The sequence below is a fragment of the Arthrobacter sp. UYCo732 genome (genome assembly GCF_040547265.1).
Classification (GTDB): domain Bacteria; phylum Actinomycetota; class Actinomycetes; order Actinomycetales; family Micrococcaceae; genus Arthrobacter.
In genome coordinates this window covers 228,935-455,672 of sequence record NZ_JBEPPJ010000001.1, presented here as the reverse complement: position 1 = coordinate 455,672, position 226,738 = coordinate 228,935, and the positions used below count along the sequence as shown (strand labels likewise).

211 protein-coding genes, 9 tRNA genes, 1 other RNA gene, 2 pseudogenes and 2 riboswitches (2 of these 225 cut by a window edge) are annotated in these 226,738 nt (G+C 65.2%); of the genes and pseudogenes, 65 read left to right on the top strand and 158 right to left on the bottom strand.

Features of this window, described 5'->3' with window-relative positions; genetic code table 11:
* The 7 genes from ABIB45_RS02120 to ABIB45_RS02090 all read right to left on the bottom strand — a co-directional run.
* On the bottom strand, positions 1-707 hold the 5' portion of the coding sequence (locus ABIB45_RS02120) for a glutamate-5-semialdehyde dehydrogenase (protein WP_354214256.1). It extends 670 nt beyond the left edge of the window; 707 of the gene's 1,377 nt are visible here — the first part of the coding sequence; its start codon is at positions 705-707; its stop codon lies beyond the left edge, outside the window.
* Between the two features lie 25 nt (positions 708-732).
* Entirely contained in the window at positions 733-1,884 is a 1,152-nt protein-coding gene (proB, locus tag ABIB45_RS02115) for a glutamate 5-kinase (RefSeq protein ID WP_354214255.1), read from the bottom strand.
* Positions 1,874-3,463 carry a GTPase ObgE gene (obgE, locus tag ABIB45_RS02110; RefSeq protein WP_354214254.1) on the bottom strand — a complete coding sequence of 530 codons (1,590 nt, stop codon included), beginning with the start codon at positions 3,461-3,463 and terminating at the stop codon, positions 1,874-1,876. The genes proB and obgE overlap by 11 nt, the downstream gene beginning before the upstream one ends.
* Before the next feature lie 115 nt (positions 3,464-3,578).
* Positions 3,579-3,842 (bottom strand): 50S ribosomal protein L27, encoded by a 264-nt coding sequence (gene rpmA, locus ABIB45_RS02105; RefSeq protein WP_009372867.1) that lies wholly within the window; start codon positions 3,840-3,842, stop codon positions 3,579-3,581.
* Between the two features lie 60 nt (positions 3,843-3,902).
* Positions 3,903-4,211 carry a 50S ribosomal protein L21 gene (gene rplU / locus ABIB45_RS02100; RefSeq protein WP_164206145.1) on the bottom strand — a complete coding sequence of 103 codons (309 nt, stop codon included), beginning with the start codon at positions 4,209-4,211 and terminating at the stop codon, positions 3,903-3,905.
* A 272-nt stretch (positions 4,212-4,483) separates the two neighbouring features.
* Positions 4,484-6,094, bottom strand: coding sequence for a bifunctional hydroxymethylpyrimidine kinase/phosphomethylpyrimidine kinase (locus ABIB45_RS02095; RefSeq protein ID WP_354214253.1), 1,611 nt, complete (start codon positions 6,092-6,094; stop codon positions 4,484-4,486).
* Positions 6,077-6,174: riboswitch (TPP riboswitch) on the bottom strand. (Overlaps the previous gene by 18 nt.)
* A gap of 118 nt (positions 6,175-6,292) precedes the next feature.
* Positions 6,293-9,646, bottom strand: a complete 3,354-nt coding sequence (locus ABIB45_RS02090) for an Rne/Rng family ribonuclease (RefSeq protein WP_354214252.1) — start codon at positions 9,644-9,646, stop codon at positions 6,293-6,295.
* 451 nt (positions 9,647-10,097) lie between these two features.
* On the opposite strand from ABIB45_RS02090, the gene ABIB45_RS02085 reads away from it, so the two are divergent.
* Positions 10,098-10,772 (top strand): vitamin K epoxide reductase family protein, encoded by a 675-nt coding sequence (locus ABIB45_RS02085; protein WP_354214251.1) that lies wholly within the window; start codon positions 10,098-10,100, stop codon positions 10,770-10,772.
* A gap of 97 nt (positions 10,773-10,869) precedes the next feature.
* On the opposite strand, the gene ndk is transcribed toward ABIB45_RS02085, so the two are convergent.
* The 6 genes from ndk to ABIB45_RS02055 form a co-directional block, all read right to left on the bottom strand.
* Positions 10,870-11,289, bottom strand: a complete 420-nt coding sequence (gene ndk, locus ABIB45_RS02080) for a nucleoside-diphosphate kinase (RefSeq protein ID WP_354214250.1) — start codon at positions 11,287-11,289, stop codon at positions 10,870-10,872.
* 37 nt (positions 11,290-11,326) lie between these two features.
* Positions 11,327-11,773, bottom strand: a complete 447-nt coding sequence (locus ABIB45_RS02075; RefSeq protein WP_354214249.1) for a DUF4233 domain-containing protein — start codon at positions 11,771-11,773, stop codon at positions 11,327-11,329.
* A gap of 2 nt (positions 11,774-11,775) precedes the next feature.
* On the bottom strand, positions 11,776-13,134 hold the full coding sequence (locus tag ABIB45_RS02070; RefSeq protein ID WP_354214248.1) for a bifunctional folylpolyglutamate synthase/dihydrofolate synthase: 1,359 nt from the start codon (positions 13,132-13,134) through the stop codon (positions 11,776-11,778).
* 3 nt (positions 13,135-13,137) lie between these two features.
* Positions 13,138-16,476, bottom strand: a complete 3,339-nt coding sequence (gene ileS / locus ABIB45_RS02065) for an isoleucine--tRNA ligase (RefSeq protein WP_354214247.1) — start codon at positions 16,474-16,476, stop codon at positions 13,138-13,140.
* Positions 16,477-16,770: 294 nt separating this feature from the next.
* Complete coding sequence (locus ABIB45_RS02060) at positions 16,771-17,106, bottom strand: hypothetical protein (RefSeq protein WP_354214246.1); 336 nt, start codon at positions 17,104-17,106, stop codon at positions 16,771-16,773.
* A gap of 17 nt (positions 17,107-17,123) precedes the next feature.
* Complete coding sequence (locus tag ABIB45_RS02055; RefSeq protein WP_354214245.1) at positions 17,124-17,921, bottom strand: SDR family oxidoreductase; 798 nt, start codon at positions 17,919-17,921, stop codon at positions 17,124-17,126.
* 70 nt (positions 17,922-17,991) lie between these two features.
* Here ABIB45_RS02055 and valS point away from each other — a divergent pair, with 70 nt between their 5' ends.
* On the top strand, positions 17,992-20,610 hold the full coding sequence (gene valS, locus ABIB45_RS02050) for a valine--tRNA ligase (RefSeq protein WP_354214244.1): 2,619 nt from the start codon (positions 17,992-17,994) through the stop codon (positions 20,608-20,610).
* Positions 20,611-20,995: 385 nt separating this feature from the next.
* On the opposite strand, the gene ABIB45_RS02045 is transcribed toward valS, so the two are convergent.
* From ABIB45_RS02045 to ABIB45_RS02020, 6 genes are all read right to left on the bottom strand, one after another.
* Positions 20,996-21,607: a mycothiol-dependent nitroreductase Rv2466c family protein gene (locus tag ABIB45_RS02045; protein ID WP_354214243.1), complete on the bottom strand. Its 612-nt coding sequence runs from the start codon at positions 21,605-21,607 to the stop codon at positions 20,996-20,998.
* A gap of 63 nt (positions 21,608-21,670) precedes the next feature.
* Positions 21,671-22,951 (bottom strand): ATP-dependent Clp protease ATP-binding subunit ClpX, encoded by a 1,281-nt coding sequence (gene clpX / locus ABIB45_RS02040; RefSeq protein WP_354214242.1) that lies wholly within the window; start codon positions 22,949-22,951, stop codon positions 21,671-21,673.
* Between the two features lie 180 nt (positions 22,952-23,131).
* On the bottom strand, positions 23,132-23,791 hold the full coding sequence (locus ABIB45_RS02035) for an ATP-dependent Clp protease proteolytic subunit (RefSeq protein WP_190988153.1): 660 nt from the start codon (positions 23,789-23,791) through the stop codon (positions 23,132-23,134).
* Positions 23,792-23,829: 38 nt separating this feature from the next.
* Positions 23,830-24,453 carry an ATP-dependent Clp protease proteolytic subunit gene (locus tag ABIB45_RS02030; protein WP_354214420.1) on the bottom strand — a complete coding sequence of 208 codons (624 nt, stop codon included), beginning with the start codon at positions 24,451-24,453 and terminating at the stop codon, positions 23,830-23,832.
* A gap of 250 nt (positions 24,454-24,703) precedes the next feature.
* A complete protein-coding gene (gene tig, locus ABIB45_RS02025; protein WP_354214241.1) occupies positions 24,704-26,107 on the bottom strand; it encodes a trigger factor in 1,404 nt (467 codons plus the stop codon).
* A 75-nt stretch (positions 26,108-26,182) separates the two neighbouring features.
* Positions 26,183-26,257: transfer RNA gene (locus ABIB45_RS02020), tRNA-Pro, on the bottom strand.
* Positions 26,258-26,404: 147 nt separating this feature from the next.
* Here ABIB45_RS02020 and ABIB45_RS02015 point away from each other — a divergent pair.
* Positions 26,405-26,475: transfer RNA gene (locus tag ABIB45_RS02015), tRNA-Gly, on the top strand.
* Between the two features lie 85 nt (positions 26,476-26,560).
* On the opposite strand, the gene ABIB45_RS02010 is transcribed toward ABIB45_RS02015, so the two are convergent.
* From ABIB45_RS02010 to ABIB45_RS02000, 3 genes are all read right to left on the bottom strand, one after another.
* A complete protein-coding gene (locus ABIB45_RS02010; protein WP_354214240.1) occupies positions 26,561-27,448 on the bottom strand; it encodes an Fpg/Nei family DNA glycosylase in 888 nt (295 codons plus the stop codon).
* Positions 27,448-27,942: a ribose-5-phosphate isomerase gene (locus ABIB45_RS02005; RefSeq protein WP_354214239.1), complete on the bottom strand. Its 495-nt coding sequence runs from the start codon at positions 27,940-27,942 to the stop codon at positions 27,448-27,450. The genes ABIB45_RS02010 and ABIB45_RS02005 overlap by 1 nt, the downstream gene beginning before the upstream one ends.
* Before the next feature lie 74 nt (positions 27,943-28,016).
* The gene (locus tag ABIB45_RS02000; protein WP_354214238.1) at positions 28,017-29,027 is read right to left on the bottom strand and encodes a hypothetical protein; all 1,011 of its coding nucleotides are present in this window, start codon (positions 29,025-29,027) and stop codon (positions 28,017-28,019) included.
* A gap of 109 nt (positions 29,028-29,136) precedes the next feature.
* On the opposite strand from ABIB45_RS02000, the gene pepN reads away from it, so the two are divergent.
* Both pepN and ABIB45_RS01990 read left to right on the top strand, forming a co-directional pair.
* Positions 29,137-31,704: an aminopeptidase N gene (pepN, locus tag ABIB45_RS01995; RefSeq protein ID WP_354214237.1), complete on the top strand. Its 2,568-nt coding sequence runs from the start codon at positions 29,137-29,139 to the stop codon at positions 31,702-31,704.
* Between the two features lie 9 nt (positions 31,705-31,713).
* Positions 31,714-32,196 (top strand): OsmC family protein, encoded by a 483-nt coding sequence (locus ABIB45_RS01990; protein WP_354214236.1) that lies wholly within the window; start codon positions 31,714-31,716, stop codon positions 32,194-32,196.
* On the opposite strand, the gene ABIB45_RS01985 is transcribed toward ABIB45_RS01990, so the two are convergent.
* Positions 32,197-32,838, bottom strand: a complete 642-nt coding sequence (locus ABIB45_RS01985) for a Rossmann-fold NAD(P)-binding domain-containing protein (protein ID WP_354214235.1) — start codon at positions 32,836-32,838, stop codon at positions 32,197-32,199. It abuts the gene before it with no gap.
* 118 nt (positions 32,839-32,956) lie between these two features.
* Here ABIB45_RS01985 and ABIB45_RS01980 point away from each other — a divergent pair, with 118 nt between their 5' ends.
* Both ABIB45_RS01980 and ABIB45_RS01975 read left to right on the top strand, forming a co-directional pair.
* On the top strand, positions 32,957-33,640 hold the full coding sequence (locus ABIB45_RS01980) for a mechanosensitive ion channel family protein (RefSeq protein ID WP_354214234.1): 684 nt from the start codon (positions 32,957-32,959) through the stop codon (positions 33,638-33,640).
* A gap of 4 nt (positions 33,641-33,644) precedes the next feature.
* Entirely contained in the window at positions 33,645-34,097 is a 453-nt protein-coding gene (locus ABIB45_RS01975) for a globin (protein WP_354214233.1), read from the top strand.
* Here ABIB45_RS01975 and ABIB45_RS01970 read toward each other — a convergent pair.
* On the bottom strand, positions 34,094-34,750 hold the full coding sequence (locus tag ABIB45_RS01970; protein ID WP_354214232.1) for a DUF8185 domain-containing protein: 657 nt from the start codon (positions 34,748-34,750) through the stop codon (positions 34,094-34,096). The two genes, ABIB45_RS01975 and ABIB45_RS01970, sit on opposite strands and share 4 nt — an antisense overlap.
* Positions 34,751-34,813: 63 nt before the next feature.
* On the opposite strand from ABIB45_RS01970, the gene ABIB45_RS01965 reads away from it, so the two are divergent.
* Positions 34,814-35,794 carry an acyl-CoA thioesterase gene (locus ABIB45_RS01965; RefSeq protein ID WP_354214231.1) on the top strand — a complete coding sequence of 327 codons (981 nt, stop codon included), beginning with the start codon at positions 34,814-34,816 and terminating at the stop codon, positions 35,792-35,794.
* Between the two features lie 185 nt (positions 35,795-35,979).
* On the opposite strand, the gene ettA is transcribed toward ABIB45_RS01965, so the two are convergent.
* The 3 genes from ettA to ABIB45_RS01950 all read right to left on the bottom strand — a co-directional run bounded on the left by ettA (position 35,980) and on the right by ABIB45_RS01950 (position 38,974).
* Positions 35,980-37,662 carry an energy-dependent translational throttle protein EttA gene (ettA, locus tag ABIB45_RS01960; RefSeq protein WP_354214230.1) on the bottom strand — a complete coding sequence of 561 codons (1,683 nt, stop codon included), beginning with the start codon at positions 37,660-37,662 and terminating at the stop codon, positions 35,980-35,982.
* A 46-nt stretch (positions 37,663-37,708) separates the two neighbouring features.
* On the bottom strand, positions 37,709-38,326 hold the full coding sequence (locus tag ABIB45_RS01955; protein ID WP_354214229.1) for a DUF6993 domain-containing protein: 618 nt from the start codon (positions 38,324-38,326) through the stop codon (positions 37,709-37,711).
* A gap of 108 nt (positions 38,327-38,434) precedes the next feature.
* Positions 38,435-38,974: a single-stranded DNA-binding protein gene (locus ABIB45_RS01950; RefSeq protein WP_354214228.1), complete on the bottom strand. Its 540-nt coding sequence runs from the start codon at positions 38,972-38,974 to the stop codon at positions 38,435-38,437.
* A gap of 210 nt (positions 38,975-39,184) precedes the next feature.
* On the opposite strand from ABIB45_RS01950, the gene ABIB45_RS01945 reads away from it, so the two are divergent.
* Positions 39,185-39,260, top strand: a tRNA-Arg gene (locus ABIB45_RS01945).
* A 133-nt stretch (positions 39,261-39,393) separates the two neighbouring features.
* Here ABIB45_RS01945 and ABIB45_RS01940 read toward each other — a convergent pair.
* On the bottom strand, positions 39,394-40,179 hold the full coding sequence (locus tag ABIB45_RS01940; RefSeq protein ID WP_354214419.1) for a sugar phosphate isomerase/epimerase family protein: 786 nt from the start codon (positions 40,177-40,179) through the stop codon (positions 39,394-39,396).
* 138 nt (positions 40,180-40,317) lie between these two features.
* Complete coding sequence (locus tag ABIB45_RS01935) at positions 40,318-40,590, bottom strand: hypothetical protein (RefSeq protein ID WP_354214227.1); 273 nt, start codon at positions 40,588-40,590, stop codon at positions 40,318-40,320.
* 145 nt (positions 40,591-40,735) lie between these two features.
* On the opposite strand from ABIB45_RS01935, the gene ABIB45_RS01930 reads away from it, so the two are divergent.
* Complete coding sequence (locus ABIB45_RS01930) at positions 40,736-41,827, top strand: LacI family DNA-binding transcriptional regulator (protein ID WP_354214226.1); 1,092 nt, start codon at positions 40,736-40,738, stop codon at positions 41,825-41,827.
* 173 nt (positions 41,828-42,000) lie between these two features.
* Here ABIB45_RS01930 and ABIB45_RS22535 read toward each other — a convergent pair whose 3' ends face one another.
* Positions 42,001-42,210 (bottom strand): M24 family metallopeptidase, encoded by a 210-nt coding sequence (locus tag ABIB45_RS22535; RefSeq protein WP_502909089.1) that lies wholly within the window; start codon positions 42,208-42,210, stop codon positions 42,001-42,003.
* Between the two features lie 198 nt (positions 42,211-42,408).
* Here ABIB45_RS22535 and ABIB45_RS01920 point away from each other — a divergent pair, with 198 nt between their 5' ends.
* Positions 42,409-42,588 carry a hypothetical protein gene (locus ABIB45_RS01920; protein WP_354214437.1) on the top strand — a complete coding sequence of 60 codons (180 nt, stop codon included), beginning with the start codon at positions 42,409-42,411 and terminating at the stop codon, positions 42,586-42,588.
* Positions 42,589-42,597: 9 nt separating this feature from the next.
* The gene (locus tag ABIB45_RS01915) at positions 42,598-43,284 is read left to right on the top strand and encodes a DNA alkylation repair protein (RefSeq protein ID WP_354214225.1); all 687 of its coding nucleotides are present in this window, start codon (positions 42,598-42,600) and stop codon (positions 43,282-43,284) included.
* Here the strand turns inward: ABIB45_RS01915 and mptB are convergent.
* Entirely contained in the window at positions 43,277-44,833 is a 1,557-nt protein-coding gene (gene mptB / locus ABIB45_RS01910) for a polyprenol phosphomannose-dependent alpha 1,6 mannosyltransferase MptB (RefSeq protein WP_354214224.1), read from the bottom strand. The genes ABIB45_RS01915 and mptB overlap by 8 nt on opposite strands.
* 163 nt (positions 44,834-44,996) lie before the next feature.
* Between mptB and orn the strand changes: the two genes are divergently transcribed.
* From orn to def, 3 genes are all read left to right on the top strand, one after another.
* Positions 44,997-45,620, top strand: coding sequence for an oligoribonuclease (gene orn / locus ABIB45_RS01905; protein ID WP_354214223.1), 624 nt, complete (start codon positions 44,997-44,999; stop codon positions 45,618-45,620).
* A 129-nt stretch (positions 45,621-45,749) separates the two neighbouring features.
* A tRNA-His gene (locus ABIB45_RS01900) sits at positions 45,750-45,822 on the top strand.
* A 114-nt stretch (positions 45,823-45,936) separates the two neighbouring features.
* Positions 45,937-46,509: a peptide deformylase gene (def, locus tag ABIB45_RS01895; RefSeq protein WP_354214222.1), complete on the top strand. Its 573-nt coding sequence runs from the start codon at positions 45,937-45,939 to the stop codon at positions 46,507-46,509.
* Positions 46,510-46,664: 155 nt separating this feature from the next.
* On the opposite strand, the gene ABIB45_RS01890 is transcribed toward def, so the two are convergent.
* From ABIB45_RS01890 to rnpB, 4 genes are all read right to left on the bottom strand, one after another.
* Positions 46,665-47,462, bottom strand: coding sequence for an HNH endonuclease family protein (locus ABIB45_RS01890; protein ID WP_354214221.1), 798 nt, complete (start codon positions 47,460-47,462; stop codon positions 46,665-46,667).
* A gap of 102 nt (positions 47,463-47,564) precedes the next feature.
* Complete coding sequence (locus ABIB45_RS01885) at positions 47,565-47,768, bottom strand: hypothetical protein (RefSeq protein ID WP_354214220.1); 204 nt, start codon at positions 47,766-47,768, stop codon at positions 47,565-47,567.
* An 81-nt stretch (positions 47,769-47,849) separates the two neighbouring features.
* Positions 47,850-49,328, bottom strand: coding sequence for a glyceraldehyde-3-phosphate dehydrogenase (locus ABIB45_RS01880; protein WP_354214219.1), 1,479 nt, complete (start codon positions 49,326-49,328; stop codon positions 47,850-47,852).
* 259 nt (positions 49,329-49,587) lie between these two features.
* An RNA gene (rnpB, locus tag ABIB45_RS01875) (RNase P RNA component class A) lies at positions 49,588-49,973 on the bottom strand.
* 56 nt (positions 49,974-50,029) lie between these two features.
* On the opposite strand from rnpB, the gene ABIB45_RS01870 reads away from it, so the two are divergent.
* Complete coding sequence (locus tag ABIB45_RS01870; RefSeq protein WP_354214218.1) at positions 50,030-50,794, top strand: YaaA family protein; 765 nt, start codon at positions 50,030-50,032, stop codon at positions 50,792-50,794.
* Positions 50,795-50,852: 58 nt separating this feature from the next.
* Here the strand turns inward: ABIB45_RS01870 and ABIB45_RS01865 are convergent, their stop codons facing one another.
* Positions 50,853-51,608, bottom strand: a complete 756-nt coding sequence (locus ABIB45_RS01865) for a zinc ribbon domain-containing protein (protein WP_354214217.1) — start codon at positions 51,606-51,608, stop codon at positions 50,853-50,855.
* 123 nt (positions 51,609-51,731) lie between these two features.
* Positions 51,732-52,649, bottom strand: coding sequence for a Nif3-like dinuclear metal center hexameric protein (locus ABIB45_RS01860; RefSeq protein WP_354214216.1), 918 nt, complete (start codon positions 52,647-52,649; stop codon positions 51,732-51,734).
* A 99-nt stretch (positions 52,650-52,748) separates the two neighbouring features.
* Between ABIB45_RS01860 and msrA the strand changes: the two genes are divergently transcribed.
* From msrA to epsC, 3 genes are all read left to right on the top strand, one after another.
* Positions 52,749-53,273, top strand: a complete 525-nt coding sequence (gene msrA / locus ABIB45_RS01855) for a peptide-methionine (S)-S-oxide reductase MsrA (RefSeq protein WP_354214215.1) — start codon at positions 52,749-52,751, stop codon at positions 53,271-53,273.
* Between the two features lie 65 nt (positions 53,274-53,338).
* On the top strand, positions 53,339-54,274 hold the full coding sequence (gene cysK / locus ABIB45_RS01850) for a cysteine synthase A (RefSeq protein WP_354214214.1): 936 nt from the start codon (positions 53,339-53,341) through the stop codon (positions 54,272-54,274).
* 39 nt (positions 54,275-54,313) lie between these two features.
* Positions 54,314-54,898: a serine O-acetyltransferase EpsC gene (gene epsC / locus ABIB45_RS01845; RefSeq protein WP_354214213.1), complete on the top strand. Its 585-nt coding sequence runs from the start codon at positions 54,314-54,316 to the stop codon at positions 54,896-54,898.
* Positions 54,899-54,911: 13 nt separating this feature from the next.
* Here the strand turns inward: epsC and ABIB45_RS01840 are convergent, their stop codons facing one another.
* Positions 54,912-55,745, bottom strand: coding sequence for an oxidoreductase (locus ABIB45_RS01840; RefSeq protein WP_354214212.1), 834 nt, complete (start codon positions 55,743-55,745; stop codon positions 54,912-54,914).
* 112 nt (positions 55,746-55,857) lie between these two features.
* Positions 55,858-57,294: an NADP-dependent phosphogluconate dehydrogenase gene (gnd, locus tag ABIB45_RS01835; protein ID WP_354214211.1), complete on the bottom strand. Its 1,437-nt coding sequence runs from the start codon at positions 57,292-57,294 to the stop codon at positions 55,858-55,860.
* A 170-nt stretch (positions 57,295-57,464) separates the two neighbouring features.
* Between gnd and ABIB45_RS01830 the strand changes: the two genes are divergently transcribed.
* Entirely contained in the window at positions 57,465-58,193 is a 729-nt protein-coding gene (locus tag ABIB45_RS01830; RefSeq protein WP_354214210.1) for a FadR/GntR family transcriptional regulator, read from the top strand.
* Here ABIB45_RS01830 and ABIB45_RS22530 read toward each other — a convergent pair.
* From ABIB45_RS22530 to ABIB45_RS22515, 5 genes and pseudogenes are all read right to left on the bottom strand, one after another.
* On the bottom strand, positions 58,083-58,541 hold the full coding sequence (locus ABIB45_RS22530) for a hypothetical protein (RefSeq protein WP_502914512.1): 459 nt from the start codon (positions 58,539-58,541) through the stop codon (positions 58,083-58,085). The two genes, ABIB45_RS01830 and ABIB45_RS22530, sit on opposite strands and share 111 nt — an antisense overlap.
* A complete protein-coding gene (locus ABIB45_RS01820; RefSeq protein WP_354214209.1) occupies positions 58,541-59,311 on the bottom strand; it encodes an SDR family oxidoreductase in 771 nt (256 codons plus the stop codon). The genes ABIB45_RS22530 and ABIB45_RS01820 overlap by 1 nt, the downstream gene beginning before the upstream one ends.
* Positions 59,308-59,754 (bottom strand): NAD-binding protein, encoded by a 447-nt coding sequence (locus ABIB45_RS22525; RefSeq protein ID WP_502914511.1) that lies wholly within the window; start codon positions 59,752-59,754, stop codon positions 59,308-59,310. Before ABIB45_RS22525 ends, ABIB45_RS01820 begins: the two co-directional genes overlap by 4 nt.
* 17 nt (positions 59,755-59,771) lie before the next feature.
* On the bottom strand, positions 59,772-59,888 hold the full coding sequence (locus tag ABIB45_RS22520) for an NAD(P)-binding domain-containing protein (protein WP_502909101.1): 117 nt from the start codon (positions 59,886-59,888) through the stop codon (positions 59,772-59,774).
* Between the two features lie 98 nt (positions 59,889-59,986).
* Positions 59,987-60,202, bottom strand: a pseudogene (locus ABIB45_RS22515) (NAD(P)-binding domain-containing protein); the annotation flags it as partial.
* Positions 60,203-60,324: 122 nt separating this feature from the next.
* On the opposite strand from ABIB45_RS22515, the gene ABIB45_RS01810 reads away from it, so the two are divergent.
* Entirely contained in the window at positions 60,325-61,389 is a 1,065-nt protein-coding gene (locus ABIB45_RS01810) for a D-2-hydroxyacid dehydrogenase (protein WP_354214208.1), read from the top strand.
* 118 nt (positions 61,390-61,507) lie between these two features.
* Here ABIB45_RS01810 and ABIB45_RS22510 read toward each other — a convergent pair.
* From ABIB45_RS22510 to ABIB45_RS01765, 7 genes and pseudogenes are all read right to left on the bottom strand, one after another.
* Positions 61,508-62,287: pseudogene (locus ABIB45_RS22510) on the bottom strand (MFS transporter); the annotation flags it as partial.
* Between the two features lie 217 nt (positions 62,288-62,504).
* Positions 62,505-63,302: an IclR family transcriptional regulator gene (locus tag ABIB45_RS01790; protein WP_354214204.1), complete on the bottom strand. Its 798-nt coding sequence runs from the start codon at positions 63,300-63,302 to the stop codon at positions 62,505-62,507.
* 254 nt (positions 63,303-63,556) lie between these two features.
* The gene (locus ABIB45_RS01785) at positions 63,557-63,847 is read right to left on the bottom strand and encodes a hypothetical protein (protein WP_354214418.1); all 291 of its coding nucleotides are present in this window, start codon (positions 63,845-63,847) and stop codon (positions 63,557-63,559) included.
* A gap of 133 nt (positions 63,848-63,980) precedes the next feature.
* A tRNA-Val gene (locus ABIB45_RS01780) sits at positions 63,981-64,053 on the bottom strand.
* Positions 64,054-64,163: 110 nt separating this feature from the next.
* Positions 64,164-65,099, bottom strand: coding sequence for an NAD-dependent protein deacetylase (locus ABIB45_RS01775; protein WP_354214203.1), 936 nt, complete (start codon positions 65,097-65,099; stop codon positions 64,164-64,166).
* 5 nt (positions 65,100-65,104) lie between these two features.
* Positions 65,105-65,599: a peroxiredoxin gene (locus tag ABIB45_RS01770; RefSeq protein WP_354214202.1), complete on the bottom strand. Its 495-nt coding sequence runs from the start codon at positions 65,597-65,599 to the stop codon at positions 65,105-65,107.
* The gene (locus ABIB45_RS01765) at positions 65,596-66,015 is read right to left on the bottom strand and encodes a DUF3052 domain-containing protein (protein ID WP_354214201.1); all 420 of its coding nucleotides are present in this window, start codon (positions 66,013-66,015) and stop codon (positions 65,596-65,598) included. The genes ABIB45_RS01770 and ABIB45_RS01765 overlap by 4 nt, the downstream gene beginning before the upstream one ends.
* Positions 66,016-66,411: 396 nt before the next feature.
* On the opposite strand from ABIB45_RS01765, the gene aceE reads away from it, so the two are divergent.
* The 6 genes from aceE to ABIB45_RS01735 all read left to right on the top strand — a co-directional run bounded on the left by aceE (position 66,412) and on the right by ABIB45_RS01735 (position 74,457).
* A complete protein-coding gene (gene aceE / locus ABIB45_RS01760) occupies positions 66,412-69,210 on the top strand; it encodes a pyruvate dehydrogenase (acetyl-transferring), homodimeric type (RefSeq protein ID WP_354214200.1) in 2,799 nt (932 codons plus the stop codon).
* Between the two features lie 207 nt (positions 69,211-69,417).
* Entirely contained in the window at positions 69,418-70,662 is a 1,245-nt protein-coding gene (locus ABIB45_RS01755) for a PucR family transcriptional regulator (protein WP_354214199.1), read from the top strand.
* A gap of 88 nt (positions 70,663-70,750) precedes the next feature.
* Positions 70,751-71,680 (top strand): ACP S-malonyltransferase, encoded by a 930-nt coding sequence (locus tag ABIB45_RS01750; RefSeq protein WP_354214198.1) that lies wholly within the window; start codon positions 70,751-70,753, stop codon positions 71,678-71,680.
* On the top strand, positions 71,677-72,738 hold the full coding sequence (locus ABIB45_RS01745; RefSeq protein WP_354214197.1) for a beta-ketoacyl-ACP synthase III: 1,062 nt from the start codon (positions 71,677-71,679) through the stop codon (positions 72,736-72,738). The genes ABIB45_RS01750 and ABIB45_RS01745 overlap by 4 nt, the downstream gene beginning before the upstream one ends.
* An 84-nt stretch (positions 72,739-72,822) precedes the next feature.
* Entirely contained in the window at positions 72,823-73,068 is a 246-nt protein-coding gene (locus ABIB45_RS01740) for an acyl carrier protein (RefSeq protein WP_354214196.1), read from the top strand.
* Between the two features lie 153 nt (positions 73,069-73,221).
* Complete coding sequence (locus tag ABIB45_RS01735; RefSeq protein WP_354214195.1) at positions 73,222-74,457, top strand: beta-ketoacyl-[acyl-carrier-protein] synthase family protein; 1,236 nt, start codon at positions 73,222-73,224, stop codon at positions 74,455-74,457.
* A gap of 105 nt (positions 74,458-74,562) precedes the next feature.
* Here ABIB45_RS01735 and ABIB45_RS01730 read toward each other — a convergent pair whose 3' ends face one another.
* The 16 genes from ABIB45_RS01730 to ABIB45_RS01655 all read right to left on the bottom strand — a co-directional run bounded on the left by ABIB45_RS01730 (position 74,563) and on the right by ABIB45_RS01655 (position 86,791).
* Entirely contained in the window at positions 74,563-75,066 is a 504-nt protein-coding gene (locus ABIB45_RS01730) for a DUF3145 domain-containing protein (RefSeq protein WP_056349065.1), read from the bottom strand.
* 271 nt (positions 75,067-75,337) lie between these two features.
* Entirely contained in the window at positions 75,338-76,264 is a 927-nt protein-coding gene (locus ABIB45_RS01725; protein ID WP_354214194.1) for a tyrosine recombinase XerC, read from the bottom strand.
* Between the two features lie 51 nt (positions 76,265-76,315).
* Complete coding sequence (gene dprA, locus ABIB45_RS01720; RefSeq protein WP_354214193.1) at positions 76,316-77,500, bottom strand: DNA-processing protein DprA; 1,185 nt, start codon at positions 77,498-77,500, stop codon at positions 76,316-76,318.
* A gap of 12 nt (positions 77,501-77,512) precedes the next feature.
* Positions 77,513-79,057, bottom strand: coding sequence for a YifB family Mg chelatase-like AAA ATPase (locus ABIB45_RS01715; protein WP_354214192.1), 1,545 nt, complete (start codon positions 79,055-79,057; stop codon positions 77,513-77,515).
* Positions 79,058-79,414 (bottom strand): YraN family protein, encoded by a 357-nt coding sequence (locus ABIB45_RS01710; RefSeq protein WP_354214191.1) that lies wholly within the window; start codon positions 79,412-79,414, stop codon positions 79,058-79,060.
* A 121-nt stretch (positions 79,415-79,535) separates the two neighbouring features.
* Positions 79,536-79,862 carry a DUF2469 domain-containing protein gene (locus ABIB45_RS01705; protein ID WP_111909356.1) on the bottom strand — a complete coding sequence of 109 codons (327 nt, stop codon included), beginning with the start codon at positions 79,860-79,862 and terminating at the stop codon, positions 79,536-79,538.
* Between the two features lie 66 nt (positions 79,863-79,928).
* A complete protein-coding gene (gene rnhB, locus ABIB45_RS01700; protein WP_502909085.1) occupies positions 79,929-80,666 on the bottom strand; it encodes a ribonuclease HII in 738 nt (245 codons plus the stop codon).
* 2 nt (positions 80,667-80,668) lie between these two features.
* Positions 80,669-81,595: a signal peptidase I gene (gene lepB / locus ABIB45_RS01695; RefSeq protein ID WP_354214190.1), complete on the bottom strand. Its 927-nt coding sequence runs from the start codon at positions 81,593-81,595 to the stop codon at positions 80,669-80,671.
* Entirely contained in the window at positions 81,596-82,273 is a 678-nt protein-coding gene (gene lepB, locus ABIB45_RS01690) for a signal peptidase I (RefSeq protein ID WP_354214189.1), read from the bottom strand.
* 84 nt (positions 82,274-82,357) lie between these two features.
* Positions 82,358-82,717, bottom strand: coding sequence for a 50S ribosomal protein L19 (gene rplS, locus ABIB45_RS01685; RefSeq protein ID WP_354214188.1), 360 nt, complete (start codon positions 82,715-82,717; stop codon positions 82,358-82,360).
* A 284-nt stretch (positions 82,718-83,001) separates the two neighbouring features.
* Positions 83,002-83,832: a tRNA (guanosine(37)-N1)-methyltransferase TrmD gene (trmD, locus tag ABIB45_RS01680; protein ID WP_354214187.1), complete on the bottom strand. Its 831-nt coding sequence runs from the start codon at positions 83,830-83,832 to the stop codon at positions 83,002-83,004.
* Positions 83,833-84,378, bottom strand: coding sequence for a ribosome maturation factor RimM (gene rimM / locus ABIB45_RS01675; RefSeq protein WP_354214186.1), 546 nt, complete (start codon positions 84,376-84,378; stop codon positions 83,833-83,835). It abuts the gene before it with no gap.
* Between the two features lie 111 nt (positions 84,379-84,489).
* Positions 84,490-84,732 (bottom strand): RNA-binding protein, encoded by a 243-nt coding sequence (locus ABIB45_RS01670; protein WP_056349097.1) that lies wholly within the window; start codon positions 84,730-84,732, stop codon positions 84,490-84,492.
* Between the two features lies 1 nt (position 84,733).
* Complete coding sequence (gene rpsP / locus ABIB45_RS01665) at positions 84,734-85,150, bottom strand: 30S ribosomal protein S16 (protein WP_354214185.1); 417 nt, start codon at positions 85,148-85,150, stop codon at positions 84,734-84,736.
* 213 nt (positions 85,151-85,363) lie between these two features.
* A complete protein-coding gene (locus ABIB45_RS01660) occupies positions 85,364-85,801 on the bottom strand; it encodes a hypothetical protein (protein WP_354214184.1) in 438 nt (145 codons plus the stop codon).
* A gap of 114 nt (positions 85,802-85,915) precedes the next feature.
* Positions 85,916-86,791 carry a VOC family protein gene (locus ABIB45_RS01655; RefSeq protein WP_354214183.1) on the bottom strand — a complete coding sequence of 292 codons (876 nt, stop codon included), beginning with the start codon at positions 86,789-86,791 and terminating at the stop codon, positions 85,916-85,918.
* A gap of 154 nt (positions 86,792-86,945) precedes the next feature.
* Positions 86,946-87,053: riboswitch (TPP riboswitch) on the top strand.
* Here ABIB45_RS01655 and thiC point away from each other — a divergent pair.
* The gene (gene thiC / locus ABIB45_RS01650) at positions 87,048-88,892 is read left to right on the top strand and encodes a phosphomethylpyrimidine synthase ThiC (RefSeq protein WP_354214182.1); all 1,845 of its coding nucleotides are present in this window, start codon (positions 87,048-87,050) and stop codon (positions 88,890-88,892) included. Its footprint overlaps the riboswitch before it by 6 nt.
* Here thiC and ABIB45_RS01645 read toward each other — a convergent pair.
* Together ABIB45_RS01645 and ffh are read right to left on the bottom strand one after the other, a co-directional pair.
* Positions 88,875-89,609: an alpha/beta hydrolase gene (locus ABIB45_RS01645; RefSeq protein ID WP_354214181.1), complete on the bottom strand. Its 735-nt coding sequence runs from the start codon at positions 89,607-89,609 to the stop codon at positions 88,875-88,877. The genes thiC and ABIB45_RS01645 overlap by 18 nt on opposite strands.
* Positions 89,610-89,712: 103 nt before the next feature.
* Positions 89,713-91,302: a signal recognition particle protein gene (gene ffh, locus ABIB45_RS01640; RefSeq protein ID WP_354214180.1), complete on the bottom strand. Its 1,590-nt coding sequence runs from the start codon at positions 91,300-91,302 to the stop codon at positions 89,713-89,715.
* Between the two features lie 88 nt (positions 91,303-91,390).
* Between ffh and ABIB45_RS01635 the strand changes: the two genes are divergently transcribed.
* On the top strand, positions 91,391-92,794 hold the full coding sequence (locus ABIB45_RS01635) for a glucose-6-phosphate dehydrogenase (RefSeq protein ID WP_354214179.1): 1,404 nt from the start codon (positions 91,391-91,393) through the stop codon (positions 92,792-92,794).
* An 88-nt stretch (positions 92,795-92,882) separates the two neighbouring features.
* Here ABIB45_RS01635 and ABIB45_RS01630 read toward each other — a convergent pair whose 3' ends face one another.
* Together ABIB45_RS01630 and ABIB45_RS01625 are read right to left on the bottom strand one after the other, a co-directional pair.
* Positions 92,883-93,221, bottom strand: coding sequence for a P-II family nitrogen regulator (locus ABIB45_RS01630; protein WP_354214178.1), 339 nt, complete (start codon positions 93,219-93,221; stop codon positions 92,883-92,885).
* Complete coding sequence (locus tag ABIB45_RS01625; RefSeq protein ID WP_354214177.1) at positions 93,218-94,576, bottom strand: ammonium transporter; 1,359 nt, start codon at positions 94,574-94,576, stop codon at positions 93,218-93,220. The genes ABIB45_RS01630 and ABIB45_RS01625 overlap by 4 nt, the downstream gene beginning before the upstream one ends.
* 226 nt (positions 94,577-94,802) lie before the next feature.
* Here ABIB45_RS01625 and ABIB45_RS01620 point away from each other — a divergent pair, with 226 nt between their 5' ends.
* Entirely contained in the window at positions 94,803-96,059 is a 1,257-nt protein-coding gene (locus ABIB45_RS01620) for an MFS transporter (protein ID WP_502909084.1), read from the top strand.
* A gap of 49 nt (positions 96,060-96,108) precedes the next feature.
* On the opposite strand, the gene ftsY is transcribed toward ABIB45_RS01620, so the two are convergent.
* Together ftsY and smc are read right to left on the bottom strand one after the other, a co-directional pair.
* Complete coding sequence (ftsY, locus tag ABIB45_RS01615) at positions 96,109-97,320, bottom strand: signal recognition particle-docking protein FtsY (protein ID WP_354214176.1); 1,212 nt, start codon at positions 97,318-97,320, stop codon at positions 96,109-96,111.
* Between the two features lie 54 nt (positions 97,321-97,374).
* Positions 97,375-100,959 carry a chromosome segregation protein SMC gene (gene smc, locus ABIB45_RS01610; RefSeq protein ID WP_354214175.1) on the bottom strand — a complete coding sequence of 1,195 codons (3,585 nt, stop codon included), beginning with the start codon at positions 100,957-100,959 and terminating at the stop codon, positions 97,375-97,377.
* A 280-nt stretch (positions 100,960-101,239) separates the two neighbouring features.
* Here smc and ABIB45_RS01605 point away from each other — a divergent pair, with 280 nt between their 5' ends.
* From ABIB45_RS01605 to ABIB45_RS01595, 3 genes are read left to right on the top strand one after another with little or no spacing between them, the layout of a single operon-like run.
* Positions 101,240-102,262 (top strand): 3-oxoacyl-ACP synthase III, encoded by a 1,023-nt coding sequence (locus tag ABIB45_RS01605; RefSeq protein WP_354214174.1) that lies wholly within the window; start codon positions 101,240-101,242, stop codon positions 102,260-102,262.
* Positions 102,256-104,970 carry an alpha/beta fold hydrolase gene (locus tag ABIB45_RS01600; protein WP_354214172.1) on the top strand — a complete coding sequence of 905 codons (2,715 nt, stop codon included), beginning with the start codon at positions 102,256-102,258 and terminating at the stop codon, positions 104,968-104,970. The genes ABIB45_RS01605 and ABIB45_RS01600 overlap by 7 nt, the downstream gene beginning before the upstream one ends.
* On the top strand, positions 104,967-105,998 hold the full coding sequence (locus ABIB45_RS01595; RefSeq protein ID WP_354214171.1) for an NAD-dependent epimerase/dehydratase family protein: 1,032 nt from the start codon (positions 104,967-104,969) through the stop codon (positions 105,996-105,998). The genes ABIB45_RS01600 and ABIB45_RS01595 overlap by 4 nt, the downstream gene beginning before the upstream one ends.
* Here ABIB45_RS01595 and mutM read toward each other — a convergent pair.
* The 5 genes from mutM to coaD form a co-directional block, all read right to left on the bottom strand.
* The gene (gene mutM, locus ABIB45_RS01590) at positions 105,950-106,921 is read right to left on the bottom strand and encodes a bifunctional DNA-formamidopyrimidine glycosylase/DNA-(apurinic or apyrimidinic site) lyase (RefSeq protein ID WP_354214170.1); all 972 of its coding nucleotides are present in this window, start codon (positions 106,919-106,921) and stop codon (positions 105,950-105,952) included. The two genes, ABIB45_RS01595 and mutM, sit on opposite strands and share 49 nt — an antisense overlap.
* An 8-nt stretch (positions 106,922-106,929) precedes the next feature.
* On the bottom strand, positions 106,930-107,658 hold the full coding sequence (gene rnc / locus ABIB45_RS01585) for a ribonuclease III (protein ID WP_354214169.1): 729 nt from the start codon (positions 107,656-107,658) through the stop codon (positions 106,930-106,932).
* 21 nt (positions 107,659-107,679) lie between these two features.
* Positions 107,680-107,883, bottom strand: coding sequence for a 50S ribosomal protein L32 (gene rpmF / locus ABIB45_RS01580; protein ID WP_056738282.1), 204 nt, complete (start codon positions 107,881-107,883; stop codon positions 107,680-107,682).
* Between the two features lie 36 nt (positions 107,884-107,919).
* A complete protein-coding gene (locus ABIB45_RS01575) occupies positions 107,920-108,444 on the bottom strand; it encodes a YceD family protein (RefSeq protein ID WP_354214167.1) in 525 nt (174 codons plus the stop codon).
* Positions 108,445-108,601: 157 nt separating this feature from the next.
* On the bottom strand, positions 108,602-109,081 hold the full coding sequence (coaD, locus tag ABIB45_RS01570) for a pantetheine-phosphate adenylyltransferase (RefSeq protein ID WP_354214165.1): 480 nt from the start codon (positions 109,079-109,081) through the stop codon (positions 108,602-108,604).
* 43 nt (positions 109,082-109,124) lie between these two features.
* Between coaD and ABIB45_RS01565 the strand changes: the two genes are divergently transcribed.
* Positions 109,125-110,354 (top strand): aminotransferase class I/II-fold pyridoxal phosphate-dependent enzyme, encoded by a 1,230-nt coding sequence (locus ABIB45_RS01565; protein WP_354214164.1) that lies wholly within the window; start codon positions 109,125-109,127, stop codon positions 110,352-110,354.
* A complete protein-coding gene (locus ABIB45_RS01560) occupies positions 110,354-111,154 on the top strand; it encodes a spermidine synthase (RefSeq protein ID WP_354214162.1) in 801 nt (266 codons plus the stop codon). Before ABIB45_RS01565 ends, ABIB45_RS01560 begins: the two co-directional genes overlap by 1 nt.
* A gap of 35 nt (positions 111,155-111,189) precedes the next feature.
* Here the strand turns inward: ABIB45_RS01560 and rsmD are convergent, their stop codons facing one another.
* From rsmD to thiL, 4 genes are read right to left on the bottom strand one after another with little or no spacing between them, the layout of a single operon-like run.
* On the bottom strand, positions 111,190-111,813 hold the full coding sequence (gene rsmD / locus ABIB45_RS01555) for a 16S rRNA (guanine(966)-N(2))-methyltransferase RsmD (protein ID WP_354214161.1): 624 nt from the start codon (positions 111,811-111,813) through the stop codon (positions 111,190-111,192).
* Positions 111,814-111,822: 9 nt separating this feature from the next.
* Positions 111,823-114,105: an ATP-dependent DNA helicase RecG gene (locus tag ABIB45_RS01550; RefSeq protein WP_354214160.1), complete on the bottom strand. Its 2,283-nt coding sequence runs from the start codon at positions 114,103-114,105 to the stop codon at positions 111,823-111,825.
* Positions 114,095-115,090 carry a DAK2 domain-containing protein gene (locus ABIB45_RS01545; RefSeq protein WP_354214158.1) on the bottom strand — a complete coding sequence of 332 codons (996 nt, stop codon included), beginning with the start codon at positions 115,088-115,090 and terminating at the stop codon, positions 114,095-114,097. The genes ABIB45_RS01550 and ABIB45_RS01545 overlap by 11 nt, the downstream gene beginning before the upstream one ends.
* Before the next feature lie 22 nt (positions 115,091-115,112).
* On the bottom strand, positions 115,113-116,153 hold the full coding sequence (gene thiL / locus ABIB45_RS01540) for a thiamine-phosphate kinase (protein ID WP_354214156.1): 1,041 nt from the start codon (positions 116,151-116,153) through the stop codon (positions 115,113-115,115).
* A gap of 89 nt (positions 116,154-116,242) precedes the next feature.
* Here thiL and ABIB45_RS01535 point away from each other — a divergent pair, with 89 nt between their 5' ends.
* A complete protein-coding gene (locus ABIB45_RS01535; RefSeq protein WP_354214155.1) occupies positions 116,243-116,749 on the top strand; it encodes a DUF3515 family protein in 507 nt (168 codons plus the stop codon).
* Between the two features lie 43 nt (positions 116,750-116,792).
* On the opposite strand, the gene ABIB45_RS01530 is transcribed toward ABIB45_RS01535, so the two are convergent.
* From ABIB45_RS01530 to leuC, 6 genes are all read right to left on the bottom strand, one after another.
* Positions 116,793-117,941, bottom strand: coding sequence for a D-alanine--D-alanine ligase family protein (locus tag ABIB45_RS01530; protein ID WP_354214154.1), 1,149 nt, complete (start codon positions 117,939-117,941; stop codon positions 116,793-116,795).
* Between the two features lie 2 nt (positions 117,942-117,943).
* Positions 117,944-118,996, bottom strand: a complete 1,053-nt coding sequence (locus tag ABIB45_RS01525) for an NAD(P)H-dependent glycerol-3-phosphate dehydrogenase (protein ID WP_354214152.1) — start codon at positions 118,994-118,996, stop codon at positions 117,944-117,946.
* A complete protein-coding gene (locus ABIB45_RS01520) occupies positions 118,993-119,760 on the bottom strand; it encodes a lysophospholipid acyltransferase family protein (RefSeq protein WP_354214151.1) in 768 nt (255 codons plus the stop codon). The genes ABIB45_RS01525 and ABIB45_RS01520 overlap by 4 nt, the downstream gene beginning before the upstream one ends.
* A 10-nt stretch (positions 119,761-119,770) precedes the next feature.
* Positions 119,771-121,096 carry a UDP-N-acetylglucosamine 1-carboxyvinyltransferase gene (gene murA, locus ABIB45_RS01515; protein WP_354214150.1) on the bottom strand — a complete coding sequence of 442 codons (1,326 nt, stop codon included), beginning with the start codon at positions 121,094-121,096 and terminating at the stop codon, positions 119,771-119,773.
* A gap of 181 nt (positions 121,097-121,277) precedes the next feature.
* Entirely contained in the window at positions 121,278-121,880 is a 603-nt protein-coding gene (leuD, locus tag ABIB45_RS01510; protein WP_354214148.1) for a 3-isopropylmalate dehydratase small subunit, read from the bottom strand.
* Positions 121,881-121,889: 9 nt separating this feature from the next.
* Positions 121,890-123,356 (bottom strand): 3-isopropylmalate dehydratase large subunit, encoded by a 1,467-nt coding sequence (gene leuC / locus ABIB45_RS01505; protein ID WP_354214146.1) that lies wholly within the window; start codon positions 123,354-123,356, stop codon positions 121,890-121,892.
* 113 nt (positions 123,357-123,469) lie between these two features.
* On the opposite strand from leuC, the gene ABIB45_RS01500 reads away from it, so the two are divergent.
* On the top strand, positions 123,470-124,189 hold the full coding sequence (locus ABIB45_RS01500) for an IclR family transcriptional regulator (protein WP_354214145.1): 720 nt from the start codon (positions 123,470-123,472) through the stop codon (positions 124,187-124,189).
* Between the two features lie 79 nt (positions 124,190-124,268).
* On the top strand, positions 124,269-124,808 hold the full coding sequence (locus ABIB45_RS01495) for a DUF1697 domain-containing protein (protein WP_354214144.1): 540 nt from the start codon (positions 124,269-124,271) through the stop codon (positions 124,806-124,808).
* 6 nt (positions 124,809-124,814) lie between these two features.
* Here ABIB45_RS01495 and ABIB45_RS01490 read toward each other — a convergent pair whose 3' ends face one another.
* The 4 genes from ABIB45_RS01490 to ABIB45_RS01475 all read right to left on the bottom strand — a co-directional run bounded on the left by ABIB45_RS01490 (position 124,815) and on the right by ABIB45_RS01475 (position 128,632).
* A complete protein-coding gene (locus ABIB45_RS01490; RefSeq protein ID WP_354214142.1) occupies positions 124,815-126,431 on the bottom strand; it encodes a GTPase in 1,617 nt (538 codons plus the stop codon).
* On the bottom strand, positions 126,428-128,143 hold the full coding sequence (locus tag ABIB45_RS01485) for a dynamin family protein (protein ID WP_502914517.1): 1,716 nt from the start codon (positions 128,141-128,143) through the stop codon (positions 126,428-126,430). Before ABIB45_RS01485 ends, ABIB45_RS01490 begins: the two co-directional genes overlap by 4 nt.
* A 200-nt stretch (positions 128,144-128,343) precedes the next feature.
* Positions 128,344-128,416 (bottom strand) — tRNA-Glu (locus ABIB45_RS01480).
* A 144-nt stretch (positions 128,417-128,560) separates the two neighbouring features.
* A tRNA-Gln gene (locus tag ABIB45_RS01475) sits at positions 128,561-128,632 on the bottom strand.
* A 166-nt stretch (positions 128,633-128,798) separates the two neighbouring features.
* Between ABIB45_RS01475 and ABIB45_RS01470 the strand changes: the two genes are divergently transcribed.
* A complete protein-coding gene (locus tag ABIB45_RS01470; protein ID WP_354214140.1) occupies positions 128,799-129,104 on the top strand; it encodes a hypothetical protein in 306 nt (101 codons plus the stop codon).
* 270 nt (positions 129,105-129,374) lie between these two features.
* On the opposite strand, the gene ABIB45_RS01465 is transcribed toward ABIB45_RS01470, so the two are convergent.
* Genes ABIB45_RS01465 through ABIB45_RS01450 form a run of 4 tightly spaced genes read right to left on the bottom strand, consistent with a single transcriptional unit; the run spans position 129,375 to position 133,305 of the window.
* Positions 129,375-130,115, bottom strand: a complete 741-nt coding sequence (locus ABIB45_RS01465; RefSeq protein ID WP_354214139.1) for an HAD family hydrolase — start codon at positions 130,113-130,115, stop codon at positions 129,375-129,377.
* Entirely contained in the window at positions 130,115-131,629 is a 1,515-nt protein-coding gene (gene gltX / locus ABIB45_RS01460) for a glutamate--tRNA ligase (protein WP_354214137.1), read from the bottom strand. Before gltX ends, ABIB45_RS01465 begins: the two co-directional genes overlap by 1 nt.
* Positions 131,630-131,688: 59 nt before the next feature.
* A complete protein-coding gene (locus tag ABIB45_RS01455; protein WP_354214135.1) occupies positions 131,689-132,465 on the bottom strand; it encodes a fumarylacetoacetate hydrolase family protein in 777 nt (258 codons plus the stop codon).
* Between the two features lie 42 nt (positions 132,466-132,507).
* Positions 132,508-133,305 (bottom strand): MBL fold metallo-hydrolase, encoded by a 798-nt coding sequence (locus tag ABIB45_RS01450; protein WP_354214134.1) that lies wholly within the window; start codon positions 133,303-133,305, stop codon positions 132,508-132,510.
* Positions 133,306-133,604: 299 nt separating this feature from the next.
* Between ABIB45_RS01450 and ABIB45_RS01445 the strand changes: the two genes are divergently transcribed.
* Positions 133,605-133,907, top strand: coding sequence for a hypothetical protein (locus tag ABIB45_RS01445; protein ID WP_354214133.1), 303 nt, complete (start codon positions 133,605-133,607; stop codon positions 133,905-133,907).
* Between the two features lie 121 nt (positions 133,908-134,028).
* Here the strand turns inward: ABIB45_RS01445 and ABIB45_RS01440 are convergent, their stop codons facing one another.
* The 12 genes from ABIB45_RS01440 to ilvD form a co-directional block, all read right to left on the bottom strand.
* Entirely contained in the window at positions 134,029-135,141 is a 1,113-nt protein-coding gene (locus tag ABIB45_RS01440) for a branched-chain amino acid aminotransferase (protein ID WP_354214131.1), read from the bottom strand.
* A 125-nt stretch (positions 135,142-135,266) separates the two neighbouring features.
* Positions 135,267-136,319: a 3-isopropylmalate dehydrogenase gene (locus ABIB45_RS01435; protein WP_354214130.1), complete on the bottom strand. Its 1,053-nt coding sequence runs from the start codon at positions 136,317-136,319 to the stop codon at positions 135,267-135,269.
* A gap of 77 nt (positions 136,320-136,396) precedes the next feature.
* Positions 136,397-137,182 carry a class F sortase gene (locus ABIB45_RS01430; protein WP_354214128.1) on the bottom strand — a complete coding sequence of 262 codons (786 nt, stop codon included), beginning with the start codon at positions 137,180-137,182 and terminating at the stop codon, positions 136,397-136,399.
* A 116-nt stretch (positions 137,183-137,298) separates the two neighbouring features.
* Entirely contained in the window at positions 137,299-138,222 is a 924-nt protein-coding gene (locus tag ABIB45_RS01425; protein ID WP_354214127.1) for a hypothetical protein, read from the bottom strand.
* A 264-nt stretch (positions 138,223-138,486) separates the two neighbouring features.
* A complete protein-coding gene (gene metG, locus ABIB45_RS01420; RefSeq protein WP_354214125.1) occupies positions 138,487-140,046 on the bottom strand; it encodes a methionine--tRNA ligase in 1,560 nt (519 codons plus the stop codon).
* A 33-nt stretch (positions 140,047-140,079) separates the two neighbouring features.
* Positions 140,080-140,835: an ABC transporter ATP-binding protein gene (locus ABIB45_RS01415; RefSeq protein WP_354214124.1), complete on the bottom strand. Its 756-nt coding sequence runs from the start codon at positions 140,833-140,835 to the stop codon at positions 140,080-140,082.
* Positions 140,832-143,627: an ABC transporter permease gene (locus ABIB45_RS01410; protein WP_354214122.1), complete on the bottom strand. Its 2,796-nt coding sequence runs from the start codon at positions 143,625-143,627 to the stop codon at positions 140,832-140,834. The genes ABIB45_RS01415 and ABIB45_RS01410 overlap by 4 nt, the downstream gene beginning before the upstream one ends.
* A gap of 202 nt (positions 143,628-143,829) precedes the next feature.
* Complete coding sequence (serA, locus tag ABIB45_RS01405; RefSeq protein ID WP_354214120.1) at positions 143,830-145,419, bottom strand: phosphoglycerate dehydrogenase; 1,590 nt, start codon at positions 145,417-145,419, stop codon at positions 143,830-143,832.
* A 123-nt stretch (positions 145,420-145,542) separates the two neighbouring features.
* A complete protein-coding gene (gene ilvC, locus ABIB45_RS01400; RefSeq protein ID WP_354214118.1) occupies positions 145,543-146,568 on the bottom strand; it encodes a ketol-acid reductoisomerase in 1,026 nt (341 codons plus the stop codon).
* 101 nt (positions 146,569-146,669) lie between these two features.
* On the bottom strand, positions 146,670-147,182 hold the full coding sequence (ilvN, locus tag ABIB45_RS01395) for an acetolactate synthase small subunit (RefSeq protein WP_354214116.1): 513 nt from the start codon (positions 147,180-147,182) through the stop codon (positions 146,670-146,672).
* Positions 147,183-147,184: 2 nt separating this feature from the next.
* Positions 147,185-149,092: an acetolactate synthase large subunit gene (locus tag ABIB45_RS01390; protein WP_354214114.1), complete on the bottom strand. Its 1,908-nt coding sequence runs from the start codon at positions 149,090-149,092 to the stop codon at positions 147,185-147,187.
* Between the two features lie 383 nt (positions 149,093-149,475).
* Complete coding sequence (ilvD, locus tag ABIB45_RS01385) at positions 149,476-151,197, bottom strand: dihydroxy-acid dehydratase (protein ID WP_354214113.1); 1,722 nt, start codon at positions 151,195-151,197, stop codon at positions 149,476-149,478.
* A gap of 324 nt (positions 151,198-151,521) precedes the next feature.
* Between ilvD and ABIB45_RS01380 the strand changes: the two genes are divergently transcribed.
* From ABIB45_RS01380 to ABIB45_RS01370, 3 genes are all read left to right on the top strand, one after another.
* A complete protein-coding gene (locus ABIB45_RS01380) occupies positions 151,522-152,733 on the top strand; it encodes a sunset domain-containing protein (RefSeq protein ID WP_354214111.1) in 1,212 nt (403 codons plus the stop codon).
* A gap of 10 nt (positions 152,734-152,743) precedes the next feature.
* Positions 152,744-153,871, top strand: a complete 1,128-nt coding sequence (locus tag ABIB45_RS01375; protein WP_354214109.1) for a PQQ-dependent sugar dehydrogenase — start codon at positions 152,744-152,746, stop codon at positions 153,869-153,871.
* 115 nt (positions 153,872-153,986) lie between these two features.
* Positions 153,987-154,062 (top strand) — tRNA-Lys (locus tag ABIB45_RS01370).
* Between the two features lie 141 nt (positions 154,063-154,203).
* Here the strand turns inward: ABIB45_RS01370 and ABIB45_RS01365 are convergent.
* Positions 154,204-154,659, bottom strand: a complete 456-nt coding sequence (locus tag ABIB45_RS01365; protein WP_354214414.1) for a MarR family winged helix-turn-helix transcriptional regulator — start codon at positions 154,657-154,659, stop codon at positions 154,204-154,206.
* A gap of 96 nt (positions 154,660-154,755) precedes the next feature.
* On the opposite strand from ABIB45_RS01365, the gene bcp reads away from it, so the two are divergent.
* The 8 genes from bcp to ABIB45_RS01325 all read left to right on the top strand — a co-directional run bounded on the left by bcp (position 154,756) and on the right by ABIB45_RS01325 (position 164,755).
* The gene (gene bcp, locus ABIB45_RS01360; RefSeq protein ID WP_354214107.1) at positions 154,756-155,229 is read left to right on the top strand and encodes a thioredoxin-dependent thiol peroxidase; all 474 of its coding nucleotides are present in this window, start codon (positions 154,756-154,758) and stop codon (positions 155,227-155,229) included.
* Positions 155,230-155,387: 158 nt separating this feature from the next.
* Positions 155,388-155,469: transfer RNA gene (locus ABIB45_RS01355), tRNA-Leu, on the top strand.
* A 218-nt stretch (positions 155,470-155,687) separates the two neighbouring features.
* A complete protein-coding gene (locus ABIB45_RS01350) occupies positions 155,688-156,359 on the top strand; it encodes a fasciclin domain-containing protein (RefSeq protein ID WP_354214105.1) in 672 nt (223 codons plus the stop codon).
* A 159-nt stretch (positions 156,360-156,518) separates the two neighbouring features.
* A complete protein-coding gene (locus ABIB45_RS01345) occupies positions 156,519-158,192 on the top strand; it encodes an ABC transporter substrate-binding protein (RefSeq protein ID WP_502909083.1) in 1,674 nt (557 codons plus the stop codon).
* Between the two features lie 79 nt (positions 158,193-158,271).
* Positions 158,272-159,774, top strand: a complete 1,503-nt coding sequence (locus ABIB45_RS01340; RefSeq protein ID WP_354214104.1) for a malate:quinone oxidoreductase — start codon at positions 158,272-158,274, stop codon at positions 159,772-159,774.
* A gap of 66 nt (positions 159,775-159,840) precedes the next feature.
* Positions 159,841-163,062: an efflux RND transporter permease subunit gene (locus tag ABIB45_RS01335; protein ID WP_354214102.1), complete on the top strand. Its 3,222-nt coding sequence runs from the start codon at positions 159,841-159,843 to the stop codon at positions 163,060-163,062.
* A 113-nt stretch (positions 163,063-163,175) separates the two neighbouring features.
* Positions 163,176-164,285, top strand: coding sequence for an LLM class flavin-dependent oxidoreductase (locus tag ABIB45_RS01330; RefSeq protein WP_354214100.1), 1,110 nt, complete (start codon positions 163,176-163,178; stop codon positions 164,283-164,285).
* Positions 164,285-164,755 (top strand): MarR family winged helix-turn-helix transcriptional regulator, encoded by a 471-nt coding sequence (locus ABIB45_RS01325; protein ID WP_354214099.1) that lies wholly within the window; start codon positions 164,285-164,287, stop codon positions 164,753-164,755. The genes ABIB45_RS01330 and ABIB45_RS01325 overlap by 1 nt, the downstream gene beginning before the upstream one ends.
* A gap of 25 nt (positions 164,756-164,780) precedes the next feature.
* Here the strand turns inward: ABIB45_RS01325 and ABIB45_RS01320 are convergent, their stop codons facing one another.
* Together ABIB45_RS01320 and ABIB45_RS01315 are read right to left on the bottom strand one after the other, a co-directional pair.
* Entirely contained in the window at positions 164,781-165,587 is an 807-nt protein-coding gene (locus ABIB45_RS01320; RefSeq protein WP_354214097.1) for a transglutaminase-like domain-containing protein, read from the bottom strand.
* 70 nt (positions 165,588-165,657) lie between these two features.
* Positions 165,658-166,464 (bottom strand): hypothetical protein, encoded by an 807-nt coding sequence (locus ABIB45_RS01315; protein WP_354214096.1) that lies wholly within the window; start codon positions 166,462-166,464, stop codon positions 165,658-165,660.
* Positions 166,465-166,558: 94 nt separating this feature from the next.
* Here ABIB45_RS01315 and ABIB45_RS01310 point away from each other — a divergent pair, with 94 nt between their 5' ends.
* From ABIB45_RS01310 to ABIB45_RS01300, 3 genes are read left to right on the top strand one after another with little or no spacing between them, the layout of a single operon-like run.
* Positions 166,559-167,221: a DUF1684 domain-containing protein gene (locus ABIB45_RS01310; protein WP_354214094.1), complete on the top strand. Its 663-nt coding sequence runs from the start codon at positions 166,559-166,561 to the stop codon at positions 167,219-167,221.
* A 60-nt stretch (positions 167,222-167,281) separates the two neighbouring features.
* Positions 167,282-168,130, top strand: a complete 849-nt coding sequence (locus ABIB45_RS01305; RefSeq protein ID WP_354214092.1) for a fumarylacetoacetate hydrolase family protein — start codon at positions 167,282-167,284, stop codon at positions 168,128-168,130.
* Positions 168,131-168,147: 17 nt separating this feature from the next.
* On the top strand, positions 168,148-168,639 hold the full coding sequence (locus ABIB45_RS01300; RefSeq protein ID WP_354214091.1) for a GtrA family protein: 492 nt from the start codon (positions 168,148-168,150) through the stop codon (positions 168,637-168,639).
* Between the two features lie 19 nt (positions 168,640-168,658).
* Here ABIB45_RS01300 and ABIB45_RS01295 read toward each other — a convergent pair whose 3' ends face one another.
* The 6 genes from ABIB45_RS01295 to ABIB45_RS01270 form a co-directional block, all read right to left on the bottom strand.
* Positions 168,659-169,816 carry a cysteine desulfurase family protein gene (locus ABIB45_RS01295; RefSeq protein WP_354214090.1) on the bottom strand — a complete coding sequence of 386 codons (1,158 nt, stop codon included), beginning with the start codon at positions 169,814-169,816 and terminating at the stop codon, positions 168,659-168,661.
* Positions 169,817-169,823: 7 nt separating this feature from the next.
* Entirely contained in the window at positions 169,824-170,696 is an 873-nt protein-coding gene (gene nadC / locus ABIB45_RS01290) for a carboxylating nicotinate-nucleotide diphosphorylase (RefSeq protein WP_354214089.1), read from the bottom strand.
* Positions 170,689-172,584, bottom strand: a complete 1,896-nt coding sequence (locus ABIB45_RS01285) for an L-aspartate oxidase (protein ID WP_354214087.1) — start codon at positions 172,582-172,584, stop codon at positions 170,689-170,691. The genes nadC and ABIB45_RS01285 overlap by 8 nt, the downstream gene beginning before the upstream one ends.
* Before the next feature lie 31 nt (positions 172,585-172,615).
* Positions 172,616-173,950 (bottom strand): quinolinate synthase NadA, encoded by a 1,335-nt coding sequence (nadA, locus tag ABIB45_RS01280; protein WP_354214086.1) that lies wholly within the window; start codon positions 173,948-173,950, stop codon positions 172,616-172,618.
* Positions 173,947-174,657, bottom strand: a complete 711-nt coding sequence (locus ABIB45_RS01275; RefSeq protein WP_354214085.1) for an NUDIX hydrolase — start codon at positions 174,655-174,657, stop codon at positions 173,947-173,949. The genes nadA and ABIB45_RS01275 overlap by 4 nt, the downstream gene beginning before the upstream one ends.
* 134 nt (positions 174,658-174,791) lie before the next feature.
* The gene (locus ABIB45_RS01270) at positions 174,792-175,139 is read right to left on the bottom strand and encodes an Lrp/AsnC ligand binding domain-containing protein (protein WP_354214083.1); all 348 of its coding nucleotides are present in this window, start codon (positions 175,137-175,139) and stop codon (positions 174,792-174,794) included.
* A 174-nt stretch (positions 175,140-175,313) separates the two neighbouring features.
* Here ABIB45_RS01270 and ABIB45_RS01265 point away from each other — a divergent pair, with 174 nt between their 5' ends.
* The 4 genes from ABIB45_RS01265 (at position 175,314) to ABIB45_RS01250 (ending at position 179,005) form a co-directional block, all read left to right on the top strand.
* Positions 175,314-176,693: an amino acid permease gene (locus ABIB45_RS01265; protein ID WP_354214082.1), complete on the top strand. Its 1,380-nt coding sequence runs from the start codon at positions 175,314-175,316 to the stop codon at positions 176,691-176,693.
* A 218-nt stretch (positions 176,694-176,911) separates the two neighbouring features.
* Complete coding sequence (locus tag ABIB45_RS01260) at positions 176,912-177,739, top strand: alpha/beta fold hydrolase (protein ID WP_354214080.1); 828 nt, start codon at positions 176,912-176,914, stop codon at positions 177,737-177,739.
* 225 nt (positions 177,740-177,964) lie between these two features.
* A complete protein-coding gene (locus tag ABIB45_RS01255) occupies positions 177,965-178,252 on the top strand; it encodes a serine hydrolase (protein WP_354214078.1) in 288 nt (95 codons plus the stop codon).
* A 105-nt stretch (positions 178,253-178,357) separates the two neighbouring features.
* The gene (locus tag ABIB45_RS01250) at positions 178,358-179,005 is read left to right on the top strand and encodes a phosphoribosyltransferase (protein WP_354214076.1); all 648 of its coding nucleotides are present in this window, start codon (positions 178,358-178,360) and stop codon (positions 179,003-179,005) included.
* Between the two features lie 31 nt (positions 179,006-179,036).
* On the opposite strand, the gene ABIB45_RS01245 is transcribed toward ABIB45_RS01250, so the two are convergent.
* The 4 genes from ABIB45_RS01245 to ABIB45_RS01230 all read right to left on the bottom strand — a co-directional run bounded on the left by ABIB45_RS01245 (position 179,037) and on the right by ABIB45_RS01230 (position 185,951).
* The gene (locus tag ABIB45_RS01245) at positions 179,037-180,389 is read right to left on the bottom strand and encodes an MFS transporter (RefSeq protein WP_502909082.1); all 1,353 of its coding nucleotides are present in this window, start codon (positions 180,387-180,389) and stop codon (positions 179,037-179,039) included.
* Positions 180,390-180,486: 97 nt separating this feature from the next.
* Positions 180,487-183,687, bottom strand: coding sequence for an AAA family ATPase (locus ABIB45_RS01240; protein ID WP_354214075.1), 3,201 nt, complete (start codon positions 183,685-183,687; stop codon positions 180,487-180,489).
* Positions 183,684-184,898, bottom strand: coding sequence for an exonuclease SbcCD subunit D (locus ABIB45_RS01235; protein WP_354214073.1), 1,215 nt, complete (start codon positions 184,896-184,898; stop codon positions 183,684-183,686). Before ABIB45_RS01235 ends, ABIB45_RS01240 begins: the two co-directional genes overlap by 4 nt.
* 99 nt (positions 184,899-184,997) lie before the next feature.
* On the bottom strand, positions 184,998-185,951 hold the full coding sequence (locus tag ABIB45_RS01230) for an MIP/aquaporin family protein (protein WP_354214072.1): 954 nt from the start codon (positions 185,949-185,951) through the stop codon (positions 184,998-185,000).
* Positions 185,952-186,134: 183 nt separating this feature from the next.
* Between ABIB45_RS01230 and ABIB45_RS01225 the strand changes: the two genes are divergently transcribed.
* Positions 186,135-187,214 (top strand): ADP-ribosylglycohydrolase family protein, encoded by a 1,080-nt coding sequence (locus tag ABIB45_RS01225; protein WP_354214071.1) that lies wholly within the window; start codon positions 186,135-186,137, stop codon positions 187,212-187,214.
* On the opposite strand, the gene ABIB45_RS01220 is transcribed toward ABIB45_RS01225, so the two are convergent.
* Both ABIB45_RS01220 and ABIB45_RS01215 read right to left on the bottom strand, forming a co-directional pair.
* Positions 187,201-187,719 (bottom strand): DUF4395 domain-containing protein, encoded by a 519-nt coding sequence (locus ABIB45_RS01220; RefSeq protein WP_354214069.1) that lies wholly within the window; start codon positions 187,717-187,719, stop codon positions 187,201-187,203. The two genes, ABIB45_RS01225 and ABIB45_RS01220, sit on opposite strands and share 14 nt — an antisense overlap.
* Before the next feature lie 55 nt (positions 187,720-187,774).
* Positions 187,775-188,776: a 3'-5' exonuclease gene (locus ABIB45_RS01215; RefSeq protein WP_354214068.1), complete on the bottom strand. Its 1,002-nt coding sequence runs from the start codon at positions 188,774-188,776 to the stop codon at positions 187,775-187,777.
* A 127-nt stretch (positions 188,777-188,903) separates the two neighbouring features.
* On the opposite strand from ABIB45_RS01215, the gene ABIB45_RS01210 reads away from it, so the two are divergent.
* A complete protein-coding gene (locus tag ABIB45_RS01210) occupies positions 188,904-189,674 on the top strand; it encodes a VTT domain-containing protein (protein WP_354214411.1) in 771 nt (256 codons plus the stop codon).
* A gap of 102 nt (positions 189,675-189,776) precedes the next feature.
* Here ABIB45_RS01210 and rdgB read toward each other — a convergent pair whose 3' ends face one another.
* The 6 genes from rdgB to clpS form a co-directional block, all read right to left on the bottom strand.
* Positions 189,777-190,448 carry an RdgB/HAM1 family non-canonical purine NTP pyrophosphatase gene (gene rdgB / locus ABIB45_RS01205; RefSeq protein ID WP_354214066.1) on the bottom strand — a complete coding sequence of 224 codons (672 nt, stop codon included), beginning with the start codon at positions 190,446-190,448 and terminating at the stop codon, positions 189,777-189,779.
* Positions 190,445-191,203 carry a ribonuclease PH gene (rph, locus tag ABIB45_RS01200; RefSeq protein ID WP_354214064.1) on the bottom strand — a complete coding sequence of 253 codons (759 nt, stop codon included), beginning with the start codon at positions 191,201-191,203 and terminating at the stop codon, positions 190,445-190,447. The genes rdgB and rph overlap by 4 nt, the downstream gene beginning before the upstream one ends.
* A 125-nt stretch (positions 191,204-191,328) precedes the next feature.
* On the bottom strand, positions 191,329-192,126 hold the full coding sequence (locus ABIB45_RS01195) for an MBL fold metallo-hydrolase (protein WP_354214063.1): 798 nt from the start codon (positions 192,124-192,126) through the stop codon (positions 191,329-191,331).
* Positions 192,123-193,151: a glutamate racemase gene (gene murI / locus ABIB45_RS01190; protein WP_502909081.1), complete on the bottom strand. Its 1,029-nt coding sequence runs from the start codon at positions 193,149-193,151 to the stop codon at positions 192,123-192,125. Before murI ends, ABIB45_RS01195 begins: the two co-directional genes overlap by 4 nt.
* A 130-nt stretch (positions 193,152-193,281) precedes the next feature.
* Positions 193,282-193,848: a DUF2017 domain-containing protein gene (locus tag ABIB45_RS01185; protein ID WP_354214061.1), complete on the bottom strand. Its 567-nt coding sequence runs from the start codon at positions 193,846-193,848 to the stop codon at positions 193,282-193,284.
* On the bottom strand, positions 193,841-194,233 hold the full coding sequence (gene clpS / locus ABIB45_RS01180) for an ATP-dependent Clp protease adapter ClpS (RefSeq protein WP_354214059.1): 393 nt from the start codon (positions 194,231-194,233) through the stop codon (positions 193,841-193,843). Before clpS ends, ABIB45_RS01185 begins: the two co-directional genes overlap by 8 nt.
* A gap of 96 nt (positions 194,234-194,329) precedes the next feature.
* On the opposite strand from clpS, the gene ABIB45_RS01175 reads away from it, so the two are divergent.
* Complete coding sequence (locus ABIB45_RS01175) at positions 194,330-195,658, top strand: nicotinate phosphoribosyltransferase (RefSeq protein WP_354214058.1); 1,329 nt, start codon at positions 194,330-194,332, stop codon at positions 195,656-195,658.
* Positions 195,658-196,290 (top strand): isochorismatase family protein, encoded by a 633-nt coding sequence (locus tag ABIB45_RS01170; protein WP_354214057.1) that lies wholly within the window; start codon positions 195,658-195,660, stop codon positions 196,288-196,290. The genes ABIB45_RS01175 and ABIB45_RS01170 overlap by 1 nt, the downstream gene beginning before the upstream one ends.
* A gap of 80 nt (positions 196,291-196,370) precedes the next feature.
* On the opposite strand, the gene ABIB45_RS01165 is transcribed toward ABIB45_RS01170, so the two are convergent.
* The 9 genes from ABIB45_RS01165 to ABIB45_RS01125 form a co-directional block, all read right to left on the bottom strand.
* Positions 196,371-198,155, bottom strand: coding sequence for a DEAD/DEAH box helicase (locus ABIB45_RS01165; protein WP_354214056.1), 1,785 nt, complete (start codon positions 198,153-198,155; stop codon positions 196,371-196,373).
* Positions 198,155-198,496 carry a DUF3039 domain-containing protein gene (locus tag ABIB45_RS01160; RefSeq protein WP_354214055.1) on the bottom strand — a complete coding sequence of 114 codons (342 nt, stop codon included), beginning with the start codon at positions 198,494-198,496 and terminating at the stop codon, positions 198,155-198,157. Before ABIB45_RS01160 ends, ABIB45_RS01165 begins: the two co-directional genes overlap by 1 nt.
* A gap of 121 nt (positions 198,497-198,617) precedes the next feature.
* A complete protein-coding gene (nagB, locus tag ABIB45_RS01155) occupies positions 198,618-199,400 on the bottom strand; it encodes a glucosamine-6-phosphate deaminase (RefSeq protein WP_354214053.1) in 783 nt (260 codons plus the stop codon).
* A 46-nt stretch (positions 199,401-199,446) separates the two neighbouring features.
* Complete coding sequence (locus ABIB45_RS01150; RefSeq protein ID WP_354214052.1) at positions 199,447-201,018, bottom strand: transporter; 1,572 nt, start codon at positions 201,016-201,018, stop codon at positions 199,447-199,449.
* Positions 201,000-201,794 carry an ABC transporter ATP-binding protein gene (locus ABIB45_RS01145; protein ID WP_354214050.1) on the bottom strand — a complete coding sequence of 265 codons (795 nt, stop codon included), beginning with the start codon at positions 201,792-201,794 and terminating at the stop codon, positions 201,000-201,002. Before ABIB45_RS01145 ends, ABIB45_RS01150 begins: the two co-directional genes overlap by 19 nt.
* A gap of 99 nt (positions 201,795-201,893) precedes the next feature.
* A complete protein-coding gene (locus ABIB45_RS01140) occupies positions 201,894-202,130 on the bottom strand; it encodes a DUF3253 domain-containing protein (RefSeq protein WP_354214048.1) in 237 nt (78 codons plus the stop codon).
* Positions 202,131-202,207: 77 nt separating this feature from the next.
* Positions 202,208-203,305 (bottom strand): NADH:flavin oxidoreductase/NADH oxidase, encoded by a 1,098-nt coding sequence (locus tag ABIB45_RS01135; RefSeq protein ID WP_354214046.1) that lies wholly within the window; start codon positions 203,303-203,305, stop codon positions 202,208-202,210.
* Positions 203,306-204,331, bottom strand: a complete 1,026-nt coding sequence (locus ABIB45_RS01130; RefSeq protein ID WP_354214044.1) for a tetratricopeptide repeat protein — start codon at positions 204,329-204,331, stop codon at positions 203,306-203,308.
* A gap of 57 nt (positions 204,332-204,388) precedes the next feature.
* On the bottom strand, positions 204,389-206,089 hold the full coding sequence (locus ABIB45_RS01125; protein ID WP_354214042.1) for a DUF8094 domain-containing protein: 1,701 nt from the start codon (positions 206,087-206,089) through the stop codon (positions 204,389-204,391).
* A 349-nt stretch (positions 206,090-206,438) separates the two neighbouring features.
* On the opposite strand from ABIB45_RS01125, the gene ABIB45_RS01120 reads away from it, so the two are divergent.
* On the top strand, positions 206,439-207,614 hold the full coding sequence (locus ABIB45_RS01120) for an AI-2E family transporter (RefSeq protein WP_354214409.1): 1,176 nt from the start codon (positions 206,439-206,441) through the stop codon (positions 207,612-207,614).
* 66 nt (positions 207,615-207,680) lie between these two features.
* On the opposite strand, the gene ABIB45_RS01115 is transcribed toward ABIB45_RS01120, so the two are convergent.
* Together ABIB45_RS01115 and ABIB45_RS01110 are read right to left on the bottom strand one after the other, a co-directional pair.
* Positions 207,681-208,481: an alpha/beta hydrolase gene (locus ABIB45_RS01115; protein WP_354214041.1), complete on the bottom strand. Its 801-nt coding sequence runs from the start codon at positions 208,479-208,481 to the stop codon at positions 207,681-207,683.
* A 54-nt stretch (positions 208,482-208,535) separates the two neighbouring features.
* Positions 208,536-208,904 carry an Rv1322 family protein gene (locus tag ABIB45_RS01110; protein ID WP_354214040.1) on the bottom strand — a complete coding sequence of 123 codons (369 nt, stop codon included), beginning with the start codon at positions 208,902-208,904 and terminating at the stop codon, positions 208,536-208,538.
* A 37-nt stretch (positions 208,905-208,941) separates the two neighbouring features.
* Between ABIB45_RS01110 and nucS the strand changes: the two genes are divergently transcribed.
* On the top strand, positions 208,942-209,637 hold the full coding sequence (gene nucS / locus ABIB45_RS01105; RefSeq protein ID WP_354214039.1) for an endonuclease NucS: 696 nt from the start codon (positions 208,942-208,944) through the stop codon (positions 209,635-209,637).
* A 284-nt stretch (positions 209,638-209,921) separates the two neighbouring features.
* The gene (locus ABIB45_RS01100) at positions 209,922-210,125 is read left to right on the top strand and encodes a cold-shock protein (protein WP_050687909.1); all 204 of its coding nucleotides are present in this window, start codon (positions 209,922-209,924) and stop codon (positions 210,123-210,125) included.
* Between the two features lie 82 nt (positions 210,126-210,207).
* Here ABIB45_RS01100 and ABIB45_RS01095 read toward each other — a convergent pair whose 3' ends face one another.
* The 18 genes from ABIB45_RS01095 to prmC form a co-directional block, all read right to left on the bottom strand.
* The gene (locus ABIB45_RS01095) at positions 210,208-212,778 is read right to left on the bottom strand and encodes a bifunctional lysylphosphatidylglycerol flippase/synthetase MprF (protein WP_354214038.1); all 2,571 of its coding nucleotides are present in this window, start codon (positions 212,776-212,778) and stop codon (positions 210,208-210,210) included.
* A complete protein-coding gene (locus ABIB45_RS01090; RefSeq protein ID WP_354214037.1) occupies positions 212,775-214,082 on the bottom strand; it encodes an alpha/beta hydrolase-fold protein in 1,308 nt (435 codons plus the stop codon). Before ABIB45_RS01090 ends, ABIB45_RS01095 begins: the two co-directional genes overlap by 4 nt.
* A 4-nt stretch (positions 214,083-214,086) precedes the next feature.
* Complete coding sequence (locus ABIB45_RS01085; RefSeq protein WP_354214036.1) at positions 214,087-214,518, bottom strand: DUF2550 domain-containing protein; 432 nt, start codon at positions 214,516-214,518, stop codon at positions 214,087-214,089.
* A 10-nt stretch (positions 214,519-214,528) separates the two neighbouring features.
* Positions 214,529-214,813 carry a F0F1 ATP synthase subunit epsilon gene (locus ABIB45_RS01080; protein ID WP_354214035.1) on the bottom strand — a complete coding sequence of 95 codons (285 nt, stop codon included), beginning with the start codon at positions 214,811-214,813 and terminating at the stop codon, positions 214,529-214,531.
* A gap of 1 nt (position 214,814) precedes the next feature.
* Positions 214,815-216,269, bottom strand: a complete 1,455-nt coding sequence (gene atpD / locus ABIB45_RS01075; protein ID WP_354214034.1) for a F0F1 ATP synthase subunit beta — start codon at positions 216,267-216,269, stop codon at positions 214,815-214,817.
* A 75-nt stretch (positions 216,270-216,344) separates the two neighbouring features.
* Positions 216,345-217,238, bottom strand: a complete 894-nt coding sequence (locus ABIB45_RS01070; protein WP_354214032.1) for a F0F1 ATP synthase subunit gamma — start codon at positions 217,236-217,238, stop codon at positions 216,345-216,347.
* A gap of 75 nt (positions 217,239-217,313) precedes the next feature.
* On the bottom strand, positions 217,314-218,951 hold the full coding sequence (gene atpA / locus ABIB45_RS01065; protein WP_185260921.1) for a F0F1 ATP synthase subunit alpha: 1,638 nt from the start codon (positions 218,949-218,951) through the stop codon (positions 217,314-217,316).
* 83 nt (positions 218,952-219,034) lie between these two features.
* Positions 219,035-219,862, bottom strand: coding sequence for a F0F1 ATP synthase subunit delta (locus tag ABIB45_RS01060; protein ID WP_354214031.1), 828 nt, complete (start codon positions 219,860-219,862; stop codon positions 219,035-219,037).
* The gene (locus ABIB45_RS01055) at positions 219,862-220,419 is read right to left on the bottom strand and encodes a F0F1 ATP synthase subunit B (RefSeq protein ID WP_354153623.1); all 558 of its coding nucleotides are present in this window, start codon (positions 220,417-220,419) and stop codon (positions 219,862-219,864) included. Before ABIB45_RS01055 ends, ABIB45_RS01060 begins: the two co-directional genes overlap by 1 nt.
* Before the next feature lie 53 nt (positions 220,420-220,472).
* Positions 220,473-220,691 (bottom strand): ATP synthase F0 subunit C, encoded by a 219-nt coding sequence (atpE, locus tag ABIB45_RS01050; protein ID WP_211882710.1) that lies wholly within the window; start codon positions 220,689-220,691, stop codon positions 220,473-220,475.
* Between the two features lie 79 nt (positions 220,692-220,770).
* Complete coding sequence (atpB, locus tag ABIB45_RS01045; protein ID WP_354153622.1) at positions 220,771-221,571, bottom strand: F0F1 ATP synthase subunit A; 801 nt, start codon at positions 221,569-221,571, stop codon at positions 220,771-220,773.
* A gap of 81 nt (positions 221,572-221,652) precedes the next feature.
* Positions 221,653-221,928 (bottom strand): hypothetical protein, encoded by a 276-nt coding sequence (locus ABIB45_RS01040; protein ID WP_282329072.1) that lies wholly within the window; start codon positions 221,926-221,928, stop codon positions 221,653-221,655.
* Between the two features lie 55 nt (positions 221,929-221,983).
* The gene (locus ABIB45_RS01035) at positions 221,984-222,466 is read right to left on the bottom strand and encodes a Cg1360 family ATP-synthase-associated protein (RefSeq protein ID WP_354214030.1); all 483 of its coding nucleotides are present in this window, start codon (positions 222,464-222,466) and stop codon (positions 221,984-221,986) included.
* A gap of 93 nt (positions 222,467-222,559) precedes the next feature.
* Positions 222,560-223,672 carry an MraY family glycosyltransferase gene (locus ABIB45_RS01030; protein ID WP_354214028.1) on the bottom strand — a complete coding sequence of 371 codons (1,113 nt, stop codon included), beginning with the start codon at positions 223,670-223,672 and terminating at the stop codon, positions 222,560-222,562.
* Positions 223,669-224,628: a glycosyltransferase gene (locus ABIB45_RS01025; protein WP_354214026.1), complete on the bottom strand. Its 960-nt coding sequence runs from the start codon at positions 224,626-224,628 to the stop codon at positions 223,669-223,671. The genes ABIB45_RS01030 and ABIB45_RS01025 overlap by 4 nt, the downstream gene beginning before the upstream one ends.
* Positions 224,625-225,398: a WecB/TagA/CpsF family glycosyltransferase gene (locus tag ABIB45_RS01020; protein ID WP_354214024.1), complete on the bottom strand. Its 774-nt coding sequence runs from the start codon at positions 225,396-225,398 to the stop codon at positions 224,625-224,627. The genes ABIB45_RS01025 and ABIB45_RS01020 overlap by 4 nt, the downstream gene beginning before the upstream one ends.
* Entirely contained in the window at positions 225,395-226,258 is an 864-nt protein-coding gene (locus ABIB45_RS01015) for an L-threonylcarbamoyladenylate synthase (RefSeq protein WP_354214023.1), read from the bottom strand. The genes ABIB45_RS01020 and ABIB45_RS01015 overlap by 4 nt, the downstream gene beginning before the upstream one ends.
* 15 nt (positions 226,259-226,273) lie before the next feature.
* On the bottom strand, positions 226,274-226,738 hold the 3' portion of the coding sequence (gene prmC / locus ABIB45_RS01010) for a peptide chain release factor N(5)-glutamine methyltransferase (RefSeq protein WP_354214022.1). 405 nt of this gene lie beyond the right edge of the window; the window shows 465 of its 870 coding nt (coding positions 406-870); its start codon lies beyond the right edge, outside the window; its stop codon occupies positions 226,274-226,276.

Below are 226,738 nucleotides of genomic sequence, written 5' to 3'. Positions count from 1 at the left end.
CCGCGGGCCCGCATCAGGGCGTTGGCGCCTTCGCGGCCATACTGGTCGACTGTCTGCACGGCATCGGAGGGCAGGCCCACGCTGTCCAGTGCGTCGCGGAGCACCTGGACCAGTGCTTCGTTCGTGGCTGCCGCAGCGCTGCCGCCGCGAAGGATGACGGCGTTTCCGCTCTTGAGCGCGAGGCCGGCGATGTCCACGGTGACGTTGGGACGGGCCTCGTAGATTGCGGCCACCACGCCCATGGGGACGTTGACCTGGCGCAGGCGGAGACCGTTGGGCAGGGTCTGGCCGCGGACCACGTTGCCTACGGGGTCCGGCAGGTTGGCGAGGTTCTCCAGGGCATCCACGAGCCCGGTAATACGGGCGTCGGTCAGGGTCAGCCGGTCCAGCATGGCTGCCGAGGTCCCGTTGGCCTTGCCGGCCGCAACATCCTTCGCGTTGGCGGCCAGGATGAGCCTCTTGCGTTCCAACAGGGCGGCGCCGATGGCACGCAGGCCACGGTCCTTCCAAGCCCGGTTGGCCCGAGACATCCGCCGGGCTGCGTACTTGGAGCGGTCGGCGATGGCGTGGACAGCGGCCTCGATGTCCTGCGGCGACACCGGCACCGCTGTCTCCGGCGAGGAAGTTTCGGGTGCTTTCGCGGCAGCAGGGACTGCATTCGCGTCCCCCGAAGTCGCAGCAGTGGTGTGGGTCAGTGCCTCAGTCATGATCCAAGTTTAGGCGAGTTGCGGGTCAGACCAGCACCAGGTCATCAACGTGAACAACTTCACGGTCATACCCGCGGCCCAGGGCCTTGCCCAGCTCCTTGGTGGAACGGCCCAGCATCTGGGGCAGCTCAGCGGCCGAGTAGTTGACGAGGCCCCGCGCGATGACGGTGCCGTCCGCACTGACCATTTCGACGGCGTCGCCCGCCTCAAAATCGCCGTCGACGGCAGAGATGCCGGCAGGAAGCAGCGAGGTGCGGCGGTGGCGCACGGCCTTGACGGCGCCGTCGTCAAGAATAAGCCGGCCACGGACGGACGCGAGGTGTGCAAGCCACAGCAGCCGCACGGGCTTCCGCGCGCCGTTCGCGCTGAACCAGGTGCCCACGTCCTCGCCCGCCAGCGCGGCCGCCGCGTTGTCAGTGGACGTGACCAGGGCGTGGATGCCGGAGCCGGCCGCAATGGTGGCGGCTTCCACCTTGGTGGTCATGCCGCCGGTACCCACACCGGCTTTGCCTGCCTTGCCGATGGTAACGCCGTCGAGGTCGTGCGGACCTCGCACCAACGGAATCCGCTTGGCGCCGCGCGAAGGCGGGCCGTCGTACAGCGAGTCGACGTCGGAGAGCAGCACGAGCGCGTCGGCGCGGACCAGGTGTGCCACCAGGGCAGCCAGCCGATCGTTGTCCCCGAAACGGATCTCGTGGGTGGCCACCGTGTCGTTTTCATTCACCACAGGCACCACCCCGAGGTTGAGCAGGCGGTTCAGAGCGCGGAAGGCATTGGTGTGCTGGCTGCGGCGCATCAGGTCATCGGCGGTGAGCAGCACCTGGCTGACGGTCACGCCGTGGGCGCTGAAAGCCTGGGTGTACCGGGCCATCAGCAGACCCTGGCCGACGCTGGCAGCGGCCTGCTGCGTCGCCAAGTCCCGGGGGCGCTTGGCCAGACCCAGCGGGGCAAGTCCCGCCGCGATGGCGCCCGAGGACACCAGGATGATCTCGGTACCGGCGTTGCGCTTGGTGGCCAAGGCATCAGCCAGTGCCGTCAGTGCTTCCTCGGAAATGCCGCCCTTGATACTTGTGAGCGACGACGAACCGACCTTGACGACGATCCTGCGGGCGTCCGCGAGTACGCTCCGGTCCACGGCCCGCTGGTGCGGCACCGCGGTGACGGCGCTACTGGTCATCGTCTGCGCCCAGTCCACTCTCCTTGAGCGGCTTCGCGGGCCGCCGGCTGCTGACGGATTCAGTCCAGATCCCGGCCTTGCGCTCTGCTTCCAGCTCGGCGCGCGCGGCGGCCTTGGCATCCTTGCGTTCCTGCTGCTCGTCGCGCTTCTGGCCGCGGGTGGGGCGGTCGCCGATGTCCGCAAAGCGGACGTCGGTGCCGCGGGGCGCAGCGAGCAGTTCCGCACCGGCCATCATGGTGGGTTCCCAGTCGAAGACGACGCCATCGTCCTCGCCGATCACCACGGTGTCGCCCGGCTTGGCACCCTGCTTGAAGAGTTCGTTTTCCACGCCCAGCTTGGCGAGCCGGTCCGCGAGGTAGCCGATGGCTTCCTCGTTGGTGAAGTCGGTCTGCTTGACCCAGCGCACGGGCTTGTCGCCAAGGACGCGGAACAACGGCTCCAGGTTCTTTTCTTCGCGGCGGATCTTGAAGCCGGCCTCGTTGACGGCGCGGGGCCGCAGGACAGGCGGCTGCACCTTCGGCGGAGCGGCGGCCAGGGTGTCGCGGGCAGCCTGGACGATCTCTGCCATGGCAAAGCCGAGCTGGCGGAGCCCCTCGTGGCTGGTGGCCGAGATCTCGAAGACCCGGTAGCCGCGGGATTCCAGTTCGGGTCGGACGAATTCAGCCATGTCCTTGCCGTCCGGCAGGTCAACCTTGTTCAGTGCGACCAGCCGCGGGCGGTGGTTCAGTGGAACTACTTCGCCGTCGGTTCCGGCGTAGCTCATGTCAACGGCGTACTTTTCCAGTTCCGCTTCGATAATGGCCAGGTCTGCCAGCGGGTCACGGTCGGATTCGAGCGTGCCGCAGTCCAACACGTGCACCAGAGCGGCACAGCGCTCAACGTGGCGCAGGAAGTGGTGACCCAGTCCCTTGCCTTCGCTGGCGCCCTCAATGAGGCCAGGGACGTCGGCGATGGTAAAGCGGACATCGCCGGCCTGGACGACGCCCAAGTTGGGGATCAGGGTGGTGAAGGGGTAGTCGGCAATCTTGGGCCGTGCAGCGGACATGGCTGCGATCAGGCTGGACTTGCCGGCGGAGGGGAAACCCACCAGTGCAATGTCTGCAATGGACTTCAGTTCCAGCACAACGTCGCTGGACTCACCCTCGATGCCCAGGAGCGCGAAGCCCGGGGCGCGGCGCTTCTGCGAAGACAGTGAGGCGTTGCCCAGGCCACCCTGGCCGCCGGCGGCCGCCACGTACTCGGCGCCTTCACCCACGAGGTCGGCAAGGACGGTTCCGTCCTTGGCCTTGACCACGGTACCGTCCGGGACCGGCAGGATAAGGGTTTCACCGCTCTTGCCGCCGCGCCAGTCACCCATGCCGGGCCCGCCGTTGGTGGCGTGGCGGTGCGGTGCGTGGTGGTAGTCCAGCAGTGTGGTGGTCTGGTGATCAACGCGGAGGATGACGTTGCCGCCGTCGCCGCCGTTGCCGCCGTCGGGACCACCGAGGGGCTTGAACTTCTCCCGGTGGACAGAGACACAGCCGTGGCCGCCGGTACCGCCGGATACGTGCAGTACTACCCGGTCTACAAAGCTCGCCACGTGGATCTCCTCAGTGCTGTTTCTGGACACCCTTAGGCGCCAAGACGATTGTAATGCGGTTAAAAGAACAGTGGAGCGGGCCAAATGGCCCGCTCCACCGCTTCAGAACTATTTGTTACTCTGCGGCTGCAGCAGCAACGATGTTGACGACGCGGCGACCGCGGCGGGTGCCGAATTCGACGGCTCCCGGGGTCAGTGCGAACAGGGTGTCGTCGCCGCCACGGCCGACGCCGGCGCCCGGGTGGAAGTGGGTGCCACGCTGGCGGACGATGATCTCGCCGGCGGAAACTACCTGGCCGCCGAAGCGCTTCACGCCGAGGTACTGGGCGTTGGAGTCACGACCGTTGCGAGTGGAACTCGCGCCTTTTTTATGTGCCATTTGAAATGCCTGCCTCTAAATTCTGGGGAATCTGCTGAAAACCTGAACAGTAACGGGTGGTTACTTGATACCAGTGATCTTGACCTTGGTCAGTTCCTGACGGTGACCCTGGCGCTTCTTGTAACCGGTCTTGTTCTTGAACTTCTGGATGACGATCTTCGGACCACGGAGGTCATCGAGGATCTCAGCCGTGACAGTTACCTTAGCCAGGTCCGCAGCGGCGGAGGTGACCTTGTCACCGTCTACCAGGAGCAGTGCGGGCAGCTGAATGGTGCTGCCGGCTCCACCGGGGACGCGGTTCATAGTAACGAAGTCTCCAACGGAAACCTTCTCTTGGCGGCCGCCTGCGCGGACAATCGCGTACACCACTTGGGAACTCACTTCTCTCGACGTTTATTACTAGATTTGCGTGCGGAACCTGGGCCATTTATTGACTGGGTTCCCGCTGTGCCTCAACGCCGTGGGGTCGTAACCCAAGTGTTGGCGTAAGCACCGAAGATCTAGAATACGCTAATTTTGCCTTCGGCCGCAAATGAGGCTGGTTACGGCCGAATGTCTGTGATAGGCACCACTAGTGGGGACAACACTGACAATTCAGAACCGTGCCCGATTATCCTACCGGCGGCGGCGGCCACAGCCGCTCAGGCGTGCAGGCGCGGCGCGTCGAAAAACTCCACTTCGAAACGGCTTGAGTGCGTGAACGCCTCTATCATCGCTGCCCGCTCATCCGCGGCTGCCTTCCGTCCGGCGTCATCAACCAAGGCGATCGCTTCGCGGGTGGCCTGCGCGAAGCCCTCGTCCGCGTACGTCCGAAGCCATTCGGCATATGGGTGTGCCGGCGGTGCCCCGGCCGCCAGGAACTGGGCGTGGAGCGTTTCTCCCACCTCGGCGTACAGCCAGAAGCAAGGCAGGAGAGCTGCAACCAGCACTCCGTAGCTGCCGGCGGCTGAGGTTGCCAACAGGTGGTCCACATACGACTTGGTGACCGGGCCAAGGACGGGTTCTACCGTGCGCGTACTGAGCCAGTTGCGGTGCAGTTCCGATTCGACCTCGAGGCACTGCTGGGCTGACCGGGCCCAGAACAGCTGCGCGGCTTCCGTCGGCGCCAGCGCACTGGCGCGGGCAAGCACACGTGAGTAGCCGTTAAGGTAGATAGCGTCCTGGGCGAGGTAGTAGGCGAACTGCTCTTCCGCCAGCGTGCCGGCAGCCAGCGCCCGGATGAATTCCAGCCCGTAAATGACTGCCAGGTCCGGGGCCGCCGCCCGGCGAAGCGCGGCAGCGAATTCCCCGGGGGCGGGAGCCTGCTCCAGGTGGTGGAAGTGGTGGATGGGGCCGTTGCCTTCGCCTACCTCCAGCTGACCGGAAGCCTGCAGAGCACCGCGGAGCCACGGCTTCACCTGCCGCAGCGAGGCTTCCCAGTCACCCAGCCGGGCCTGCGCCGTAGCCATGGCCGAGGACAGTGAGCAGCCGGTGCCGTGGCTGTTGCGGGTGGGGATCCTGTCTCCAGTCACTTCCACTACCGGCCGGGTGAGCAGTCCGCGTGCGTTAATCAGGGCATCCGGGCACGCATCGCCGTCGAGATGGCCTCCCTTGACCAGGATGGTGGCGCCCGTGGCCGCGGCCAGCCGCTTCCCCTGCTCCAGCGCGTCCGGCCAGTTCCGCACCTGCGGCTCCCCCACCAGGATGGCGAGCTCCGCGAGGTTGGGCGTGATCAGGTCCGCGAGCGGCAGCAGGTCCAGCAGGGCAGCCTCCGCCGATTCCTTCAGCAGTCGGTCCCCACTCGTGGCCACCATCACCGGATCCAGAACCACGACGGCGGGGCGCACCTTCTCCAGCCAGCTGCGGACCACGTCAATCACCTCCACACTGCCCAGCATGCCGATTTTGACGGCGTCGATGGCAATGTCATCGCTGACGGCATCAAGCTGCTGGGCCAGGAAGCCAGCGGGCGGCACATGGACCCCTTGGACGCCGCGGGTGTTCTGCACGGTCAACGCGGTGATGGCTGCCATGCCGTAACCGCCCAGGGCGGCAATGCTCTTGAGGTCGGCCTGGATGCCCGCGCCACCGGACGGATCCGATCCGGCAATGGACAGCACCCGCGGAGTATGCCGCAGCACGTCCACCGCATTGGAAGGCCCACGTGCCGGATGCACCGTGGCAAGGGCAGGCGGCGTTTCGGATGCTGCCGCCGTTTCGGGAGTGGCGGCAGATACGGAAGGTAGAACGTGGGTTGAAGCCATAGGGGACATTCCTTCGCCGGTGCTAACCGGACAGGTTCAACGGGTCTGGATCTCAGCCGGCTCTCTGCGCGGCACCCCGTGTCAGTACCCAACACTAGCGTTTCCCATAAGACACCGTTTTAGATGAACCCCACAAACGCGGAATGCCCGGGCACTCCACCGATGAGTGAAGTGTCCGGGCAATCTGGCCGATGTCCTTGCGAAAGGTCAGAGTTCCGAAGCAGGAACCCCTACGCCCAGGATGATGGGTGCGCTGGTGTCTGCCGGTTTGGCAGCGGCAGGAGCCTGGGTGAGCTCCGGAGCCTTAGCGGCATGGGTATGGCCTGCGGACTCAACCGGCACCGCTTCGTGGTGCTCCACCGTGGTGGCGTTAGCTGCGCCCTGGGCACGGCTGGCACTGCGGTTGCGCCGCGGGCGGCGGGTACGGGTCTGCTCGGTGTGGTCGGAGTAGTCCTTCTCCACCGCGGCAGGAGCCTGACGGACAGGAGCCGCGGCCGGCTGGCGTGCCGCCGGCTGGCTCTGGGTCTGCTCGCCCGCGGCCTGAGCGCTCTCCGTCGGCATGGCTTCTGCAACAGGTGCCGGCACGCCAAGCTTGGCGAAGGCCTCCGTGAGCCTGTCCAGTGTCAGGGCCGGGGCCTGCGGCTGATCCTCGTGGTGCTCCACGAAGGGCAGCACCACCTGCTCGCCGCCGAAAGTCAGCACAGCGGCCGGGCGGCCGGCGTTGTCGGTCTCGGACCGTTCTACCGGTGCATGAGCCGGGGCCGCCGCGCCGGAAGCATTACCCCCGGCTGCTGAGGCGTGGGCCACTTCGTCGTCGTGCAGGTGCGCGGCATGGGCGGCGGCTGCAATGTTGGCAAGGGCTGCCCTGGTGGCCTCCGCCTTGGCGTGGCGCTCGGCGTCGCTGGGATCCGGGTGGACCGTGTGGATCTGCACCGGAGCTGCCGGGGCCATCTCGAGGGGTTGGCCGCCGCGGCCGCGGCGGCGCTTCCTGTCCGTCCGGCCGCCCTGCTGGGCGTCCGGGCGCTGGGCGTCGCTACGCTGGCTGTCGATCCGCTGGGTGTCGGGTCGGCTGTCCACACGCTGCACATGGTGCTCCGCGGCGACGGTGTTGGCGCGGCGGTGCTCCACGGGGTCGTCGTGGGTGACGATTCCGCGGCCGGCGCACGTTTCGCACTGCTCGCCGAAGACTTCCAGGAGCCCGGTACCCATGCGCTTGCGCGTCATCTGGACCAAACCGAGGGAGGTCACTTCGGCCACCTGGTGCTTGGTGCGGTCACGGCCAAGGCATTCCACCATACGGCGGAGCACCAGATCGCGGTTGGACTCAAGGACCATGTCGATGAAGTCGATGACGATGATGCCGCCGATGTCGCGAAGCCGGAGCTGCCGGACCACTTCTTCGGCCGCTTCGAGGTTGTTCTTGGTGACAGTTTCCTCGAGGTTGCCGCCGCTGCCCGTGAATTTTCCGGTGTTGACGTCCACTACGGTCATGGCTTCGGTGCGGTCGATGACCAGCGAGCCGCCGGAGGGCAGGAAGACCTTGCGTTCCAGCGCCTTGTGGATCTGTTCGTCGATCCGCCACGCGGCGAAGATGTCCTGATCCTTGGTCCACTTTTCCAGGCGGCCCACCAGATCCGGGGCAACGTATGTGACGTAGGCCTCGATGGTGTCCCAGGCTTCCTCACCGGAGACGATCAGCTTGGAGAAGTCCTCGTTGAAGACGTCACGGACCACCTTGATGGTGAGATCTGGTTCGCCGTAGAGAAGTTCCGGGGCCAGGATCTTGGTGGACGTGGACTGGCTTTCGATGCCCTCCCACTGCGCCCGCAGCCGGTTGATGTCATGCGTGAGTTCCTCTTCGGAAGCACCTTCTGCAGCGGTACGGACGATCACGCCGGCGTGCTCGGGCAGGCGGTCCTTGAGGATGCGCTTGAGGCGGTTGCGTTCGACGTCGGGCAGCTTGCGGGAGATGCCGGTCATGGAGCCGCCAGGCACATACACGAGGTAACGGCCCGGGAGGGAAATCTGGCTGGTCAGGCGCGCGCCCTTGTGGCCCACCGGATCCTTGGTGACCTGGACCAGGACGGTGTCGCCGGACTTCAGCGCGTTTTCGATCCGGCGCTGCTTGCCTTCGAGGTTCACGGATTCCCAGTTCACTTCGCCGGCGTACAGCACGGCATTGCGCCCGCGTCCGATGTCAACGAATGCCGCTTCCATGGAGGGCAGGACGTTCTGCACCTTGCCGAGGTAGACGTTGCCGATCAGGGAGTCCTGCTGGGTCTTGGAGACGAAGTGCTCCGCCAGGACGCCGTCTTCGAGGACGCCGATCTGGATTCTGTCGTCGCGCTGGCGGACGATCATCTGGCGGTCCACTGATTCACGGCGGGCCAGGAACTCAGCTTCGGTGATAACCGTGCGGCGACGGCCGGTGTCGCGGGATTCGCGGCGGCGCTGCTTCTTTGCTTCGAGCCTGGTGGAGCCCTTGACGCTGGTCACCCGGTTGTTGACTGCGGGTTCACTGGCCGCACGCGGCGCGCGGACGCGCGTCACTGTGTTGGGCGGATCGTCATCCCCGCCTCCGGTCAGTTCAAGATCCTGGTCACCGCGGCGGCGGCGACGGCGACGGCGGGACGTTACGCCTTCATCGGCCTGGCCGGCGGATTCTTCATCGTCCTCTGCGGCACCGTCCTGGTCGCCGTCGGCGCCGTCGGCGTCGCCGTCGTCGGCGTCGTTTTCACCGGTGCGGCTACGCCCGCGGCGGCCACGGCTACGGCGCCTGCTGCGGCTGTTGGCGACGTCCGCGTCGCCTTCTTCGGCGTCGTCCTCTTCCGTTTCTTCCGCAGCAGCGGCGGGAGCAGGCCGGACAACAGTGGTCAGGTCGGGCGCCTGGAAGAGCACCGACGTTGCCGAACCCGGTTCCAGGAACAGCGAACCGAAGGGGCTGGCAGGCCCGGCGGCGACCGCCTCCTCCGCCGAAGCGGCGGCCTGGGCCTGGGTAGCGGAAGCAGCGGCGGGGGCTGCTGCAGGGGTTGCGTCGGAAGCAGCGGCTTCGGGGGCTGCAACAACTTCGTGGGCTACACCAACAGGGGCCGCAGCGGCGGGGGCTGCTGCAGGGGTTGCTTCGGAAGCAGCGGCTTCGGGGGCTGCAACGGCCGGCGCTGAGGTCTTGCGGGTGGCAACGCGACGGCGGCGGACGGGCTTCGCGTCGGCTTCAACCTCCGTGGCCGCGGCTGCAGACTCGGCCGAAACAGACGGGACTATCTCCCCGGCGGCGGATGCCTCGGTAGCGTCGACGGCGAAGACGGGCAGCGGCTCGGCGGCCTCTGGCTTCTTGCGGGCGCGCGTCCGGCGAATGGGGGCACTGGTTTCCGGTGCGGCGTCGCCAAATGCTTCGCCGCCGGCGGTCCCCGCGACAGCTTCAGTCAGGGCAGCGGCGTCGGCGGCACCATCGGCCACCTTCGGCGCTGCTTTTCGCCGGGTCCTGGTAACTCTCTTGGGCGCCTCGGCGGCATCCGGGGCCACTGCTTCAACATCAACGGCTGGTACTTGTTCATTTTCCATATGTGGCAACACTCCTGCCCCTGACGCACCGCCACATCCGGCACCCATCGGGCATATATTGTCAAAACCCGCGGGCGTTGACAGAAGTCAAGTGGATACTCCCAGGTTCGCACCGGCATTGGGGTGCGGCAGCCCGTGGGAGCCGTCGGCTGTGTCCTGAAACCCGTTGTTCTACACGCCACAACCAGGTGCCGACCAATGGAGTCGCGGGAAGCCGGATCAGAGGATCCGATGCCTGCCCTGCTCATCATTGGCGGTCTTGAAACAAGCCACCGGACCGGAGTCCGAATGTGGGTCGGCCTCCAGCCACGTTCATTCTCTCACACCCGGGCTCAAAGGCTGCGGAAGCAGTGGGTTAATGATCTGCGGACGTTGGCGTTCGCTGGACAACCCCAACAGGTACCGGCGATACAATCGGGCAAGGAGCACCCGAAGCAAAGGACGCCACACCATGCCCGCCATTTCCTCCGACGGCACCGGCTCGCCGGCCGTCTCCCCCACGGCAGGGACGTTGACCGCGACGCCCGCCACTGTGCCGCCCATGGCCACCAGCCGGCCGCTCGGCTGGCTCATGGTCATGACCGGGGTCATCGGCTGGCTCGCCTCGGGAACGCTGGTCCTGGAAAAGCTCGAGGTCCTCAAGGATCCGAACCACACCACCGTGTGCGATGTGAATCCCTGGATCTCCTGCGGGCAGGTGATGCAAACCTGGCAGAGCTCGTTGTTCGGGTTCCCCAACATGTTTATTGGCATTGCGGCGTTCGCCATCGTCATCACCGTGGGCATGGCCCTGCTGTCCGGCGCCACGTTCGCCCTCTGGTACTGGGCTGGGCTCCAGGCCGGCGTCACCCTGGGTTTCGCGTTTGTGGTGTGGTTGTGGTCCCAGGCCCTGTACTCCATCCACATCCTCTGCCCGTTCTGCATGATCGTCTGGGCCGCCATGATCCCCCTGTTCGTCTGGGTGACTATCCGGAACATCTCCCACGGCGTTATCCCGGTTACCGTGCGCGCGGCCCGTGTCCTGGGAGATTCGGGCTGGATCATCACTGCGCTGATCTACGTGGCGGTCATCGCCACCATCTTCTTCGCGTTCATCCAGGTGTTTGCCGGAACCTCAGGCTTCTAGGGGCGGTTCAAACAGCATCGAGGTGACACTTCAGGCCAATGTCCGCGTGGGACATTGGCCTTACGTGTCACCTCGATGAGGCGGGTTGGTTCAGATCCTAGCCCTGGAACCAGATTTTGATCTCGCGTTCTGCCGAGTCGACGGAATCGGAGCCGTGGACCAGGTTCTGCTGGACCTTAAGGCCCCAGTCGCGGCCGAAGTCGCCCCGGATGGTGCCGGGGGCGGCCGTGGTGGGATCGGTGGTTCCCGCAAGGGAGCGGAAGCCTTCAATGACACGGTGGCCTTTGAAGATCGCGGCAACTACCGGGCCGCTGAGCATGAAGTCAACGAGGGGCTCGTAGAACGGCTTGCCCGCGTGCTCCTCGTAGTGCTGCTCCAGAAGCTCGCGGCTGGCGTCAACCTTCTTGAGCTCGGCGAGGGTGTAACCCTTGGCCTCGATGCGGCTGAGGATGGCGCCGCTGAGGTTGCGGGCCACGCCGTCGGGCTTAATCAAAACGAGGGTGCGCTCAATGCTCACAGTTGCTCCAATGTGTTGGTGGGGTTTCGGGACAATTCTACGAGGCCGGCGGGGTGTCGCCGTGCGCCGCGTTCCATTCGGCCTGTTGGCGTTCACGCTGCACGGACTCCGAGTCGATCCGGATGCCGGTGCGGATCCCGTACCACCAGGCGAGGCCGAACAGGGCGCCCACCAGGAACATCATGGGCTCAACGATGCCGGTAAGGATCAGCACGATCTGCAGGATCCAGCCCAGCCCCACGCCCCATGGCCTGGAAAGCACGGCGCAGGCGAAGATCATGACCAGGCTGAGGGCGATGCCCACCCCTAGGATCAGGGCCGGCGGAATTTCCCCCCGCTTGAGTCCAAACACGGCCAGGGTGGCAAAGAAGACCACAAACGCCTCGAGCAACAGCACCGTGGAGGCAAACATCACCTTGGTGGAACGGCGCTTCTTGGGCATCCCCGGGCGCCATTCACGCTGGGCTTTGGTCAGCTTGGCCATGGCTAGGCCTCCGTCTTTCCGAGCAGGATCCGCGCTTCTGCCACAAGGGTGATGGAACCAGTTACCAGCACGCCGCCGGACAGGTCATCGTTGGCTTCGGCGCGTTCGACGGCCCACTCCAGCGCGTCGTCGAGCTTCTCCGCGATGTGGATGTTGTCTTCCCCGAAGCCCATCTCCACGGCCAGTTCTGCGAGTTCGGCCGCAGGCACGGCGCGCGGGGAGTTGGACTGGGTGAAGCAGTATTCCTCGGCAACGTCTCCCAGGGATTCCTTAAGCTGGCGCAGGATTTCTTCCGCATCCTTCTCCTTGAGGACCCCCACTACCGGCACCAGCCGGGTAAAGCTGAAGGCCTCCTGGATGGCCTCGGCCGAAACCCGGATGCCGTCCGGGTTGTGGGCGGCGTCCACGATGATAGTGGGAGCTGTCCGCACAACTTCAAGCCTGCCCGGGGATGTGACTGACGCGAACGCTTCCTGGAGCACCTCGGCGTCGAGTTCCTTTTCGCCGCCGAAGAACGCCTCGAGGGCGGCCACGGCCACGGCCGCGTTCTGTGCCTGGTGCGCGCCGTGCAGCGGGAGCAGCAGTTCGGGATACCGGCCGGCGATGCCCTGGATGCTGACTACCTGGCCGCCCACGGCAACCGTCCGGGACTCGACGCCAAACTCCACACCTTCAAACCGGAACGGGACTTCAACTTCCTTGGCTTTCTCGAGCAGCACCTGCGCAGCATCCACAGGCTGCGCCGCACTGATGAGGAAACCGCCGGGCTTGATGATGCCGGCCTTTTCATAAGCGATTTCTTCAGTGGTGTCGCCCAGCAGGTCCGTGTGGTCCAGTGAGATGGGCGTGACCACCGAGACCTGGCCGTCACCCACATTGGTGGCGTCCGTAATGCCGCCCAGGCCCACTTCGATGACTGCCACGTTGACGGGTTGGTCCGCGAAGATGGCGAAGCCCAGGATGGTCAGGCATTCAAAGTACGTCAGCCGCGGCTGGCCCTCGGCTTCAAGTTCGTTGTCCACCATCTGCAGGTACGGCCGGATCTCGTCCCAGATCCGCACAAAGGTTTCGTCCGGGACGGGGTGGCCGTCGATGCTGATCCGTTCGGTGACCTTGGACAGGTGCGGGCTGGTGTACCGGCCCGTGCTGAGACCATGGGCACGCAGCCCGGCCTCGATCATCCGGGCCGTGGAGGTCTTCCCGTTGGTGCCGGTGACGTGAATGATCGGGAACGCCTTGTTGGGCTCCCCCAGCACGTCCATGGCCCGGAACAGCGGCGCCAGGCGTGGTTCCATCTTGTTTTCGGGCGCACGGCCCAGCAGTTCGGCGTAGACACTCTCTACGGAGAATTCGTCGGTCATATCCTAGGCCTCTGTCTTTTCGACGGTGATGCGGGGGTCGCCGGACTCCGCCGGGACGGTGTCCAGGCCAAGGGTCAGGGTCTCGGTCTTGACCAGTTCTGCGTTGGCCAGCAACGCATCAAGCACGGACTGCATGGCAGTCACGGTGGTCCGGATGCGGTCGCTCACGTTCAGCCCGGCGTCCTTACGGGCCTGCTGGATGGCACGGACCATGTCACGCGCAGTCCCTTCTGCTTCAAGCTCGGGAGTGACCTCGGTGTCCAGCACCACAAAGCCGCCGCCGGGCAGGACCGCTACTGCTTTTCTTGCAACGGAAGTACCGCCCTCAGACCCTGCCACCACGGTCTCAAGCGTGTACTCCTGCGGTTCCAGCTCCAGGCCACCGGCCGTGACCACCCCGGAGTCGGTGACTGACCAGTCACCGGACTTGGATCCCTTGATGGCCTGCTGGACGCTCTTGCCCAGGCGGGGCCCGGCAGCGCGTGCGTTGACCACGAGCTTCTGCTCGATGCCGAACTCCTCCGGGGATGCGCTCTCGGCGTCGAGCAGGCGGACTGAACGGATGTTCAGTTCATCGGCGACGACGGCGGCGAAACCTTCCAGCGCATCCGCGCCGGGTGCCACCACGGTCAGTTCCTGCAGCGGCAGGCGGACACGGAGGTTGGCAGCCTTGCGGAGCGAGGATCCGGTGGAGCAGATCTGCTGCACGCGGTCCATGGCCTCCACCAGGGAGGCGTTGGCCGGGAAGAGGTCTGCGTCCGGCCAATCAGCCAGATGCACGGAGCGCCCGCCGGTGAGGCCGCGCCAGATCTCCTCGGAGACCAGTGGGAGCAGGGACGCAGCCACCCGGGAGACGGTCTCCAGCGCCGTGTAGAGCGCGTCGAAGGCCTCCACGTTCTCATCGAAGAAGCGCTGGCGGCTGCGGCGGACGTACCAGTTGGTGAGCATGTCCAGGTAGCTGCGGAGTTCGTCGCAGGCACCGGAGATGTCGTAGCTGTCCAGCTGGGCGGTCATGTTGCGGACCAGGTCGCCGGTGTTAGCCAGCAGGTACTGGTCCAGGGTGTCGGCGTAGCCGTCGTAGCGGAGCTTTGCGTCGTAGCCCTGACCGCCGGACGCGGCGTTGGTGTACAGCGTGAAGAAGCTGTACACGTTCCACAGAGGCAGGATGACCTGGCGGACGCCGTCGCGGATGCCCTGCTCGGTGACCACGAGGTTTCCGCCGCGCAGGATGGGACTGGACATCAGGAACCAGCGCATGGCGTCGGAGCCGTCACGGTCCAGGACCTCGGACACGTCCGGGTAGTTGCGCAGGCTCTTGGACATTTTCTGGCCGTCCGAGCCCAGCACGATGCCGTGGCTGATGACGTTCCGGAAGGCCGGGCGGTCGAACAGTGCCGTGGACAGGATGTGCAGCATGTAGAACCAGCCGCGGGTCTGCCCGATGTACTCCACGATGAAGTCGGCAGGGTTGTGCGTGTCGAACCAGGCTTCATTTTCGAAGGGGTAGTGGACCTGGCCGTACGGCATGGAGCCGGAGTCGAACCAGACGTCCAGTACGTCCTCGACGCGGCGCATCACGGACTGGCCCTCTTCAGGGGTCCGGGGATCGTCCGGGTTCGGGCGGGCCAGTTCGTCGATGAACGGCCGGTGCAGGTCAACCTGGCCGGCCTTGTTCAGCGGCAGGCGGCCGAAGTCCGCCTCGATCTCGGCGAGTGAGCCGTAGACGTCGGTGCGCGGGAATTCGGGGTCGCTGGACTGCCACACCGGGATGGGGCTGCCCCAGTAGCGGTTGCGGCTGATGGACCAGTCGCGGGCGTTGGCCAGCCATTTGCCGAACTGGCCGTCTTTGACGTTGCCGGGGATCCAGTTGATCTCCTGGTTCAGTTCGGACATCCGGTCCTTGAACTTGGTGACTTCCACGTACCAGGAGGACACCGCGCGGTAGATCAGCGGGTTCCGGCAGCGCCAGCAGTGGGGGTAGCTGTGCTCGTAGCTGGCCTGGCGGACCAGGCGGCCCTGGGCGCGGAGTACCTGGGTGATGGGCTTGTTCGCGTCGAAGACCTGCAGGCCCACGATGTCGTGCAGGTCGCCGTGGCTGAACAGCGGAAGAAACTTGGCGCCTTCGTCCACGGACAGGACCACCGGGATGCCGGCTTCTTCACAGACCTTCTGGTCGTCCTCGCCGTAGGCCGGGGCCTGGTGGACGATGCCGGTGCCGTCGGTGGTGGTGACGTAATCGGCCACCAGGATGCGCCAGGCGTTCTGGGTGCCGAACTTTTCCGTATCGCTGAAGTCATTCCACAGCGGCTGGTACTGCAGGCCTTCAAGTTCGGTTCCGGTGTGGGTGGACGCCACGGCGGCCTCAGCGGCCTCGACGTCGTCATAGCCCAAATCCTTGGCGTACGTGCCGAGGAGGTCCGCGGCCAGCAGGAAGCTGCCGGTGACCGGCGCCTCCGTCGAGGCGGCCTTCACGCCGTTAGGGCCCGCGGGGAGCACTGCGTAGGTGATGGAGGGCCCGACGGCGAGCGCCAGGTTGGTGGGCAGCGTCCAGGGGGTGGTGGTCCAGGCGAGCGCCTGTACCCCGGCGAGCTGCCGGGACAGTTCCGACTCCCCCGCGGTGAGCGGGAACGTGACCGTGACGGTCTGGTCTTGGCGGTTCTTGTAGACGTCATCGTCCATGCGCAGTTCATGGTTGGACAGCGGTGTCTCGTCCTTCCAGCAGTACGGGAGCACGCGGTAGCCGTTATACGTCAGACCCTTTTCGTGCAGCTGCTTGAAGGCCCAAAGGACCGACTCCATGTATTCGACATTGAGGGTTTTGTAATCATTCTCGAAGTCCACCCAGCGGGCCTGGCGGGTGACGTAGCTCTTCCATTCGTCCGCGTACTTCATCACCGAGGCACGGCAGGCGTCGTTGAACTTGTCGATGCCCATGGCTTCGATCTGGGTCTTGTCCGTCATGCCCAGCTGCTTCATGGCTTCCAGTTCGGCGGGCAGACCATGGGTGTCCCAGCCGAAGCGGCGCTCCACCCGGCGGCCGCGCTGGGTCTGGTAGCGGCCTACCAGGTCCTTGGCGTAGCCGGTGAGCAGGTGGCCGTAGTGCGGCAGGCCGTTGGCGAAGGGAGGTCCGTCGTAGAAGACGAATTCGTTGCTGCCGGGTTCGCCGCCGGGGGCGTCGGCGCTGCGCTGGTCGATGCTGGCCTGGAAGGTGCCGTCCTGGTCCCAGTACTTCAGGATGCGCTCTTCGATCTCCGGAAACTTCACGGAGGCGGAGACACCGGCGGCAGCGCCGCTCGAGGCAGTGGCCGAAGGGGAAGCTGAGGCTTTGGGGTAATAGGTCATTCTCGACATCCTGGGTTGAGCTGGTGAACCGTCCGGCCATTGCCGGATGGTTCCGTTCAGGATGCGAGGACGGCTCCTGTGCAGTCCTGGGGACTGTGCGTTCACCGCGGTACCACCTCACTTACCGGCAGTCCACCGGCTCCGCGTAGGAGCTGTTGTTGTGCCGGCCGCTCATTACTGCTGTGACGGGCTTACCCGTCCGGTTCTACTACCACCGGCAGCCAGACAGGGGCGGTCAGTGCGTTCTTCCGGAAGCTCACCGGTGATAGCCGGGTCGAAGCTGCTTCTTCCAGTCTAACGGCCGCTGACCGCCGTCCACCAATCCCGCATATGGCTGAGCAGTGCTAAGTACAGGATCGGAAGTTCCGCTTCTGAAGATTCTACCGACTTCATGCCTATATAGCTGTCCCCATAGCCTTTGACGTACATAAGCGGAACGCCTGCCTTATCGGCCAACTCGGTCTTACGTTGGCTCCGGCGGCGACCTTCAACGTAGCCTTCACTCTTGGCTTCCAGGTCACATACTTCTTTCAGGAGACTGGAAAACGCTGTTGGATCATGGTGGATCTCGGCAGCCAACGCCGCACAAACGTGAGTTTCCCGACTGAAAAGGGCAAACGGACTGGGCACCGAACTTACCTCGGCACTCAACCCTTGCGGATCAGCTTGTGGTTGGCGGCCTGGGCGACGGGCCGGATCACGATCTGGTCCAGGTTGACGTGGTGCGGTGCACTGACGGCGTAGCGGACGACGTCGGCCACGTCCGCGGCGGTGAGGGGCTTCTCCACACCCTGGTAAACCTTCGCGGCGGCACCCTGGTCACCAAGCCTGTTGAGTGCGAACTCCTCTGTGTGGACCAGCCCTGGCGCCACCTCTATGACGCGGAGGTTATGCTCAGCCTCCTCCAGCCGGAGCGCAACGGTGAGGGCGTGCTGGGCAAACTTTGCCGCGTTGTAGCCGGCACCGCCCTCGTAAGCCACCAGTCCGGCTGTTGAGGTCAGGTTCAGCACGGTTCCCTCGCCGTTTGCACGGAGCATCGGCAGGAACGCTCGGGTGAGCTTCATGGTGCCCAGGACGTTGACCCGGTACATCCACTCCCAGTCCTCGGTGTTGGCAGCGCCCACAGGGTCAGCGCCGCGTGCCCCGCCGGCGATATTGATCAGCGTTCCCACCCCGCCGGCTTCCGTGACACGGGCAAGCAGCCTTGCAACGTCGTCGTCCTCGGCGATGTCGGCGGGAATGCCGACTGCGCCGGTCTCGGCTTCCAGCGCAGCCAGCCGCTCGGCGCGGCGCGCCACCGCGAAGACCGTCCATCCCCCGGCCGTCAAGGCGCGGACTGTAGCCTCGCCGATGCCGGTACTGGCGCCGGTAACAACCGCTGCCCTGTTCCCGGTTACAGCTGGAGCATTATTCTCCATTGCCGTTCCGCGTGAATCCTCAGTCATGGCACCACCCTAGCGGCGCTGGCGGCGGTCCTGCACCCGGATGAAGTCCGGACCATGAAACAATTGGCAAATGGCTGAAGACACTCAGGGTACAGACACGCCCTCCACCGCCCCTATCAACGTTCCGGACAAGCCCGCCCTTGAAGGGCTCGAAGCTGCCCTCACGCAGCGCTGGCTTGCCGAAGGGACCTACAAGTTCAACCCGGACACCACCCGGGAGCAGGTCTACTCGATCGACACTCCCCCTCCCACCGCGTCAGGCTCGCTGCACGTGGGGCACATGTTCTCCTTCACCCAGACGGATGTGCTGGCCCGCTACCAGCGCATGATCGGCAAGAACGTGTTCTACCCGATGGGCTGGGATGACAACGGCCTGCCCACCGAACGCCGCGTGCAGAACTACTACGGCGTCCGCTGCGACCCGGCCATCCCGTACAAGGCCGGCTACCGCCCACCGGCGCAGCCCGCCAAGAACCAGCGCGATTTCGACGTCGTCTCGCGCCGCAACTTCATCGAGCTGTGTGAAGAACTGGCTGTGGAGGACGAGAAGGTCTTCGAAAGCCTGTTCCAGCAGCTCGGCCTCTCCGTGGACTGGCAGCTGACCTACCGGACCATCGATGACGCATCCCGTGAAGTCTCCCAGCGCGCCTTCCTGGCAAACCTGGCAGCCGGCGACGCATACATGGCCGAAGCACCCACCCTGTGGGATATCACCTTCCGCACCGCCGTGGCCCAGGCTGAACTCGAAGACCGCGAGGTGGCCGGCGCCTACTACCGGTACCCGTTCTTCACCGAAGACGGCGAGAAGATCTACGTCGAGACCACCCGCCCGGAACTCCTGGCAGCGTGTGCCGCCCTTGTGGCGAACCCCGACGACGAGCGGTACCAGCCGCTGTTCGGCAAGAAAGTAACGTCCCCAGTGTTCGGCGTCGAGGTTGAGGTCAAGCCCCACCCGCTGGCCAAGGCCGACAAGGGCTCCGGAATTGCCATGGTCTGCACCTTCGGTGACCTTACCGACGTCACCTGGTGGCGCGAACTCCAGCTGCCCACCCGCGCCATCGTGGGCCGCGACGGCCGCATCATCGGCGACACCCCGGACTGGATCATCACCGACGCCGGGCGCGCTGCTTTTGAAGCCATCGCCGGCAAGACTGTGTTCAGCGCCAAGGAAACGGTGGTGGAGCTCCTTACGGCCCAGGACCTGATTGACGGCGAACCGAAGAAGATCATGCACCCGGTGAACTTCTACGAAAAGGGCGACAAGCCGCTCGAAGTGGTCACGTCACGCCAGTGGTACTACCGCAACGGCGGCCGCGACGAAGAGCGCCGCGAACGCCTGATCGCCCGCGGCCACGAAATCGACTTCCACCCCGCGTTTATGCGGTCCCGCTTCGAGAACTGGATTTCCGGCCTGAACGGCGACTGGCTCGTCTCACGCCAGCGCTTCTTCGGCGTGCCCATCCCCGTCTGGTACCCGCTGGACGCCGACGGCAACCCGCAGTACGACGCCCCCATTGTTCCCTCCGACCAGCAGCTGCCGGTGGACCCCGCAGCGGACGCCGCGCCCGGCTACGACGAAGCACAGCGCGATGTTCCGGGCGGCTTTACCGGCGACGCCGACATTCTGGATACCTGGGCCACGTCTTCCCTGACGCCCCAGATCGTGGGCGGCTGGAGCCGGGACGAAACCCTTTTCGCGAAGGTGTTCCCGTTTGACCTGCGTCCCCAGGGCCACGACATCATCCGCACCTGGCTCTTCTCCTCGGTTGTCCAGGCCGACGCCCTGCAGAACGCTGCGCCATGGAAACATGCCGCTATCTCGGGCTGGATCCTGGACCCGGACCGGAAGAAGATGTCCAAGTCCAAGGGCAACGTGGTGGTTCCCACCGATGTACTCGACGAATTCGGCTCGGATGCGGTCCGTTACTGGGCCACCTCGGCCAAGCTGGGCGCCGACACGGCATACGAGATCGCACAGATGAAGATTGGCCGCCGGTTGGCCATCAAGCTGCTGAACGCCTCCAAGTTCGTGCTGAACCTTGGTGCCACCGAGAATTCCGTGGTCTCCACGGATCTTTCCGTCCTGACCAATCCCCTGGACCGCGCAGTCCTGGCACAGCTGGCCGACGTGGTGAGACAGTCCACCAAGGCGTTCGAGAACTACGACTATGCCCGCGCCCTGCAGATCACCGAGAGCTTCTTCTGGCAGTTCACGGACGACTATGTGGAGCTCATCAAGGACCGCGCCTATGGTGCCGCCGGCGAAGCTGAGCAAGGATCCGTGCTCGCTGCCCTCGCCACGAGCCTGGACACGCTGCTGCGCCTGTTCGCCCCGTTCCTGCCCTTCGCTACCGAAGAGGTATGGGGCTGGTGGCGCACCGGGTCAGTGCACCGCGCCGAATGGCCCACCGCAGTCGAGGTGGACGGCGACACCACCCTGCTCGCCACCGTGGGAACCGCCCTCAGTGGCGTCCGCAAAGCGAAGTCCGAGGCCAAGGTAAAGCAGCGCACCGAGGTCCTCTCGGCCACCATCACGGCGTCAGAGTCCTTGACTACGCAGCTGAAGGCCGGACTGGGCGACCTGAAGGCAGCGTCCAACGCCCGCGAACTGACCCTGGTGGCCGGCGACGGCGACCTGACCGTCAGCGACGTGGTCCTGGCGGCCCCGGAGGAACAGCCAGCCGTCTGACCGGAGCCGGCCTTGGCCGGGCCCGCATAGCCGGCCCGGCATGGCGGCATCAGCCCGTTTTTGGGCAAAGGGGAAGCCCCATCAGCGTTTTGCCGTTGGTGGGGCTTCGACTTTGCGGCCATCTGGTGACGTCGTGATGGTCTGGCGGGATCCTTGGATTTTCAGGTCTTCCTACCTCGTCACTGGTAGCTTACATCTGACTTTGCCGAAGGCTGCGTCGGATGTATATCACTGAATCTTTGGTTCCTGCGTCCCTCTTCTTTCGAAGGGGGTAAGCTCCATTTTGGTCCCGCCAGCGGGGAAGCGCAAGAGCCCCGGAAGAATTACATGAGAGTAATTCTGCCGGGGCTCGTTGTGTTCGGTACTGCCTTCCGGAAGGCTGGCGTCAGTCGAACTCGGGGCTTTCGCTGCGGCTGCGCTTGATCTCAAAGAAATGCGGGTAGGAGGCAAGTGTGACCGTGGCGTCCCACAACTGTCCTGCCTGCTCGCCGCGCGGGATGCGGGTCAGCACCGGACCGAAGAAAGCCGTGCCGTTGAAGGCCACTACGGGTGTGCCCACGTCCTGGCCCACCAGGGAGATGCCTTCTTCGTGGCTGGCCTTCAGCTGGGTGTCAAAGGCATCCGTAGTGGCAGCGTCCGCGAGGGTGGCCGGAAGTCCGCATTCCGCCAGGGCCTTGCTGATGACAATGCCGAAGTCCTTTTCCCCGCCGAGGTGAATCAGCGTGCCCATGGCGTCGTACAGCGGCTTCACCACCTGGTCACCGTGCTGCTCCTTGGCCGCGATGATGACCCGGACCGGGCCCCACGCCTTGTCCATGAGCTCACGGTAGCCGGCGTCGAGATCGCGGCCCTCGTTGAGAACGGCCAGGCTCATCACGTGCCAGACAGTCTTGATGCTCCGGACTTCCTCTACCTCGCCGATCCAGCGTGACGTGATCCAGGCGAACGGGCACAGCGGATCGAACCAGAAATCGGCCTGGTTTGTGGCTTCAGTCATGCGTCAGTCCTCTGGGTTCGTCAGTGTGTGGGAGCAGGAGTGTGGGAGCGGGTGTGCGGCAGGTCAGGCGGACTTGCGTCGCTTGGTCACGTGCGGAATCAGGGTGGGCTCGGCTTTGCTCAGGACCACGTCCGCGGTGATGACCACGCTGGCCACGTCCTCCCGGCTGGGCAGGTCAAACATGACCGGCAACAGCACTTCCTCCATGATGGCACGCAGGCCACGGGCGCCGGTGCCACGTTCCAGGGCCTGCTCGGCGATGGCATTGAGGGCGTCCTCGTCGAAGACGAGTTCCACGCCGTCGATCTGGAACATCTTCTGGTACTGCTTGACCAGTGCGTTCTTGGGTGTGGAGAGGATCTGGATGAGCGCATCCCGGTCCAGGCTGGAGACCGTGGTGATGACGGGCAGTCGGCCGATGAACTCCGGGATCAGGCCAAACTTCAGGAGGTCTTCAGGCATGACCTCGCCATAGGAGTCCACCTTGTTGCTGACATCGTTGAGCGGGGCGCCGAAGCCGATGCCCTTACGCCCGGAGCGCGAGCCGATGATCTCTTCCAAACCGGCAAAGGCACCGGCCACGATGAACAGCACGTTGGTGGTGTCGATCTGGATGAATTCCTGGTGGGGGTGCTTGCGTCCGCCCTGCGGCGGCACGGATGCAACAGTTCCCTCGAGGATCTTCAGCAGCGCCTGCTGCACGCCTTCACCGGAGACATCACGGGTGATGGACGGGTTCTCGCTCTTGCGCGAAATCTTGTCGATCTCGTCGATGTAGATGATGCCCTGCTCGGCCTTCTTGACGTCGTAGTCCGCTGCCTGGATGAGCTTCAGGAGAATGTTCTCCACGTCCTCACCCACGTAGCCGGCCTCGGTCAGGGCGGTGGCATCGGCAACGGCGAACGGCACATTCAGACGCCGCGCCAGAGTCTGGGCGAGGTACGTTTTGCCACAGCCAGTGGGCCCGATCAGTAGGATGTTGGACTTGGCGATTTCGACGTCGTCGTGGTGGCCGCCGTCGGCGAGGCTGCCGCTTTTCGGGGCGTGGCCGGCCTGGATCCGCTTGTAGTGGTTGTAGACGGCGACGGCGAGAGACCGCTTGGCGGGTTCCTGGCCGATGACATATTCCTGCAGGAAGTCGAAGATTTCACGGGGTTTCGGCAGTTCGAAGCTGCCCAGATCGGCGACTTCCGCGAGCTCTTCCTCAATGATCTCGTTGCAGAGTTCAATGCATTCGTCGCAGATGTAGACACCGGGCCCGGCAATGAGCTTGCGTACCTGCTTCTGGCTCTTTCCGCAGAAAGAACACTTCAGCAGATCCGTGCTCTCGCCAATCCGAGCCATATGTGAACCCCTTTAGTATCTTGCTGCCAGGCAGCTGTGCACCGTTGCTGGAATCGTGGCGGGCCTGGGAGGGCCGGCCGTGACATCTTCCACTCTAGGTCACAATTGCGCGCGAGGGTGGAAAGCGAAGGCCGGTGCGGCCCAAAATTACTGGACCGCACCGGCCGACGAAGAGCCTGGCTACCTGGTGATTGCCTGCGGCTTCATTTTGCGTGAATCGAGCACCTGATCAATGAGGCCGTAATCCAGGGCCTCGGCGGCGGTCAGGATCTTGTCACGCTCAATGTCGTTGTTGACCTGCTCCGGGGTGCGGCCCGAGTGGTGGGCCAGCGTGTCCTCAAGCCAGGAGCGCATGCGCATGACCTCCGCGGCCTGGATCTCAAGGTCCGAGGCCTGCCCGCCCTGGCCGCCGGAGAGAGCCGGCTGGTGGATCAGGACACGGGCGTTGGGCAGCGCCAGGCGCTTGCCCGGGGTGCCTGCTGCGAGGATCACGGCGGCGGCGCTGGCGGCCTGGCCGAGGCACACAGTCTGGATCTCCGGCCGGATATACGTCATGGTGTCGTAGATCGCGGTCATGGCGGTGAAGGAGCCGCCCGGGGAGTTGATGTAGAGCGTGATGTCGCGGTCCGGGTCGGTGGACTCGAGCACCAGCAGCTGTGCCATAACGTCGTCGGCCGAGGCGTCGTCGATCTGGACACCGAGGAAGATGATGCGGTCCTCGAACAGTTTGGTGTACGGGTCCTGGCGCTTGAAGCCGTAGGGCGTGCGCTCTTCGAACTGGGGAAGTACGTAGCGGCTGGTCGGAAGGTTACCGGCAGTCGATCCGAAGTTGTAGGTCATTTTTGTTGCTCCTGATCTGGATGTTCGAAAGTGCCGGGTTACTTCTCGGAGGCCGGCTCGCCGGAGGTGCCGTTGGCGGTTCCGCCACCGCCGGAGACGGAACCGGCGTGGGCCGCGATCTTGTCGAAGAAGCCGTATTCGAGTGCTTCGGTGGCAGTGAACCACTTGTCGCGGTCGTTGTCCTTCAGGATGGTTTCCACGTTCTGGCCGGTCTGGTCTGCAGTCAGTTCGGCCATGACCTTCTTCATGTGCAGGATCAGCTCGGCCTGGATCTTGATGTCCGAGGCCGTACCGCCGATGCCGCCGGAGGGCTGGTGCATCAGGACGCGGGCGTTGGGGGTGGCGTAGCGCTTGCCCTTGGTGCCGGAGGACAGCAGGAACTGGCCCATGGAGGCCGCCAGGCCGGTGGCCACGGTGACGACGTCGTTGGGGATGAACTGCATGGTGTCGTAGATGGCCATGCCTGCGGTGACGGAGCCGCCGGGAGAGTTGATGTAGAGGTAGATGTCCTTTTCCGGGTTCTCGGCGGACAGGAGCAGCAACTGCGAGCAGATGGCGTTCGCGTTGTCGTCACGCACCTCGGAACCCAGCCAGATGATCCGCTCTTTCAGGAGCCGGTTGTAGATGTAGTTGTCCTGGGCGGCCGGATCGACAGTCGCCATCCGGGGGGCCTCTGCGTGCTGTGACATGTGTATTACCTCTCGCTGGTGACGGTGACATCACTGAACTTCACTACTTGGACACTAACCGCTTTGATCACCGATTTGTTCGCCGGAATCGCGCTGTTCGCTGACGGCGCACGATAGCCGGGCAGTGTACGAAGCCGGTCCGTTTAGTGCGGCGCCGTTAACGAGGACAGCCCCCGGACCCGTAGGTCCAGGGGGCTGCCTCAGTCGCACTGCCGGGGGCGTGCTAGAACTTCACTGCTGCCGGGTCATCACTCGGGGTGGCCTCGGTCTCGGCATTGGAGTCCTCAGCAGCGTTCGACGCGGCTTCGCCTTCACCAGCCGGAGCTTCTTCTTCGCCGCCGGGACGGACGAAGTCGCTGAGGTCAACGGCCTTGCCGTCGGAGTCGGTCACGGTTGCCTGGCCGAGAACCACTGCCAGTGCCTTGCGGCGGCGGACCTCGGAAACCATCATGGGGACCTGGCCGCTCTGATCGATGATCTGGGCGAACTGGTTCGGATCCATGCCGTACTGGCTGGCGGTGGAGACGATGTAGTCGATCAGCTCGTTCTGGCTGACGTTGACTTCTTCCTTTTCGGCGATCGCGTCGAGGATGATTTCGTTCTGGAAGGCGCGGGCCGTGTTGGCCTTGACCTCTTCGCGGTGCTCCTCGGTGTCGTGCTCGCCTTCACCGTGGCCGTTGCCCTCCTTGAAGTGGGCTTCGAGCTGCTCTTCAACCACAGAGTCCGGAACCGGAACCTCAACGAGCTCAACGAGCCTGTCCAGGACCTTGTCGCGGGCCTCGACGCCCTGCTCAACAACCTTGGAGTCGGCAGCCTGCTTGGCCAGGTCCTCGCGGAGTTCAGCAAGGGTGTCGAACTCCGACGCCAGCTGGGCGAAGTCGTCGTTGGCCTCGGGGAGCTCGCGCTCCTTGACGGCCTTGAGGACAACCTTCACCTGGGCGGACTCGCCGGCGTGGTCGCCACCAACTAGGGTGGTGTCGAAGATGGCGTCTTCGTCTACGCTCAGGCCGGTGACGGCCTCGTCCAGGCCCTCAAGCATGGTGCCGGCGCCCACCTGGTAGGACAGGCCGGCAGCGGAGTCAACGTCGGCGCCGTCAACCGTGGCGGTGATGTCGATGGTCAGGAAGTCGCCATCGGCAGCCGGGCGGTCCACGGACTTGAGCGTGCCGAAGCGGCCACGCAGTTCGTCCAGTGCCTTGTCGACGTCTTCGTCGGAGGATTCTGCAGCGGCGACCTCGACCTTGATGCCGGCGTAGTCCGGGAGTTCGATCTCGGGCCGGATATCAACCTCGGCGTGGAACTTCAGCTCCCCATCCGTGGACGTGGGGTCCGGAACTTCGGTGATCTCAACCTCAGGACGGCTCAGTGGGCGGATGCCGGATTCCTGCACCGCTGCCTGGTACCAGCCGTTGAGGCCTTCGTTGATGGCCGTCTCCAGGACGTAGCCGCGGCCGACGCGCTGGTCGATCAGCTTGGAGGGGACCTTGCCCTTACGGAAACCAGGAACCTGGATCTGCGAAGCAACAGTCTTGTATGCCTCGTCGATGCTGGGCTTCAGTTCCTTAAAGGGGACCTCAACATTGAGCTTGACCCGCGTGGGGGTGAGGTTCTCGACAGCGCTCTTCACGGTCTAAGTACTCCTGGGATTGTGGGATGGGTATCTGCAACGCAATTGCCCAGGCCATCGGCCCGGGCCGCAGAGTCGGGGTGACAGGATTTGAACCTGCGACTTCCTGCTCCCAAAGCAGGTGCTCTAGCCAAGCTGAGCTACACCCCGTAAGTGCACAGGCAAGTCTACGGTGATTTTGGCCGGGATTGCACATTTGACACGTGGGCCATGAATTAGGTTTAGTTGTATCCGGCTTCAACAGCCAGCCCGAAGAAACGCAGTCAGCCAAGCATTACGGCGAAGCTGTATTTTTCCGGGGACGTAGCTTAATGGTAAAGCCTCAGTCTTCCAAACTGATTACGCGGGTTCGATTCCCGTCGTCCCCTCTGGATGCATAGCAAGGAAGCAGGGCCCCTCATCGAGGGGCCCTGCTTCCTTGGTTGGCTGTCTTTTTGGTTACTGCCGGCAGGGTTACTGCTGGCAGCCAGGACACCAGTAGAGTTTGCGGCCCACCAACTCGGTGATGGCCACCGGAGTGCCACAGACCCGGCACGGGAGCCCTTCCCGCTTGTACACGTAATGTGCGTCGTCAGCGGAGGGAAGCACAGCACCTTCCTCCCAACAGGCCGCCGGCGTGGTAATAATCCGCCCGTCGCGGACGCCGTCGGCCATTACGTCGGCGGTGTCGCCCCACAGGAGTCCGGCAGCGACAGCCGACAGGGCATTGCCCGGCAGCCACGGGTCCAGTCTTTGGCGGAAAAGCACTTCGGCCCGGTAGACGTTGCCGACGCCGGCAATCACCTTCTGGTCCATCAGCAGCGCTGCGATGGGCGTCTTCCGGGACGACAGTCCCGTCACAAAGCGGGCCCTGTCCCCCGGCTGGTTCCGCAGCGGGTCGGGACCGAGCCGGGCCAGGACGGCACGCACCTCGGCCTCGGTAATGGCAGCACAGGTGGTGGCACCGCGCAGGTCAGCCCAGCCGTGGCGGCTCACGAGCCGAACACGGACGGCCCCACGAGGCTCAGGCGGACCCGAATACTCGGGGTCATCGTCGTCCTGAAAGACTTCGCGCTCCCCGATCTTCCGCGGTGCGCCGATGCTGGAGGCCCCGCGGAACGTGGCGTCGCCGCCGAAGTCCCAGGCCCCGTAGAGCCCCAGGTGGACGTGCAGCACGACGGCGTGGTCAAAGTGCAGGAAGAGGTGCTTGCCGTGGGCGCGCGAGTCCGTCAGCACCTGGCCGTCCAACAGCGCGGCGCCGGCGGCGAACCTGCCTTGGGGGCTGCTGACGGACAGTGATTCTCCCGTAAAGACGTCGCCGAACTGCTGTGCGAGGCGGCGAACCGAATGCCCTTCAGGCACTACTCGATGACCTCGCCGGTGGCTTCGTAAGCGGCAATCTTGCCGATGCGGCGGACGTGCCGCTCGTCGTTGCTGAATGGTTCGGCGAGGAAGGCTTCGATCAGTTCGGTTGCTTCCTCAACCGTGTGCTGCCGCCCGCCCACAGCCACTACATTGGCATCGTTGTGTTCGCGGGCCAGCGTGGCGGTGGAGTGGTTCCAGGCCAGGGCTGCCCGAACACCCTTCACCTTGTTGGCCGCGATCTGTTCGCCGTTGCCGGAGCCGCCCAGGACGATGCCCAAAGCATGCACGCCTGCCTGCTGGTCTGCCACCACGGCGAGCGCTGCATTGATGCAAAAGGAGGGGTAGTCGTCCAGCGCGTCGTACTCTCGGGGACCGTGGTCCACAATGTCGTAGCCCTTGGCCGTGAGGTGGTTGACCAGATGGGCGCTGAGTTCCATGCCTGCGTGGTCGGTGGCAATGTGTACCCGCGGGAAGGCAGGGGAAGAAGTCACAGCAGTATCCGTTCGTTTCGGCGCGCCCAGCGGTGCTGGTTCAGGCCAGGGTCAGAGCAACACGGACAAGGATACTAGGACTCCGTGCCGCCTGCGCCTGAGGCACCCCCGTGCGCCCTCGCCGCGACGCGGGTCAGCACGTCAGCTAGCCGCGCCGCCGTCGCAGCACTGCCGCCGCTGACGGCCACGTTGCGGCCGTCCGTTTTGCGGACGACGACGGCGGGGCCGCTGGTGACCAGCATCGCGGCGGTGCCGCCGTGGTTCCGGTAGCCCCACCCGCCGTAGTCGGCGGCGCGTACGTCCGCGGCGCTGACAGTGGAAATCGCAGCGGCCGGAACATCCAGGATCGGCAACACGCCGGCCAACAGCACACGCAAGCCCCGGCGGTCGGCCTTGACCCGGGCGAAGAGAAACCCGGCGGCCACAGCCGCAACGGCCGCCACCAAGGCACCAAGCCACGGCAGCGCCACGGCAATCAGCGCCGCCGGAAAGAGGCTGGCTACAGCGATCATGACAAAAACAGAACTGCGGGCATGCACCCAGAGGCGATAGGTGTCCTTGGTCAGTTCGGGATCCAGCTCGCGGGCCAGGGCGAGCTCCAGGGCCTGGTCATCCTCGGGCGACCATTGGCTGTCAGCCTTGAACACAAACCCCATGATGACTCCGAGAGACAACGCCGCTCCGCTTCCAACCGCGAGTACGATCATGTCCACATGTGACTCCCGGGCATCGCTGAGCCCGGTCTGGCCTACCAGTCCAGCCGCCAGGACAGCAGTGATGAACAGGCTCAGGGACAGTCCTGCGCCCATCATGATCCGCCGCATCACGGTGGGGCGGGACAGCGGCACCGCCTGGGACAGCACCAGGCAGCCGGCTGCGATAATGAGCAACGCTCCGCCCCACGTATAGGCACCGAACGGGGCAAAGGACGCGCCGCCGTCGGCCGTCCAGCTGATCGCCACGGGGTCCGGAAGATCAGCCCGCAGCAAAAAGGCGCTGAACACAAACGCCGCCGCCAGGACCACCGGAAAACCCACCGCGAACCGCAGCGCCCTGGCATCCACCGAATCCCGGATCTTTCCCATGCATTAACGCTACCCCCGCCGGCGGCCGTGACAGAATGACTTCACTGTGCCGGTGCGGGCCCCCGCCCGCCGGCAACCGATACCCCTTCTGGAGGCCCTCTTGCCAGGTATGAACCTGACTCGCGACGAAGCCCGCGAGCGTGCCGAACTGATCAATGTTGACTCCTACGATGTCAGTCTGGACCTCACCCGCGGCGCGAAGGTCTTCGGGACCACCACCACGGTGAAGTTCACGGGAGTGCCGGGCTCCTCGACGTTCATCGACGCCGTCACCCACACCGTGCACAGCGTCACGCTCAACGGGCGCCCCCTGGATCCGAAGTCTGTGGCCGACGGCGTCCGCATTCAGTTGCCGGACCTGGCGGACTCCAACGAGCTCACAGTGGTGGCGGACGCACCCTACATGAACACCGGCGAAGGACTCCACCGGTTCGTCGATCCTGTGGACAACGAGGTTTACCTGTACACCCAGTTCGAAGTGCCCGACTCCCGGCGCATGTTCGCGGTGTTTGAGCAGCCGGACCTCAAGGGCACCTTCGCGTTCACCGTTACGGCGCCGTCGCATTGGGACATTATCTCCAACTCCCCCACCCCCGCACGGGTGGAAGCCGCTCCCGCGGACGACGGCAGCGCCCACTCCGTCTGGACGTTCGCCCCCACCCCGCGGCTCTCCTCCTACGTCACGGCCTTGATCGCCGGACCGTACCAGTCGGTCCGGAGCGAGGTGGCCAGCTCCGACGGCCGCGTGATCCCGCTGGGCGTGTTCGCCAGGAAATCACTGATGCAGTACCTCGATGCGGACAATATTTTCGACCTGACCCGCCAGGGCTTCGAATTCTTCGAGGCGCAGTTCGGCTTCGCTTATCCGTTCGAAAAGTACGACCAGCTGTTTGTGCCGGAGTTCAATGCCGGCGCCATGGAAAACGCCGGCGCAGTGACCATCCTGGAAGGCTACGTTTTCCGCAGCAAGGTCACCGGGGCGCAGATCGAACGCCGTGCCATCACTGTGCTGCACGAACTCGCCCACATGTGGTTCGGCGACCTGGTGACCATGCGCTGGTGGAACGACCTCTGGCTTAATGAGTCCTTCGCCGAATACATGTCCCACCTCGCGGCGGTGGAAAACACGTCCTTCACCAGCGCCTGGACCACCTTCGCGTCGGTGGAGAAGTCCTGGGCCTACCGCCAGGACCAGCTGCCCAACACCCACCCGATCTTCGCCGAGATCAATGACCTCCAGGATGTGGAGGTCAATTTCGACGGCATCACCTACGCCAAGGGCGCCTCGGTGCTGCGCCAGCTCGTGGCCTGGGTGGGGCCGGAGCAGTTCATGGCCGGCGTCCGCGAATACTTCGCCAAGCACGCCTGGCAAAACACCGAGCTCAGCGACTTGATGGTGGAACTCGAAAAGGCCAGCGGGCGCGACCTCGACCAGTGGGGCCGGCTCTGGCTGGAGACCGCCGGCGTCAATACACTCAAGCCCGAGCTGGAGGTGGACGCGGCCGGGAACCTAACCGCCTTCAGCATCGTCCAGTCCGCCGTGGCGGAATGGCCCACCCTCCGTCCGCACCGGCTGGCCGTCGGGTTCTACAACCTGAACAGTGCCGGCAAACTGGAACGCGTGCACCGTGAGGAGCTCGACGTCGACGGCGAGCGCACGGAGGTGCCCGCACTGGCGGGGCTCGCGCAGCCGGACCTGATCTTGGTAAACGATGACGACCTCGCCTACGCCAAGGTCAGGCTGGACGCGAAGTCCCTGGCCACGGCCACGGCACACCTGAAGGATTTCAGCGAGAGCCTGCCCCGCACCCTGGTGTGGAACTCCGCGTGGGACGCGGCGCGCGACGGCGAGACCCCCGCACGCCGGTACTTGGAGCTGATCCTGGCCAACGTGGCTGCCGAATCGGATTCCGCGGTGATCATGATCCAGCTGCGCCAACTGGCCACCACGTTGAACTTCTACGTCGCCGGGGAGCACCGCCAGGCCACCACCGTCGCGGCCGCGGACACCCTGTGGGACCTGGCCAGCGCAGCATCGGGCGGCTCTGACGCCCAGCTGCAGTTTGTGAAGTCCTTCGCACTCCTAACAGGCAGTTCCGGCCAGCTGGACACTGTGGCCGGTCTTCTGGACGGCTCCGTTGAGCTGGACGGGCTCACCGTGGACCAGGACCTGCGCTGGGAACTGCTCGCGTCGCTGGTGGCCGGCGGGCGTTTGGGCCAGGAGCAGATCGATGCCGAACTGGAGCGGGACAACACAGCCAGCGGGCAGAACGCTGCCGCCCTGGCCCAGGCGGCGATCCCCACCCCCGAGGCCAAGGCTGCCGCCTGGAAGTCGATCGTGGTCACGGGTGAGCTCTCCAATGCCCTGCAGGGTTCGGCAGTCACCGGCTTTATGCGTGTGCAGGACCGTACGCTCCTGGAGCCCTACATGGAAAAGTACTTCGAGGCCGTTCCGGGGATCGTGGCGAACCGCACCCACGCACTCGCCCAGCAGATCGTCGTCGGGCTTTACCCGGCGCTGCTTACGACGCAGGCCACCGTTGACCGGACGGACACCTTCCTGGCCGGACTCCCGGCGGACAGTGCAGCCCTGCGGCGCATGATGCTGGAAAACCGCGACGGCGTGGCGCGGGCCCTGCGGGCCCGTGCGGCGGACGTCCTTCCGGGCGACGTTTAGGCGGGCGGCATGAGCCTGGGCGAGCACCACTATTCGCTGACCGTGCAGTGGACCGGCAACCTGGGTGAGGGGACGGGGTCATACCGCGGCTACTCGCGGGACCACGACATTGTGGTGCCCGGGCTGCCGGTCCTCAAGGGGTCAGCTGATCCGACGTTCCATGGGGACCGGGAACGCCTCAACCCGGAGCAGTTGCTCCTGGCCGCGCTCGCCCAATGCCACATGCTGTCCTTCCTGCACGTGGCTGTCAAGCACGGGGTGGTGGTTACTGACTATCAGGACGAGGCCACCGGTGTGATGCGCCTGAACCGGGACGGCAGTGGACAGTTCGAGTCCGTCACATTAAACCCGCGGGTGAACGTGGCGGACCCTGCCCACGTGGAGCTCGCAGAGCAGCTGCACCGGGAAGCCAACCAGGTCTGCTTCATCGCCCGGAGCGTAAATTTCCCCGTGCTGCATTCCCCGGTCACTGTGTCGGATGACCCCATCTAACTAGCAGGTAACGCACCCAAATCGTCCTTTGGGTGCGTTAAGTGCGAGCCAGTTGGGGTGGGCGGTGGGGTCAGGGGCTGCGAAGGAACTCCTCAGCCAGCCGGGCTTCTGTTGCCTGGTTGCTGCGGGTGCAGAACCCTTCGTAGCCCCTGGCAGCCACAGCGGGAGCGAATCCGGCCCGGACCAGTAGTCGATGCCGTACCCGCCGCGCCAGTCCGCCGGAGCGTGCAGCACCTCGCCCTGATATCCGGCCGACGTCCGCGACTCCTCGACGTAATCGCCGAAAGGCACCGGGTCCCCCACCGCGTTAAGCGCTTCGGCGTCGCCCGGCGTCGAATGGTCTGCGTAGACAGAGCAGCTGGACACAACGGTCCAGTGGCCGGCCCCGTGGGCAAGTGCTGCCAGCGCTTCGGTGGCAGGCACCGGATCCCGGGCCACGTCGATGACGGCATCCCAGTCTCTCACCACGTCCGCGTAACTGTTCGCGCCGAGTGAACGGTGGGATTTCACCCGCCGGGTACCGGCCGGCGGTTCCGCCGCGGAACCGCGGGCCAGGCAGGTGACCTTGTGCCCCGCCGCCACGGCCTGCCGGGCAATTTCCGACGAGAGGAAGGCGGTTCCGCCAAGGATCAGGATGCGCATGGGTACACTGCACGACGCTAGTGTTGAAGGAGAACAGAGCCCTATGCGCCGGTTGACCCCGCGCGTTGGCCTACGTTATCCCAGCCGCCGCCGGAGACCCCAAGGAGTTTCACCCTCTATGTTCAGCATGATGTCGATTGCCCCGTCCCTTACCGCCGAGCCCCACGGCGTCAGCGTGGCGGGCATCGTGATCAGTCTCGGTATCGGTGTCACGATATGGCTGGTGGCGACCTTCCTGATTTCCAGGATCAGCAGGCGGGTGGCGTCGGGCAGCAATTTCTTCAAGAAACCGCATTTCAAGTGGGTGGCCCCTGCCATCCGGGCACTCGACCATGAGCGCCGCGTGCAGCGGGCGGAAACCATCGGTTCATTGCTCAACAGCATTGTGGGCGTCCTGGTGGCCGTGATCACCACCATGTATGTCCTGCAGAACCTGGACATCAACATCGCCCCGCTGCTGACCAGCGTGGGAATCCTGGGTGTGGCCATTGGTTTCGGCGCCCAGCAGCTGATCCGTGACTTCCTCGCCGGCATCTTCATCACCATCGAGGACCAGTATGGGATCGGCGATGTCATCGAAACCAGCGAGGTAGTGGGTGTAGTCGAGTCCATGGGACTGCGCATCACCCGGGTCCGTTCCGAGGACGGCGCCATCTGGTACCTCCGCAACGGTGAGATCCTGCGCGTGGGCAACCGTTCGCAGGGAACGTACGTTCCCGTCCCGGCCTCTCCGGCCGACGAAACTGCTTTGCATGAGCCTGCCACCGAGGCCAGGAAGACTGAACAGAAGGCGGGAGAATAGAGCCATGACCATACCCGCCGAACCGCAACGGCCACGCCAGCTCATGCAGAACGATCCCTTCAGCCAGCCTGGCTATACCGACAATTTCTATGACGCCGTGGGCGGACACCCGACCTTCGTCAAACTGCTCGATGTGTTCTACGACGGCGTGGCGGCGGATCCGCTGTTGCGCCCGATGTACCCGGAAGAGGATCTTGGCCCCGCCAAGCGGCGCTTCCGGATGTTCCTGGAGCAGTACTGGGGCGGGCCCACCACTTATGGGGAGGAGCGCGGCCACCCGCGCCTGCGGATGCGCCACATGCCGTTCCGGGTCACTCAGGAAGCGAAGGAACGATGGCTGTTCCACATGCGGACGGCGGTGGACTCCCTGGCACTGCCGCCCCTTTATGATGGAACGCTCTGGGACTACATGGAGCGCGCCGCGCTGTCCATGGTGAACAGTCCGTCGGAAGCTTAAAGGCCGCTGCCGGTCCGCACCAGGACGTGCCCGCGGGGCCCGGTGAGGCGGAACCACCGGCCAGCCCGGTACAGCACCTGCTCGCCGTCTCCGAGGAATCCGAGCGTCAGGGCAGCGAACGCTGCTCCGGCCGGGAGCCCCGAGTCATCCAGGGCGCGGCCCCACACCGCGGCGCGCGCGTTGTTAACGATGAGTGCCCCCGGCTGGGAGGGAACAATGCCGGCCACTTCTGTGATGCCGGCTTCGGCGGTACGGCGCAGTTCTGCATCGGACAGCGCGCCGACCAGCTCCCAGCCCGTCCGCGGCGCGCCGACTCCAGTCCACGATTCGGTGACAGTGGACGGCGGAACCGGCAGTTCGACGTCGTCCTCCCCTGCTCTCGCCAGGCGGTCAAGGACGGCTGACAACGCGACGGTGGCGTCAATCGAAGAAGGCTCCGCAAGCCCGATGGTCCGCAGGCCCAGGATGGTGGGTGTGGATTCGCCCAACAGCCGGGGGCGCAGGACACACACGTAGGCCGCTAACACGGAACCGGAAGCCTGGAGCCGGATGGCGCCGTCGTCGATTGCTTTGGCGCGCGTAGCGAACGTGCGCAGATCGGCGAGATCACGCGGATCTGCGAAGCGGAAGGACTCGGTGAGTAGATCAGACACACTAAGAACACTACCGGCTGCGCCTTGGTTGAGCGGTGCCGGGGCTGCGTCTAGAGTCGAACCATGACTGAAGCCGAAACCGGACTGCTGGCGCCGCCCAGCGGCGACCCCACCTCAACGCTCATCCAGCTCCTCGACCTGGGCGAGCTGGAAGGCGCCAGGACGGATGAAGACATCTTCCTCGGCCCGTCACAGCGGCAGCCCCGCCAGCGCGTGTTCGGCGGCCAGGTACTGGCGCAGTCACTGGTCGCTTCGATGCGGACCGTGGACCCGGAACGCTTTGTCCATTCCATGCATGGCTACTTCCTGCGGCCCGGCGATGCCAACAAGCCCATCACGTTCGGGGTCCAGCGGTTGCGGGACGGCCGGTCCTTTTCTGCACGGCGTGTCCACGCCTACCAGGAAGGCGTGCCGATCCTGTCGATGATCGCGTCGTTCCAGGATCCGGACGAAGGCCCCGACCACGAGTCCCGGATGCCTGCCGGGATTCCCGACCCTGAGTCGCTGCCCAGTACCGCCGAACTGCTGGGTAAATTCGACCACCCCATCGCACAGCACTGGGCCTATGAGCGGCCCTTTGATATCCGTCACGTGGACCCGCCCATCTATGTCTCCGCCAAGCGGAAACAGGAAGCCAGGAACGCTGTCTGGATGAAGACCCTCGGGCCCATGCCGGACGATGCGAACGTGCACCGGGCCGCCCTGGCCTACGCGAGCGACTACACCCTGCTGGAATCCATCCTGCGCCGCCACGGGTTGAGCTGGATCACCCCCGGCATGAGCGTCGCCAGCCTGGACCACGCCATGTGGTGGCACCGGCCGGCCCGCGTGGATGAGTGGCTGCTCTACGTCCAGGAATCCCCCAGCGCCCAGGGCGCCCGCGGCCTCGCCACCGGGAAGATCTTCAACCAGGCTGGGCAGCACGTCGCCTCCGTTGCCCAGGAAGGGATGATCCGCGTTCCTTCCGATTTGAAGAACAAAGTGGTGGGTGCGGTCCAGTCCAAACTCCTGCAGCACCAGATCCGCAAGGCCGTGCGGGACTGAATCTTCCGCACAACCGACCCGCTCAGGACTGAATCACCCCAATCGCTGCTCTATCCCAGGCAGCAGAAAGGCCGGCACCCCCCTTCCGTCGAAGCTAGGGGCGCCGGCCTTTCTTTGGCGCTTACCCAGCCGAGGCTGGAGCGGTCAGGGCTGCTTCAGTTGCGGCTGGATCAGTCGCGGCTGGATCAGTCGCGCGTGAGGCGGCGGTGCGTGACACGGTGCGGCTTGGCCGCATCGGGGCCGAGCCGCTCGACCTTGTTCTCCTCGTAGGATTCGAAGTTGCCCTCGAACCAGTACCACTTGGAGGGGTTCTCCTCGTCACCTTCATAGGCCAGGATGTGGGTGGCCACCCGGTCCAGGAACCAGCGGTCGTGCGACACCACTACGGCGCAGCCCGGGAACTCCAGCAAGGCGTTCTCGAGGCTGCTGAGCGTTTCGACGTCGAGGTCGTTAGTGGGTTCGTCAAGGAGCAACAGATTTCCGCCCTGCTTGAGGGTCAGCGCAAGGTTCAGTCGGTTGCGCTCACCACCGGAGAGCACCCCGGCCTTCTTCTGCTGGTCCGGGCCCTTGAAGCCGAAGGCGGCAACGTAGGCGCGGGACGGCATTTCCACGTGGCCAACCTGGATGTAGTCCAGGCCGTCGGAAACAACTTCCCACAGCGTCTTGTTTGGGTCGATGCCGCCGCGGCTCTGGTCCGCGTAAGAGATCTTGACCGAATCGCCGATCTTCAGCTCGCCGCCGTCGAGCGGTTCAAGGCCAACGATGGTCTTGAACAGGGTGGACTTGCCCACGCCGTTAGGACCAATGACGCCCACAATGCCGTTGCGCGGCAGCGTGAAGGACAGGCCGTCGATCAGTGTGCGGTCGTCGAAGCCCTTCTGCAGGTTCTTGGCCTCCAGGACCAGACCGCCCAGGCGCGGGCCCGGCGGAATCTGGATCTCTTCGAAGTCGAGCTTGCGGGTGCGGTCTGCCTCGGCAGCCATCTCCTCGTAGCGGGCCAGACGGGCCTTGGACTTGGTCTGGCGGCCCTTGGCGTTGGAGCGCACCCATTCGAGTTCCTCGGTCAGTCGCTTGGCCTGCTTGGCGTCCTTCTTACCCTGGACTTCAAGCCGCGCACGCTTCTTCTCCAGGTACGTGGAGTAGTTGCCCTCGTAGGGGTAGAGGTGGCCGCGGTCAACCTCCGCGATCCATTCCGCAACGTGGTCAAGGAAGTACCGGTCGTGGGTGACGGCCAGGACTGCGCCGGCGTAGCTGGAGAGGTGCTGTTCCAGCCACAGAACGCTCTCGGCGTCCAGGTGGTTGGTGGGCTCGTCCAGGAGCAGGAGGTCCGGCTTCTGCAGCAGGAGCTTGCAGAGCGCCACGCGGCGGCGCTCACCGCCGGAGAGGAGGGTCACGTCGGCGTCCGCCGGCGGGCAGCGAAGCGCGTCCATGGCCTGCTCCAGCTGGGAGTCGAGGTCCCAGGCGTCCGCAGCGTCAATGGCTTCCTGCAGCTGGCCCATTTCTTCGAGCAGCGTGTCATAGTCAGCGTCAGGGCTGGCCATTTCCTCGGAGATCTCGTTGAAGCGCTGGATCTTGCCGTAGATCTCGCCGACACCTTCCTGGACGTTGCCCAGAACGGTCTTTTCCTCGTTCAGCGGCGGTTCCTGCAGCAGGATGCCCACGGTGTAGCCGGGGCTGAGCCGGGCCTCACCGTTGGACGGGGTGTCCAGGCCGGCCATGATCTTCAGAATGGTGGACTTACCGGCACCGTTGGGGCCAACAACACCAATTTTGGCGCCCGGGAAGAAGGACATGCTTACATCGTCAAGAATGAGTTTTTCGCCAACGGCCTTGCGGGCCTTGGTCATTGTGTAAATAAATTCCGCCATGGGTCCAAATCTAGTGGGTTGGCGGGCATAACTCACATTCGGGGCCCTAGACAGCTGCCCCGACGAAGCACTTACCGCTGGCCAGGACCGGAAGGACCGTGACCGTAACGCTGCCGTCACGGATATGGCCGAACACGCAGTCCGTGCCCTGCAGCACCGCGGACTCAATGGCATCGGCCGCCAGCCCGGTGGGCGTGCGGCTCGCCGATACCTCCAGGGTTGCCGGGGCGACTCCGGCGCCGGTGAGCGCCTCGGTCACCTGCGCTGTGGCCGGCTTGGGCGTTCCTGCCGCGAGCCGTGTCAGGGCATCCGTCACGGCCTGTTTCATCGCGGCGGTGGCGGGGGCCTCCGCCGACGTCCTCCCGGACGGCCCGGCCGTGCCGGACGTGGTGCCTGGCACGGCTGTGCCGGAGCCTGCGATGGCTGCGGTGCCTTGCCCGGCGGACTCAGCGGTGCCGGGCTGGGTGGCAGCCACGTCTGACGGAGCGCCGGCCGGCCCCGTCGCGGCCCGAGACCCGCCGGTGCAGGCCGCCAGCAACAGCGTTGCCAAGAGACCAGCAGCAATGTATGCCGGAACCCTGCCCAGCCCTGTTGCACGCTGCCGGGAAAGCGCCGGCCGGCTGGTGACGGGGATTGCCTGCCGGTGTTCGGTCGCGCGCTTCATGCCGCCATTCTGTCACGCGGCCAGGCCCGCAATGGAACTGCAGGGGTGCCGGCGGACCGCCGGCACCCCACCTGCGGATGGGCCGCGTGGTAACTGCCGTGTCCACGTTCAGACGGCGGAGTCGGCGAGCTCGCCTGTTTGACTGTCCACCGGGATGCAGTTGCCTACCCCATCCTCGAGGAAGACTGCTGCCGCCGCGGGATCTTCATCAGTATCCCCAGGGTCGCCCGGATCCCCGCCATCCTCGTCAGGATCGGTGGGTCCGCCGTCAGCGATGTGCTGGGGTCCGTTGTTGACTGTGCGGATGTAGTTGGCCGAACCCCACATGAGATCGTGGCCCACGGACTCAGCATCGACTTCGTGCGCGAAGTAAATTCGGCCCTCTTTCTCCCACGTCCGCAGCTTCAGCCGGCCCACCACGATGACGCGCTGACCCTTCTTGATGCTGCACCCCATGTTGCCCGCCAATTGGCGGTACCCCTGGACAGTGAACCAGTTGGTGTGGGTGTCCACCCATGTACTCGTTGTGCGGTCGAAGCGCCGGGCCGTTGACCCAAGGCGGAACGATGCAGTTCCCACACCCGTTGTGGTTGTGGAAGTTTTGATGTCGGTGGCAACGAAGCCCCGGAAAGTCATGTAGTCGCTCATTGTCTTGTCCTGTCTCGAAAGGTGGTGCCTAGCGGCAGAACCAGCTTCGCGCCACCGCCGACGGACTGCGAGGGGTGACTTTGCCTATGTGCACAACCCTGCTGTGAACCCGCCTGTGGAGGACAAGTGCCGGCCGCACGCGACCGGTGACGCAGCCGCACGCGGGGATGTAAACTTTTCATGCGCCGGATTTTGGTCGTGGCGCCACGTGCCCCAGTAGCTCAGGGGATAGAGCAGCGGCCTTCTAATCCGCCGGTCGGGGGTTCGATTCCCTCCTGGGGCACCACCGTGATGAGTTGGAACATCCTGACGGATGCGTCGGACAAACAGGAACACCCCGGTCTTTGGACCGGGGTGTTCCTGTTTGTCCGTGCCATTCTTTTTGGGCTCAGAGGGCACTGCCTGCGCGCTGACTCGGGTCAGGCGAATGGCAACACGAGTTCCGCATACCGTGCCTTGACGGTCTCCAGGACGGAGTCGCCGTCGGTGTCCCAGATCTCCTGGTAGAAAATTCCCACCTCGATATCGCCTGTGAAGCCGGCCTCCCGGACCCAGGTGGTGATGGTGGCAAGGTCAATGACGCCGTCGCCTATGTAACCCCGGGACAGCAGCGAATCGGCTGCAACGGGCATGTTGAAATCGCAGACCTGGTACGAGGCAAGGCGCCCCTCCCGGCCCGCGCGTTCAATCTGTGCCTTCAGGTCCGGATCCCACCAGACGTGGAAGGTATCAACGGCGACGCCGACAGATTCCGCATCGAACGCCGCAGCGAGGTCCAACGCTTGCCCCAACGTGGACATCAGGGCGCGGTCAGCGGCGTGCATCGGATGCAGTGGCTCCAGCACCAGCCTGATGCAGTGTTCCGCAGCAAACGGGACCAGATCGGCAAGCCGGTCTGCCACGCGCCGGCGCGTTGCAACCACGTCCTTCTCCCCCGGCGCCAGGCCGCCGACCACCAGGAAAAGTTCGCTGGTGTCCAGCGCAGCGGCTTCGAGGATCGCGGCGCGGTTGTCGGCCAGGGCAGCGGCCTGCCCCTCGGCGTCGGCGGCTGTGAGGAATCCCCCACGGCACAGGGAAGAGACCCGGAGACCGGCGTCCTTGATCAGGCGCGCCGCCTTGTCCAGGCCGGCCTCCTCCACCCGGTCCCGACAAGGAACGTGCACCACGCCCGCGGTGACGCCGGCTTCCTTGCCGATGCGGGCCAGTTCGATGGCCTCTTCGAGGGTTTCCGCTGGGGCTTCTCCGTGAAGATGTGCTTACCGGCCAGCATCGCTTTCCGGAGCGTGGCGGCACGGAGGCGGGTCATGGAGGCATCGAAGATGATGTCAACGGTAGGTCATTGATCACGGAGTCCAGGTAGTGGTCCACTCGGACACCTTGTGCAGTTCTGCCAGTTCGCGGATCTTGGCTTCATTGCGGCCCACCAGAATCGGCTCGACCTGGACTTTGGTGCCGTCCGCCAGCGTGAAGCCACCGGCATCGCGGATGGGAAAGATGGAACGCAGCAGGTGCTGGCGGTAGCCCATCCGGCCGGTGATGCCGTTCATGGCGATGCCGATCGTCTTATTTTCGAAGCCTGTGTGTCCTCCACGGTAAGTGAGCGTTGTATTACTCAAGCCGAGCCGGGAAAGCGCATTCCCTTTGCCTTTATGATGCACCAGTCAAATGATGCTTGGCAAGCGCTTTCCCTAACCTCTTCATCAAACTGCCATACTGAATGAGCGCCATTTACGCTGGCTTTTCGCCCGAACAGGAGACGACATGGTTGCAAGTACCCTCACCGACGTCGCCCGCCTGGCCGGCGTATCACCGGCCACCGCTTCCCGGGTGCTCAACGGCTCGGCCCGGAAGCCCGGCCAGGACATCGCCGATCGGGTACGCAAAGCCGCCGATTCCCTGGGGTATATTCCCAACGCCCAGGCCCAGGGGCTCGCCAAGTCGAGCTCGGGCCTGATTGGCCTGATCGTCCACGACATCGCCGACCCCTATTTTGCGGCTATTGCACGCGGGGTCCAGGAAGCCGCCCGGGAACAGGGCCGGATGGTTCTGCTGGCAACAACTGCCGGCGCCCCTGCGGACGAAAAGGAAGCGGTGGCCGCCTTTGCCGCCCGGCGGGCCGATGCGATTGTGATCGCCGGATCCCGCTCCGTCCGGCCCGGGGACCACGACGGCAATGCCGAGCTGGCTGCCGAACTGGACCGCTATTGCCGCAACGGTGGCCAGGTGGCAGTGGTGGGGCACCCCGTCGTCGGCTCTTCAGTTTGCGAGGGCTACCACGTGCTGACCGTGCCCAACGAGGAGCTCGCCGCCAACCTTGCCTCAGAGTTGGCCGCTGCAGGGGACCACCAATTCGTCATCATCGGCGGGCCTGCCGGCCTTTTCACCTCAGACGACCGCATCCGCGGTTTCCAGAGCGGCCTTGCTGCCGCCGGATCGCCGGCCGCCGAAGTCATCCGCACGGACTTCAACCGCTCCGGCGGGTTCGATGCCGGCGTTACCCTGGCCGCCCGGATCAAAGCTGCTCAAGCCCCAGCCGACACCGCCCCTGCGCAAAGCAGTCAAGGGATCTGCATCTTTGCCGTGAACGATGTTATGGCCATCGGGGCGGCCGCGGCTCTGCGCAGTAAAGGCCTCCGCATTCCCCGCGACGCCACCATCGCCGGCTTTGACGACATCGAGACGCTACGGGACTTCCGTCCAGCCCTCTCCACCGTCCACCTGCCGCTGGAGGAAATCGGTCGGCAAGCCACGCTCCGGGCAGCGGGAACGGCCCAGGACGACAGACCCATCACCGGCCACGTCACCTTGCGGCGCAGCACTGAAGCCACATTTCATTCCGGCGCGGCAAACTAGCCTGCTTGCAGGGACTACGCCACCCCTGCCGGCAATCGACGGCGGTTCTGCCCCTCCGATTCGCAGCTACGGGAGGGTGAGGATCACCGGACCATCGGCAGTGATGGCCACAGTGTGCTCGCTGGCGCTTCCCGGCGGCCGTTGGCAGAGCGCAGGGTCCACTCGTCGTCGTCTTAGTAGTCGTCCTTGCGGCCCAGGATCATGGGTCGCTGGGCGATGACCAGTCCCTCGGTCAGCTTGATCCCGCGGCCAGGCCTGAAGTCGTTGGGGACTGGGGGTTCGGCGTGCATGGTGCGGCCGATTCCGTGTCCGCTGTGGTCAGCCAGCAGGCCATACCCCGCCCTGCGCGCAGCGCCGCCGACAGCATAGGCCAGGTCTCCCATCTTGTTGCCGATCCGCGCAGCCTCGATCCCGCGGCCAGGGCGGCATCCGTGGCATATGGGAAACGGCACTGAGGCCCAGCGCGGGTGGTAGTTGAGGAAGGCCGGTGTCGCCCCGGCCTTGGCATGGATTCGGCGGCGTGGCTGTCGAGGTCACGCAGCACACCACCCACCCCGGCAGCATCGCGGACGGCGGCCAGCGTGTTCGCCGCAACGCGTCCTGCGTCCCGCATCGGGGAGATCTCCTCCGGGCTCCTGATCATGGACATCAGTGGAATCCTCCCGTGGTTGGCGTGTTTCCCACTCTATGTCCGGGGCGCGGCAGGTGGCGTCGAAGCCGACGGGCAACTGCGCCAGGCGCCGGAAATAGCGGCTGGCTAGAGTTGGAGCATGGTGAACCGCGAACTCTTGGCCGCCATCCGCACAGCGCTGATGGAACAGGCTGATCCCGTACGTGCGGCGGGGGCACAGGCCTACATGAAATCATCCATTCTTTCCCTCGGTGTCAGAGTGCCCGAGGTCCGCCGTTCGGTGCTGGCCGCGGCCACCGCCTATCCTTTTGACTCACCCGAACAGCTGCGCGTGACCGTACTGGAACTATGGCGGGAAGCGCAGTGGCGGGAGGAGCGCTACGCGGCGATCGACCTCACCGCACTGCGGCTGGTTGCCAAGGAACCCCTGATGCTGCCGGTGTACGAGGAAATCGTCCGCACGGGTGCCTGGTGGGACTTCGTGGACGGGGTGAGCCCACGCGTCTGCGCCTTGCTGCAGGCGCACCGGTCCGTGATGACGCCCGTGCTGCGTGCCTGGAGTACGGATGAGGACTTCTGGATCAGGCGCGCTGCCATCACGTCCCAGCTGAAGGCGAAGGCTGCAACCGATACCGCCCTGCTGCGCGAAGCCATCGAGGCGAACCTCGCGGATCCGGAGTTCTTCATCCGGAAAGCCATCGGCTGGGCTCTCCGGGAGTACGCCAAGAGCAACCCTTCGTGGGTCCGGGTTTTCGTCGCAGAACACGCGGCGCAGTTGTGTCCGTTGTCCCGGAAGGAAGCCCTGCGGCATCTGAACCCTAGATGACCGGGCGCTCGGTAACCGGCTCGCCAGTTTTCCGGAAGAGCCGCTTTGTGAGCGGATCCATAAAAATTAGGTACATGGCAAAAAGGAGGCCGGTAATCGCCGCCGCGAACCGGGCCAAAACCAGTGCGAGCCCCAGATCCTCGGTCTGGAGGTAGGGAAATACTTCCAGCTGGTCCGAAATCGCGTAGATCATAAAGAACGACACGATGAAATAAAGCGCCTTGACCTGCCAGTCATTGCGGATGCCGCTCACCGCAAACAGCGGAATGAGCCAGACCACATACCAGGACTGGATCATGGGCGCCAGCACCACCACGGCCGCGAAAGCAAGCGTCAGGCGCCGAATGAGGCGCTCGTGCTCACCCTTGAAGATCTGGAAGGCGACGATGCCCACGGCAAGTACCTTCCCGGCATCGAACACCCACCCTGCCAGCGTCCACCCGTCGAGACCAAAGGCATTCGAAATAGAGGCAACCACCAGGCCCACGAGCCCCACCGGGGCGTACCAGATGAAGATGCTGCCCGGCGCAGAGAGTCCGTTAATCCAGCCGAAGCCGAATCCATTGACCAGGCTCAGGGCATACAGCATGGCGAGGCTCAGCGCGCCGGTGAGGGCCCAAAAGAGGAACTTCCGGGACCAGCCGGCGTTCTTTCCGGCCCACATGAGGCCGATGAACGGGAGGAAAACCACGGTGATGGGCTTGACCGCGATGGACAGGGTTAGCAGGACAATCCCCCTGACCACGCGCTTGGTGGCCGCGTAATAGAGCCCAGCCAGCGCCAGCCCGATCATGAGGGCATCGTTGTGGACGCTGGCAATGAAGTTGGTCAGGAACAACGGGTTGGCGGCGGTGAGCCAGAGCGCGCGGTGCGGATTGACGCCATGGAGCTCAGCCAGCTTGGGCACGTAGATGATGCAAAGTACCACGCCGACAAGCGCAACCAGCCTGAACAGCATCACGCTGGCTTCGGGTTGGACGTTGGTGGACCAGACAACAAACTGCTCAATCCAGAGGAAGAGTTGTCCATAGGGCACGGGAGCTTCGGTCCACAGCCTGTCGGCGCCAAGCTGGAAGTAGTTGGACAGCGCTGAGATGCCGTTCTCGTAGGGGTTGAACCCCTCAACCATCAGCCGGCCCTGACCGATGTACGCGTACACGTCACGGCTGAACAGCGGGACACTGATGACCATCGGCAGGCCCCAGGCCGCGATGGCCTGCAGGGTCGCCTTGCGCGCCTGGGGCCCCCAGACCCGGACCCGCTGGCCCAGCCGCAGCCAGGCGCGGACAAGGAGCATCCCGCCGATGGCGAGCAACACAATGGCCAGGGCAACCCCGATCGCCTCCGTGCGCATCCAGATGAAGATCGGCACCCTGCGGAGTTCCGAGACGGGCGCAAGCCAGCCGACGCCTACTGACCCGATCGCCATAAAGAGCGAGCCGACAAACCCAGCCAGGATCGGGGACCGGGGGTTATCAACTTCGGCCGAACCGGACCCCGGGATCACAGCGTTGGCCATCTCCCCCGTTGCAGGCACACGCGCCGTCATCTCAGGATCGTCCAATCTCTTTGCTTTCAGCGCTTCGGCCCAGCGGGCCGCGGTAGCCGCCCGGGCCGCGCAGTCACAACACAGCGGCAGAAGTACCAGCCTCTCTGTACCCGAAATCCTAGCATCGGAACGTTGCGCCGGAGCTGAACGGTAGGCTGGTCCGGTGCCTATATCTAACGAACGCATCGTCTGGATCGACTGCGAAATGACCGGCCTTGACATCAAGAACGACGCCCTGATCGAAGTGGCGGCGCTGGTGACGGACTCGGAGCTGAACATTCTGGGTGAGGGCGTGGACGTGGTGATCAAACCCGAGGACGCCGCCCTCGCCCAGATGAACGACTTCGTCCGGGACATGCACACCCGGTCCGGGCTGCTGGAGGAATTGCCGCACGGAAAGACCATGGCCGAGGCTGAGGCTGCCGTGATGGGGTACATCGAAAAGTGGGTGCCGGATCCACGCAAGGCCCCGCTGGGCGGCAACTCGGTGGGAACAGACCGGGTGTTCCTCTCGCGTGACATGCCCGCCGTCGTTGAACACCTGCACTACCGGGTGATCGACGTGAGCACCATCAAGGAACTCTCACGCCGCTGGTTCGCCCGGTCATATTTCCAGTCTCCCGCCAAGAAGGGCGGCCACCGAGCGTTGGGGGACATCAAGGATTCCATCGACGAACTGCGTTACTACCGCGAGGCGGTCTTTGTGCCGGCTCCCGGGCCTGACAGCGTCACAGCACGCGGGATTGCCCAGCGGATTACCGGCGGGCAGACCACCCCCGGCGAGTAATCTGCGCCACGTTTTGCGGAATTTTCCGCGAAAACCCCAAAAGTGGCGCAACCATCCCCTAACAGCAGGTAAGCTATTTGAGTTGCCTTTCCAGAGGACCGGGTCACCGGATTACCTGCAGGGCACATGGTGGGCTTAGCTCAGTTGGCAGAGCGCCTGGTTGTGGTCCAGGAGGTCGCGGGTTCAACCCCCGTAGCTCACCCTCACAGGGCGGCGAAAGCAGCCGTTCCCCTGGAGGCCGTACCGGATGTCCGGTGCGGCCTTCTTTTTTGCACAAATGCCGGCGTCACGCCGCACGCACGAAGGGTCAGCTGAGATGACAGTTCTGCCGATCACCATCTGGGGAGAACCGGTACTCCACCGCCGCGCCGCCGAAGTGGAAGTGTTCGACGACGGCCTGCGCACCCTGATTGCCGACATGTTCGAAACCAATGATGCTGCGAACGGCGTGGGCCTGGCAGCCCCGCAGGTTGGTGTAGGCAAAAGAATCTTCGTCTACAAATTCGCCAACGACGACGACGCTCCCCCCGTTGGAGTTGTGGTCAACCCCGTCCTGACGCTGTCCAAAGTTTCCGGGGCCCTGCCCGACCCCGACGAGGAGGAGGAAGGCTGCCTCTCCTTCCCGGGTGGCCAGTTCCCGCTCAAGCGCGCGGAGTGGGCGCGGGTCCAGGGCTTCGACGGCGACGGGCAGCCGGTCGATTTCGAAGCCACCGGCTGGTTTGCCAGGCTCATCCAGCATGAATATGACCATCTGGACGGCAAGCTGTATGTGAACCGGCTTCTGGACCGCTACTCACGGAAAGCCATGAAACTGGCTAAGAAGAGCGGCTGGGGTGTTCCCGGGCTGACCTGGATGCCGGGCGTGGACCCGGACCCGTTCGGACACTAGGCGCCCTCCCTGACATCCGGTCCGGCGCCCTCTATCCTGTGGACCAAGACAGACCGCAACAGTCCGGGCGCCGGCCGCTCAAGCTGCTTGCGGCGGCGGTTCCGATAGGTGCCTTACGGACGGCTGCCTTGGCCACGGCATGTAACGACGCGGGCTTACCCTGCTGATATGGTCCGCTGATCCGGACACGAGTCCAGGACACGCTTCATGGCTTCCTTCTCAGCGTCGGACACCCATAATCCATAGGCGGCCTTCACCGAAATCTGGCGGGCCACGTAGTGGCAGCGGAAGTTATTGTTCTTCGGCAGCCAGGTGGCCGCGTCCCCTGCGCTCTTCTGCTGGTTTGCCGGACCGTCCGCGGCGATGAGGTTGAGTGGATCGTTAGCCAGGCTTTGACGCTGCTGCGGGGTCAGTTCCTGGGCGCCCTTCTGCCAGGCGTCACCGAGCGCCACAACGTGGTCGATCTGGATTTCCTTGCTGCTCTCCGGGCCGCGCCGAAAGTTTAGGGCTTTCCCCGTGTAGGGCTCCAGGATGCCACCGGACTCCACCCTGCATTTGGATCCCTCAGCGAAGCCCACTGGGGCCAGGTCCCGGCGGAGGATGTCGTTGCGGGTGTCGCAGCCGTTCCGGTCAACATCAAGCCAGGCCTGCCCGAACGCCTCGCGCTGATAGTTGTTCTTCGGTGCACGGCCCTTGACCGTGAGCCCCTCCAAGGCAGCACGGGCGCTCCCCTTCGGCACAGGGTAAACCGGGACTACCGGCTTCATCCAGGTGCCGTCAAAAACGGGCGCCTGACTCGGTCCGTCAACGGCCGGTTCAGCGGCGGCGAACTGGCCTGCTGTGAAAAACCACGCTGCTGAGGCCAGCGCAGAAACCGCGAGGACCGCCAGCAAAGCCCACGCTTGCCTCGAGCGACGGCGGGCACGGCGGTAGGCGGCCCAGCTGACGGTCATGGGCTGCCAACTCTTCCGGAAATGCCGTGCATCAGAAGAGCCTAGGGCACCCCACTGACGTCCGGATTGTTATCCACAGTGGGGAGGAAGGGTGGTCCGGATCTACTGCTCCCGTACCACCCGCCGAAGATCCTCTTCAGCCAGCTGAAGGAGGCTTTCCAGCTGCCGGACGCGGCCTGCGCCAACGTCGCCGGCGGCCAGGGCCGCACGGGACTGCTCCAGCAGCCTGACGGCCTCTTTGTGGTTGGCCTTCGCTACGTCAAGGGCGTGTTCGAGGGTGGTCTCGTGGAGAGTTTCGTTATCCATGGCACCAGTGTGGTCCCGATTCCCGGCTGATTCCAGCGAATCAGCCGGGAATGTCGTGATCCCGTGTTGCCGGCCCGGCCTTTAGACGGCGAGTGCGGCCAAGATGGCGGCGGGTTCCTTGGCGGGGAAGGACGGCGGGTTGACACCGGCCATCTCTTCCATGACCCGGACAACCTGGCAGCTGTAGCCGAATTCGTTGTCATACCAGACGTAGAGGATGACGTTCTTGTCATTGGAAATGGTGGCAAGGCCGTCCACAATTCCGGCGCGGCGCGAGCCGACGAAGTCGGTGGAAACAACCTCGGGCGAGTCGATGTAGTCGATCTGCTTGCGCAGTTCCGAATGCAGGGACATCTGGCGCAGGTAATCGTTCACCTCATCCTTGGTGGTGCCGTTTTCCAGGCTCAGGTTCAGGATGGCCAGCGAAACGTCCGGCGTAGGGACGCGGATGGAGCTGCCGGAAAGCTTGCCCTGAAGTTCGGGCAGCGCCTTCCCCACAGCTGTTGCCGCACCGGTTTCCGTGATGACCATGTTCAGCGCGGCAGAGCGGCCGCGGCGGTCGCCCTTGTGGAAGTTGTCGATCAGGTTCTGGTCGTTGGTGAAGGAGTGGACGGTCTCCACATGGCCGTGGATCACGCCGAACCTGTCGTTGATGGCCTTCAGGACCGGAGTGATGGCGTTCGTGGTGCAGGACGCCGCGGACACGATCTGGTCCGAGTCCAGGATGGTGCCGTGGTTAATACCGTGCACGATGTTCTTCAGCGCACCCTTGCCCGGTGCAGTCAGCAGGACCCGGGCCACGCCCTTGCTCTGCAGGTGCTGCGACAGGCCTTCAGCGTCACGCCAGCGTCCCGTGTTATCCACAACGAGGGCGTTGTCAATGCCAAAGGCGGTGTAGTCGATCGTGGCCGGGTTGTCCGAGTAGATCACCTGGACCTGCACGCCGTTGGCGGTGATGGTGTTGGCTTCCTCGTCAACGCGGATGGTGCCCTCGAACGGGCCGTGGACCGAGTCGCGCCGCAGCAGGCTGGCACGCTTGGTGAGGTCCTTGTCCGAGCCGCGGCGCACCACGATGGCGCGCAGGCGCAGGCCCTGGCCGCCGCCTGCCTTTTCGATGAGCAGGCGGGCCAGCAGCCGGCCGATGCGGCCAAAACCGTAAAGCACAACATTGGTGCTGCTGCGGTCATCAGCACCACGCTTGCCCACGATCTCGGCCAGCTCGGCCCGGAGGAACTCCTCCAGGGACGCGCCGTTGCCTTCAAGCTTGTACTTCTCCGTCAGGCGGGCCACGTCGACGGCCGCTGCACCGAGGTCCAGCTGCGCCAGCGTGTTCAGCAGCGGTGCCGTCTCTTCGAGCAGGAGCTCGGTGTTGCTCATGCGCCGGGCGAACCGGTGCGCTTTGAGGATGTTCATGGTGGACTTGTTGATCAGGCTGCGGCCGTGGATGCTCGTCACCACGCTGTTCTCGCGGTACAGCCGGCCAATCACCGGAATCATGGCCTCGGCGAGGGCCTCCCGGCCCATCCACGTATCAAGACAAGAATCTGACGTCTGGCTCACAGAACTACCTTCCTCGGTTCAGCCGCATACGTCCTCGTATGCGGATGTCGGCCACCTGATGTTGTCCAGGGGCCTCTGGCACCGGCGGGATTCTGTTCATCCCGGGTGCCGTGGAGAAGCGCAAAGAAAAACCACCGGCTGCGAACGCAGACCCGGTGGCGGAACTTCTACGTTCGCTCTCTATTCTAGGCCGGGGACACGTCCCGGATGGCCGCCGGGGACGTGAAGTCACTCACATGCACTGCCTGTTGGCATGAGTGGGATGGGTTGACCGATACGCCGGGTTCTGTGCTCCCGTGCCGTTACCAGCGCGGGAGTAGCGGCCATCCATCTACGGACGCCGTTGCCGACGCCCTCCAGCGGCCTACCCGGACACTCGGGCGGGCAGCCCTCAAACGTGTCCTGTCTGACCTTGCTCCGGGTGGGGTTTACCTAGCCTTCCCGGTCACCCGGGAAGCTGGTGGTCTCTTACACCACCGTTTCACCCTTACCTGAGGCCTTCCGTCACCGGAAGACACAGGCGGTCTGTTCTCTGTGGCACTGGCCTGCGGGTTACCCCGAGTGGGCGTTACCCACCACCCTGCCCTGCGGAGCCCGGACGTTCCTCGAGCCACTTGCGTGACGCGCGGCCGCCTGGTCAACCCATCCGGAACCCAGTCTACCGGGGAAGGAGGCAGCGCCGTCGCCGGTAGGATCGTACGGTGCTGATTCTGCTTCCCCCCTCCGAAGGCAAGACCCCCGCAGTCCGCGGATCCGCCGTCGACTGGCCCGCACTGAGCTTTCCCGCGCTCAACCCCTACCGTGCCAAAGTACTTGAGGCACTGGGAACGGTCAGCGCCCACGAGGACGCCCTCGCCCTGCTGGGCGTCGGCGCCTCGCTGAAGGACGACGTCGAACGCAACACCCGGCTCCACGCCGAACCGGCGGCGCCTGCCCACCAGATCTACTCGGGCGTCCTGTACGACGCCCTCGGTTACAAGACCCTCACGCCGGCGCAACGCCGCAAGGCGGATGAATCGGTGGTGGTGGTGTCCGCGCTCTGGGGTGCCATCCGGTTCGCTGACCGGGTGCCCGCGTACCGGCTGTCGATGGGAACTGCACTGCCCGACGTCGGCCGCCTCGCCTCGTTCTGGAAGCCGCAGCTCTCGGCGGCCCTCACGGAGGCGGCTGCCGGGCATCTGCTGGTGGACTGCCGCTCCAGTACTTACGCAGCGGCGTGGGCGCCACCGCCGGCGCAGACGGTGGCGGTCAACGTTTTCAGCGAGGTGAACGGCGCGCGCAAGGTCGTTAGCCACTTCGCGAAACATACCCGCGGTGAGCTGGCGCGGCACTTGGTGTCCCGCCGCGGCACTGCCCCCCGGACCCCCGCCCAACTGCTCAAGGCCACCAGCGAAAAGTGGGCAGCGGAACTCGTGGACGGATCAGCCAGGAAACCCCACGCCCTGAACATCATCCTGCCGGGCTGACTCCGCTACCCCAACCGGGTCGGATTCACTGCAGCAGGAACGCCAGTGACGCCGGGCGCTAGTTATTTGGGGAGGGCGTGTTCCATTCGGCGGAGCGCACCAGGATGGCGCCGGAGTCCGGGCAGAACACGATCTCGTCCTCGGCGGCGGCCTTGATCTCAGCGAGGTCGCCGGGGCTCAGTTTCATTCCGGACGCCTCGGACGTGCCGTGGAACAGCCGGGCTGCGCCCACACCGCGCTTGGCGAGGGTCTTTTCGTAAACTGCCAGCATCCCGGCGTCGAGTCCGGCCGCGAATTCATCGCGCTGGCCACGGACAACCGTCGCTTCGGCCTCAACCTTGGCCAGGGCTTCGTCGAGTTCGGCACGGATGCCGCTGAACGAGCCCTGGATGTCATCAACAATCTGCTGCTGGGCGGCCTGCCGGGCACGAAGGGAGTCGAGCCGGTCCATCACTTCCAGCTCCACGTCCTCGAGGTCGGAGCGGCGTTTGTTGAGCGAGGCAATATCCTTCTGCAGCGCCACGAGGTCCTTGGACAGTCCGGTTCCGCTGTTGAGCCGGGCTTCGTCGCGCTCGATCCGGTTAGCAACCTGCTCGACGTCGGCCTCGGCCCGCTTGAGGTCGGCTTCGGCGTCGTGGACGGCCACTTTGGCGCCGCCCAGTTCACCGTTGGCGACGGAAAGCGCGGCTTCAAGGTCGGTGATCCGCGGATCGGTACTAAGGGTACGGCGGCGGTTCGAGAGGGACTTGAGCTTCGCGTCCAGCCCCTGCAGTTCGAGCAACTTCAACTGTTCCGCCGGTGCTGCCTTAGCCAACTGCTACCTCCGCTTGTTTCCTGCCGGCCGGAACCGGGCACCCGATCGGCGCTCCCTAGACTCTAGCGCCTAGCCAGCTCCCCTGCCTCGCTACGCTCGCCCGGGGCCCCTCGCACGCCAGGCTTAGCCGGGAGTCAGAATGAAGTCCCAGGGGTCGCTGTTGGTGTTGCTCACCTGAATCTCCACGTCGTGGCCCTGATCAGCGAGCACGTTGCCGAGCGCCGATGCTGCGGCCGGCAGCCAGAGCCATTCGCTGGCGAAGTGCGAAACGTCAATGAGGTATGGCCGGCCGTTTACTGCCGCCTCGCGGGCTTCGGACGCGGGATGGTGCCGGAGGTCGGCGGTGACATAGACGTCGGCGTTACTTGCCCGCACCTCGTCGAACAGTGAGTCTCCCGCACCCCCACACACTGCAATGCGCCGCACCAGGCCATCCTTGTCGCCGGACACCCGGACTCCCCCGGCCACGGCTGGCATGATGCCGAAAACCCGGGCGGCGAAATCGCCCAGGCTCATGACGTCCGCCAGATCCCCCACGCGGCCTATGCCTTCTTCGGGCAGGCCGTTCGCGGCAACGGTCAGCGGGGCGACATCTTCCAGTCCCAGCGCGTCAGCCAGGACGTCAGAAACACCCCCGACGGCGGAATCCCCATTGGTGTGGACGGTCAGTAACGCCGTTCCCGACTCGATGAGCCGGTGGATGGCCTGCCCCTTGGCAGTAGTGGCAGCCACTGACGTGACACCTTTGAGCAGCAACGGATGGTGGGTAATCAGCAGCTCGGCACCCCATTCCACTGCTTCTTCGATCACCGCAAGTGTGGGATCCACAGCGAACATAACGCGGGTGACCGGCGCTGCGGGATGGCCTGCCACGAGGCCCACTTCGTCCCAGTTTTCGGCCAGGGACTCGGGCCAGAGTTCCTCGACCGCCAGCAGCACCTGCCCTAACGTGGGTGCAGGCGAGCCCTCCCCCGGGGCATCGGCCCCGGATCCGGTGCCGCCACTGTCCGCATCTGTAACGCCGGTGTCTGCAGATTCCATAGACTCAGTTTTACCCCATCACGCCGTTTGGCCGGCATGTGCCGCAGTCTCGTAGGGTGGTCAGGGAATCATCCGGGGCTCTCAACCATTGAAGAGGTCATGAAAACTTTTGTTCTGGGCGGAGGCTGCTTCTGGTGCCTGGACGCCGTCTACCAAAAAACCAAGGGCGTTACGTCAGTTGTTTCCGGCTACACCGGCGGCCACCATCCGCAACCTGACTACTACGATGTCTGCAGCGGAACCACCGGTCACGCCGAGGTGGTGGCCGTGACTTTTGATGAGGCAGATATCCCGTCCGAAGTCATCCTGGACATGTTCTTCGCGCTGCACGACCCCACCACGCTCAACCGCCAGGGCTACGACGTCGGCACGCAGTACCGATCATCCATGTTCTACGAAACCACCGAAGAGAAGATTCTCTTTGAAGAGGCCATCGATCGGAACCAGGCGCTGTGGTCGCACCCGATCGTCACGGAGGTCAGCCGGCTGCCACGGTTCCACGTGGCCGAGGACATCCACCAGGATTACTTCGCCAAGTACCCCGAGCAGGGCTACTGCCAGGTGATCATCAACCCCAAGCTGGCGAAGGCCCGGAAATATTACTCTGCATGGCTTAAGGCTTAGCAGCGGCCGCAGGCCCTCGTTAGGCTGACCTCAGTATTCACACTTCTCCAGATAGGCGTATGTACATGGCAAGGATCTATGACGATGTAACGCAGCTGGTCGGCGGCACCCCGCTGGTCCGACTGAACCGGCTGAGCGAAGGGCTGGACGCCACCGTGGCCGTCAAGCTCGAGTTCTACAACCCGGCCAACAGCGTCAAGGACCGCATCGGCGTGGCCATCGTGGATGCCGCTGAGAAGTCCGGTGCCCTCAAGCCCGGCGGCACCATCGTTGAGGGTACGTCCGGCAACACCGGCATCGCCCTGGCCATGGTGGGCGCTGCCCGCGGTTACAAGGTCATCCTGACCATGCCCGAAACAATGTCCACCGAGCGTCGTGTGATGCTCCGTGCGTTTGGCGCCGACATTGTGCTGACCCCCGGTTCCGAGGGCATGCGCGGCGCAGTGGAGAAGGCCCAGGAAATTGTGGCCAACACCGAGAACGCCATTTGGGCCCAGCAGTTCGCCAATGAAGCAAACCCGCAGATCCACCGCGAGACCACGGCCGAGGAAATCTGGTCCGACACCGATGGCAAGGTAGACATCTTTGTTTCCGGCGTCGGCACGGGCGGAACCATCACCGGCGTCGGGCAGGTCCTGAAGGAGCGCAAGCCGGACGTCCAGATCGTGGCCGTGGAACCGAAGGATTCCGCCATCCTCAACGGCGGCGCCCCGGGCCCGCACAAGATCCAGGGCCTGGGCGCCAACTTCATCCCGGAACTGCTGGACACCAACGTCTACGATGAAGTCCTGGACGCCACCCTGGAGGATTCCGTACGCGTAGCCCGTGAACTGGGCGTCAAGGAAGGCATCCTCGGCGGCATCTCGTCGGGCGCCATCGTCTGGGGTGCCCTGGAACTGGCCAAGCGCCCGGAGAACGCCGGCAAGCTGATCGTCGCTATTGTCTGTGATTTCGGTGAGCGTTACATCTCCACCGTGCTCTATGACGACATCCGCGGCTGATCCAGCCGTCGTCGCCTCGTTTCCTGTAGAAAGAACTTTGTGGGCTTTTTCGCAAGACTGAAGGAAGACCTCGACGCCGCCCGGTCCCACGACCCGGCGGCTCGAGGTTCTTTTGAGAACTTTTTCGCCTATTCAGGGCTGCATGCCATCTGGATTCACCGGTTAACACACCGCCTGTGGCAAACCCCGGGGCTGCGTTTCCCGGCGCGCCTCGTGTCGCAACTGGGCCGCTTCCTGACCGGCATCGAGATTCATCCCGGTGCCACGATCGGACGCCGCTTTTTCATCGACCACGGCATGGGCGTGGTCATCGGCGAGACCGCCGAAATCGGCGAGGACGTGATGATCTACCACGGTGTCACGTTGGGCGGCCGGTCGCTGGCCAAGGTCAAGCGTCACCCTACTATTGAGGACCGGGTGACCATTGGCGCCGGCGCCAAGATTCTGGGGCCCATCATCATCGGCCGGGATAGCGCCGTGGGCGCCAACGCTGTTGTGGTGAAGGATGCACCGCCGGAATCGATCGTCACCGGGGTGCCCGCCAAGTGGCGCCACCGGGATGCGCAGCGCGAAACCAAGCCTGCGGTTGATCCGGCCGAGTACGACATCGAATACCGGATCTGACGCCTCAAAAAATTTACTTCGCAACCCGCTTCAGCACTGCCATCACTACCGCGTCATAAAGCCGGTCCGGCAGGACCCGGCGGAGGCCCAGAATGGCTGCCGCTCCCTTGCCCACCGGATAGCGGGTCCTGGGCCGTGCCGCCGTCGCTGCGTGCAGGATGGCGGACGCAATCACTGCCGGGGGCGTTGATGTTGCCGGTCTGTCCGTGGAAGCCAGGACCTCCGCCATGTGGCGGGCCTGGGCAGCGTACGGGCCCGTGCCACTGCTGGCCAGCAGCCCCTCGACGGAGATCCTGCCCCAATCGCTTTGAGTGCTTGCGGGTTCAATGATGGAGACAGTCACCCCGTGCGGCTTGAGTTCCAGCCGGAGCGCATCGCTGAGACCCTCGACGGCGAACTTCGTGGCGTGGTACCAGGCACCGAGGGGCTCGTAGAACTTTCCGCCGATGGACGAGATGTTGATGATCCTGCCCTGGCCCGCCTGCCGCATGGCTGGCAAAACCAACTGCGTCATTCTGGCCAGCCCAAAGACATTCACATCGAACTGACGGCGGCCTTCGGCCAGGTCCACCTCCTCCAGGGCACCATAGGATCCATAGCCGGCGTTGTTCACCAGAACGTCTATGCGCCCGCGTTCCTCCAGGACGCGTCCGACGGCGGCGCGCATCGAATCATCGTCAGTCACGTCGAGCGCCAGAACCTGGATACCGAGCGCCGCCAGCGGCTCCATCCTGTCCGTCCGGCGTGCTCCCGCATACACGAGGAATCCGTGGCCACTGAGTCTTTTGGCCGCCTCGAAGCCGATGCCGGTGGACGCTCCCGTAACGAATGCAACTGGCTTGGGCACCTTGGACTCCTTGGCTGGACGGACACCGCTGTTGCCGGGAAATGCCAACGGCCGGCAGCTCCCAGAATATCCTCGGAAGTGCCGGCCGCAGCGTGATGCAGTGAGCGGTGGGTTAGTGCGTGTCTACCGCTTCGATTTCGGACTTGTCTTCGCCCCACAGGGTGTGGAAGGTGCCCTCGGAGTCGACGCGGCCGTAGGTGTGCGCGCCGAAGAGGTCGCGCTGGCCCTGGATCAGGGCGGCAGCCACGCGCTTGCGGCGCAGGCCGTCGTAGTACGCCAGCGAGGAGGAGAACACCGGTACCGGGATGCCGAGCTGGACGGCAGTGGCCACCACACGGCGCCAAGCCGGCAGCACATCGGCAATGGCCTGGGTGAAGGCCGGCGCGAAGAGCAGGTTTGCCGGCTTCTCCTCAGCGGCGTAGGCCTTGGTGATGTCCTGGAGCAGCTCGGCACGGATGATGCAGCCGGCCCGCCACAGGGAAGCGATCTCGTCCAGCTTGAGGTCCCAGCCGTATTCCTTGGCTGAGGACGTCAGCATGTCCAGACCCTGCGCGTAGGAGACGAGCTTGGAGGCGTACAGCGCCTGGCGGACGTCCTCAACAAAGGTGTCGGGGATTTCCACGGCAGCTTCGCCGCCGGCCAGCAGTTCCTGGCCAAGCTTGCGCTGCTCCGCCTGGGAAGAGAGCGCACGGGCGAAAACGGATTCGGCGATGCCGGAAACCGGTGAACCGAGTTCAAGGGCGGAGATGACCGTCCAGCGGCCCGTGCCCTTCTGGCCCGCGGCGTCAACAACGACGTCCACGAACGGCTTGCCGGTCTTCGCGTCAACGTGGCCCAGGACTTCGGCTGAGATTTCGATCAGGAACGAGGACAGGTCTCCTTCGTTCCACTCGGTGAAGATCTTGGCCTGCTCGGCGGGCTCGATGCCGGCACCCGACCGGAGAAGATCGAAGGCTTCGCCGATGACCTGCATGTCGGCGTACTCGATGCCGTTGTGGACCATCTTGACGAAGTGGCCGGCGCCGTCGGTGCCGATCCAGGCGCAGCAAGGCTCGCCGTCCACCTTGGCGGAGATCTTCTCAAGCAGGGGGCCGAGGGCCTTGTAGGATTCCTTGGAACCGCCCGGCATGATGGAGGGGCCGTTCAGTGCGCCCTCTTCGCCACCGGAAACGCCGACGCCCACGAAGTGCAGGTCCTTCTTGGCCAGTGCGGCTTCGCGGCGGCGGGTGTCCTCGTAGTGCGAGTTGCCTGCGTCGATGATGATGTCGCCGGCTTCCAGCAGAGGTTCGAGCTGCTCGATGACGGAGTCCACCGGTTTGCCGGCTTTGACCATGATCAGGACGCGGCGGGGCTTTTCCAGGGAGTCGACCAGTTCCTGCAGCGTCTCAGTGCGGATGAAGTCGCCGTCCGTACCGTGCTTTGCGAGCAGTGCGTCGGTCTTTTCCAACGACCTGTTGTGCAGGGCAACCGTGAAGCCGTTGCGGGCAAGGTTGCGGGCCAGGTTGGCTCCCATCACCGCAAGGCCGGTGACACCGATGTGTGCAGACATCAAAACTCCAATTCATTGTGTGCAGTAGATGTGCGAGTGGCTCGGCGTTCGCCGCGAGGCATCTTCACGAACCGATGGATCCGAATAAAGCATATATATTCGATGAGCTCAGGGGAAGTCCGCCCACTGTGTGGAACGACGCGGCTCAATCCCCGTCTAGGCTTGACACCATGTCGACCAGCCTGCACCACCGTGCCATCGAGAATGTTGGCACCCGAATTATCACGGGCGACCTCCCTGCCGGACACGTGATGCTTGCTGAGCAGCTGGAGGAAGAGCTGAAGGTCTCCCGTTCTGTGGTGCGCGAAGCCGTGCGGGTCCTCCAATCCTTGGGCCTGGTGGAAACCATCAAGCGCGTGGGCATTCGCGTCCTGCCACCCAGCAGCTGGAACCCGTACGACCCGCAGGTCATCCGCTGGCGGCTCTCCAGCGATGGCCGCGGCGCCCAGCTGCGGTCACTGATCGAGCTGCGTTCCGCCGTCGAGCCCGCAGCCGCAGAGCTGGCAGCGATGAATGCACCGGCGGAGTTGCGCGGTGAACTTCTAGACATCGCCCATGCCATGCGCGACGCCGGCCGCGAGGGTGATGGGAAGAAGTTCCTGGAGCTGGACATCGCCTTTCACTCCGTGCTGCTCTCCGGCTCCGGTAACGAAATGTTTGCCAACCTGATGGGCCAGGTGGCCGAGACCCTGACAGGGCGCACGGTCCACGGACTCATGCCGAACCACCCCCACGAGGGCGCCCTGCAGTGGCACGTGGACCTCGCCGAGGCGGTTGCTGCCGGCGACTCAGCGGCAGCCCGGGAAGCCTCCGAACAGATCATGCGCCGCACCACGTCCCGGCTCGCCGAAACGTGGACCGATCAGCCCCGGGTGTTTATTCCGGTACGCCGAAACTGAACGGGAACGTCCGCACAGGCCCTGCACCGGCTTGAAGTTGAGCAGGACTTTGCCTGATTCAGCGGATTTCCGGGCAGTGGCGAAAGCCTCGAGTCCCTGGCTGAGCGGGTATTCGCGGGTGGTGACGGGTTCGAGGTGCAGGGTGCCGTCCGCCAGTGCGGTGATGACGTCGTAGTGCAATTCGACCACCGCCTCATCCGGTCCCGGCGTTGCCAGCGGCACGTCCTGGACCCGCAAGTCCCCCGCCGTGTACGCGACGACCGCCGGACCCGAGACCGGCAAGCCAGTCCCTTCGGTTGCTCCCGTTTCCTCCGTCACCGCTGAAGTCCCCCTCAGAAGAGCGCTCATCAGACCACCACCGTCATTCCGCCGTCGATAAAGATTGTCTGCCCGTTCACGAAGTCCGAGCCGTCCGAAGCCAGCCAGACCGCCGGGCCGGCCAGGTCCTGCACGGTCCCCCACCGGTGCGCCGGCGTCCGGCCCAGGATCCAGGAATTGAACTGATCATCATCGACCAGGTTCTGGGTCATCTCGGTATGGATGTAGCCCGGGGCGATCCCGTTGATCTGCAAACCCGAGGCTGCCCACTCGGCCGTCATGGCACGGGTCAGGTTCCGCAGCCCGCCCTTGGCCGCAATGTACGGTGCGATCGTGGGACGGGCCAGGTCCGTTTGCACCGAGCAGATGTTGATGATCTTGCCCCGGCCCCGCGGGATCATGTGCCGTGCAGCTTCCCGGCCCACCAGGAACGCGCTGGTCAGGTCTGTGGCGATCACGCGCTCCCAGTCCGCCACGTCCAACTCCAGCATCGGAACCCGGTGCTGGATCCCGGCGTTGTTCACCAGGATCCGCAGCGGACCCACATGCTCCTCCACCCACGCAATGCCCCGTGCGGCCTCGGTGTCCTTCGTGACATCAAACGCGATGCAGTGGATCCGGCCCGGCGCGAAATCAGCAGCCATCGCCGCCTCCGCCGCCTTCAACCGCTCCGCGTTGACCCCGTTCAACACCACAGTCGCGCCGGCGTCAGCCAGCGCCCTGGCAAGCGCATTGCCGATCCCCCGGCTCGACCCCGTCACCAAGGCCACCCGCCCTGTTAAATCAAAAAGCGCACTCACGTTGCAGCCGTTCCTCTCGTTGCCGAATCCGCAGTGTCCGCCTCATCGGTGTTGTCGCTCAGATGTGAAATCGCCTTCCGGACTACGGCCGGGTCAGCGTCACGCAGGCCTAGCCGCTTCAGTTCCGCGTAAAGTTCGACGCCGGCAGTCGCCATCGGTACGGCAGCGCCGGCCGCCCGGGCTGCCTCGAGCACAAAGGAAAGATCCTTGTGCATGAATTTAGCCGGCCCCGTTGGCGTGTAGTCCTTCCGGACCAGACGGGGTCCCACGATTTCCAGAACACGGCTGCCGGCAAGCCCGCCGGACAGCACATAAAACAGCGCCGCCGGATCCATGCCGGAACGTTCGGCGAGTTCAGCTGCCGCGGCGAGCGCCGCCGTCGTGGTTCCCACGATGAGTTGGTTGCAGGCCTTGGCCAGCGGCCCGGAGCCGAATGGGCCCATGTGCCGGGCCTTTGTTCCTATGGCCGCAAAGAAGGGCTGGAGCCGCTGGAAGCCTTCGGGCGTACCGCCCCGGCCATGATGGCCAGCGTTCCCTCGGTTGCCCCCTGGGTTCCGCCGCTGACCGGTGCGTCCACCACGACGGCCTGGCAGGCACTCGCCTCCTGCACCCACGGCCTAAGTCCTGGACCCTGGCGGGTGAAACAGAGCTCATGACCACCACCGCGGTGCCAGCAAGCGGCGGCGTTTCGGCCCAGCTTGACAGCAGCCCTTCCGATGCCTCCTCGATGAAGGACAGGTCCGGCAACATAAAGGCGATCACCAGGAGATCCCGTAGGGCGGACACGTCCTGCTCCGGTCGGCCGCCCTTCGCCACCAGCTGCTGCAGGGGAAGCGGGGAACGGTTCCAGGCAGTAATGTCCCAGCCGGCGCGGAGCAGATTCTCCGCCATCGCAAACCCGTCCGTCCCAGGCCAACAAAGCCCGCTCGTTTGTCTTCCATCAAAAAGCCTCGACTCAACTGGTTGTTGGTTAACGTGGGGAAATCTGTCCAATACCCTAGCCGCTATTCAGTATGATGAACATTATGACGACTCAAACCACCGTGGCGATCGCCGTCCCGCTCGAAGCGGAGCTCGTGGACCGCATCCGCGCAGTAGACCCCACCGTGACCGTTCTTCACGAGCCGGACCTCCTTCCGCCCGAGCGTTTTCCCGCTGACCACTCCGGGGACCCGGACTTCAAGCGGACTTCGGAGCAGGAAGAGCAGTACTGGGACATGCTCAACAAGGCAGAGGTTCTGTACGGCCTGCCCAATGAGAGCCCGGCAGGCCTGGCGCGCATCGCGCGCGAGAATCCGCGGCTCCAATGGGTCCACGCCATGGCCGCCGGTGCCGGCGGAGCCGTCAAGGCGTCCGGGCTGGACCTGGAGGCCCTGCGGAAATTCAAGGTAACCACGTCGGCCGGCGTTCATGCCCTGCCTTTGGCCGAATTCGCCGCGCTGGGCATCCTCAACGGATTCAAGCGCAGCGGCGAACTTGTCCAGGACCAGGCCGCGAAGGTTTGGCCCGAGCTCCGGACCCCCGCCCGGCTGGTCAGCGGTTCCACGCTGGTGGTCACCGGCCTGGGTGAAATCGGCCTAGAGACTGCCCGGATCGCACGGGCTCTTGGTATGAAGGTCAGCGGTACCAAGCGCACTGTGGAACCCATCGAGGGAATCGACGAGGTGGCGGACAACGACGGCCTCGACGGGCTCCTGGCCACCGCCGATGCCGTGGTGAACACCCTGCCGGGCACGCCGTTCACGGAGAAGCTGTTCAACCGCGACGTCTTCGCTGCGATGAAGCCTGGCACGGTGTTCGTGAACGTCGGCCGCGGCACCGTGGTGGACGAAGACGCCCTCCTGGAGGCCCTCAACAACGGCCAGGTTTCCTACGCCTGCCTCGACGTCTTCGCCGTGGAACCGCTCCCTGCGGACAGCCCGCTGTGGGATCACCCCAAGGTCCTGGTGTCACCGCACACCTCGGCGCTCAGCGCGGCAGAAAACCGACTGATCGCAGAGCGTTTCTGCAGCAACCTCCGCGCCTTCCTCGACGGCGGGGACCTCCCGCACCTCGTGGACCCGGTTCACTTCTACTGACCCGCGCTTCGCCGATACTTCGCCGGTACTCACGGAAGAGCCCCTGCTGGACTCCTGGCTTCAGGAATCCAGCAGGGGCTCTTCGCCGTGGCTGACCTGGCTGCGGCACTCTGCCGGAGCGGCCGTTCGTCTCCGGCGTGAAGAACGTTGTGCCGAAGGAAATCAGCGCCAGGATTAATGAGTAGATCGCGGGAACCAGTCACGGGTGGCCGGTGGCAGCCAGGAGGGCTACGCCGATCATTGGGGCGAAGCCGCCGGCGAGGCCGGCTGAGGGTTCGCGGCTCAGTGCCACGCCGGTGAAGCGGTGCTGGGCGCCGAAGAGCTCGGGCAGCAGGGCGCACCGGCGGGCATGCTGATGAAGGACACCAGCAGCGCCGAGTAGATGTACGAGTTGCCGTTTTCGCCCATGCGCAGGCCGATGCCGACGAGCACGTCTTCTTCGAGTGCTCCTAGGTCTGGCCCACCGGCTTTTTTGACCACGGCTTTGTGCTTTTCCAGTTCCTGAAGACCGGCGTTTCCTTGAGCTTGAGCCGAATGAACACGGCGGTCACAATCAGGATGATGCTCGCCGTGTCAGCCAGCGCCATCAGGGAAAAGGTGCCTGCCCCCGGAGTGTGCCCAGTTGAATGCCAACGAACGGCAGGGAAGCAAAGAAACCACGACGGCGGCGCGGGGCCACCTCGGAAATCAGTGTGTTGGCGCCTGCATGCTCGGCACCTGCGCCCAGGCCGTGGAGGATGCGGAGGGCCACAAGGAGAACGGTCCCAAATATTCCCGCCTGTTCAACCGTGGGCAGGAGTCCGATGGCGAAGCTTGCCATGTCCATCAGGCCGATGGTCAGGATCAGGACCATCTTCCGGCCAAACCGGTCGCCGATGCAGGCGAACACGACGCCGCCGTCCGCGTCAGCCTGCGGTGATTTAGTACGAGTTGTCAGAAGAACTGCACATAACACTCCAAGCCCCCGTTGGCCTGGATTGTTAGCGACGATACCTGTTGTGCGGATCACTATACTGAACTTAGTACAGCACACTGAACGTCCCGCGGGGCCAATTCCGAAATTGTTGCTTCCCGTTCCCTACCGGCGCGGACCGGAAGGAGGCATTTTGCGGAACCTAACCCATGGGATTGCCCAGGGACCGTGCCAGTTCGTTCAGCTCCTTCACCATCAGGGACCCCTGCTCTTCGGAATAGGTCGCCTTCAGTGCCGTGACTGACAACCCCAGGCTCGGCCCGTGGGCACCGCGGGTGGGCACGGACACGGCAAGGCACACCACGCCCGTGGTGGATTCCTCATCCTCGAACGCGTAGCCCTGGTCGCGGATGGTGCGCAACTGGGCCTTCAGTTCGGCGCCGGTACGCAGCGATTTGGGAGTCAGCACCGGAAGTTCAGCCGAATCGGGAAACATCCCCTCGAGGTCGTGGTCATGGAGGCGCGCGATGAGTGCCTTGCCCACGGCGCACAGCGAGACCGGCATCTTATCGCCGATGTTCGAGGTCAGGCGGACCGCGGGGTGACCTTCGTAGCGGGCAAGGTAGATGACGTTGGTGCCGTCGAGCATGGCAATGCGGACCGTCTCTCCCGAGAGGGTGGGCGCCTGTCCGCAGAAGCGGTAAAACTCCTGCACCTCATCGAGCCGGCTCAGGTAGGCGGCACCGAGTTCCACCAGTTTGCGGCCCAGGGTGAATTCGGCTCCTTGGCGGCTGATCAGCCGCGCTTCTTCCAGGGCGAACAACAGGTTGGACGTCGATGACTTGGGGATTCCCAGCTCGCGGGCCAGGTCACTCAGCGTCAACCGGCCGCTGGCGGAAGCCGCCAGGGCGTCCATGACAGCAGCGGCACGGGTGACCGCCGGTGCGGGCGATGCGCTCCCCAGGCCATCGGAGGCACGGGGTGATCGGGAATCGGCCATGATTCTCCTTCAATCGGCACGCCAGGGCGCTTCACGTGCAGGCGTCCATTCCACTGAACAGTAACCATCATAATGGCTCCGGACTTGGTCAGCATCGTCAAGAACCACGGCCGGACTCACAGCACGACATGGAACGCCTGGTATTTGTTTGTTTCCGGATATGCACTGTATATTCGTGGAAGACCCTCCACCGCGGCATCCCCCAATAGTCGCGGTGGAGGGTTTTCCAATGCCCGGAATGTTGGACCTAAACCTCAGGCTACATCGGCCGCCGTTTCCCGCAGCCGCCAGCCGCCGCCCAGGCCGTCCCGTTCCAACACCATCGTGGTCAGCGCGGACTGCATGTTGCGCCCCAACCTCACCTGCACCTGCAGGACTTCAACGTCCACCCGGCCAAGGCCCTTGGGCATCCGGCGGCGATCCTCCCACCAGCTCACCCGTTCAAACCACCTCACCGTCTCGGCACCTACGGCCCATTCCCGTCCGTTGCTGACTACCGCCGTCGGGATGCCCTCGGGGGACGCCTTAACCACCACATACTCCATGGCGGGAACACTAGGGCGAGGCACCGACAATCAGTCGCCGGAGCATCTCCTGGGTTCACGGCACTCAACGTGGACAACAAAAAACCCCGCTTGTTCCGTGCCTTATGGGCACGAAACAAACGGGGTCTGGCGGTGGGTCCTACCGGGATCGAACCGATGACATCCACGGTGTAAACGTGGCGCTCTACCAGCTGAGCTAAAGACCCAAACGAAAGGTTTCCGCACTTCAGTGCTTCGACCAACGAACATAAACTCTACCTGATGTGCGGGAACAAAAGCCAATCCACAGATAGCCGTGGCGGCTGGACCCAGTAGTTCAGAGATCAGGAAGTTCGGCTGCGAGCCACGTCAGCGACTCGCTTACGCCAGTGTGGAGCTTGAGGGTGGCATGGGGGTCGCCCCGGGTCTCCCCACGGTTGATGATCACCACCGGCTTATCAGCCCTTGCCGCATGCCGGACGAACCGCAGGCCGCTCATCACCGTCAGTGAGGATCCGGCAACCAGGAGTGCCCCGGCGCCGTCCACCATGGCGTAGGCGGCTCCCACCCGCACTTTGGGTACGTTCTCGCCGAAGTAAACGAAGTCAGGTTTGAGCGTCCCACCGCAGGCGGGGCAAGCCGCAACAACAAAGCTGGAAATGAGCGCCGCATCATCAACGGTTGCATCGGCGTCGGGGGCCATTTCCACCAGACCGGATGCGGTGGCACGCTCCAGGAATCCAGGATTCAGCTCGGACAGCACCCCTGCCAGCAGGCGCCGGCTATACGTCCGCCTGCAGTCAAGGCAAACCACCTGGTCAAAACGCCCATGGAGGTCAATGACATTGATGCTGCCGGCGTCTTCATGCAGCCTGTCCACATTCTGCGTGATGAGGCCGGTGAGGAGCCCGCGCCGTTCCATTTCAGCCACGGCACGGTGCCCATGGTTGGGATCTGCATGCCGCAAATGAGACCAGCCAATATGGTTCCGCGCCCAATAGCGCTGGCGGTTGGCCGGTTCACGAACAAATTCCTGGTAGGTCATCGGAGAACGCGGCACAGCGTCCGGGCCGCGGTAATCCGGAATACCCGAATCCGTGCTCAGCCCAGCGCCGGTCAGCAGTGCCAGCCGCTTGCCGGTCAGCAGCGCCAGCACCTTTTCAAGGCCTTCCAGATCTTCCGCCGGCAGCGCGGCCGGGTTGACCGGGTTCGCGGCCGGCAGGCTGGCGAAGCCTGTCAGGCCTATGCCAACGCCCCGCCGCTGCTGGTCCACCAGCCTCAGGCCTGTTCCAGTCCTGCCAGAACCTCGCGGTATTCAGAAAGATCGCGGGCCTGGCCACGCGGATTCACCACAACATAGCGGATGGTTCCGGCGGCATCGATAATAAACGTCCCGCGCCTGGCCATGCCGCTCTCCTGGTCGAAGACACCGTACGTGCTTGCCGCTGCTCCGTGCGGCCAGAAGTCGGCGAGCAGGTCGAACCCGTACGCTTCCTGTTCAGCGTAGGCCCGCAGACTGAACTTGCTGTCGACGGACACCGCCAAAACCGTGGCTCTGGCATCTTCGAACACCGCCAAGTTGTCCCGGATTTCACACAGTTCACCGGTGCAGATGCCCGAAAACGCGAACGGGTAAAAAACCAGGACAACGTTTTGCCCCCGGAAAGAGGATAGTTTTACGGGCTCACCGAACTGGTTCACCAGCTCGAAATCCGGGGCGGTCTCCCCCACCGCAAGGACGGCCCGGGGGGCTACGGACAGCGCTGCCGTCACTTGTTCTTCTTACTGACCAACCGGGTGGCGCTCCAGTCCTTGGACACACCCGCTGAGGTGGTGAGGTGAAGTCCTGCTGTAGGGGCAGCTTCCTGGATTTCCGCCGGAGATACGTATCCCTGCCGGCCGGACTTGGGAGTCAGCACCCAGACCACCCCGCCCTCACTGAGGGTGGTCAGCGAATCCATAAGGGTGTCCACAAGGTCACCGTCGCCGTCGCGCCACCAAAAAATGACGGCGTCTACAACGTCATGGTCGTCTTCATCCAGGAGTTCGGACCCTGTCAGGTCCTCAACGTCATCACGTAAGTCGAAGTCGACATCATCGTCGTAACCGAACTCCTGAATCAGATCCCCGTTTTTGAAACCCAATTTTTCCGCCACATTTACCGAAGTGGCGGCGTCGGCCTCGCTCACGTGTTCCTCCAATGCCTAATACATGCAGTGCGCATAGTGATTTCCATTACTCCCAGCCAACACCCTTTGTGCCTGAGCTTCAAGCTGTCCACCCCGCGATCCGCCATATTCTGCGTCACATCGGGCTTGGTCAGCCTGCATTGCAGCGGCTTTCGTCACACAACCAGTATGCCAACGAAATGCAACCGTGGTGCCACGGACGCGGCTACGCAACGCGCTGGAGTCACAGCTAGAGTGACTGGTGACGACTATGCCTGCGGGGCGACCACCTGTAACTGACAGCAGACATAGGCGTGATAGGACCCTGCCCGGCGCACATGACCGGGTGTTGTAACCGATACGTCGCACACGTCGCATCCATCCCGGACAGTCACCCTGCCCGGCGTGGGGGCGCCGATGCATGCGCGCAAAGAGAGGTTGGACGTGGCTGCAGGAGAAGATACCTCCCATATCCTCAGCGGGTTGACTAACCAGCTGCCTGATCGTGATCCGGAAGAGACCGCCGAATGGGTTGAGTCCCTGGACGCGCTGATCAGGGAACAGGGCACCGAGCGTGCCCAATACATCATGCGGAGCCTGCTGCAGCGTGCCGGCGCGCAGAGCGTTGGCGTGCCGATGGTGACCACCACGGATTACGTGAACACCATTCCCGTGGACCAGGAAGCGCAATTCCCCGGCAACGAGGAATACGAGCGCCGCTACCGCGCGTACATGCGCTGGAACGCGGCCATCATGGTGCACCGGTCCCAGCGGCCCAACATCGGCGTCGGCGGACACATCTCCACCTACGCCGGAGCAGCGACCCTGTACGAGGTGGGCTTTAACCACTTCTTCCGCGGCAAGGACCACCCCGGCGGCGGCGACCAGGTCTTCTTCCAGGGCCACGCCTCCCCCGGCATGTATGCCCGGGCGTTTATGGAAGGCCGGCTCACCGAGGAAGACCTGGACGGTTTCCGGCAGGAAAAGTCCAAGGAAGGCCACGCGCTCTCCTCCTACCCGCACCCCCGGCTGATGCCCCAGTTCTGGGAATTCCCCACCGTGTCCATGGGCATCGGCCCGATGAACGCGATCTACCAGGCCCAGTCCAACCGGTACCTGCACAACCGCGGCCTGAAGGACACTTCCGACCAACAGGTCTGGGCGTACCTGGGCGACGGCGAAATGGACGAGCCCGAGTCCCGCGGCCTGCTCCAGCTCGCCGCGAACGAGAACCTGGACAACCTGAACTTTGTGATCAACTGCAACCTCCAGCGCCTGGACGGGCCGGTACGCGGCAACGGCAAGATCATGCAGGAACTCGAAGCGTTCTTCCGCGGCGCGGGCTGGAACGTCATCAAGGTCGTTTGGGGCCGTGAGTGGGATGACCTGCTCACCAAGGACACCGACGGCTCACTCGTCAAGATCATGAACGAAACCCCGGACGGCGACTACCAGACCTACAAGGCAGAGTCCGGCGGGTTCGTCCGCGATCACTTCTTCGGCAAGACCCCGCAGACCAAGGACATGGTCGCGGACCTCTCCGATGATGACATCTGGAACCTCAAGCGCGGCGGCCACGATTACCGCAAGGTCTATGCCGCCTACAAGGCAGCCACCGAATTCAAGGGCAAACCCACCGTGATCCTGGCCAAGACGGTCAAGGGCTACGGACTGGGGCCGCACTTCGAGGGCCGCAACGCGACCCACCAGATGAAGAAGCTCACCCTCGATGACCTGAAAAAGTTCCGCGACCACCTGCGGATTCCGGTCACCGACGAGGAGCTGGAGAAGGATCTGTACCAGCCGCCGTACTACCACCCGGGCACCGATGCGCCGGAGATCAAGTACATGATGGACCGCCGGGCCGAGCTGGGCGGTGCTGTGCCGGAGCGCCGCTCCAAGCACCAGGACATCGCCCTGCCCGACGCTAAAACGTACGAGGTCGCCAAGCGCGGTTCCGGCAAGCAGCAGGCAGCTACCACCATGGCTTTTGTCCGGCTCCTCAAGGACCTCATGCGGGACAAGAACTTCGGCAAGCACATCGCGCCGATCATCCCCGATGAAGCCCGCACGTTCGGTATGGACGCATTCTTCCCCACGGCCAAGATCTACAACCCCAAGGGCCAGAACTACCTGTCCGTGGACCGGGACCTCGTGCTGGCCTACAAGGAATCGGCCCAAGGCCAGCTGATCCACCCCGGCATCAATGAAGCCGGCGCCGTGGCAGCGTTCACCGCCGCCGGAACCGCGTACGCCACCCACGGGGTACCCCTGATCCCGGTCTACGTGTTCTACTCCATGTTCGGGTTCCAGCGCACCGGCGACGCCTTCTGGGCAGCCGGTGACCAGATGGCCCGCGGGTTCATCATCGGCGCCACCGCAGGCCGGACCACCCTTACCGGCGAAGGCCTCCAGCACGCCGACGGCCACTCCCCGCTGCTGGCCTCCACGAACCCGGCAGTGGTCACCTATGACCCCGCCTACGGGTACGAAATGGGCCACATCATGCGGGACGGCATCGAACGCATGTACGGCCCGAATTCGGCTGACCGGAACCTGATGTACTACATCACGGTTTACAACGAGCCCATCACCCAGCCAGCGGAACCTGAGGAACTCGACGTCGAAGGGGTCCTGAAGGGCATCTACCTTCTGGCTCCGGCAAAGATCGACGGTCCCCGGACCCAGATCCTGGCCTCCGGCGTCTCGGTTCCCTGGGCCATAGAAGCCCAGCGGATCCTCGCCGAGGACTGGGGCGTCTCCGCCGATGTCTGGTCCGTCACGTCCTGGAACGAACTGCGCCGCGACGGCATGGCCGCCGAGGAAGAAGCGTTCCTGAACCCGGGCCAGCCCGCGCGTGTCCCGTTCGTGGCCCAGCAACTCGCGGGCGCCACCGGCCCTGTAGTTGCCGTCTCGGACTACATGAAGGCCGTCCCGGACCAGATCCGCCAGTTCGTGCCGAACGAGTTCGCCACGCTTGGAGCAGACGGCTTCGGCTTCTCCGACACCCGTGCCGCCGCACGCCGCTTCTTCAAGAACGACATCCACTCCATCGTGGTCCGTTCCCTGGAAATGCTGTCGCGCCGCGGTGAGGTTGATGCCCAGGCCCCGGCCCAGGCAATCGAGAAGTACCGCCTGCACAACGTCAACGCCGGTTCCACCGGCAACGCAGGCGGCGAGTCCTTATCCACTCCGATTGAGTTTTTGTCCAGATAACACCACCGACAGGCCTTGATCGGCCCCTTATCTGGACAAAAACTCGCAATGCGAAGTCACCACAACGGCGGTCCGCACCACAAGGTGCGGGCCGCCGTCGTCGTCGGTTGGCTCCCCGCGCGACGCGCAGGCTGTGACGCAGCTACCACTGCCGTTGTAGCCTTTGCACAAATGGAGCTTGAGCGGCGGGCACCGTATGCTCAGAAGATGCCTGAGCCCACCACCCCGACTGCGAAGCGCAAGCCAACCTCGCGCAGCACCACGCCGGAGAAATCCGAAACCCTGAAAAAACTCCGGGCGAGTGTCGGCCAGCTCTCCACCACCACCCTTCGCCAGCTGGAAAAGTCACTCCCCTGGTATTCCCGGCTCAGCTCAGATGAGCGCTCGGCCCTTGGCATGGTGGCGCAGAACGGCATCGCAGCGTTTGTCGCCTGGTACGAACGGCCCAGCTCGCCGTCGTGGATCCTCTCCGACGTCTTCGGCACTGCCCCCACGGAACTGACCAGATCCATCAGCCTGCAGAAGGCCCTCCAGCTCATCCGGATCGTGGTGGAGGTGGTGGAGGACCAGGTACCGGTCATCGCTCCCGAAGCGGACCAGCCCGCACTCCGCGAAGCTGTGCTGCGGTACTCGCGGGAGGTCGCGTTTGCCGCTGCGGACGTCTATGCCAGGGCTGCCGAGTCCCGCGGATCCTGGGACACCAGGCTGGAAGCCCTGATCGTGGATGCCATCCTGCGCGGGGAAAACACTGATGCGCTGCGGTCCAGGATCGCCGCGCTGGGCTGGAAAGCCCAGGAGCGGTTCACTGTCATGGTGGGAAATTCGCCCTCGGAACCAAGCGCCAGCTACGTCAGCGAGCTCCGCCGCCTGGCTGGCCGCTACGCAGAGGACGCCCTGGTGGGCATCCAGGGCGACCGGCTGATCCTGATCCTGGGCGGTGTCCACGACCGTGAGACGGCCTACCAGAAGCTGAGCGAGATGTTCGCCCCGGGGCCGGTGGTTTACGGCGCGGAAGCGGGCTCCCTGCTGGAGGCCAGCGGGTCCGCCCAGTCTGCTTTCGCCGGCCTCACCGCCGCGCGGGCCTGGCCTTCCGCGCCCCGGCCTGTGGCCGCCGACGACCTCCTGCCGGAACGCGTCATTTCCGGCGACGAAGCGGCCCGGCGTTCACTGGTCAAGAACATCTACCGGCCATTGGTCGCCGCCTCAAACGGGCTGGTGGAGACGTTGGGCACCTACCTTGAGTTGGGCCATTCCCTCGAGGCGACGGCGCGGGAGCTGTTCGTCCACGCCAACACCGTGAGGTACCGGCTCAAGCGCGTCTGCGACGTCACAGGCTGGGATCCGCTCCTTCCCCGCGAGGCGTTTGTGCTGCAGGCAGCCCTTGTGGTCGGGCGGCTTTCAACGCCGCCAAAAGCGCCCACAGAACGTCATCCGGCGCGGAATCAGGTCTGATCCGTTGTAGACTTCCTACAATCTGACCGCTTGAGCTTGGTGCAGACAAACACCGCTGGATGACACAGTAATTTGGAAAGCTGGATACGTGCTTGCAATAGTCTGCCCTGGACAGGGCTCACAGACCCCGGGTTTTCTGGCCCCCTGGTTGGAACTGCCTTCGGTAGCAGGCCTACTGGCCTCCCTGAGCGAAATCGCAGGCATCGACCTGACCGCTCACGGGACCACCTCCGACGAAGAAACCATCAAAGACACCGCCGTTGCGCAGCCGCTGATTGTTGCCGCCGGACTGGTGGCCGCCGCGTCGCTCTTCGACGTCGAGCTCGGCTCGCTTCCGGTGATTCTTGCCGGCCACTCAGTCGGTGAGATCACGGCCGCTGCGTTGGCCGGCGTGCTCACCGAGCAGGAGGCCATGGCGTTCGTCCGGGAGCGCGCCAACAGCATGGCCGCAGCCGCTGCCTTGACACCTACCGGCATGAGCGCAGTGGTAGGTGGGGACCCGGCAGAAGTCCTGGCCGCCATTGAGGCCTCCGGCGCAACTCCCGCCAACATCAACGGTGCCGGGCAGACAGTAGCGGCAGGAACCTTCGAGCAGCTGCAGGCCCTGGCGGACAACCCGCCGGCCAAGGCACGCGTTATTCCTTTGAAGGTTGCCGGGGCATTCCATACCTCCCACATGTCGCCTGCAGTGAGCGCCCTCGAGGCGCTGAAGCCGGACCTCAAACCGCAGAAGCCGGTGGTGCCGCTGCTGTCCAACTTCGACGGCCGCGAAGTGTTCGACGGCGATGCCGCCGTCGAAAGCCTCATTGCGCAGGTCTCCCGGCCAGTCCGTTGGGACCTGTGCATGGAAAACCTTGTGCAGCGCGGCGTCACTGGCCTGATTGAGCTCGCACCGGCCGGTACCCTCACCGGACTCGCCAAGCGCGGCATGCCCGGCGTTAAAACCGTTGCAGTCAAAACGCCGGACGACCTCACGGCCGCACTGGCACTCTTCGCAGAATTGGAGGGAAATGCATGAGCGTTCCCACGCTGAACCAACTGCCCGTCAACCAGTACAGCCGCATCCTCGGACTCGGCGCGTTCCGGCCGGATGTCATTGTCACCAACGACGACGTCTGCCAGTGGATTGACTCCTCCGACGAGTGGATCCGCCAGCGGACCGGAATTATCACCCGTCACCGTGCCGCCGCCGGGGTCAGCGTCATTGACATGGCGGAAGGCGCAGCACGGGAGGCCCTGCAGAAGGCCGGCATCGAAGCCTCACAGCTGGGTGCCGTCATTGTTTCGACCGTGACGCACCCCTACGCCACGCCGTCCGCCGCGGCCGCACTGGCCGACCGTATCGGTGCGACGCCGGCTCCCGCCTTCGACATCTCGGCCGCCTGTGCCGGTTACTGCTACGGGATCGCCCAGGCTGATGCGTTGGTCCGTTCCGGTGCCGCCACCTACGTGTTGGTGGTCGGGGCAGAAAAGCTTTCGGACGTCATCGATAACCGGGAACGGACCATCTCCTTCCTCCTGGGCGATGGCGCCGGCGCAGTTGTCGTCGGCCCTTCGGACGCCCCCGGCATCGGCCCGTCGGTATGGGGTTCGGACGGCAGTAAGTGGGACGCCATCGGCATGACGCGTTCCATGCTCGATGTCCGCGACCTGAGCATGGCAGCCCGCCAGTCCGACGAGTCCGGCGACTTTGCTCTGCTTGAAGAGGCACAGGAACTGTACCCCACCCTCCGCCAGGACGGCCAGACGGTCTTCCGCTGGGCGGTCTGGGAAATGGCCAAGATGGCAGCGCAGGCCCTGGAGGCTGCCGGCGTCAAGGCCGAAGACCTGGTGGCGTTCATCCCCCACCAGGCCAACATGCGGATCATTGACGAGATGGCCAAGAAACTCAAGCTTCCCGAATCCGTCATCATCGCCCGGGACATCGCGGAAGCCGGTAACACCTCGGCTGCCTCCATCCCGCTGGCCACCCACCGCCTGCTCCAGGAGAACCCTGGCCTCAGCGGCGGCTTGGCACTCCAGATCGGCTTCGGTGCCGGCCTGGTCTTTGGTGCCCAGGTCATCGTCCTCCCTTAAGAACGCCCCACAACAGGCCGCGCACCCGCGGGCTGAACCGTTTCCGGCACCCCCCGCCGGCAATAACAAGAAAAGGAGCCGTCAATGGCTAGCAACGAAGAGATCCTGACCGGCTTGGCTGAAATCGTCAACGAAGAAACCGGCCTCGCCCCCGAAGCCGTGGAGCTGGACAAGTCCTTCACCGAGGACCTGGACATCGACTCCATCTCCATGATGACCATTGTGGTCAACGCCGAAGAGAAATTCGGCGTGCGCATCCCGGACGAAGAGGTCAAGAACCTCAAGACCGTGGGCGACGCCGTCAGCTTCATCGCCGGCGCACAGGCTTAGACAGGGCTTCAGCCCCTTCAGGCTGACAGGACTGCCGGCCCGCCCTAGCAGGGCCGGCAGTCCACCAGATTTTTCCCGGCAGCCAGCTGCCCAACACGCGGGACCCCGCCGGAGTTAGCGGATACGGCCTGCCCAGCGACAGAGAGTGATCCAATGACACGCAAAGTAGTCATTACCGGTCTGGGTGCCACCACGCCCATCGGCGGCGACGTACCAACCATGTGGAAGAACGCGCTGAAAGGCGTCTCGGGTGCCCGCACTCTGGAGGATGAATGGGTTGCCAAATACGAACTGCCCGTCCACTTCGCGGCCCGTTGCACCACTCCGGCATTGGATGTACTGGGCCGCGTTGAAGCCAAACGGATGGACCCCTCGACCCAGTTCGGCGTCATCGCCGCCCGTGAGGCGTGGGCCGATTCCGGCATCACGGAAATTGACCACGACCGCCTGGCAGTGGCCTTCGCCACCGGGATTGGCGGCGTATGGACCCTGCTCGATGCTTGGGACACGCTGAAGGAAAAGGGCCCCCGCCGCGTCCTCCCCATGACGGTCCCCATGCTGATGCCCAACGGCGTCGCTGCGGCCGTCAGCCTTGACCTTGGCGCCCGTGCCGGCGCCCACACCCCCGTTTCGGCCTGCGCTTCCGGCACCGAGGCCCTCCACCTGGGCCTGGACCTGATCCGTTCCGGTAAGGCCGACGTCGTCATGTGCGGCGGCGCCGAAGCCGCCATCCACCCAATGCCGCTCGCTGCGTTCGCGTCAATGCAGGCACTCTCCCGCCGCAACGACGACCCGCAGGGCGCCTCACGTCCCTACGATCTTGGCCGCGACGGCTTTGTGATGGGCGAAGGCGCCGGGGCCCTGGTCCTGGAAGCCGAGGAGCATGCCCTCGCCCGCGGCGCCCGAATCTACGCCGAACTGGCCGGCACGTCCGTGACGGCAGACGCATACCACATCACCGCTCCGGACCCCCAGGGCCTGGGCGCCACCCGGGCGCTCAAGGCAGCCATGTTCGACGGCCGCATCCAGGCCGAGGATGTGGTCCACGTTAACGCGCACGCCACCTCCACCCCCGTCGGTGACAAGCCCGAGTACACGGCGCTCCGTGCCGCGCTGGGGAACCACATCGACAACGTTGCGGTATCCGCCACGAAGTCGCAGATGGGGCACCTCCTCGGCGCGTCAGGCGCAGTGGAGGCCGTGCTTACCGTGCTTGCTGTCTACGAACGCAAGGCTCCGGTGACCATCAACCTTGAGAACCAGGATCCCGAGATCCCGCTCGACGTCGTCACCTCGGCCCGCGACCTGCCGGCCGGCGACGTGGTGGCGCTAAGCAACTCGTTCGGTTTCGGCGGCCACAACGCCGTCATCGCCATCCGCAACGTCTAGCAGCAGTCACCACTTAAACAAGAAGAGGCCCCGCCATTTGGCGGGGCCTCTTCTTTGCTATGGAGCGGCTGGTGGAACGTACGACGGCGTGGCTTCCGGCTGCCGTCAGCCCACTTGGTGCAGCCAGCGGACAGGGGCGCCCTCGGCCGCGTGGCGGAAGGGCTCCAGTTCTTCATCCCAGGCTTCACCGAGGGCCAAAGAGAGTTCATGGTAGACGGCGGAAGGATCGCCGGCGCCTGATTCGTAGGCGTAGCGGATCCTGTCCTCAGAGACCATGATGTTCCCGTGGACGTCAGTTGTGGCGTGGAAAATCCCCAGCTCGGGGGTGTGCGACCAGCGGCCGCCATCGACCCCCTGGCTTGGCTCCTCTGTGACCTCATAGCGCAGATGCGCCCAGCCTCGGAGCGAGGACGCCAGCAGCGATCCGGTGCCTGGGGTGCCCGTCCAGGAGAGCTCAGCCCGGAACATTCCGGGCGCAGCAGGCTGAGGTGTCCACTCAAGATCCGTCCGCTTATCCACGACGGATCCAATGGCCCACTCAACATGCGGGCACAGTGCCGTAGGGGCCGAGTGAACAAACAGCACACCGCGGGTCATTGCAACAGACATTCCATCCTCCATAGCTGTAGGTACGTCTTCCCCAACGACCTCTGCCTGGATGAAACTGCCCGTGCTGTTTCCAGCCGCGGTGTTCCTTACCTGAATATTAAAGTGTGTCCGGACTTGCGGTGGCGCGCAGAGCGAAAGAGCTTCAAGCGACACTTGAAAGTTGCCGGACGTGACTCTTATTGTGCCGTACCCCGTCTAATTACGCCAGTGCGATTCGCCACAGCTGGCATGAACCGCGTTTTGCCGTCCCTGCGCGGGCTTCCGGCGGCGTTCAGGCCCTGGGATGGGCCTGCTGGTAGCTCCGCCGGAGCCGTTCCACCGAGACGTGCGTGTAGATCTGGGTGGTGGACAGGCTGCTGTGGCCCAGGATTTCCTGCACCGCCCGGAGGTCCGCTCCGCCGTCCAGGAGGTGGGTCGCGGCTGAATGCCGGAGAGCGTGCGGGCCGGTCGCTGAGGTGTCGCCCAAGGCCTCGAAGAGCCCTTTCACCACGGTCCGGACCTGGCGCTGGTCAACGCGGTTGCCTCTGGCCCCCAGGAACAGTGCCGGGCCGCTGTGCCCCGTCGCCAGGAGCGGCCGGCCCCGGCGGAGCCAGTCGTCGACGGCGACAGCAGCCGGGACGCCATAGGGGACAGTCCGTTCTTTGTTGCCCTTGCCAACGACGCGGAGGGTGCGGCGGTCCGGGTTGAGATCGTCCACGTCCAGTCCCGCCAGCTCCCCCACCCGCAGGCCGGAGGCGTAAAGGACTTCCACCATGGCGCGGTTGCGCACCGGCACCGGCGAGCCCTCCGCTGCAGCTTCCTCCAGGCTGGTTAACAGCCGGACAAGCTGCTGGGACTGCAGCACTCCCGGCAGAGACTTTTCCGCTTTCGGAGCCCTCAGCCGGAGGGCGGGGTTGACTTCGATGAGCTCCTCCCGCAGCGCCCAGGTGGTGAAGGACCGTGCAGTAGCCGCTCTCCGGGCCAGGGTGGAACGGGACATCCCGGCCTGGCTTTGCGCCCCCAACCAGCCGCGGAGAGTCCCCAGTGCCAGTTCCGGCAGATCAGTGAGGCCGTCGGCGGCGGCGTGTTCCAGGAGGCTTTGAAGGTCTGAAAGGTAAGCCCGGCGTGTATGCGCGGAGCGGGCCCGCTCCGCTTCAAGATACCGGCCGAAGCCGGCGAGAGCCTGCTCGAACGCCGGGGACAGTTCCTGGTTCTCCACCGTTACACTGTGACAGAATTCAGCCGTCAATCCGGCCCGGGACACAGGAAACTAGCGGGAATCCTTGGCCCGTTTCCAGCCGCCCCTTTCTGAGACGGCCAGCCCCACCAGCCCAAGCCTGCCCAGCCCCGCCCGCACGGAGTCGACGCTGAGGCCAGCGACGGCGCAGAGTTTGTCCACGGATGTGGTGGACCGGAGGGGAAGGGCATCGAGGAGGATCAGGTCCTCCAACGTCAGGCCGTCGTGCTCGGCCGCATGAGCCGTTCCAGGCTCAGCAAGCCCTGCACCGCTGGGCGAAGCCAGTTCAGCGATCTCGGCTGCGTCAGTCACGCAGACTGCGCCGCCGTCCCGGAGCAGCCGATGACAGCCTGCTGAGTTTGCGCTGTGGACAGACCCGGGGACTGCCCCGACTGCCCGGCCCAGCGTCTCCGCATGGTGGGCCGTGTTCAGCGCCCCGGACCGCCATCGGGCTTCCACCACCACCGTTACGGCCGCCAGGGCGGCGATCAGCCTGTTCCGCTGAAGAAACCGGTAGCGGGTGGGCGCCGATCCCGGCGGGACCTCTGCCATCACCGCCCCTTGGTTGCAGACCGCCCGGAGGAGATCCTCGTTGCCGGACGGGTAAAAGCGGTCCACGCCGCCCGCCATGACAGCTATGGTGGGCATCGCCCCTGATCCCCCGGCCAACGCGGCCCTGTGTGCGTGCGCGTCAATGCCGTAGGCACCTCCGGAAACTACGGTGAAACCGCGCTGCGCCAGGGTGTAGGCAATATCGCCGGTAACGGACGCACCATAGCTGGTGCTGTCGCGGGAACCCACCAGCGCCACGCAGCGAGCCCGGCCTGGCAGCTCCTGTTCCACGCCGCGCCACCACAGGCAGATGGGTTCATGAATCCCGAGGTCCCCGAGTTGGGCAGGCCAGAGGTCGTCCGAGGGGACGATCACCCGGCCGCCGAGGCGTGCCATGGTGGCCAGGTCGCGTTCGGGAGCCAGATCGGGAACGCGTGGCGACCAGCGTCTGAGGGCCGCCGTCATGCCGCCCCAGCTGGTTCCGGCGCCGTTCTCGGCAAGAAGACCGGTGATTTCCTGTTCCAGTGCCGGGCCGGCAGATGCCTGGCCGGTGGCGATCAACAGGGCGTCCTGGGCGCCTGTGGCCTGCACCAGCGCCAGCCCGGCAGCATCCTGGGGTTCCATAAGCCGCGACAGCGCGGCCCGCGCGATCCGTTCGTTATCCATGGTTTCCGTCCTTCACGCCGCTGCCGAGGCAGCCTGCCGCAGGCCCAGGGCCTGGCCGATGTCGTTGGTGTCGGGCCTGTCGCGGTGCGACAGGTCCGCCAGGGTCCAGGCGAGCCGCAGGACCCTGTCGTAACCCCTGGCCGTCAGCACGCCGCGCTCCAGGGACTGATCCAGGATCCGGGTGGCTGTTGCGGGCAGCCGGAGGGCACCGCGCAGAATGCGGCCGGGTACCTGGGAGTTGGTTTCCAGGCCCAGCGGCCGCAGCCGTTCTGCCTGCCGCCTTCGGGCATCGCCCACTCGTCCGGCCACGGCAGCGGTGTCCTCCTCCGCGCCAGCCTGGCCGAAGTCTGCCAGTGAAACCCGTTCCACCTGCAGCTGGATGTCCACGCGGTCCAGGAGCGGCCCTGACATCCTGGCCACGTAGCGGCGTCGCATCATGGGCGTACAGGTGCAGTTCAGGCCCTTTCCGGACGCTTTGCCGCAGGGGCAAGGGTTGGCGGCAAGGACCAGCTGGAAACGGGCAGGATAGGCGGCTGTTCCCGCGGAGCGGTGAATGACCAACTCCCCGCTCTCCAGTGGCTGTCTCAGAGCGTCCAAAACGCGGCGTTCGTATTCCGGCGCCTCGTCCAGGAACAGGACGCCACGGTGGGCCCTGGAGGCAGCACCGGGCCGGGGCAACCCCGAGCCGCCGCCGATGATCGCCGCGGCTGTGGCCGAATGATGCGGGTTTTCGAACGGCGGACGCCGGAGGAGCTGGACGGCTGATGAGGGAAGGCCGCATAACGAGTGGATGGCGGTGACCTCCATGGCCTCGTTGTCCGCAAGGTCCGGCAACAGCCCGGGCAGTCTCTCCGCCAGCATGGTCTTGCCCGCGCCCGGCGGCCCGGTCAGCAGAAGGTGGTGGGCGCCGGCCGCTGCCACCTCAAGCGCACGGCGGGCATCGCCTTGACCGGAGACGTCGGCCATGTCCGGCACTGCCAGGGCGCCCGGCAGGGAATCCCCGTGGCCGGCGTCATCTTCGGGTTCGAAGTCCAGTGCCAGTTCCTGCGGGTCCGCCCCGAAATCGAGGGCAAGCCGGGCGAGGGTCCGGTAACCCCTGACGTTGGCACCGGGGACCAGCGACGCTTCGCCGAAGTTGGCCTGTGCCACCACAACGTCCGGATATCCGGCTTGGACGGCCGCCATGACCGCAGGCAGGATGCCGCGAACCGGCCGCAGCCGGCCGTCCAAACCCAGTTCGGCGATGAAGACAGTCCGCGCTGTGGGTTTGATGTCATTGGCGGCCCGCAGAACCGCCATAGTGACAGCGAGGTCGAACCCCGAACCGCGTTTGGGCAGCGAAGCCGGAATTAGGTTTGCCGTGATCTTTCGGCGGCTCAGCGGAATACCGGAATTCTTGGCCGCCGACCGTATCCGCTCTTTGGCTTCGTTGAGGGCGGCGTCCGGCAGACCAAGAATGACAAATGCCGGCAAAGTCTGGCCGATGTCAGCCTCGACCTCGACGATGTACCCGTTCAACCCCACGAGCGCCACCGAATATGTCCGGCCCAGAGCCATCTACCCCACCCCTTTGAGGTGTTCCACCAGAGGGTCGCCGCCGCCGTCGTCCACCACGGCAATGACGTCCACCCGCCGCAACGGCATCCGCAGTTCCCGGTCCCGGCACCACGCCGATCCCAGCCGGTGCAGGCGGGCCAGTTTGGCCGTTCCCACGGCCTCAAACGGATGGCCGTAATCCAGGGAGCGCCGGGTTTTCACTTCGGCGATCACCAGCGAGTCCCCGTCCAGGGCCACGATGTCTATTTCACCTTCAGTGCAGCGCCAATTCCGCTCCACCACCAGCATGCCCAGCGATTCAAGATAACCGGCAGCGAGCTCCTCGCCGCGTTGGCCCAACAGGTCTTTGGCTTTCATTTCTACCTCCGCAACCAGCCTGCCGTGGCAGGACAGTGGACGGCGGAAAGCTAGTGGCCTATGTGGGTAAACTCAGCAGAAAACGCTTCCGTGGCAGCGTTGTGGAGGAGCAGTGGGCGCATCAGTTGCCCAGGTCAACGTCCTTGGGCAGTGCGAGTTCCTCGTTGCGGGGCAGCTCTTCGACGTTGACGTCCTTGAAGGTCAGCACCCGGACCGTCTTGACGAACCGTGCCGAGCGGTAGACGTCCCACACCCAGGCGTCCTGCAGCGTCAGGTCGAAGTAAACCTCGCCGTCGGCGCTGCGGGCCTGGAGGTCAACATGGTTGGCGAGGTAAAAGCGGCGTTCCGTCTCGACCACATAGCTGAAGAGCCCGACGACATCCCGGTATTCACGGTAGAGCTGCAACTCCATGTCGGTTTCATAATTTTCAAGATCCTCAGCGCTCATGCTTCCATCTTGCACCATTCAGGGCGGCACGGGCGCCGCCCAGGCACCGCGCCCCGGTGCCTGGCCTCAGAGGTCTCCGCCAAGGAGGTTCCAGCTCACCCGGTGGTAGGGGGTGGGGCCCGCGGCGCGCAACGCGGCGCGGTGGATGACAGTGGCGTAGCCCTTGTTAACGTCCCAACCAAAATTCGGATACTCGGTGTGCAGGCCACGCATCTGCTGATCGCGTTCCACCTTGGCGATCACGCTCGCGGCAGCCACGCTCAGGCACTGCATGTCCGCCTTCACCTTGGTATGGACGGGAGCGGCGCAGCCGGCTTCCAGCACAGGCTCGTCGAACAGGGAAAGCTGCGCGGCCGGCGAGAGCCAGTTGTGACTGCCATCGAGCAGCACTACGTCCGGGCTTACACCTGTGGCGAGGATCTTCAGCCAGGCGCGTGTCCCGGCGAGCCGCAGCGCGGCGATGATGCCCAGCACGTCGATCTCGTGGGCGGAAGCATGCCCCACCGCCGAGGCCACGCTCCAGCTCCGCACAAGGGGTTCCAAGCGCTCCCTCTCCGCGGGGCTGAGCAGCTTGCTGTCCCGCACACCTGACAGGGGCTTTTGGGTATGGAGGTCAACGACGGCGATCCCCACGCTCACAGGCCCGGCAAGGGCGCCACGCCCCACCTCGTCCACTCCGGCCAGATAGCGGGCACCTTGCGCCTTGAAGGTCCGCTCGTGCCGGAGAGTCGGAGCCTTGGAACGGGGCCCTGCCGTTTGGCGGCCGGGCGCTTTGGCGGGCGTGGCGGATGTGACGGCTAACACTGTTATTTCCCTGCGGGTACGTTTCGGAAGACATCTGGGTAGTTGCCCAGGACGGTGACCCGGTTCAGCGGCCAGGCGATGACGGCTGCCCTGCCTTCCACATCCACCAGATCGACGAATCCGCCGTTGGAGTCCAGATGGGAGCGGGAATCAGCGGAATGGTTACGGTTATCGCCCATCACCCATACCTTCCCTTCCGGAACGACGACGTCGAAGGCGCGGATCTGCGGTGTCTCGGCAGCGTTGACGTAGGTTTCATTAATCCGAGATCCGTTGATAGTCAGTTTACCGCCGTCGTCACAGCAGATCACTTTGTCTCCGGGGAGCCCGATGACGCGTTTGACGAGGTGCTGCTCGGAGTTGTCCGGCAGCAATCCCACAAACGTCAGGCCGTCCTGGACCCAGGTAAAGGGTCCCGCCTCTTTTGCCGGCGTTTCGGCCAGCCAACCCTGGGTATCCCTGAAGACCACCACGTCACCGCGTGAAATGGCGAACGGTTCGGGCACCAGGAGGTTTACGAAGATCCGGTCGTTGATGTCCAGGGTGCTGACCATGGACTCGGACGGAATGTAGAACGCACGGAAAAGGAAAGTCTTGATCAAGAACGACAGAACCACGGCAATCACCACGACGGTGGCAACTTCCTTGAGCCAGACAAAAACCTGGCTGGGCACCCCAGTCCCGTCCTGGGGCGCCGTGGAGCGCCGTCCGGCGACCGGCGCTGCCGGCCTCGCCTCAGCACCCCCGTCGGATGCTCCGGGCGCGGAAGTACCGCCGTCGGGCGTGACGGGGCGGGACGTGACGGGATCAGAACTGACCGGGCCCGCGGCGGCCGCATCCGCCGTCACGGGGTCAGCGGTATAGCCGGCGGACTCGCTGGCGGCGCCATCACGGGACGGCTCGGGTGTCCGGGCGTGGTTCTCGGGCATCTACGGTCCGTCCTCTGTTGTTGGTCCTGCCGCGTGCGGCCGTGGTACTGCAGCAAATCTATCAAGTGGCCAGATGATCTGGACCGGCCTGCCGATGACTCTGGTAAGCGGCACCATGCCGCCGCCCGGGGCACCGAGCAGGCTGCGCGAATCGGCTGATACCGAGCGGTGGTCACCCAGCAGCCACAGCCGTCCGTCGGGAACTACGGCGGTGAACACCTGGGTGCTTGCACTGTCACCCTCGAAGAGGTAGGGCTCGTCAAGCGCCGTCCCGTTTATGGTGATCTTCCCGTCCGTGTCGCAGCAAACCACAGTATCTCCCGGAAGTCCGATGACCCGCTTGACGTACGTCGTGTCGCTGCCGGTCAGGCCCAGCCATTGGCCGGCAGCGGCGACGGAATCCAGCAAGGGACCCTTCCCGCTGTTCAGCGGAGCAAAGGATCCCCTGCCGTCAAAGACCACGATGTCGCCCCGGCGCACCGGGTTGTTATGGAAGTCGGTTCTGGAAACAAGGATCCGGTCGCCGCCTTCAAGGACAGGCTCCATGGAGTTGGACGGGATGAAGTAAACATCCAGCCACAGCGAACGGACCAGGCCGCTGACTGCAACAGCGAGCACCAGTGCCAGGAACGCAAAACGCCAGCCCATTTTTCTGGGCTGGCGTTTTGTCTGGTCCATGATCCGTATTCCTGGGGCGCTGTCGCGATGGGCTCCGGCGCTGGCCTGGTACGGCTGGGGCCTGCTTTGTAGGTCCCTGGGGACTTACTTCTTGGTCTGGAAGTCGCGCTTTTCCTTGATCTTGGCAGCCTTGCCGCGCAGATCACGCATGTAGTACAGCTTCGCGCGGCGCACGTCACCCTTGGAGACGACCTCGATCTTGTCAATGATCGGGGAGTGCACCGGGAAGGTACGCTCCACACCGACGCCGAAGGAGACCTTGCGGACGGTGAAGGTTTCACGAAGGCCATCGCCGTGGCGGCCCAGGACGAAGCCCTGGAACACCTGGACACGGGAGTTCTTGCCTTCAATGATGTTCACGTGAACCTTGAGGGTGTCACCCGCGCGGAACTCGGGAACATCTGTGCGCAGCGAGGCTGCATCTACGGAATCGAGAATATGCATAATTGCACTCCTGGTGAACGCCACAGGTCATTCACTTTAGGTCACGGCAGTCAAGCCCGGCAGCGCAGGACGCACCGGAAATTACCGCCGAAAGTTAAGTGGTCCGGTTCCTTCACTGATTGAAAGTACCGGGTTGCCTTAGCTGTTGGTTGCGCTCCCCCTGTGGCAGGTGCGGACCCAGCAGACACAAAGACTAATTTTGCCACATTCACAGGCCATCAGCCAATTGCCGCCGACGGCCCGCCCGGTCAGGCGGAGGGCGTCGGTCAGGCGGAGGGCGTCGGTCAGGCGGAGTTACTGGTTTCGGCGCCGTTTTGGGCATCACCGGGCCGCCGGGCACGGAGGTGACCCTCGACGACGGCGTACCCGAGGTCGTAGAGGGCGGCCCGGTCTGCGCGTGGCAGCTTACCGGCATCGAACGCCTCCAACAGATCAGGACGCCGCTCCGCCGTCCGCTGGTACTGCTGGTGGCGCCGCCACTGCGCGATCTTCCCGTGGTTGCCGCTCAGCAGGACTGCCGGCACTTCCCGCTCACGCCAACTGGAGGGCTTGGTGTACACCGGGTACTCCAGCAGTCCGTCGGAGTGCGACTCCTCGACGAGGGACTCGGGGTTGCCTACCACCCCGGGCAGCAGCCTGCCGATGGCCTCCACCATGGCCAGGACAGCTACCTCACCGCCGTTGAGCACGTAGTCACCAAGGCTCATGGGCCGGACGGTGAAGTGTTCCGCCGCCCATTCGATGACGCGCTCGTCGATGCCTTCGTAGCGTCCGCAGGCAAAAACGAGCTGCTCCTCTTCGGCGAGCTCATGGGCCAGCGCCTGGGTGAAGCGCTCCCCCGCCGGTGACGGCACGATCAGGACCGGCTTAATTGTTTTAGCTTCGTTGGTGTCGGCGACGGAAGCCAGCGCCTGAGCCCACGGCTCCGCCTTCATCACCATGCCGGCGCCGCCACCGTAGGGCGTGTCGTCCACGGAGCGGTGTTTATCGGTGGTGAACCCGCGCAGATCATGGACGTGCAGGTCCAGCAGGCCGTCCTGGCGGGCTTTGCCGATGAGGGACAGCTCCAGGGGCGCCAGGTACTCAGGGAAGATGCTGACGACGTCGATTCTCATCTACGCGTTGCCCTCAGGCCCGCCGGTGGCAGCGTCGTCGGAGTTGACTTCAAACAGTCCGTCCGGCGGGGTGAGCAGGACAAACCCCCCAGCGACGTTGACTTCCGGCACGATCTGCTCGACGAAGGGAATGAGGATTTCCTTGCCGTTGGCGTCCTCAACCACCAGCAGGTCCTGGACCGGCATGGTGTGCAGCGCCGCGATCTTACCCACCACCTGGGAGCCCACCCGCGCCTCGAGGCCAACCAACTCATGCTCGTACCAGCCTTCGTCGTCGTCATCGTCCAGCTCTTCGGTTTCGACGAACAGCTTGGCCCCGCGCAGGGTCTCGGCCTGGTTGCGGGTTTCAATTCCCTCAAATGCGAGCAGCAGGATGTCCTTGTTCCATCGCGCACTCTCAACAGTCAGGGGGCCGGCCGACGCCGGCTCCACCACAAACTCGGTGCCGGGAACAAACCGGTCCGCCGGGGCATCGGTCAAAACCTGGACCGTCACTTCCCCACGGATCCCGTGCGGTTTGCCGATTCGTGCCACCTGAAGCTGCATCTGTTCCTCTGTTCCGGTTGTGGGGTATCCACAGTGTTGTGATGAAAGCACTCCGGCCCCTCCACCTTGATCGGTGGAAGGGCCGGAGCAAAAACTGATGTTGCCGAGCGCTTAGCGGCGGCGGTCCGTGTCGACGACGTCGACCCTTACCGGTTCGCCGTCTGCCAGTGCCGCCACAACGGTGCGCAGTGCACGTGCAGTGCGGCCCTGGCGGCCGATCACCCGTCCCAGGTCATCCTGATGAACGCGGACCTCGAGGGTGTCCCCCCGGCGGTTGTTCTTCGAGCTGACCTTGACATCTTCCGGAGAATCAACGATTCCCCGGACCAGGTGTTCGAGCGCTTCTGCCAGCAATCTACTCAGCCTCGTTGGCTTCTGCTTCGGCCGGGGCCTCGGCTGCGTCAGACTGCTTTGCCTTCTTGGTGATGGCCTCCGGGATGATTACGGAACCCTTTTCTGGGGCAACAAAGGCAGCCTTGGGAGCTTTGGTCTTCAGGGTGCCTTCCTGGCCCGGGAGGCCCTTGAACTTCTGCCAGTCACCGGTGATCTTGAGGATCGCGGCAACCTGCTCGGACGGCTGGGCGCCAACGCCGAGCCAGTACTGGGCACGGTCTGTGTCGACCTCGATGTATGAGGGCTCTTCGGTGGGGTGGTACTTGCCGATCTCTTCGATGGCACGGCCGTCGCGCTTGGAGCGTGCGTCCATAACGACGATGCGGTAGTACGGTGCGCGCATTTTACCAAAGCGCTTAAGGCGAATCTTTACGGCCACTTTTGTGGTCACTCCTGTTTCAGAAAAGGGTTGAACCGACGTTCTGCACCCGTGGGGCGGGCCGTACTTGAAGGCTCGAAGGACAGGATCCGGACGCGGAGAGAGGGGCCACGCAGATCGAGTACCTGTTTATTGTGCCAGATCAGCGTCAGGATTTCGACTTGACACGTCTGGATGGGGGGAAGAGGACGGACCTGGCAGGCCCCCAGGGGCCTAGGACGCCCAGACATACACCCCGGTGCGCTCGGCGTCGTGAATTCCACTGGCCAGCTCGGCGAGCTGCTGGACATAGTTCCGGGCGTCGGCTGCACCGAATGGCATATCGTCGTGACCGGCCCATTTTTCGGCGACATCATCCAGGACGTTGCCTTCACCCTCAGTTTCATAGGTAAGGAGGTCAGCCAGCGCCCGCACCATCGCCGGCGGCACGCCGAGGAGGGAGTCGCTGGAAACGTCAACCATGGCAAGTTCGTAGCCCTCGCCACCGGCGTGGACCGCAGCCCCGGCGAGATCGCCGAGCTGTTCTATCTCGAAATCACTGACTCCCGGTATCCGCAGTGCGGGTCCCGGCGGCGAGCCGCCGGCATCAAGGACGCCGGCACGCTTCAGCGCGGCGTCGTGGGTAGCTACAAAAATTTCAGTGAAGCCCATGGGCACAGCCCTCATTCCGTCGACGGTGCGGCCCTGGCGGGCAGCTAAGGGTGCCGCCCCGGCCGTTCGAAATCAGCCTAGTGCATCGGGGCCTGCAGCTCCGGCCAGCGCCACTTAGCGGACAGCAACCCGGATATTGTTGCGCCACGGATCCTCGAAGCGCAGTTCGGCACCCGTGTGGTGTGACGCCAGCCCGGCGACCTTCAAGCGGTCAGCGAGGGCTCCGACGTCGTCACCTGAAGGGACTTCGATGAGCACCTCCCCTAGTCCCAGGGTGTCCTTGCGCGGTCCGGCGCCGCGGCTGTTCCATACGTTCATTGCCATGTGGTGGTGATATCCGCCCGCAGAAACGAACAATGCCTGCCCGTGCCAGCCGGCGGTCTTTTCGAAGCCCAGCGTGCCCACATAGAAATCGTGCGCCGACTGGACATCACCCACCTGGAGGTGGACGTGGCCCACACCGGCTTCGGCGGCCTGCTGGCCGTCCATGGATTCCTCGGTCATGTGCTGCTCAAGGTAGCGCTGCGGCGGCAGTGCCAAGCTGTCCATCAGCACATCCTTCCCGTTCCAGGACCAGTTTTCGCGGGGCCTGTCCCAGTACAGTTCGATGCCGTTGCCTTCGGGGTCATTGAAGTAGAAGGCTTCGCTAACGAGGTGGTCGGCGCTGCCGGTGAAGGACCGGGGTTCGTACTGGGCCGCGGTGGCTACCGTGGCAGCAAGCGAAGCCCGGTGGTCAAAGAGCAGCGCCGTATGGAACAGCCCGGCCTCGCCCCTGCGGGGCAGGCTCAAGGACTGGGCGGCCGCAAGATGGACCAGCGGGCGCCGGAGCCGGCCAAGGTAGACGCCGCCGTCCTGTTCGGCGACGACCTCCAGGCCGAGCGCACGCTGGTAGTAGTCGGTCATCAGCTTCATGTCGCCCACCTTGAGCATCACTGTGCCCATGGAGAGGTCGGCAGGAAGGAGATCCCGACTGGTGGCTTCTGCAGTCATTGAACGCTCCCGGTCCGTTGGCCTTCGGGGTCGAAGGTGGCCATGACTCCATTTTACTTGAAGCTTCAATTTAATTCAAGTGGCTGGGCAGACAGGTTGCGACAGCATCCCCGTGACTGCTGTCACAGGCCACCCTCGGCCTGTGGTAGCTTCGACTTGACCACACGGGAGCCCTTGCAGGGGCTGAGATCGGGCTGACGCAGCCTGCGACCGTTGAACCTGTCCGGGTAATGCCGGCGAAGGAAGTGAATATTCATTGAATACACAAGAAACACAGCTGAACCCTGCCCAAAGTGAAGCCGACCAGGATCAAACGGTCCGGCCTGAAACCCAGTCACTGAAGTCCCACTCGCTGGCGTTCATCAATGATGACGCCACCGGGATCCGGGTTCCCGTGACCGAGATCGCGCTGGAACCGTCGCCGAACGGCGAGGCGAACGGGCCTTTCCGGACCTACCGCACGGCCGGTCCGGGCAGCGATCCGGTGGTGGGCCTCAACCCGTTCCGCTCGGAGTGGATCGCCGCCCGCGGCGACACCGAGCCCTACAGCGGCCGGGAACGGAACCTGCTCGACGACGGCAAGTCGGCAGTTCGCCGCGGCGCCGCTTCCGCGGAGTGGAAGGGCGCGCAGCCCGTGCCCCGCCGCGCCGTCGAAGGCAAGACCGTCACGCAGATGCATTACGCACGGCAGGGTGTGGTGACGCCCGAGATGCAGTTCGTTGCCCTCCGCGAGAACTGTGACGTGGAACTGGTCCGCAGCGAAGTCGCTGCCGGCCGCGCCATCATCCCCAATAACATCAACCACCCGGAATCTGAACCGATGATCATCGGCAAGGCCTTCCTGGTGAAGATCAACGCCAATATCGGCAACTCCGCGGTGACCAGCTCCATTGCCGAGGAGGTGGACAAGCTCCAGTGGGCCACCCAGTGGGGCGCGGACACCGTCATGGACCTGTCCACCGGCGATGACATTCACACCACGCGGGAATGGCTAATCCGCAACGCCCCCGTTCCCATCGGCACCGTGCCCATTTACCAGGCTTTGGAGAAGGTCAACGGCGAGGCCAACAAACTGACCTGGGAAATCTTCCGTGACACCGTGGTTGAGCAGTGCGAGCAGGGCGTGGACTACATGACCATCCACGCCGGAGTGCTGCTGCGCTACGTGCCGCTGACGGCCAACCGCGTCACCGGCATCGTCTCCCGCGGCGGCGCAATCATGGCCGGCTGGTGCCTGGCCCACCATCAGGAGAACTTCCTCTACACGCACTTCGACGAGTTGTGCGAGATCTTCGCCAAGTACGACGTCGCATTCTCTTTGGGCGACGGACTGCGCCCGGGAGCGACGGCGGACGCCAATGACGCCGCCCAGTTCGCCGAGCTGGACACTCTGGCGGAGCTCACGCAGCGGGCCTGGGAATTCGATGTCCAGGTCATGGTGGAAGGTCCCGGGCACGTCCCGTTCCATCTGGTGCGGGAGAACGTGGAACGCCAGCAGGAACTCTGCAAGGGCGCCCCGTTCTACACGCTTGGGCCGCTGGTCACGGACATTGCCCCGGGCTATGACCACATCACGTCCGCCATCGGCGCCACGGAAATCGCCCGCTACGGCACCGCGATGCTTTGTTACGTCACGCCCAAGGAACACCTTGGCCTCCCGAACAAGGACGACGTCAAGACCGGGGTGATCACCTACAAGATCGCCGCCCATGCAGCAGACCTGGCTAAGGGCCACCCGGGTGCGCACGAGCGTGATGACGCCCTGTCCAAGGCACGGTTTGAGTTCCGCTGGCGCGACCAGTTCGCATTGTCCCTGGACCCGGTCACGGCGGAAGCCTTCCATGACGAAACGCTGCCGGCCGAACCGGCCAAGACCGCGCATTTCTGTTCCATGTGCGGGCCGAAGTTCTGCTCCATGAAAATCAGCCAGGACATCCGGGACGAGTATGGTTCAGCCGATTCCCAGGCAGCCATCGCCGAGGCCTACAGCGGCATGCGGGAAAAGAGCGCGGAATTCCTGGCCTCCGGCGGCAAGGTATATCTGCCTGAACTGCAGCTTCCGGGCGCAGGCGGCGAAGCGGCGTCAGGAAGCCTGAACTGAGACTGACCTGCTGACCTCGGCGATGAAGGACCGGATGGCCCGGTCACCTTCAACCGAGTCCTGTGGCCGGTGCCCTCCTGCAGCGATGCGGTGCAGGGCACCGGTTTCCCGCAGGTATACCGCGATTTCCTCGTAGAGAGGCTCCCAGCCTCCGGTCAGGACCATGGTGGGGACGCCGGGAACAATGTGGAGCGGGGCTTCCCAGGATGGGGCCTGCAGGCGAAGCCGGCGCGCTGACCGTTTTTCCTCCGGCGTGGAGGGCTCCTGAAGGTCGGCCGCGAACATCCGGCGTACGAACTCCCGCTGGAATTCCTCATCGCCCAACTCGTAACGGACCTCAAAAAGCGGCTGCATCAGCGCCACGTGCGCTGAGGTGGCGGGCAGTTCGGCGGTGAGCGACAGGCAGGCGGGTTCCACCAGCGTCAGGGAAAACACGAGGTCGGGGCGTTGGACGGCCGCCATCATGGCTGCGATGGCGCCCTGAGCATGGGCAACAACATGCCCGCCGGCGGCACCGCGCCCGTCATCCGCCAGTGAACGAAGGATGATGGCGGTGTCCTCGGTGAACGAGGATTCCACGGGTTCAGCCAGGGGGTCGTAGCCGTGGCGTCGCAGGAACAGGGCATCGTAGGCCAGCGCCATCCCGTGCTGGCGCGGCCACGCTGCCGCCCCGAACGGCCCGCCGCCGTGCACGAAAACTACCCTCTGCTTGAACATGACCCAACCTTATTCCAGAGCCCCCACATCCTTGCCGGATGGCAGCAGCGTCGTTGCCAGCCCTCAAAAGCGCACCGGCTGCTGCCCACCCGGCAAAACGCGTCTACTTGCCGAGGAACTTGTCGAACCCCTTGGGCAGGTTCAGCTGCGAGGGATCAAAGTCGCCCGACTGCTGGCCGAAGGCTGCGCCCGTCGGCAGGGCCTTAGCCGCTCCGGCCCGCCGGGCCTCGGCATCCTTGAGCTCTTGGGCAGCCTTGGCCGGGTTGCCGGACCGTGCCTTTTTCTTCGGGGCGTTCTTGCCGCCCTTGCGCGCACCACCGGGGCCACCCATGCCGGGCATCCCTGGCATCCCTGGCATTCCCGGCATGCCGCCGCCCTGGGCCATCTTCTTCATCATCTTCTGGGCCTGGGCGAATCGCTCCAGCAGGCCGTTCACCTCGGACACGTGCACGCCGGAACCTCGGGCGATGCGAGCGCGGCGGGAGCCGTTGATGATCTTCGGGGCGACGCGCTCGTGCGGCGTCATGGAGCGGACGATCGCCTCGACGCGGTCGATCTCGCGCTCGTCAAAGTTTTCCAGCTGCTGCCTGATCCCGGCCGCACCCGGCATCATCATGAGCATCTTCTTCATGGAGCCCATGTTGCGGATCTGCTGCATCTGCGAGAGGAAGTCGTCCAGGGTGAAGTCTTCCTGGTCGGCGAATTTCTTCGCCATCCGGGCGGCTTCGTCCTTGTCCCAGTTCTTCTCTGCCTGCTCAATCAGGGTGAGGACGTCGCCCATGTCCAGGATGCGGGAGGCCATCCGGTCCGGATGGAACAGTTCGAAGTCGTCCAGGCCTTCACCGGTGGACGCGAACATCACGGGCTTGCCGGTGACCGACGCCACCGAAAGCGCAGCACCGCCGCGGGCGTCGCCGTCGAGCTTTGACAGCACGATGCCGGTGAAGTTCACACCCTCGTCAAAGGCCATTGCCGTGTTCACGGCGTCCTGGCCGATCATGGCGTCGATCACGAACAGCACTTCGTTGGGGACGATGGCCCGGCGGATCTGGCTCGCCTGCTCCATCATCTCGGCATCCACGCCCAGGCGGCCGGCGGTATCAACAATCACGACGTCGTGGAGTTTCTGGCGTGCTTCCTCGACGCCGGCGCGGGCGACGGCAACAGGGTCACCGGCCGGGTGCTCCAGTTCAGAGGTGGCCCCCGGGTGCGGCGCGAAGACGGGCACACCGGCGCGCTTGCCCACAACCTGAAGCTGGGTGACGGCATTGGGGCGCTGGAGGTCGCATGCCACGAGGATGGGGCTGTGGCCCTGGGCCTTGAGCCACTTGGAGAGCTTGCCGGCGAGGGTGGTCTTGCCTGCGCCCTGAAGGCCGGCAAGCATGATGATGGTGGGGCCGTTCTTCGCCAGGCGGATGCGGCGGGTCTCGCCACCGAGGATCTCAACCAGTTCCTCGTTGACGATCTTAACAATCTGCTGGCTGGGGTTCAGCGCCCCGGATACCTCGGCACCGAGCGAACGTTCCCGGACCCTGGCCGTGAACTCGCGCACAACGGGAACAGCGACGTCGGCATCCAGGAGGGCGCGGCGGATCTCCCGGACTGTGGCATCAACATCTGCCTCGGTGAGGCGGCCCTTGCCACGGAGGTTCTTGAAGGTTGCTGTCAACCGGTCAGAGAGTGAATTGAACACGCGCCGCGCACTTCTTTCAGTGGAGTTACAGGGGGGACTCGACTATCTAGGGTACCAAGTCGGGCATGCATGATGGCATGCTGGCAAGGTGACCAGCCAAACGAGTGTAAAAACCCTGCTCATCCTGGGGGCCTCCGGCGACCTGACCGGCCGCTTGCTCCTTCCCGGCCTTGCCCGGTTGGTGGCCAAGGGCCGCGCCGAAGGACTGGACCTGGTAGGCGCCGGCTCTGATGCGTGGACCCCGGAACAATGGCAGGTCCGGGTCCGCGAGGCCTTCGCGGCGGCGGCCGAGACTGCAGATCCGGCCGGGCGCAAAGCGCTCACCGATGTTGAAAAAGCCACGGCCTATCACCAGGTCGATGTCACGGCGGAGGGAGCGCTGGCCTCGCTGCTGGCAGGACTCGAAGGCCCCACCGCCATCTACTTTGCCCTGCCGCCCCGGATCAGCCAGTTGGCCTGCGAGTCCCTGCGTCCCGAACAGGTGCCGGCCGGAACACGGCTGGTGATGGAAAAGCCGTTCGGCTCCAGCGAAGCGTCCGCCCGGTCCCTTAACCGGACGTTGGCGTCCCTCGTGCCGGAGGACCACATCCACCGGGTTGACCATTTCCTGGGCAAAGCCACTGTCCTGAACATTCTGGGGCTGCGGTTCGCGAACAACTTCCTGGAACCGGTCTGGACCCGTGAGCACGTGGCGAAGGTGGAAATCATCTTCGACGAGGACCTGGCACTGGAAGGGCGCGCACGCTATTACGACGGTGCCGGCGCCCTGCGCGACATGATCCAGAGCCACCTGCTGCAGATCATGGCATTCGTGGCGATGGAACCGCCCGCGACCATCGGCGAGCGCGACCTGCGCGACGCGGTGGCGACTCTGCTGCGCGCCAGCAACATCAGCGCGCCGTACGCGAAATCCACGCGCCGGGCCCGCTACACAGCGGGGTCGATCGCGGGCCGGAAGGTCCCGGACTATGCCAAGGAAGGCGGCGTGGACCCGGACCTCGGCACAGAAACCCTGGCCGAGGTCCGGGTGGACATCAACAACTGGCGCTGGCAGGGCGTTCCCTTCATCCTTCGTTCCGGCAAGGCTTTGGGCCTCAAGCGTAAGGAGGCGGTGATCACTTTCCGGCCGGTCCCGCACCTCCCGGCCGGGTTCACCGGGGTGGACTCCCCTAACCAGTTGCGGATCGGTTTCGGGCCGGACACGCTCCAGTTCGACGTCGATGTCAACGGTCCTGGCAGCATCTTCAGTCTCGGCCGCGTGACTTTGGATGCCGAACTCAGCGCGTCGGAGTTGTTGCCCTACGGCGAAGTGTTGGAGGGGGTGCTCAACGGCGATCCCCTGCTGTCCGTCCGCGGCGACACCGCGGAGGACTGCTGGCGGATCCTTGAGCCCGTGCTGAAGGCCTGGCAGCGGGGGACGGTGCCGCTGGAGGAGTACGACGCCGGCTCGTCGGGTCCCGCAGGCTGGTCAGGTTCGGCGCCGGCCGGGTAGCCCGAACAACAGGGAGCGGGCAGGGAACCTGTGAGGTTCCCTGCCCGCTCCCTGTCTGCTGCTGGAACTGCCTGACGTGGCGTGAGTGTCAGATCGCTGCTACGCCGCGCTCGCCTGTGCGCACCCTGACTGCCTCGAAGACGTCCATGGTCCACACCTTCCCGTCTCCCGCACGTCCGGTGTTGGAGCTGGCGATGATGACATCGAGGATATCGTCGGCCTGTTCGTCAGTGGCGAGCACTTCCACCCGGATCTTGGGCAGGAGGTCCACGTTGTACTCCGCGCCGCGGTAAACCTCCGTGTAGCCGCGCTGGCGGCCGTAGCCGCTGGCTGCACTGACCGTCAGCCCCTGCACCCCGTACGACTCCAGACCTTCCCGGATCGCGTCCAGCTTCTCCGGGCGGACAATGGCTGTGATCAGTTTCATGCTTCCACGCTTTCTTTACCGGCTGCCGGCTGAGTCTTCCTTGCACCGTTCGATTCGGCGGTGGCGCCCTCCGGGGATGTTGCCTTGCCGGTGATCAATTCGTGAAGCGGCTGGAAGCTGCCACCCTGGCCGCCCACGCCGAACTCGTAGGCAGTCTCAGCGTGCAGGCTGAGGTCAACACCCACAGTTTCCTGCTCCTGCGAGACGCGGAAACCCATGGTCCTGTGGATGGCCAAGGCGATGATCGACGTCAGGATTGCAGAGTAGGCGATGGCGGTGCCGGCCGCTGCAAGCTGGGCCCAGAGCTGGGTCAGTCCGCCGCCGTAGAAGAGGCCGCCGCCCACACCGTCGTTGGGCAGGGCAATGAAGCCCAGGGCAACCGTGCCGATGATGCCGGAGACCAGGTGCACGCCGACAACGTCCAGGGAGTCATCAAAGCCCCAACGGAACTTGAGGCCGACGGCCAGGGCGGAAGCAACGCCGGCGATGACGCCGAGGCCGAGGGCTCCCACAGGGCTGACGTTGGCGCAGGCCGGGGTGATGGCAACCAGGCCGGCCACGACACCGGAGGCAGCACCCAGCGAGGTAGGGTGGCCGTCGCGGATGCGTTCGGTGACGAGCCAGCCAAGCATGGCCGCGGCCGGGGCTGCGAGGGTGTTGACCCAGATCAGGCCGCCCTGCTCGGCAGTGGTGGCCGCGCCGCCGTTGAAACCGAACCAGCCGAACCAAAGGATGGCTGCACCGAGCATCACGAAGGGGATGTTGTGCGGGCGGTGGTTGGGGTCCTTGCCGAAGCCGCGGCGGTTGCCGATGATCAGGACGAGGATGAGGGCCGCCACACCAGCGTTGATGTGGACCACGGTGCCGCCTGCGAAGTCGATGGCAGGGCCGAGTGCCTGGCCAATGGCGCCTTCGGGACCGAACAAGCCGCCGCCCCACACCATGTACGCCAGCGGGCAGTACACGAGCGTGACCCACACGGGCACAAAGACGGTCCAGGCGCCGAACTTGGCGCGGTCAGCGATCGCACCGCTGATGAGAGCCACCGTGATAATGGCGAAGGTCGCTGCGTAACCCACCTTGATCAGGCCGTCCGGGGAGGTGATTCCCTCAAGGCCGAAGGTGGCGAACGGGTTCCCGACGATTTGGAGGAATCCTTCGCCGGAGCTCATCGATGCGCCCCAGAGCACCCAGACCACGCCGACCATGCCGATGGAGATGAAGCTCATCATCATCATGTTCAGTGCAGCCTTGGCGCGCGTCATACCGCCGTAGAAAAATGCCAGACCCGGTGTCATGAACAGCACGAGTGCTGCCGCCACCATGAGCCATACGTGACCTGCTGTAAGTTCCATGGTGCACGTCCTCCCTCTTCTCGACGCTGCGGATAGTTCCGCCTGCCAACGCCTTTTGCGTCCTGAAATGAGTTTGTCCGTGCAGTGTTTCGCCCGCTGGGGAATTGCATTGCTGATTTGTTACAAGAACCTCTAGGAAGTAAATGGTGCATATCTGGCTTGTTACGGTTATGTTTCACCCGCTCCACAGGCCGCCGGCCGCCAACCAAGCAAGGAACCCAGCCCTATGACGGCACCCACACGTGTGAGCCGGGCCACAATGCGGATTCTGTCCGTTATCCGACCCCAACGGCCCGGACTCCCCCGCGACGTGAAGGTGATGCTGGCGGCTGCCTTCCTGATTGCCCTCGGTTTCGGACTTGTTGCGCCCGTGCTGCCGCAATTCGCCACAACTTTCGACGTGGGGGCGACGGCCGCCGCGGTGATCGTGAGCATCTTCGCTTTTATGCGGCTGGTGTTCGCGCCCGCCGGAGGCGCCCTCATCGGCCGGCTCGGCGAACGGCCTGTCTATGTTGGCGGCCTGCTGATCGTGGCGGTGTCGACGGCGGCCTGCGCTTTCGCACAAAACTACTGGCAGCTCCTGGTCTTCCGGGGGCTGGGCGGGGTGGGCTCGGTGATGTTCACCGTGGCGTCGATGTCTCTTGTGGTCCGGCTGTCACCGCCGGAAAGCCGGGGCCGGGTGTCCGGAGCCTACGCATCCTCCTTCCTGATCGGCAGCGTCCTGGGCCCGGTGGTGGGCGGCCTGCTCGCAGGTTTCGGGCTGAGGGTGCCGTTCCTCTGTTACGCCGCTGCCCTTGTCCTCGCTGCCATCGTGGTGCAGACCCAGCTCAGCCACACACCCACTTCGGCGAGGTCCGCCGGGGACCACGCTCCGGCCATGCGTTTCGCGGATGCCCTCGGGATCGGCGCCTACCGCTCGGTCCTGGTTTCCAGCTTCGCCAACGGCTGGGCAACCTTCGGCGTGCGGATGGCCACCGTGCCCCTCTTCGCTGTTGCTGCGCTCGGCGCGGGTCCTGAAACTGCCGGCCTGGCGCTTGCCGTGTTTGCCGGCGGAAACGCTGCCGCGCTGACGTTTTCCGGCCGGCTGGCCGACAGCCTGGGCCGGAAGCCGATGATGATTGCGGGGCTCCTTGTCGCCGGGGCCGCCACGGCAGCCATCGGCTTCACCTCCCACCTGGGCTGGTTCCTGGCGGCCTCCGCAGTGGCCGGGGTGGGGTCCGGCCTTCTGGGTCCCGCGCAACAGGCAGCCGTGGCCGACGTCATCGGGAACGAGCGGTCAGGCGGGCGCGTGTTGGCCGCGTACCAGATGACTACGGACATCGGTGCGATTTTGGGCCCGGTGCTGGTGGGATTCCTCGCCGATCAGCTGGGTTACGGCTGGGCGTTCGGCGTCACCGGCGGGGTCCTGGTGGTGGCCGCCGCCTGCTGGTCAGTCACGCGCGAGCCGCTAAAACGTACCGAGGGGTGGGATCCCACCGCCTAAGCATGCGCTTAGCCGCGGGATCCCACCCCTCGATTGTCGGAGCCGGCCCTTAGTTAAGCAGGGCGTCCACAAAGCCTTCAGCGTCAAACGGAGCCAGGTCATCGGCACCTTCGCCAAGACCGATCAGCTTGACCGGCACACCCAGTGACTTCTGGATGGCCACCACGATTCCACCCTTGGCCGTGCCGTCCAGCTTGGTCAGGACGATGCCGGTGATGTTCACTACCTCGGCGAAGACGCGGGCCTGGTTGAGGCCGTTCTGGCCAGTGGTGGCGTCCAGCACCAGCAGGACCTCGTCCACTTCGGCAAGCTTCTCGATGACGCGCTTGACCTTGCTGAGTTCGTCCATCAGGCCGGTCTTGTTCTGCAGGCGGCCCGCCGTGTCGATCATGACAACGTCGACTTCCTGGTCGATGCCTGCCTTGACCGCCTCATAGGCGACAGACGCGGGATCCGCGCCGTCGACGTCGGACTTCACCGTGGCAACGCCCACGCGCTGTCCCCACGTGGCCAACTGCTCCGCCGCGGCAGCGCGGAACGTGTCCGCCGCACCCAGCAGCACGTCCTTGTCCTCGGCCACGAGCACCCGGGCGAGCTTGCCCACTGTGGTGGTCTTTCCCACGCCGTTGACGCCCACCACCAGCACGATGGCTGGCTTGTCGCCCTGCCTGTCCGTGCGCAGGCTGCGGTCCATGGTCGGATCCACCAGTTTGATGAGTTCTTCGCGCAGCAGTGCCTTGACCTGCTCCGGTGTCCGGGTGCCGAGGACTTTGACCCGTTCCCGGAGCGCGTCAACCAGTTGCATGGTCGGTTCGGTTCCCAGGTCCGCCAGAAGGAGGGTTTCCTCAACTTCGTCCCAAACGTTTTCATCGATTTTGTCACTGGAGAGCAGGGCCAGCAGGCCCTTGCCCAGGATGTTGTTGGACCGGACCAGGCGTTCGCGCAGGCGCATCAGGCGGCCGGCCACCGGCAGGGGGGTTTCCACCTGGATGGTTTCAAGGCCCGCCGCGTCGTCGGGCACGTCAGTGGTTTCGAGGCCTTCGAGGTCTTCGAGGTCGACGCCGGCTGGAGCCTTCCGCTCGGCCGGAACCACGGGAGCGTCTTCGAGCAGTGTTCCCCCGCCGGCGACGGGGTCATTGGCGTCACGCGTCCCGGGGTACTGCGTGATGTTCTTCCGCGCCTTCAACAGGACCGGGATCAGTCCGCCAATAATCGCCAGGGCAGCAACAATGGACAGAATAATGGGGAGGATGTCATTCACTCCCCTAGCTTCTCACAACGCAGCATCCGATTGCGGCGGCCACTTGCACAGACTCTAGACCTCAGCTCCCAGGCGCTGGCTGATGACGGTGGAGACGCCGTCGCCGCGCATTGTGACGCCGTAGAGCGCATCAGCCACCGCCATGGTCCGTTTCTGGTGCGTAATCACGATCAGCTGGCTGGACTCCCGCAGTTCCTCGAAGATAGAGATGAGCCGGCCCAGGTTGGTGTCGTCAAGGGCCGCCTCCACTTCATCCATCACGTAGAACGGCGAGGGACGGGCCTTGAAGATGGCCACCAGCAGTGCGACGGCGGTGAGGGACCGTTCCCCCCCCGAGAGCAGTGAGAGCCGCTTGATCTTTTTGCCCGCCGGCCGCGCCTCTACCTCGATGCCTGTGGTGAGCATGTCTGAGGGGTCGGTGAGGACCAGACGTCCTTCCCCACCGGGAAAGAGCCGGCCAAAAACGTGGACGAACTGGGCCTGGGTGTCCTCAAATGCCTCGGCAAATACCCTCTGGACCCGGTGGTCCACTTCCTTGATGATGTCCAGCAGGTCCTTACGGCTGGATCTGAGGTCCTCAAGCTGGGTGCTCAGGAAATGGTGCCGCTCTTCGAGGGCCGCGAATTCCTCCAGTGCCAGCGGGTTGACCTTGCCCAGGGCGGACAGGTCGCGTTCGGCTTTTCGCAGCCGCTTCTCCTGTTCCGCCCTGTCAAACGGTTTGCCCTCGATCACCGGAGCGCCGCTCTCATCCACCGGGGCCCTGAGGGCAGCCCACTTGTCGCCGCTTTCCCCGGCGGGGACAGGCACGGGCACGTCGGGACCGTAGTCTGCCACCAAAACGTCCGGGGTAATGCCGAGTTCGTCGATGGACCGCGTTTCCAGGGCTTCGATCCGTGCCCGGTGCTGGGCCCGGACCAGCTCGTCCCGATGGACCGAATCGGTCAGCTCCGCCAACTCGCGGGCCAACGAATCGTTGCTGGTCCTGATCGCCTGCAATTGACGGTCCCGCTGTTCCCGGTTTTCCTCGGCGAGATCGCGCCCCCCACGTGCCAGCTCCACAGACACATCGATGAAGCGGACGGCCAGCTCCACGCCTGCTGACACGGCGGCCGCGCGCCGTGCCTGGAGCCGCCGGCGGCGGGCACGTTCCGCAGCTTCTTCCCTGGCCTTGCGTTCAGTTGCGGCGGCCCGCTCCAGTGAGACGGCCCTGTTCCGGCTGGCCGCCATTTGTTCTTCGGTACTGCGGAGCGCCAGCCGGGCATCCATCTCCGCGGACCGGGCAAGGGACGCCGCCAGAGCCAGGGCATCGCGCTGCTCCGTAGACGGCTCCTGTTCGGCGGGCGCCTCCTGCGCCGCTCCGAGCCTTGCGGCTATGGCCGCCAGCGCCTCTTCCTCCGTGCCCACATTCGCCTCAGCCCTGGCCAGCGAGTCGGCCAGCCTGTCACTTTCACCCACGGCGCTTCGCAGGATCGAGTTCAAATGCCCCAGCCGTTCCGCGACAGCCGCCAGCCGTGCGTCTGAGTCATGGAGCCTGTCCAGCGCGGTCTCGGCCCTCGCTTGGGCGTTGGTGCGCCTTGCCTCAGCGCCTGCCAGGGCAAACCGCTTCCGTTCGAGCTCGGCTGCGACGGCGGCGAGCCGGGTTTCGGCGTCGTCGACGGCGGCCTGAACCTCAAGCAGCGACGGCACCTTCGCGGAGCCTCCGGTGACGGTCAGTGCGGTCAGGACGTCCCCTGCGCTGGTCACAGCTGTCAGGTCCGGCCGTTCGGCCACCAGCTTGCCTGCGCCGGGCAAATCTTCAACGACGGCGAACCCGGCGAGGAGTGCTGCCACCGCCTGGCCGTCGTCGGCGGAGACCAGGTCGACAGCCCAGCGGGCACCCGCGGGCAAGGACCCGGCCGATGCGGGGTTGGGGCGTGCCAGTGGTGCAGCGGATTCCAGCAGCAGGGCGGCCCGGCCGGCGTCGTCATCCTTCAGGAGTTGCACTACGGCGGCGGCCACCGCGGGATCCCGGACCACGATCGCTTCGGAGACATCCCCGAGTGCGGCGGCAATCGCCGTCTCGTACCCTGTTTCAACAGCCAGGGACGAAGCCAGGGTGCCGCGGACACCGTCGAGGCCGGAGCTGAGTACGTGCGCCGCGCCGTCTTTGCGGTTGAGTCCAAGCTGCAGTGCGTCGCGCCGGGCCACCAGGGCCTCGCGTTCGCGGACTGCTTCTCCCCCGCTGGCAGTTAGGCCGGCAATCTCCTGCTGGACGGCGTCGAGTTCGGCGCTGGCGTCCTCGTAGTCGGCGTCGAGGCCTTCTTCTCCTTCCTCGACACCTGCCACCTGGGTTTCCAGGGCGGTGAACTCGGTCTGGGCCTTACGGCGGCGTTCCTGGCCGGCGGCGAGTGACTCGCGGAGCCTGCCCAGTTCGGCCTGGGCGGACTCCACGCGCGATCTCGCCGCACCTACCTGGCCGGCGAGCTTCGCGAGCCCTTCGCGGCGGTCTGCTGCGGCGCGGAGGACAGCCGTGAGCCGCTTGTCCTCGGCCACGGCGGCGCGTTCGGCCTCGGTCCTGGCCGCTGTAGCTGACTCGAGGGCGCTGCGCCGGTCAAGGATGTGGCGCTCGAGCCCTGTCAGCTCGTCCCGGACTCTGGCGGCCTGCCGTTCGAGCTGCTCCGGGTCCCTCCCCGAGGACGGGTCGGCGCCTACTGCCCCGAGCAGCCGGCCCCGTTCCTGGGCAAGGGCGCCGAGGGACCGGAGGCGTTCCCGTGCTGCGGTCAGCCGGTACCAGGAGTCGCGCGCTGAGTTCAACCTGGCCGTGGCCTCGGCGGCGAGTTGTTCCAGCCCGGCCTGCCCCCGGCGCCCGGCTTCCAGTTCCTGCTCCACAACCGCCCGGCGGGCTTTGAGGGCCGCCTCATCCGCCACATCCTGCTCAAGGGAGTCCTGCTCCCGGACCAGATCGTCGGCCAACAGCCGCGCACGGGCGTCGCGGACATCGAACTGGACCCGCTGGGCCCGGCGCGCCACGTCAGCCTGTTTACCAAGCGGTGTGAGCTGGCGCCTGATCTCGCCCGTCAGGTCGTTCAGTCGCTGCAGGTTCGCCTGCATGGCTTCGAGCTTGCGGACTGTCTTTTCCTTGCGGCGGCGGTGTTTGAGGATACCTGCGGCCTCCTCGATGAAACCGCGGCGGTCCTCAGGAGTGGCGTGCAGGACCTTGTCCAGCTGTCCCTGGCCCACAATGACATGCATTTCCCGGCCGAGGCCCGAGTCGGAGAGCAGTTCCTGGATGTCGAGCAGGCGGCAGCTGGCCCCGTTGATGGCGTATTCGGATCCGCCGGCACGGAACAAGGTCCGTGAGATGGTGACCTCGCTGTACTCAATGGGCAGCGCCCCGTCAGTGTTGTCGATGGTCAGGGAGACATGGGCACGGCCCAGTGGCGGCCGCCCGGACGTCCCGGCAAAAATCACGTCTTCCATTTTGCCGCCGCGCAGGGTTTTGGCGCCCTGCTCCCCCATCACCCAGGACAGGGCGTCCACCACATTGGACTTCCCGGAGCCGTTCGGTCCCACTACGGCCGTGACTCCGGGCTCGAAGTCGAACGTCGTGGCCGAGGCAAACGACTTGAATCCCCGGACGGTAAGGCTCTTGAGGTGCAAGGTGTTTCTGGCTCCTGCTCGGCGGACTGGGCGCGCTGTTGATCCGGAATATCATTCAGACATACCCGAGTGTTCGGACTCACTCGGGTGCCCGGGGGACGGCCCCGGCTACCTACAATCTACTGCGGGGCTGCGACAATTCCGCGCAGATCCGTGCGAAACCGCTCCAGGCGGCATGTGCAGGAACTAAGCAACACCGGGCATAGTTAACCCTTGGGCTTGTGCTGGATAGTGCGGTCAACCGCGGGAGTGCAGGACGAATACGAACAGGGGCTTTGATTTGACAGGGAATGCAACATTCCGGCACGACAACACCGCCTTGCTTTCGGTGAGCAGCGTCGAAGCTCCGAAGATTGTCAGTTCCGCGGATTTCGACCGAAGGCTGGCCCCGACCCTGCGGCGGCTGAAGTTCCCGCCAAAGCTGCTTGAACGGGTCGCCGGCATCACGCACCGGCGCTGGTGGGCCCCCGGGACAGCGTTCGACGATGCCGCCATTGAGGCCGGCGCGAAGGCCATGGCCGAGTCCGGCGTCGAAGCGTCCGAGGTGGGCCTGCTGATCAACACTTCGGTCACGCGGCGCAGCCTCGAACCGTCAGTCGCGGTGAAAATCCACCACGGACTCAGCCTGCCGTCGTCGGCGATGAACTTCGACCTGGCCAACGCGTGCCTCGGCTTCGTCAACGGCCTGACACTGGCGGCCAACATGATCGACTCCGGCCAGATCAAATACGCAATGATCGTCAACGGTGAGGATGCCCAGGCCACGCAGGAGGCAACCCTGGCCCGGCTACTGCGGCCCGAGACCACACGCGAGGACTTCGGCCGCGAGTTCGCCACGCTCACCTTGGGCTCCGGAGCCGCCGCGGCCGTTCTGGGCCCGGCGGACCAGCACCCCGGGGCGCACCGGATCGTCGGCGGCGTGATGCGCGCCGGCACCGAGCACCATGAACTGTGCGTAGGCGGCATAGACGGCATGGCCACCGACACCAAGGGCCTGCTCGATGGCGGCCTGCGGCTCGTCGTCGACGCCTGGCACGAGGCCCAGCCCGAGTGGGACTGGGGCTCAATGGACCGCTACGTTACGCACCAGGTGAGCAATGCCTATACACAAGCGATCATCGAGGCAATCGGCCTGGATCCGAAAAAGGTCCCCATCACGTTCCCGCACTGGGGCAACGTAGGGCCGGCATCCCTTCCCATGACCCTCGCTGCCGAAGCTCAGAGTCTGGGAACCGGGGACCGCGTGCTGTGCATGGGCGTCGGTTCCGGCCTGAACACCGCCCTAATGGAAATTGCGTGGTAGCCGCCGACTGGCCCGGCGTGGACCCCGAGTGGTCGCGCGAAATCGAGGTTGCATCCACCTCCGACACAGATGAGCCCGCAACCGTACGCCGCTGGCACCTGCTCGATAACGGCGCGCAGCTCGCACGCCGCGGCCTGACTCCGGCCGGCACCCTGCTGTGCGTGCACGGCAATCCCACGTGGTCCTTTCTTTGGCGGACCCTGCTGGCCGCCGGATCCGACCCCGCCCACCCATGGCGGGTGGTGGCGGTGGACCAGCTGGACATGGGCTACTCCGAGCGCACCGGAACGTTCCGGCGGCTAGCGGACCGGATCAACGACCTGGGCGACCTGACCGCCGCCCTGGAGCTGGCCGGACCGGTGATCACCGTCGGCCACGACTGGGGCGGCGTCATCAGCCTCGGCTGGGGCCTGGCACATCCGCAGCAGCTGGCCGGCGTTGTGCTGACCAACACTGCCGTCCACCAGCCGTCCGACTCCCCCATCCCGCCGGCGCTGCGGCTTGCCCTGCACCCTGCCGTCCACCGCTGGGGAACGACGACGTCGGACGCCTTCCTGCGGGTGACGCATTCCCTGGCGCACCCGCCGCTGGCCGCGGATGTCCGCAGTGCCTTCATGGCCCCCTACCGCCGCGCCGGCCTCCGCGCCGGGGTGGGCAATTTTGTCGCGGACATTCCAGCGGACCCGTCCCATCCCAGCTTCGCCGTGCTCAGCCACGTTGCCGAAGGACTGCGCGGGCTGAAGGTTCCTGCCCTGATGCTCTGGGGCCCCCGGGACCCGATCTTTTCGGACCGGTACCTGAAGGACCTCATCGGCCGGCTGCCACACGCGAAAGTGCACCGCTTCGAGGGTGCCGGCCATCTTGTCGCCGAAGACCGTGACATCGCCGCGCCGGTCTTCGAATGGCTGGCCGAGCTCGGTGGGGACAGTGGGCCCGGCCTTCAGGGGAAGGACATGAGCGGCGCCCCTGCATTGGAGTACAACGCCGGGACCCAGAAGTCCGGCATCGGAATCCCGCCTCTGTGGGATCCGCTCATTGAGCTGGCAACTGGACCCGCGGGCGGGGACACCGCCGTCGCGGAAATGTCCGCGGACGGTGGCATCTCCCGCTCGCTCAACTGGCGGGAGCTGGAACAGAACATTGCCGTCCTCGCGGCGGGCCTGGACGAAATCGGAGTAGGGCGTCGCAGCCGGGTGAGCCTGATGGTTCCGCCGGGCGTGGATTTGACCGTGGTGCTCTACGCCTGCCTGCGGCTAGGCGCAGTGGTGGTCGTGGCCGACGCCGGCCTGGGCACCCGCGGCCTGAGCCGCGCCGTGAAGGGCGCCACCCCGGATTTCCTCATTGGAATCGACAAGGCGCTGGCGGCCGCCTCGATGCTCGGCTGGCCGGGCAGGCGCGTCAGTGTGCGGGATCTGCCGGCCGCCCGCCGCCGCCTCCTCGGCGTCGAAACCTCGCTCACCGCCCTCGTCCGCCGCGGAACCAGCCTCCTCAGCCGCAACCCGCCGCTGCAGGCTCCGTCCCAGGGCGCCCCGGAACCGGGCGCACCGGCCGCCGTGCTCTTCACCTCCGGCTCCACCGGTCCCGCCAAGGGCGTGCTTTACACCCACCGGCAGCTGGCCGCGATGCGGGATACCGTGGCAACAACGCTGGGGATCCGTCCCGGTGCCCGCCTGGTGGCGGGCTTCGCGCCGTTCGCCCTGCTGGGACCCGCGCTCGGAGCGGTTTCGGTGACACCCGCCATGGACGTCACGGCGCCCCGCACCCTGACGGCCCGCGCGCTGGCGGAAGCCGCCGAGGCCATCGACGCCACCGTGGTTTTCGCCTCACCCGCGGCGCTGCGCAATGTCCTGGCCACCAAGGGCAGCCTGAGCGGCGCCGGGAACGAGGCACTGGGACGCGTGGAGCTGCTGCTCTCCGCCGGCGCGCCCGTCCCCGAGTCCCTCCTCGCAGAGTTGCAGCTGCTGCTGCCCAGCGCCTCGCTCCACACGCCCTACGGGATGACCGAGGCGCTGCCCGTCACCGACATCAGCCTCGAAGATATCCGCGCCGCTGAGGCCGACGCCGGCGCGGGGACCATGGCGGGGGCCGGTAACGGCGTGTGCGTGGGCCTGCCAGTGCACGGCGCCCGCGTGGCCGTCATCCCGCTCGCTGCAGACGGGACCGCGCCGGGAAACCACCCGGTCACAGATGCTGGGGTCACTGGTGAAATCCTGGTCAGCGCCCCGCATGTGAAGGATGCCTACGACCGGCTCTGGCTGACCCAGCGCGAAAGCGTGCGCACGGACGGCTGGCACCGCACCGGCGACGTCGGGCACTTCGACGCCACCGGCCGCCTCTGGGTGGAGGGACGCCTCGCGCACCTCGTGACGGCGGCCGGTTCTGTGGTGACGCCAGTGGGCGCCGAGCAGGCCATCGAACGCCTGGCCGACGTCGGCCTTGCCGCCGTCGTTGGGGTGGGCCCGGCCGGGACGCAGGCCGTCGTCGCCGTCGTCGAGACTGTACCTCCTGCCCGCCGGGCCGGCCCTGCCGCGCCGCAACTCGCCGGGCGGGTACGGGAGGCGGCCCGTCAGGCAGGCGTCAGCGTCTCTGCGGTGCTCGCAGTCCCTGCCCAGCCAACCGATATCCGCCACAACGCCAAGATTGACCGGACCCGCCTCTCCCGGTGGGCGACGACCGTACTGGCCGGCGGCCGGCCGGGCACGCCATGAGGGTCCTCGTCACAGGAGCGAGCGGCCTGCTCGGCCGTGAAGTCGCCCGGCTGCTGGTGCGGCAGGGACACGCAGTCACCACGTTCCAGCGGCGTCCCGCGGTTGTGGACGGCGTCGAGGACCTCACCGGGTCAGTTGCGGACGTCGAGGCCGTACGCCGCGCCGTCACCGGCGCCGAGGGCGTCATCCACCTCGCCGCGAAGGTCTCCTTCACCGGCCGCGCCGCGGATTTCGACCAGGTCAATATCGAAGGAACCCGCCGCCTGCTCCGGGCGGCCCGGGAGGGCGGCGTCCGGGATTTCGTATTCGTCTCCTCCCCGTCCGTGGCCAACTCCGGGACCGCCATCGCCGGGCTGGGCGCCGGGCCGGCGGACCCGGACCGGGCGCACGGCCACTACGCCAGCACCAAAGCCGAGGCCGAACTGCTGGCGCTGGCCGCGGACTCACCGGAATTCCGGGTCGCGGCGGTGCGCCCGCACATCGTCTGGGGCCCGGGCGACACTCAGTTGGTGGAACGGGTGCTGGAACGTGCCGGCCGCGGCCGCCTGCCGCTGCTCGACGCCGGCGCGGCACTGATCGACACAACCTACGTTGACAACGCCGCCTCGGCCCTGGTCGCCGCGCTGCACCGCAGCGAGCACATCCATGGCCGGGCGCTGGTGGTCACTAACGGCGAACCCCGGCCGGTTGGCGAGCTGCTGGCAGGCATCTGCGCAGCGGGCGGGGTACCGGCACCGTCGTGGAGCGTGCCGGGCAGACTGGCGCGGGCTGCGGGATCCGTGGTGGAGAAGGTCTGGATCCGGGCCGGCCGGGAGGAGGAGCCGCCCATGACCAGATTCCTTGCTGAGCAGCTCTCCACCGCCCACTGGTTCGACCAGCGCGAGACCCGCGAACTCCTCAACTGGGCCCCCGCCGTCTCGATTGACGAAGGCCTGGCGAGGCTGGCCGACTACTACGGTCCGCCATCAATTCGACTCCCCTACCAGCGTCCGTTCCGCGGGCGCGGCTGGCACACCGGGCACGTGTAGGCCGAGCGGTTCATGAACTGTTCGCGGCGAATGGTGGAGTTAATTCCGACGGCGGTGCACCGGTTGCAGGGCTGCCCTTCCCTGCCGTACGCATTAAGGGAGCGGTCAAAGTAGCCGGAAGCACCGTTAACGTTGACGTACAGGGAATCGAAGCTGGTGCCGCCGGCTGCCAGGGCGTCCAGCATGACCTCGCGGGCACACGTGAGGACGCGTTCAGCGTCGGCACGGCGCAGTTTGTCGGTAGGCCGGGCGTAGTGCAGGCCGGCCCGCCACAGTGCCTCGTCGGCGTAGATGTTGCCGATTCCCGAGACCAGTCCCTGGTCCAGGAGGGCGCGTTTGAGGCCCGTCCTGCGCTTCTTGAGCCGGCTGTAGAACAGGTCGAAGGAAAACGCCGGGTCCAGGGGGTCCCGGGCGATGTGGGCTGCCTCTTCGGCAATCAGGGGAAGCGGCGATTCGGCGAGGCCGCCGGGGCCGCCGTCGCCCGTAGGGACCATGTCCGTCACGAAGAGCCCGCCAAAAATGCGCTGGTCCACAAACCGGAGCTCGCCCGGCATACCGTCACCAGGGCTCAGGCGAAGCCGCACCTTGAGGTGCTTTTCATCCGGCACGGACGGGTCCTGCATCAGCAGCTGGCCGCTCATGCCCAGGTGCGCCATGAGGGCGATGGCAGGTGCGGCGGTTCCTGAGAATCCATCGGCGGTGGCGATCTCCGGGGCCTCGCGCAGCGGCATCCACAGGAACTTTCCGCGCCGGACCACATCCGTCACGGTGGTGCCTTGGAGGTTGCCGATGAAGTCCTCCGGGCCCAGTGTGTGACGGCGGAGGGAGCGGGGGTCCAACACGTCCACTGACGTGATGGTCCGGCCGCGGAGCCAGTTCACCAACCCGCGCCGGACCACTTCAACTTCAGGAAGTTCGGGCAACGCTTGACCTAGACGCTGGAAGCGGACTCGGCTGGTCCGCCTGCCGCGGCCGATTCCTTGGTTCCGGACAGTGCACGCCAGGCGTCTGAGGCGGCTTCCTGCTCGGCTTCCTTTTTGGAGTGGCCCGAGCCGTTGCCGTACGGCTTGCCACCGATGTTCAGGACAGCTTTGAAGGTGCGGGCGTGGTCCGGACCGGCTCCGTCGACTGCGTAGAAGATGGTGCCGAGTTGCCGGCTGGCGGCGAGCTCCTGGATGCTGGTCTTCCAGTCGGTTCCGGCGCCGAGGGCGGCTGCGTCCTTCAGGAGAGGGCCGATCAGGCGCATGACCAGCTGGCGTGCGGTTTCAATGTCGTTGGACACGTAGGTGGCACCGATGAGTGCCTCCATGGTGTCGGCCAGGATGGAGGCTTTGTTCTTGCCCTCGGTGAGCTTTTCGCCCTGTCCCAGGTAGATGTAGTCCCCAATGCCGAGGCTCCGGCCGATGCCGGCGAGAGCGCGGGTGCTGACCACCGCGGAACGGCGCTTGGCCAGGTCGCCTTCAGGCAATGTGGGATTGTCCCGGTACAGGGCGTCCGTGACGGAGAAGCCCAGGATGGAGTCGCCGAGGAACTCCAGCCGCTCGTTGGTGGGGATGCCGCCGTTTTCGTAGGCGTAGGAACGGTGTGTCAGAGCAAGACGAAGCGTCCCGGCGTCAATAGAGACACCGAGACGCTTCAGAAGCTCTTCAGTTGAAGACATCATCTCAGCCTAGGGGGCCGATTAGACGTCTGCGACCTTGCGGCCCTTGTACTCAAGGAACAGCGCAGTGCCAGCCGAGTCGGTGACGACCTTTGCCTGGTGCGGCAGGCTGTAAACAACCTGGCCGTTCTCTACGGTCTTCACCAGGTGGGGGGCAGTTGCCTTCCACTGGGAGCGGCGGGCGCGGGTATTCGAGCGAGACATTTTCCGCTTGGGAACAGCCACGGCTAACTCATTTCTCTCTAGACAAACACGTACAAATCAATTTTGCCGGTCAGGCTTAGCCATATCAGCTAGGGCAGCCCAGCGAGGATCCAAGACCTCGTGGTGGTGCCCCGGCTCGTCTTCCAGGCGAACTCCGCATTCGGAACAAAGGCCCTGGCAGTCTTCCCGGCACACCGGCTGGAACGGCAGCATGGTTATGACTGCGTCCCGCAACACCGGTTCAAGATCGATCAGATCGTACTCGACTCGACGTTGCTCTTCTTCGTCTTCTTCATCCGAAAGCACGACGCCCTCATAGAAGAAAAGTTCTTGCACATTGACCTCAAGGTCATACGCAAGGGGATCCAGGCATCGCCCGCATTCGCCCGTTACTGCAGCGATAGCGGTTCCTGATACCAGGATTCCTTCGTGTACGGCCTCAAGCCTCATGTCCAGCTCGATATCCGAGCCTTCCTGAACGCCAATCAGCGCCACACCAATATCACTTGGCGCGGGTACATGTTCTTTCAGTGTCCGCATGCTGCCCGGGCTGCGCCCGAGATCCTTGACGTCGAACGCCAAGGGCGAACTAGCATCTCGTTTAATGAGAACTCCTGTTGAACATATGACCGACGTACCATCTTAGCCTGAAGAACCGCGGGGACTCAAACCAGGCCAGTGCCCCGTGCTGGGGCGGACGTCGAAGTACCGCACTAGCTTACCCTCTTGGCAGTCGATCCTATGCCGACTCGCCAGCGAGCAGCCTTTTTTGAACCGACCGCGGCACGTAATCGGAGACGCTGCCGCCCAGGCTGGCAACTTCCTTGATGAGCGTGGAGGACAGATGCAGGTAATGCGCCTCGGCAGGCAGGAACACCGTCTCCACCCCGCTGAGCTGACGGTTCATGGTGGCCATCGGAAGTTCGTAATCGAAGTCCGACGACGAGCGGAGGCCTTTCACGATTGCCGACACTCCGCGCTGGCGGCAATACTCCGCCAAGAGGCCCTCCCCTACAGGTTCCACCACGATGCCTTGCAGGGATGCCAGGGTTTCGCGCGCCATGTCGATGCGGTCCCCGAGGCTGAATTTGTACTTCTTGGCATAGTTGTTGGAAACAGCCACGATCACTTCATCAAAAAGGCCCGCCGCACGGGCAATGACCTCGAGATGACCGTTGTGGATGGGGTCAAAGGATCCGGGGCAGACAGCGCGTCTCATGCACCGAACCTACCGCATGGGACGGCCGGGATACCATGACTGGATGCATCCACCACGGGAACTTTACCTGCCCGCCGCACCGGCTCCGTGGCAGCGCACCGCGGCCGGCGCCAACCTCCTGGGCCCGGCCGGGCAGCTTGGCGTAACCATCTTCGAGGAGATGACCACCCTGGCGTTGCAGACCGGCGCGATCAACCTGGGGCAGGGCTTTCCGGATGAGGACGGTCCCGCGCAAATCAAAGCCGCAGCCATAGCGGCCATTGCGGCGGGGGCCAACCAGTATGCGCCGGGCAAGGGCATCCTGGAACTGCGTGAGGCGGTTGCTGTCCACCAGGAACGGTTCTACGGATTGGCCCCGGACCCGCAGACCGAGGTGATCGTCACCACCGGAGCAACCGAAGCCATCGCGGCCGCCCTGCTGGCCTTCATCGGGCCGGGCGATGAAGTGCTGACCTTCGAGCCGTTCTATGACTCTTACGGCGCTGTCATCGGGCTGTCGGGCGCCACCCACATCACGGCACCGCTGCTGGCGCCCGACTTTTACCCGGACATGCCGGCCCTGGAAGCCGCCTTCAGTGACCGGACCCGGGTGGTGCTGCTGAACAACCCGCACAATCCCACCGGCGCGGTCTTCCCACGCGAGGTTCTGCAGCGAGTCGTCGAACTTGCCCGCAAGCATGACTGCCTGATCGTCACCGATGAGGTGTATGAGCACCTCACCTTCGGCTCCGGTCACATTCCGGTGGCCACGCTGCCGGGTGCCGCGGACAGGACCCTCACCATCTCCTCGGCAGGGAAGACCTTCTCCTTCACCGGCTGGAAGATCGGCTGGCTGACCGGCCCCAAAGAGCTGGTGGCAGCAGTCCGCACCGTCAAGCAATTCCTGACCTACAGCTCCGGCACCCCGTTCCAGGCCGCCATTGCGGCAGGGCTGGCCCTGCCGGATGAGTTTTACCACGGCATTTCTGCCACCCTCCAGCGGAAGCGGGACATCCTGAGCACAGGCCTCCGCACCGCCGGATTCGACGTTTTTATCCCGCAGGGCACATATTTCGTCAATGTGGACACCGCGCCCCTTGGCATTGCCGACTCCGTGGACCTTGCCCGCCGGCTTCCGGCCTTGGTGGGAGTGGCGGCCATCCCCGTCCCCGTGTTCTGTCATCCGGAAGGAGCGGAACGGACCCGCAGCCTGCTGAGATTCGCTTTCTGCAAGAAGGTGGCCGTCCTCGAAGAGGCCGCCGCCCGGCTGGCCACACTCAGCGGAAAGCTGTGATGGCGGAGGCCGGCAGCCCGCGGTCCAACCGGTTCCTGCGGACCACGGGACAGCACGCCGCCATCGAGCCCGATTCCTTCACCGACGGCGCTTATGTCCTGAGCATCGGCGGCGCCGAGCAGTCCCACGTCGATCTGGCCCGCCCGGAGGAGATTTTTTACGAATACCTGCGGCGGATCGGCCACCTGGTGGACCTTGCGGCTCCGGCGGGCAGGCCCATCACAGCGCTGCATCTGGGCGCAGGGGCGCTGACCCTTGCACGGTACATCCAGGCGACACGGCCCGGTTCGGTCCAGTACGCAGTGGAGCTGGAGCGGGAGCTCCTCGATTTTGTTTTGCAGCAGCTCCCCCTGCCCGTCGGAAGCGACCTGCACACCATCATCGGCGATGCCCGCGACGCCCTGTCCGTCCTAAATCCGGACCTTGAGTTCGACGTCGTCATCTTGGACATTTTCTCCGGGCCCGAAGCGCCGGCGCACATTGCCTGCACGGAGTTCTACGAGGAGGCCCGTGCACACCTCGGCCCCCAGGGCCTGCTGATCGTCAACGTGGGCGATGAACCCGGCCTCACGCTGGTCCGAAGCCAGGTTGCTGCCCTGCGCCGCGCTATGACCGATGTAGCCGCGTTCGCCGAAACAGGCATGTTTGGCGGCCGCTACCCCGGCAACATCATCCTGACCGGCACGCAGACGGCGTGGCCTGCGGACTGGACCGCCGAACTGACAGCGCGCGGCCCCCACCCGGCGAAGGTTATGGCGGGCGTGGACCTGGACGCCCTCGCAGGGCCGGCCGCGAGCTAAGCGGCGCGGTCCACGCCTCCGCTTCCTGACCCGCGTCAGACCTCGCCCGCTGCCTGCCCGTCAACGACAACGTCCGGCGTGATGGCGTCCGGGACGGAGGGCTCCGCGAACCACAGTTTGGTTTCACCGTATTTCTTCTCCGCAAACCGCTCCAGGCCGGCCGGCCAGGTTGGCTCAGGCGAACGCGAGGACCGTTCCACCACCACCAGCGCCGCCGGAGTGAGATGGTCTGCAAGCTTGGCCAGCACCGCGGACAGGGCAGGCTCATCCAATGGATAGGGCGGGTCCAGGAAAACGAGGTCCCAGCGGACCGCCTCCGGTGCGCGCTCCAGGAAGGACTCCACCTTGGACCGGTGGACGGTCACAACTTTGCGGGCCAGCACGCCGTTGATGAGGTCGGCGTTGCGCTGGCACACTGAACTCGCCTTGGCATCGAATTCCACGAGGTCGACGGTGTCGGCCCCCCTGCTGCCGCTCTCCAGACCCAGCGATCCCGACCCCGCGTAGAGGTCCAAAACCCGGGCTCCGGCAATGATCCCGAAGGCGTCAAGGCGGGAGAACAATGCTTCCTTGACGCGGTCCGTGGTGGGACGGGTGAGGGAACCGGGCACGCTGACCAATGGGGTACTGCCTGCGGCACCCGCAATGATGCGGCTCATGCCCGCCTGCTATCCGCGCTCAAGGAACGCCTCCTTTTCGGGGTTCAAATATTCGTCAATGGCCTCAGCCAAACGGGGATGCCGCGCCAGTGACGGGTCTTTCCGCACTACGTCCTGGGCGTCCTGCCTGGCGCGGGCAATGATGTCCTCATGCTCGAGGACGCGCAGCAGTTTCAGGGTGGAACGGCCGCCGGACTGCGACGCCCCCAGGATGTCGCCCTCCCGCCGCAGCTTGAGGTCCTCCTGGGACAGCTCGAAGCCGTCGGTGGTTGACGCCACGGCGTCCAGCCTTCGCCGGCTCGGGTGCCCGGGCTCGAGGCTCGTGACCAGCAGGCAGGTTCCGGGGAGGCCGCCGCGGCCCACCCGGCCACGCAACTGGTGCAGCTGCGAAATGCCGAAGCGGTCGGCATCGAGGATCACCATCAACGTTGCGTTGTGGACGTCGACCCCGACTTCGATGACGGTAGTGGAGACCAGGAGCCTGGTCCGGTTGGCGGTGAAATCCGCCATCGCGGCGGACTTCACCGCAGCGTCCAGCCGGCCGTGCATCGGCCCCATCGGCACACCGGCCAGGGCGGGCTCCTGCTGGAGTTGTTCGACGACGGCGGTCACCGACGCGAGCTCGCGCGCCCCGCCATCGCTGCCCAGCTCAGCCGCAGAAGGTTCCGCTTCCCCCGGACTGAAATCGCCGTCGTCGTCCGTCCCGATCCTGGGGCACACAACAAACACCTGGTGCCCGGCGTCGATCTCCTCCCGTGAACGGGACCAGATGCGCCCCGCCCAGCCGGGGTTCTCGGCGAGGCCCACCACGTGGGTGGAAATCGGTGCCCGGCCCGCGGGGAGCTCGTCCAGGACCGATGTTTCAAGGTCGCCGAACACCGTCATGGCAACGGTCCGGGGAATCGGCGTCGCCGTCATAACAAGAAGGTGTGGCGGCTTGATGGCCTTGGAGCGGAGAACGTCCCGCTGCTCCACGCCGAACCGGTGCTGTTCGTCCACCACGATCAGGCCAAGGTCATAAAACGCCACGTTGTCGCTGAGCAGCGCGTGCGTGCCGATCACAATCCCGGCCGCACCGGAAGCGGCATCGAGCAGTGCGTGTTTGCGGGCGGCGGCGGGCATGGAACCGGTGAGCAGCGTGACCTGCACAGCATTATTGGCGAGGCCGCCGAGCAGCCCGTCCGAGGACAGCATGGGATGGCGGGACAGGGAACCCAGCGTGCGGCGGATAGATTCGAAATGCTGGGCCGCGAGGACTTCGGTGGGCGCCAACAGTGCTGCCTGCCCACCGGCATCCACCACCTGCAGCATGGCACGGAGCGCGACGATGGTTTTGCCGGAGCCCACCTCGCCCTGCAGGAGCCGGTTCATGGGGCTGGCCTGCGCAAGTTCACCGGCAACGGTTTTTCCGACGGCGGCCTGCCCGGCGGTCAGTGTGAAGGGTAGCTGCCGGTCGAAGGCCGTCAGCAGCCCCTCGGCCGCCGGTCGGCGCGCAGTGGCTTCTTCGACAGCGAGCTGGGCACGGCGACGTGCCAGGGCAGCCTGCAGGACCAGGGCTTCCTGGTAGCGGAGCCGGTCCTGGGCCCGCAACCAGTCGGGCTTCGATGCGGGCTGGTGGATAAGGCGGTAAGCCTCGGCCACAGGCAGGAAATTCTCCCGGCGGGCAACGGCGTCGGGCAGTGGGTCCGGCAGCGCATCCAGATCCACTGTTTCGAGCAGCGTGGCGACCACCCTCTGGATCGACCAGCTGGTGAGCTTGGCGGTGGCCGCATACACCGGGATGGGGACGGCAGCCAACTTTTCCGGGTCCATAGGCGGCAAATCCGGATCGTCTTCGAGGAGGTGGAATTCGGGGTTGGTCAGACCCAGCGACGGGCCATACCGCTTCACTTTGCCGGAGAACAGCACACGACGGCCGGGCAGGAGCTCGGCCTTTGCCCGAAATCCGCGAAAGAAAGTGATCTTGAGCGTGCCGTGCCCGGTGCCGGGGCCTACCGCCGAAAGGCGCGGACGGCCGTGGGATTCGGCGTCGTCGGTGACGATGACGTCCGTGATGGAACCGCTTTTGGTATGCATCTTTCGGGTGCTGTTGGACAGCACCCGCGCAATCAGGGTAACTTCCTCATCCACAGGCAGCTCGCTGATGGGCGTCAGCTCACCTCGGGTCAGATACCGCCGGGGGAAATAGTTCAGCAGCCCGCCGACAGTGGTGATTCCCAGGTGCTTCTCAATGACCGAAGCTGAGCGTTTCCCGATCCGGCGTTCCAGACCCAGGTGCAGTTCAGCGCTCATGCCCGTTGGAGCCCACTGGATCTGCTTCGGGGTCGCGCGGCAGCGCCAGCTCGCTGACCGTGATATCCGTGGGGTCCCCCAAGGCGCGGATAAGCGTGACGGCCGGTTCGGCCTCTGCGACATGGACATGGACGCGCCAGCGGTAGTTGCCGACCGGATCCGCGGCGCTGCCCACCTGGCTCATGATGACGGAGTCGCCGATCTCGTCCAGCCGTTGACGGAGGGTGGCTGCGTTCAGTGGCGAGAGGCTGATGGTGCACATGACCTCCACACCGTCGTCGTCCGGCAGGCTGGTGTGGATGTGCGGGTCCTGGACGTCATAGCCGTGGAGCCCGTCCAGGAGTTCGCTCTGCAGCTCTATTCCCAGGACGGCGGAGCGGAGGCAGTCGAGGATCAGGAGCATGCCCACACCTCCCGCATCGACAACGTGCGCTGCGTGGAGGGCGTCCAACTGGTCCTCGGTGTGGACAACTGCCGCCAAGGCACCCTTTACCATCGCGTCGAGGGCAAGGCCAAGGGCGTGGTTGCTGTCGTCGCCATTTTGCCGTGCGTCCACTGCGGCGGCGGCCCGGGCCGCTGCCTCCATCACGGACAACATGGTGCCGGGGACGGGGTCGCTCAAGGCGGACCAGGCCCGGAGCTGCGCCCGGTTCAGCGCTGCGGCGAGGAGGGCGGACGTCAGCCGGGTATGGCCTGTCAGCGGCTCGGCGGCGGCGCACAGGAAGACGGAAAACAGTGTGCCCGAGTTACCCCGCGCCTGCTCCATCGCAGCTTGGCCGGCCGCCGCGAGGCAGGCTCCCACATCCGCCTGGCCGGCGTCGGAGGGGCCTGCGCCGCTGCCTTGCAGGGCACGTGCTGCGGCGCGGACGGTGAGGTAAAGGTTAGTCCCGGTATCGCCGTCCGCTACGGGGAAAATGTTGATGGCATTGATGCGGTCGCTGTGGTTACCGATGGCCGTTTCAGCCTTGTCCAACCACCGCTTCATCGCTTGCGCATTGGCGGCAACCTTAGTCTGCAAAGTGATCCCATCCCGTGGCGCCAGCGACGCGGCCCGCAATTGTGACGCCCGGGTCAATGTCGGTTCCCGGGGCTTGTACTGAGCCTATCGCAGTGAATCCGGCCGGAAGCTGAATGCCTGCAGGGAATGTAGCAAGTAGCCCGTGGTCTTCTCCCCCGCCCAGCACCCATGCCATGGGGTCACTTGCGAGGATGTCCGACGCAGGGCTGAGGCCTTCCGCGTGGCGCTTCAGTTCCACCGGGTCCAGGTCCAGCACCACACCGCTGGCGGCGGCGAGGCGGCCGCCGTCGCGGACCAGTCCATCCGAGATATCCATCATGGCGGTGGCACCGGCCGCCATGGCCAGCGGGCCAGCGGACAAGGGTGGCCGCGGGCGGCACTGCGTTTCCACGAGGGAGCGTTGCGGCCCGGTTAGGGACTGTACGGGGGTCTCCGATTCCAGGAGCGCGAGTCCGGCAGCGGCCCTGCCCACGGTTCCTGCCAGCGCCAGGACGTCGCCTGCGCGGGCACCGGAGCGCAACACAGCCCTTCCGCCGGCGAGGGTGCCCAGCACAGCCACCGTCACGGAGATTTCCCGGCCGCGGCCAAGGTCGCCGCCGGCCACCGAGCAGTCAGCGGCCCCCAGTTCCTTGATTCCCGCGCTCAGTCCGTATGCGAGGTCCTCCACCCAGCTGACTGGTGTCTCAGGCGGCAGCGTGAGGCTGACCACCAGCGACGTGGCTGTGCCGCCCATGGCGTTGATATCGCTGAGGTTCTGGGCTGCTGCTTTCCACCCGACGTCAAAGCCAGTGGTTTGGTAGCCGTTGTTCCATTCGAGGCGGAAGTCCTGGTCCTGGACCTGCGTGTCGATGGAGATCAGGGTTCGGCCGTCCGGGGCCGACACCAGCGCGGCGTCGTCCCCCGGGCCGAGCAGCGTGGCCGATCCGTGGGCGCCGCCCAAGGCCAGCAGGGGAAATATCCGGGCAAGAAGTTCGGATTCGGACAGTGCGGCGACAGTGAGAGTTTCGGCATTCAGCGGATTTTCAGGCACGCCCCTACGCTACAGCGCGGCACGGACAATGCTGCTTCTGCCCCCGGATGGCGTCCCGGCGCAGCGCGTGGCGGCGCTAGGCTTGAAGGATGCAACATGCCCTTTTGCCCCTGCCTGTCCGTGTGTCCATGGGCCTGCTGGCCGCAGCCCTGGCCGGCGCTGTCCTGTCCGGCTGCGCACCGACCGTGGATGTCACTGCCGCCGCCGATGCCGCGAACCCGGCATGCGCTCCCATGATGGTGGCCCTTCCGGATGCAATCGGCGATGCGGCGCTGCGGAAAACAAACAGCCAGGCCACGGCAGCCTGGGGGGATCCCTCCCAGGTGATCCTGCGCTGCGGCGTGAACGTCCCCGGACCGACGACGGACCGCTGCGTGAGCGTCAACGGCGTGGATTGGGTCATCAAGGAAGGGAACGCTGCCTGGACCCTGACTACCTTCGGCCGCGAGCCCGCCACCGAGATCCTCCTCACTAAGGACCAGGAGACCATCAGCTCCGCCACCGTACTCGCCGATCTGTCGGCGGCCGCCGCGAAGATCCCCGCCACGGGGAAGTGCGTGGGCCAGGCAGACCTACAGAACCTGCCCACGAGCTAGGTTTCGACAGGCTCAACCGCAAGGGTCAGCTCAACCGCCAGGGTCAGCGGAGGCCGGTCTTCCGGTTCAGGGCCAGGTAGATCAGTTCGTCGATAAGGTCCGCGTAAACGAGGCCGGAGGCTGCCCACATCTGTGGGTACATGCTCTTGGGCGTGAATCCCGGCATCGTGTTGATCTCGTTGATGATCAGGTCGCCGTCCGGCGTGTAGAAGAAGTCCACCCGGCTCAGGCCTTCGGCTCCCACGGCCTCGAACGCGGCGGCCGCCAGTTCACGCACGCGGGCGATTGCGTACTCGGGGATGTCGGCCGGGCAGCTGAGCGACGCGGCGTCGTCCTCCACGTACTTCGCGTTGAAGTCGTAAAATTCGTGCCCGCCCCCTGCGACGGAGATTTCACCGGGCATGGACGTGCGCGGCGCCGCGGTGCCGCGGCCTTCCAGGACTGCGCACTCGATTTCCCGTCCAACGATGCCAGCCTCAATGACCAGTTTGCGGTCGTGGCGGCGGGCTTCCTCGATGGCGTCATCCAGGCCCTCCATCGAATCCACTTTGGAGATACCCATGGATGATCCGGCCCGCGCCGGCTTCACGAACACGGGGAATCCCAGGCGGTCCACCTGCTTGCGGACAGCTTCCGCGTCGTTAAGCCACTGACGGTCCGTGACGGCCACGTAGGGTCCTATCTGAAGTCCGGCTGCCTCGAAGACGACTTTCATGTAGTGCTTGTCCATACCCAGGGCTGAGGCAAGCACCCCGGCGCCCACGTAGCGGGTATCGGACAGTTCCAGCAGCCCTTGAATGGTTCCGTCTTCACCGAACGGCCCGTGGAGCAGCGGGAACACCACATCAACGGTACCGAGTTCGCGCGGAACCGCGTCCGGGGAGGCCACAATCAGCTGGTGCTCCCCGCCGATTTCGGCCAGGGTCACGGTTTCGGACGACGGCGGCACTTCCGGCAGCGACGCCGCGGTCAGCGACCACTGTGCTGTATCCGCTCCGGCCAGGACCCACTGCCCGGATTTTGCGATGCCGATGGGAATAACGTCGTACTTGTCTTTATCAATGGCGCCCAGCACACCGGCCGCAGTCACGCAGCTCACCGCGTGTTCGCTGGACCGGCCGCCAAAAAGCACCGCCACGCGGGGTTTGACGCGGGAGGCCGGGTCCGGTGCGGCCAGGTTTTGGTCAGACATCGTCAGTAGTCGCCTTCAGGTTTCAGGTCCCGGGACAGCAAGAGAGGCCCCAGTTGGTTAACGGACAGTTTCCCGGCCAGGACGGCCACAACGGCAGCGGTGATGGGCATGTCGACTCCCAGCTTCCCCGCCAGGTCATTCACAGCTTGGCCCGATTTGATGCCTTCGGCGGTCTGGGTCATCTTCAGTGCCAGCTCATCAAGCGTAAGCCCCTGGCCCAGCATCCGGCCGGCCGTATGGTTTCGGGACAGCGGCGAGGAGCAGGTGGCCACCAGGTCCCCAAGTCCGGCCAGTCCGGCCATGGTCCGGGCGTCACCGCCGAGCGCAAGGGCCAGCCTGGACGTTTCCGCCAGTCCCCTGGTGATGACGGACGCCTTGGTGTTGTCCCCCATCTGCTTGCCCTCACAAATACCGACAGCCAGCGCTATGACGTTCTTGACGATGCCACCGATCTCGACGCCCACCACATCGCCCGTGGTGTACGGCCGGAAGTAGGGGGCAGTGCAGCTCCGGGCGATCCAGCCTGCAGTCATGTCGTCGGTGCACGCCACCACGGACGCCGTTGGTTCCTCACGGGCGATTTCCATGGCGAGGTTGGGACCCGAAACCACGGCAATCCGGCTTTCGGGGATCCCCAGTTCGTCGCTGATGACCTCGCTCATGCGCGCATCGGTACCCAGTTCCAGACCCTTCATCAGGGACACCACCACTGCGTCTGGTGCGATCAGCGGCTTCCATTCGCGGAGCTGCAGGCGCAGGGACTGGGCCGGTACGGCCAGGACCACCAGGTCGGCGCCGGACAGGACGGCACGCACGTCCATGGAGGCCGTGATGCTGGATGGCAGCACCGTGTCCTTCAAATACTGCACGTTGCGGTGGGATGCGTTGATCTCTTCCACCACCTCGCTGCGCCGGCCCCACAGTCTGATGCTGCGCTCCACGCCGGCTGCACTGGCAGCGTCCGCGAGGATTTTCGCGAATGTGGTCCCCCAGGAGCCTGCTCCCAGGACGGCGACAGACCGGGCCGAGCCTGGACGGGTCCTGTCATCCGTCACGTGGCGTCCGCCGCGTCATCAGGCCGTTTCCGGTCAACGAAGCGGCCATGCGTGGTTTGGTTGTTCTTGGCCGGATCCCAGCGCTCGGCCGGGCGTTCTTCGCCCCGGATACCGGCCAGCAGATCAGTCACGGCATCCATGATGGCCTCAGTGGCAGCGGTCAGCGTCGCTTTGTCCAGCGGCCTGCCCGTAAAGGGGCTGAGGTCCACGGGTTTCCCCACCACCACACGCGACGTTTTGCGCGGGAAAAGATGGAAGCGCTTCGCATAGCGCGGGAACACCTCGTGGGCGCCCCAATGCGCGATCGGCACCACGGGAATTCCCCCTTCAAGGGCGAGGCGGGCCGCGCCGGTATGGCCCTTCATCGGCCACAGGTCCGGATCGCGGGTGAGCGTCCCCTCGGGGTAGATGATGATGGCACCGCCATCGGCCACGATCTCCTGGGCGAGCAGCAGCGAGCGGTTCGCTCCCGCCGTCGAGCGTTCCACCGGGATCTGGCGGGTGGTGCGCAGGATGGCGCCGACGACCGGCACTTTAAAGAGCCCGGCTTTGGCCAGGAAGTGGGGCGCGCGCTTCTGGTTGTACAGCAGGTGCCCCACGATGAGCGGGTCGATTTCCGTGCAGTGGTTGGGCGCGGCAATAAAACCGCCCGCGGGAAGGTTTTCCAGGCCCTCCCACTTCTTGTTCATCATGCCGTTAAGGACGGTGCGCACAATGGCTGCCACCACAACAAACGTGGCCTGGCTCTTGGCCGTTTCCTTCACGTGTCCACCGCTACTTTGTCGAGGAGATATCGAAGTCGGCGCCGAGGCCGGCCAGCTTTTCAGTAAACCGTTCATAACCACGGTTGATAATGTCGATCCCGGTCACGCGTGACGTGCCGGTGGCGGCAAGCGCAGCGATCAGGTGGCTGAAGCCGCCGCGCAGGTCCGGAACATCAATGTCCGTGCCCTTGAGCTGGGTGGGACCGGAGATGACGGCCGAGTGGAGGAAGTTTCGCTGGCCAAATCGGCACGGCACACTGCCGAGGCACTCACGGTGCACCTGGATGCTTGCGCCCATCCGGATGAGCGCATCGGTGAAGCCGAACCTGTTTTCGTAAACAGTCTCGTGCACGATCGAAACCCCCTCGGCCTGCGTCAGGGCCACCACCAGCGGCTGCTGCCAGTCGGTCATGAAGCCGGGGTGGACATCTGTTTCCAGGACCAGCGGATTGAGCTTGCCGCCGCGGTGGTAGAAGCGGATGCCGTCCTCGCCGATGTCCATGCCGCCGCCAACCTTCCGGTAGGTGTTCAGGAACGTCATCATGTCCCGCTGCGAGGCGCCTTCAACAAAAATGTCGCCACGGGTGACCAACGCGGCCGAGGCCCACGACGCCGATTCGTTGCGGTCCGAGAGTGCCCGGTGGTTGTAGCCGCCAAGGTCTTTGACTCCCTCGATGCGGATGGTGCGGTCCGTCTGGACGCTGATGATGGCGCCCATCTTCTGCAGCACGGCAATAAGGTCGATGATTTCCGGTTCCGTGGCTGCACCGGAGAGTTCCGTGATTCCTTCGGCCCGGGTGGCACTGAGCAGTACCTGCTCCGTAGCGCCCACGGAAGGATAGGGCAGTGAGATCTTGGCGCCCTGCAGGCCCCTCGGGGCGGAAATGTGGATGCCGCCCGGCCGCTTCTCAACGACCGCGCCAAACTGGCGCAGTACGTTGAGGTGGTAGTCGATGGGCCTGTCGCCGATCTTGCAACCGCCCAGGTCCGGGATGAAGGCTTCACCGATGGCGTGGATGAGCGGTCCGCAGAGCAGGATGGGGATCCGCGAATCGCCCGCATGGGCATCGATCGCCGTGCTCGGGGCAGTTTTGGCCGACGTCGGATCCAGGGTCAGGTCACCGCTCACGGGATCCTTTTCAACCGTCACTCCGTGCAACTGCAGAAGGGAGGTAACAACCTCCACGTCCTTGATTTCCGGAACGTTCCGCAACACCGACGGTTCGTTGCCCAGCAATGCGGCCACCATCGCCTTGGGGACAAGGTTCTTGGCCCCCCGGACGCTGACGCGGCCTGTAAGCGGGACTCCGCCGCGGATTGTCAGAACACTACTCATATACCGGTTTCCTTACGATTACTCGCCCCAAAATCCTTGCAAAGGCTCCAGCTAAGCATAGGAGGTCGCGTTACCGAACCGAAATACGCCGTGCCGCCATCAAACAAACGCGGGGTCCCTTTCGGCCCACACCAGGGGCCAAGACGGGTAGGTGACCCCGCGTTGCAGGCTCCGCGGGTGTTTAGGAAAGCCGGGCCGGCAGCGTGGTGGGTTTGAAGGCCGGCCGGGTGGCTTCGTAGGCCGTGATGTCCTCTTCGTGCTGGAGCGTCAGGCCGATGTCATCGAGGCCTTCGAGGAGCCGCCAGCGGGTGTAGTCGTCGATCTCGAACGGCGCCACGATGTTGCCGCAGCTGACCGTCTTGGAGACCAGATCAACAGTGACTTCGGTGCCCGGGGCGTTCTCGAGCTCTTTCCAGATCAGCTCGATGTCATCCTGGGCCAACTCGGCGGCCAGGAGGCCCTGCTTGCCTGAGTTGCCGCGGAAAATGTCAGCGAACCGGGACGAGAGGACGGTTTTGAAGCCATAGTCCTTCAGCGCCCAAACGGCGTGCTCGCGGGAGGACCCGGTGCCGAAGTCCGGACCTGCGACGAGTACCGAGCCGGCGTTGAACGGCGCCTGGTTGAGGATGAAGGCAGGATCCTTGCGCCAGGCGGAGAAGAGCGCGTCTTCAAAGCCGGTGCGGGTGATCCGCTTGAGGTATACGGCCGGGATGATCTGGTCCGTGTCAACGTTGCTCTGGCGCAGCGGGACGCCGATGCCCGTGTGCGTGGTGAACTTTTCCATGGCGGTCTCCTAGGCTGCGTCGGTTACTGATTGGGCTTCGACACGGCCTGCCACCGGGTCGGGGTCTAGGTCCGACGGCGAGCTCAGCGTGCCGCGGATGGCCGTGGCAGCTGCCACTACTGGCGAGACAAGGTGCGTGCGTCCACCCTTGCCCTGCCGGCCTTCGAAGTTGCGGTTTGAAGTTGACGCGCAACGCTCCCCCACCTCGAGTTGGTCCGGGTTCATGCCCAGGCACATGGAGCAGCCGGCGAAGCGCCACTCCGCCCCGAAGTCCTTGAAGACCTTGTCCAGGCCCTCGGCTTCGGCTTCAAGCCGCACGCGGGCCGAGCCGGGGACAACCAGCATCCGGATATTCGGGTCCTTCTGCCGCCCGCGGATGATGTCCGCAGCAGCCCGGAGGTCCTCCATGCGTGAGTTGGTGCAGGAACCCAGGAAGACGGTATCCACCCGGATGTCCTTCATGGGTGTGCCCGCCGTCAGGCCCATGTACTGCAGGGCGCGCTCGGCGGCAGCCTTTGCGTTCTCATCGCCGAAATCCTCCGGCGACGGAACTGATGCAGAGAGCGAAACACCCTGGCCGGGGTTGGTGCCCCAGGTAACAAAGGGCTCCAGTGTGTCGGCGTCCAGGTCAACCTGTACGTCGAAGGTGGCGTCGTCGTCGGTACGCAGCGTATTCCAGTATTCGACGGCGGCATCCCAGTCCGCTCCCTGGGGCGCGTGCGGGCGGCCGAACATGTAGTCGTATGTGGTCTGGTCCGGGGCCACCAGGCCGGCGCGGGCGCCGGCCTCGATGGACATGTTGCAGATGGTCATCCGGGCTTCCATGGACAGCGCGCGGATGGCGGAACCACGGTATTCCAGGACGTAGCCCTGGCCGCCGCCGGTGCCGATCTTGGCAATTACCGCGAGGATGATGTCCTTGGCAGTGACGCCCGGACGCAGCGTGCCTTCAACGTTGATGGCCATGGTCTTGAACGGCTTCAAGGACAGCGTCTGGGTGGCCATGACGTGCTCCACCTCGGACGTGCCGATACCCATGGCAAGGGCACCGAAAGCACCGTGAGTGGAGGTATGGGAGTCGCCGCAGACCACAGTCATGCCGGGCTGGGTCAGGCCCAGCTGGGGGCCCACAACGTGCACAATGCCCTGCTCGGCATCGCCAAGTGAGTGCAGCCGGACGCCGAACTCGGCGCAGTTGTTGCGCAGGGTCTGGATCTGGGTGCGGCTGGTGAGATCAGCAATGGGCTTGTCGATGTCCAGCGTGGGAGTGTTGTGGTCCTCGGTGGCAATTGTCAGATCAGGGCGCCGCAGCTTGCGGCCGGTCAGCCGCAGGCCCTCGAATGCCTGCGGGGAGGTGACCTCATGGACAAGGTGGAGATCAATGAAGAGAAGATCGGGCTGGGCGTTAGCTCCCTCGCCGTCGCCCTTGCGCACCACGTGCGCGTCCCAGACTTTCTCGGCCAGTGTCTTTGCCACGGCCATCTCCCTTCACTGCTGTTTGGCTGTTAAGCTCCACTGAACCAGCAGGGCCGGGCAATATGCCACTCAAAAGATTTGCATCTCAGATAATGAGACGTCAATATCATTACATGGACAATTCTAGTGGAGTCGGCGTCATTGATAAAGCGGCCCATGTGCTTGACGCATTGGAGGCCGGGCCCACCACGCTGGCACAGCTGGTGGCCGCCACAGGGCTGGCGAGGCCTACGGTCCACAGGCTTGCCCTGGCCCTGATCCACCACCGCCTGGTCAGCCGGGACATCCAGGGCAGGTTTGTCCTCGGCAGCCGCCTCGTGGAGCTCGCGTCCGCCGCTGGCGAGGACCGGCTCATTGCCTCTGCCGGGCCCATCCTGATGCAACTGCGGGACGCCACCGGCGAAAGCTCCCAGATCTTCCGGCGCCAGGGCGATTGGCGCGTCTGCGTCGCGTCCGCTGAACGCCCCATCGGCCTTCGCGACACCATCCCCGTGGGCACGCAACTGTCCATGAAGGCAGGTTCGGCCGCGCAGGTGCTGCTGGCCTGGGAAGACCATGACCGGCTACTGGAGGGACTGCAGGCCGCCCGCTTTACGCCCACGGTCCTGGCAGGCGTACGACGGCGGGGCTGGGGACAGAGCCTCGGCGAACGTGAGCCCGGGGTTGCGTCGGTCTCGGCCCCCGTCCGGGGACCGTCCGGCCGGGTCATCGCCGCCGTCTCGATCTCCGGGCCGATCGAACGCCTGACGCGCCAGCCGGGCCGCCTCCATGCCGAGGTGGTCTGCAACGCCGGGCGGCTCCTGACCGAGGCGCTGCGTAAGACCAGCGACTGACGCAAACTGCAGACACGCTCCTCCCCGGATAGGCCGCCGGCGCCATCCACACCCTGCACGCCATGGCTATGCTGTCCGCATGAACAGCTACGCAGTCTTTCTCCGCGGCATCAACGTTGGCGGGATCAACATCAAAATGGCAGCGCTGAAGGATGCCCTCGCGTCTGCCGGGTTCGCCGGTGTCAGGACCCTCCTGGCCAGCGGAAACGTGGTGCTCGCCAGCGGGGAAAACCCTGCAGCGGTCAAGCAGAAGTTCGAAAAATGCCTGCGGGACAGCTTCGGCTACGACGCTTGGGTGGTTGTTCTGACCGCAGAACGTGTGGCCGAACTGGTCGATGCCTGCCCCTATCCGGAGGACGACACGGCCACGCACACGTACATCACCCTCGCCTCTGACACCGCCAGGCTCGACGAGCTGGACACAGCCGGGGCAGCACTCGAAGGCTCGGAGCAGAAGCGGCTCGGCCCGGAGGCCCTGGCCTGGCTCGCGCCGGTGGGCGGGACACTGGACAGTCCTTTCAGCAAGATCTCTGCCAAGGCGAAGTTCAAGACAAGCACCACCACCCGGAACCTGCGCACCATGATCAAGGTAAGGGACGCCGCCGCATCCCTCTCCTAGGTGCCTTCACGTTCCGCCTGCGGCCTTCAGCGCCGCATTGAAGGAACTGAGCCTGGTCACCTCGACTTCCACCGGCTCCACCACCAGTTCACGGGCCACTTCGCCCACTGCAGCCCTGAGGCGTTTCCGTGCCCTGGCCGCCCGCGCCCTCGCGGCCCCCGCACCGATGAACCTCCCGGTTGTGGCCAGGAAGATTCCCAGCACCACACCGCTTGCAATCATGAGCGTAGGAACAGGCCAACCGTCAATGCGAGGTACCTCCGGGACAGGCATCTGGAGGTACCCAAGCCCTGCCAGCACGCCAAGCCAGCCCAGGCCACCAACCACTACTGCCAGCGCCAGCCACTGGACCACATTGAAGACGCCCCACCACCACGATTTCCGGAAGGTTATCAGGTCCGTTCCGGCGATGGCTTGGTCAAGGGCATCCGGCAGCGACTCCCGGCCTTCGCGGGCCGCGCCGCGGATGGCCGCCCGCCACGGTCCCGGGGCACCCTCGCTGGCAGCGTCCGCGAACTCCCGGACCGCAGCATCCGTGCGGGCCCGCTCCGGGGCGCCGGCGGCCGGGAGCGAGGTGCGGTTGAGTTGGGATGGGGCCGAACTCTTCAGGTTAAGTCGCCGCAAGGGATCGGATCTGAAGCGCAGCAGCCACCGCGTCACCGGCCAGCCGGTGCGCCGCGTCGATTCCAGCCGGTAGGACGTAGCCACGGCATCCACCACAAGGGGCGCATTCGCCGCCGTGGCCAGCTCACCGGTGAGCCGGGATGTTGACGCTGGCCTCACGCCGGCCGCTTCGCCAACGCCGGAGACGTCCCTGAGTTGTTGTGAGGCCCGCGATACGTCAGCACCGAGCCGTTGTGAGAGCGCCTGCCGCTGCGTCACCACGCCTCGGATGGCGCCCCGAACCTCATCCACGCCGGTGCCCTTGAGCGCGGATGCGCCCAGCACCTGCACTTTGCCCAGCCCGTCGCGGGCCAGGATCCCCCTGAGGGAGGCCAGAACAGGCTGGACGTCCCTTTCGGGCAGCCTGTCCACCTGGTTCAGCACCACCAGGGTCACGGCTCCGTGCGCAGCCAGAGGTGTCAGGAAGTCGTTGTGAACTGCTGCGTCGGCGTATTTCTGCGGGTCCAACACCCAGACCAGGACATCAACAAGGCCCACCATGCGCTCCACGATCTCGCGGTTGGCCGCCCGGGTGGAGTCAAAGTCCGGCAGGTCCAGCAGAATCAGGCCCGTGCCCTCGTCCGCGAAACCTGTGACTGGAACGGCATGATGCCTGTTTCGCACTTCCAGCCAATCCAGCAGGGGCTCGCTGCCGTCCGCTCCCCAAACACCCGCCAAAGGTTCCGATGTGGTGGGCCGGCGGGCCGCCGCCGTCGCGATTTGAGTACCACTGACCGCATTGAACAGTGACGACTTGCCACTGCCGGTGGCACCGAAGAAGCCCACCACGGTGTGATCCGCGGACAGGGACCGCCGGGAGCTTGCCCGTTCGAGGCGCAGGAACACGTCCTCCAAAGCAGCATCGGGCAATACGCCTTCTGCCAATTCCCGGGCATCATTGAGTGCTGCGAGCCGACGGTCCAGCTGCGACGCGTCGCGGGCAACGCTATGGCGGCTCATGTGTGGTTTGCCAGCCGCGCGAGGGCAGCGGCATGGTCTGCCAGGACACGGGAGGTGTCCGTGCCGCCCGCCGGGAGCCGTTCGAGGAACTTCTGCTGCTCGGCCTGCAGCAACCGTTGGCAGCGCTCGTGGAGGTCATCCCGCGCCGTCCGGGCCAGCCGGCGGACCGCGTCCTCACCGAATACGGCTTCCAGCAGTTTTTGGCCCACGACGGCGGTGCCGCCCGCCACACCGATCTCCAGCCCGGTGAGGCCTGCGGTCATGGAAAAAACCACGATCATCAGCGCGACGCCCAGCCCGTTGATGCCAAATGAGAGCCACCTGGCCTGGGTGCGCTTACCTTGCCCCTCGGTGCGGATCAGCTCCATCAGGCCGGTCTGCCACGCCCTGATTTCCGCTGCCGTCACGTCCGCAAAACCGGCGCTGGTTCCGGACAGATCGTCGGTGCCCAGAAGCTGCCGGCCGGCCGGGTCCGAGCGCCACCGCTGGTCCGTCTCCTCGCCCGCGTTGGCGGCTTCGTCCAGGATGACGGCGTGCAGGCCCGATTCGATGGCCACCTCAACCCGGATGGCAGGGGTCGGCTCGCCCCGGAAGAACGCTCCCACCCGGTCACGCAGCCGCCCGATGTTCTGCTCCAGGGTCCGGAAGAACTCCCCCGTGCCGACAAAGTCCTGCCAGCGCGCCAGCACTTCGCCGCGGAGCAGCGCGCCGTCCTTCGTGGCGCCCAGAATCCGGGTAACGGCATCGCGGTAGGCCGCCACGGCACCGGACCTTAGCGTGGCCGCTGCGTTCTCCTGCTCGTGGACAGCCGCCGACACTGTGCCGACGCGGCCAGCCAAGGCCTTGACCGTTCCGTTGAGCGTCCGGCGGGCAATCTCCGACCGTCCTGCCGCGTCTGCGGCAAGTTCCTGCAGCCAGACCCGCAGCGGCTCCACCGACTGCTGCGGCAGCATGCCGAGGCCGTCGAGGTCCGTCTCAGGCACGATGAACAGCCCGGCACTCCCCAGTCCTTCTTTCTGCAGCAACGTGCGGAGATCGGCGCTGACTTCGGCTTCCGCATCTGCCGGTACCCGGTCCAGCACCACGGCAACCATAATGTCCCGCGACGACGCGTCCAGGAGCAGCTTCCAGGGAACCGCATCCGCGTAGCGGTTTGCTGTGGTGACAAAGACCCAGAGGTCCGCGGCGGCCAGCAGCTGCCCGGCCAGCCTGCGGTTGTCGTCCGAAATGGAGTCGACGTCCGGAGCGTCCAGCAGCGCAATGCCCTGCGGGGCTGCCCGATCGGCCACCAGCACGAGCGAGGAAATGGCCTCCGCGTCCGGTGTTGCACCTGCCTGGCTCGCCGGGACGGGCTCCGCGGAGATGGTGCCCCGGATCCGGTTGAGGGTGGGCAGCACCCGCTGGCCTTCGAACCAGCCGGCATCGGCAGGATGGTGCAGGAGAATGGGTTGCCTGGTGGTGGGCCTGATAGCCCCGGAGCGGGTGACGGGGTGCCCCACGAGCGCGTTCACCAGCGTTGACTTGCCGGCGCCTGTGGAACCCCCGACGACGGCGAGCAGCGGGGCGTGCAGGCTTCGGTATCGCGGCAGGATGTAATCGTCCAGTTGGGCGACGGCGTTCCGGACTTCCATCCGGGCCTGCCCAACATTCGCCAGTGCGAGCGGCAGTGCCACGGCGGAAAGATCCTCACGCACCACCTCCAGCAGGCCCACAGCGGCCAGCACGGACTGGTCCGCCGGGCGGCCAGGCTGGCCGCCCGGCGCTCGGGGCGGCCGGGGCGGGGGTGGTGGTGATGTAAAACCGTCGGCGGAGGTCACAGCATCATCATGCCAGTTCAACCGGCGCTTCAGCCGCGGCGTGAGCCGATCAAAACAAAAACGGCCCCGGGCTGATGCCCGGGACCGTTATCTTGTGACCCCAGCGGGATTCGAACCCGCGTTACCGCCGTGAGAGGGCAGCGTACTAGGCCGCTATACGATGGGGCCGCGTACTTCCAGGAAACTCGCGCTTCCAACCGGCTTCTGGCCGGAATGCTGAGTCAGTACTTCATAGACTCAGCGGGTGTTTCAAATCGGCGGGCCGGCTTGAAACGCCTGGTTATCAGTGCATGTTCAGCGCTCAAACCAGAGCTGGGATACCAGGACTCGAACCTAGAATGACGGTACCAGAAACCGTAGTGTTGCCAATTACACCATATCCCAATGACACTTTTGGGCCGGAGTTTCAGGCCTCAACCCGCGCTCCGTGCCCCTCAGCACGAGAAATTACTTTACCTGAGAGTTTGGGCTGGCACAAATCGAGCCGCTGAACCGGCCGTCACACGCCACGGCGCCGGGCCCCCGGGGCCGCCGAGCCACTGCCGAATCCTTGTCAGGCGTGGACGCCGGTGCTGCCCGGCTGGTCTCCGGGACTGGCGATCTGGCCGCCCGAGCGGGACAGCTGAAAAGCTCCCGGGGTGCGAACAATTCCCCCGAGGCAGGCACCGGCACCGCCGCCCTCGAGCAGGCCCTCGAGCTGGCTGAGGCGGCCGCTTCGGATCCGCTGCAGGGCGCGGTTCCGCTTGCCGCCGTCAAGGATAGGATCGCCAAAATCTCCGGCTGCGCCCACAAGCTCGACGCCTGGACCTCCGTCCTTCAGGCCGGCGCCGGGAAGCTCAACGATGGCGCGGCGTAGCTGCAGGCGGCAACGGGCCGCCTCACTGCCTGCTTCGCCACGCTGGGTAACAAGCTCAACAGCCGCGACCCGGACCAGGGTGTGGTGTTGGGAACCGAACTGCTCGCCGCCGGTTCGGCCCAGATCCGGACCGGCATGGACGGTGTTCCGGGCAACCCCGACCGTCCCGGTCTTATGAGCGCGGTCGCGATGGCAGACGGAACCACGACTTTGAACGCCTGCATCAAGGGGGATCCTGCGAAGGGTGCCGGCCGCAGGTTAGGCGGGAAGCTACGCCAGGAGCTGCGCCAGCGACCTGACCTCGTGACCCTTAAACGCCGGCACAGTCTCCCCCGCCCTGTTGAGCCAGACACCCACCAGTCCTGCCGCCGTCGAACCTTCAGCATCCAGCAGCCTGTTGTCCCCCACATAGAGTGTCTCCGCCGGAGCGGTCCCCAGGAGACGGACGCCTTCGAGATAGATCGCGGGCTCAGGCTTGGCCACGCCTACGGTGTCTGTACCCACCAGGCGTGTAATGCGCGCCAGCCCGGCGCCGTCGAGCTTCGCGCGCTGGTAGTCGTGCACGTTGTTGCTGACCGCACCGTAGGGGATGCCGGCAGTATCCAGCAGGTCCAGAAGCGGAAGCGCGTCCTCAAAAGCCCGGACATAGGAAGGCTGCAGCTGGCTGTACGCCGTCAACCACCGGTGCGACTCTTCGCCGTCGGCGAGGTCCACTCCGAAGTGGCCCAGGGCGGCCCGGCCCCGCAGCAGGCGCTGGTCGTTGAACGTCAGTTCGCCCGCGAGGTACCTGTTGTAGAAGTGCGTTGTTTCGTGCGTGAAGATCCTGCCGAAACGCTGCCACCCGGTCTGGTCCATACCCGGGAGCAGGTGTTCGCTGACCTCGCGCAGGGCGGTGGTCATGGCATATTCGAGGTCCACAAGGGTGTCATCGATGTCGAAGAGGACACCCCTGATGGTCCCGAAGCGTGTCTTCAGGACCCCGTCAGCCGCCGCCGTGCCGGTGACCGTCATCAGCCGCGGAAGGTGCGGAGCCGGCTCAGGGACGAGTCCTTGCCCAGGATCACCATGGATTCGAACAGCGGCGGTGAGATGCGGCGTCCGGAAATGGCAGTGCGCACCGGCCCGAATGCCAGCCGGGGCTTGAGGCCGAGGTCCTCCACGAGCGCCTCCTTCAGGGCCGCCTGGATGTTCTCCGGGGTCCAGTCCTGGACAGGTTCAAGGGCGGCCAGGGAAGCGTCCAGGACTTCGGTCAGGTTAGCCGGCAGCCCCTTCCTGGCGTCATCGGCGACGTCGATTGCATCGTCGGACTTGAACAGGAAGCCGAGCATCTCCGGTGCTTCGCCCAGCAGGGTCACGCGTTCCTGGATGAGGGGTGCAGCTTCCGTGAGGATCTGCTCCTCCCGTGCCGTGAGCTGCTCCCCGACGAAGCCGGCGGTCCGCAGGTACGGCACAAGCCGGGAACGGAAGTCTTCCGGATTGAGCATGCGGATGTGCGTGCCGTTGATGGCCTCCGCCTTCTTGATGTCGAACCGCGCCGGGTTCGCCAGGACATCCTGGACATCGAAGTTTTCAATCAGTTGGTCCACGGTGAAGATGTCCTCATCTGCCGACAGGCTCCAGCCCAGCAGCGACAGGTAGTTCAGCAGGCCCTCGGGGATGAACCCACGGTCACGCAGCAGGAAAAGGTTGGACTCCGGGTCACGCTTGGACAGCTTCTTATTGCCCTCACCCATAACGTACGGGAGGTGGCCAAAGTGTGGCAGGTAGCTGGCCACACTGATGGCGATAAGGTAGCGGATGAGCACTACCTGGCGGGGTGTGGAGGAAAGGAGATCCTCACCGCGCAGGACGTGGGTGATACCCATCAGGGCGTCGTCCACGGGGTTGACGAGCGTGTACAGCGGCGACCCGTCAGCGCGGACGATGACGTAGTCCGGAATGCTTCCGGCTTTGAATGTGATCTCGCCCCGGACCAGGTCGGTGAACACCACGTCCTCGTCCGGCATCCGGACCCGCAGGACGGGCTTGCGGCCATCGGCCTTGAAGGCCGCGAGTTGCGCTTCGCTGAGTTTGCGGTCGAAGTTGTCGTAGCCGAGCTTGGGGTCGCGGCCCGCGGCCCGGTGACGTGCCTCCACTTCCTCCGGGGAGGAATAGCATTCGTAGGCGTAACCGGCGGCAAGGAGCTTCGCGACGACGTCCTTGTAGAGGTCAAGCCGCTGCGACTGCCGGTAAGGCTCGTGCGGACCCCCGACCTCCACACCCTCTTCCCAGGTGATCCCCAGCCACTTCAGGGCCTCCAGCAACTGCTGGTAGCTCTCTTCCGAGTCCCGTGCCGCGTCCGTATCCTCGATCCGGAACACGAACGTGCCCTTGGTGTGCTTGGCGTGGGCCCAATTGAACAGGGCTGTCCGGATGAGGCCTACGTGCGGTGTTCCAGTAGGCGAGGGGCAGAACCGGACGCGCACCGGAGTATCGGCAGTGACGGACAGGACGGAGGCAGCAGTCGACGCAGAAGCAGTAGTCATAGTGGCTTCAACTTTACCGCTTGCCGCGGAGTGCCACTGCCCGGGCCAGGCGCGTCCTGCTAGCGCCGGACGACGGGGTTGGACAGGCGTCCGATACCTTCGATTTCCACTTCGAAGCGGTCGCCGGCCTGCACCAGCCCCACGCCGGCGGGGGTGCCGGTCATGATGACATCGCCGGGCAGCAGCGTAAAGGCCTGCGAGACGATGGAGACGATTTCGCGGACGCCGCGGATCATCTGGCTGGTGCTGCCGTCCTGCCGCAGTTCGCCGTTGAGGCGGCCCTGGATGGCCAGGTCCTCGGTATCCAGTTCGGTTTCGATCCACGGGCCCAGCGGTGCTGAGGTGTCGAAGCCCTTGGCACGGGCCCACTGCAGGTCCGTTTTCTGGACGTCGCGGGCCGTGAGGTCATTGCCGCAGGTGTAGCCGAAAATCACGTCATCAACGCGCTCTTCCGGAACGTCCTTGCAGATCCGGCCGATGACGACGCACAGCTCGGCCTCGAAGGAGACCTCCTCGGAAAAGTCCGGCAGCACGATGGGATCGTTCGGCCCCACAACTGCGGTGTTGGGCTTGAGGAACAGCAGGGGCTGGGCCGGTACTTCGTTGCCAAGTTCGGCCGCGTGTTCCACGAAGTTGCGGCCGACGCCGATTACCTTGCTGCGCGGAATGATGGGGGCCAGCAGCCGGACATCTTCGAGCTTGTGCTTGACGTGGGTCCGCTCCACTCCATTGAAGAAGGGGTCGCCGTTGATGACAGTGATCTCCTCACTGCCGGGCTCACCTTCAACAACGCCGTAGAGGGGACCAGAATCGACTACAAACCGGGCGATACGCATGGTTCCCAGCCTACAGTCTTGACCGGTTCCCCTTGGCTCCGGTCAGTCCTCCGGCCGTCCGCGCAGGTAATCAAGCTGGGCGGCGACTGACATTTCGGCCGCCCGCCGGACGGACGGTTCCACGTGGACGTAGACGGCGTCTGCCACCGCCGCCACGGCCGCATCCCGGCCAAGCCGTTCCAGCGCTTCCCGGATCTGCCCCAGCCTCTCGAGGCGGTGTGCACGGTAGGCAGCGGTGACAACTTCAAGGGACGGTAGCACTGCGCCGTGCGCCGGCAGAACGGTGGCCTGGCCGAGAACCTCCAGCCGGTCCAGGGACGCGAGGTAATCCCCCAGTGTGCCATCCGGGTAGTCCAACATGGTGGTCCCGCGGCCCAGGATGGTGTCGCCGGTCAGCACGGAGCCGTGCGCGCCGTCGTCGGGGAGGTGGAAGCACACGGAATCCGAGGTGTGGCCCGGCGTGGCCAGGACCTTGATGGACACACCGGCAGCCTGGATGGTTTCACCATCCTGCAGCGGTTGGCCGCCACCATGGCAGTGGCGGGGATCCGACGCCCGGACGGGGGCGCCAGTTAGCTCATGGAGCCGTAGCGAACCCGCCGTATGGTCTGCGTGCCGGTGCGTCACCAGGATCAACTCCACCCGGCCCACGTCAGCCAGCAGCCGGAGGTGGGCGGCGTCAAACGGCCCCGGATCCACCACCACAGAAGCGCTGGCTCCGCCTGCCGAGATCACGTAGGAGTTGGTACCGTCCAGGCTCATCGGTCCGGGGTTGGGTGCCAGGAGGGACGCTGTCAGGGTGCTGGAGGGCCGGAAGCCGCCGCTGGGAATCGGGTTCACGGCACTATCCTCGCATCCCACTGCCGGCGGAGCGCAGAATAAGTCAGGTCCCCCGGCAGGTTGTGGCTGGTGAACAACGGAGGAAAACAAGGGCCTTCAGCACATCCATAACAACGCGACGGGCGCCATCGTCTGGTTCCCCACGTGGAAGAAGTACCGTGAAACCACCGATTGGCCCGAGGAAGTCGATGCTCTCGCTGAGGACCTCAAATCGGGTTCACCGCTGGTGGAAAAGGTGGCGACCCGTTCGCTCACCGGAGAGCTGGAGTCACTCGTGAAGCGCGCCGCCGCAGCCAGTGATGCGAACATCTTCGTCCAGGAACCTGACCAGGCACCTGACCCGGACCTGGGCTGTGGCCGACGCCGTCGCCGAGATAACCGGGAAGGACATGCCCTCAGGCGGCAGCACGCCGTCGGTCTTTGCCGACTACCCCTATGACGTTTATGCCCAGGATGGCGGCGCGTTCGCCACCGCGCCCTGGAACGACCTCATCGATGCCCGCCGCAACCGCGCCGTGGCCGACGAAGCCGCACGCAAGGCCCTGAAGCCTGTCTCCCGCAAAGCGCTCAAGAACGCAGCCCGCAAGGCCGCCCGGCGCTAAAACAGCCCGGCGCTGAAAACAACGCGGGGTCACTTTGCGCCCATCCCGACAGGGATATTGGGCGAAAAGTGACCCCGCGTTCCAGGAATCAGGCGTTGCAGGAATCAGGCGTCGCAGGTATTCAGGCGAGCCGCGTCAGCCAGCCGTGCCGGTCCGGCACGGTTCCGGTCTGGATGCCCAGGAGCTGTTCGCGGATGGCCATGGTGGTCTCCCCCGCCTTCGCATCCTCGGAGCCGATGAACTCGGTGACATCCTTCAGGACGCCAATGGGAGTGATCACCGCCGCGGTGCCGCAGGCAAAGACCTCGGCGATCTCGCCCGAGGCCACGCCGTCGCGCCATTCGGCCAGGGTGATCTTGCGCTCAGCCACGTTACGGCCCATATCCTTGGCCACCTGCATCACTGAGGAACGTGTGACGCCCTCCAGAATAGTGCCGGTGAGCGCGGGAGTGGCCAGTGATCCGTCCTTCATTACGAAGAACACGTTCATACCGCCGAGTTCTTCCACGGCGTCGTCGTTGAAGTGATCCAGGAAGAGCACCTGCTTGCAGCCGTTGGCTTCTGCTTCCTGCTGGGCGATCAGCGAGGCGGCATAGTTGCCGCCGCACTTAGCTGCGCCGGTGCCGCCGCGGCCCGCTCGGGCGTATTCGCGGGAAATCCAGATCGAAACCGGCTTCAGCTCGCCGCCAAAATAGTTGCCGGCGGGCGAAGCGATCACGCGGAAGGAGACTTCGCGTGCGGCCCGGACACCCAGGAACGCCTCGGTGGCGATCATGAACGGGCGCAGGTAAAGGGCCTCGCCGTCGCCGGCAGGAACCCATTCTTTGTCGGCGGCCACGAGCTCCCGGATGGCGCCCAGGAAGTACTCAACGGGGAGCTCTGGCAGCGCCAGCCGGCGGGCCGACTTGTTCAGCCGGGCCGCGTTCGCCTCGGGCCGGAACGTCCAGACGGACCCGTCGCCGTGGCGGTAGGCCTTGAGGCCTTCAAAAATCTCCTGGCCGTAGTGAAGCACTGCTGCCGACGGGTCCAGGGTGATGGGCCCGTACGCTTCGATGCGCGGGTTGTGCCAGCCACCGGCGCCCTGTTCGTCGACCGAGTAGTCCACCACGGCTGTGTGGTCGGTGAAGTAGTTGCCAAATCCCGGGTTCGCCAGGATAGCTGCACGCTCGTCAGCTGACTTCGGGGTTGCCGAGGGCTGCTGGTTAAATTCGACGCCATGGGCAGTCTGAGTCATGGTTCCTCCGCGATCGGCCGCCCGTGAACATGGTTCGGCAGTGAACCGCAGGGCAGCATTTGGTGATTCGAAAATAAGCTTACGCCCGTTAACCCAGTCCGAAGGGCAGTCCCTGGGGAGCAGGCCTAGAGCGCTGCCGCGATGGCGTCGCCAACGGCACTGGTGCTGCGGGCGCCGCCGTCGCGGTTTTCGATGTCGGCAACCACCGCAGCCTCAATCTTCCGGGCTGCCCCGGTGTAGCCGAGGTGGTCCAGCAGGAGCGCGGCGGACAGGATGGCCGCGGTGGGATCGGCCTTCTGCTGGCCGGCGATGTCCGGGGCTGAGCCGTGGACCGGTTCAAACATGGACGGGGCGGTGCGGTCCATGTTGATGTTGCCGGAGGCAGCCAGCCCGATGCCGCCGGTGATGGCTGCGGCGAGGTCTGTAAGGATGTCGCCGAAGAGGTTGTCCGTGACAATGACGTCAAAGCGGGAGGGGTCGGTAACCATAAAGATGGTGGCAGCATCCACGTGCAGGTAGTCGTGGGTGACCTCAGGGAACTCCTGGGCAACGGCTTCGACCGTGCGCTTCCACAGGTGGCCGGCGAAGACCAGCACGTTGTGCTTGTGCACTAGGGTAACGTGCTTGCGTTCCCGGGCGCTGGCGCGGCGGAAGGCATCCCGGACCACGCGCTCCACGCCGTACGCCGTGTTCAGGGAGACCTCGGTGGCCACCTCGTGCGGGGTACCGGTGCGCAGTGAGCCGCCATTGCCCACATAAGGACCCTCGGTGCCCTCACGGACCACGATGAAATCAATGACGCCGGGATTGGCCAGCGGGCTGCCCGCCTTTCCGTACAGGCGCGACGGCCGCAGGTTGACATAGTGGTCCAGGCTAAAGCGCAGCTTAAGGAGCATTTCCCGCTCGATGATTCCGGACGGGATCCTGGTGTCGCCGGGGGCTGCACCCACCGCGCCGAACAGGATGGCGTCCCGAGTACGGATGTCCTGCAAGACCTCGTCCGGCAGGGTCTCGCCGGTCGCCAGCCAGTGCTCCGCACCGAGCTTGTAGTGGGTCTGCTTGAGGCTTACGCCCTCGGCGGCCACGGCCTTCCCGAGGACTTTCAGTGCCTCAGCGATGACCTCAGGGCCAATGCCGTCACCTGGAATAACTGCGAGATCGATAGTGGGTGCGCTCATGGTCCAAGAATATTAACAGAATCCGAATGCCGGACAATCAGTCTCACTAATTGAGATGGTATCGATCATTAGAGGCGTCAGGAGAGTGGAACGCTCATGTCCGGTGAGGCCACCACCACGACGTTCGTGCCCCAGAAGTCATCCGTGTAGCAGGAAATAAGAACCAGCCGGTTGGGCGCCACCTGCCAGATGGGACTGTTCTTCAGGCCCGACTTGTTGTAAGTGGCAATCGAGTCCACTCGGTAAGCCAGTTCGCCGGTGGCGGTAGTTACCGTGAGCCGGTCACCTACCGCGGCCCTGATGCTCAGCCGGTTGAAGGGCGCATCCCTGTCCACCCAGCTGTGGCCGGCCACATAGGTGGTGTTTCCGGAGCCAGCTCCGGGTACTCCGTAAGGTGTCAGCCAGTAGCCGTCCATGGTGGGCGGAGGCACGATGGTCTGGGTTGCCTGGTCCGTTCCGCTGGGTTCGAGGGGGTGGATCACCACGTCGATGTCCGCCGCCGGATAGATCAGCCGCTCCGGCCGTGCCGCCGCGGGGCCGGCCGGAACTGCCGCCGTCGGGGTGCCGGCGGGCGTCGGCATCGGGGTGCCAGTGGGCGTCGGCGTCGGGGTGGCAGGAGCAGTTGCTGCCGGCATCTGCCGGACAATGCCGCTTACGTCGCCGGGTGGGGTATCGGGCCCGTTGAGGAGGGGAAGGGCCGCGAAGGCGAAGTAACCCACAAGCCCGCAGAGGAGCACGAACAGGATGCTCCTGGTATTGAACGTCCGCCGCCGCCTGACGGCCGGCCCCGGCTCCGGAGAATCGGCCCCGGGGGAATCCCCTTCGGGAGAATTAGGGAAGAGTGACTGGCGGATGCTGTCCATCGTTCACCTCACACAGTCGTGGGAATCTGCCTGGTTGACGGCAGGCGCCGTGCCCTTCCGGCCACGGCGCCTGCCAGGATATTACTCAACGCCCTTGCGGGCGCCCGGTACCGGGGTTAGTCCTTGCGGTCCCCGGACGCGCTGCCTACCGGCAGCACTCTTCGGGCAGCCACGCCCGCCACTGCCAGCAACATCACGATCAGGCCGGCTGCCCAGGGGGCAAGCACCGTGCCAGAAGGCGCAACGGCAGTCTGGACGTTGAACCCGGGGTTGTTGGCAACCACGACTCCTGCCCCGGCAGGCGGCCCGACCACGGCGCCAGTGGGAGTTTCAACCGGAGTCACCGGAGTCACCGGCGTCACCGGAGGAGTCTCCGGCGTCACCGGAGGCACCGGAGGAGTCTCCGGCGTCACTGGAGTCACCGGAGTCACCGGAGGAGTCTCCGGCGTCACTGGAGTCACCGGAGTTTCCACTGGTGTCTCCACAGGCTCCTCAGGAGTGACAACCTCAGGCGGGCAGGGAACGCAGCCGTTGTTGTAGGTCGCTTGCCCGTCCTCGTCCCAGTTTTGGCCTTCCCACTTGCTGTTCCCAGGAATGATGTCATCACCGTGCTGGGCATGCGCCTTCACGCCCTTAAAGTCAACCGTGATCTCCACATAAGGGTTGCTTTCCGAGCCGGTGGCGTGGCAGATCGTGACCTTGTGGCCGTCTTCGCCGTTTCCGTGGCCGTGGCCGTTTCCGTGGTCTTCGGGGACCGCGCAGCCGGCATTCCAGATGTCCAGCTTGTCCAAGTTCTGGCCCCAAGGAAGAACCTTCCCGTCGTTGGCCGGGATGATATCGTCCCCGTTCTGGTGGTCCAGGTGGGCTTTGAGCGCATGCAGGTCGATCGTCACCGACACGTAGGGGTTGCTTTCCGAGCCAGTGGCGTGGCAAATCGTGATCTTGTGATCAGCTTCTGCCTCGTCAGTTGCTGCAGCCGGAGCGGTGGCACCGAGTAATGCGAGGCCCGTAACGCCCAAGGCGGCAAGGATACGTTTCATTTCCGTCTCCATCCATTGTCTGGTCCAAACTGATCAGACGGGAGGAAAAACCGCGCCCCGATGCAAGAGCGAAAAAGGCAAACAGATTGCACCGGTGCGACGGTTCTCCCAGATGCGAATCATCAGTTTGCTAACCCGACAAGGCTATGCAGCGGCCACCGGCGCGTCTCCAGTACTCGATACCCACATTCCGGGACTGTCCGTACTGACATTGCCGGAACCGTACTCAGTCCGGCTACCAACGAGTAGCCGGCCGGGAAAATCCTAGGCCTCGGCAGGCCCCTCATACTTGGGAAACACGGGCGCGGGTGCGGGCAACGCCGTTCCGGCGACGATCGGCGTGGACAGCGCGGCGAACTGGCGTGCTTCGCCCTCGGGCTGGCCCAGGGTGTCCAGCAACGCTGCCGTGGCGGTGGGCATGACCGGCTGTGCCAGGATGGACACAATCCGCAACACTTCCAGGGTGACGTACAGGACGGTGTTCATGCGTTCGACGTCGGTCTTCCGCAGCACCCAGGGGGCCTGCTCAGCGAAGTATGCGTTCGTGTCCCCCAGCACACCCCAGATGGCTTCCAGCGCACGGCTGAACTCCTGCTTCTCGAAGGCAGCCCGCGCAGTGGCGAGGAGGCCGTTGGCCTGCGCCAGGATAGCTGCGTCTTCGGCGGTGAAGGCGGCAGGGACCGGGACCTTGCCTTCGCAGTTCTTCGCCACCATGGACAGCGAACGCTGCGCCAGGTTGCCGAAGTTGTTGGCCAGGTCCGAGTTCATCCGTCCGACAATGGCCTCGTGGTTGTAGCTGCCATCGGCGCCGAACGGGACCTCGCGGAGGAAGAAGAACCGCACCTGGTCCAGGCCGTACTGTGCCACGAAGTCCGCAGGGGCCACCACGTTGCCCAGGGATTTGGACATCTTCACGCCGTTGTTGTGGAGGAAGCCGTGGATCATAACCCGCTTGGGCAGTTCGATGCCGGCGCTCATCAGGAACGCGGGCCAGTAGATGGCGTGGAACCGGGAGATGTCCTTGCCGATGACGTGCACATCGGCTGGCCAGAACTTGCGGAACTGCTCCGACTCAACGTCCGGGTAGCCCACCCCCGTCAGGTAGTTGGTGAGTGCGTCGACCCAGACATACATCACGTGCTTGTCATTGCCGGGCACGGGAACGCCCCAGTCAAAGGTGGTGCGGCTGATGGACAGGTCCTCGAGGCCACGCCTGACGAAGCTGATGACTTCGTTGAACCGGGACTGCGGGGCGCCGAATTCGGGCTGTTCCTCGTACAGAGCCAGCAGACGGTCCTGGTAGGAGGACAGCCGGAAGAAGTAGCTCTCCTCCGCGGTCCACGTCACTTCGGTGTCCGTCTCCTTGGAGTAGCGCACGCCGTCGTCCTTGACCACGGTGTCGTCCTCCACGTAGAACGCCTCGTCCCTGACGGAGTACCAGCCCTCGTATTTGGACAGGTAAATGTCCCCGTTGGCTTCCATCTTCTTCCAGATGGCCTGGGACGCCGCGAAGTGGTCCGCGTCCGTGGTCCGGATGAAGCGGTCGAACGTGATGCCCAGCGCGGCGTGCGCAGCCTTGTACACCTCGGCGTTGCGGTCAACCAGTTCCTTGGGCGTAACGCCTTCCTTCTCCGCCGCCTGCGCAATCTTCATGCCGTGCTCATCCGTACCGGTCAGGAACATCACCTCATGCCCGTCAAGCCGCTTGAAGCGGGCCATGGCGTCGGTGGCAATGTACTCGTAGGCGTGACCAATGTGCGGCACGCCGTTCGGGTAGGTGATGGCCGTGGTGATGTAGAACGGGGTTTTCTCTGAAGCAGTCACGTGCGGACGGTACCTTCGGTGCGGAGGGGCGGGTTAGATAAGTTCGGTCAGGGTATCGCTCAGGCGGACCAGTTCGTGGTCGTGCGAAGCGACAAGAACCGCAATTCCATCCGAGGTGGTGTCCTTGAGGATGCTGATGATGCGGTTGGCGGAGGCCCTGTCAAGGCTGGCGGTGGGCTCATCCACCACCAGCACGCGGGTGCCCAGGATCAGTGCCCGGGCGATCGCCACACGCTGGCGTTCACCGCCGGAAAGCTGCGCGGGGCGGTGGCGCATGCGGCGGCCCAGGCCCACCAGGTCCAGGAGGTCCTTGGCCATGTCGCGGCGCTGGTCCACCTCGCCGTCTGGCACGGCGGGCAGGAGGACGTTCTCCAGGGCGCTCATGCCGTCAATCAGGGCGCCGCCCTGATCCACATAGCCGATCAGAGCCCGACGGCGGTCGGCGATTTCGTCGTCGCCCATGCTTTCGAGCGAATCGCCTTCCCAAAAGACGCGGCCCGACGTCGGCAGCGTCAGTCCGGCGCCGACGGTCAGGATGCTGGTCTTGCCCGAGCCACTTCGGCCGGCGACGCAGTGCATCTCTCCCGCGTGCAGGGCCAGGTCGAAGCCCTCCACCACGCTGACGGAGTCGGCACCGCTCTTACCACCGCCATAGCGAATGGTGATATCGCTCAGCTCCAGCGGGGTCCCGTGTTCCGCGGCCTTGACGATGGTGTTGGCACGGGTCTGCAGGGGCGTCTCAGCGGCGCCGGACCTCCGGCTCCGGTGAACATTCGCCTGGTTTGTCATTGGACTACTTTCGTTGCAATCGGTATCCAGCAAAGTACAGCCACGAGGCCGGCGACGCCGGCCCACAGCGCGGCATACGGGGCGAGGAGGAGCCCGATGCCCAGCGCGCCCAGGACGCCCAGTGGCAGGGCCACCGTTCCCACCAGCGCATTTTCGAAGAGGCGGACCTGGCGGAGCATGTCCGGGTTCCAGCCCATGGCTTCGAGGATGCCCAGGTACTGGCGTTTGGCGTTTAGCTCAAACCGGCCAGTGACCAGGGTCAGGACGAGTCCCACCGCGACCCCGGCGAGAGCCAGGAGCATGCTCGGCAGGGCTACGCTGGCCGCAGCCAACCCGCTGAGGGCACTGGCGCCCGCAGCCCGGGGAATGTCAATCAGCAGAGCCACCAGCCCGCCCACTGCTGCCCCGAACACGCCAACCGCGACGGCCAGGGAAACCGTGTTGAACTTGTTGGTGCTGAGCTGGCGGTTGGCGAAGGTCAGGGGTGAATCCACGGGGATCAGCCGGTCATCGTGCTGCGGTTCCTGGTCCACCTCGTCGCGGTGCCGCAACTGCTGGGCTGCAAAGAACGCCGCTGCCGCGTAGAGGGCCAGAACGGCGGCTGAGACGACAGCTGTAGTCAGGCTCCAGCTCACCAGGCTCAGGATGATCCCGGCCACAGCGAGCAGTGCCGCGCCGACGCCGAATTCCTCCAGCACCCACATGCGGATCCGCTGCTGGGTCCAGCCCATGGCGCGCAGGGTTCCGGCTTCGCGTTTACGTTTCCTGATGTAGCTGACGGTGGAAGCGCCGGTCAGCAGGGCAGCCCCGCACAGGGTGAGGAACAGCAGCGTGACATTGGTTCCGGTCAGTGAGCCTGTGACGGCGTCGGCCGCGTTCTGCCGGACCCAGGACTGCTGAACCGTACCCAGCGGAGATTCCTTGCCGGCGTCGTCCTTGGAGTAGCCGGGGACAAAGATGCTGGCGTCCTCGCGCGCTGAACCGGCCACGACGGTGGCTTCCAGGCCCATGTCACGGATCGCAGCGGCGAGCTTTTCGACGTCGGGCTGGGCTTCCTTCCAACTGCCGGGAGCCTTGGCCCGGACCCGGACGGCGTCGATCACGGCCGCGTTGTCCTTGTAGCCGCGGGCAGCGGCAAGGCCGTAGTAGTCGGTGATGGCGCCGGCCGACTGGCTTGCCAGTCCGGTGGCGCTGAGCGAGGGCTTGAGCTCCGTGGCGGCGGTGGCCTTGCCGTTGGCATCCTTGGTGAGGGTCAGCGGCGTCGGGTCGTAGCCACCCAGCGGGAGCCGGTTGACGTCGCCGGCGGCCGCTTTCACTGCCGCGGGGTCAAAAGTTCCGTAGACCATGGCCAGCGGAGCGGCGAGCTTCTGCCCTGTTGCCAGGTTCTCGCGGTAGGACCGTTCGTCCACGGGTTCACGCTGCGTCTGGTCCACGGGGGCTCCATTGGCGCCCTTCTCCGGCAACCGATTGACCGTGACCCAGTCCCCCGGAGTGGCGGATTTCTGGACTGCCCCGTTGGCAGCGGCGTCGCCGTCAACGTACTTCGGCGCGGCGGCAAAATCGGTGGTCCAGGTGGCCGGAGTGTAGAGGCCCTGGTTGAAATTGCCCTGGGCGCCCAGCAGCGATGAGTGGTCGGTGGAACCGGGCCAGGAAAGGGCGAAGGGGTCCTTGGAAACGAACGGCAGGTAATCCTTGTCCAGCGAGCGGGTTGCCGTCCCGACGTCCTTGACCACCTTGCCGGCGCCGTCGATCTCCTCGATCTTGACGTTGTACTTCAGGTCCAGGGACGTGCCGGAGCGCACGATCAGCGGGATGCCCTGGGAGTCGGCAGTCAGCTGTCCGCTGCGCTTGGCCTGCTGGTACTGGGTCATCAACGGGGCCCAGTACTTGAGCTTGACGCCCAGGAAGTCCGGGCCCTCTTCCAGCTGTTCCAGGCTGATGCCGTTAGTGAAGAGGCTCTCGAAGTGGCGGCCGATGGCGCCGGCGTTCCGGGCGCCGGCGGGCGGTGCTTTCTCCAGCGGAGCCAGGAAGTCGCCCGCGGAGCCCAGCAGTGCACGCTCGGCCACGGGGTCGACGGCGACGACGGACTCGGTCACCTCGGGTGAGAGGGGCAGGGACACCGAGAGGTTGAAGAGATTGTGTTCGGAGCCACCGGCCGGGGCGGGGAACTTGATTCCGTTCTCCCCTGCCGGTGGTGCGATCCGAATGCTGGTGCCGCCGACCGTTTTTTCCTCGACGAGTTTGGCCTTGCCCAGCGTGCCCTCCGCGGAGGACTTGAACAGGACCTGTTCGGAGACGCCGTCGGAACTCACTGCGCTGGCGGTGAGCCGGTATTTCTTTGGGGTGTCGCTGAGCACTGATTCGGCCGCGGGCCACTTGGCGGGGTCTGTGGCGCCTGCCGCCTTGTCAGTGGTGGCGGTGCCTGCGAGCCCTGCGTTATAGCCGAGGAAATCCATGGCATCGAGCCGGGGAGCTTCCAGGTTCTGCGTCACGCGTGACACCAGGCTGATGGGGGCTGCCACGGAGGTTTCGGACAGCTTCCGGATGGACGCCAGCTGGTCGAAGCTGATGCCGCCCCCGCCACTGGCGATCTCCGGCTGTATCAGCGCAGAGGACCCGGCCTTGGCCTGGACAAGGACGTCGTACAGCCCCCGCGAGTTCTCATCCACCGTCCGGTGAAGGGCTGCCTGGGACTGACTTTGGACGAGGACCGACAGGCACATTGCTGCGATCAAGATGGCCGCGGTCAGCAGTAGCACTTTGCTTCTGATGAACCTCTGGACGGCGTTCATTGGGCTCCCTGAAACCTGGATTGCGTGCGCACACCACGGTCCGCGGGCGGCGGACATCATGGAATTCCTCCGGGTGTGCAAAAAATATTGGCCGGTCTGCCGGCGCTGTCCTGAAACAGGACCTAGCCATTGTAGGCAGACCGACCAATCATACGTGGCGGGGTGAAGCCCCGGTCACGCGTTATTCATGGCGGTGAGGAACTCAGTCTTCGAGGTCCACTTCGCGGACCATGTCAGCGCCGATGCCGGCCTTGATGGCGTCAAGCACCTGCTGCGGCACGGACGTGTCGATGGTCAGCAGGGCAAGCACCTGGCCACCCTCAGCCTGGCGCGCCACCTGCATGCCGGCGATGTTGATGTTGTTCATGCCCAGGATGTGTCCGATGGTTCCGATCACGCCCGGCCGGTCGGCATAGGAGACCACCACGAGGTGCTCGCTGATGGGAATTTCCACCTCGTAGCCGTTGACACCCACCAGCTTCTGGATCTGCTTCGGGCCCGTGAGGGTACCGGCCACGGAGATCTGGGATCCGTCGCTGAGGGCACCGCGGAGCGTCAGGACGTTGCGGTACGATTCCGTGTCCGGCGTGGTGATCAAACGCACGTTGATGCCGCGCTGCTCCGCTATGACCGGGGCGTTGACGTAGGAAACCTGTTCGGTCACCACGTCGGCGAAAATGCCCTTCAGTGCCGCGAGTTCCAGGACCTTGACGTCAAGGGCAGCGATTTCGCCGGCCACCTCCACATCGACCTGGGTCAGGGAAGCGTGCGTCAGCGCGGTGAAGATCCGGCCCAGCTTCTCGATCAGGGGAATGCCCGGCCGGACATCCGGGGCGATGACGCCGCCGGCGACGTTGACGGCGTCAGGCACAAGCTCTCCTGCCAGTGCGAGGCGTACAGACTTGGCAACCGAGACGCCTGCCTTCTCTTGGGCCTCGTCGGTGGAGGCACCCAGGTGCGGGGTGACTACTACGTTGTCGAGGGCAAAAAACGGCAGGTCCGTGCTGGGCTCCTTGACGAACACGTCGACGGCGGCCCCGGCGATCTGGCGGTCCTCCAGGGCCGCGTACAGCGCTTTCTCATCCACGAGGCCGCCGCGTGCGACATTGACCACATAGGCGGTGGACTTCATCTTGGTGAAGGCGTCTGAGCCCAGCATGCCCACGGTCTCCGGCGTCTTGGGCATGTGGATGGTGACGAAGTCCGACTGGCTCAGCAACTCGTCCAGGGTGACGAGCTTGACGCCCAACTGGGCGGCGCGGGCTGAGGTGATGTACGGGTCATAGGCGAGGATCTCGGTGTCAAAGCCCTGCAGGCGGGCAGCTACCAGCGCGCCTATACGGCCCAGGCCGACGATGCCGATCTTCTTCTCGAACAGTTCGATGCCTGTGTACTTGGAGCGCTTCCACTCGCCGTTTTTCAGTGCGGCGCTGGCCTGCGGGATGTGGCGGGCCAGGCTCAGGATGTGGCCGACCGTTAGTTCTGCGGCAGAGATGATGTTCGACGTAGGGGCGTTGACCACCATCACACCGGCCTGGGTGGCGGCCTTGATGTCCACGTTGTCCAGTCCGACGCCTGCACGGGCAATGACTTTGAGGCTCTTCGCCGCGGCGATTGCTTCGGCATCGACCTGCGTGGCAGAACGTACCAGGATGGCGTCCACATCCACGATGGCCGAAAGAAGCTGGGAGCGGTCTGAGCCGTCAGTCTGGCGGATTTCGAAGTCCGGGCCCAGAGCCTCTATCGTGGCGGGCGAAAGTTCTTCGGCGAGCAGTACTACGGGTTTTGACACGGGCGATCCTCTGCGTTGCAGTCCTTTGGGATGTAACAAGTCTAGGCGGACGGAAGGCCGGGCCCACATTATTAAGTGAACCCGGCCTCAGTTGGCACCGGTTGGGGCGCCGGCAGAGCAGCCTTAGCGGGCTGCAGAACCCTCTACGTAGTCCGCATCCTGCTGCTGCCAGGCGAACAGGGAGCGCAGTTCGCGGCCAACGCCCTCGATGGGGTGCTTTTCAGCCTTGGCGCGGAGTTCCTTGAACTCGACGCCGCCGTTGTCCTGGTCGTCGATGAAGCGCTTGGCGAAGGCACCGCTCTGGATATCCGCGAGGACCGCCTTCATGTTTTCCTTCACCTCGGGGGTAATGACGCGCGGGCCGGAGACGTAGTCGCCGTACTCGGCCGTGTCGGAGACACTCCAGCGCTGCTTGGCGATGCCGCCCTCCCACATGAGGTCAACGATGAGCTTGAGCTCGTGGAGCACCTCGAAGTAGGCGATCTGCGGCTGGTAGCCGGCTTCGGTCAGGGTTTCGAAGCCGTACTGGACCAGCTGGGACACGCCGCCGCACAGGACGGACTGCTCGCCGAAGAGGTCGGTTTCGGTCTCTTCGGTGAAGGTGGTCTTGATGACGCCCGCACGGGTGCCACCAATGGCCTTGGCGTAGGACTTGGCCAGGTCCCAGGCGGAACCGGTGGCGTCCTGCTCCACGGCGATGATGTCCGGGATGCCACGGCCTGCTTCGAATTCGCGGCGGACGGTGTGGCCCGGAGCCTTCGGCGCGATCAGGATCACGTCAACGCCTTCAGGCGCCTCGATGTAGCCGAAGCGGATGTTGAAGCCGTGGGCGAAGGCGAGGGCCTTGCCGGCGGTCAGCTTGTCCTTGATGGAGTCGTTATAGATGGCACGCTGGTGCTGGTCCGGAGCCAGGATCATGATGACGTCGGCCCATTCGGCGGCGTCGGCAACAGTCTTGACCGTGAAGCCGGCGTCCTGGGCCTTGGCGATCGAGGACGAGCCTTCCTTGAGGGCGATGACAACCTCAACGCCGGAGTCGCGCAGGTTCAGAGCGTGGGCGTGACCCTGTGAGCCATAGCCGACGATTGCGACTTTGCGGCCCTGGATGATGGTCAGATCGGCGTCGTCGTCGTAAAACATTTCAGTCACTTGCGTAACTCCTTTTGAGTGGATTTTCTGGTGTAGCTAGTCTGTGGTGCTGCGGTACTGCACGGGCGTTGCGCCGCAGGGGGCCGGAGCCCGCCCGCGTATTAAGCGCTGCGCAATGCCCTGTCACTCATGGAGCGGGATCCCCGTCCAACGGCCAGGGTGCCGGACTGCACAATTTCGCGGATGCCGAAGGGTTCAAGCACTGACAGCAGTGCCGTGATTTTTTCGGGGTGGCCTGTTGCTTCAATGACCACGGAGTCTGTGGAGACGTCAACCACTGAAGCTCGGAACAGGTCTGCAGCCTGGGTCACCTGCAGACGAGTTGCGGCATCCGCACGTACCTTGACCAGGATGTGGTCTCGCTGTACGGAAGATTCGGGGGTGAGCACAACTATCTTGATCACGTTGACCAGTTTATTGAGCTGCTTGGTGACCTGTTCAATGAGCTCACCATCGGCGTCGACGACGACGGTCATCCGGGACATGCCCGGGACTTCCGTCGGGCCGACGGCCAGGGAATTGATGTTGAAGGCGCGGCGGGCGAACAGGCTCGCGACGCGCGTCAGTACACCGGGCTTGTCTTCAACCAGAACGGACAGTGTGTGGCGGGTCATGATCAGTCCTCCTCTTCCCATTCGGGGGTCATGTTTCGGGCAAACTGGATCTGGTCGTTGCTCACGCCGGCGGGCACCATCGGCCACACCATGGAGTCGGGGCTCACCACAAAATCGATGACCACGGGGCGGTCATTAATCTCGAGGGCCTTCTTGATGGTCGCATCAATGTCCTCGTCACGTTCGCACCGGAACGATGCACAGCCGTACGCGTCCGCCAGCTTGACGAAGTCCGGGATACGGACGGTTTCGTGTCCGGTGTTCAGGTCCGTGTTGGAGTAGCGGCTCTCATAGAAGAGGGTCTGCCACTGGCGGACCATGCCCAGCGAGGAGTTGTTGATGATGGCAACCTTGATGGGAATCTTGTTTATGGCACAGGTGGCCAGTTCCTGGTTAGTCATCTGGAAGCAGCCGTCGCCGTCAATCGCCCAGACCACTCGGTCCGGGTCCCCCACTTTGGCACCCATGGCAGCCGGTACTGCATAGCCCATGGTGCCGGCACCGCCGGAGTTCAGCCAGGCATGCGGGCGCTCGTACTTGATGAACTGCGCGGCCCACATCTGGTGCTGGCCCACGCCGGCAACATAGATGCCTTCGGGGCCGGTAAGTGCGCCGATACGCTCGATGACGCGCTGCGGGGCGCTGAGGCCATCCTCCGGTTCGGTCCAGCCCAGCGGGTAGGTTTCCTTGAGGTTGTTAAGGAACGCCCACCACGTGGTGAGGTCCGGCGTGCCGGCGGACTCGAACTGTGAGCGGACGGCCTCTGTCAGCTCGGGGATGATCTCCTTGACGGATCCAACGATCGGGACGTCGGCAGCACGGTTCTTGGAGATTTCGGCGGGATCAATATCCGCGTGGATCACCTTGGCGTGCGGCGCAAAGGACTTCAGGATTCCCGTGACGCGGTCATCGAACCGTGCCCCCAGCGTGATCAGGAGGTCGGACTGCTGCAACGCGGTCACGGCCGAAACCGTACCGTGCATGCCCGGCATGCCGACGTGCTGCGGATGGGAGTCCGGAAAGACTCCGCGGGCCATCAACGTGGTGACAACGGGGGCGCCGGTCAGTTCGGCCAACTCCCGCAGTTCAGCAGAGGCGTGGGCTTTCACCACACCGCCGCCCACATACAGGACGGGTTTGCTGGCAGCAGCGATCAGCTTGGCTGCTTCCCGGACCTGTTTGTTGTGTCCCCGGGTCACCGGGCGGTAGCCGGGGAGGTCGATCTTCGGCGGCCAGGAGAACGTCATTTTGCCCTGCTGGGCATCCTTGGCCACGTCCACCAGCACCGGACCGGGACGACCGGTGGAGGCCAGGTGGAACGCTTCGGCCATGACGTGCGGGATGTCATTGGCGTCCGTCACCAGGAAGGAGTGCTTGGTGATCGGCATGGTGATGCCAACAATGTCGGCTTCCTGGAATGCGTCGGTGCCGATCACGCCGCTGGATACCTGGCCGGTGATGGCCACCACGGGTACGGAGTCCATGTGGGCGTCCATGATGGCGGTAACGAGGTTGGTGGCACCGGGGCCGGAGGTGGCGATACAGACGCCCACCCGGCCGGTAACCATGGCATAGCCTTGCGCGGCGTGGCCGGCTCCCTGTTCGTGACGGACCAGGACGTGGTTCATTCTGGAGGCCATCAAGGGGTCATAGGTAGGCAGGATCGCGCCACCGGGCAAACCAAAAATATCGTCGACGCCGAGTTCTTCGAGCGAGCGGACAATAGCTTCTGAGCCGGTCATCACCGTTGGGGGTACAACGTTGTTCGGCCCAAGGACAGGAGAGACAGCAGCAAGATCAGTGACGACGGCGGCATGGTCAGCCGTTCGGTCGGCACGTTCCGAAGCCTTGGGGGCTCCAGCGGACTTGGTAGCCATCAGCGAGGGGCTGATGGGCGATCCTTTGCTCATCGGACTCTTCCTTGTGGATCATTTGTTTCTCGAAACTGCGGAAAATAAAAAAACCCCTCAGCCTGGCGGCTCTTCGAGGGGTTGCGCGTGACGGTACGTTACCAGTCGGGCTATTCAGCCACGCGCTTGGTAAGGACGACCACTGCATCTGCAGCGGCGCAACTGGCAACGTTTGCGATCATGCGTTCAGTTTTCCCTCTGGGCGAGATGCATGTCAACGGGGGTGGTGCACATCTCACCATATGGACATCATCGTCCACGTATTGATCCTTTAATGGAAGGATCCAACCGCAGCCCGACCGCTTCGGCGGAAGGGCTTAATAAGGGTGATGCCAAGGGGCCCCTTTTCTGAGTCGCTCAGCGCCTCAGAAAAGGGGAAGGGTTCACCCGCAGTAGGCGCCGGTGGAGGCGCTGTGGACGAGCTTGGCGTACTTGGCCAGCACACCCTTGGTGAACTTGGCCGGCAGCGGCTCCCAGCCGACCTTGCGGGACTCGAGCTCGGCCCCGTCGACCAGGAGGTCGAAGGAGCGTGCGCCGATGTCCACGCGGATCCGGTCGCCGTCCTTGACGAAGGCAATGGGTCCGCCGTCGGCCGCTTCCGGTGCAACGTGGCCGATGCACAGCCCGGTGGTTCCACCGGAGAAGCGTCCGTCAGTCAGGAGCAGGACATCCTTGCCGAGGCCGGCACCCTTGATGGCACCGGTGATGGCGAGCATTTCGCGCATGCCCGGGCCGCCTTTGGGGCCTTCGTAGCGGATAACGACGACGTCGCCGGCCTTGATCTTGCCCTTGTCGAGCGCATCCAGGGCACCCTGCTCACGCTCGAACACGCGGGCAGTACCCTCGAACACGTCTGCGTCGAAGCCGGCGCTCTTGACGACGGCGCCTTCCGGAGCCATCGAACCGTGCAGGATGGTGATGCCGCCGGTCTTGTGGATCGGGTTGTCCATGGCGCGCAGGATCTTGCCGTCCAAATCCGGCGGGTTGATCGCTGCGAGGTTTTCGGCGACGGTCTTGCCGGTGACGGTGAGGCAGTCACCGTGCAGCAGGCCGGCGTCCAGCAGTGCACGCATGATGACCGGTACGCCGCCGATTTTGTCGACGTCGGTCATCACGTAGCGGCCGAACGGCTTCAGGTCACCCAGGTGCGGGATCTTGTCGCCGATGCGGTTGAAGTCCTCGAGGTTCAGCTCGACTTCAGCTTCGCGGGCGATGGCCAGCAGGTGGAGGACAGCGTTTGTGGAACCGCCGAAGGCCATGGTGACGGCGATGGCGTTTTCGAACGCCTTCTTGGTCATGATGTCCCGGGCTGTGATGCCGAGGCGGAGCAGGTTGACCACTGCTTCGCCGGACTTGCGGGCAAATTCATCACGACGGCGGTCTGCCGAGGGCGGAGCTGCGGATCCCGGCAGTGACATGCCCAGCGCTTCGCCGATGCAGGCCATGGTGTTGGCCGTGTACATGCCGCCGCAGGCGCCTTCACCCGGGCATATGGCGCGCTCGATGCGGTCCAGGTCTCCGAGGCTCATCTTTCCCGCGGCGCAGGCGCCGACAGCCTCGAAGGCGTCAATGAGCGTGACTTCCTTCTCCGACCCGTCCTCGAGCTTGACCCAGCCCGGCATGATGGAGCCGGCGTAGAGGAACACGCTGGCCAGGTCCAGGCGGGCTGCAGCCATGAGCATGCCCGGCAGCGACTTGTCACAGCCGGCCAGCAGGACCGAGCCGTCTATGCGCTCAGCCTGCATTACGGTTTCCACGGAGTCGGCGATGACTTCGCGCGAGACCAGGGAGAAGTGCATCCCTTCGTGGCCCATCGAGATGCCGTCCGAAACGGAAATGGTGCCGAACTGCATGGGGAAACCACCGCCGGCGTGGACGCCTTCCTTGGCGCCCTGGGCAAGCCTGTTCAGCGACAGGTTGCAGGGTGTGATTTCATTCCAGGAACTTGCGACGCCGATCTGGGGCTTCGCGAAGTCGTCATCACCCATACCCACGGCACGGAACATGCCTCGCGCGGGAGCTGCGTGAATCCCGTCGGTGACGACCCGGCTGCGCGGCTTGATGTCAGGCTTGTTCTCAGTTGATGTTTCGCTGTCGGCACTCATGGGTCAAAGTCTATGACTCCGATCGGAATCGAACGACCAGGCGCCGCCGCAGAATCCCAACTTTGGGGAATAATTCGTTCAAATAGTGGACTTCCATCTCAAATATTGAGACGGCATGGATGCGGACTCTCCGACGGATGGGGCCTCGCCACGACACAAGGGCCAGTGACCGCCGTCGAATCAACAACCCCCGGCCGGTTGCAAACTCCAGCTCTGACCTGCGGCGACTTGGTGCGCTGACCTGCTGCGACCTAGACAGCCCCGTTCACGCCGACGTACCGTCAGAGAACGGCAACCATGCCATCTGGAATGAAGGGCCCTGTTATGGATTTTGTCTTCTGGATCATTGCGATTGTGCTGATTGTGGGCGTTGTGTGGTGGCTGCTGAACCGCAACAGCTCCGCCAACACCGGCGGCGCGGCCCCACGGACAGAGAGTGGCCGGGCAGAGGGCGGACTGGCCGGCGGCAGCGCGGCCGCCTCCGCTGACGCCGCCGGTACTGCCGGCCTCCCCAGCGCGGCGGGATTCGGCCGCCCCGCGGAACCGGTTCCCCCCACAACCGCGGACGACGAACCCGAACTCTCCGACTCCGCCAGGAAGGAAATGGCCGATGCCGGGCAGCAGACCGTCGCTCGGCCAGACGCCGCAGTCGCCCCGGCCGCTGCCGGGCACCGGACTGATGTCCAGCCGGAGGCCGCCGCCGAAGAGGGCATCCCTGCTGAAACGGCTGCGACGGCCGGCCAGTCTGCCGCCGCCTGGCACGAAGAATTGTCCGCCCACGAACCTGCAGCACCAGCGGACCCGCTGGTCCCGGAGCACCCCGTTGCCGCCGGGCCTGTGCCGTCCCACGACGCCGGGGCGCACATCGACTCCGCACGCTCGGAGCCGGGCGCCACCGAAGAGGCCGCGGGCCGGCCGGCAGAGGACGAATGGGAAACGCAGTGGTCAGAAGCCAGCGGGTCAGCCCCTGCGGCCAGCCACCGGCCCGCGGCAGACGTATCCAGCGGGAGCGCCGGCGCCACAGAACCCTACGGGGAACCCACCCAGGACACCGGCTACGTCCATCACACCGAGTACACCGACCCGCACTCCCCCACACTGCCCGGAGCAGAAACGGCCGCCGCAGAAGCAGCTACAGCCGAAACATCCACATCGGAAACAGCAACGCCCGATGCTTTCACTAGGGACTACCCCGCAGCCGACGGTCGGGGCCCGGCGCCCACGGAGATCGAGCCCCCGGAAGAAGCTATGGCGCCGCCCGCAGAACCTATGGCGGCACCATCGGAACCGATGGCGCCGACGGCGGAAGCTATCGGCCACCTGGCCGCGGACCAGCCCTACGGCGCCGGATCGGCGTCCCCCGGTCCGGGCGGCAGTGGCCCGGCCGATTTCGTGGTCAAGGGCGATGCACGCGCGATGGTCTACTACGAGGAAGGGCGCCCTGACTATGAGCAGACCACTGCAGATGTCTGGTTCGAATCGGCGGCCCACGCCGAGGCCGCCGGATTCCGGGCTCCCCGGAGAACCCGCCTTTAACCACACTGGGATGTTCGGCTGGCCCTTGCCAGCCCCAACGCGCCGCGCGGGCGCATTGGCGCTTTGCGTGGCGCTGTCGTTGTCCGGCTGCACCGGGAACGGAAACGACGCCCCAACCGGCATTATGACGGGCACGGGCCCCGGGACCGCGACGGCGGCACCGGGGACCGGAAATGCCGTTTCACCCGAGGTTCTGAAACGGCTTGATCTACAGCTCCATATTCCATGGGCCGCCGTATTTCTGCCGGACGGCACGGCCGTTATTTCCGAGCGCGAGTCGGCGCTGCTTAAGGTAGTCAAGGATGGCCGCGCAACCGCGATAGGCCAGGTCCCCGGCGTCATCCCGGCCGGCGAAGGCGGCCTGCTGGGGCTGGCACTGTCCCCCGGCTATTCAACGGACAACTACCTTTACCTATACTTCACCTCAGCCCAGGACAATCGCATTGCCCGGGTCAAGCTGGCAGAAGAGCCCGGCGGGGCCCTTTCGTTTGGCGAGCCTGAGGTTGTTTTTACCGGTATCCCCAAGGCTTCGACGCACAACGGCGGCCGGATCCGGTTTGGCCCGGACGGCTTCCTGTACGTGGGCACGGGTGACTCCCAGCGCCGGGACCAGCCGCAGGACCCGAATGCTCTGGGCGGGAAGATCTTGAGGCTGACAGCGGACGGCACGCCCGCACCCGGCAACCCCTTCGGCAACGCCACCTACAGCCTGGGCCACCGGAATGTCCAGGGTCTTGCGTGGGACGGCCAGGGCCGGCTCTGGGCGAGCGAATTCGGCCCGGATGTGAATGATGAGCTCAACCTGATCGTACCGGGCGGCAATTATGGCTGGCCTGTGGTCACAGGCGCGCCCCACCGCCAGGGCTATTGCGACGCGAAAGTGGTGTGGCCTTCGACGGCGGACTCCTCCCCCAGCGGCCTGGAAATTGTGGGCTCCACGGCCTTCGTCGGTGCCCTGCGGGGCGAGCGCCTCTGGACCGTTGCCCTCAGCGGCGAGGAAGCCCACGCGCCTGTGGCCCATTTCACACGCGAATATGGCCGGATCCGCGACGTCATCCGCACTCCCGAAGGCAGTTTATGGCTGCTCACCAACAACCAAAACCCTGATTTCGTGCTGGTTTTGGCCCCTCCGGCCTGAGCGGCAGGAGTTCCACGGCTGCGATTTCACATGGGCCGGAAGTTCGTGTAGAGTTTCATGTCGTTGCGGAGAACAACCGGGAAAGAAAAAGCCCCGGGGATCGCCGCACAGAGATGCACCTCTAGCTCAATTGGCAGAGCAATTGACTCTTAATCAATGGGTTCCGGGTTCAAGTCCCGGGGGGTGCACCAAGGGGAAAACAGCCTCTGGCAGGCGGAAACGCTGCCAGAGGCTGTCTTTGTTTAACATCCAGGACTTCAGGACCAAATAAATCCGGCACCACCGCCGCAGACACGCAGCTGTGATGCCGTGGGATATTCCGGAATCCAGTTTTAGCCGAGGGGGGCGCCGTCCACCAAGGCACGGGTAGCCGGCGATACGAACTGGCGGGCAAGCTCGCTGACAACAGCCTGAAGTTCCTGTCGCAGGAGATCGGGATCGATGGTTGCCGCGGCCAGCACCGAGCGCTCCATTTCCACAGCAGCAACTGCTGCTTCCCGGCCGCTGTCGGTGAGGGAAACCACCTGGCTGCGGCGGTCAGAGGTGCTGCGCACGCGGGCGATGTGTCCGTGCGACTCCAGCCGGGTCAGCGTCTTTCCCATGGTCTGGGCCTGGACCCGCACAAACTGGGCCAACTGGGCCTGGGTCATGGGGCCCTGGGCTGCGAGCACTTCGATGGCGATAACGCCGGCGTGTGTCAGGCCAATGGCGCTGAGTTTCTCGTTCCAGGAGTGTTCCACGAGGCGCGCCGCGGTGGACAATAAGCGCCCTGTGGGCCAGCGATCCATGTCAGGCATACATGCAAGTATAGCCAAGGCCCGGTTCGCACCCGTTCTGGATGCTTACTAGAGTGGTATTTCCCGCCTGCAACGAGGAGACCAACATTGGCTGACAAACTCTTGACCGGCGCCGTGGCGCCCGGTTTCACCCTGAAGGATTCGACCGGTCAGGACGTGAGCCTGGCCTCGGGCAGCGGCGCGAGCACCGTCGTCTATTTCTACCCCGCTGCTTCCACGCCCGGCTGCACCAAACAGGCGTGCGACTTCCGGGACAACCTGGCGTCGTTTAAGTCGGCCGGCTACCGCGTGCTGGGGATCTCGCCCGATTCCGTTCCAAAGCTTGCCGCCTTTGCCGCCGAGGAAGATCTCAGCTTCCCCGTGCTTTCAGACGAGGACCATGCCGTGGCGGAGGCCTATGGGGCCTGGGGTGCAAAGAAGAACTACGGACGGGCCTACGAAGGACTGATCCGTTCCACCATCGTGATTGATCCCGACGGCAAAGTGGCGTTGGCCCAGTACAACGTCCGGGCCACCGGGCACGTGGCAAAGCTGCGGCGCGACCTCAAACTGGACGCGTAGCACTGACGCGCCTCCAGGGGACGCAGGACCCAAGGCGGCAAGGACTGACAGGATCCTCCCCCGCCCGAGGCTACAATGGAACCTGGCATCCGCCGCCGTATGTTTTTTATTCCCGTCCAGTCAGCTGGCGGGGAGCGGAAATGACGCCGGACGCCAAAGCGCGAGTGGTGAAATTGGCAGACACGCAGGATTTAGGTTCCTGTGCCTTCGGGCGTGGGGGTTCAAGTCCCCCCTTGCGCACACAAACAGAGATCCCGGGCCCCACGGCCCGGGATCTCTGCCGTTAACCCAAAATCAGCGGCGCAAAAAAGTATTTTCAATCCACCCATCCATTTCGGCACTCCGCCCGAATACCCCATGAGACACCAGCCAAGGGCAGGTGCCCGATAGTCGGAAAAGCCACAAGCAGCGCCACGTCTGCAGCAGGCAAGAAATCGGCACAAACAAGGAGAACCGAAATGCAGTCATTCAAGCGCACATCCTTCACCGTCGCAGGCGTAGCTGCTGCAGCCCTGCTAAGCCTCACGGCTTGCGGTGGATCAGCAACAACAACCCCGAGCTCCTCCGCTCCCGCCGCCGCGCCGTCGGCCTCCAGTATGGCTCCGTCGCCGTCCGCCAGTGCAAAAACCATGGATCCCGCAGCGAACCTCGTGGGTCCGGGCTGCGCCGGCTACGCCGCAAAGGTCCCGACGGGTGCAGGTTCGGTGGCCGGCATGGCACTTGACCCGGTAGCAGTCGCGGCATCCAACAACCCCATCCTCACCACTCTCACGGCCGCCGTCTCCGGCAAGCTGAACCCGAAGGTTAACCTGGTGGACACTCTCAACGGAGCCGAATTCACGGTCTTCGCCCCGGTGGACGACGCGTTTGCCAAGCTCGATGCAGCCACCATTGAGACACTCAAGACCGACGACGCCCTCCTGAGCAAGATCCTGACCTACCACGTGGTTCCCGGCCAAATCACGCCTGACAAGATCGCCGGCACCCACGCCACCGTCCAAGGCGGCTCTGTCACGGTGACCGGCAGCAAGGATGCCCTCATGGTTGATGGCGCCAACGTCATCTGCGGCGGCGTGAAGACCAAAAACGCCACGGTCTACCTCATCGACTCGGTGCTGATGCCCAAGTAATCCAGCATCAAGGCGGCCCGTTCCGACAGGAACGGGCCGCTGTCATGTGCACACGACCCTCCGTGGGATAACAGGGAACCCCAAGGCTGGTCAATTAGACTGTGTCCCTGGCCCGCAGTCGGCGGTGCCGGCCAGGAACAGCCCAGAGGTGATACACGAGTGCCCAGCAGTACTTCGCGGCGAACGGTCATCAAGACCGGCGCCGTCTTTATGGCGTTAGGCCTGACCGCCTGTACCGGCACTCCCCCGCCGTCACCTTCGGCAACCTCCCCTTCAACGTCTCCTACCGGGTTGGAGCCCACCGAAACATTCACATTCGGTACAGCATCCCAGCCCCTGGGACTGGACCCGGCGCTCTCCAGCGACGTTGAAAGCTACCGGATTACCCGGCAGATCCTCGAAGGCCTCGTGGGCGTGGATCAGACCACCGGCAAACCCACCCCGCTACTGGCAACGGAGTGGACCGAATCCAACGAAGGCCGCAGCTACACCTTCAAGCTCCGCAGCGGCGTCACGTTCCAGGACGGCACACCGTTTGACGCAGATGCCGTGTGCCACAACTTCAACCGCTGGTTCGCTTTCTCCGCTGACCTCCGGGCCAAGGCGCCGGGGATTTCCTTCAAGAGCGTGTTCAAGGCGCATTCCGACGACGCCGCCCTGTCCATTTTCAAGAGCTGCACCACGCTATCCCCTGATACCGTCCGGATCGACCTCACCCAGCCTTTCACCGCGTTCCTCCAGGCACTCACCATGCCGGCCTTTGCCATTGCTTCGCCCGCAGCCCTGGCCGCAGGCACCGCGGATGTCCTGAACCAGACACGGCACAGCAACTCCGTCTCCGCCTTCGCCACCAACCCAGTGGGAACCGGACCCTTCAGCCTGGCGGCCTGGGACGAAACCACCGTCCGCCTGCTCAGCCACAAGGACTACTGGGGTGACCGAGGACAGATCGCCAGCATCAATTTCGTCACGTACGACCACCCCCAGACGCGGCTCCAGGCCCTCCTCGACGGCAGGATCGACGGATACGACGCCGTCACGGTAGGCAACTTCGATCAGCTCGTCAAACGGGGGATGCAGATTGTCCAGCGCGACCCGTTCTCGGTCATGTACCTGGGGATCAACCAGGAAGTCCCGATCCTGCAGAACCTCAAGATCCGCCAAGCCCTTGAGCTGGCGATCGACAAAGACACCCTGATCCGGAAGTTCTTCATCGACAACACGGCGAAGGCCACACAATTCGTCCCGCCCAAGATCAGCGGCTTCAACAACGTAGCCCCAGCGTTGGGCCACGATCCGGTTAAAGCGAAGGCCTACCTTGCCGAGGCGGGCTACATGGGGGAAGAACTCAAGTTCTACTACCCGCTCAACGCCACCCGCCCGTACCTCCCCACGCCGGAGAAGATCTACGCAGAGCTCAGCCGGCAACTGACCGCCGTCGGGTTTAACATCAAGCCTGTCCCCGTCAACTGGTCTGACGGCTACCTCCAGAAAGTCCAGTCCCGCGGCGAGCATGCGCTGCACCTGCTCGGCTGGAACGGCGCCTACTCTGACGCCGAAAACTTTGTGGGACCCCTGTTCGGCGAAAAGAACGGTGAGTTCGGCTACCAGGACCCGCAGGTCTTCTCCAAGATCAACCGGGCCCGCGGCCTGCCCGCCGGAAGGGAACGTGACGAGCAGTACCACACCATCAACACCCAGATCGCTGCCACGGTCCCGGCCGTTCCCATCGCCTTCCCCATCTCGGCCCTTGCATTGTCCGACCGTGTCAGCAGCTACCCGGCGTCCCCGGTGCTGAGTGAAGTTTTCACCAAGGTCGTGTTAAGGCCTTGACGGGAGGGACCAATTTCAGTTAGTGGGCCGTGCGGGGATATTCTTTGACAGCCAGAGCCGCTGCTATCGGAGACTGATTGTGACCTTCATATCAAAGACCCAACATGCCGACGTCGTACTGATTGGCGGCGGCATCATGAGCGCCACCCTTGGGGCGTTCATCAAGCAGCTCGAGCCGAACTGGACCATTTCCCTGTTCGAACGCCTTGACCAGCCGGGGCTGGAAAGCTCCGATCCCTGGAACAACGCCGGAACAGGCCACGCCGCGCTGTGCGAGCTCAACTACTCCCCTGCGGCCAAAGACGGCTCGGTGAACCCTGCCAAGGCCCTGCTGATCAACGAACAGTTCCAGCTGTCGCGGCAGTTCTGGTCGCATTTGGTTCAACAGCAGCTGATCGGCTCGCCGAAGGGCTTCATCAACACCGTCCCGCACATGAGTTTTGTGATCGGTGACAACAACTCCAAGTTCCTCAAGACCCGCTACGAAGCGCTCAAGTCCCACACGCTGTTCCACAGCATGGAGTACTCCGAGGACCACGCGCAGATCGCCAAGTGGGCGCCGCTGATCGTCAAGGGCCGCGACCCGAAGCAGCCCATCGCCGCCACGCGCGCAGCGGAAGGCACCGACGTCGACTTTGGGGCACTGACCCGTGAGCTGACCACGTACCTCGGGAACAACGGCGTCGAAGTAAACTACGGCCACGACGTGACCGGCATTTCAAAGGCGTCCGACGGCGGCTGGGACCTCTCGCTGAAGCATCCGACTTCCGGGGAACGCGGCACGATCCACGCCAAGTTTGTATTTGTCGGTGCCGGCGGCGGCGCGCTTCACCTCCTCCAGGCTTCCGGGATCCCGGAGAGTAAGGGCTACGGCGGGTTCCCCGTGTCCGGCCAGTTCTTCCGCTGCACCGACGAGGCTCTCGCGGCACAGCACAGCGCCAAGGTCTATGGCCAGGCCTCCGTAGGCGCCCCGCCCATGTCCGTGCCGCACCTGGACACCCGTTACGTGAACGGCAAGCGCTCCCTCCTGTTCGGCCCTTACGCCGGCTTCTCCACCAACTTCCTGAAGAACGGCTCGTACCTGGACCTGCCGCTGTCCATCCGTCCCAGCAACATCATTCCGATGCTTGCCGTTGCCAAGGACAACATGGACCTGACGGCCTACCTCGTCAAAGAGGTGGCCAAGCGCCATGGCGACAAAGTTGAGGCGCTCCGCGAGTACTACCCCGAGGCCAAGGACGGCGACTGGGAACTGATCGCTGCCGGCCAACGTGTACAGATCATCAAGAAGGATCCGAAGAAGGGCGGGGTGTTGCAGTTCGGGACTGAAGTCATCGCCGGCCGCGACGGCTCGATCGGCGCCCTCCTCGGTGCCTCGCCCGGGGCCTCCACAGCGGTGCCGATCATGATCGAACTACTGCAAAGGGCGTTCCCCAAGGACTTCAAGGGCTGGCAGGGCAAGCTCAAGGATATGATGCCCGGTTACGGCGTGAAGCTCGACGACAACCCGGGCCTGGCTGCCGAGCTCGAAGCCGCAACCGCCAAGGCACTCCGGCTGGAAAACGTTCCCGCCAACAACTGACGCATCGCCGGCCCTGGCGGGCAGGTCCGGTCCCAGCACTCCGACAACCCCTCAGGAGACCACGCGATGTTCCGGCTGGCACAACTTTCATTGGCAAACCGGGCGCTGATCGCGCTGATCACCGTCTTCGCATCGGTGTTCGGCGTGATCACCATGTCATCGCTGAAGCAGGAACTCATTCCCTCCATCGAGTTCCCGCAGATCACCGTGCTGACTGCCATGCCCGGCGCCTCGCCGGAAGTTGTGGACAAGCAGGTCAGCGCGCCGCTGGAGACAGCCCTGAACGGGGTTGAGGGTCTGAAGTCCACGTCTTCGACGTCGCGCAACGGCACCTCTCAGATCACCATGGTCTTCGCCTACGGGACGAACCTTGACCGTGCCCGAAACCAGATCGACCGGGCCATCTCCAACGCCAAGCGTTCCCTGCCGGCGGATGTGCAGCCGCAGGCTTTCGCCGGGAGCATCAGCGACTTCCCCATCGTGTTCCTCGCCGTGTCCTCGGACAGGCCGCTCAGCGAACTGAACGCGGACCTTCAGCGACTGTCTGTTCCCCGGCTCCAGAAGATCGACGGCGTCCGCGGCGCCGATGTGACCGGCGGGCCCACCCAGCACATCGAGGTCCTCCCGCGGCCGGAAGCGATGGCTGCCAGCGGCGCCACCATCGAATCCATCCGGAACACGCTGGGCAACAACGGCGCGCTGATCCCGGCCGGCACGATCGAGGAACAGGGCAAGACCCTGTCCCTGCAGATCGGCAGCCCGGTGGACTCCCTCGATACCATCAAGTCGCTGCCGTTGGGCGGGGCAGCCAAGGGTGCCACGATCGGTTCAGTGGCGGACGTCAGCCTGCAGGACAATGAACGCACCTCCATCACCCGGACCAACGGCGAGGAAACGCTGGCGGTGTCGGTCACCAAGAAGCCCGAGGGCGACACTGTGGGCATCTCCCACGCCGTGAACGATTCGCTGGACGAGCTCGAGGCGGAACTGGGGTCCAACGCTAAGTTCACCGCCGTGTTTGACCAGGCGCCCTTCATCGAAAAGTCCATCAAGGACCTCACCACAGAGGGGCTCCTCGGGCTGGGCTTTGCCGTCGCCGTCATCCTGGTGTTCCTGATGTCCGCCCGCTCCACCCTGGTGACAGCGGTGTCCATTCCGCTCTCGCTCCTGGTGACCTTCATCGGTCTTTCGGCGACGGGCTACTCGCTGAACATCCTGACCCTTGGCGGGCTCACCATCGCGATTGGGCGCGTGGTGGACGACTCGATTGTGGTAATCGAGAACATCAAACGCCACCTCAGCTACGGTGAGGAGAAAGTCGCCGCCATCCTCACCGCCATCCGGGAAGTGGCCGGCGCCATCACCGCTTCGACGCTGACCACCGTGGCGGTCTTCCTCCCCATCGCCTTTGTGGGCGAGCTGGCCGGCGAACTGTTCCGCCCCTTCGCACTGACGGTCACCATGGCGCTGCTGGCATCCCTGCTGGTTTCGTTGACCATTGTCCCGGTCCTCGCCTACTGGTTCCTCAAGAGTCCGGCCGTCGCCGCGCCCGGATCTGCCGCTGCCCGCGAAGCGGCTGCCGCCGCCCGGGCCAAGGCACACGAGTCCGAACAGAAGAGTCCGCTCCAACGCGCGTACCTGCCGATTCTCAGCAAGACCCAGAAGCATCCGGTGTGGACCCTCGTCGCCGCCTTGCTGGTCCTCGGCGGCACGGGCGCCATGACGCCACTGCTGGCCACCAACCTCCTCGGCGATTCCGGCCAGAACAGCATGACCGTCCGCCAGGTGATGCCGGCGGGGACAAGCCTGGCCGACACCAGCTCGGCCGCGGTAAGGCTTGAGGAAGTCCTCCGCGGCATCGAGGGCGTCAAGAATGTCCAGGTGACCTCCGGCAACGCCCAGGCGGGCTTTGCCGCCCTGACCTCCTCCGGCTCCTCCAACTCCACGTTCACCGTGGTGACCGACGAGAAAGTGAACCAGGCCAAGCTCCAGGAAACCGTACGAACGGATCTGGGCAACATGCCCGGTTCCGGGAAGGTCACTGTCGGCTCCCAGCAGGGCGGCTTCGGGACGTCCTCCACCGTGGACATCACCATCAAGGCAGCAAGCTCCGAGGACCTCCGCACAGCCAGCGACGCCATGGTGGGCGCCATGACCGGCGTGCCGGAAACCAGTGAAGTGGCAACCAACCTAGCGGGCCGCCAGCCGGTGGTCCAGGTCAAGGTGGACCGGGACAAGACCGCCGCCGCAGGACTCAACGAGAAACAGGTGGCCGGTGTCCTGGCTGCCACGATCAGCCCCATTCCGGCCGGGACAGTCCGGATCGACACCAACGACTTCCCCGTCCAGATCGGCAAAGGAACCCGGTTCACCAGCATCGATGCGGTGCGCAGTATCGCTTTGCCGGCTGCGGCCAGACCGGTGACCCTGGGCAGCATCGCCACCGTGGAGCAGGTGGAAGTGCCAGTATCCATCACCGCCAGCAACGGCCAGCGGACCGCGAAAGTGTCAGTCACGCCGTCGGGCTCCAACCTTGGCGCGGTGAACACTGAGGTGCAGAAACGCCTCACGGAAGTCACCCTCCCCGCGGGAGTCACCGCGGAAATCGGCGGTGCCACCACCCAGCAGGCAGAATCCTTCCAGCAGCTGGGCCTTGCCCTCCTCGCGGCCATCGCTATTGTCTACGTCATCATGGTGGCAACCTTCAAGTCCCTGATTCAGCCCCTGATCCTGCTGGTCTCCGTCCCGTTTGCGGCCACCGGGGCCGTTGCCCTGTTGCTGGCCACCGGCGTTCCCCTCGGCCTGCCGTCCCTGATCGGCATGCTGATGCTCGTGGGAATCGTGGTCACCAACGCGATTGTGCTCATCGACCTCATCAACCAATACCGGCAGCCCCGCAACGGCCTGCCGGGGATGAGGGTGGCGGACGCCATCACGCATGGCGCGAGGCAGCGGCTCCGCCCCATTCTGATGACCGCCCTGGCCACCGTATTCGCCCTGACGCCCATGGCGCTGGGCCTGACCGGGGGCGGCGGCTTCATCTCCCAGCCGCTGGCAGTGGTGGTGATCGGCGGCCTGGTTTCCTCCACCGCCCTGACGCTGGTGCTGGTACCCGTGCTGTACCGGCTTGTGGAGGGGCGGCGGGAACGCAAAGCGCTGCTCCGTGCCATGCAGGGGCGCCCGGAGTTTGCGGCCGCGAACGACGTCGACGCCGAGTTCAGCGACTGGACTACCGGTGCGATTCCCAAAGTAAGCGGCCGCCGCGCGGGGCCTGGCGAGCCCGAGTAGCGTCCTGGAATATTCTCGCCCGCGAGGCGTTTTACCCTGCGATACATGCAAATGCATGAAAATCAGCTATAGTAGGAGCCACCCCAGAGAAGTCCAGGATCGGAAGGCCCACCATGCAGATCGGCGTATTCAGCGTCAGCGACATCACCACTGACCCCACCACCGGCCGGACGCCCACGGAGAATGAACGCATCAAGGCGTCCGTAGCGATCGCCAAGAAGGTCGAAGAAATCGGCATGGATGTCTACGCCATCGGCGAGCACCACAACCGCCCATTCTTCTCCTCCTCCCCCACCACCACCCTCTCGTATATCGCCGCGCAGACTGAGCGGATCACCCTCTCGACGGCAACCACGTTGATCACCACCAACGATCCCGTCAAGATCGCCGAAGATTTCGCCATGCTGCAGCACCTGGCCGACGGCCGTGTGGATTTGGTACTTGGCCGCGGCAATACGACTCCTGTGTATCCCTGGTTCGGCAAGAACATCCATGACGGCGTGGAACTGGCCATTGAGAACTACAGCCTGCTGCGCCGGCTGTGGGACGAGGACACTGTCAACTGGTCCGGCAAGTTCCGCACCCCGCTGCAGAACTTCACCTCCACTCCCCGGCCGCTCGACGGCGTTGCCCCCTTCGTGTGGCACGGTTCCATCCGCACGCCGCAGATCGCCGAAGTGGCCGCGTACTACGGCGACGGCTTCTTTGCGAACAACATCTTCTGGCCCAAGGAGCACTACCAGCAGCTGATCAGCCTTTACCGTGAGCGCTACGAGCACTACGGCCACGGAAAAGCGGACCAGGCCATCGTGGGCCTCGGCGGTCAATTCTTCATGCGCAAGAACTCCCAGGATGCCGTCAAGGAATTTCGGCCCTACTTCGACAACGCTCCCGTTTACGGCCACGGCCCGTCGCTGGAGGACTTCACGTCACAGACGCCCCTCACCGTGGGCAGCCCGCAGGAAGTCATCGAAAAGACCCTGGCGTTCCGCGAGTACTTCGGCGACTACCAGCGCCAGCTGTTCCTGATCGATCACGCGGGCATGCCGCTGAAGACTGTCCTGGAGCAGCTCGATCTGTTCGGCGAGGAAGTCCTCCCGGTCCTGCGGAAGGAGTACGCCGCGCTGAAGCCTGCCCACGTGCCGGATCCTCCCACCCACGCTGGCCGCGTTGCTGCCCTCATGGCATCCCGGGCCAGCGACAAAGCTTCTTCGGAGGCGTGATGGCTGGCGAAGATAAGGAGGCTCGGAGCCGGCTGGCGGCGGAAACCTGGGAATCCTTGTTCCGGGCCCAGGTTGCGGTCATGCGGAAACTCCAGGCAGGCAAGGCCTTCAAGAATGTGGCCATCACCGAGTACGACGTCCTGTTCACGCTCTCCCGGTGCACGTCCGGCTGGCTGCGGCTCAACGAACTCAATGACCACGTCCTGCTGAGCCAGTCGAGCCTGAGCCGGCTGGTCGAGCGGCTCGAAAAGCGCGGACTCGTGGTCCGGCAGCCCGCCCCGGACGACGGCCGTGGTGTGCTCCTAAAGCTGACCGAGCAAGGCGCCGCGCTCCAGAAGGAGATCGGCCGTGAGCACGTACGGGACATCTCCAGCCTGGTGGGGCCCGCACTGACAGCTGCCGAGCAAAAGGAGCTGCAGCGGCTGACTGACAAGCTCCGCAATGCCGTGAGCGCCCGGCCCGGAAAGTGACTGGCCGCAGGGCTGCAGAGCAAAGCTAGCCCAGGACCACCAGCCGGGCAGGATCCTCGGACGGCAGCGTGCCGTTAACCACAGCGGTGACGCGAAGCTCGTTGAGGGTCAGGCGGCCGCCCACGGTGGACAGGAACGCGGTGTCGGCCGAGTCCCGGCCGGCCGTAATCCGCAGCATCGACTCCCGCGGGGCCAGCCCCGTGGGGTCGATGACATGCCATGCACCATTGACGTGGGCCTCTGCTACGGCGTGGAAATCCATCGGCGACAGCCCCGGCGCGTAGACGGCGCTCAGCCGTGCCGGGATGTCCTTTGAGCGGAGGAGCGCGATGGCCAGATGCGCGAAGTCCCGGCACACGCCACGACGGTGCAGGAGCGTCTCCACGGCACCGTCCGTGCCCCGGGAGGAACCACTGATGTACCTCAACTCGCCGTAGACCCAGCTCCGCACGGCCTGGAGCAGTTCCACACCGTGCAGGCCGCCAAATTCGGCGTAGGCGGTGGGAAGGAGCCTGTCGGATTCGGCGTAGCGGCTCGGGCGGACATAGCGGATGAGGTCCGCCAGTGTGACCTCCTCAGGTACTGCCTTGCCCGCCACAGTCGCAGAGTACTCCACTGTCACTTCGGCGGGCTCGGCGAACTCCATATAGTGGAGGCGGCCACCGTGATGGTCGGCAAGTTCACGCACCGGAACCGGATCCCCGCCGGCCGTGACTGTCAAAGATTCTTCAAACGATGTGTAGCCGGAATTTTTGGCTACGGCGATGGCCAAGGCTGCCTTGGTGTCGGCCACGTTCCTAAAAACCATGCGTGCGGCAACAGTGCGTTCCATGTCTCTCCGGGGTGTGAGGTAGTGGCAGAACAGCCGCCCTGGCCCGGCGTGGGATGGAGCCGGCGGCGGACTAGTTTTTGATCTCCAGAGACATTAGCATCCGCTGCACGTTCGCGAAGTCCGAGCTCTCGTCAACGTACTTTGCCGCCTGGTCCAGGGTGTCAAACGCCCTGGCCGGGGCCACCTTTTCGTCCGCAGCGAATACTTTCAGGACCCCGACGTCCCCGAACGAGTAGTCCCCTTTGCCGGCGGGCCCGCGGACCACGTTGCGCAGCTCGCAGGCCTGTCCGTCCGATCCGCCCACAATGTTGGTGATGCCGTACGAACCGAAGTACCGGTAGCCCTGGATCACACGGAACACAGCATGCGGCGCGATGGTACCTTCGCCCATCAGTCCGGGAAGCTTCACCGGCACGCTGCTGATGACGAGGTAGGGCTTTTTCCCGGCGTCCGGGCAGACGGACTCCGACGGCGGCAGGCCCGTCCGCAGTGCAGCCACAAACGTGCCGTCCTGCTTTTTCACCTCGATCTTCAGCGCACCCGGCAGCGTCCCCTCCCCGGGGGTGACGGACTGGGCGATCCATTCTTCGGGCAGGTCAAAACCGACTGTCTTCCCGGGGTCGGTAAAGGTTTTCCAGGCTGATGCTGTCGCGGCCGGCCCGGAAGTTGTGGAGGGCGATCCACTAGGCGTAGCCGCGGGACCCGACGCCGGTGCGCTGGCGCCGGACGTGGGCGCGCCGGTGCCGGTGGAAGTGCCGGGCTCCGCAGTCCACGCAGTGCCGCTGCCGCCAGGGGCACTGCTGCACCCGGCCACCAGGGCGCCCGCCATCAGAAGCGCCGCGGTCCGCAGTCCCCAGGATGTCGCCGTGCTTGTCATGCAGCCAGCCTAGCTGCGGACGGCGGCGCGGCGGGGGCCGGCGCCGCGTGTCGCCGTCGGAGGTTCCCCCCGGCCAAGGGTTAGGCTGGGGGCTATGTCGGAAGATGAGCAGGGTGTGGACCACGGGAGCCTGGCGGACATCTCCGCCCTCGACATAGCCGACTGGCGGCTGCGGACGTTTGCCCTGTATGACACCGTCCGGAAAATTGCGGCGGAAAGTCCGGAGGAAGCCCACTCCCATTGGCGGCACGAACGTGACCGCATGTTTGCAACGCATCCGGCCTCAGCGCTCACCGCACAGGACAAGGCCCAGTTCTCCGGCCTGAAGACTGCCGACTACGACCCCATCTACCGGTTCTACGTGCCACTCACCCTTGAGGGTGCGGGCCGGGAGAAGAGCGTGGAGACAGCCACCGACGGGGTGGTGCACCTCGTCCGGCTGGGCACGTTCGACCTTCCCGAAATGGGGCAGCTCGGCGTCTGGAAACTGAAAGGCTATGGGGGCGGGATCTTTGTGCCGTTCCGGGACGCCACGGCGGGGAAACCCGGCGGAACGTACGGTGCCGGCAGATACCTCCTGGACACCATCAAGGGTGCATTCCATGGCGTCCATGGCTCCGGGCCCGGCGCGGAGTACGTGCTGGATTTCAACTTCGCCTACAACCCGTCGTGCGCCTACAACGAGGCCTGGGCCTGCCCGCTCCCGGGCCCGTCCAACCGGCTGGCTGTGGAAATCCCGGTGGGCGAGCTTTACTGAACGGGTTCCGCCGGGCGGTCTGCCTGCCTGCCGGCACCGTCGAGGACGTAGGATGTCATCATGACCGCCAGCGCTCCCCGCCGCATTGCCCGAGTCCGCCCGCTCTCCGCCGCAGCTCCCGGTGAACACTTCTTCGTCGCCAACAATGCCCTGGACTTCGACTCCGTGGCCGGCCGTTACTGGACCGTTGTTGATTCCCCGTTGGCGGCATCCCGCGCCAATACCAACAGCCGGGCACGGGCCGGCTGGGAGACCGGTGCCACCGTGGCACAGGATTCCTTCACCTTCCTGGCGCCGTCGGTCCCGGTCAATGTCCTGGGCATGGCCCACAACACCGGGCAGCCAGGCCGCGATCTTCCGCCGCAGGCGTTCCACAAGGCCGCGTCCAGCGTGATCGGCCCGGGCGACGCCATCGAACTGAGCTCCACCGTGGGGTACGTCGACCCGGAAGCCGAACTGACCGTCGTTATCGGACGCACGGTGCGCGGCCTGACGCTGGAAACCGCCCGGGGCGCCATCCTCGGATTCACCATCGGCAACGACGTCTCCGCCCGCGACCTGCAGAAGTCGGACGAACTGTGGATCAGCGCCAAGAGCCAGGACACCTTCACACCGCTTGGCCCCTGGATTGTCACCGGCCTCGACGACTCCAGCCTCTCCATCGGCATCGTCCTCAACGGCACCGCACTGAAGCCCGCGTCCAGCTCGGATCTTGGCTGGAAGGTGGACGAAATCCTGGTCTACCTCAGCTCCTTTATGACGCTCCACGCCGGCGACATCATCCTCACCGGTTTCCCGGCCGAATGCGCACGCATCCACCCCGGTGACACTGTGGTGTGCCGCGTGGAGGGGATCGGCGAACTCAGCAATCCGGTCAAGGCTGCGTCCTGGGAGGAAACCCCGGCCTGATATGTCAGGCTTGACCCATGGAATCGTCTGCTGCGCCCGCCGCCCAGCTGGCGCAGCAGCACACCCGCGGCGCCCCGGCCACCAAACATTACCGCGGCATCTTCAGGTTTCCCGTAGTGCGTCAACTCCTCCGCTTCACCGGAGTGGGCCTGATTTGCACGGCAACCTCTCTGGCGCTTTACGCCCTGCTCCGCCAGTGGATCGACCCACAGCTCGCCAACGCCGCGGCCCTGATCGTCACGTCAGTGATGAACACCGCACTGAACCGCCGGCTGACCTTTAAAATCACGTCCACCAGGAAGAGGACGCAGGACCACCTCAATGGGTTGATGGTGCTCGCCATCGCCCTGGTCATCACCGGCGGCAGCCTGGGGATCCTGCACTGGGTCCACCCTGCAGCCACCGTGTCCGATGAGCTCTGGACCACCACACTGTCCGGTTTCCTCGCCACGGCTGTCCGCTTCACGCTGCTGCGGCATTGGATCTTCCGCCGCGCCCGCCACATTTAGGCCACTCCCCCACCTTGGGTTAGTTGCGGCCGAGGGTGCGGACGCTTCCGACGGCGGTGCCCACGGCTTCGGCGGCCGCGGCCAGGTCAGCGGCGCTGACGGTGGACTCGAAGCTGAACCGCACCGCTGTCTGGGCCACTTCCGCCGGGAAGCCGAGCGCCGTCAGGACCGGCGACGGCGCGTCGGAGCCCGCGGCGCATGCTGAGCCGCTCGAACACACCACGCCCTGCCGCTCCAGCCCCAGGAGGACCGATTCCCCGCTGGTTCCGGGGAAGCAGAAGGACGCCACGGACGGGAGCCGCTCCGTGGGGTGGCCGGTCAGGACAGCACCGGGAACGGCGTCGAGGACGTTCCGGATGAAACCGTCCCGGAGCGCCGACACATGTTCTGCGGTCTGCAGCTGCGCGGATTGTGCCAGAGTCAGGGCGGTGGCGAGACCCACAGCACCGGCCACATTCTCAGTCCCGGACCGCCTGCCCCGCTCCTGGCCCCCGCCGTGCAGCAGCGGTTCAATGCGGGTCCGGCCGCGGACGTACAGCACACCGCAGCCTTTCGGAGCCCCCAGCTTGTGGCCGGACATGCTGAGGGCATCAACACCCAGTGCTTTGACATCCAGTGGAAGCCAGCCAGCGGCCTGGACCGCATCCGTATGGAACGGGATGCCTTGGGCACGTGCCAGCTCGGCCAGTTCCGCCACCGGCTGGATGGTACCCACTTCGTTGTTCGCATACATGATGCTCACCAGCGCCGTCTCCGGCCGGAGCACGGCGGCGAGCGCCGCGGGCGTCACCAGCCCGGTGCTGTCCACGGGCACAACGTCCACGGCGAACCCATGGAACCGCGCCAGGTATCGCGCGGATTCCTCGACGGCTGGGTGTTCGACGGCGCTGATCACCACCCGATTGCGCGCAGTGTCCGCCGCCTGCCGGGCCAGGGCGATGCCCTTAACAGCCAGGTTGTCCGCTTCCGTGCCGCCCGAGGTGAAGGTGACCTCCCCGCTCCTGCAGCCCAGTACCTTGGCGACCGCACTCCGGGCGTCCGCGAGTGCAGCGGCAGCGGCCTCGCCGAGGGTGTGATGGCTCGAGGGGTTGCCGAATTCACCGGTCAGGTAGGGCCACATCGCATCCAGGACCTCGCGGCGGACAGGCGTGGTGGCGGCGGCGTCGAGGAAGATCATGGCCGTTTCAGCCTGCCCTCAGTTCGACGTCCAGGCCAAGGTCCAGAGCGGCAACCGTATGGGTGAGCCCCCCGATCGCGATGACGTCCACTCCCGCGGCGGCGATGGCCGCCACGGTGCCCAGGTTAACATTGCCGCTGGCTTCGACAATCGCCCGCCCGGCCACCTGTTTCACGCCGGCGCGCAGGTCCTCAAGGGAAAAGTTGTCCAGCATGATGGTGTCCACGCCCGCGGCGAGGACCGGTTCGATCTGGTCGGCGCTGTCCACTTCCACCTCAAAGTGGGTGGTGTGCCCCAGCTGGGCTTTCGCGGCGGCCAGCAGGGCGGTGAGCCTGGCCGGCTCTCCCCCTGTCATCACGGCGAGGTGGTTGTCCTTGGCCAGGACGGCGTCGGACAGGCTGTAGCGGTGGTTCGCTCCCCCGCCGCAGCGCACGGCATACCGCTCCAGCACCCGCAGGCCCGGGGTGGTCTTGCGCGTATCAGTGATGCGGGCCTTGGTGCCGTCGACAAGTCGGACGAATTCGGCCGTCTTCGTGGCGATGGCGCTCATGCGCTGGACCAGGTTCAGCCCCACCCGTTCGGCGAGCAGCACTGAGCGGGCACTGCCCGTGACGCGCGCAAGGTGCGTCCCGGCGTCGAACGATTCTCCATCGGCAAGCAGCAACTCCACTTCGGTGTCCGGGTCCACGAGCTTCATGGCGTCACGGAACACGGTCCCGCCGCTGAGCACACCGGACACCCGGGCGTTGAGCACCGCGGTGGCACGGGCGTCAGCCGGGATCAGCAACTGCGAGGTGATATCGCCGTTGGGCGCGTCCTCGGCAAAGGCACGTTCCAGGATGTCCCGGACGGGTGCTGCGGGGAGGGTCAGGCTAGTCATTGACGAGGCTCGCTTTCCGGCTCATGGTGTAACGCTGGTCAAAAGGTTCGACGGCGGTAGCGGCCGCCCTGCTGTCGCTGCGGTAATGCGCGCCAAGGGATTCCCGCCGCTCCCGGGCGGCATGCACCAACAGCTGCGCAGCCAGCAAAAGACTGGCATCCTCATGCTCCTCCACATCAAAGGAGTCAGGCACGTTCAGAGGATTCTCAACGCCGGCCCAGGCCGCCAAATCCGCGCCGGCCTCCCGCAACAGCCCGCCAGTACGGAGGACGCCTGCCTTCGCAGTCATCAACCGACGAAGAGCCCCCCGCGAAAACGGCCCGGGATCCGCACAGGACACCTCAACAGGCCCAGGAGCCGGGTCAAGCTCAAACTCCCAGGCGATGTCGGCGGGGGCTTCAGTAAGTGCACCCAAGGTGACGGGTCTGCCGTCGACACCTCTCAACGGGAGCGATGCATCGTCGCCCGAGGGTGTTCCGGAAGCGGGCGTCAAGGGGAGGCCGCCCGCGGCCGTGGACCCACACGATCCGGGTTCCCTGGCCGAGCTTGCGAGGTTAGGGAGATCGTGGGGAGCGAGCGGAGGAACAGCGTCGGGCGACACCCAACCAGCGCCGTCGCTTAAGAAAGCAGCAACAGCCCGGCGCCCGAAGACAAGGCCTTCGAGGAGCGAGTTGCTGGCAAGGCGATTAGCCCCCTGCACCCCGGTACAGGCGACTTCCCCAGCAGCCAGCAGCCCGGGGACAGAGGTCCGGCCGTGGAGGTCCGTGACAACGCCGCCCATCCAGTAGTGGGCCGCAGGAGCCACGGGAACGGGTTCACGGGTCCAGTCGATGCCGGCGTCGCGGGTGCGTGCGCTGATGGTGGGGAATCGCTTGGCGAGGAAACCTTTGCCCCTGCCGGCCTCGATCACACGTGCGTCGAGGAACACGTGGCCGTTGGGGTCGCCGAGGGCCGCGAGGTGCAGGGCGATGCTCCGGGAGACGACGTCCCGGGGCGCTAGTTCGGCGTCGGGGTGGTAGGCGGGCATAAAACGCTCACCTAGGGCGTCCACCAGGATGGCGCCTTCGCCGCGGACAGCTTCGGAGATCAGGAGCGGCTCTGTTCCGTTACCGCCAGCTTCGGCTTCGCGGGCGCCGCCGGGACGGACCATGCAGGTGGGGTGGAACTGGAAGAATTCGAGGTCCGCCACGGCGGCGCCCGCCCGCCAGGCCAGGGCGAGGCCGTCTGCGGTGGCCACGGCGGGGTTGGTGGTCTGGGCAAACAGCTGTCCTGCTCCCCCGGTGGCCAGGAGGACGGCGTCGCCGTGGACTCCCAGTTCCCGCCCGTCGTGGAGGAAGTTGACCCCGGACACGCGGCCTCCGCTCTGCAACAGGGACGTCACCAAGGCGTTCCCGATCACCTGGATTGTTCCAGCTGCCTGGACGTCCTGTACGGCGCGGATAAGAGCTTTCGCCACACGGGCGCCGGTGGCGTCGCCGCCGGCGTGCAGGATCCGTGGCGCGGAGTGGGCGGCTTCGAGACCCAAGGCGGGATCGCCGTCGTGGTCCGGATCAAAACGCACGCCGAAGCGCTGCAGCCCGGCAATGTCGAAGCGGGCCTCGGTGCAGAGTACCCGGACGGCGTCCTGGTGGCAGTGCCCGCCCCCGGCCTTCAGCGTGTCCGCGATGTGGGCGGCCACGGTGTCCCCAGGCGCGGGCTCGTCCAGGACGGCGGAAATGCCGCCCTGGGCGAAGTAGGTGTTGCTGTCCGCGAGCGCCCCCTTGGTCAGCAGCACCACTTGGGCACCCGCTTCGGCGGCGAGCAGCGCGGAGTACAGTCCCGCAATGCCGCTCCCGACGACGATCAGCCGCCGGGGTGCCGTACCACCGGCTGGGTTCGCTGCGCTCATGTGGGGCTCGTTTCCTCCGGTACTACAGCTACTACAGTGGACGCGCCGCGAGCATGCGCTCGAGCGCGGTTTTGGCGTGGTCCTGCACGGATTCATCCACGCTGATGCGGTTGACGATCCGGCCCTCGACGAGTTCCTCCAGGACCCAGGCGAGGTAGCCGGGGTGGATCCGGTACATCGTGGAGCACGGGCAGATGACCGGGTCCAGGCAGAAGATGGTGTGCTGCGGGTATTCGGCCGCGAGCCGGTTGACCATGTTGACCTCGGTGCCGATCGCGAACGTAGTGGGATCGGTGGCCGCCGCGATGGCCTTCTTGATGAAGTCGGTGGAACCGGCCGAATCGGCAGCATCCACCACCTCCATGGGGCATTCGGGGTGCACGATCACGTTCACGCCGGGGAACTCGGCACGGGCCTTTTCGATCTGACCGACGTTGAAGCGTTTGTGAACCGAGCAGAAGCCGTGCCACAGGATGACGCGGGAATCGAGCAGCGCCTGTTCGTCGTTGCCGCCGAGTTCCTTGCGCGGGTTCCACATGGGCATCTGTTCCAGCGGCACGCCCATGGCCTTGGCGGTGTTGCGGCCCAGGTGCTGGTCGGGGAAGAACAGGACCCGCTGGCCCCGCTCGAAGGCCCATTCCAGGACCAGCCGTGCGTTGGATGAGGTGCAGACGATGCCGCCGTTACGCCCGCAGAAAGCCTTCAGGGCAGCGGAGGAGTTCATGTAGGTGACCGGGATGACCGGGACGCGGCCGTCGTCGTCCTTCTCCGAACCGAAGATCTCCTCGAGCTGTTCCCAGCATTCCTCCACGGAGTCGGTGTCTGCCATGTCCGCCATGGAGCAGCCGGCGGCGAGGTTGGGCAGGATGACTGCCTGGTCCGGCGTCGAGAGGATATCGGCAGTCTCAGCCATGAAGTGCACGCCGCAGAAGATGATGGCCTCGGCGTCAGGCCTGGTGAGGGCGGCGTTGGCCAGCTGGAAGGAGTCGCCCACGAAGTCGGCGTACTGGATGACCTCATCGCGCTGGTAGAAGTGGCCCAGGACCACTGCCCGGTCGCCCAGCTTGTCCTTGGCCGCGCGGATGCGCACATCGAGTTCAGCATCGCAGGCGAGCTTGTACTCTTCCGGCAGCTGGCCCTGCCGGGGGGTGGCTGCGGGCGCGACGTCCGAACTGGAGGCGCCGGGCCCGTACGCCGGGGCACCGGCGAGCGCCTCGGCGAGGTCGTACTCCCACGGGCCCTTGGCCAGGGCCGGGCTGCAGGTGGCAGTTGCTTTGCCTGCAGCCGCGGTCCGTGCCGCGGCGCCTGCCGCGCTTTCGGCCTGTTCGCGCGTGATCAGCTGGATTGCTGTGTTGACGCTGCTCATGGTGTGCTCCTGTTGTCGGGGTCGAGGCCGGGGCGGCCGGTGAAGCGGTAGAGGCGTGGTGGGCGGTGTCTGCCGCCTTGGAGGTATTCGCCGGTGTCCTCGATCTCCGGCGTGGATTTCAGCTGGCGCCGGAAGTTGGCCGGATCCAGCCTGGTGTCCAGGACGGCTTCGTACACCTCACGGACCTGGGCAAGCGTGAAGTACTCCCCCAGGAAGTGATAGGCCACGGAGCCATAGGCCAGCTTGTTCCGCAGCCGCCACAGGGCGTAGTCCACGATGGCGTTGTGATCGAAGGCCAGCTCACCCACCTTGTCTGCCCGGAACCACTTCACGTTTTCCGATTCGTCGGCCAGTGCCGCTTCGGTGGGTTGGACCAGGGCCCAGTAGACGATCGATACGACGCGCTGGGTGGGCGAGCGGTGCAGGCCGCCAAAAGCGTAGAGCTGCTCCACATAGCTCGGGGCCAGGCCGGTGGTCTCCCGAAGGTTGCGCGAGGCCGCGTCCTGCAGGGATTCCGTGTGGGTCAGTGGTCCGCCGGGAAGTGCCCAGAGGTCCTTGTACGGCTCACGGATTCTGCGGACCAGGGGAATCCAAAGCGTGGGGCGGCCCGAGGATTCACTTGGCCGGAGGGCAAAGATGACGGTGGAGATGGCAAGCGAGGGTGCGGCCGTGGCCCGCTCCGACACATTTGCTGAACTGCTGAACATGGCGACTCACCCGCCTCCTGTTGCTCCGTGGTCTCTGTGCCGCATTGCACCATGCCCAAGTTATGGTCAATTTGACTAGAACTGATGCTACGGCCATTTTCCCGCGATACAAAATGTTGCTCCTTCTGCGCGGCTTACGCCGTTCCGTTTCTGGCCGCGGCTTCGGGCAGGTTGAGCGTCCTGCCCTGGAAGTAGGTATTGAGGACGATGACCATCGACGCCCGAAGCACCGTCATCGTGGCGATCATGGCGTCAAGAACCCGCTGCAGGTCGGCATCGGACCGCGCGGCAATCCTGGCCATGAGATCTGAACTGCCCCAGACCGTGTGAACCTCGATCAGTTCCGGGATGGCAGCTAGTGCGTCGGCCACCCGCCCGTGGCCCAGGCCCAGGCCCAGGCCCTGCGAGGCTTCCAGCACCGACGCCCGGGGCGTGTCGCTGAAGAATCGCACAATTTTGGCGTCCAAGGACTCGAATTTCACACAAACTCCCCTGTGAATCGCTGCTTCGTAGGGCAGATTGCCAGCCGTGGGGCGGATTAGTCATACACTCCGCACCCATCGTCGTACGCCCCGTGCCGCGGGGCCACCGGCAGAGGCGGTAAATTCAAGTGGTCCCTTTCGCGGGCACCCCCTACCCCGAGAAAGTTCACAGGCATGACATCGAAGTCCACGGCAGTGCGTCCGGAAGCCCAGCTCGGCCACACCATGAAACCACGGCAGCTCACCATGATGGGCCTGGGCAGCGCCATCGGCGCTGGCCTGTTCCTGGGTTCCGGGGCCGGCGTGCAGGCAGCCGGTCCGGCCGTATTGGTGTCCTATCTGGTGGCCGGCACGCTCATCATCCTGGTGATGTGGGCGCTGGGCGAGATGGCTGCGGCCAATCCCACCAGCGGCGCCTTCTCGGTGTACGCGGAGCGGGCTTTGGGCAAAACGGCCGGCGCCACGGTGGGCTGGCTTTGGTGGCTCCAGCTGGTGGTGGTCATCGCCGCCGAAGCCCTCGGCGCCGCGGGCCTCTTGTGCACCGTGTGGCCCGTGATCCCCGTCTGGGCCCTGGCACTGGTCTTTATGGTGGTCTTCACCGGCATCAACCTCACCGGTGTCAGAAACTTTGGCGAGTTCGAATTCTGGTTCGCCATCCTCAAAGTTGCCGCCATCGTCCTGTTTCTCGCCGTAGGTGCCGCCCTGCTGCTGGGACTCCTCCCCGACGTGGCGTCGCCAGGCCTGTCAAACATCACCACCGACTTCGCTCCTGCCGGGCTGGGCGGCGTCGCCACGGCCCTGTTCGTGGTGATCTTCGCCTTTGGCGGGACCGAGATCGTGGCCGTAGCCGCAGCGGAAACCGAGGATCCGGAGCATAGCATCGGCCGGGCAGTCCGGACCGTACTGTGGCGCATCCTGGTCTTCTACATCGGATCAGTCTTTGTCATCGCGGCCGTGCTGCCGGTCAGCTCCGAGGGCTTGGCCTCGCCGTTTGCGGGTGTGCTCGACGCAGCCCGGATCCCGGGTGCCGGCACGGCAATCACCCTTGTCGCCGTCGTCGCGCTTCTCTCTGCCCTGAACGCCAATCTCTACGGTGCATCCCGCATGGCGTATTCACTCTCCGAACGCGGCGAAGCGCCCCGATTCCTGTCCCGGTTGAGCGGCGCCAGCGTGCCCATGATCGCAGTGGGTATCTCGGTGGCCTTCGGCTTCTTCGCCACCGTCCTTGAGCTTCTCTTCCCCAACCGGATCCTGCCGGCCCTCTTCCAGCTGGTCGGGTCCACGTGCCTGGTGGTGTGGGGAACGGCCCTTGTGTCGCAGCTCATCCTCCGGCGCCGGGCAGACCGGGACGGGACCGCGCTGCCGCTGCGGATGAAGGGCTTCCCTGGCCTGACGACATTCGGATTGGTACTGCTCGCGCTGATCTTCGCCGTCGGCTTCAGCGCGGAAAGCAGCCGGATTCAGCTCCTGAGCACCTTTGCGTTGGTTGCGTGCCTCGCCGGCGCCTGCTGGCTCGGCGCGCGGCTCGCAGCCCGCGGGCGCCACCCGAAGTAGGTCGCAGCAGACGCAAATCCGCTGCTGAACGGCGCAGTCCGCAGGCAGGTAAAGTGGTGCGTACCTTCGGGGGCCAGACGACAGGATCAATGTCGGCGGGCCGCTGATCGTGTTCGAGGTTCCGGACAACACCGCCGGAATCGTGGGCACAGTCCCGAAGGATGACGCACCGGAGCGCCGGGTCCGCCTGAGCGCCGTACTTGACGAGGACTGACACTATGAGCGGCAGGCACACCGGCGAACTGCATTCGCACACCGTTGAGGGCACGGACCCGCAACTCTATGTCGAGGTGCATGATCCTGCTGCTGATGCGGGGCTCCGGCCTGTCCTGCTGATCCACGGTTTCTCTTCCTCCAGCAAACTGAACTGGGAGGACACGGGCTGGCTGGCTGCACTCCTGGACGCAGGACGCCGGGTCATTACCGTGGACCTGCCCGGCCACGGCCGCAGCGGCGCCCCGGAGGACATGGACTCCTACGCCCCCAGCCGGATCCGAGCCGATCTCTTGCAGATAGCGTTCGACGCCGGTGTGCGGCCGGTGCACGACGGCGACCCCACCAGCGGGGTTGACGTTGTGGGCTATTCCCTGGGTTCCCGGCTCGCCTGGGAATTCGGCGCCACACAGCCCGAGCTTGTCCACCGCATGGTCCTGGGCGGACCGAACATCGCTGATCCGCTGGCCGAGTTCGACCTCATCGCAGCCCAGCGCTACCTGGCCGACGGGACGCCCATTGCGGACCAGTCCACGGCCGGGCTGTTGAAAATGGCGATGCTCCTGCCCAGCAACAACATCTTTGCGCTCCTGTCGCTGGTGGAGGCCATCAAAGCCGAGCCGTTCGATCCTGCCGAAGCCGTCCCGCATATGCCCATGCTCCTGGTGGCCGGCGACAAGGACGAGCGCGCGGGCACCATGCCGCAGCTTGCCGATCTCGGCGTCCGGGCCGGCTCCATGGCGGAACAGCTTGTGCTGCCCGGCCGGAACCACACCAACGCCATCACCAGCCGGGCCTTCAAACAGGGTGCCATCGCCTTCCTCGGCGTCTGATTCCTGACAGGGGTTTCATAGCTCCCGCATTGGTCCGGCTGCAGGGAGCGCCGTCGCTCACTTCAACAGGCGCTCAAGCCCGTGCCGCCTCCGCCGCCGTCAACGCGGACCTCGACGCGGGCATCGAAGCTGTTATCGGCGCTGACAGCGCATACCAGGCGGGTGTGGCGCTGTGGATGCAGCCCGTGGCTGGGTGCCTTCACCTCGAGCCTCCAACTCCAGGCCATGGTCCAGGAGAGCAATAACGATTCGTGGACCCTGCTCTTAGAGGCTGTGGGCCTTTCCGGCCTCTCGGACTACGCAGCCGCCATCGATGTCTCCGACCGCCCGGACGTGAACACCCTTTCGACCTCCGATAAGGCCCACCTCCTCGTGGAACTGTTTGACGGCCATCTGCTGGACCCGGAGCACACTGCGCAGCTACTGTCCTACATGCAGGACACCGCTAACGAAAGCCTGATTCGAGCCGCGGTCCCGGACGGCGGTGATTCGGGAAATCACCATGGCCGTTAGCGCCGCACTGCCCTGACTCCACGGCGCCCGGCGACAAGTTCACCGCTTCCGGCACGGCAGCAGAGGGTACGCTGGAAGAGTGCGGAGACAGCCGGAGAGAGGCCAATGAACACGCGTTTTGAAGACCGCACCGATGCCGGTGAGCAGCTGGCGGCGGTCCTGACGCAATTCCGTGAACGCCCTGACGCCATTGTGCTGGGCCTGGCTCGGGGCGGGATCCCCGTGGCGGCCGCAGCTGCCAAGGCGCTCTACCTGCCCCTCGGGGCTGTCCTGGTCAGGAAGCTCGGCATACCGGGCCACGACGAAACGGCGTACGGCGCCCTGGCGTGGTCCGGTGGACGAGTGGTGAGGCTGCTGAACCGCCCCCTCATAGGCCGGGTCCTCGAGCACGGTGTCCGGCAGGAGTGGCTGGATGAGGTGGAACAACGCGAGCGGGCCGAACTGCTTCGCAGGGTGGAGACTTATCCTGGAATCAGCCATGATCTCACGGCCAGGACAGTCCTCCTGCTCGACGACGGCCTGGCCACCGGCGCCACCATGCGCGCCGCAGTGGAGGCCGTCCGATCCGCCGGAGCAGGAACTGTGGTGGTCGCCGCTCCGGTGGGGTCGGTGGAGGCCTACACGGCCGTGTCCCGGGTCTGCGATGCCGTGCTGTGCCTGCACTTGCCAGGCAAGTTCCGCGCTGTGGGGAGCTTCTACCGGCACTTCGAGCAACTGACCGACGAGGACGCCATCAGCCTGCTGCAGCCCTAAGCGGGATGCTTCCCTGAGCGGGATGCTTCCCTTAGCCTTGGCGTTTCCTGAGCATGGCCGCAGCAGCCGTGCCGAGTACAAACAGCGCACCGGCGGCAGCAAGGGGAACCACGAACGCGGCCCGGTAGCCATCCTGCTGGGCAAGCTGGCCGGCAACGGACGCTCCGAGCGCCGTGCCCGCCACGATCCCGCTGGCCAGGGCGGTCATCACTGTTCCCAGCCTTTCCGCGGGGGCCACGATTCCGCCGATGGCAAATACGGTGACCATAACGGGCCCCACCGGCAGTCCCAGGACCAGCAGCACGCCGACCATTCCGCCCAGCGAGTCCGGCACCAGAAGCAGGAGGGCGAGGCCGGCCATGAGTGCCGCACTGGCCATCCAGCGAGCGGCCGGTTTGAAACTCCGGGGCCAATAAGCCACGGACAGGGCAGCGGCGGCGGAACTCAACCCCATCACTGCGTACAGAAGGCCCGCGATTTCTGAGGTGGCGAAGCTCGCGGAAAAGGAACTCAGGGCCGTTTGGGTGGATCCGAAGAAGGTGCCCATGGCCACCATGGCCAGGACAGGAAGGGCGACGGCGGCGGGAATCCTGCCGGCACGGGATTCAGTGGCACTGGCCCCGGTGGCATTGGCCCCGGTCGCCTGCTTCACGGGCACCGCCCGGTGCGTGGGGTGCACGGCAAAAGCGGGAACGAGCGTGATGGTCATGACAACCCCCAATGCCAGCGGCAGCCATGGGGCCACCATGCTGGCGAGGATTCCCACGAGTGCCGGGCCCAGAACAAAGGTGAGTTCGTCGGCCGTGCCCTCGTAGGACAGGGCAGTATCCAGATCCTGGCCCGCTTCCTTGCCTTTCCCCCGGGAGGTCAGGGCCATCCAGCGGACGCGGGCGAGCGGCCCCACCTGCGGGCAGCTTGCGCCGGCGAGGAAGGCTGCCACGATCAGGGCGACCGGAAATCCGTCTGCCGGAATAGCCCAGGACGCGCCGATGAGGGCCAGCACCGCCAGGGCATTAAGCCCGGCGGTCACCAGCAGCACGGGACGCTGCCCGCGGCGGTCCGCCATGGCTCCGAAAATCGGCGCTCCGAGCGCAGATCCGATTCCTACAGCACCGGCGGCGGTGCCGCCTAAGGCGTAGGAGCCGGTGACCGATGTGACAAGGGTGAGGGCGCCAACGGTGAGCATGGCCAGCGGCAGACGTGCAAACAGGCCGATGGGGATAAAACTGCGGCCAGCAAGCTGCGGGAGCCGGGCAAAGCGGCCGCTTGGCGGTGACGGCGGTGCTGCCTCAGGCAACAGCGCGGCCTCAGGCAGCAGTGAAGGTGCCGGGTCATCGGATACTTCGTGGGCAGCTGACAGGGAAGACGCTGGTGAAGGGTTCAAGATTTCGGGCTCGTTCAGTCATGCGCACCGTCCCTCCTCCCGATGCGCGCGACCCGGTAACTGTCCCATTGTATACGGGCTTACGGGCCGCCCCGGCTTACACCAGCACCTCGGCGGCGTCGGATATGCGGAGGGTGGAACCGTTGCGGCCCTTGAGGACTTGGAGTTGCGTGCCGATGCGTTGCTTCATCTCCCCCACGTGGCTGACGAGTCCCACAACGCGCCCGCCGTCGCGGAGCCCTTCCAAGGCATCCATGACCTGTTCCAGGGATTGCTCGTCCAGGCTGCCGAAGCCTTCGTCCACAAAGAGCGTGTCAATCTGGATGCCGCCGGACTCCTGCTGGACGACGTCGGCCAGGCCCAGTGCCAGGGAGAGTGAGGCCATAAACGATTCGCCACCGGAGAGCGTGGAGGTATCCCTGCGGTGCCCGGTCCACTGATCCACCACTTCCAGGCCCAACCCGGATTTCGCCCCACGGGCAGCCTTGGCGTCGGAATGCTGCAACAGGTAACGGCCGCCGCTCATGGCAACAAGGCGCTCCGAGGCAGCCGACGCTACCTGCTCCAGCCGTGCGGCGAGGACGTAGCTGTTCAGGCTCATGCGGTACGTGTTCTCGCCGCGGCCGGCCGCGGTGTCGGCGAGCGCTGAGAGCAGTTGGGCGTGTTCCCTGGGCCCCCGTCCGGTTCCGGCGAGTTGGTCATAGTCGTGGCGGATCGTGGCCAGCGACGCAGCGCAATGTGCAGCCATCCCGGCGGCGAGGTCGGCGTCGCGTGCCTCCTGCGCGGCGTTCGCGGCAGCGTCCTGAAGTTCCGCAAGCAGATCCTCGTCCACCACCGGATCTGAAGCCGATTCCTTCAATGCCAAGAGCAGCTCATCCGATGCGAAAAGCTCGGTAATCCGCGCCTGCTCATCGTGGCCGGCCCGGACCTCACCTTGCAGGGCTGCTGCTTCTGCGCCCGCCAGTAATTGTTCCCTGGCTTCTCCGGCAGTATTGAAGCCGGCCTCGGGCAGGGCCTGCTCGAGCTGGAGACGGGCTTCCTCCGCCCGGGCTTTGGCCTTGTCCAGAAGTTCCCGGGCCGCCACAGCCTTTTCCAGCGTGGCCGCGGCGTCCTGCAACGACCGCAGCCTGCGGGTGAGGCTGCGGTGAGCGCCACGCAGGCCGGACAGAGCCTGGTCCAGGGATGCCACCGTGTCCGCCACCTCCGCCATTGCAGCGCTCACTTGGGCGAGCTCAGCCACACCGGTGTTCTTCGCGGCCTCCGCGGCTGCAATCCGGGCCTCCACAGCATCAATCTGATGGCGGAGTTCCGCAAGATTCTTCACGGCGAGCTGGGACCGTCCGGCAGCGTGGCGGGCCGCCACCACACCCTGAACAGCCTCGTCCTCGGGAGTGTCACCGCCCTGGCCGGCAAGGACGGCCACCACCTGGTTTGCCTCACCCAGCGCGGCGCTGAGCGCCGCCAGCTTCGCCTCTGCGGCCTCATAGGCCTGTTGTGCGGCTTCCTCTGCCTGGCTGAGCCCCAGCGCGGACGCTGCTGCCTCCGCGGGAGCCGGGTGGTCCTCGCTTCCGCAGACCGGGCACGCGGCCCCATCGGCCAGTTGGGCCGCGAGTTCGGCTGCGGCATTGGCAAGTCTTTCCTCGCGCAGGTCCAGCCAGCGCGCCTTCGTCCCAAGCTGGGTCTCACGCCCCGCCGAGTGGCGGTGCGCGGCCAGCTCCTGTGCCGTGACTGCCGCCCCGTACCTGCGGACAATGTCTAGGAGTTCGTCCGCCGCGGCGGCTTCCTTCGCGTGTAGGACGGCGGCGGACGCAAGTACATCCAAGGGCTGCAGTCCGGCCGTCAGGTCTGCCTGCTCCGCCCGCAGGATCCCCAACCGCTCATCCAGTCCGGTACTGGATTGGGTCAGTTCCTTCTGCTGTGTCCCGAGCGAGGTGCGCCTGGCGGCCAGGGCATGGAGGCGCTCTTCGTCCGGCAACCTGGCTTCAACGACGGCCAGCAATGACCGGATGCTGCTCAGCTCGCCGGCGATGTCAAGGGCTACGACCGACTCGAGGGTGACAGCCACGTCAGTGGCGGCTACAGACTCCACGTCGACGACGGCGTCACCCTTACCTTCGGCGGGCCCGCCGCCGGTGCCTGCCGCGTCCAAAGCAGACAGGTCCAGGTGTTCCAGCTCCGGGTCTTCGCCCGCCGCCATCCGAAGCAGCGTGATGGCGGATTCCATGGCGCCCGCCGCGTGCCTGACCTGTGTTTCGCTGGACTGGACAGCCTGCAGTTGCCCGGTGAGCACCTCGGCGCGCCGGTGCTGTTCGAGCCGCGCCGCCTTCATCCGCAGAGACGGAAGAGTCTCCTCAGAGGCCGCCTTCCGCACCTCGGCAGCAGCCAGCCTGCGCCGCCGATCCCGCCGTGCCGCTTCACTGTCGAGCCGGGCCGATGAGAGTTTACTCACCGACGCCGCGGCCTCCGCTGCGGCAGTCAGGTCCGCTGCGTGCCTTGCCACGGCGGCCTGGAGCCACCCGATCCGGGCACCGGGTTCCTCCGGGGAGGGTAGGCCCCCACCCACACCAGCGGCATCACCGGCAGGATCACCGGCCGAGCCAGCGAAGGCTGCGTCATCAATCGCCAGCGCCGAGGCCTCGGCTTCCGCACGCGCGGCAAGCAGTTCAAGCTCGCCATTGAGCTTGGCCACATCGTTGCGCGCGGCCTGCGCCTGGGCGGACAGCTCCTGCTCCAGGGCCTCAAACCGCTGAGTTCCGAAAAGCTTCTGCAGCAGTTCCAGGCGGTCCGTTGCCTTGGACCTCAGGAAAGCGGCGAAGTCACCCTGGGGCAACATAACCACCCGGGTGAACTGTTCCCGGTCCATGCCCAGCAGGGCAGTGATTTCGGCGCCGGCTTCGTCGTTGCGTCCGGACTTGTCCGTCCACGCCCCGCCCACACGTTCCCGCAGGAGCGTTTTGGCCTGCTGGGCAGTGAATCCGTTCTTCCCGCGGGCGCTGGGCTTGTCCCACGCGGGAGACCTGGTGACCTCGAAATGGCGTCCCTGTGCGGAGAACTCGCAGGTGACCGACGGCTCCAGGGCCGGCTCGGCGTGGTCGCTGCGGAGGCGCTTGGCGTCCTGGCGGGCGCCCGGCACCGATCCGTAGAGTGCGAAGCAGACAGCGTCCAGCACGCTGGTTTTACCGGCTCCAGTGGGTCCGTTCAAGAGGAAGAGGCCGTGGGCACTCAATCTGTCGAAGTCCACCTCTTCGGTGCCGGCAAACGGCCCAAACGCGGAGAGGGTCAGGCGGTGGATCCTCACAGCGATGCCTCCCGGAGACGCACGTTCTCGAGCGCACCGGCGATTGCCAGCCGCTCGGCGTCGTCCGCGTCCCGACCCCGCACGTGGTCCAGGAAACCGCAGCAGACCGACACGTCATCCTGGGCCTCGGCGAGCCGGGTGCTGTAACTTGTGGACGCCTTCGCGGTGCCGCCCTGCGGATCAAACCCGAGAACCAACGTGTCCGGAAAGCGCACCCGCAGCCGCTCCATGGCCTGCTGCGGCCGTTGCGCGTCCGTCAGCGTGACCTGGCAATACGCATCCTCGGCCCACGCGTGTTCGCCGGACTCCAGCAGTTCGGAAATCCCGCCGCGGAGCACCGCCAGCTTCCGGGGCGCCTCCCAGGCCAGTCCGGAGACGCCGGTGACGCCGTCCGGGCCAACGTCGATAAGCCAGCTTCCCTTGGTGTGCTTGGCTTCGGAGAACGAGTAGGCCAGGGGCGAGCCGGAATACCTGACCTGCGGCGACAGGGTTTGCCGGCCGTGGAGGTGGCCCAGGGCCGTGTAGCTGAAGCCATCGAACAGGTCCAGCGGCACGGCACCCACTCCCCCGATGCTGAGGTCCCGCTCGCTGTCTGAGCTGATGCCGCCGCTGGCGAAAGTATGGGCGAGGACCACCGAATGCACGGTTCCCTTGGCGCTGCGCCGTTCAAGGTCCGCCCGGATGCGGCCGGTCGCCGCGCGGGTCACCGCGAAGTGGCTTGCCGGCTCCGCACCGAGCGGCTCCGCGACGAGCCGTGGTTCGAGCCACGGGATCCCATAGATGGCCAGGACGGCGCCCGGCTCATCACTTGCGCCGGGCCCGCCGGGCTGCCCGCCGGCTTTAGTTCCGGATTCCAAAGGCAGGACGAGAGGATGGTCCAGGTCCGCCAGCCTGGTCCGCAAGTGCACGCCGCCACGCTCAAGCAAACGGGAGGCGAAGCCCAGCCGGACGGCGGAGTCGTGGTTACCGCTGGTCAGCACAACCGTGGCGCCTGCCGCGGTCAGCCGGACCAGGGCCTCGTCCAGCAGGCGCACGACGTCGACGCCGGGCAGGGCGCGGTCGTAGACGTCGCCGGCAATCAGGACAACGTCAACGGCATGCGACGAGACAGCGCTGACGAGCTGATCAATAAATGACCGTTGGGCGTCCAGCATCCCGACGCCGTGGAACGACCGGCCCAAATGCCAGTCCGAAGTGTGCAATAACCGCATATTCCTACGCTATAGGCTGCCACTGACAGTTAAGGAAACCGCCGCAGCTGCCTGTCGCCCATCCGTCCCCGGTGACCCCGCTGCCCCGGCCCGGGCCGGCTAACCGCGCTTTCCGTCGAAGAATTCCTGGGCCTCGTCGCGGCGGGCGGGCTCTGCCACGGCAGCCGCTGTGGGGACCTCCGGGGTCCCGGCGTCGCGGTCCGCGGCGGCTTCAACGACAGCGTCGTCGTCAGCCTTGTCACCGTCCGCAGAATCAAAGTCGTCAGCAAACGGAACGGTGGCGGGAGCGTCCGATGCCGCGAAGCCCCGGAAGACAAGGCCGGTGATGGCCGCGCCCACAACCGGCGCAACCCAGAATAGCCACAGCTGTTCGAGCGACCAGCTGGAACTGAACACGGCGGAGGCGGTGGCGCGGGCCGGGTTGAACGGGGCGTTGCCCACCGCCAGGCCAAGCTGCAGCAAAACGGCGAAAGCGAGGCCGACAGAAAGGGCAGCGGCGGCCTTGTTCACGTTGTTGCGGGCCGTCGTGCCCAGGAAGACGGCTACCAGGATGGCGGCGCCGAGAACTTCCAGCAGGAGCACACCGGCCAGGGGCGCCTGGATGATCGAGTGCTCGCCGAAGCCGGCTGTGACGGTGTCGAACGCGGCCCTGCTGTCCTGGATGCCCGGGAGGGTCCGGAGGATGCCGAACAGTGCCAAGGCACCCAGCAGTCCGCCCACCAGCTGTGCGGCGATGTACGCCGCCGCATCACCCAGGCGGATCCGGCCTGCGACGGCGTGGCCAACTGTCACGGCCGGGTTGAAGTGACCGCCGGAGACATAGCCGAAGGCCAGCATGGCCGCAGTCACGGCCAGGCCTGCCGCGAGCGCTGACGGCAGGGGGCTCGACTGGGGAATGGAGAACAGCGGCACGCCCAGGCCCGCCACCACAATGAACAGGCTGCCGAACGCTTCCGCGGACAGCCTGGACACCAGCCCATGCCGGACGTCAGCATGGTTGCTTGCTGCCGGCCCGGAGGCTGAATCACGGTGGACGGGAACAGGCGTGGTCATAAGGGCAGTCCTTATCGTTGGAGCGTCGCTGGGCGGCGAAGTCTTGAGGGTGCCGGCGGAACGTGTCCGCTGCGGCCCCTGTATTGTGCCAAGGAATTCTGGGCGTTGGCTGAGTCCGAGCTTAGTGGATGGCTGGTGCGGCAGCGGGCGCCCCCGCCTCCGCTTCACGGTAAATTGGCTGGTATGAGCAATGATCCGGGCGCCGCCGTGCCCTCGCTGACATCCCGCATCCACGGCTGCCTGCTGGGCGGCGCCCTGGGCGACTCGCTGGGTTATGCCGTGGAGTTCGATTCCATCGAGGCGATCCGTGGCCGCTTCGGCTCCGCCGGCGTGACGGACCTGGCAATGCTCGAGCGCGGCAGCCACTTTTCCGACGACACGCAAATGACGCTCTATACGGTGGACGGCCTCGTGGAGGCGCTGGAATGGGCCAACGACGGGGTGGGCGCCGATGTTAATGCCTGCCTGTGGCTGGCATACCTCCGCTGGCTGGACACCCAGGGCGAGTCAGTGCCCCCGGCGGCCCCGGCGCAGCCGAAGCGGTGGATTGACAGCAATGAGGTCCTGCGGCACCGCCGGGCCCCCGGAAATGCCTGCATCAGCGGACTGGCCACCGGTGAAATGGGGACGGTCTACCGGCCGGTCAACCCGGATTCGAAAGGCTGCGGCACCGTGATGCGCTCAGCGCCGTTCGGCCTGATACCCCACATAGCGTCCGACGCCGTCTACAAGTTGAGTGCCGACGCCGCCTCCCTGACCCACGGCCATCCCTCCGCCAGGCAGAGTGCCGGCAGCTTCAGCCTGCTGATCCACCGGCTGGTCTCCGGCGAGAGCCTGCAGGACGCCGCAGCGGCGGTCCTTGAGGAGGTGCGCGGGCTGAAGGATGTGGCGGCCGAGCTCCCGGAGCGGCTCAAGGCAGCCATCCGCTGTGCAGAATCGGGCGTTTTGTCCCCGGAGGAACTCGTGCGGCAACTGGGAGAGGGCTGGGTCGCGGAGGAAGCGTTCGCCGTCGGGATGTACGCTGTCCTGGCTACTGCGCCGGGGGCTGGCTCCACGTTGTTGCCCGAAGACCATTTCCGGGCAGCCGTTGCGCTGGCCGTCAACCACAGCGGGGACAGCGACTCAACGGGGTCCATCGCAGGGAACATCCTGGGCGCCCTGTACGGCGAGCAGTGCCTGCCGGCCGGATGGCTGGAAGCCCTGGAAGCACCGGAAGTCATCCGCGGCATGGCCGACCTGCTGGTGGGGGTCACGACCGCCTGAGCGCGACGTTGTTGCAGGCCTCGCAGACGTCCTCCGGGATCAGGCCCCGGCGCTGGAGGAATCCGAAGATCACGCAGCCCAGGCAGAATCCGGCGAAGGCTTCCAGCGAGGCGGCCGCTATCAGGACTGCCAGCACAATCCAGGCGGCCGGCGCGGCCCCGGCGACGAAGAGGATCAGCGCGAGGGTGGAGACCACCGTGCCTATGCCCTGGGCGAATCGTTTCGGCGGCCCGGGAACCAGGCGTGCACGGCCCAGCCGGGGCGCGAGCACCTTTACTGACAGCAGGGCCAGCGGCGATATCCGTGGCCCAAAGAGCGCCCGCAGCCAGAATCCCACGGCGATCAGGACCAGGCCCCCACCGGATCCGGACAACAGGGTGGCGCCGGCCAGGAGCACCACGAGGCCGGCGGTGATCCGGGCTGCGTATTCGTTGACGGGATTCGGAAAGGCAAACACCGCGGGCCAGTTGATACTGCTCTCGGGGCCGTGCGTCGGTTTGCTCATGCTGCAAGGCTAGGAGTGCCCCGCACGGCTGGGAAGATTTGTTGCGCCGGATGAACTAGACGGCAGCCGCGCCGGCGCAGCCGCCCACCATCTGCACAAACTCTCCCTCGGAGAGAACCTCAATGGGCTGCCCACGGTCATGAAGTTCCAGGACGCGGCGTGCCTTGCCCGTCAGCCGTCCGGACCGCAGGTCCGAGGCCACAAAACCGTCGCCCACCACCAGCACCGTAGTGCGGGCGGTCACCCGGCTTTCCGGTCTGGCCCCCATCTCAGCAGATCGCACCTTGGCTTCCGGCCGGCCCATGGCCAGCTGGCCTGTGAAGACCACGGTCTGGCCGTACAGAGGATGCGACGGTTCGGCGTCGGCGTTGGGAAGGGGGTTGGCCCCCTCCTCCGGCCAGCCGGACAGGAAAGGCCGCACCAGCCCGGCGCGGCCGCCGGAAAGGGCGGCGCGGCTGGCTTTGGACAAGTCGTCGTGCGCCGGGTCGAACGCTTCCTGGCGGGGCAGCTCCAGGCCCAGCGAGAGGTAAAGCTCGGCAATGCTGTTTGCGTTGTTCCGCGCGGCGATGTCGATCAGGATGCCGGCGCAGGCACGGGCGTCCTCCGCGGCATCGTGGTGGTTGACCAGCGGCACACCAGCTTCTTCGGCGGCGAACGGCAGGGAATTGGAGACCAGTGAATAGCAGCGCCGGGACAGCATCACGGTGCAGACGAATTCGTAGGCGGGACCAGCCAGGCCTGAGACTTCAAGGCCGGACCGGATCACGCCGAGATCAAAGGCCGCGTTGTGGGCAGCCAGGATGTCCCCGCCAATAAAGGCGCCAATCTCCGGGAACAGGTCACCGAACCGGGGCAGGCCCGCAACGTCCTCTGACCTGATGCCATGAATCCGGACGTTGTGGTAGTCGAAATGGTCGTGGTTCGCCGGGGGACGCATCAGCCAGGACGCTTCATCCACAATGCGCCCGCCCCGTACCTTCGTCAGGCCCACCGCGCACGGCGAGCCCCGGAAGCCGTTGGCAGTTTCGAAGTCAATCGCCGTAAAGTCCAGTCCCACGGCCCATACTTTACCGCCGGGCCGGGCTGTCCCAGTGTCAGCGGGGCGGCCCTGTCATGGATATCACCCGTCCGGCGGCGGCCGGCCGGGGTGCGTCAAGTACCCTGAGTAGGTGAACTTTCTTGCGATCAGCGACCTTGCCGTGCCCATGCTGGGCGGTGCGGGATCGATCCAGCCACAGCTGGCCTCGTTCCTGCCCGATTGGCTGAACCCCGACGTCTTCCTCCGTGATTCCCCGCTCGGACCGTGGGTAGTCCTGGTGGTCTGCGCCATCGTGTTCGCCGAAACCGGCCTCCTGGTTGGGTTCTTCCTGCCTGGGGATTCGATGTTGTTCACCGCTGGCCTGCTGGTCTCCACCGGCGCCATCGACTTTAACTTATGGGGCATGTGCGGGCTGATCATTGTGGCCGCAATTCTGGGCAACCAGTCCGGGTATCTGATTGGGTCAAAAGCCGGCCCGGCGATCTTCAATAAGCCCGAGTCCAGGCTGTTCAAGCGTGAAAATGTGGAAGGCGCCCATGCGTTCTTCGAAAAGCATGGCGGCAAGGCCTTGATTCTGGCCCGCTTCGTCCCCATCATCAGAACCTTCGTGCCCGTCATCGTGGGTGTCGCCCAGATGGACAAGCGTAAATTCTTCCTTTACAACGTCATCGGGGCGTTGCTGTGGGGCGGCGGGGTCACGCTCCTGGGTGCCTGGCTGGGCCAGTTCAGCTGGGTGGGCAACAACATCGACATCATCTTCATCGCCATCGTGCTGGTCTCCGTGATCCCGATCGGCATCGAAGTCCTCCGGGGCATGTCAGCCAAGCGCAAGGCTACGCACTTTGGAACGGACCCGGTGGACGAGTTCCTCGAAGAGCACGAGCCCCACGAGGAACGCAAGACCAACCTGGACTAGCTCCACGACGCTCACCCCTGCCTACCACCCGGAGTTTTTGTCCAGATATCGCCCGTTCCAGCCCCATTTAGCCGCGATATCTGGACAAAAACTCACGGAAGGTCAGGGCCGGGCGAGGGCCTCCACGACGGCTGGCAGCAGTGCCCGGAAGGCCTTGCCGCGGTGGCTGATGGCGTTCTTCTCGTCCGCCGAGAGCTCGGCACAGCTGCGGTCCTCGCCCGCAGGCTGCAGGACGGGGTCATAGCCGAAGCCGCCGCTGCCCCGCGGCTCGCGAAGCAAGGTGCCCTCCAACTGGCCGTACTCCACTACCTCGTGGCCGGCGCCGCCCGCAGCAGGAACGGCGAGTGCCGCGGCGCAGACGAACGCCGCACCGCGGTGCGCATCCGGTACATCACTGAGCTGGTCCAGCAGGAGCCTGAGGTTGGCGGCGTCGTCTCCGTGCCGGCCTGCCCACCGGGCGGAAAAGATTCCGGGCGCCCCGCCCAGGACGTCAACGGCCAGGCCCGAGTCGTCGGCTATGGCCACCAGGCCGGTGGCCTCCGCCACGGTCCGGGCCTTCAGGAGCGAATTCTCGGCAAAGGTCACGCCCGTTTCGACGACGTCCGGCGCACCTGCCGCCGCGGCGTCAACCACCTGGGTGTCGACGTCGAGCCCGGGCACCTGGCCACGGAGCAGCTCGCGGAGCTCCCGGAGCTTACCTTTATTGTGTGACGCGAGGACCAGCCGCGGCGCCACACCGTCCGGGGCCGCGCTGCCGGGGGCAGCCACACTCACAGGGCGTCCGCGAGGGTTTCGCGCTGGATCGCCGCCAGTTGTGTGGTGCCCAGAAGAGCGAGGTCGAGCAGCTGGTTGAGCTCGTCGCGGTCGAAGGGAGCACCCTCAGCGGTGCCCTGGACTTCGACAAACTTCCCGGATCCAGTGACCACAACGTTCATGTCGGTCTCCGCGCGGACGTCTTCAACGTAGGGCAGGTCCAGCATCGGCACGCCGTCAATAATGCCAACGGAGACGGCAGCAATCGTGTCCACGAGGGGCTGGGCGTTCTTGGCGATCAGCTTGTTGTCGCGGGCGAAGCGGACGGCGTCGGCCAGGGCCACGTAGGCGCCCGTGATGGCGGCGGTGCGGGTCCCGCCGTCGGCCTGGAGCACATCGCAGTCCAGCACGATGGTGTTCTCGCCCAAGGCCTTGGTGTCGATGATGGAGCGCAGCGAACGGCCGATCAGGCGGGAAATTTCGTGGGTCCTGCCGCCGATTTTGCCTTTAACCGATTCGCGGTCGGAGCGGGTGTTGGTGGCCCGGGGAAGCATCGCGTATTCGGCCGTGACCCAGCCGCGGCCTTCGCCTTTGAGCCAGCGCGGCACGCCTGCCGTCAGCGAAGCCGTGCACAGCACCCGGGTGTTGCCGAACTCGATGAGGGCCGACCCTTCGGCCTGCTTGGACCAGCCGCGGGTGATGCTGATGGGGCGGAGTTGGTCGGGGGCGCGGCCATCGGCACGCACTACGGGCACTGCGGTTGCTTCAGAAGTCATGCCTTTAGCTTATCGACTGCCTTGCGTCCGAAATTCCAGCGAACCGCGGACGAGGTGCCCAACGGATTGCGCATCCCCCAATGGTCCTGGGATGGTCTTGTGACGCCGGGCGGCTCGAGCGCTGCCTAAACGGTGTAGTGCACCCCGGCTACGGCCACTGCAACGTGCTGTCCGAACACTTCTTTCGCCTCGGCCATGACCGTGCTCGGCGATGTCCAGACGGGAATGTGCGTCAGCAGGAGCCTGCGGGCCCCGGCAGCGGCTGCGGCCTCACCGGCGCGCTTTCCGGTCAGGTGCACGTCCTTAATGGCGTCGTCGCGGCCTTCCTCGAAGGCCGCCTCGCAGAGGAACAGATCCGCGTCCCTGGCGGCTTCCTCAAGCCCGGCAGAGACGTCGGTATCACCCGAATATGTCAGCACGCGGCTGACCGGGTTTCCTTGCTTGTCCGGCTCGGTGACATCCACCCGGAGGGCGTAGGCCTCCTCCACCGGATGGTTCACCGCGAACGGCGTCACGGTGAACGGGCCCACCGTGACGGGTTTCCGTTCAGTCCAGTTGGTGAAGTCGAATTCCTCGTGCATCCCCGGGTCCAGGTCCAGCCCGTAAGCGGTGGCCATCCGGTCCGCGGTGGCCGCCGGGCCCCACACCGGAATCCGCCCGCGCCCCCAGCCACCCGGCTTCCAGCGGACCGCCACGTGCAGGCCGCAGAGGTCCATGCAGTGGTCCGGGTGGAGGTGGGTCAGGAAAATCGCGTCGATGTCCTCGAGGTCCGTGTAGCGCTGGATGGCGCCCAGGGCGCCGCTGCCCAGGTCCATCACGATCTTCCAGGTCCGCTCGCCGTCGTTGGCGGTCAGGAGGTAGCACGACGCCGGGGATCCGGGACCGGGGAACGAGCCGGTGCAGCCGACGATGGTGAGTTTCACTGGGCAGGGCCTCCGGCCCGGTGGCCGCCCACGAAGTTGGAGATCCGCGGCCCTGACCTGCCGGAGCGGGCACTGGCACGCTGGGCGGCCTCGATCATTTCCGGGGTGATCCGGGCCAGGCTTCCGGTGGGGTACTGCGCGGCCACGTGGTCCACGTGCCGGACGGACAGGACTTCCGGGCCCAGGAACCTGCGGGCCAGCGCCTCAAACTGGGCGGCGTCTCCGGTGGCAATGAAGTGATGCTCCGGGGGTGCTGCGATGGTGCGCTGCAGATCGTGGTTGGCCAACGCCCGGTACACATCCTTGGCCGTCTCCTCGGCGCTGGACACCAGCGTCACGTCGTCGCCCATCACGAAGGAGATGACGCCTGTCAGCAACGGGTAGTGCGTGCAGCCCAGGACCACCGTATCCACGCCCGCGGCCTTCAGCGGAGCCAGGTATTCCTCGGCAACGGCGAGCAGCGCCGGACCGGTGGTGATGCCGGCCTCCACGTACCTGACGAACTCGGGGCAGGCCACGGACGTGATGGCCAGGTCCGGCGCGGCGGCAAAGGTGTCTTCGTAGGCGCGGGAGCCCACGGTGGCGGAAGTTCCGATGACGCCGATCCGGCCGCTACGGGTTGCCGCTACGGCGCGGCGGACCGCCGGCTGGATTACTTCAATGACGGGAATGCCGTATTTCGCGGTGTACCGTTCGCGGGCGTCCCGCAGGACAGCGGCCGACGCCGAGTTGCAGGCGATGGTAAGAAGCTTGACGCCGGAGTCCACCAGTTCGTCCATCACGCCGAGGGCATTCGCCCTGACTTCGGCGATGGGCAACGGCCCGTAGGGCCCGTTGGCGGTATCCCCGACGTAGAGGATGGACTCATTCGGAAGCTGGTCAATGATGGACCGCGCCACTGTCAGTCCGCCGACGCCCGAGTCAAAGACGCCAATGGGCCGGGATCCCACCAGGCCGGCTCTGTTGCTGGCTGCGGTTTCCCTTGCTGCTGTTGCTGCCGGGTCCATGCTCGAGGCTGTTGTCATGATTATTCGAGGATAGGTCTTCCCTGGGGCCGCAGCCATCACATTGTGGCGCCGCACTCATGTCGCATATGTCACAGTGCGGCCTCCACAGGGACAACACGGGGAGCGCACTGAACGGTGAACCGGCAGGTCAGGCGCGTGAATCCAAGGACTGCAACATGGCCTGCACCAGGGACTCCTGCAGCCAGGTAGTGAAGTTGTACACCAGTGCGAGGTAGCTTTCCACGTCCTCGGCCTGGGACCAGTCCTGCATCCGGTGTACGTGTTCGGCGTCTTCCTCGTCCTGGATGTCCAGGCGTTCCGCCAGCACCAGGCGGACATCGTTCAGGGCCATGGACCAGTGCCTGGCCCCGTCGGGGGTCAGGACCACTTCGTCCTTGTCCAGGTCCAGCGCGGCCGCGCGCAGCGCGCCAATCTTGGTTTCCCGCAGCGAGCGCTCGGTGAGCTGGCGAAACTCCAGTGACGCGCCGTCGTCGTTCTTCATGACGTTGGGCAGGAGCCGCTTGACTGCACGGTCCGTGGGTTCCTGGACATCCATGTCAAGGCCGATCAGGGCGGCCAGGGGATCCTGGCTGGCGTGTTCGGCCGGCTGGAGCATGGAGATGACATCATCGAGCAGGCTGCGGAGAAGCTCACGCTCGGCGGGTTCCAGGAACCCGGTAATGCCCTTGAGCCCATATTTGAATGCCTTAGCCACGTTTCCCCTTGCCCTGCCCGGACCCGCCGGATTTCCCAGCGTTTCTGGAATTTCCACCGTTCCCGCCGGTGGCTTTTTCCACCGTGGCCCACAGCCCGAAGCCGTGCATGGCAACGGCATGGCGTTCAACCTGTTCCTTGCTGCCGTGGGCAACGATGGACCGGCCCTTCTTGTGGACCTCCATCATGAGCTTGTTGGCCTTGGTCTCGGAGTAGCCGAAGTAGCTCTGGAAAACATAGCTGACATAGCTCATCAGGTTGACGGGATCGTTCCAGATCACCAGGTTCCAGGGGATGTCCGGGGCGGTCAGGGAGTCTGTGGACGCCTCTGTCCCGGTCCGGGTGCCCTCCTGTGTGTCAGGGCCGAGCGCAACGCTTAAGGTCATCTGTCCATTCTATGGGGAGTGTGGGCCCACGCCGGCGAGGGCCCCGCGGCGAAGCGAAGCGAGACGGGGGAGCCGGTGGGGACTAGAGTGAATTTCGTGAGTAACTCTGCCGGCTGGGACCATCCCCGCGCGTCCCTGTACACAGACCACTACGAACTGACCATGCTGCAGGCGGCGCTTCACTCGGGCGCCGCGCACCGCCGGTCGGTCTTTGAGGCCTTCGCGCGGCGGCTGCCTGACGGCCGGCGGTACGGGATTGTGGGCGGCACAGGCCGGCTCCTGGAAGGCCTCGCGGACTTCCGCTTCGGTGACGCCGAACTCGACTTCCTGGGCCGCACCGGTGTGGTCAACCAGGAGACGCTGGACTATTTGGCGAACTACCGGTTCACCGGCGACATCTGGGGCTACCCGGAGGGCGAAGCGTATTTCCCCAACTCCCCCATTCTCATCGTGGAGTCCACGTTCGCCGAGGCCTGCATGCTGGAGACCTACTTCCTGTCGGTCCTGAACCATGACAGCGCCATCGCCTCGGCGGCGTCTCGCATGATCACGGCAGCCGGCAGCAGGCCGTGCATTGAAATGGGATCCCGCCGCACCCATGAGGAGTCGGCCGCGGCTGCCGCCCGCGCCGCGGTGATAGCGGGCTTCCACAGCACGTCCAACCTCGAGGCAGGCATCCGCTACGGCATCAAGACCGTGGGCACCGCCGCGCATTCCTTCACCCTCCTCCACGACTCAGAGCGGGACGCGTTTGCGGCGCAGATCGCCTCGCTGGGGGTCGGCACGTCGCTGCTGGTGGATACGTACGACGTCGAAGCGGCCGTGCGTGCCGCCGTTGAGTTGGCAGGACCAAAACTGGGCGGCGTCCGTCTGGACTCCGGTGACCTGGTGGCGCAGGCCTCATGGGTCCGCCGGTTGCTGGACGAGCTAGGCAACGAAAACACCAGGATCATGGTCACCTCGGACCTGGACGAATTCGCCATTGCCGCGCTGCAGTCCGCTCCGGTGGATTCCTACGGCGTGGGCACCTCGCTGGTTACCGGTTCGGGGGCTCCCACCGCCAGCATGGTCTACAAACTGGTGAGCCGCACGGACGACGCCGGCAATTTCGTCTCCGTGGCAAAGGCGGCCAAGAACAAAACCAGCATGGGCGGCCGCAAGTACGCGCTGCGCAGGCTCAACGAGCGCGGTATCGCCACCCAGGAGATCGTGGGCATCGGACACCGCCCCGAAGACGACGGCAATGACCGGCCCCTGCTGCAGCAGTTTATGAAGAACGGCGAGCTGTTCCCGGGCTGGACCGGCCCCGAGGGCGTGGTCCGGGCCCGCCAGCGGCATGCGGACAGCATGGCCGAACTGCCGGCCGTGGTCAACCGCCTGCAGCGCGGCGAAGCAGCCATTCCCACCACCTACGAGGAGTACTGATGTCCCGCGCCCTGATCATTGTTGATGTCCAGAACGACTTCTGCGAGGGCGGTTCCCTTGCCGTAGCCGGCGGTGCCGACGTAGCCGGAGCCATCAGCGAGTTCGTGGACGCCCACCACGGTGAGTTCGACCACATTCTGGCCACCCAGGACTGGCATATCGATCCCGGCGCACACTTCTCCGGGACGCCTGACTTCAAGGACAGCTGGCCGCGGCACTGCGTCGCCGGCACCAGCGGCGCGGAGCTCCATCCGGACCTGGACACCGAATACATCCAGGCCTATTTCCAGAAGGGCCAGTTCGCCGCTGCGTACTCCGGATTCGAAGGCCTGCTGGCGCCCGAAGATGCCGTGCCTACTGGGGAACGCCAGCCCGGTTCGCTGCCCGCCGACGCCGACGCCTTCGCGGCCGCCGAGGACGCGATCGGCCTGGACGACTGGCTGCAAAGCCACGATGTGGAAGACGTTGTGGTGGTGGGGATCGCGACTGACTACTGCGTCATGGCAACGGCGCTGGACGCCGTCCAGGCGGGTTACTCCGTGACGGTGATGCGGTCGCTGACTGCCGGCATCGCTGCGGACTTGGACGATGCGGTTGCCGAGATGGAGCTCGGCGGCGTGGACGTCGCCTGACAGAAACCTGAATGCAAGGGCGCCCCGGTGCTGTGCACCGGGCCACCCTTCATCCGAAGCACTGCTACTTCCGGAAACTGCTATTTACGGCCGATAAACCAGTCCTGAAGCTTCCGCAACCTTGACTGCAGCTGCTCCTCGTTCGCCTGGGCCACGGCCGGGCCACCGCAGACCGTCCGCAGCTTGGTGTGCACCACACCATGCGGGGTCCCGGTCCGGGCGGACCAGGCGGCCACGTTCTTCGCCAGCTCATTGCGCAGGTCCATCAGCATCCGGTGGTCAGGTATGGCCGGCACCGGAGCGGCAGGCTCGGCTGCGGGTGCGCGGCGATTCTTCCGGTTGAGCTGATCGTGCTGCCGCTGCCGCAGCAGTGTACCCACCTGCTCGGCGTCCAGAAGCCCGGGGATGCCAAGAAAGTCCAGCTCATCCTCGGAGCCCACCTCTCCCCCAGTACCGAACTCGCCGCCGTCGAACAGCACACGGTCAAAGGACGCCTGCGAATCGAGGGCCTCAAACTTGCCCTTGGTGAGGCTGTCCGACGCCCTGTCCTCCCGGTTGGCATCAGCCATCAGCGAGTCCTCGGGATTGAACAGGCCGTCGCTGTCGTCCTTGTCGGGGCGGTCCAGCGCGTGGTCCCGCTCCATTTCCATGGAGTTCGCCAGCGCCATCAGCTGCGGCACGGACGGCAGGAAGACCGACGCCGTCTCACCGCGTTTCCGGGCACGCACAAAGCGGCCCACCGCCTGGGCGAAAAACAGCGGCGTGGACGTGGACGTCGCGTACACCCCAACGGACAGCCGGGGCACGTCAACACCTTCGGACACCATCCGGACGGCAACCATCCACCGTTTCTCGCTCGCGGTGAACTCCTCGATCTTCTCAGAGGCCTTCGCATCGTCCGAAAGAATCACGGTGGGCGACTCGCCGGTGATGCGCTTCAGCTGCCCGGCGTAAGCCCTGGCAGCCTCATGGTCCGTGGCGATGACCAGGCCGCCGGCGTCCGGAACCGAGCGGCGCACTTCACTGAGGCGTTTGTCCGCTCCGGCGAGGACCGCCGGTATCCACTCGCCGGTAGGGTTTAGCGCCGTACGCCAGGCATGCGCTGTGACGTCCTTGGTCACCGCGGCTTCGCCGAGGGAGGCGGCCATCTCCTCGCCGCCGCTGGTGCGCCAGCGCATCTGCCCGGAGTAGGCCATAAACATCACTGGCCGCACCACGTGGTCGCGGAGGGCGTTGCCGTAGCCGTAGGTGTAGTCCGCTTTCGAGCGGCGGATCCCGTCCCGGTCTTCCGCGTATTCCACAAAGGGGATGGGTGAGGTGTCGGAGCGGAATGGCGTACCCGTGAGGGACAGCCGCCGTGCGGCAGGATCAAATGCCTCGCGCAGGCCATCGCCCCAGGACAGGGCTTCGCCGCCATGGTGGATCTCGTCCAGGATGACCAGGGTGCGGGCAGCCTCCGTTTTAGCTCGGTGCAGCATGGGTTTGCTCGCCACCTGGGCGTACGTGACGGCCACGCCAATGAAGCCGCGGCCGTGCTGGCCATCGGAATTCTTGAAGTTCGGGTCGATGGCAATACCCACCTTGGCGGCGGCGTCGGCCCACTGCCGTTTCAGGTGGTCTGTGGGCGCCACGATGGTGACGCGGTTGACCGCCCCGGATTCGATGAGCATTGACGCGATACGCAGGGCGAAAGTTGTTTTACCGGCGCCGGGGGTTGCTACCGCCAGGAAGTCCCGGCGGCCGGACTTGAAGTAGAGGTCTAGGGCTTCCTGCTGCCAGGCACGGAGTTTTTGGGCGGTTCCCCAGGCTGCACGTTCCGGATACGCCGGGGGCAGGGTGGGGCCGCCAAAGAGCGTCTCCGTCACTACTTGTTGTTGCCTGAGTCCCCTCCGGGACCCTTGCCGCCGTCGCCGCCCGGGCGGAGGCCTTCGTAGACCTCTTTGCACTCAGGGCAGACCGGGAACTTCTGCGGGTCCCGGCCCGGGGTCCAGACCTTGCCGCAGAGGGCGATGACAGGCTCGCCTGTCAGCGCCGACTCCATGATTTTTTCCTTGCGCACGTAGTGCGAGAAGCGTTCCCGGTCACCGGGCTCCACTTCCTGGCGCAGCTCTTCGCGCTCAATGGTGGCCGTGGACGTTCCAGCCCCGGAAAGCTCACGCATCGGGTCGTTTTCGAGAGGGTCCGTCATGCTAGTCATGGCATCCATCTTAGCGTCCAAGGGCGGCTGACGTTCGACGCCGGGAGGGCCGTTTGCTTCCACCGCACCCTCCGCCGTCGTGCGGTCCCTATAAATCCGCTGGTTGGCGGCCGCCGCGGTGTGTCAGGTGTTACAGCCCCTGCCACGAAGGCTTGTGGTCATGGGTATGCCGGTAGAAGTCGGCAAGCTTCAACGAGGATGCCGCGGCCTCATCGACCAGGATGGTGGCGTGCGGGTGGAACTGCAGGACCGAGGCCGGGCAAAGCGCGGAGACCGGCCCTTCCACAAAGTCGCGGACTGCCGGCGCCTTCTGCGCCCCGGTGGCCACCAGCACAACATGACGGGCCTCAAGAATGGTGCCCAATCCCTGCGTCACCACATGGTGGGGCACCTCGGCAAGGTTGTTGAAAAACCGGGCGTTGTCGCGGCGGGTCTGCTCGATCAGGGTCTTGATCCGCGTCCGGGAGGCGAGTGAGGAGCCCGGCTCGTTGAAGCCGATATGGCCGTCCGAACCCACCCCCAGGATCTGGAGGTCCACGCCGCCTGCCGCCCGCATCCGGTCCTCATAGGCCCGGCATTCGGCCGGGATGTCCGCCGCGGACCCGTCAGGGGTGTGCACGTTCTCGGGGAGGATATTCACCCGGTTGGTGAACTCGCGCCGGAGGACTTCCCGGTAAGACTGCGGGTGCCCGGTTGGCAGGCCCACATATTCATCCAGGGCGAAGGCGTGCGCGGCGCTGAAGTCCAGCCCGCCACGCTCGTGCCGTGCTGCCAGCTCGTCGTAGACAGGCAGCGGCGAGGTGCCCGTGGCCAGCCCCAGGACAGCACCTGGCCTGCGCCGGAGCAGGGCCTCGACGGCGTCGGCCGCCAGCTTTCCGATCTGTCTGCCTCCTGGGAGGATGACAACTTCCACTGCCGGCCACCTTTCGGGTGTTCTGCTGCTCTCATGGACTGCGGGGTCAGCGGTTTACGGTCAACTGGGCCAGGAGTTCAGGTCCGCGGGCATCGAGCCATTTGCCACCCAGCCGGATGCCGGCCACAAACAGGCAAAGTCCCAGGACTGTCCCGACGGCCAGGTTGATCCAGCCGAAGGCGGCGTTGCCGGTGACCTGCTGTGCGATAAACAGGCCGGCTTCGGGCAGGACCAGCAGGCTTAGGACGCCCATGCCGCCGAACTGCACCGCCATGGTCTGGCCCACGTTGCCCGGCGGCTTCTTGAACGGGTTGTCGCCGGGCAGCGGCACGGCCACAGTGTAGCGGGCCGACACCACGGAGGACAGGCCCAGACCGGTGAACAGGATGCCCAGGCTCAGCCCCAGCTGGCCCGGCAGTGCCTCCCAGCCGCCGGTAAAGAAATACTGGCCCACAGCGACGATCAGCACCACAGGCAGTGCAAAGGCAAGGCATGCCAGCGCCCGTCCCAGCCGGTCGTCCACGCCCCTGACACCCGTAGCCACATGCAGGGCAAACGCTGTGTTGTCATAGGAAACATCCGCTGAGATGGACCACGCCAGCAGGAACGCCGCCAACGGTGCCGCCACCGCCAGGGCCCCGAAATCACCGGACTGGCTACCCTGGAAAACCAGCAGGACAGGCAGCAGCGGGACAACCACCAGCGAACCGGAATAGCGGGGATCACGAAGCCAGTACGTCAGCGACCGCGCCGTGGCAGCACCGGCCGGTGTGGCCGGCAGGAGGGCAAACAAACCCAATTTTCCGCCCTTCCGGCTGCCGCTCCCCGCGTACGGCGGGTTGACCAGGGCCCGTTCGAGAAGCAGCTTCCAGCACCAGGCCAATGCAGCGAGGGTGGCCACTGCCATCAGGAGTTTGATGGCGGCGGCGCCGAAGCGCCCGGCAGCGACATCTCCGCCGAGGGACCATGTAGCTCCCACGGGCGTCCACGAAAGGGTGGCCGCCAGGTCCGGCAGGAATCCGGCCGACGCGGAAACACCCCTGCCAACGCCGGCCACAATCGGCCCCATCAGGACCAACGGGATCATAAACGCAATGGCACTGATGTCCTTGAACCGGCGCGACGATGCCAGGCTGGCAGTGGCCGTGGTGACCACCTTGGAAAGGACAACACAGCTCAGGACGCCGACGGCGGCACCCACCAGTGCCGCACCCGCGGGCAGGGGGCCGCGGGCCCAGGTCCACACGGTGGAAAGCGCAACGAGCGCCGTTGCGAGCCCGGGAATGCCGATCAGCCCGCCGAGGGCCAGCCCGGCCAGGAGTTGGCGCATGGGGATCGCGGAGCTGGTGAACCGTGCGGGATCAAGGGTCATGTCCGCTGCCGAGGCTGCCACGGGAATGACGCCCCAGCCCAGGAGGGCGGCCGAGCCACCCAACACCACAACCGTCTGGGCCAGCCCGGTATCTGCGCTGCGCAGCAGGACCAGGGCCACCACCAGAGTCCCCACCAGGCCCAGGGCGTACAGCCCGCCGATGGCCATTCCCACCAGTTGCCAGGGGCTGCGGCGAAGGCCGTTGCGGAGCAGGGTCAGCTTCAGCTTTAGAAGGTGCGCAACCATTCCAGGCCTTCCGTGTGGTTGCGTCCGCCCACCAGCTGGACGAACCGCTCTTCCAGGGACAGCCCTGCCCGCACCTCGTCCACCGTCCCTGCAGCCAGCAGCCGTCCGGCTGCCACTACGGCAACGTGGTCGCACATGCGCTGGACCAGGTCCATCACGTGGCTGGAGACGATGACGGTCCCGCCGGAAGCGACATAACTGTCCAGGATGGACCGGATGTTGGCCGCCGAGACGGGATCCACGGACTCGAACGGTTCGTCGAGGACCAGCAGCCGCGGTGCGTGGATCAGGGCTGAGGCGAGAGCGATCTTTTTTGTCATCCCTGCCGAGTAGTCCACCACCAGCGTCCCGGCATCCTGGCCAAGGTCCAGGGCGGACAGCAGTTCCCCAACACGGGTGGCCACTACGTCCTTGTCCATACCGCGGAGCAGCCCGGCATAGGTGACCAGCTGCTCGCCGGTGAGGCGGTCAAAAAGGCGGACGCCGTCCGGGAGGATGCCCATCAGCTTCTTGGCCTCCAGCGGCCTGGCCCAGACATCAACGCCGTGGACTACAGCCGCACCGAAGTCCGGCCGCAGGAGTCCTGTGGCCATGGACAGCGTCGTGGTCTTGCCCGCGCCGTTGGGTCCCACAATGCCGAAAAACGAGCCCGCCGGGACATCAAGGCTGATGCCGTCCACCGCAATTTTTCCGCCGAACCGCTTGGCGAGACCGCGGATGGACAGTGCTGGTACCGGGCCGGAGCGCGGCACCGGATCTGGATTCGGAGCAGTCATACCGCCAGCCTAGTCCCGCGCCTTCGCCGGCGGAGTCCTCCTGAAGGGGTCGAGAAAAACGCGGAAGACCGCACTGTGGGCCAACCTGGCCGGATTGTCCTACCGCACCTTGCGGATGCGGATTGGCCCTTTGGCAGTGGACGGGTCAACCACCGAACCGCCCTGGGTGATCTGGACCTCGCCCGCATCCACCAGCCGCCGCGCGGCCTTTCGGGTAGGCTCCATGAGGTCGCGCCAATTCTCATCTCCAACAGCCCGGGCAGCATCCGAGGGGCAGATCGTGGAGGTTGCGGCCCTTGCAGCCAGAAGTTTTAGGATGCTCTCTTCCAGCTGCATACCAAGCTTGTCACTGGGTTTCTCATCAGAGGACTGCGCCTGTTCGCGCCGTTGGTGGGCCATCATGTGGGCGGCAGTCAGAATGAATGCCGCGGTACGGCACGGTCATACTGGGGTGCCCACTTGATGTCGTGGCCCAGTTCGAACGCCGCCCGGAGCCACCAGTGCGGGTCCCGGAGGGCGGCCCGGGCAATAAAAACCCCGTCGGCCTGGGCAGTCGCAACCGCGTGTTCCGCCTGCCCGGCGGAGGTCAGGAGACCCACGGTTCCGGTGGGAACACCGGTTTCGCGGCGGATACGGGCCGAGAATCCGGTCTGGTAGCCGGGGCCGGGAGTGATGTCCTGGTGGGCTACGGCTCCCCCGCTGGAGACGTCAATGAGGTCCACACCGTGTTCGTGGGCCTGCTTGGCGAGGCGGACGGATGCCGCGATGTCTATCCCGTTTGCCGCCCAGTCGGTGGCCGAAATCCGCAGCAGCAGGGGCATGGCTTCGGGGATGACGTTGCGGACGGCATCAACCACGGCGAGCGTCAGGCGGTTCCGCCCGGCCTCGTCCCCGCCCCAGGAGTCGGTCCGGGTGTTGATCAGCGGGCTCTGGAACTGGTGCAGGAGGTAGCCGTGCGCGCCATGGATTTCGAGGGTGTCGAACCCGGCGTCAACGGCACGCACGGCGGCCGCGGCAAAATCGGCGATGACTTCCACAATCTGCGCCTCGGTCATTGCTGCGGGTTCGGCATAGCCGTCAAACGCCGACGCCGACGGACCCACCGTGGCCCAGCCGCCGTCGGCTTCGGGCACGCTGCCCCGCTGCCCTGCGAACGGCCAGTAGGTGGAGGCCTTGCGTCCGGCGTGCGCCAGTTGGGTGCCGATCTTGGCCTCTGCGACGCCATGCCGGTGCACAAAGGAAGTGATGCGCGCCCAGGCCCCGGCCTGTTCGTCGTTGTACATTCCGGCGTCGCGGGGACTGATCCGGCCCGCCGCATTCACGGCGGCGGCCTCGGTGAGGATCAACGCGGCACCGCCCGCGGCGAAGGATCCCAGATGCATCAGGTGCCAGTCATTCGGAACCCCCGGGGCGCCGTCGGGACCGCAGCTGTACTGGCACATCGGTGACACCCAGCCACGGTGTGTTAACTCAAGCGACCGGAGCTTCAGCGGCTGGAACAGCGCGGACATCTAGAACAGCACCCGTGCCAGGGCCTGCCGGGCTTTCGCCACACGGTCGTCGTGGGTGCCAACCACGTCGAAGAGTTCCAGGAGCCGGACGCGGGCAGTTTCCCGTTCCGGACCAAAGTTCCGCCCGATGAAGCTGACCACCCGGTTCAGGGCGTCCTCCACATGCCCGCCGGCCACGTCCAGGTCCGCCACGCCCAGCTGGGCATCAATGTTGTCAGGTTCATCGGCAGCACGGGTGCGCAGAGCCTCAGTATCCTGGGCGGAAAGCGGCTGGAGCCGTGACATCAGCTCCACCTGTGCCAGGCCTGACTTCGCCTCGGTATCGGCCGGCATTTCCAGCAGGGCCTGGCGGTAGGCCACGGCAGCCGCCTCGTAGTCCCCGGCTTCGATGGCGTCGAACGCCGCCTGATGCAGCGGCGGCAGGGGTGCCGGTCCGGCATCCGAGGGTGCCCCCCCGCCGAGGCTGCCGGTGACGCCGTTCGCGGCGGCCACCTTTAATAGTTCATCCAGGAGCGGCCGGATCTGGGCTTCGTCGGCGGCGCCCTGGAAGAGCGGGACCGGTTGGCCCTTCACCACGGCCACCGCGGTGGGGACGGCCTGGACCTGGAATGCCTGTGCCAGCTGCGGGAAGGCGTCGATGTCCGCGGCGCCGAGCACCAGGCGGCCGCCATAGCTGTTAATGACCTGCTCCAGCGAGTCCACCATCGAGGTGGATTCGGGCGAGTAGGCGGCCCACAGCGCGAAGACCACCGGTACCTGGGCCGAAAGCTCCACGAGTTCCTGGAAGTTACCTTCGGTGACGTTCACCCGCAGCGGCGCGGCGCCGCCGTCGGGGGTTCCGTTGGGGGAGGTTCCGTTGGTGGCACTGGCACCCGCGACGGCACCCGCGCCACCGGGAACGGGCGGATTGCCGCCACCCGCGGGAGGCGCCTGGCGCTGTTTCAGGGCGGAAAGGTCGACGGCGCCACGCAGGTTAAGCAGGCTGGCAGCGGCTGGAGGGACTGGGCGGGAAGCTGGCGAACTCATGCTTTCCACTCTAGCCACTCCGGCCGCTGCCAGGAGTACTGAAGTACGCTTCCGGGGCTACTTGAAGCTTGCCCCCACGAGCCCGCGGGTAGCGGCAACCAGCTTCATGGGATCCGTGGAGCCGGCCGGCGGCACGTAGACGGCCATCGATTCAGCAAAGTTCAGCACCATGCCGGTGGTGGTTTCCTTGCCGCCGGCGAGCGCCGCGGCGTCGTCTCCGATGGTGAGTTTGTCGCCGGAGGCCTTGGGCGTGCCATCAAAACCGAAGTTGATCCGGCCCATCACCAGCGCGCCGCCGTCGGCGGTCCGGAACACCACGGTGCTTTCCGGCACCACGTTGTGGGTGAAAGAGAAGTTGCCGTTGGCGCCCGACGCAACCACCTCGGCCTGGTAGGACAGGGTGTCAGCGATGTACGGCGAGGATGCCCCCTCCACCAGTTTGTCCTTGAAGCTCGACTCGGAGTTGGTCAGGCGGTCGGCCAGCCCGGCGAGGGCTTCTTCGCCGCTGTACAGGAGACCGTCCTTGCCGTTGGCGGGCAAGGTATCGGTACCGTCCCGGCGGATGGCGGGGAAGGTGGTTCCCGGCTGCAGCGGAGTGGTCCCGGTCAGCCTGTAGTTCTCACGGGCTGAGGGCTGGACCAAAACGAGCAGCTGCGGGACCACGTTGCCGTCACCCTGCGTGACGGCCAGGACAGAGCGGGGCCAGCTGTGGTCGCTGGTGACCACCGTGGTGAGGAGCTTGGTGGAACGGACAGGCATCCGGGCTTCATAGGTGCCCACCTGGGAACGGATCTTGTAGTTCTGGGTGCGGACCTCAAGTTCTGTCCCGGCCACGCGGCCGGCCAGTTTGGCGGCGTCCCTGGCGGCGTCGCCGGCATCCGTTGCACTGGAGACCTGCTCGAGGATCCGGCGGAACTGGGCGTCCAGGAGCACGGGCGAGGACGGCTGGGCCGGGGCGGTGGACGCTGATTCCATGGAGGGGGCCGGGGCGGGCGACGTGGCAGCGTTTGCGGGGGCACCCGATAGTGCCACCACGGCGGCGGTCACAGCAGCGGTCACCATGCCGCCGGAAACCATGCTGAGCCGTGAGGAGGGCCTGGCCTCAACGTTGGCCCGGGCACGCCGTGCGAACAGGCTGCCCCGGCTGTCGCCTTCACCGTCGCGCTTGCGTGCGGAAAGAAATGCCAGTGCGATGCCGGCAAGGATCAGCAGTCCGCCTATAGCCATCAGGGGGACGGCCCACGGGGTGGAGGTGTCATTCGGGAACGTCATGGAGATCGACGACGGCGCCGGCTGGCTGCCGTCGGCGGCCAGCATCAGCGACCATTGGCCGTCAGCGGGAGGGGTCCACGTATATTCCAGCTGGCCGCTTGCGCTCTCGGTGGAAACCCACAGATCGGAGCCCGCCGGATTCGGTGCCGTGGCTTCGCCATCGGCGTGCTCCACGACGAGTGCGTCCTTCTTCCCGGAAACCCCCGTGACGGTGTTGTGGGCGGTCTTGCCAACCCAGGCATCCACGTCGTCGGGCCGGCCGACGGCAAGCAGGAAGTTGCCATCGCCCTCGATGTTGATCTTCACCGTTCCGCCCTGCTGGGTGCGCAGTTTCTGGTCGATGACGGTCAGGGGTGCCGCGGCGGCATCTGACGGGGCCGAAGCCGTGAAGGTCGCGGAGGGAGCCCAAATGGTTTTCTGGCCGACGCCGGCCAGAAGTGTCAGGAGGCCGAGCAGCACGAGTGCGACTGCAGTCTTGAAACGCAAAGGAAACACCAATCATCAGCGGGGGTTTAGTTTCAATAGTAACCGTTTTGTTACCGGAACCCCCGTTGGGGTGGGGCACAGCCCCCGGTGACAGCGGACCTTTCATCCTCTTGCCGGGCGCCCTCGCTCCTGCTGACAGGGCGGCTGATAGTGTTTGCGATGATCATCACACCGCCCGCTCATGCGGCGCCACGCACGGAACAGGCCTCAGAATCCAGTGACTGACAAGACGGAAGAGTCCTCCACGGGACACGACAATCACGCGGCTGCCGGCACCGGGCCGTCACTGCCGGAAAGTCCTGGGCCCCGGACTCACAGGGGGACGGCCGGCCGGGCACTGGGCGTAGTGATGCGGCGCCTGCGCCAGCCGTTGCCCGGCGCCCAGCCCAGGCTCCGGTTTGAGATACCGCCGGAATACATCCACACCGAAGACCAGGCCGCGGACTCCGACGAATCAGGCCGGCAGTTCGGCCGTCCGGGCCCCCGCATGTCTATGCAGCACCCCCTCTATGTGGGATTCATGGGCACCGTGGGTGTGGGCCTGGCATTGCTGGTCTACTGGATCGGCTCCAACACCACGCAGTTGCTCCTGTGGATTGTGGCCGCCCTCTTCATCGCCCTGGGCCTGGAACCGGTTGTCGGCTGGCTCGAAAACCGGAAGGTCCCCCGCCCGGCGGGCATCCTCGTGTCGGTGACCGTCCTCATCGGCGCTGTCGCCGGGTTCTTCGCCACGCTCATTCCCACCATCGTCCAACAGGTGACCCAAATTGTGGAGCAGGCACCCACCTGGGTCCGGGACTTCATCGATTCCGACTTTTTCCGCAGCCTGGACGACCAGTTCGGGGTGCGGGACCGGATCAACGAGGAACTGGATAAGTTCGTCAACAACCCCGAGGCCATGGGCGGGATCTTCGGCGGGGTGGTGGGCTTCGGCTCCACCCTGGCGAACGGACTCTTCGGCACCCTCATTGTCCTGGTGCTGAGCCTGTACTTCCTCGGGGCACTCCCAGCCATGAAGAAATGGGGCTACCGGCTGGCGCCGCGGTCCCGCCGCGCCCGCGTGGAGGCACTCTCCGAGGAGATCACCCGGTCCGTAGGCAACTACGTTATCGGGCAGGCCTGTGTGGCCTTGCTGAATGCCACGTTCGCTTTCATAGTGATGACTATCGTGGGCGTCCCGTTTGCCCTCCTGCTGGCCTTTGTGGTGGCGCTGCTGGCCTTCATCCCCCTGGTGGGCGGCATGATCGCAGGCATCGTGGTAGTCGTTATCTCACTGACCGCGGGCTGGCAGACGGCTGCCGCCTACGGCGTCTGTTACTTCGCTTACCTCCAGTTCGAGGCCTACTTCATCTCCCCGCGTATTATGCAGAAAGCCGTGGCGGTGCCGGGCGCGGTCGCCGTCATTTCAGTCATCGCCGGCGGCAGCCTCCTCGGCGTGCTGGGCGCCCTGATCGCCATCCCGACGGCGGCGGCCATCCTGCTCCTGGTCAAGGAGATTTACATCGCCCGCCAGGACAAGCACTAGGACCCGGCCATCGGCCCTGGCAATCACCGGGACCAGGCCACCCGGACCAGCCGCCGAGCGCCGATATTAGGCAGCCGAAGTAGCCACCGGACCGTTCCACTGCGTGGTTAGGCCGTGGGGACCGGAACCTGCTTCGGTCACCTCATCCACGATCTCGTTGAGCGCCCGGGAAGCGTACTTCTCCCCCACCCACAGGTGCTTGGCGCCGTCGACCCCCACCACCCGGGCCTGCGGCACCAGGCTGAAACGTTCAGCAGCAGCGGCGGGCTGGAGGTAGTCGTCATGCTCGGGCACCAGGACCGTCAGTGGCTTCGCGGCCTCCGCCCAGAGCCGCAGGTGCGCGTCGGTGGCCCGGTGCAGCGGTGGCGACAGCAGCACGGCACCCTCAATCTGGCTTGCCACCGGTTCAACCGCCCCGTACATCAGCGCCAGTTCGGTTCCGAAGGACCATCCCACCAGCCAGCGGTTGGGCAGTTGGCGTTCGACGGCGAAGCGCACGGCCGCCTCCACGTCCAGGCGTTCACCGATCCCCTCTTCGAACGATCCTGCGCTGGTGCCGCGCGGCGATGCGGTCCCGCGGGTGTTGAAGCGAAGCACGGCCACCCCGGCCAGGGCCGGGAGCCGGTAGGACGCCTTCCGGTAGACATGGGAGTCCATAAACCCTCCGTGGGTAGGGAGGGGATGCAAGGTGATCAGCGTCGCGGTGATGGGACCGGATTCCGGCAGCGCCAACTCCCCTACGAGTTTGTAGCCGTCCTCGGTGTGGAGTTCGATGTTCTCCCGCTTCGCCGGCAGGACCGTGGAAGCGCGGATGGGTGACGGGCCCGTGGGCTGGCTGAATTCGTACGACGCCGGATCAAAAGTCATGCCTGCCAGCATAGCGACTCCGGGCTGGCCCCGTCCCCGCTGCACTGCCGCAACTCAGCGGTAGCGGTACGTCCGGGACAGCCAGCAGTTGGTGTGCCAGTGGCGGCGTTCGGCGAGGCCTGCGGCGGCGCCGAACAGGTGGTCGTCCTTCCACACCACCAGGTGGGCCACGCCGGGAACAACTGCAGTGGAGCAGCCAGGGCAGATGTAGGTCTTTTCCGCGTTCCTGGCGGTCATCGTCCTGACCATCCACTCGCCGTCGGGGGCGCTTTCCCGCCGCGCAATCCCTGCCCGTGCGCGTTCCAGATCCAGCTCCGGGACCTCGCCGTTGCCCTTCTTGCCGGCCACCTTGCCGGCAAGGCTCCCCTTGGCGGCCGCACCCTTTCCGGCGGCAGGGCGGCGGGGACGGTTGGAACGCGGCATGCCTCCATTCTGCCCTAGCCCCGGTAGTGTGTACGGCGTGCGACTTGTCATAGCCCGATGTTCAGTTGATTATGTTGGCCGGCTCAAAGCCCATCTCCCCCTTGCCACCCGGCTCCTGCTGGTCAAGGCCGACGGCTCCGTGCTGGTCCATTCAGACGGCGGTTCCTACAAGCCGCTGAACTGGATGAGCCCGCCGGCAACCCTGCGCGTGTCCACGCCTGAGGATGTTGACTTGGAGCTTGGCGTGACCGAGCAGTGGACTGTCCAGTCCGCCAAAACCGATGACCGCCTCATCATCAACATCCACGAGCAGATCCATGAGTCCTCCCACGATCTGGGGGTTGATCCAGGCCTGATCAAGGACGGCGTCGAAGCGGACCTGCAGCGACTGCTTGCTGACCAGATTGAAACCCTCGGAAGCGGCTTCTCGCTGGTCCGACGCGAATACTTCACCGCCATCGGGCCAGTGGACATCCTGGCCCGGGACGCCAACGGCGCCACTGTAGCGATCGAACTGAAGCGTCGCGGCGACATCGATGGCGTGGAGCAGTTGACCCGCTACCTGGAACTGCTGAACCGGGATCCGCTGCTGGCACCTGTCCGCGGAATCTTCGCCGCCCAGCAGATCAAGCCCCAGGCCAAAGTCCTGGCCAACGACCGCGGCATCGACTGCATCACGTTGGACTACGATGCCATGCGTGGAGTGGACGACACCGAATCCCGGCTGTTCTGACGCCCGGCACATGCCCATCTGTGCGAATAGGCCTCTGACGAGGGGATTCATGCTGTTTTTACCCAAGATTGTCCGGCTTGGCCGTTGACCAGACGGGGACGGCATGAAATTCTTAGATCAGTCTTTGTGTACGTGTTTTTTCATGCTCGCAAGACAAGTTGCGAGCGCGAAGTGTCTGCACGGCCTGTTCAATCGGGACGGCAGTGAAGGATTCTTCTCGCGGAGTGACCAAGTCCAGCACGAGGTGTGCCGGACTTAGACAAATCCATCATGAGGAGAAACAAATGGCACAGGGAACCGTCAAGTGGTTTAACGCTGAAAAGGGCTTCGGCTTCATCACCCCGGATGACGCGGATGGCGATGTCTTCGTTCACTACTCCGAGATCCAGACCGGTGGCTTCAAGACCCTCGACGAGAACCAGCGCGTTCAGTTCGAAATCGGTCAGGGCGCCAAGGGCCCCCAGGCTACCGGCGTAACGCTGGTCTAGTACGTGCAGGAAGTCGCCGCGTTGCGGCTTCCAGCAATAGGATCCCCGGCACCCGTGCCGGGGATCCTTGTTTCCGGCCGGATCAGCCCACCAGTTCGCGGACCAGCCGTGCGCCCTGCCGCAGGGAGAGGCCCGGCAAGTAGGCACGCGTAAGTGCCCGGCCAATGGCGGGCAACTGCAGTGGATCCTGGTAGTACAGGTACAGGGTCCGGTACTCCGGCTGGAAACGCGATTTGAAGGCGGCCAGGGACCGGAACCCGTAGACAGGTTCCAGCGCATGGCCCACCACGTCAAGGATGCGGACCAGGTTCTCGGCGGGTACGGGGTCCTGCGGGGCAATGCCCCCGGGCGCCCCGTCGCCGGGCTCCGCGCCGTCCGGCAGGCTCGCGAGAGGCGAGCCGGAGAGCGAGATCACGGGTACTGAGTCACGCAGTTCCACCACCGCCGCGGCGATCAGGAACTCCATGACGCCGGGAAATCCTTCAGTGCCGCGCCGCATCACATCCAAGGTACGGCTGACCAGTTTCCCGTCCTCGTAGACCGGCAGCCAACTGGTAATCCCATGCACGTTGCCGTCCGTGTCCACGGCAAGGCAGCACAGGACTTCATCGTCCATCAGTTCATCGATGGTGCCCAGGGTAAAGCCCATTTCCGGCACCGTCTTGGCTGCGGCCCATTCCTCCGATACTTCGCTGAGCCTGGCCCGCAGAGCCGACGGGAGTTGGTTATACGTCCCCCAGACAGCGGTGACGCCCGACTTGACCGCCCTGTTCCGCGCGGTGCGAACGTTCTGCCACTCCTTGCCCTTGAAGTCAAGTTCCCGGACGGCCAACCTGGTTTCCTGCGCTACCGCCACCCGCTGAAAACCCAAGCCGCGAAGCAACGGCCACAATGCGCCGTCACAGGAGTAGAAGGCCGGGGCCAGGGCGCGACCGCCGCAGTAGTTGATGAAGCCCTCGGCGGTCCGTTCGCGGGAGGTGCGGGGGCCAAACGGGCCGGCAAGCGTCAAGGCCACGCTGCCGTGCTGCTGGTACGCCACCGCGCCCCGGCCATCGGGGCTAAACCAATAGCGGTTCGGTTCCCAAAGGGCCATCCACGACAGGGAGTCGCCGCCCTCGTGGAGCAGTCGGCGGGCTGCGGCCCGGTCAGCGTGCCCCGAATTGCTGACATGGTGGCGCCCTACCAGCACTATCCAGACGCCGACCAGCGCCACCAGCCAGAAGACCGGACCGGCATAACCGAAGATCAGCGCCTCCACGCTGTCGCGTTCGGCGAAGACCCTGCGGTAGAGGTTCGGCAGGGGAACCGGAAGGTACTGCCTGGACAACTCGGCCAGCAGACCCAGCGGGCCGCCATCGCGCATCATTCCACCCGCGGCCAGCCAGGCCAACGAATAGGCACCAACCAGGACCAGCCACACACCGCCCACCACCACGCCCAGCCGGCGACGGGCCGCGGGGACGGTCTCCACGCGGAACTGGCGCCGGTTGACCCACAGCAGCACGGACAGCACCAGGGGTACCGCGACCAGGGGCAGGATATGGGCAAAACCTGACCCCATGGCGGCGGTCTGCGGCCGGGACGGATAGTGCGGAATGACGGCGAACAGCCCCAGGTACACGGCTGCGAGGGCCGTAACTGCCAGCTGGATGACCAAGGTGATACGAAGTGCCATGCTGCGTCCACGGCGCATGCCGTCGGCACAGATCAGGAGCAGGACTACCGGAACGACGGCCAGGGCCAGCCCAAAGGGGCCCGCGAAGCCCGCGCGCCCCACCTCCAAACAACTGGCCTCCACGGTGGACCCGCAGTTCGCCTCCAGCTGGCCCAAGGTGGGCACCGGATTCAGCAGCACGTCCCGTAGCAGGGCCAGCGGACCCGTAGGCGTCCGGGCGATAGCTGTGAGGATGGGTCCGACGGCGAAGACGGCTACCGTGAGCGCGAGCAGGTTCCTGGTCTCGCGGCCCGTCGAGCGGGGTGCATGGAGGGGGCCGAGGTCGACCTCCTGCCACCAGCTGACTGCAAGGCCCACCAAGGCCCCGACCAGCCCGATGACCGTCTCCGCATGCCCGACGTACAGGACCAGCAGCAGTGCCACGGAAAGAACGAGCGTCCACAGCCGGCGCCGCCAGAGAACCGGCAGCCTGCCGCTCGCTGCCATGGAAACTGCGAGGATTGCGGCGTACGGACCAATCAGGGCGTTCTCCGTCATCAGGCCCAGCCAGCCGTCCCCCACATAGTGGGCCAGCTGAGTCAGCAGCAGGAACACGGTAACGGCGGCAAACTGGCCCGCCAGGAGGAGCGCGGCAGTCTGGAGTGCGCCAAGCTTCTTCTCCGCCACGCCCAAAAGCAGCAGGATCATCACAGAGGCCACGACATAAGCCAGCGGATTCGTGGCAAAGAACAGTGACGTCACCAGGGACCACCAGTTCCCGGCCCGCAGGCCGGGAGCGCTGACGCCGGCGAGCGGCAGGAGCTCCTCCGGCGGCCCGCCGAGGAAGCTGTCGGTCAGTAGTCCCGCCACCAGGAACAGACCAAGGAATCCCAGAGTCAGGGGCACCGACCGGAGATAGCCGGCGAACCGCTGAACAGCCGGCACCCCCACGGTGGACCAGAACAGGGCCGGGGCAGAGGCTTCACGGACGGTCTTCAACGCTCCCACCCCCAGTGCTGGGCAAGCAACTCAAGCCCATTATCCATGCCCGGCGTCAACATGTCCCAGGAATGGCCGGTCTTTTGAACCGCGTCCGTCCGCACAGTGAATCCTGCCCCGCTCGCCGCCGTCGCAAGGGTCTGCATGTTTGCCACAAACTCCTGATCGTTGGCTCCCGCGGCGAAGTAGCCCACCTTGCCGGAATAGTCACGTTCGCCGAGCAGGGTCAGGGGAAGCTGGGCATCGAAGGCCTCGGTGTCCCCATGGAACGCGGCATCGATAGTTTTTTGACGTTCTTTGGCAACCGCAGGCTCGCGTTCGCTGGCGAAGGCGAGGAAACCTGTATAGCGGTCGGGATGGCGGGTCACCATCTGAACGGCGCACGTGGCCCCAAAGCTGAAACCGCCCACCGCCCATTGCCGGGGATCCTGGTCAACGTCCAGGGTGTGCACGATCCAGTCAGGCACATCCACCGAGAGATAGGTGTCCGCTTTGGCAAGGTCACTGTCCATGCACAGATTGTTGGCGTTTTGGCTGCCGTTGGGATCCACCACCACCACCACGGGCGCCACTCCCCCGTGCCGGTCTGCGAAACTCTCCATCCGTGGCAGCAGGGAGCCGCCTGTAAGCCAGTCAGCGGGACCACCGGGCTGGCCGGGAACCAGCACCAGGACCGGAAGGCTGGGACGGTTCGCGGCGAAGTAGGCCGGCGGAAGATAAACGTAGGACGTACGCGTCTGGAGCCCGGAAGCGGTGCCGGGAATGGACACGGTGCGCAGAACGCCGTTGTCAGGCAGTGTACCGGCGGCCGTCCACCCGGTGAACGGCAGGGCAGGTGTTCCGGGCTGGTGCATCAGGGCGGGTTCAAGGGCAGGGATGCGGCTAATGGCGGTGCCCGTCAGATCAGCGATGGTCCGGTTGAGGCCGAAGTAGGCGTTGACCTGCACAGTTGACAGCAGGAGGACGGCCGCAAACGCCACCACGTCGAGCCCTCGGCGCCGCCATGAATCGAAGCGAACGCGGAGCAGCAGGACCAGCAGCGACGCAGCGGCGGCAAAAACCCACGTCAGAACGGCGTAGGGTACGTCGTTGGGGAAAACCGACGTCAGGTAGATCAGCATCCAGTGGATCAGCAAGACCAGGCCTGCAGTGACGGCCAGGGCGGCGGCAACGCTGAGTAACCAGCGGCGGCGGCCAGGAAGCCTCGGAAGCCAAAGCAGGAACGCCGCTCCGGCAGCACCAAGTACCCAGGCGGACCAATACAGCGGCCCGCCCGTCAGCCGGATATCCTCGACCCAGTCCACGTGCCTAGCGCCACGTGCCGACGCCGATGACAGGACCGGCTTCCAGCCAGGAAGATAGACCCGTGTAGGCATCGAACTTCATGGCCAGCCGCAGGTCCTGGCCTTCGCAGCGCAGTTCCACGATCACGACGTCGGGCTGTACCTTGACTGCCTCGGCTTCGGTGGGCTTGCGCCGGCCCAGAAGTTCCAGGGAACTGCGCTTGAACTTATGTTTGGGCCGCAGGCTCAGGGACGCCAGGCGGAACCATTCAAGGTCGTTGTCCTGGTAACGACAAACCCCCATCTGCCAGCTGTTTCCAACCGTGCAAATGGAGGCGTCCACCGTGCCGAGGGCACGCCGCAGATTGAAGCGGCGCACCCCCACAAGGCACAGGGCAAATATCAGCAATCCAAAGGTGATTGCCAGGGCGATGAACGTAAAAGTGGGCGCGTCCATCAGGGTCGTGCTAGCGGATCCCAGCAGTAGCCGCGTCACCCAGTTGGGCGTTGTCAGCAACAATCACCACGCGGTTGTTGTCGACGGAGAAAAATCCGCCGTCAACAGCCACGGCAATGCGGTTCCCGGAAACCGGCTCAATGGCCAGTTCACCTTCGGCCAGGATCGCCAGCAGGGGCGAGTGGCCGGGCAGGATTCCGATCTCACCATCACTGGTGCGGGCCTTGACCATCGTGGCCGCTCCGGACCACACGAAGTGGTCCGCTGCGACAATCTCAACCTCAAGCTCAGCCATATTACTTGGTCTGTTCCTGGATCTTGGCCCACTGGCGCTCAACATCGTCCAAGCCGCCGACGTTGAAGAACGCCTGCTCTGCAATGTGGTCAAGCTCGCCGTCGCAGATGGCAGTGAAGCCTTCAACCGTGTCCTTGATGGTGACGGTAGAGCCCTCGACGCCGGTGAACTGCTTGGCGGTGTAGGTGTTCTGGGAGAGGAACTGCTGGATACGGCGTGCACGCGACACAACGATCTTGTCCTCTTCCGACAGTTCGTCAACGCCAAGGATGGCGATGATGTCCTGGAGTTCCTTGTTCTTCTGCAGGATCTGCTTCACGCGGACAGCCGTGTTGTAGTGGGCCTGACCGATGTACTGCGGGTCCAGGATGCGGGACGTCGACGTCAGCGGGTCAACGGCCGGGTACAGACCACGGGAAGCAATTTCACGAGAAAGTTCCGTGGTTGCGTCGAGGTGTGCGAAGGTCGTGGCCGGGGCCGGGTCGGTGTAGTCATCTGCGGGAACGTAGATGGCCTGCATCGAGGTGATCGAGTGGCCCTTGGTGGACGTGATGCGCTCCTGGAGGAGGCCCATCTCGTCAGCCAGGTTGGGCTGGTAGCCCACGGCCGACGGCATGCGGCCGAGGAGGGTGGAAACCTCGGAGCCTGCCTGGGTGAAGCGGAAGATGTTGTCGATGAAGAGCAGCACGTCCTGGTTCTGCACATCGCGGAAATACTCCGCCATGGTCAGGGCAGACAGTGCAACTCGAAGACGCGTTCCCGGCGGCTCATCCATCTGGCCGAATACAAGGGCGGTGTCCTTGAGGACGCCTGCCTCTTCCATTTCGACCCAGAGGTCGTTACCTTCACGGGTACGCTCGCCAACACCGGCGAATACAGAGGTACCACCGAAGTTACGGGCCACACGGGTGATCATTTCCTGGATCAGAACCGTCTTGCCCACGCCGGCGCCGCCGAACAGGCCGATCTTTCCACCCTTGATGTACGGGGTGAGAAGGTCAATGACCTTGATGCCGGTTTCCATCATCTCGGTGGAACCCTCAAGCGTCGCAAAGGCCGGGGCCTTGCGGTGAATGGGCCAGCGCTCGGTGATCTCGAGTTCGGCCTCCGTCACGTCAAGCGGCTGTCCGAGGACGTTGAAGATGTGCCCCTTGACGACGTCGCCGACGGGCACGGAGATGGGGGCACCGGTATCCACCACAGCGGTACCGCGGACCAGTCCGTCGGTTGCCTGCAGGGAGATGGCGCGAATCACGTTGTCGCCGAGGTGCAGGGCAACCTCGAACGTGATGGTCTTGGTCTCACCGTTGAGGGTAATCTCGGTGGTGAGTGCGTTGTAAATCGAGGGGATTGCGTCAGCCGGGAATTCGACGTCGACAACCGGGCCAATAACACGTGCAATACGGCCGGTAGCACCGGTCGTCGCGGCTACGTGTTCGGTAGCAGTGGCAGTCATCTCTCTCACTTCACTCAGTAGATGGCGTGGGGTTAAGTTTGTTCTTTAGTGCAGGTACAGCTGGACCGGACCGGGCTAGGACGCGTTCAAGGCGTCGGCACCGGCAACGATTTCAGAAAGCTCCTGCGTAATTTCAGCCTGTCGGGCTGTGTTGCGCAGACGCGTGTACTTCTTGATAAGGTCCGTGGCGTTGTCGCCGGCAGACTTCATCGCCCGCTGGCGGGCTGCAAGCTCGGAAGCTGCGGCCTGCAACATGGCGGCAAAAATGCGTGACTCGATGTAGCGCGGCAGCAGGGCATCAAGGACCTGTTCCGCCTCCGGCTCGAATTCGTAGAGCGGCAGGAGGTCCGACTCGGACGCCGCCTGCTCTTCAACAACCTCGAGCGGCAGCAGCCGGATAACCGTCGGCTCCTGCATCACCATGGACTTGAAGCGGGTGTAAACGACATGGATCTCGTCCACGCCACCCTCTTCATAGTCTGCCGCGAAGGCTTCGAGCAGTGCCGCGCCGACTTCACGTGCAGTTCCAAACTCGGGCGCATCCGTGTTGCCGGTCCACACCCGCTCGTAAGGAAGGGTGCGGAAGTCAAAGTACGCCTGCGCCTTGCGGCCCATCACATACGTCTTGACTTCTTTGCCCTCTCCGCGGAGCAGTTCGTTGAGGCCAACCGCCTGCTTAAGCACACTTGCCGAATAGGAACCGGCAAGGCCGCGGTCAGCACTGATGACCAGGACGGCGGCCCGGCGGATCTGCTCCGGTTCGGTGACCAACGGGTGGTCGATTTCGCTCTGGCTCGCGACAGCAGAAACGGCACGCGTAATCGCGTTTGCGTAAGGCAGTGAAGCCGCTACGCGTGCGCGGGCCTTGCCAATGCGCGAGGTAGCGATCAGTTCCATCGCCTTGAAGATCTTGCGCATCGACGTGGTCGAGCTGATCTTCTGGCGGTAGACCCGAATCTGGGCTCCCATACTTTTCCTTTCCTAAGATCCCGATGGCCGGGACTGCCGGAACCTCAAAGGTCCCGGCAGTCCCTGCCAGCGAAACTAGCGCTTCTGCTTGACGATTTTTTCCTGGTCAACGTCACCCTCGGAGATAGCGTCGTGCTCCTCGTGGCCGGCGCCTACCAGGCGGTTGTCACCTTCACCGAAGAAGCCCTTTTTGAAGGCCACGATTGCAGTCTTCAGTGCTTCGGCAGTGTCATCGTCCATAACGTTGGTCTGCGCCAGCGTGGTCAGGATGGAGGACTTGTGCTTGAGGTGCTCCAGGAATTCGGTCTCAAAGCGGTTGATGTCCTCAACCGGAACCTCGTCGAGGTAGCCGTTGGTACCGGCCCAGATGGACACAACCTGGTTCTCGATCGGGAACGGAGAGTACTGGCCCTGCTTGAGCAGCTCCATCAGGCGGGCACCACGGGTCAGCTGCTGGCGCGATGCGGCATCAAGGTCCGAAGCGAACATGGCGAAAGCCTGCATGTCGCGGTACTGGGCCAATTCCAGCTTCAAAGTACCGGAGACCTTCTTCATGGACTTGACCTGTGCAGCACCACCAACGCGGGACACAGAGACACCCACGTCGACAGCCGGACGCTGGTTAGCGTTGAAGAGGTCCGACTGCAGGAAGATCTGGCCATCGGTAATGGAGATCACGTTGGTCGGGATGTAGGCAGAGACGTCGTTTGCCTTGGTCTCGATGAGTGGCAGGCCGGTCATCGAACCGGCACCGAGCTCGTCAGAGAGCTTGGCACAACGCTCCAGCAGGCGGGAGTGCAAGTAGAAGACGTCGCCCGGGTAAGCTTCGCGTCCCGGCGGGCGGCGCAGCAGCAGTGACACTGCACGGTACGCCTCGGCCTGCTTGGAGAGGTCATCAAACACGATGAGGACGTGTTTGCCGCCGTACATCCAGTGCTGGCCGATGGCCGAACCGGCGTACGGTGCCAGGTACTTGAAGCCTGCGGGGTCAGACGCCGGGGAAGCCACAATGGTGGTGTATTCCAGAGCGCCGTTGTCCTCAAGGGTCTGACGGACAGCCGCAATGGTGGATGCCTTCTGACCGATTGCCACGTAGATGCAACGCACCTGCTTGGTCACGTCGCCGGAAGCCCAGTTGGCCTTCTGGTTGATGATGGTGTCGATAGCGATTGCCGACTTGCCGGTCTGGCGGTCACCGATGATCAGCTGACGCTGGCCGCGGCCGATCGGGATCATGGCGTCGATAGCCTTCAGACCGGTCTGCATCGGCTCGTGGACCGACTTACGCTGGGTCACGCCGGGCGCCTGGAGTTCCAGAGCACGGGTGGTTTCGGCCTTGATCTCGCCGAGGTCGTCGATGGGCTGGCCCAAGGGGTCAACCACACGGCCGAGGAAGGCGTCGCCTACCGGTACGGACAGAACCTGACCCGTACGGTGGACTTCCTGGCCCTCTTCGATTCCGGTGAAGTCACCGAGTACGATGACACCGATCTCGCGGACGTCAAGGTTCTGGGCCAGGCCCAGGGTGCCGTCTTCAAAGCGAAGCAGCTCGTTCGCCATGACCGAGGGAAGGCCCTCAACACGGGCGATGCCGTCACCTGCGGTTGTTACACGGCCAACCTCTACGCGCTCTGCGTTTCCGGGTTCGTAGGACGCCGCGAACTCGTTCAACGCATTACGGACGTCGTCGGCGTTGATGGTCAATTCGGCCATCTGCAGTCCCTGCTCTCCTGTTTTCGTGATCATCGTTGCTCACGATGACCGGGGTTTCGTTTCGTTAAGTTGTGCTTGTCCGGCTAACCGGCCAGTTGGCGGTGAAGCTGACCCAGCCGGGTTATAACCGAAGCGTCAAGCACTTCGTCACCCACCTGGACGCGGATTCCACCGATCAGTTCAGGATCAACGGTGAGGTTGATCTTGAGCTCGCGAGCGTACAGGGAATTAAGCCCTGACTGGAGGCGGGCGAACTGCGTTTCCGTCAAAGGACGGGTGACACTGACCGTTGCAATCCAGCGCTGCTGCCGCTTGGCTGCCAGCTCGGCGAACCGGGCTACCAGCATGGTCGGCTTGATGCCGCGGGGCTGGGAAACCGCCTGCGCAATGAGGACGTTTGCTTCCTCGCCTGCGCCGGTATGCAACTTCTGCGCCAACCCGGTCTTCGCTGCAGCACTGGCCTGCGGCTCAGACAGAGCACGTTGTACCTCGTGGTTGGAGGCAACGGCCTGGTTGAAGGAGAACAGATCGTTCTCCAGCTCTTCCAGCCCAGAGATTCCGGAGGCAGAAACGGCCGACTTGTTTTCAGCAACGGCGATAACCACCGTTGCGGCAAGCGTCTCGAGTGCATCGCCGATATCTCGGGCCGATGCCCAGCGTGAACTGGCCAGTCCGCCCGCGATGTCCGCAGCCTCAGCGGAGACTTTTCCGCCAACCAGCTGCCTGACAAGCGCCGACTTTTCGTCACCGGTGCGGGACGGGTCAGTCAGGGCGCGGCGCAAGCCAGCCGAGCTGTCCACCGTTCCCAGGATTCCGAAGAGTTCCTTAGCCAACTGCAGCGAGGCCAACGGAAGCTTTGCTTCCAGTTGGGTCAGCGCCTTGGTCAGCGATTCGCTCGATACACCTGACATTACTTAGCTGCACCTGCGTTCTGGTTCTCCAGATCTGCCAGGAAGCGGTCAACCACACGGGCAGAACGCTCGTCATCGTTGAGTGCTTCGCCAACGATGCGGCCTGCCAGCGTGGTGGCCAGCGTGCCTACCTCGGAGCGCAGGGACACAACTGCGGCCTGGCGCTCCGATTCGATCTGCACGTGTGCCTGTGCCGTGATGCGGGCAGACTCAGCGGCAGCCTTTTCCTTCAGATCTGCAAGGATCTGGGCGCCTTCAGCACGGGCTTCCTCGCGGATGCGGTTAGCTTCCGCGCGGCCTTCCGTGAGCTGCTGCTTGTACTCTTCGAGTGCTGCAGAAGCCTCTGCCTGCGCCTTTTCTGCCTTAGCAATGCCACCTTCAATGGCCTCGGCACGCTCTGCAAACGTCTTCTCGAACATCGGGACAACGAACTTGACCACGATGAACATGAGGACAGCAAAGCCGACGAGGACAACGCCCATTTCCCAGACGTTGGGAACGAGCGGGTTGGTCGCCTCGGCGCCTTCCACGGCGGCTGAGATGATCGTTTGATACATAATTCACCCGTCCTTATCTACTCGGTTCTGGATGTTCGCTTGGTTCTGAAGGTTTACTTGAGAACGAAGGCGAAGACCAGGCCGAGGATGGCGAGGGCTTCAGTCAGGGCCAGGCCGAGGAATGCGATCGGCTGCAGGACGCGCTGGGCCTCCGGCTGACGTGCTACGCCGTTGATGTAAGCGGCGAACACGAGACCCACACCGATACCACCACCGATGGCGGAGAGGCCGTAGCCGATGAGGTTGAGGGAGCCGTTGATGGAGCCGTTCATGGTTTTCCTTTCAAGATGCCACCCATGTGGCAGGTTGTTTGGGTTGCTTCATCCCCGTGAGGGGAAGATTGTAGGTGCCTTAGTGGCTGTCCGCGTGCAGCGCGCCTTCGATATAGATGGCAGTCAGCAGCGTGAAGACGTACGCCTGGAGGGCCATGATGAGCGCCTCGAGCATGTACATGGCGATGGAACCGGCCAGGACGAGTACCGAGGCTCCCTTGAGAAGGACGCTCTCCTGCATGATGAGGAACTCAATGCCGGAACCGGCGATCATGACGATCAGGTGGCCGGCCAGCATGGTGGCAAACAGACGGAGGCTGTGCGTGACGGGCCGGACCAGGAAGTTCGAGATGATCTCGATCGGGATGATGAGCGGGAGAATATAGACCGGTACACCGGAGGGTACCGTGGCCAGCTTGAAGTACTTCAGGCCGTTCTTCTTGATGCCAATGCCAATCCACGTGACGTACACAATGCCCGCCAGGACATAGGCGCCGCCGACGTGCGAGAAGCTCGGCAGCTGAATCACGGGAATGGCGCCGTAAATGTTGTTTACGAGGATAAAGAAGAAGAGGCTGAACAACAGCGGCACATACTTCATAAAGTCTTTGCCACCGATAATGTCCTTGGCGATGCTGTTACGCACAAAGCCATAGGCCATTTCACCAGCGAACTGGAGCTTGCCGGGAACAAGCTGCTGCTTCCGCGCAGCTAGCAGAAAGAATGTGGCGATAATGACGACCGACAGGATTACGAGCAGCATCTGCTTGGAGAATCCGTCAGCCACCCCCCACGGCAGGATTGCCGGCAGGTGCATTTCTTCAATTCCAGGAGGATTAAACTCTCCTGAATCTTGGGCCGGGAGCGCAAGCGCGATCAACGCGTTTCCTCTCTGCAGTGTCCATCATTGGGCGTTGGTCGAGGACCCGCGGATTTGTGCTCCGCAGCTCCCCCTGTGAAATTATTTGGCATTTGTGTTTCCGTCCGCGGACGGGCCGCTGTCTGCTCTGCTCTTACCGGCCGTGGTTCTGGAACTGGTAAGGCCATGCATGTGGGAAAGATAGAAACCCCCGAGAGCTCCAAGCAGAGCGCCTGCGAGCACGATCCAGCGGGTTCCCCACAGATTATCCAGACCCCACCCTATCAAACTCCAGACGATGATTCCGCCAATAATGTAGCTAAAGACGGCCATTCCGGCGTTGTATCCGCCGTCGTTGTTTTCGGCCGACACCCCCATCGTGGGAGCAGCGTTCTTGGGCGCGGAAGAGCCGTTTTCGGCTGGTCGTTTCCGCTCAGACATCGTGCGGCTCCTTCGGCTCCGGGTCGTTGTAAATCTGCAGGCGTGCCTTGCTGAAGCCGTAGATCTCGGCGGCCTGCCAGAAGACAACAGTGGCAACAGCACCGATCAGGAACCATCGGCCGTGCAACCAGGCGGGTGCTCCGATCAGGAACAGCACAACGGCGAAACCCACTACTTTGACAAAGTAGGTGGCCACGAACATTCCGATGGCACCGGACGGGTTATTGCGCCCCATGAAGTGGCCGACCAGGAGGCTGATAGCGAAGAAGACCATGACCAGGAGGCCGCCCAAGGTACTGGACAGGACGCCGTCGGGCCCATTCAGGATGACAGCCGGAATCCCCGCCAGAATGATCGCGCCGGCACCGGCAGCTGAACTGATGGCCAGGAGGCGCAGCCACAGCGACCGGGTGGGACCGGAGCCACCAACGGATCCGTTGCCGGACGCGGGTCCGGGGTCGGCGTTGGAGGTCATGAGATCCCAATCGTCGGCGCCCTGGGGCTGGGTGGAGGGGCAGCTTTGGCTGCCCCTAAATTCTACACGAGATAGAAATGAATCCGAACACGGTTACGTGGCCGGCTCGTCGCTCCCCCGGCGCAGGTACGGCCATGCCGTTAGCTGGCCCATCACCAGCGAGGCGAAGAGGTCAACGGCCAAGACGTATTGCCAGGGGAATACAGCAAAAGCCAGGCCGCCGAATGACAGCACCGCGGTCCACAGGTACATCAGGATCACAGCGGTCCGGTGGGAGTAGCCGATGTCCAGGAGCTTGTGGTGGAGGTGTCCACGGTCTGCGGACCAGGGCGAACGCCCCCTGGCCGTTCTGCGAACTACGGCTAATCCAAGGTCCAGCAACGGCAGGAAGAGCACCGCGAACGGCAACAGAATAGGGATCACGGTGGAGATACCGTTGGCTCTGTCATACAGCCCGGAGGTGATCTGGCCGGTGGACACGATACCCGCGGCGGCGAACAGCAGCCCGATGAGCATGGCACCGGAATCGCCCATAAAGATCTTCGACGGGAACCAGTTGTGCGGCAGGAAACCGATGCAACTGCCCACGACGACGGCCGTCACCAGCGTGGCGAGGTCCGAATAGTCCAGCAGGACGGCGTTGCGGTGCACCCAGTAAGCCGTGAAGAAGAACGCGGTTCCGCCGATGATCGCCACGCCGGCGGCCAGCCCGTCCAGGCCGTCAATGAAGTTGAAGGCATTCATGGTGGTGACGATCAGCCCCGCGGTCAGCACGGTGCGGAGCATGTCGTTCTCGAGGACAATCGGCTCCGGCACCCACGGGACAATGGTCATCCGCACTCCCCAGATGGCCACCACCAAAGCTCCCACGCTCTGGCCAATGAGCTTGACCCACCAGCGGATATCCAGGAGATCATCCGCCACCCCCACCAGCACGATCACCGCCGCGCCAGCCAGGACGCCCCACGGCGAGAAGTTGTTCCGGTAGATGTCTTTGACGAAGAAGGACTGGCTGGCCACGATGAGGGCAACAAGCACGCCAAGAAAGATGGCCACACCACCCAGCCGGGACACCGGGACCGAGTGCATGTCACGGCTGCGGATAGGCATGTGGAGTTGCAGCCTGTTGCCCACAACGCGGGCACCCCAGGTGCCCCCATAGGAGACGACGGCGGCCGTCAGCCCCATGAGCAGGTACATGATCATGCGACAGGTCCCCCGGTCAGCCGCACATCGCGGAGCGGATAGATCCCGTTGAGGACCTGCTCGTTGCTGCGCGGCGCTTTCATCCCGTGCAGCAGTCCCCGCAGGAGCCCCTTGAGGAGCAGTCCCTTGTTGGGAGAGCGAGCGACGGTCCGGGTCCAGTTACGGACCGACGCGCCGGAGTACAGGATCTTCTCCCACGGGGTGAGGGCCGCGGACCGGGTATAGACCCAGATTTTGTTGCGCACTTCGTAGTAGAAGCGTGTACCGGGATCGGCTCCCGCGTCCCCAAAGGACTTGGTGTGATGGTTCGCGACGGACTTTTCCACCGAGATGGCATTCCGGTGCCGGGAGATCCGGGCCGTGTATTCCAAATCGTCGTTCCAAATGAAGTAGTCAGCTATGGGAAGGCCATAGCGCCGGATTTCGCCGGCATCGATGAGGATCGAGACGAACGACGCCGTCCTGATCTGCACTCCCCCTGCCCGGCCCGCGAGCTCGCGCTCCTGGTCGGTGGCACCAATCCTCGGGCGCATCTTGTTCATCGGGTGGTCGCGGCCATCAGTCCACACGACCCGGCTGGCCACAAAACTTGGCTCATCGCCGGACACCGCGGCGTAGGACTGCGCTGCTCCGAGGGCTTCGGCGAGGGCTCCGGGCTGCGGCTCCGTATCGTCATCCATGATCCAGACATAGTCCGCTGCGTGGTCCAAAACCGCCCGCTCCATGCCTACTACAAACCCTCCGGCGCCGCCCAGGTTCTGCTGCAGCCGCATGGTATCCGTGGCAACGGGACCGGTGTATCCGGCCAGGAAATTCTCAGTGCCGTCAGTGGACGCATTGTCGACGATGACTACCGTGGAGGGCAGGACCGTTCCTGTCGTGATGCCCCGGAGCGTGGTTTCCAGGAGCTCCCGCCGGTTGTATGTGACCACCACGGCGACGACGTTTCCGGTCATTTGCTTGCCCCTGCAGTCATGGCTCGTAATTTGCGGCCGGCCAGGACGACGGCCAGCTTCCAGGGTTCAAAGAACACACGGCCGAAAACCCTTCGCGGGGAGTGGACCAGGCGCCAGAGCCATTCAAAGCCGAGCCGGCCCAGCCACCGCGGGGCGAGCCGCTGGTGTCCGGAGATCTGGTCCAGCGCGCCGCCCACAGCGCCATAGACGGCGTCCGGCAACTCATCACGGCGCTGCCACAGGAAGGATTCCTGCAGCGGCATGCCAAGCCCCACCAGGACCAGGTTCGGTCCAAAGTCCCGGAGTTCATGTACGACGGCGAGTTCCCGCTCCGGGTGCCAGTCCTCCCCCGCCCAGCCGAGCACCTTAGTTCCGGGCAGGAGTGTTTCGAGCTTGCGGCACGCTGCGGCATTGCTGAGGCTGTTTGTTCCCACTACAGCCACACGGTCCAGGCCGGTCACAGAACCCAGGTGCTTGATCCAGTCAGTCGAACCCACCCGGAAACTGGAATCGGCCGTGGCCGCGTGTCCCTGAAGCTTCCAGGCTGCGTAGACCGGAGCGCCGTCCAGGAGGACAACGTCAGCAGAGTCATACAGCGCTTTGAAGTCCGGCAGCGTGTGGTAGAGGTAGCAGCTGTGCAGGTTGTGACCGACTACCGTGCGCCGGCCTCCCGTTGCAATGAGGTCACCGAGGACGCCGGCCATGCGCTGTTCCGGCAGGGCAGTGACCTCGACATCCAGCAGTCGTAGGCGGTCGCGGCCAAGGATCATGCCTCCGGATCCTTTTCGGCGGGCACTACGGGTGCCCGCACGTCCGGTGCACCTGCGGCCGTCTGAGGCTCTTGGCGTTCCGCCGGCTCTGCTGCTGCTACAGGTTCGGCTGCAGGCCCGGGCCCAGCAGCCTTGTCCTGCGCTGCATTCTCCGCTTCAGCTTCCCCAGGCGCAGCTTCTTCAGTCTCAGCCATCGGAATTTCACCCAGGCCCAGGACGCCCGGAACATGCTCCCGGAGCCGGTCCAAGGACACGGCACCGTTGCGCACCACCCGCAGGATGGGCCCGGTGGCATCAACGATGGTGGATGCCACTGCGTCCGTTCCTTCCAGCGGCCGGAAGCCGCCTTCAAGGTAGACCTCCACCGATTCCGCGAGCTGGGCCCGCGCTTCGGCTGCGGTCTGCGCGGGGGCCTGGCCGGTGCGGTTGGCGGAGGACACCGCGAGTGGACCGGTTAGGGTCAGGAGCTCCTGGGCCACTTCGTCGGCGGGCATGCGGAGGGCTACTGTTCCCTGGGTATCGCCAAGGTCCCAGTCCAGCGACGGCTGGGCGTGCAGGATCAGGGTGAGGCCGCCGGGCCAGAATGCCTCAGCCAGCTTGCGGGCATCTGCGGAAATATCCGTCGCCAGTCCGTCCAGGGCATTGATCCTTGGGATGAGTACGGGCGGCGGCATGGCCCGGCTGCGTCCCTTGGCGACCAGCAGCGTGGTGACGGCCTGCGGCGAGAAGGCGTCGGCCGCGATCCCGTAGACAGTGTCGGTGGGAAAGACCACGCACTTCTTTTCGCTGATGGCACGCTGGGCATGCTCCAGGCCCAGGGCGCGCTGGTCCTCTGACGTGCAGTTGTAGGTTGTGGTCACTGGCCTATTCTTTCATCAGTCGTGGCGCGGACCGGCAAGCACGGCACTGGTGGCGCGTTCCTTGCCGTTGAGGTCCAGGTGGGTGGTGATCTCGGTCCAGACACCGGTGCGCTTCATCATGGCGGCGATCCAGCCGGCCTGGACTTCGGCGTGTTCCATCACGAAGTAGCCGCCGGGAACCAGCAGCCGGGCTGCCGAGGCGGCCGCCGCCGTCGGCAGTTCCATGCCGTCAGCTCCCCCGCCGTACAGGGCTTCGGGAGGATCGTGGAGGGCCACTTCGGGTTCATTGGGGATGGCTTCGGCGGGAATGTAGGGCGGGTTGGAAACCACGACGTCGAATGTTCCGTTGAGTTCAGGCAGTGCGTCGCGCAGGTCCCCCAGCATGAGCCTGACGCCCAGCGGAGCCAGGTTTTTCTCGGCCCATGCGTGCGCGAACGCACTGAACTCCACGGCGTGGACTTCAGCGCCGGGTACTTCGTG

What these genes read in the sequence shown, in the direction of transcription:
- ABIB45_RS01295 (WP_354214090.1), bottom strand. Translation starts at nt 169,816, where the DNA reads ATGATCTTCCTCGACGCCGCCGCCACCACGCCTGTCCGCCGCGAGGTC.
- ABIB45_RS01160 (WP_354214055.1), bottom strand. Translation starts at nt 198,496, where the DNA reads ATGGATGCCATGACTAGCATGACGGACCCTCTCGAAAACGACCCGATG.
- ABIB45_RS01830 (WP_354214210.1), top strand. Translation starts at nt 57,465, where the DNA reads ATGTCGACCAGCCTGCACCACCGTGCCATCGAGAATGTTGGCACCCGA.
- ABIB45_RS01595 (WP_354214171.1), top strand. Translation starts at nt 104,967, where the DNA reads ATGAGGGTCCTCGTCACAGGAGCGAGCGGCCTGCTCGGCCGTGAAGTC.
- ABIB45_RS01130 (WP_354214044.1), bottom strand. Translation starts at nt 204,331, where the DNA reads ATGAGTTCGCCAGCTTCCCGCCCAGTCCCTCCAGCCGCTGCCAGCCTG.
- ABIB45_RS02095 (WP_354214253.1), bottom strand. Translation starts at nt 6,094, where the DNA reads ATGTCCCCTATGGCTTCAACCCACGTTCTACCTTCCGTATCTGCCGCC.
- ABIB45_RS01025 (WP_354214026.1), bottom strand. Translation starts at nt 224,628, where the DNA reads ATGACCGGAAACGTCGTCGCCGTGGTGGTCACATACAACCGGCGGGAG.
- valS (WP_354214244.1), top strand. Translation starts at nt 17,992, where the DNA reads ATGGCTGAAGACACTCAGGGTACAGACACGCCCTCCACCGCCCCTATC.
- ABIB45_RS01265 (WP_354214082.1), top strand. Translation starts at nt 175,314, where the DNA reads ATGACATCGAAGTCCACGGCAGTGCGTCCGGAAGCCCAGCTCGGCCAC.
- ABIB45_RS01140 (WP_354214048.1), bottom strand. Translation starts at nt 202,130, where the DNA reads ATGCAGCTGGAAGAGAGCATCCTAAAACTTCTGGCTGCAAGGGCCGCA.
- ABIB45_RS01110 (WP_354214040.1), bottom strand. Translation starts at nt 208,904, where the DNA reads ATGCCGCGTTCCAACCGTCCCCGCCGCCCTGCCGCCGGAAAGGGTGCG.
- dprA (WP_354214193.1), bottom strand. Translation starts at nt 77,500, where the DNA reads ATGGATAACGAACGGATCGCGCGGGCCGCGCTGTCGCGGCTTATGGAA.
- leuD (WP_354214148.1), bottom strand. Translation starts at nt 121,880, where the DNA reads ATGGAAAAGTTCACCACGCACACGGGCATCGGCGTCCCGCTGCGCCAG.
- aceE (WP_354214200.1), top strand. Translation starts at nt 66,412, where the DNA reads ATGCATGCGCGCAAAGAGAGGTTGGACGTGGCTGCAGGAGAAGATACC.
- ABIB45_RS01390 (WP_354214114.1), bottom strand. Translation starts at nt 149,092, where the DNA reads ATGAGCAAAGGATCGCCCATCAGCCCCTCGCTGATGGCTACCAAGTCC.
- ABIB45_RS01565 (WP_354214164.1), top strand. Translation starts at nt 109,125, where the DNA reads ATGCATCCACCACGGGAACTTTACCTGCCCGCCGCACCGGCTCCGTGG.
- ABIB45_RS01930 (WP_354214226.1), top strand. Translation starts at nt 40,736, where the DNA reads ATGGTTGCAAGTACCCTCACCGACGTCGCCCGCCTGGCCGGCGTATCA.
- ABIB45_RS01315 (WP_354214096.1), bottom strand. Translation starts at nt 166,464, where the DNA reads ATGACAAGCACGGCGACATCCTGGGGACTGCGGACCGCGGCGCTTCTG.
- ABIB45_RS01030 (WP_354214028.1), bottom strand. Translation starts at nt 223,672, where the DNA reads ATGATCATGTACCTGCTCATGGGGCTGACGGCCGCCGTCGTCTCCTAT.
- ABIB45_RS01275 (WP_354214085.1), bottom strand. Translation starts at nt 174,657, where the DNA reads ATGTTCAGCAGTTCAGCAAATGTGTCGGAGCGGGCCACGGCCGCACCC.
- ABIB45_RS01365 (WP_354214414.1), bottom strand. Translation starts at nt 154,659, where the DNA reads ATGGATCGCTGGCCCACAGGGCGCTTATTGTCCACCGCGGCGCGCCTC.
- ilvD (WP_354214113.1), bottom strand. Translation starts at nt 151,197, where the DNA reads ATGAGTGCCGACAGCGAAACATCAACTGAGAACAAGCCTGACATCAAG.
- ABIB45_RS01120 (WP_354214409.1), top strand. Translation starts at nt 206,439, where the DNA reads ATGCGGCGCCTGCGCCAGCCGTTGCCCGGCGCCCAGCCCAGGCTCCGG.
- ABIB45_RS01860 (WP_354214216.1), bottom strand. Translation starts at nt 52,649, where the DNA reads ATGGAATCTGCAGACACCGGCGTTACAGATGCGGACAGTGGCGGCACC.
- ABIB45_RS01100 (WP_050687909.1), top strand. Translation starts at nt 209,922, where the DNA reads ATGGCACAGGGAACCGTCAAGTGGTTTAACGCTGAAAAGGGCTTCGGC.
- rph (WP_354214064.1), bottom strand. Translation starts at nt 191,203, where the DNA reads ATGACTTCTGAAGCAACCGCAGTGCCCGTAGTGCGTGCCGATGGCCGC.
- murI (WP_502909081.1), bottom strand. Translation starts at nt 193,151, where the DNA reads ATGACAACAGCCTCGAGCATGGACCCGGCAGCAACAGCAGCAAGGGAA.
- ABIB45_RS01885 (WP_354214220.1), bottom strand. Translation starts at nt 47,768, where the DNA reads ATGGATAACGAAACTCTCCACGAGACCACCCTCGAACACGCCCTTGAC.
- ABIB45_RS01490 (WP_354214142.1), bottom strand. Translation starts at nt 126,431, where the DNA reads ATGAGCCGCCATAGCGTTGCCCGCGACGCGTCGCAGCTGGACCGTCGG.
- ABIB45_RS01375 (WP_354214109.1), top strand. Translation starts at nt 152,744, where the DNA reads ATGTTCGGCTGGCCCTTGCCAGCCCCAACGCGCCGCGCGGGCGCATTG.
- ABIB45_RS01465 (WP_354214139.1), bottom strand. Translation starts at nt 130,115, where the DNA reads ATGACGGTCACCGGCACGGCGGCGGCTGACGGGGTCCTGAAGACACGC.
- pepN (WP_354214237.1), top strand. Translation starts at nt 29,137, where the DNA reads ATGAACCTGACTCGCGACGAAGCCCGCGAGCGTGCCGAACTGATCAAT.
- ABIB45_RS01455 (WP_354214135.1), bottom strand. Translation starts at nt 132,465, where the DNA reads ATGCGTATCGCCCGGTTTGTAGTCGATTCTGGTCCCCTCTACGGCGTT.
- atpE (WP_211882710.1), bottom strand. Translation starts at nt 220,691, where the DNA reads ATGAACGGCTCCATCAACGGCTCCCTCAACCTCATCGGCTACGGCCTC.
- def (WP_354214222.1), top strand. Translation starts at nt 45,937, where the DNA reads ATGACAGTTCTGCCGATCACCATCTGGGGAGAACCGGTACTCCACCGC.
- ABIB45_RS01715 (WP_354214192.1), bottom strand. Translation starts at nt 79,057, where the DNA reads ATGGCTCTGGGCCGGACATATTCGGTGGCGCTCGTGGGGTTGAACGGG.
- clpX (WP_354214242.1), bottom strand. Translation starts at nt 22,951, where the DNA reads ATGGCTCGGATTGGCGAGAGCACGGATCTGCTGAAGTGTTCTTTCTGC.
- ABIB45_RS01220 (WP_354214069.1), bottom strand. Translation starts at nt 187,719, where the DNA reads ATGAGCAAACCGACGCACGGCCCCGAGAGCAGTATCAACTGGCCCGCG.
- ABIB45_RS01300 (WP_354214091.1), top strand. Translation starts at nt 168,148, where the DNA reads ATGGAATCGTCTGCTGCGCCCGCCGCCCAGCTGGCGCAGCAGCACACC.
- ABIB45_RS01495 (WP_354214144.1), top strand. Translation starts at nt 124,269, where the DNA reads ATGAACAGCTACGCAGTCTTTCTCCGCGGCATCAACGTTGGCGGGATC.
- ABIB45_RS02030 (WP_354214420.1), bottom strand. Translation starts at nt 24,453, where the DNA reads ATGGCGACTGTCGATCCGGCCGCCCAGGACAACTACATCTACAACCGG.
- ilvN (WP_354214116.1), bottom strand. Translation starts at nt 147,182, where the DNA reads ATGACCCGCCACACACTGTCCGTTCTGGTTGAAGACAAGCCCGGTGTA.
- ABIB45_RS02070 (WP_354214248.1), bottom strand. Translation starts at nt 13,134, where the DNA reads ATGACCGACGAATTCTCCGTAGAGAGTGTCTACGCCGAACTGCTGGGC.
- ABIB45_RS01705 (WP_111909356.1), bottom strand. Translation starts at nt 79,862, where the DNA reads ATGAGCGCTGAGGATCTTGAAAATTATGAAACCGACATGGAGTTGCAG.
- ABIB45_RS01955 (WP_354214229.1), bottom strand. Translation starts at nt 38,326, where the DNA reads ATGAAGCGCGCGACCGAACACCGGCAGGCAATCCCCGTCACCAGCCGG.
- ABIB45_RS01620 (WP_502909084.1), top strand. Translation starts at nt 94,803, where the DNA reads ATGACGGCACCCACACGTGTGAGCCGGGCCACAATGCGGATTCTGTCC.
- ABIB45_RS01755 (WP_354214199.1), top strand. Translation starts at nt 69,418, where the DNA reads ATGCCTGAGCCCACCACCCCGACTGCGAAGCGCAAGCCAACCTCGCGC.
- ABIB45_RS01310 (WP_354214094.1), top strand. Translation starts at nt 166,559, where the DNA reads ATGTCGGAAGATGAGCAGGGTGTGGACCACGGGAGCCTGGCGGACATC.
- ABIB45_RS01990 (WP_354214236.1), top strand. Translation starts at nt 31,714, where the DNA reads ATGAGCCTGGGCGAGCACCACTATTCGCTGACCGTGCAGTGGACCGGC.
- rnc (WP_354214169.1), bottom strand. Translation starts at nt 107,658, where the DNA reads ATGTCTTCAACTGAAGAGCTTCTGAAGCGTCTCGGTGTCTCTATTGAC.
- lepB (WP_354214190.1), bottom strand. Translation starts at nt 81,595, where the DNA reads ATGCCCGAGAACCACGCCCGGACACCCGAGCCGTCCCGTGATGGCGCC.
- ABIB45_RS01145 (WP_354214050.1), bottom strand. Translation starts at nt 201,794, where the DNA reads ATGACTGCTCCGAATCCAGATCCGGTGCCGCGCTCCGGCCCGGTACCA.
- ABIB45_RS01950 (WP_354214228.1), bottom strand. Translation starts at nt 38,974, where the DNA reads ATGAGCGACTACATGACTTTCCGGGGCTTCGTTGCCACCGACATCAAA.
- ABIB45_RS01975 (WP_354214233.1), top strand. Translation starts at nt 33,645, where the DNA reads ATGACCATACCCGCCGAACCGCAACGGCCACGCCAGCTCATGCAGAAC.
- ABIB45_RS01320 (WP_354214097.1), bottom strand. Translation starts at nt 165,587, where the DNA reads ATGGAACGCACTGTTGCCGCACGCATGGTTTTTAGGAACGTGGCCGAC.
- coaD (WP_354214165.1), bottom strand. Translation starts at nt 109,081, where the DNA reads ATGAGACGCGCTGTCTGCCCCGGATCCTTTGACCCCATCCACAACGGT.
- ABIB45_RS01410 (WP_354214122.1), bottom strand. Translation starts at nt 143,627, where the DNA reads ATGAACGCCGTCCAGAGGTTCATCAGAAGCAAAGTGCTACTGCTGACC.
- ABIB45_RS22530 (WP_502914512.1), bottom strand. Translation starts at nt 58,541, where the DNA reads ATGAGCGCTCTTCTGAGGGGGACTTCAGCGGTGACGGAGGAAACGGGA.
- ABIB45_RS01545 (WP_354214158.1), bottom strand. Translation starts at nt 115,090, where the DNA reads ATGAAGCGGTGGTTGGACAAGGCTGAAACGGCCATCGGTAACCACAGC.
- ABIB45_RS01430 (WP_354214128.1), bottom strand. Translation starts at nt 137,182, where the DNA reads ATGGACAGCATCCGCCAGTCACTCTTCCCTAATTCTCCCGAAGGGGAT.
- ABIB45_RS01150 (WP_354214052.1), bottom strand. Translation starts at nt 201,018, where the DNA reads ATGGTTGCGCACCTTCTAAAGCTGAAGCTGACCCTGCTCCGCAACGGC.
- ABIB45_RS01980 (WP_354214234.1), top strand. Translation starts at nt 32,957, where the DNA reads ATGTTCAGCATGATGTCGATTGCCCCGTCCCTTACCGCCGAGCCCCAC.
- ABIB45_RS01550 (WP_354214160.1), bottom strand. Translation starts at nt 114,105, where the DNA reads ATGAGCGCTGAACTGCACCTGGGTCTGGAACGCCGGATCGGGAAACGC.
- mptB (WP_354214224.1), bottom strand. Translation starts at nt 44,833, where the DNA reads ATGACGGCGCGTGTGCCTGCAACGGGGGAGATGGCCAACGCTGTGATC.
- ettA (WP_354214230.1), bottom strand. Translation starts at nt 37,662, where the DNA reads ATGGCGGAATTTATTTACACAATGACCAAGGCCCGCAAGGCCGTTGGC.
- ABIB45_RS01235 (WP_354214073.1), bottom strand. Translation starts at nt 184,898, where the DNA reads ATGCGGTTATTGCACACTTCGGACTGGCATTTGGGCCGGTCGTTCCAC.
- gnd (WP_354214211.1), bottom strand. Translation starts at nt 57,294, where the DNA reads ATGTCTGCACACATCGGTGTCACCGGCCTTGCGGTGATGGGAGCCAAC.
- ABIB45_RS01440 (WP_354214131.1), bottom strand. Translation starts at nt 135,141, where the DNA reads ATGACTCAGACTGCCCATGGCGTCGAATTTAACCAGCAGCCCTCGGCA.
- ABIB45_RS01915 (WP_354214225.1), top strand. Translation starts at nt 42,598, where the DNA reads ATGGTGAACCGCGAACTCTTGGCCGCCATCCGCACAGCGCTGATGGAA.
- ABIB45_RS01745 (WP_354214197.1), top strand. Translation starts at nt 71,677, where the DNA reads ATGAGCGTTCCCACGCTGAACCAACTGCCCGTCAACCAGTACAGCCGC.
- ABIB45_RS02055 (WP_354214245.1), bottom strand. Translation starts at nt 17,921, where the DNA reads ATGACTGAGGATTCACGCGGAACGGCAATGGAGAATAATGCTCCAGCT.
- ABIB45_RS01285 (WP_354214087.1), bottom strand. Translation starts at nt 172,584, where the DNA reads ATGAGCGCAGCGAACCCAGCCGGTGGTACGGCACCCCGGCGGCTGATC.
- gltX (WP_354214137.1), bottom strand. Translation starts at nt 131,629, where the DNA reads ATGACTACTGCTTCTGCGTCGACTGCTGCCTCCGTCCTGTCCGTCACT.
- rpmA (WP_009372867.1), bottom strand. Translation starts at nt 3,842, where the DNA reads ATGGCACATAAAAAAGGCGCGAGTTCCACTCGCAACGGTCGTGACTCC.
- nadA (WP_354214086.1), bottom strand. Translation starts at nt 173,950, where the DNA reads ATGAGCAGCGTCAACACAGCAATCCAGCTGATCACGCGCGAACAGGCC.
- ABIB45_RS01330 (WP_354214100.1), top strand. Translation starts at nt 163,176, where the DNA reads ATGCAGATCGGCGTATTCAGCGTCAGCGACATCACCACTGACCCCACC.
- atpD (WP_354214034.1), bottom strand. Translation starts at nt 216,269, where the DNA reads ATGACTGCCACTGCTACCGAACACGTAGCCGCGACGACCGGTGCTACC.
- proB (WP_354214255.1), bottom strand. Translation starts at nt 1,884, where the DNA reads ATGACCAGTAGCGCCGTCACCGCGGTGCCGCACCAGCGGGCCGTGGAC.
- ABIB45_RS01435 (WP_354214130.1), bottom strand. Translation starts at nt 136,319, where the DNA reads ATGAGCGCACCCACTATCGATCTCGCAGTTATTCCAGGTGACGGCATT.
- ABIB45_RS02090 (WP_354214252.1), bottom strand. Translation starts at nt 9,646, where the DNA reads ATGGAAAATGAACAAGTACCAGCCGTTGATGTTGAAGCAGTGGCCCCG.
- rimM (WP_354214186.1), bottom strand. Translation starts at nt 84,378, where the DNA reads ATGCAGCTTCAGGTGGCACGAATCGGCAAACCGCACGGGATCCGTGGG.
- ABIB45_RS01070 (WP_354214032.1), bottom strand. Translation starts at nt 217,238, where the DNA reads ATGGGAGCCCAGATTCGGGTCTACCGCCAGAAGATCAGCTCGACCACG.
- rsmD (WP_354214161.1), bottom strand. Translation starts at nt 111,813, where the DNA reads ATGAGCCGCATCATTGCGGGTGCCGCAGGCAGTACCCCATTGGTCAGC.
- ABIB45_RS01535 (WP_354214155.1), top strand. Translation starts at nt 116,243, where the DNA reads ATGCAACATGCCCTTTTGCCCCTGCCTGTCCGTGTGTCCATGGGCCTG.
- rplS (WP_354214188.1), bottom strand. Translation starts at nt 82,717, where the DNA reads ATGCATATTCTCGATTCCGTAGATGCAGCCTCGCTGCGCACAGATGTT.
- ABIB45_RS02000 (WP_354214238.1), bottom strand. Translation starts at nt 29,027, where the DNA reads ATGGGAAAGATCCGGGATTCGGTGGATGCCAGGGCGCTGCGGTTCGCG.
- ABIB45_RS01735 (WP_354214195.1), top strand. Translation starts at nt 73,222, where the DNA reads ATGACACGCAAAGTAGTCATTACCGGTCTGGGTGCCACCACGCCCATC.
- ABIB45_RS01965 (WP_354214231.1), top strand. Translation starts at nt 34,814, where the DNA reads ATGACTGAAGCCGAAACCGGACTGCTGGCGCCGCCCAGCGGCGACCCC.
- ABIB45_RS01055 (WP_354153623.1), bottom strand. Translation starts at nt 220,419, where the DNA reads ATGTATCAAACGATCATCTCAGCCGCCGTGGAAGGCGCCGAGGCGACC.
- ABIB45_RS02085 (WP_354214251.1), top strand. Translation starts at nt 10,098, where the DNA reads ATGCCCGCCATTTCCTCCGACGGCACCGGCTCGCCGGCCGTCTCCCCC.
- ABIB45_RS01060 (WP_354214031.1), bottom strand. Translation starts at nt 219,862, where the DNA reads ATGTCAGGTGTATCGAGCGAATCGCTGACCAAGGCGCTGACCCAACTG.
- msrA (WP_354214215.1), top strand. Translation starts at nt 52,749, where the DNA reads ATGAAAACTTTTGTTCTGGGCGGAGGCTGCTTCTGGTGCCTGGACGCC.
- ABIB45_RS01020 (WP_354214024.1), bottom strand. Translation starts at nt 225,398, where the DNA reads ATGATCCTTGGCCGCGACCGCCTACGACTGCTGGATGTCGAGGTCACT.
- ABIB45_RS01890 (WP_354214221.1), bottom strand. Translation starts at nt 47,462, where the DNA reads ATGACCGTCAGCTGGGCCGCCTACCGCCGTGCCCGCCGTCGCTCGAGG.
- ABIB45_RS01560 (WP_354214162.1), top strand. Translation starts at nt 110,354, where the DNA reads ATGGCGGAGGCCGGCAGCCCGCGGTCCAACCGGTTCCTGCGGACCACG.
- ABIB45_RS01785 (WP_354214418.1), bottom strand. Translation starts at nt 63,847, where the DNA reads ATGGAGTATGTGGTGGTTAAGGCGTCCCCCGAGGGCATCCCGACGGCG.
- ABIB45_RS01170 (WP_354214057.1), top strand. Translation starts at nt 195,658, where the DNA reads ATGTCCCGCGCCCTGATCATTGTTGATGTCCAGAACGACTTCTGCGAG.
- ABIB45_RS01035 (WP_354214030.1), bottom strand. Translation starts at nt 222,466, where the DNA reads ATGACCTCCAACGCCGACCCCGGACCCGCGTCCGGCAACGGATCCGTT.
- ABIB45_RS01710 (WP_354214191.1), bottom strand. Translation starts at nt 79,414, where the DNA reads ATGAAAGCCAAAGACCTGTTGGGCCAACGCGGCGAGGAGCTCGCTGCC.
- ABIB45_RS01040 (WP_282329072.1), bottom strand. Translation starts at nt 221,928, where the DNA reads ATGGGGGTGTCGGCCGAAAACAACGACGGCGGATACAACGCCGGAATG.
- murA (WP_354214150.1), bottom strand. Translation starts at nt 121,096, where the DNA reads ATGAGTAGTGTTCTGACAATCCGCGGCGGAGTCCCGCTTACAGGCCGC.
- ABIB45_RS01660 (WP_354214184.1), bottom strand. Translation starts at nt 85,801, where the DNA reads ATGGGCTTCACTGAAATTTTTGTAGCTACCCACGACGCCGCGCTGAAG.
- ABIB45_RS01630 (WP_354214178.1), bottom strand. Translation starts at nt 93,221, where the DNA reads ATGAAACTGATCACAGCCATTGTCCGCCCGGAGAAGCTGGACGCGATC.
- ABIB45_RS01325 (WP_354214099.1), top strand. Translation starts at nt 164,285, where the DNA reads ATGGCTGGCGAAGATAAGGAGGCTCGGAGCCGGCTGGCGGCGGAAACC.
- ABIB45_RS01135 (WP_354214046.1), bottom strand. Translation starts at nt 203,305, where the DNA reads ATGTCCGCGCTGTTCCAGCCGCTGAAGCTCCGGTCGCTTGAGTTAACA.
- ABIB45_RS01085 (WP_354214036.1), bottom strand. Translation starts at nt 214,518, where the DNA reads ATGGACGCGCCCACTTTTACGTTCATCGCCCTGGCAATCACCTTTGGA.
- ABIB45_RS01225 (WP_354214071.1), top strand. Translation starts at nt 186,135, where the DNA reads ATGAGCAATGATCCGGGCGCCGCCGTGCCCTCGCTGACATCCCGCATC.
- nadC (WP_354214089.1), bottom strand. Translation starts at nt 170,696, where the DNA reads ATGACTAGCCTGACCCTCCCCGCAGCACCCGTCCGGGACATCCTGGAA.
- ABIB45_RS01415 (WP_354214124.1), bottom strand. Translation starts at nt 140,835, where the DNA reads ATGACAAACCAGGCGAATGTTCACCGGAGCCGGAGGTCCGGCGCCGCT.
- ABIB45_RS01230 (WP_354214072.1), bottom strand. Translation starts at nt 185,951, where the DNA reads ATGACCACGCCTGTTCCCGTCCACCGTGATTCAGCCTCCGGGCCGGCA.
- ABIB45_RS01810 (WP_354214208.1), top strand. Translation starts at nt 60,325, where the DNA reads ATGATGAACATTATGACGACTCAAACCACCGTGGCGATCGCCGTCCCG.
- ABIB45_RS22525 (WP_502914511.1), bottom strand. Translation starts at nt 59,754, where the DNA reads ATGGGCCCATTCGGCTCCGGGCCGCTGGCCAAGGCCTGCAACCAACTC.
- ABIB45_RS01645 (WP_354214181.1), bottom strand. Translation starts at nt 89,609, where the DNA reads ATGTTCAAGCAGAGGGTAGTTTTCGTGCACGGCGGCGGGCCGTTCGGG.
- ABIB45_RS02045 (WP_354214243.1), bottom strand. Translation starts at nt 21,607, where the DNA reads ATGACTGAAGCCACAAACCAGGCCGATTTCTGGTTCGATCCGCTGTGC.
- ABIB45_RS01115 (WP_354214041.1), bottom strand. Translation starts at nt 208,481, where the DNA reads ATGACTTTTGATCCGGCGTCGTACGAATTCAGCCAGCCCACGGGCCCG.
- trmD (WP_354214187.1), bottom strand. Translation starts at nt 83,832, where the DNA reads ATGAGAATCGACGTCGTCAGCATCTTCCCTGAGTACCTGGCGCCCCTG.
- ABIB45_RS01625 (WP_354214177.1), bottom strand. Translation starts at nt 94,576, where the DNA reads ATGGAACTTACAGCAGGTCACGTATGGCTCATGGTGGCGGCAGCACTC.
- ABIB45_RS01530 (WP_354214154.1), bottom strand. Translation starts at nt 117,941, where the DNA reads ATGTCTGACCAAAACCTGGCCGCACCGGACCCGGCCTCCCGCGTCAAA.
- ABIB45_RS01425 (WP_354214127.1), bottom strand. Translation starts at nt 138,222, where the DNA reads ATGAAACGTATCCTTGCCGCCTTGGGCGTTACGGGCCTCGCATTACTC.
- ABIB45_RS01250 (WP_354214076.1), top strand. Translation starts at nt 178,358, where the DNA reads ATGAACACGCGTTTTGAAGACCGCACCGATGCCGGTGAGCAGCTGGCG.
- clpS (WP_354214059.1), bottom strand. Translation starts at nt 194,233, where the DNA reads ATGACCTTAAGCGTTGCGCTCGGCCCTGACACACAGGAGGGCACCCGG.
- cysK (WP_354214214.1), top strand. Translation starts at nt 53,339, where the DNA reads ATGGCAAGGATCTATGACGATGTAACGCAGCTGGTCGGCGGCACCCCG.
- ABIB45_RS01305 (WP_354214092.1), top strand. Translation starts at nt 167,282, where the DNA reads ATGACCGCCAGCGCTCCCCGCCGCATTGCCCGAGTCCGCCCGCTCTCC.
- ABIB45_RS01350 (WP_354214105.1), top strand. Translation starts at nt 155,688, where the DNA reads ATGCAGTCATTCAAGCGCACATCCTTCACCGTCGCAGGCGTAGCTGCT.
- ABIB45_RS01500 (WP_354214145.1), top strand. Translation starts at nt 123,470, where the DNA reads ATGGACAATTCTAGTGGAGTCGGCGTCATTGATAAAGCGGCCCATGTG.
- ABIB45_RS22535 (WP_502909089.1), bottom strand. Translation starts at nt 42,210, where the DNA reads ATGGGAGACCTGGCCTATGCTGTCGGCGGCGCTGCGCGCAGGGCGGGG.
- ABIB45_RS01790 (WP_354214204.1), bottom strand. Translation starts at nt 63,302, where the DNA reads ATGGCCGATTCCCGATCACCCCGTGCCTCCGATGGCCTGGGGAGCGCA.
- ABIB45_RS01655 (WP_354214183.1), bottom strand. Translation starts at nt 86,791, where the DNA reads ATGACTGCAGAAGCCACCAGTCGGGATCTCCTTCCTGCCGACCTCTCC.
- ABIB45_RS02075 (WP_354214249.1), bottom strand. Translation starts at nt 11,773, where the DNA reads ATGGCCAAGCTGACCAAAGCCCAGCGTGAATGGCGCCCGGGGATGCCC.
- ABIB45_RS02035 (WP_190988153.1), bottom strand. Translation starts at nt 23,791, where the DNA reads ATGACCTACAACTTCGGATCGACTGCCGGTAACCTTCCGACCAGCCGC.
- ABIB45_RS01445 (WP_354214133.1), top strand. Translation starts at nt 133,605, where the DNA reads ATGCGAACATCTTCGTCCAGGAACCTGACCAGGCACCTGACCCGGACC.
- ABIB45_RS01730 (WP_056349065.1), bottom strand. Translation starts at nt 75,066, where the DNA reads ATGTCTGTTGCAATGACCCGCGGTGTGCTGTTTGTTCACTCGGCCCCT.
- ABIB45_RS01985 (WP_354214235.1), bottom strand. Translation starts at nt 32,838, where the DNA reads ATGCGCATCCTGATCCTTGGCGGAACCGCCTTCCTCTCGTCGGAAATT.
- lepB (WP_354214189.1), bottom strand. Translation starts at nt 82,273, where the DNA reads ATGGACCAGACAAAACGCCAGCCCAGAAAAATGGGCTGGCGTTTTGCG.
- ileS (WP_354214247.1), bottom strand. Translation starts at nt 16,476, where the DNA reads ATGACCTATTACCCCAAAGCCTCAGCTTCCCCTTCGGCCACTGCCTCG.
- ABIB45_RS01335 (WP_354214102.1), top strand. Translation starts at nt 159,841, where the DNA reads ATGTTCCGGCTGGCACAACTTTCATTGGCAAACCGGGCGCTGATCGCG.
- ABIB45_RS01260 (WP_354214080.1), top strand. Translation starts at nt 176,912, where the DNA reads ATGAGCGGCAGGCACACCGGCGAACTGCATTCGCACACCGTTGAGGGC.
- ABIB45_RS01740 (WP_354214196.1), top strand. Translation starts at nt 72,823, where the DNA reads ATGGCTAGCAACGAAGAGATCCTGACCGGCTTGGCTGAAATCGTCAAC.
- ABIB45_RS01255 (WP_354214078.1), top strand. Translation starts at nt 177,965, where the DNA reads ATGGTCCAGGAGAGCAATAACGATTCGTGGACCCTGCTCTTAGAGGCT.
- atpA (WP_185260921.1), bottom strand. Translation starts at nt 218,951, where the DNA reads ATGGCCGAATTGACCATCAACGCCGACGACGTCCGTAATGCGTTGAAC.
- ABIB45_RS01380 (WP_354214111.1), top strand. Translation starts at nt 151,522, where the DNA reads ATGGATTTTGTCTTCTGGATCATTGCGATTGTGCTGATTGTGGGCGTT.
- ABIB45_RS01080 (WP_354214035.1), bottom strand. Translation starts at nt 214,813, where the DNA reads ATGGCTGAGCTTGAGGTTGAGATTGTCGCAGCGGACCACTTCGTGTGG.